Raw genomic sequence first — 175,710 nt, forward strand, 5'->3', positions numbered from 1 at the left:
GATAGATTTATCACGACCAGCAGTAATAGGAATTACAACTCCTGGGAAAAGTACCGTATTTCTTAAAGGTAATATTGGTAATACATTTGGAACATCTTCATTGTTAATTTCCTCTTCATCTTCGGGCGTCATTAACGGTATTAAATCTGCATCTTCATCTAAGATATTCTCTAATGACAGATTGTCCATATTTGAAAATTTTAATTTACTCATAGTATATATTGGGTCATTTTGTCATTCAAATTATTTTTTATCAAAATAATAAGTTTTCAAAATTAATTTATTTTTCTATTAATCAGCAACTTAACAATGTTTTTATTGCGAAGTCATATTATATTTTTCAATAGTTATGCCAAAAAAAGGGAATCATCAATTATTTAAGTAATTTTAAATAAAACTGTAACAGTTTAAAAACAACCGTGTCTTTTATATAGAAATCAATTTTTGGAAGCTGAAATTCAACATAAAAACCAACTAATTATCAATTGCGAAAACGGAGATAAAAAAGCTCAGTTTGCAATTTATAAACAATACTATAAAGCAATGTTTAACACTGCTTTTAGAATTGTGAATGACAGATTTGAAGCTGAAGATATTATGCAAGAATCATTTTTAGCAGCATTTACCAAGTTAAGTACTTTTAGTGGAAATGTAACATTTGGTGCTTGGTTAAAAAGAATTGTAATTAATAAAAGCTTAACTGCTTTAAAAAAGAACAAAAGATTGGAAACCGTTTCTTTAGAAAAAGTAACCATTCAAAATGAAAACGAGGAAACACAGAATTATAGTTCATTAAATGCAAAACAAATTTTAGAACACGTTTCTAAATTGAAACCTAATTATAAAATAGCTATTACGTTGCATTTAATTGAAGGGTACGATTATGAAGAAATTGCTCAAATTATGGAAATTTCATACGAAAATAGCAGAACAACAGTTTCCAGAGCAAAAAACAAATTAAGACAACTTTTATCTACATAAAATGAAAGATAATTTAGACCACATATTTAAAAGCTTAGAACATCAATTTGATGTTGAAGAACCTGAAATTGGACATTTTAATAGGTTTGAAGAAAAGCTAAATACACCAGCAATTAACACTCGAAAAAAGTTATTTAAAATGATTGCTTCAATCTCTGTAGCAGCATCAATTTTATTACTTGTTGGTATTTGGCTAGGTTCAAATTACAACAATAAAGGAATGGAATTGGCTGGTATTTCAACAGAAATGCAAGAAACACAAGTCTATTTTATAAATACAATTCATAAAGAATTAGAAACTATTGAAAAAGAAAGAAGTACAGAAACTAATGAAATTATTAACGACGGACTTTTTCAATTATCAAAACTTGAAAAACAATATACCGTACTTACTTTAGAGCTCAAAGAAAGTACTGAAGATAAACGAATTATTTACGCAATGATTTCAAATTTTCAACAACGTATAGAAGTTTTACAAAGTATCTTATTACAAATTGAAAGAATTAAACAACTAAAAAGCAACAAAAATGAAGCATATGTATAAAATTTTACTATTGGTTTTTTTAATACCTCTAGTAGTAACCGCAACAGAAGATAAAGGGAAATACACCAAAAATAAAAAAATAAACAAGGTGTATACCGTAAACAAAAATGCAACTTTAGCAGTTTCAAATAAATATGGAAACATAACCATTGTTACCGGAAATTCAGATCAAATTGAGATGAATATTTCAATTACTACAAGTGGTGACAATGAAGAACGTGTGGCTGAACGCTTAGAACAAATTACCGTTGAATTAAATGGTAGTTCATCTAATGTTTCTGCAAAAACAATTATTGGGAAATCTTCAAACTCTTGGAATTGGGGACGAAAAAGTAATGTAAATATGGAAATTAATTACACTATTAAAATGCCAATTACTAATAATGTAAAGCTCTCAAACGATTATGGTAGCATTCAATTAGATAAGTTAGAAGGAACCTCTTCTATAAATTGTGATTATGGAAAAATTACCATTGGTGAATTACTAAATTCTACTAATACTATAAATATTGATTATACAAATAAGTCTTCTATTGACTTTATGAAAGATGGTGCTATTAATGCTGATTATTCAACCTTACATATTGAAAAAGGTGGAAGAATTGATTTAAATGCAGATTACTCTCACATTTCATTTGGAATGGTTGCTGTTTTAGATTTTAACTGTGACTATGGAGATGTGAAAATTAACAGCTGTGGAAACTTAACAGGTAATAGCGATTATATGAATACTTCCGTAGGAAAACTAAATGGATCAGCTATTTTAAACTCTGATTATGGATCTATTAAAATTAATGCTATTCACAAAAATTTTAAAAAAATTGACATTAAAACGTCTTATTCACAAATAAAATTAGGTGTAAGTTCTGAAAATTCATTCAATATTACGGCTTCTTTAGGTTACGGACATTTTAAATCTAACAACAACTTTACCTTCAATAAAGAAATTACAAAAACAAGCTCAAAATATTACGAAGGTTATTACAATACACCAAATTCTGATAGTACAATTACTTTAAAAACTAGCTACGGAAACATCACTTTTACAACTAACTAAAATTACTATTATGAAAACAATTACACCTATACTATTAACATTTTTAGTATTGATAACAACAACTACCTTTTCTCAAAATAAAAAAGTAAAGGCCAACGGAAACATTATTACCACTACTAGAACTGTTTCTGATTTTGATAAAATTGCAGTGTCAGGATCTTTTGATGTTACATTAAAAAAAGGCAAAGGAAAAGCCGTTACAATTGAAGCTAGTTCTAACTTAATGGATATTATTGAAACAATAGTTGAAAACAACCAATTGAAAATTAAATTTAAAAGTGGTTGGAACATTAGAACTTCAAAAAAAATAAATATTACTGTTACTTATGAAGCACTTTCAGCTGTAACACTTTCTGGCTCTGGTAGTATTATTTCAGAAGATGAAATTATTGCAAACAACTTGGCTTTAAAAGTATCTGGCTCAGGAAATATGAAATTAAAATTGTTTACAGATAATTTAACTGCTACTATTTCAGGCTCTGGAAATTTAAAACTTACAGGAGAAACAAATATAGTTACTTGTTCCTTATCAGGTTCTGGAAATTTAAATGCCTCAAATTTAAAAGCAGCTATTACCAATGCTAAAGTCTCAGGTTCTGGAAATGTAAAAATTCAAGCTTCAGAAGAAATATATGCGAAAGCTTCAGGTTCTGGAAACATTATTTATTCAGGTGAACCAAATATTATTAAAGCAAACTCAAGTGGTTCAGGTAGTGTTAGAAAGATAAATTAACCTAACTGTATTAAATAAAAAACGTCCAAACTATAAAGCTTGGACGTTTTTTTATATTATAAAAAGAAAAAGACTATTTCTTTTTCTTTTTATTCTTTCCAGTTACTACATTAAATTTACCTCCAAACACCCACATATTTTCTAAAAATATAAAATCTTGAGAAGCTGAATCTGTTTTACTACCGGTAGTTCTTATATCTTGCATGTTAATATACCCCGCTTTAAACGTGTATTGAATAAAGAAATACTTGAAAAAAGTAACATCTAGTCCAACATGTGCAGACATTCCCCAACCAGAAACATGAAAGTCATCATAACGTTCTTTTCCTAATAATTTCGTATTGGTTTTTGGGTATAAGGCACCAATACCAATTCCTTCTGTTAAATTGATATCAATATTCTTCACTCCAAAACCAATCCAGTTGTCAACCGTATCAAACCTATTCACTTCAACGGTTACATAGTTTAAACCATCAGTATGTTCAAAAGTTAGAAAATCTTCGGTTAAATCAATCGTATTTCCATTTGAAGTATATAATTCACTTCCAACTGGTAAATCTCCACTAAACTTAACTGTTTGGTCATTATGCATCACATATTTCATATGATCAACACCCAACGCAACATTGTAATGATCGTGGAAAAAATATCCTACTCTAAAGTTGGTTTGTGGAATGGTAACTTCATCTAGTTTAAAATAATAAATCCCAAACGGTTTCGGTTTATCCCTAGCCTTAGTGTCATATAAAGTGAAATTATAATCATCTCCTTTAAATGTAATGTCTGATTTTGAGTAACTTCCTCTATTCCATCCCCAAAAAACAAACATTCTTCCTTTGTTGTGTGCTACATCATTAAAATTTCTTTGAACATCTATTTGTTCTTCAATCTCAATTTCTTGAGCGTATGAAAGTGTCGCAGCAAACAACACAATAAAAATAAATAGCTTTTTCATTTTATGAAATGCATTTTTTAATTTCCTCTATAATTCTTTCTGCTAATCTATCAGCATTTTGTTGTGAAGTACTTTCGGTATAAATTCTAATAATTGGCTCAGTATTAGATTTTCTTAAATGCACCCATTCTGAAGCAAAATTTATTTTAACACCATCAATGGTACTTACATCTTCATTTTTATAATTAGAAGCCATCGTTTCTAAAATATCATCCACATTAATTTGTGGTGTTAGTTCAATTTTATTTTTACTCATAAAATAACTTGGATAACTATCTCTTAATTCTTTACAAGACATTTTTGAAGTGGCTAAATGCGATAAAAATAAAGCAACTCCAACTAAAGAGTCTCTTCCGTAATGTGACGCTGGATAAATAATACCACCATTCCCTTCTCCACCAATAATCGCATTTGAAGCTTTCATTAACTCAACTACGTTTACTTCACCAACTGCACTAGCTTGGTATGTTCCACCATGTTTTTCAGTTATATCTCTTAAAGCTCTAGATGAAGATAAATTTGAAACAGTGTTTCCTTTTGTTTTTCCCAAAACATAATCTGCACAAGCAACTAAGGTATACTCTTCACCAAACATTGAACCATCTTCATTTACCAAAGCTAGTCTATCTACATCAGGATCTACAACAATACCAAAATGTGCTTTCTCTTTTACTACTAACTCTGAAATATCTGTTAAATGCTCTTTTAAAGGTTCAGGATTGTGTGGAAATTGTCCGTTAGGCTCACAATACAATTCAACACATGCAACACCTAAACTTTCAAGTAATGCCGGTATTGCAATTCCTCCTGTAGAGTTTACTGCATCAACAACTACCTTAAATTTTGCTTTTTGAATAGCTTCAACATTAACCAAAGGCAAATTTAATACCTCTTTAATATGCTTTTTTATATATCCCTGTTTTTTTCTGTAAACTCCTAAATCATCAACTTCAGCAAAAGTATAAGCATCATTTGCAGCAATTTTTAACACTTCCTCACCATCTTTCGCGTTTAAAAACTCTCCTTTTTCATTCAACAATTTTAAAGCATTCCATTGTTTTGGATTATGACTAGCTGTAATAATAATTCCACCGTCAGCTTCATCTAAAGGAACAGCAATTTCAACAGTTGGTGTAGTAGACAAACCAATATCATTTACATGTATTCCTAAACCAACCAAGGTATTGCATACCAAACTACTTACCATTTTACCCGAAATACGGGCGTCTCTACCAACAACAACGGTTAAGTTTTCTTTTGCTGAATGCTTTTTTAACCACATACCGTAAGCAGCAGCAAATTTAACTGTATCTAACGGTGTTAAGTTATCATCTACTTTTCCGCCAATAGTACCTCTTATTCCTGAAATTGATTTTATTAAAGCCATTTATTGATTTTTAAACAAAGATAATTCTATTAGAATTAATAACACAAAAAAAAGCTGTATCAAATGATACAGCTTTTTAAATATTTAGAAAATCTCAACGATTATTTTCCTTCCATTTTTCTTTTTAATGCAGCTAAATCACCACCTAAATCACCAAGAGTTGTTTTCTCAGCAGACTCAGCTTTTTTCTGAGCTACTTTGATGTTTTTCTCTTCTTGTGCTTTAAAGATTGAAGTATGAGATGCTACAACACGTCTAAATTCTTTGTTAAACTCAATAACTTTAAATTTATCAGTATCACCTTTAGCTAATTTAGAACCATCTTCTTTAGTAGTAAATCTACTAGGAACAAATGCTTCAACATTATCTGCAAAAGTTACGATTAAACCTTTATCGCTCTTATCTTTTACAACACCTTCGTGAATAGAGTTAATTGCGTAAGTTTCTTCGTGCTTATCCCAAGGGTTTTCAGTAGTTTGTTTGTGACCTAAGTTTAATTTACGTCCTTCAACATCTAATTCTAATACTTGAACAGCTAATTTATCACCAACTGATACGAAATCTGATGGGTGCTTAATTTTCTTAGTCCAAGATAAATCAGAAATATATACTAAACCGTCAATTCCTTCTTCTAATTCAACAAATACACCAAAGTTAGTGTAGTTACGAACAGTACCTTCGTGAACTGAACCTACAGGGTATTTTTCAGCAATTGCAGCCCAAGGATCTGGGTGTAATTGTTTGATACCTAAAGACATTTTACGGTCTTCTCTATCTAAAGTTAATACTTGAGCTTCTACTTCATCTCCAACTTTTACAAAGTCTTGAGCTGAACGTAAGTGTGTTGACCAAGACATTTCAGAAACGTGAATTAATCCTTCAACACCTTGAGCTACTTCAATAAATGCACCGTAATCAGCAAGCACTACTGCTTTACCTTTTACTGTATCACCTACTTTAATATTCTCATCTAATGCTTCCCAAGGGTGTGCATTTAATTGTTTTAAACCTAATTGAATTCTTGTTTTCTCATCATCAAAATCAAGGATTACAACGTTTAATGTTTGATCTAATTCAACAACCTCACTTGGGTGGTTAATTCTAGACCATGATAAATCTGTAATGTGAACTAAACCGTCAACACCACCTAAATCAACAAATACACCGTAAGAAGTAATGTTTTTAACAACACCTTCTAATACTTGTCCTTTTTCTAATCTACCAATAATTTCTTTTTTCTGAATTTCAATGTCAGCTTCAATAAGTGCTTTATGAGAAACAACAACGTTTTTAAATTCTTGGTTGATTTTTACAACTTTGAATTCCATTGTTTTCTCTACGTATTGATCGTAATCTCTAATTGGTTTCACATCAATTTGAGAACCTGGTAAGAATGCTTCAATTCCAAAAACATCTACAATCATACCTCCACGAGTTCTACATTTCACAAAACCATTAACAACTTCACCAGTTTCGTGTGCATTATTTACACGATCCCAAGCTTTAATTACTCTTGCTTTTTTGTGAGACAATACTAATTGTCCACTGCTATCTTCTCTTTTGTCAACTAAAACTTCAACAATATCTCCAACAGCTAAGTTAGGGTTGTAACGAAATTCGTTTAAAGAAATAACACCTTCTGATTTAGAATTGATATCAATAATTGCTTCACGATCAGTTTTTCTAACAACTGTTCCGTCAATTACTTCTCTTTCATTCACTAAACCTAATGTACCTTCTAAGGCAGCTTCAAAAGCTTTAAGGTTTTCTTCGTCAACCGCTTCAATTCCTTCTTCGTATTTGTGCCAGTCAAATGATTCTAAAAATTCTTCTGGACTTACTTTTGCTTCTACTGCAGCAGGAGCTTCAGTATTTTCTACTTTAGGAGCATCTACTTGCTCTTCAGTTTTTTTTGTTTCTTCAGACATAATTGCTGATGATAATTATTTTGTATCTTATTATTATTCAGATTTTAAACGATAATAATGCTAAGAGATTATTTATATAAATTATTTTTATTTCCCTTTCAAATCTGTTCTCGAAAAAAGGAGTGCAAATTTAAGTATTTTATTTCAGTATAACAAGTAGAAAATGAAGTGTTTAAATAATTTATTTTTCTTCAATACACAAAAGCGTTATTTATTCTTCAAAAAACTCATCTTTAAAGCCTATTAAATACACTTTATCTTGTGCTCTTGTAACTGCGGTATACAACCAACGCAAGTATTCAATATTTTGGCCTTCAGGTAAATAAGGCTGTTCAATAAAAACGGTTTTCCATTGACCTCCTTGTGATTTATGACAAGTTACTGCATATGAGAATTTTACTTGTAACGCATTAAAATAAGGACTTTTTTTAATTCCTAAAAGCTGTTTATATTTAGATTTTTCGTCTGCAAAATCTTTTCCAACTTCTTGATAAAGCTTATTTGACTCTTCATACGACAAAGAAGGTGTTTCAGAAGTTAGCGTATCTAATAGCAACACCGTTTCAAATGGCGCTTGATTTGGGTAGTCAATCATACGAACTTTTACATTTGCAAATCTAAAATCGTATAATTCTTTTATATTTTTTATTTCCAGTATTTCACAAATATCTCCATTGGCAATAAAACCGGCATCGCTTGATTCTTTTAACCAGAAATAATTATTTTTTACAACCATTACAAAATCTCCTGTAGAAATTTCATTTTCTTGCCCTCTAATTTTACTTCTAATTTGTTGATTGTATAAATTTGCCCTTTTATTAGAACGAACAATAAAAGCTGTATCTTCTACTCCTATATTATCATACGCTGTATGAATAGCATCTTGAATATCATAACCATCAACCAAGCGAATTAAATCTGGAAAACCTAATTGAAACTTAAATGTTTCGTATCCCCTATTTCCTATAATCAACCTCAAATCTGTTGCATTTACCAAAACACCAGAATTTTCATGTTGGCGCATCACCTCACTCAATTCAATTTCAGTAACCTCTTTATCATAATTAAGCGCTAATTTATTAGCATCTAGCGCAGGGCTAATACTTAATTTAACTGGAGGTAACTGCGCGGTATCACCAATAAAAATAATTTTACAGTTTACACCATTATATACATATGAAATTAAATCGTCTAAAAGTGAACCATTTTCAAACAATTTTGCATTGCTTGGACTATCAGGAATCATTGATGCTTCATCTACAATAAAAACTGTATTGGTATGCTTATTGGTTTGCAACGTAAAATCAACACCGCCACCTTTATTTTTTTTAGGAAAATATATTTTTTTATGAATGGTAAAAGCTTGTCTTTTTGAATATCCTGAAATTACTTTTGCAGCTCTTCCTGTTGGCGCCAACAAAACCGCTTTTTTACCAACCTTCCATAAATTATTTACAACAGTACTTATAGTTGTAGTTTTACCAGTTCCGGCATATCCTTTTATTAAAAAAAGACCTTTATTGTTTTTGTCAAACACAAAATCTGCTAATTTTGAAAGTAACAAGTCTTGAGAGCTTGTAGGGTCAAAAGGGAATGATTTAACTAAATCTTGGTAAAATTGAGCAGCTGTTTTTGTCATAAATAAAATAAATGCCAAATATACAAATTGATTTATCTGAAAAAGTTTTTCTCATTAAAAAAAATTTGTAGATTTGCGTACACATAAAAAATAAAGATTCAAATGACAACAATTTTAATTATTGTAGCAGGTATAATAGTTACATTTCTTTTAGCATACGTAATTGTAAATTTCATCCCAAAAAAATTACATTGGCTAGTATCAATTTGTTTAATAGGTTTAGCAGTATTCTTAGGATATAAAATCAATTATGAAATACAAAAACCAATAAAATTTAACAAGGAAAAGAAAATTAGATATGCAAAAGTAATTACGAATTTAAAAATGCTTCGTGATGCTGAAGTTGCTCACAAAAAAGTAACTGGTACGTATACTGCAAACGGAGAAAATTTAATTAAATTCATTGACACTGCTAAATTTGCTTTAACACAAACTAAAAACGTTCCTAAAACTGTTAATGTTGGAGGTGGAATTACAAAAGAAATTGAAATTAGAGTTATTGATACCATTGGATATGAAGATGTAAAACTTCAGTTTGTTGGTAAAGATTACCAAAATATGCTTAACATTCCTGGAACTGACAAAAAATTCAAAATTGAAGTTGGTGAAATTGAAAAAATTGCTGGTTTAAAAGCTCCTGTTTTTGAAATCGCAGTTGATAAATCAATTATTTTAGAAGGAATGGATGCAAATCTTGTAAAACAAGAAAAAGAAGCCATTGGTGGAGAAGAAATTAGAGGAGAATTTTTAAGCGTAGGTTCATTAGGTGAAGTAAGTGAAGACGGAAACTGGCCTCCATTCTATGACAAAGGAGATAAAAAAAATAACGAATAATACATTAGATTTTAAAAATCTAGAAGAAAATCATTTATCCATCCAACTTAGTTTGGATGGATTTTCTTTTTGTATCTATAATAAAGCGCAAAACGAGTTTGGCGCACTTGGTTTATATGAATTTGAAAACTCAAATATTTCACCATATAAACATTTAGATTTAGTTGCTGAAATATTCCAAAATGAACCTTTACTTCAGTTAAAATACCAGTCGGTAAGTGTATCGCATTTTAATAATTTAAATAGTCAAGTTCCACTTCCTTTCTTTGAAAAAGAGAAATTAGAGGACTATTTAAAATTCAATGTAAAAGTTTTGGAAAACGATTTTATCACATACGATGAAATTGTAAATACAGATATTGTAAACGTGTATATTCCTTTTGTGAATATTAATAACTTTTTAATTGATACTTACGGTAGTTTTGAGTACAAGCATTCCTCAACTATTTTAATTGAAAAATTATTACAAGAGTTTAAACATTTTTCAACTGACTTTTGTTTTGTTAATGTTACCAACAATCATTTTGAAATTGTAGTTATAAAAAACAACCAATTTGAATTGTTCAATTGTTTTAAATTCTACACCAAAGAAGATTTTATTTATTACATTTTATTTACAGCAGAACAGCTGCAATTAAATCCTGAAGAATTGAAACTTGTATTATTTGGCGATATTGAAAAAGATTCTGAATTGTACACTATTTTGTATCAATACATTCGAAATATTTCATTTTACGAACCTAAATCACCTTCAACGTTTTTAAATGAACATATTTCATCACATTCAAATTTCACCCTTTTAAACCAACTTTAAATGCGTATTATTTCAGGGAAACACAAAAGCAAACGCTTAACGGCTCCTAAAAACTTACCTGTAAGGCCAACAACTGATATGGCTAAGGAAGCTCTTTTTAATATAATTAACAACTTATATTATTTTCAAGAAATACATGTGCTTGATTTGTTTGCCGGAACAGGAAATATTAGTTACGAATTTGGGTCACGAGGAACAGAATATATTACCGCTATTGATGCTCATTTTGGATGTGTAAAATACATAAACACTACCTCTAAAGATTTAGATATAAACGTACAAGCTTACAAAAGTGATGTATTTAAATATTTACAAAAAAGCACTACTAAATTTGATGTAATTTTTGCAGATCCTCCTTATGATTTTGATTTAGAAAAGTTTGAAAATATTGTTGCATTAGTGTTTGAAAAAAAACTATTAAATGAAGGTGGAATTTTAATAATTGAACATTCTAAACACACAGATTTTAGTAAAAACGAACACTTAAGTTACCAAAAAAAATATGGTGGTAACATGTTTAGTTTTTTTGAAAATGAAGAAAGTGAAGACAGCGAATTAGAATAAAGCCTCAATCACTTCTTTTTCTCCAATACCTTCAGCTTCTGCTTTATAATTTTTAACTATTCTATGTTTTAAAATTGCATAAGCTACGGCTTGCACATCTTCAATATCTGGAGAATATTTACCATTTACCGCTGCGTGTGCTTTAGCACCTAAAATTAAATTTTGAGAAGCTCTTGGGCCAGCACCCCAATCAATATAATTATTTACAATCTCAGGAGCATTTGCTGTTTTTGGTCGTGTTTTTGACACTAGTTTTACAGCATATTCAATCACATTATCTGCCACAGGAATTCTTCTAATTAAATGCTGAAATTGATTGATTTCTTCAGCAGACAGTAATGCTTTTACAACTACTTTTTCATCATTTGTAGTGCTTTTTACCACTTCAACCTCTTCATCAAAACTTGGATATTCAAGGTTAATAGAAAACATAAAACGGTCTAATTGCGCTTCTGGTAAAGGATATGTTCCTTCTTGCTCAATTGGGTTTTGAGTAGCCAAAACAAAAAACGGCTTGTCTAAAACATGGTGATGACCAGCAACTGTTACCGTGCGCTCTTGCATAGCTTCTAATAACGCGGCTTGCGTTTTAGGAGGCGTTCTATTAATTTCATCAGCAAGAATAATATTACTGAAAATTGGGCCTTTTATAAATTTAAAATTATTAGTTTCATCTAATATTTCACTTCCTAAAATATCAGAAGGCATTAAGTCTGGTGTAAACTGTATTCGTTTAAATTGGAGTCCTAAAGATGCAGAAATGGTGTTAACCATTAACGTTTTAGCTAAACCTGGCACACCAATTAACAAAGAGTGCCCTCCACTAAAAATAGATAACAAAATAAGACTAACAGCTTCATTTTGACCTATAATAACTTTTCCAATTTCTTTTTTCAACGCTTGGTGTTTAATCACCAATTGTTTTAATACATCAACATCAGACATTTTTCTTAAAATTTATTCCAATTCTTTTGAAACTCACATTTCACATACGCACCATTAATTTTAATGTAGGTATCTGAAAGCTTTTCTTTTGCCCAGTCTTCAACAACTTCTTCTTGCTTTTTTTGCAAAGCTAGTTTTTGAATTTTTTCGTAATCCTGAGAAAAATTTGCAGTATGCGTTTCAATCTTTTCGTTTACTTTTAATAATTTAAACATTTTATCTTCTCCTCTTACCTCTTCGTAAAAAGGAGCTGTTATTTCACCTGTTTTTATACTGCTAACGCGATTGTATAATTTAGGATCCATACGTGTTAAATCAAATTTTGTATCGTTTGTTTGAGGGTTTAAAATCAAACCTCTATTCATTCTTGTTTCTTTATCATCTGAAAACTGTCTGGCAGCATCTTCAAACGAAATTTCTCCTGCAATAATACGCTCACGAAGTTTATTTAATTCTTCTTCAACAGCCTTTTTTTCTTCATTTGTTATTTCTGGTTGAATTAAAATATGGCTCACATCACGTTCTTGACCTTTTACTTTGTCAACCAAAATAATATGATATCCAAAACCAGATTCAAAAGGCTCAGAAACCTGACCTTCATCTAAACTAAATGCTACTTCTTTAAACTCTTTAATAAATCCGCTTTGGCGTGTAATTGTATACTTTCCACCTGCTCCAGGACCGTTACTTGAAACTGCAGGGTCATCAGAATTAATAATTGCTTTTAATCTAAAGCTATAACCTTCTTCAACTTCTTTTTTAATTTCGTTTAATTTTCCAACAACACGTTGAATTTCTTCTTCAGAAGGTTTTAATATTTTTACAATTTGAGCCAACTCAACTTCCGCACTAAATTCTGGTAAATTGTTATCTACTTCTAAATTTTTAAAATAGGTTCTAACTTCATCAGGTGTTACGTCTACATTTTCAGTAATATTTGCGCTTTCTTTACGAATTAAAATTTGCTCTCTTTGAATTCCAAACAACTCTTTTCTTAAATCTTCTTCATCATTAAATCCGTACATAGCAACTACTTTATCCATAGATCCTAATTGCTGTGTAAAATATGCAATATTACGCTCAACTTCTTCATTAATCTCAGCTTCAGAAATATCAACACTATCAATAACTGCGTGATGTGCAATTAGTTTTTGTAGCATTATTTCTTCTAAAATTTCACAGTCGGTAATATCAACAGGTTTACCTTCCATTCTTTGCTCTAATTCTTGTTTGAATTTCTTTAAATCAGAATCCAACACAATATTATCACCAATTACTACCGCTACTCCATCTACTTTTACTCTTTCCTGCGCATTTATTCCTGTTAAAATAAATAAAAATGCTAACAGCATATAATATTTCATACTAATATATTTCAAATTGTTGTTTTTTACTTGCATCGTCTATTAATGTTTCTTCTATATTTCTTATTAATAATAATTTTCTTTGATGTAAAATCATTTGCTTTATGGTAGGTGAAATATAACTAATTGGCGCTACCTCATTTCTATTCAACACCGCATTAACAGCGACCAAATATAAGCTTAATGAATCTTCTTTTTGAATAAAATTACCTTTTTTTAACAAGTCGGTTTTGTCTATTGTTTTTAAAATAGGAATTTTAGTAACCAAATCACTATATTTTATCCAAACAGAATCATTTAAGTGATTTAATTTTAATGACATTTCTTTTGAAACTAACTTATCTAAATCTTCTTTTTTCTTTGATTTAAACAGTTTTATTATTTCTTTTTTCTCGTACACATCTTTACCAAGCTTAATAAATTTTAACTTTAGTAACTCTTCATTTAATTTGAAATTTTGTTTGTTACCTTCATAAAATTGCTCAATATCCTCATTAGAAATTTCAGTATTTAAGTATTCTTTTACAACGGCTTCTTTATAAGAGTTGATATATAAATCTTCACGATATTTTTTTACCAAATCTTCAAACTTATCTATTTCATTTTCTAAATTAATTTGCGCTTTTGAAAGTAACAACTGCTGTTTGATCCAATTATTAATATAGTTATTTGATATTAACAAACTATCTTGTGAACTTGTACTTGAAGCTGTAATTCCTGATAAATCTTCTTTATATAAAAATGTATCTCCTACGCGCGCAACAACTTCACGAGTATCGTTTTTAATTGTAAAATAATTACAAGAATTTAATATTAATAAAATGAATATATAGCTAACGTTTCTCATTCAATATTTTTAGTGTTTAAAATGCTATTTTTTTCTTTTTCATTAAACAATACTTCATATTTTTTATACAATGCTTCTACCCAAACTTTTTCCAAATAGTTTTGATAATCAGAAATTACAATTCCTCTAATGTCGTCAAACTTTTTTGAATTATAAGTATCTACTTTATGCAAATCGTAAAAATTTGCCAAACCTAAACTATCTTTAGATTTTTCCCATACTTGTTTTTCCAATACTTCAAACAACAACATACCTTCTTCAAACTCTTTATAAATTAAGGCAAATTCTTCATTTGTATCAGCAATATGAACTTTAAAATAATTTAGAATCTCTTTTTGTTTAAATAATTCAAAATTGCTTTTAATAGTTGTTTGGGGTGCAAGTTTTAAATATGAAATAAACTCTTGCTGTGAAATTTGCGTATTTTCAATATTAAATAAATTTTGCTTAAATTTTTCAGGTGTAACTTTCCAGTCATCAACATAAAATTGATTGAATGCTTCCAAATTTACTTTTACCTTATAAGCTTGTTGCAAACTATCAACAACCGATTTCCCAATAAGCGCTGATCTTGAATCATTTTCAACTTTTTGCAGTAATTCGTTTTCAATTTCATCAAATTCCTGCAAAGGATATTTCTCTAATAATTTTATAATGTGCCACCCATAATTTGTTTGAAATGGCTTAGAAAGATCACCTTTATTTTCTAAAGAAAATGCCACATCTGAAAAACTTTCAACCATTTTACTAGCGCCAAATTTAGGCAACTTCCCACCTTTTGAACTACTACTTTTATCTTGCGAAAAGTCTTTTGCTAACATTTCAAATTTAGCTGGGTCTTTTAACAAAACAGCATAAATAGAATCAATTTGTTGTTTGGCATTTGGCAAAGTATTATTTGTCATAATATGGGCAACTTCTATTTCTCCTTTTGCAGCTCTTTTATTAGTTACTTTTAAAATATGATACCCAAATTTTGTTTTAAAAGGCTCTGAAACCTCGTTCACCTTTGTTGCATACGAAACATTTTCAAAAGGATATACCATTTGCAATGCTGTAAAATATCCAATTTCTCCACCATTTTGAACAACAGAAGGATCTTCAGAATATTTTTTTGCAACTGTTGAAAATTCTTCACCAGTACTTATTAATTCTTTAGCTGCTACAATTTTTTGATATGCCAACAAAGTGTCTTTTGGTGTTGCATTTGGTTTTACAAAAACTAAAATATGACTAGCATTCACCTCAGTTTGCAACCTATTATACGCTTCCTTCACCAACTTTTTAGTTACCTTTTCATCTTTTAAATAAGGTAAAACTAATTTCTCTTTGTAACTTTTTAATTCTTTTTTAAATTTTTCAACAGTATCAAATCCAAACTCTTTTGCTTCCCTTACTTTTAACTTATAAGCAACGTACAAATCCAAATAATTCTCAATACTTTTATTTTCAGAATTAGCTAGAAGTGCGCTATTTTTTTTATAAATTTTTAAAAACTCAGAAGTATAATAAGGTTCGTTATCAATTGTAAATAAAACGTTGGATACTTGTTGAGAAAAGATATCTGAACAACTAATAAATACTATAAAAATTAACGAAATTTTTAACTTCATAAATCATAAATTTTGCTTTCAATAAGTATCTTTTTAAACAAGAAAAATACCCTATTAAAAACGGTGCAATTTATTTTTTATTTTTAAAAAACGATGTTAAAAGTATCACAAAGAAATAATTCCTTCAATTTTTTCTGCTTGAAGATATTTTTCAATAATTGTATCAGCATTTTTCATTACTACATGAATAGATACACTTGTAAATTTACCTGTTTTAGAAACATTTTTTTTAATAACAGCGCCACCGTCATTAAAAATATTTTCAACTTGCTGAATAGCTTTGTCTGAAGTTGGTACAATGAACTTAAATAAATATTTGGTTGGGAATTTAGTTTCCTCTTTTAATGTTTTTTTTAATTTTTTATAAAACTCACTTTTATCGCTCATTTTTTAGGTTTTAAATGCTATTTAAGATTGAACTTATACATTGTTAATATCAAATAACAAATTTACAAGAATATTTGAAGTAAAAATTAATGAATGCATTAATTTTGTGCCATGCAAACAAAAATTGTAATCACCGGTGGACCGGGAACCGGAAAATCTACAGTAATTGATGAACTTGTAAAACGTAAGTTTATTTGTATGCCTGAAATTTCTAGACAGGTTACCTTAAACGCTCGAGAAAAAGGAATTGAGCAACTGTTTTTAACAAAACCTTTATTATTTAGTGAATTGTTATTAGAAGGCCGCATAAAACAATTTATTGAAGCTGAACAAATAAATAATGAGTTGGTATTTTTTGATAGAGGAATTCCTGATGTACATGCCTATATGAATTATATTAGTATAGACTACCCTTCAACGTATGTAAACAAAAGTAACCTTTATCGCTATGAACACGTTTTTTTAATGCCGCCGTGGGAAGAAATTTATATTTCAGATAATGAACGTTATGAAAATTTTGAACAAGCACTAGCCATTCATAATCATTTAGAAAGAACTTATAAAGAATTAAATTACCCAATTATTGAAGTACCAACCGGAACTGTTGAAGAACGAACAAACTTTATTTTAGACTATCTTAAATAATGAAAAGTCCTCTTGAAATATTAAAAATATATTGGGGACACACTACATTTAGAACTCCACAAAAAGAAATAATTGATACTGTTTTAAAAGGAGAAGATGCCTTAGTTTTATTACCTACAAGTGGCGGAAAATCTATTTGTTACCAAGTTCCTGCTTTAGCTATGGGTGGAATTTGCATTGTTATTTCACCGCTAATTGCACTTATTCAAGATCAAGTTAACAGCTTAAAAGAAAAAAATATAAAAGCCATAGCTTTAACTTCACAATTATCTCAAGATGAAATTGTAATTGCTTTTGACAATCTACAATTTGGAGGTATTCAATTTTTATATCTTTCTCCTGAAAAGCTGCAATCCAAATTTATTCAAGATAAAATAAAGCAGCTACAAGTTTCTTTAATAGCTATTGATGAAGCACATTGTATTTCAGAATGGGGACACGATTTTAGACCCTCGTACTTACAATTAAATATTTTAAAAGAACTACAACCAAACGCAACGTTTATAGCTTTAACTGCAACAGCCACTCAACAAGTTTTAGAAGATATTCAATTGCATTTAGAACTAAATGATGCGCAAGTATTTAAAAAATCATTTAAACGTAGTAACCTTAGTTATCATGTTCTAAAAACAGAAGATGTTTATGGTAAATTAAAGCAATTATTACATCGCGCCAAAGATGCTGTAATTGTTTACACTAATAACCGAAAACAAACACAAGAAGTTTCGCAATTTTTAAATAGAAACGGCTTTAAAAGTAGTTTTTATCACGGAGGTTTATCACTTTCTGAAAAAAATGAAGCATATTTAAATTGGATGCAAGATAAAACTCCAATTATGGTGGCTACCAATGCTTTTGGAATGGGAATTGACAAACCTAATGTTCGAGTTGTAATACATATTAACACTCCAAATAGCTTAGAAAATTATATTCAAGAAGCAGGGAGAGCTGGAAGAGATAACAAAAAATCTCATGCTGTATTAATTACAAATGACGCTCTTTTACATGAAACTATCACAAAATTCAAATCAAATATTCCTACTGTAAAATTCATAAAAAAAATATATTTTAATTTAAATCAGTTTTATAATATAGCTTTAGGTGAATTACCTTTAGAATCTTTCAATTTTTCCTTGCAAAAGTTTTGTTCCATTTACCAACTAAACTTATTGCAAACCTACAACGCTATTAAAATATTAGAGCAAGAAAACATTTTGTTGCTTGATGAAAATTATAGTAAAAAATCTTCATTTAAATTTATTGTAAGTAACCAGCAACTTTTTAATTATTTAGACAATTACCCTTCAAAAAATGAATTTATACAGCTTATTTTAAGAAGTTATGGAGGCGTTTTTGAACACTTTACTATAATAAATGAATATGTGTTGTCAAAAAAATTAAAATGCTCTAAAAATGAAATTATAAAAAACTTAAAAGAGCTCCATGAACAAGGAATTATAAAATATTCATTTGCGGATACTACATCTAAATTAAACTTTATGGTAGTTAGAGAAGATGCTTATACCATAAACAGAATTTCAAAAAATATAGAAAAACGAAACAACTTAAAATACGAAAAACTAAAAGCTGTAATAAATTTTATTCAAAATAAACAAACTTGTAGAACCATACAGTTGCTCACCTATTTTAATGAAACCTGTAAAGAACAATGTGGAACTTGCGATGTTTGCATTTCTAAAAACAAAACAAAAGTATCATTAAAAAGTATTTCAGAAGAAATTCTAAAAACACTCCAAAATCAAACTTTAAGTTCAAGCGAACTAGCAGCTATTTTAAACTTCACTGAAGAAGAAATTTTAAATTCCTTAAAAATATTATTAGAACAAAATAAAATAACAATAACTTCGCAAAATAAATTTAAACTAGCTATTTAATGAGAGATTTAAGAATTGTTTTTATGGGTACCCCAGATTTTGCTGTAGGTACTTTAGCAGCTTTAATAAACGCCAATTTGAATGTGGTTGGAGTAATTACCGCCCCAGATAAACCAGCAGGAAGAGGTCGAAAATTAAATCAATCTGCCGTAAAAAAATATGCGTTAGCGCAAAACTTACCAATTTTACAACCAACCAATTTAAAAAATGAAGATTTTCTTTCAGAATTAAAAGCATTAAATGCTAACCTTCAAATTGTTGTTGCTTTTAGAATGCTTCCTAAAATAGTATGGAAAATGCCTACGTTTGGCACATTTAACTTACACGCATCTTTATTGCCAGATTATAGAGGCGCTGCCCCTATTAATTGGGCTATCATTAACGGAGAAACAAAAACAGGCGTTTCTACTTTTTTTATTGATGAAAAAATTGACACTGGAAATGTAATACTTCAAGAAGAAGTGTCAATTGGTGAAAATGAAACTTTAGGTGAACTTCATGATGTTTTAATGCAAGTTGGAAGTGAACTAGTAGTTAAAACGGCACAACTAATAGAGGAAGACAACGTAACTACATTTAAACAACCTGAACTTGAAGAAAAATCAGCTCCAAAAATATTTAACGAAACGTGTAAAATTAATTGGAATGATTCGTTACCAAATATCTACAATTTAATTCGTGGTTTAAATCCGTACCCAGCTGCTTGGACAACCTTAAATGATAACAATACTGAAATAAAAGTTAAAATTTACGATGTTAAAAAAGAAATTGCAGCGCACACACTTAAAAACGGAACTATTATAACATCAAAAAGCGAAATAAAGGTTGCTGTAACCAAAGGATATCTAATAATTGAAAGTTTACAACTCTCAGGCAAAAGAAAAATGGATAGTAAAAGTTTGTTAAACGGATTTACTTTTAGTGAACAAGCATTTTTTCAATAAGCCTATATTTCACAAGGGATACAGCGCTTTTTACAGCTATAACTGTTAAGGTTATTAACATTTAACGTCTTTTATTAACAAAAACAAGAGATTTTATACCAAAAACTTGCACAAAGCCTTATTCCGTCTAACTTTGTTAAGCTATTTATAGCGAAATATGTTTAACCAAAATAAAATAATAAATTTATTATGAACAAATCAGATTTAATCGATGCAATGGCAGCTGACGCTGGAATTTCAAAAGCAGCAGCTAAAGCGGCTCTAGAATCGTTAACAGAAAATGTAACAAACACTCTTAAAGGTGGTGGAAAAGTTACATTAGTAGGATGGGGAACTTGGTCAATCTCTCAAAGAGCGGCTAGAACAGGTAGAAACCCTCAAACTGGAAAGTCTATTGAAATTGCAGCTAAAAATGTTGTTAAATTTAAAGCAGGAGCTGGATTTAGTGACGCTGTAAACTAATATCTAAGAAATTTTTCTTAGTACTAAAAACTCTCTATTTTCATAGAGAGTTTTTTTTATACCATAATTTTACTATATTTAAGCAAATGTAATTTCATGATTAAGCAACATCCATCAAAAGGAAAATTACTTATTGCTGAACCTTCAATATTAAATGACAAATCATTTAATAGGTCTGTAATTTATTTAACAGAGCATACTAAAGAAGGAAGTATTGGTTTTATATTAAATAAACCTACTGAATATGTTTTAAGCGATTTAATTCCTGAAATTGAATCTGATTGTCCAATTTTTACTGGCGGTCCTGTTGAACAAGATAATTTATATTTTATTCATGAATTACCAGAACTAATTCCTGATAGTATTCAAATATCAGATGATATTTACTGGGGTGGAAATTTTGAAGCACTTACAAGCCTATTAAATTCAAATGCAATTAATAAATCTAAAATTAGATTTTTCTTAGGATATTCAGGTTGGTCTAATGAACAATTGAATGAAGAACTGAACGAATCAACTTGGATTGTAACTGAAAATAAGTTTCAAAATTTACTAAACATTAATAGTGATGAATTTTGGAAAAATCAACTATTAAAGTTTGGTGGTGAATATCAAATTTGGGCAAATGCTCCAGAAAACCCTGCCTTAAACTAATTCGTTTAAAGCTTTTGAAAAACTATTTCCAACGATTGTTTTAAATGTTTTTTTCTTATACTTTGTAATTGGTTGAATACCTACAATTGCATTTGTAATAAAAACCTCATCAGCTTTTTGAACTTCAAACGGTGAAATTTGTGTTTCTTCAATGCTATAATCTGGATGTTTACCAATAAATTCTATAAGTTTTTTTCGAACAATACCTTTTACACAACCTTCAGAAATAGCTGGTGTTTTAATTGTATTTCCAACCACTAAAAACAAATTACCGTTTATTGCTTCAACCACGTGTTTTCTTTCATTTAGCAAAATACAGTTGTCAACACTATTTTCAGTTGCATATATACTTGCCAATACATTTATCAATTTATTGGTAGTTTTAATGGTAGAAAGCAGTCCAGAATTCACAAAATAATCTTTAAATAAATCTAACACATACTCTTCTTTTTGAGCGTTCACTAATTCTGAAGTTTCAACAATAAAGTTTACGGTATGAGATTTAGGTGTATAAAACCCTCCATCTTTTCTATAAACAGAAACTCTTACACGCGCATTGGTTAAATTATTACTTTCAAGTGTTTTCATAACTTGGCGTTCCATAAACTCTAAAGTAAGTGTCATTGGAATTTCCATTCTTAACATTCTCATGGAAGCCATCAACCTAAAATAATGATCTTCTAAAAAGTTGATTTTTGAATTTTCAACTTTCATAGTTTCAAATATTCCGTCACCATATTTAAAGACTCTATTATTTGAAGACAATACTACGCTTGATTTTACTAAATTACCGTTAAAATTTATCATGCTGTTTTACTTATTTTGGCACAAAAATACATAAAAAAAACCTTGACAAAATCAAGGTTCATAATTTTTAAAAATATTATCAATTTTAAGCTCCAATTGTATGTTTAAGCTCATCTATTTGGTTTTCCCAAAACATTTTTGCTTCATCAACCTCATCTTCTTCAGCAAAATCAGTTACAATTAAAGAAACATCTTTTGTTATATCATCAATCTCTAACCTAAATTCAAAAAATGATTTAGGGTCTTCATCTTCTTCCCATTTAAACTTAATTTTTTCATCTGGTCTTTCTTGCAAAACTTTTGCGCGTTCTTCAGCTCCGTCCCAAATAAAAGTAAACACCTCTCCTCTTGAGTTTACATTGTCTGCAAACCACTCAGATAGCCCTGAAGGTGTTCCAAAATATTGATATAACATATGTGGTGAAGCGTGAATTGGAAACTCAATTTCAAATTTTATTTTTACTGACATTCTTTAAATTTATGACCACAATATATATAAATATTCCCTCTAAAAAAAATTAAAATTATGAAAAAAATTAAATGAAATAATTTGCTGTAACAAAATAATTATTTTTATATTTGCACCCTCAATAATTGGCGTGGTAGCTCAGTTGGTTAGAGCGTCGGATTCATAACCCGGAGGTCTGCAGTTCAATTCTGCATCACGCTACAATTTTTAAGACTTGAAAACAAGCGATTTAGTATTTCTAAATCGCTTTTTTCTTGCCTAAATTTAAAATTCATCTTTGAAAACACCAATAAATTACAAGGTATTTTGCCTTATAATTAATGAGCTGCTTTCACCTCTTCATCTCTATATTTACAACATTCATGTAAATTATTATAAGCTTCATCACTTGCTTTCATTCCTTCAGTATCATGACCCACAGCTACAATACTTTTTTTTATAGCATATAAATTTGTTTTGTTTTCATTATAAATTAATTTCAATTCGTGCGTAGCTACATTCCAATCTGCTAATTTTACTCCCTTTGTTTTTATACAAGCGGTCTCTATTCTTTTTTCACACATTTCACAAACACCGTCAACATGAATAGATGCTTTCGCATTTTTATTTTGCGCAACACTTGCCACTCCAATTAAGAAAACAGCTATAATTATTATTTTTTTCATGGTTTTAAATTTTATTTTGTTTTATAAATTAATTAATTCTATATCGTAATCCTGCGTAATAACTACTTCCAAAAATTGGACCGTAAACCATTGTAGTATCAAAATAAGGACCGAATGGATCTTCAGCACTAACAATTGGATTTTCTTGTTTAATATCCATAATATTTTCTCCCCCTGCATACATCTCAAATTTTGATGAAAACACTTTGGTAACTTGTAAATTTACGGTTCCAACAGCAGGTGAATATGCAGGTAATTGGTACTGTAATGGACTACTTGAAGTATTTGTAAACCGTTGTTTCCCTAACCAATTATAGGTAAAATCAAATTTCCATTGAGAGTCATTTTCATTTAGCTTTAAAGTTTCATAAGAAACATTTGCAAATAAACGTTGTTTTGGTGTCAATGGCTTTTCTAGTTTACCAGATATATATTGGGTTTTTACATCAAAATATTTGTACGCCAATCTTAAATCTACACCTTTAAAAACATTGTAATTAAATTCAACTTGAACATTATTTGCATAACTATCTCCTTCTAAGTTATAAAAGTTTGCTTCAAGCGGATTTTCCATATCTAACACAACTTGATTTATAAAATTTGTGCGATAAAAATCTACTGCTACATCAGCATTTTTATTAAATAAATTGAATCCTTGTAAAAAAGATACTCCATAATTCCAGGCAATTTCTGGATCTAAACCATAAATTTCACCATTTGTATTTAATACTTGAATGTTTCTTGAAGTTGCAAAAATATTCTGATTTTCAGCAAAAATATTTGCTCCTCTTTTACCTCTTCCAACAGAAGCTTTTATAGCAGACTTTTCCCAAGGAGTATAGCGCATATGCAACCTAGGAGTTATAAATGTACCTAAAACATTATGAGCATCAATTCGTAAACCAGCAGTAAGATTAAATTTATCTAAATCATCAAAGTTATATTCAAAAAATGCACCAATTGAATTTTCTCTTCTTTCATAGTTGTTCTCAATTAACTTAACTCCTACAGTTTCATTATAATTATCAAAAGTATAATTTACACCTGTTTTAAATTTATGCCTTGTATCTCCAATAATAGAACCATAAATTGCCGTAGAATAAAAACTATTATGAACTATGTTGTAAACATTTTGCCCAAAATATGATTCTTGATTATGATGACTGTAAGCCACTTGAACATCATAGGTTTGGTAAGTTAATTCAGGATTTGAATAGCTAAATTTCCCCGAAACCTCAGCACGTCTAGTATCAATCTCACTTCCCCAATTGTTTGTAGTTAATTTATCTGTTGATGGATTAAAATTTATTTGACCCATTTGTTTTTCATCATTTAAATATCTAACATTCAAAAAACTAACAAAACCCTTTTCAAGGTCAACATATTGCCACCTATTCATTAAATTAATTTGCTTCATTAAAGGTGCGTCTAAAAAAGTATCATGGTTTTTATCAAACTTTTTATCCCGCATATTTCCGTGAACATATAAACCTGTACTTAGTTTATCAGTTACTTTTGTATTTACGTGTGTATTTATTTCGTACCTCCCATTTGCAGAACCAAATGCATTGATAAACAATTTACTATCACTTAATGGTTTTTGAAGTTTTGCATTTATTTGCCCTGCAATACTCTCATAACCATAAATTACACTTCCAGCACCTTTAGTAATTTGAATGCTTTCTACCCAAGTTCCCGGTACAAAGCTTAATCCGAAGGCCTGAGCTGCACCTCTAATAGAAGGTATACTTTCTATTCCTATTAAAATATACGGACTAGTTAAACCTAGCATTTTAATTTGGCGCGTACCCGTAAGTGCATCTGCAAAATTAACATCAATTGAAGGGTTTGTTTCAAAACTCTCACAAAGATTACAACAAGCAGACTTTAACAGCTCATCACTACTCATATTCATAATGTTTAATGATTGCAAATATGAAACAGCTGTTGTTTTTTTTCTAGTTTCAAGAACAATTTCATCTAACTCATTTGATGGAGATAAAACGTGAGTTATTTTTTGAGGACTTTGTATTATTAGTGTGTCAGTTTTAAAACCAACGTAACTAATAATAAGGTTTGTATTTTCTTTTTTATACGCTATTGTAAATTCTCCATCAAAATTTGTAATGGCACCAATAGACGTATTTTCCCAGTGAATATTTACACCTGACAAAGGTGTTTTTTTATTATTTGAATTGATTTCAAATATAGTTCCTTCAATATTTTCTTGAGAAAACAATATAAAAGGAACACATAAAAATATTATATTAAGTATTTTCAAAGTATTGTATTTTAAATTAATTATAAAAAGTGTATCATATAACATTGATTTCTCTGGTGAGAAAAATCAAAAAATGATGTTTTACATATTAATTTAAAATCAAATTATAAAAACCTGGTGAATTGTTTGTATGTCTTCAACCAAATTTGGTGGCGCATATTCTTTTACTGCAATGATAGGCAGCAACCAAATTTTGAAATTTTGAAAACGGTAATTAGGTAAGTTAAATGTAAAAAATTGATCTTTTAAAGATACCTTTTCTACTTTATAAAATAATATTTCATTTTTCCCTTCAAAAACTATATCCTTATGTTTACAGCAAGTTTCAGAAGTTGAACAACAGCTTTTTTCTGTCTCTATTTGGTGTGATTGTACATTTGTAGATAAGGTTGTAGCAACTAAATTATCTTCACAATAACTTTGATGTATTGTAAATGACATTGTAGATAACAACACTACAAATGTCATTAAAACAGCCGCTATTTTATTAATTCTTTGTTTCATCACAGGCTGTAAAGATATAAAATATCTAAGTTCTAGCAAAAATCATACATGAGTATCTTTCAATTCAAAAGCACTAAATTAAATTCAAATGCATTGATTTAGAAACTGTTTTTTAGTGTTTGCTCTTAAAACTTTTTTTAATGTTTAATTTTTTTCATTAGAAAGAAAGATAACAATACTGCTAAAGAATCACTTATTATAAAAGAAACCCAAATACCATTTATCCCTAAAACTCCCTTTAAAAAATAAACAATAGGTACAAAAAGTAAAACAGACCTTAGCAAAGCTAAAAATGTTGCAATTTTATTTGACTACAACGCTTGAAAATAACGAGTCAACACTATTTGAATCATATAAAACGGAATAGATATCGCAAATATTTGTAATCCATTTTTTGTAATCCTTGTTATTTCATTATTATCATTTATAAATAGATTTATAATAAAATCAGGAAACAACTCTATTAAAACAATTCCTAATAAACCTACTAAACCAACAATTGCTATTGCATAACGTACTATTTTTTTATTTCTATCAAAACGTTTTGCCCCCATATTAAAACTGATAAGTGGCTGCATTCCATCTCCTGTACCCAAAGCGGTCATTAGAAAGAAAATATTTACACTAAAAACAATTCCCATAGCGGCAACAGCATAGGTTCCTCCAACTTCAAGAAGTAACGTATTCGCAATTAAATTTTGAAGACTTGCTGAAATATCCATTACAAATGGAGCTAAGCCCACCGCTAAAATAGGCAGCATTATTTCTTTTTGAATTTTTATATTTTTCCAAGCAAACTTTATAACACTTTTACCGCTTATGTAATACCAAATTATAAAAAGTGCATTTACACTTACAGCTGTAATTGTAGCTAAAGCCGCTCCCCTAACTCCTAAATTTAAATACTTCATAAAAACAACATCTAATACAATGTTTATTACTGATGAAACTAAAATAAGAATTGCAGGTAAACGAGGGTTTCCTTCAGCTCGGCAAGTAAATTCTAAAGCCAACGCAAATGAAGGCAGAAACCCAATAATTATTATTTGTAAATATTCAGCAGATAATTGGAGTAGTTCGCCTTTGGCTCCTAAAAAAGTTAGTAAAGGTTTGTAAAACAACAAACCAAAAAAAGTAAAAATTACAGAAATTAATAACAAACCTGCAATCATATTCCCTAGAACTTTTTCAGCCTTTTCGGGGTTTGATTCACCCAAATACTTAGCTATAAATATTCCTGAACCGCTTCCAAATAAAAGTATAAACCCAAATTGAAAAAGAGAAACAGGAAAAGCCATTGTTACTGCAGACAATCCCTCTGCACCTACGTATCTTGCAACAAAAACCCTGTCTACAATATTATAAAGTGCGTTTATTAAAAGACCTAAAACCGCCGGACCTGCATACACTAATAGTAGTTTAAATATAGGACCATCTTTTAATGAATACTTTGAATTCATAAACTTTAATAATTGCTTTTATTATTCAATATAAAAATGATGAAACTAACTTTATTATAATTCACGTCCACCGCCTAAAGCTTGGTAAAGCTCAATAACGGCTTGTACTTGTTCGTACCAATCATTAGGTTCTGATAGTTATGCACTTAGTAAATCTTGTTCAGCCGTTAATACTTCCAAATAAGTTGATGATGCTAATTGAAACAATTCATTTTTATATGCTACTGATTTTTCTAAAGATTCTAATTGTTTATCTCTATTATTTTGTTTTTCTAATGCTGAAGTAAATTGAAAAAGTGCATCACTTACTTCGTTACTAGCAATTAAAATATTTTGATTAAAATTCAATAAAGCCACTTCTTGATCAGCTTTTGCTATTTTTAAATTGGCTTTGTTCAATCCTTTATTAAATATTGGTGCTGCTAAAGAACCAACAGCTCCAAGTATAAAATCATCAGGGCTTAAAGCAAAACCAGTTCCATTACTCCATCCGCCTGAAGCGCTAATGGTAATGTTTGGGTAAAAGGCTGAACGAGCCACATTTGTATTGTAAAAAGCATTTGCTAAAGCCATTTCATATTGTTTAATATCTGGGCGATTGGCAAGCATTTGTATAGGAACTCCTGCTGATATTGTTGCGGGAAGTTCAATATTTTTCCAAACTCCACGGTCTATGCTTTGAGGAGCTTTACCCAAAGTAATTGAAAGAGCGTTTTCCAATTCACGAATAGATCGTTGTAAATCTATACGTGAAGTTTTTAACGAATAATAACTAGCTTCACTTTGTGTAATTGAAGCTTCATTTGTCATTCCAACAGATTTTAAAGCTTTCATTGTTTCGGTTCTTTTACACCAATTCAATATTGTTTTATCGGTAATTTCTAACTGTCTGTCAAGCATTAATAAACTATAATAGTTGCTAGCAATAATTGAAATTAATTGCGTTTGTACAGCTTGTTTGTAGGCTTTACTTTGTTCCAAGGTAGCAATAGCTCCTTTTTTAGAATTGCGTACACCACCAAACAAAGGAATTTGCCAACTTGAAGAAACAGGAACGCTGTATGACTCCACATCTGCACCATCTAAACTTGTAAGTGTTCCAGTGGCTGATAAAGACAAATCTGGCAAATAAGCTAACCGTGCTGAAGATACAGAAGCTTCAGCTTGTTCAATACGAAGTAATGCGGTTTGTAAATCAATATTTGATTCCAATCCTTGTTCAATAAGCGATTGTAATTTAGGATCTGTAAATAATTCTCGCCAAGGAATATTCCCTAAGTTTACACTATCATTTACAGCTACATTACTTTCTAAAATAGTATCTCTGTATAAGTTCTCCGAATTAATTTCTGGAGTTTCAAATGTTTTATATAGTGAACAGCTATTAAGCAATAATGCACCTATTAATATTATAACTATTTTTTTCATTTTGTGTTTTTTACTTTGTAATAATTTAATTTGCATCTCCATTAAATGGTTTGAATTTTTCTTGAATCTTTTGAAAAACAACAAACAACGCAGGTGTAATAAATATTTGGCAAATTGTACCAATAAGCATTCCTCCAACAGCACCTGCACCTAATGCAGTATTACCGTTTGCTCCTACTCCAGAAGCAAACATCATAGGTAAAAGACCAATAATTAAAGTAAAAGATGTCATTAAAATTGGACGTAAACGTTTACCTGCAGCTTCAATTGCTGCATCAACAATTCCTAATCCTTTTTCTCTACTTTCTTTTGCATATTCAACAACTAATATGGCATTTTTAGCAAGCAATCCAATTAGCATAATAAGTACCATTTGCATATATATGCTATTTGAAATTCCCATAATATTGGCAAAAATTAAGCCGCCACCTAAACCAAACGGAATTGAAAGAATTATTACAACTGGAAGAATATAACTTCCGTACTGCATACTAAGCAGTAGGTAAATAAATACCAATACAATAATCAAAATAATTGCGGTAGCATTTGAACTTGTACCACTCTCTTCACGAGTCATTCCAGAGAATTCAAAACCGTAGCCTGTTGGTAATTCTTTTGCAACTTCTTTAATAGCTGCAATAGCTTCTCCAGAACTTGCTTCAGCAGATGGAGAACCCAAAATATTTATTGAAGTGAAAAGATTAAATCTATTAATACTTGCTGGCCCATAAACTTTCTCTAGCTCAACAAATTGTGTAATTGGAGCCATTTCTGTTCCGTTTCGAACCATTATTTTATTCAAAGTTTCTTTATTTGCTCTATAATCTGGTGCAGCTTGAATCATTACTCGATATAGTTTCCCAAATCTGTTAAAATTTGAAGCATAAAGTCCACCATAATAACCTTGTAATGTAGACAATACTTCATCAGGACTTATACCTGCTATTTTACACTTCTCTACATCAATATTTACCATATATTGTGGATACGACGGATTGAAAGATGTACGTGCCACTTGAATTTCAGGACGAGCATTTACTTTTTCAAGAAATTCTTGAGCTACTTTATTAAAAGTTACTAAATCTCCACCTGTTTTATCTTGAAGCTGAAGTTCAAATCCATTACTTGTACTGTAACCAGGAATCATTGCAGGAGCAAAAAATATAACTCTAGAGTTTTTAAGTTTCTTTGAAACCTCTTGTTGCAATACATTTATAATATCTGTAGCACTTTCATTATCACCACGCTCACTCCAATTTTTTAAATTACAAATCATCATTCCGTTATTAGTTCCTTCTCCATCAATTAAACTAACACCGGTATTTAGAAAATATGCATTTACGCTTGGAACAGTTTCTATAATTTCAGAAAGTTTATCCATTTCAATTTTAGTCTCTTCAATTGAAGTTCCCACAGGCATTGTTACTGCTGCAAATACAGTACCTTGATCCTCATCTGGAACCAATGCCGTTGGAGTAATAAATAAAAGGTATACAAATAAAAAGATAGAAATAACAACTGCAATTCCGCTAATACTTTTATGCTTTATAAAAAAGCTTACACCTTTTTTGTATTTGTTAACCAAACGATTGAAATTATCGTTAAAAGAAGTATGAAAACGTTGAACAAACGTAGCTTTTACATTCGGGTCATTTTTGTGAGGCTTTAATAAAAGAGCACAAAGAGCCGGACTTAAAGTAAGTGCATTTATTGCTGACATTCCAATAGCAAAAGCCAGTGTTAATCCCATTTGTTTATAAAACACTCCAGATGTACCACTCATAAAACTTACAGGAATAAATATGGCCATCATTACTAAAGTAGTAGAAATAATAGCACCTGAAATCTCGCTCATTGCATCAATAGAAGCTTCTTTAGCCGACAGATAACCTGCTTCAATCTTTGCCTGAACAGCTTCAACTACTACAATTGCATCATCTACAACAATACCAATAGCTAAAACCAATGCACAAAGTGTAAGTAAGTTGATACTAAACCCAAATACCCAAAGGCAAAAGAAAGCTCCAATTAAAGCAACAGGAATGGCAATGGTAGGAATTAGTGTTAGTCGAACATTTTGTAAAAAAATATAGGTAACCAAAACTACTAAAAGAAAGGCCTCAAGAAGCGTTTTAAGTACTTCCCAAATTGAAGCATATAAAAAATCGTTGGTATTAAGTAATGTAACCACCTCAACTCCAGCAGGAAAATCTTCCTTAGCCTTTTCTAAAAATACTGCTACTTCATTATTAATATCCATAGCATTTGAGCCAGCTACTTGATATATCATTGCTGTTTGACCAACATGACCGTTGGTTTCACCCAATACATTATTACCTAATCTGGCTAATTCAACAGTAGCAATATCTCCTAAATGCAATACTTCTCCATCTTTTGTGGCGGTAATTACAATGTCTTCAAATTCAGTTTCTGTTTGTAATCTTCCTTTATATCTTAATGTATATTGAAAAGCTTGATTTCCTTGCTCCCCAAATTGTCCAGGAGCAGCTTCAATATTTTGCTCATCTAGCGCAGCAACCACATCACTAGGAATAAGATTATTTTGCGCCATTACATCAGGTTTTAACCAAATACGCATAGAATAATCGTACCCCATTACATCTACACCACCAACTCCACTAATTCTTTTAATTTGTGGTACAAGGTTGATTTTCATATAGTTTTCAATAAAAGAAATGTCGTGTTGATCGTTTGCACTGTAAAGGCTAAAAGCTGTAAGCATACTTGTTTGCTGTTTGCTGGTAGAAACACCAACCTGAGTAACTTCTGAAGGTAAAAGAGCTTGCGCTTTAGAAACTCTATTTTGAACATTTACTGCAGCCATATCAGGATCAGTTCCTTGCTTAAAAACAACCGAAATAGTTGCTCCACCAGAGTTTGTTGCTGTAGAAGTTATATAATCCATATTCTCCACACCATTAATCTCTTCTTCTAAAGGTGCAATTACACTATTTAATACAGCTTGCGCACTTGCTCCTGTATATTCTGTAGATACTGTAATTGTTGGAGGTGCAATGTCAGGATATTGAGATATTGGTAGCGATTCTAATCCTAAAATACCAAGAATAACAATAAAAATGGAAATGGCCGTAGATAGTACGGGGCGAGTAATAAATCTATCAAATTTCATAATTAAATTGTTTTTGTAATTGCTTTGATAGTTGAACCATTACGAATAGAACTAATTCCTTCAACAACAATTTTATCTCCAGATTTTAACCCTTTGGTTACAGCATATTGGCTTCCATTATTTAGCGAGAATATTTCAATTTCTGTAGTTGAAACTTTAGAATCTTTATTTACGGTATACACAAATACTTTATCTTGAATTTCAAAAGTGGCACTTTGCGGAATTAACAGACAATTATCAATAGCATAAGGTAATATTACAGAAGCGGTACCTCCACTGCGTAATATGCCGCCTTTATTAGAGAACGATGCACGAATACTTGCAGAACCTGTTGACTGATCAATTGTTCCGCTTATAGTTTCAATTGTTCCAAGCTCTGGATATATTTCTCCGTTACTAAGTTTTAACTCTATTTTTGGCATGTTTTTAATAACATCTTGCGCTGTGCTATTATTTTCAGAAAGAGACAGCAGTTTTTTCTCAGTAAGAGAAAAGTTAGCATACATTGTTGAGAATTCAGAAACAGTTGTCATTGCATCAGTCATTGTTGGGCTTACCAGAGCTCCAATACGATACGTTATTTTACCAACAATTCCATCTGTAGGACTTGTGATACGTGAGAATGACAAGTTTTTTTGAGCACTAACTAATTCTGCTTTTGCTAAAGCCAATTGGGCATTACAACTTCCCAATTCATTTTGTGAAAGTTGAAGTTCGTAAGAACTTATAATATTTCGCTCTGCCAATGATTTTTTGTTTTTAGCTGTTAACTTAGCGGTTGCAACACTAGCTTCAGCAACTGCAACATTGGCTTTTGCTACATTTACAGCTTCTTGATATTGAACTTGATCTATCTGAAATAAAACCTGTCCTTTTTTTACTATAGATCCTTCATCAATAGCTACTTTAGTGATGAAACCCGTTATTTGTGGACGAATATCAATATCTTGTTTACCTTTTATTGTAGCTGCAAATGTTTCGTAAAACTCTTGTGTACTTGGCTTAACTTCTAGTACAGATAATTCAGGAATTACCTTTTCATGCGTTTCTTGCCTAGTTTCGCAAGATGCAAGTACAGTAGCAAATAAACACAGTGTTAAAAGGCTTTTAAAATTTTTAATCTTGAAATTCATATATCTATTTTTAATATTTTATAAAATCATATAGCATTACTTAATATGACTTTGAATTATTTTCAGGTACAAATGTAACTTGTTAAAATACTTAATTATGAATTACTATTTATGTAAAAAAGATTACAATTAAGGTTTTATGTGTATTTTTACGAAAAATAAATGAGCAGATGCAGATATTTGATAATATAAAAAACTACTTTGTAAATAACACTGAAGACGTTGACGACTATTCCAATAGATTTTATATTAGATCTATTGAAGTTGACAATACAAAAGACCAAAAGGTTAATGACATTTATTTAAAACCCCATAAAAGAAGTTTTTTTGAGGTGGCAATTTTAAATAGAACTACTAAATCTATAAAAATTGGACAGCAAACACTTCAAAAAACAAATAACACTTTGGCTATAGTTTCCCCTTTTCAAACTATTAATTTTAGCAAAAAAGATAAAAAAGATACTGATATAGGTTACATTATTAATTTTAAAGCTTCTTTGTTTGAAAATTTAAACAATTCGTACGATGTGCAAAATGAATTTCCATTTTTTAAATTGCATTCCCTACCTATTTATCAATTGAATGACAACGATTTTTTTGGAATAGAATTATTGGCAAAAGAAATTTTTGAAGAGTCTAGAACAAGTAAAATGAATAGTTTAAACATAATTACACACTTACTACTTGTTTTACTTTATAAAATTAAAAGAATAACACATAACAGCGAAGGAATTTCAAGTATGAATCGTAACGATATTATACTTGCTAAATTTGAACAAAAAATTCTTTCAAATAACAACACATTTTTATCGGTAAAAGAATATGCTTCATTAATGAATATTAGCGCTATTTATCTTTCTGAATGCGTTAAAAAAGCTACAGGCAAAAGCGCTCAAAAAATTATAATAGATTATAAAGTTTTATACGCTAAAACCTTGTTAAATCATAAAGAGAAAACCATTACTGAAATAGCTGACACATTAGGATTTAATGAAGTAGCTAATTTTAATCAATTTTTTAAACGCAATACAGGAATTACAGCAAGCCAATTTAGAAAGCAGCTTTCATAAAATAGCAGGTACAAAATGTGCAATTGTAAATCTTATTATAGAACTATAAAAAGTTTTTTCTTCACTTATTACGCAAAACTATTATTTCACAATTAACCTTTTTTAACTTTTATTATGAACGTAGGTTCATTATATTTGTATCGTAATATAAAACACACGTAAACTTCACTTACACTTTTACGTCTATAAATTATTAAGTTATGCCAAATTTTGATCATAAAGGACCAGGAGGATTAGGTCCAAAAACAGGAAATAAACTAGGAAAATGCAGAAAAACAAAGGATGAGCAAAAAGAATTTGAGAAGAATTTTTCTCTAAAAAAAGAAATAGAAAAAAATCTATGTGGCAAGCACCAACAAAAAAACAAATAATGCCGCAAAAAGAAACAACAGTTTTGGTAGGTGAAAGAGTTAAACTACCAACAAAATATGGTGATTTTGAACTGGTTCCATTTCAAGAGAAAAAAAACGGACTAGAACATATGGCTTTGGTAAAAGGGAATTTTACTGAAAATGACACCGTTATAACACGTATTCACTCGGCCTGCGCAACAGGTGATTTATTTGGTTCGCTAAAATGCGACTGTGGCGATCAATTAATAAAAGCAATACAAACAATTGAAGAAAATGGAAAAGGAGCAATTATTTATTTACAACAAGAAGGCAGAGGAATTGGTCTTATGAATAAAATGAAAGCTTATAAATTGCAAGAAAATGGTATGGATACTATAGAAGCTAACCTTCATTTAGGTTTTGCTCCAGATGAAAGAAAATATCAAATCGCAGCCATAATACTTAACTTATTACACATAAAAAACATAAAATTGTTAACCAATAATCCTGATAAAATTGATGGATTAACTGAACATGGAATACAAGTTGTAGAGCGCATTCCTTTAATAATTAAACCAAACCCATTTAATATAAATTACCTACAAACCAAAAAAAAACAAATGGGTCATTTATATGAGATAAATAAACTAGCAGCACAATAAATATGCTAATTGATTTATTTAAATTGAGACCTCGCTACGGCGAAGTTGACCAAATGGGATATGTTTACCATGCTAATTATGTTACCTATTGTCATCAAGCCAGAACTGAGTTATTACGCAAATTAGGCATTCAAGATGGTGAACTTGAAAAAAAGAATATTATGATTCCTGTAATATCTTTTGAAATAAGTTATAAAAGTCCTGGACATTATGATGAACTTATAACCGTAAAAACAATAATTAAAGAAATGCCAAAAGTTCGCTTTAATTTTGAATTTGAAATACGTAATGAAGAAAATACACTTTTAAGTAAAGCCAAATCAACTGTAGTTTTTGTAGACAGTAAAACACGTTTACCCAAAAACATTCCAAACTTTATAAAAAATAAACTTGAACCAAAATTTAAAAAAGTAATTTAATGAAATTAATTATACTTACTGAAAACTTTGCCGGATCTGGGCTTCTTGCCGAACACGGACTTTCATATATTATTGAACATGAAAATGAAAAATTTCTATTTGATACTGGGCCTACGAACGTATTTATTAAAAACGCGAACAAACTTGGAATTAATGTTCAAAAAGAAATTGATACTGTTATATTAAGTCACGGTCATTGGGATCACGGAGATGGTTTAGAACATATTAGTAATAAAACATTAATTACACATCCAAATTCTTTTATGAAGCGATTCAGAAAGAAAGATCATTCGTATTTAGGTTTAAAACTAAGCAAAGATGAAATAGAAAAACAGTTTAATTTAGTTCTTAAAAAAGAAGCATTTGCTATAACTAAAAATATTATTTTTTTAGGACAAGTTCCTCGAAAAACAGATTTTGAATCAAAAACAACTCCTTTTTTAGATGACAAAGAGCAGCCAGATTTTGTTATGGATGATTCTGCAATAACCGTAATTCAAAATAACGAACTTATAATAATTACGGCTTGTTCACACGCTGGTATTTGTAATATTATTGAACACGCAAAAAAAGTAACTGGAATTAATACAGTAAAAGCAGTTATTGGAGGTTTTCACTTAAAACAGAACAACCTTCAAACAAAAGAAACAATCAATTACTTAATAAAAAATAACATAAAAGAAATATATCCATCACATTGCACAGCTCTTCCTGCACTTGCAGCTTTTCATGAAGTTTTTAATACAGAACAATTAAAAACTGGTATGATTTTAAATTTCTAAAACACCTTTAAATACAACAAAATTAACGTGTAAAGCATAAATTGTAACGAGTTAATATCAAAACATTTTCATGGATACTAAAGAACATGTTATATTTGCCTTCTAAACATCCAAATATTTGATTGTGTTACACAACTTTTATTGTTAAACTTATTAAATCAATTTTAATAAATGTGTTTAACAAAATTCAAATTGTAGTATTTAAAAGCTAAGTATCTATATTTAAAAACAGCGCTTACATTTGAATGTTTCATTTATTAATGAGTAATAGCTCCTTAAAAAAAATCGTTCTAACGAACGTTAAAACAACAACTTATGACAAATAATATACTTATTGAAGATCAATATAAAAGAACCAGCTTATTTGAAAAAGAAAATGTGAACTATTTGGTTCGTGTTTTAAAAAGATTTAATACGGTTCCTAAAATCAATAATATTAATATTATTACATCTACCAGCCAACCAACAGTATTTAAAATTGTGCCAAACAAATCTATTATAATTGGTACATCCTTTTTAAATGAACCTGTTTTAGCATTGGTTTATTTAAGATATGGTATTGAATGGCAACTTTGGTATAAAGCCTTAAACGAAGAAAAAGAAGATACTGTTTTATGTGATTTAGCAGCCCTAGAGGTTACCAAAATATTCTATAAATTATTACCTAAAGATGATAAAGTAAAGTTAGAACCGCTAGACTACTTTTTACTTAATTTAATTAAAAGTGAAGCACCACTAAATACGGACTCTTTAACAAATTACGAAGCATTACAACAGTTTCATGGTTTAAACAAAACCAATACAATTTTTAAAGAATCTTGGAAACCAATTATTGAAAACCTTGCAAAACCAACAGAATATTTATTGATGGATGGTGGAGATTTAAGGTTGAATATTGATGAAATTCAATTATTGAATAAATATGGTTGTAGACCATTTCCAAGACCAGAAGCATTTACTTTTGCATCATCAACGGCTACAAGTGTATCAAATTTTGCTTTTGACAAAACAGATAAAGCTAGAAGTATTTTAATAAAAAACAGCTTAAAAAATGGTTTTGAAAATAGCACTATTGAATTTTCTGAACTACTAAAAAACAACCTTAAAAAAACATTTAATTTAAGTGATAAATGTGAAATTATATTTTCACCTTCTGGTACAGATTCTTCACTTCAAATTGCAGCAATAACACAAATTACTTCAAACAAAGAAATTACACATGTTTTAGTAGCATCTGATGAAACTGGAAGTGGTGTTCCTGCAGCATTAAAAGGATGTCATTTTGAAAATACAACAGCCCTTAATTTCCCTATTAAAAAAGGAGATAGAATTGAAGGATTTAGAGATGTAGATTTGATTGAAATTCCTTTTAAAAATGAAAATGGTGATTTAAAATCAGCAGCGCAAATGGATAAAGAAGTTTATGCTGCCATTTCAGAAACCAATAAACTAGGAAGACACGTTGTATTACACACCATGGATCAATCTAAATTAGGTTACCAATCTCCTAGCGCCGAAATGATAGAAAGCCTAGATAATTTAGAAGATTTATCTATGCAAATTATAGTTGATGGTTCGCAGCTTAGATTAGACCCTAAAGACATTCAAAACTATTTAAGCAAAGGTTATATTGTTACCATTACCGGTAGTAAATACTTTACAGGACCTCCTTATTCTGGAGCATTAATTTTACCACAATGCGTAAGTAAATTAATACATTCAGTAAAAAATTCATTACCTAAAGGTTTAACTCAATATTATAATAATTCTGATTGGCCAACCTCATGGTTCTGCTCTACTAATTTATCTGAAGGGTTTAATTATGGTTCGTACATGCGTTGGAATGCCGCCATAGTTGAAATGGACAGATATTATAAAACGCCTGTTTTATATAGAAATATGGGAATTGAAATGTTTTGTAATTTTGTTGAAGATTCTATTAAAGAAGCTTCTTTTTTAGAACCAATTTATGGTGATGAAACAAACAATAATTCTTACGCTAGTAAAGAGTTTGGAATAAGAAGTATTAGAACCATTTTTCCATTCTTCATCAAACAAAATGACAACGTTTTATCAGTTGATAATGTGAAAAAACTTTACATTCTATTAAATTCTGATTTATCTTCTCATTTTATAGATGCGCCATTAGAAATTATTAGACTTGCCGGTCAAAAGTGTCATATTGGACAAGCTGTTAATGTGAAATATAGTAACAACATTCAAAGTGCAATTTTAAGAATTAGTTTAGGTGCACGTGTAATTTCTGAAAGTTGGGTAAATAGAGATATTAGTATTTTCTTTAGAAATATTGAAACTCAAATGAATCAAATTACAGTAATTATTAAGAAAATGGAATTGATTCTTAATACTCCTGAATTACTCAACCAAAAAAGTAATTAGAAACCATAAAAAATGAGTTGATTTTTCAAGAAAGTCAACTCATTTTTTAATGTATTTTTAATATAAATTCTATAACTGGTTGTGAAAAGTAGTATTGCTTGGCAATTCAAACAATTGCAATTCAAAATACGAAACAGATGCAACTAAATGATCAAAAATATCAGCCATAATATATTCGTAGTTTTTCCAATCTTTATCTTTGCTAAAGGCATAAATTTCAATTGGAATTCCTTGAGAAGAAGGTGCTAATTGTCTCACCATTATGGTCATTTCTTCATTTATAGCCGAATGATTTTCAACATACGTTTCCATATATTTTCTAAAAACACCCATATTGGTAAGGTTTTTACCATTAATTAATAAGTTTTTATCAATTAAATTACGCTCATTATAAGCTATAATATCTTTCTGTCGTCTTTCTAAATAAGGTGTTAAAAGTTGAATTTTTTTAAGATTCTCAATATCTTCATTGTTCAAATACTTTACACTTTCTTGCTTTAAAATTAAGGCTCTTTTTATTCTTCGTCCACCAGAGTCGCTCATTCCTCTCCAGTTTTTAAAGGAATCAGAAATTAAAGCATACGTTGGAATAGTAGTAATGGTTTTGTCAAAATTTTGAACTTTAACTGTTGCCAAATTAATTTCAATAACATCACCATCTGCTCCAAATTTATCAAATGTAATCCAATCACCTATTCTAACCATATCATTCGTAGCAACTTGAATACTTGCTACAAATCCCATAATTGTATCTTTAAACACTAAAATAATTACAGCCGAAGCCGCACCAAGCGTAGTTAAAAACGCATAAATTTGTGTATTTGTAATAATTACAAATGAAAACATAAACCCAACAACCCAAGCAAAAATCATAAATACTTGAATATAGCTATCTATTGGTTTATCTTTTAAACGAGGTAAGGTTTTAAAATAATCTTTAAAAGTATTTAATAAACTTCGTACAATCCATAAAGTTAATACAACACCAAAAACATCTAAACCCTTTTCAGCCATATTACCAACATCAGTAAAGTGAATAAAAATATCATCCATTAAACGATCGGCAATAATTACAGGAATAATATGCGCAATATTTCTAGGAGCTTTATTTTTTACTAAAATATTATCAAATTTGGTATTGGTTTTTTCTGAAAACTTATTAAATGTAACTACAATAATTTTACGAGTTAAAAAATCTATTAGTACTAATAGTATAAGTAAACCAACTAAAAGCAGTGCTAAATTTAAATATTCAGCCATGGATACACTCATTCCAGAAAGAATAAATTTATCATAAAAAAAATGTGAAATAGTTTTCATAAAACATGTTTTAAAGTACAAAAGTATTGAATTAGTATGGCTCAATTACATCAAAAAAGTTAAAACTCAATAATTCTAATTTTAGAAATTAAAAAACTTCAAAAAAACTAAATTTCATTTCCGATTTCTTTATCTTTTTTATGGACAATTCAAAAAATATTTAGTTATTTTGTTATCCTAAATTGGTTAACCAATTACATAGACATTTACAAATAAACATTATAGGTAAAAATGAAAAATCATTTACAAAAATATATACTTTTAATCTTAGTTACTTTTTTTACTATTTCTGCATCGGCACAACTTGTTCCATCAGACCTTATGGAAAACTGTAAACAATGGAAAATTACATATCCAACAGGTGATGAAGATAAAACCTTATGTGATGAACCAAATAATGAATTCTTTTATGTAAATGATAGCAATGATGCTATTGTTTTTCGTACTCCAATTAGAAGCGACAACGGTACAACTCCAAATTCAAGTAACATTCGTTCAGAACTTAGAGAAAGAGTTCAAGATGGTAGTGTAGATATTTATTGGACTACAGAAGGTACTCACATGATTTACGTTAAACAAGCCATTACACATTTACCCATAAATAAGTCTCAACTTGTAGCTACACAAATTCATGGAAACAAAGATGATGGTATTGATGATTCAATGGTTATGAGGCTAGAAGATTCTCACCTATTTTTATCTTTTAACGGTGGAAAATTAAGAAGTAACGTTACCATAAAATCAAATTATACTTTAGGTACAGTTCATGAAGTTATATTTTTAGTAGTTGATGGTAAACATTATTGTTATTATGCTGAAGATGGAAATCTTTTAACAGCTTACAATACTAACAATGCTGAATCTTATTTGGTAAAAGCTGATGGCAATGATTATGTAATGGATTTAAATTATGATGAAACTTATTTTAAAGTAGGAAATTACACTCAAAGCAACGCGGAAGAAGAAGGAGATGATACCGATGATCCAAATAATTATGGAGAAGTTTTAGTTTATGATTTCTCTGTTCAACATGATGAAGTTAGTGTTACCGGTGTAACATTATCGCCAAGTTCTATTGATCTTTTAGTAGATGCAACTGTTGAATTAACTGCAAAAGTAGAGCCTTTAACAGCTACAAATATTGGGGTAACCTTTAGCAGCAGCAACCCTGAAATTGCTACTGTAGATTCTCAAAGTGGACTAGTAACCGCTGTTTCAGAAGGTACTGCAATTATTACTGTTACTACTGATGAAGGTGATTTTACAGCAGAAAGTACAATTACCGTTATAAAACCTTATGATGGTGCAAACTTGGCTCTTAATAAACCTATTACAACATCAGGAACTCACGATGCTAACTATGTGCCTGCAAATTTAGTTGATGGTTCTACAGCCACAAAATGGTCTGCTGCAGGTTTTCCACAAACCGCAATTATAGATTTAGGCGCTATTTATGAATTGGAAAGAACAGAAATGATTTGCCATAACGATAGAGATTACCAATTCAATATTTCTGTTGCAAATACAGAAAATGGTGGCTATACAGAAATTGTAGATAGATCTACAAATACAACTCCAGGAACCATTACTTACCCAATAATTGATACATTTAGTGCACAAGAAGGTCGCTTTGTTAAAATTACAATTACAGGTGCTGCAACTTACACAGGAAGTTGGATGAGTTTATTAGAGTTTAGAATTTTTGGAAATTCAACTTCAGGAGGAAATGATATTGATACCGATGGTGATGGTATACTTGATATTAATGATAACTGTCCGCAAATAGCAAATTCAGATCAAAAAGATACAGACAATGATGGAATTGGAGATGTTTGCGATACAATTATTGTTGAAGACAGTGACAATGATGGAATTATAGATGCTAATGACAATTGTTCTAACACACCTGCAGGTGATGCTGTTGATGCTTTTGGTTGTACTTTACTAGCCTCAAATAATTTTACAATTGAAGCAATAAGCGAAACTTGCCAAAACAAAAATAATGGTGAATTAATTATTTCTGCCAATGAAAACCGAAATTATCAACTTACTGTAAACGGAGCTGTTTCTAATTTTACAACTTCAAAAACAATTAGTAACCTAGCACCAGGAACTTATGACATTTGTATTGAAGTTGTTGGTACTACATCTGCTTACTGTTATTCAGTTGAAATAAATGAAGGTGCTACTATTTCAGGTAAGTCAAATCTAAAAGACAAACAACTTGAAATAGAAGTATTTGAAGGAACAATGCCATTTGAAGTATTTGTAAATGGAGATTTACAGTTTAAAAGCTCTCAAAATAAATTTTATATAGAAGTAAACCACGGTGATACTATTGAAGTTAAAACCGCAAAATCTTGTGAAGGTGTTTATACAGAAAACATACAAATATTAGGAAGTTTAGCAGTATATCCAAATCCTTCAGAAGGAATAGTAACAGTTACATTACCAACAACTGCAACAAAACAAGTTTATATTCAAGTTTTTAACCAGTTGTCTCAACAAGTAACTGCCGGTTACTTTGATGTACAAAACTCAATGGTACAAATTGACTTAACTAAGAAACCAAAAGGTGTTTATTTTGCAAAAGTATTTTTAGACAAAGCATATAATTTTAAAGTTGTAAAAAAATAATTTGTGATAACAATCATTCTCTAAAATGATTCGTATCATATTAAAACAAGTATTAAACGCTTAATTTTATTGTATTAATTAAAAAACGTAGAGCGTAAACAATTGTATTGTACAGTTCAATTTTTAAGGTACACTAAAGAGGTTTAGCTACTTTTTGATGGAAGTTATGGTTTACTATTCAAATTTTTAGAGGTAAAAATTTTTTGAAAGATTATTTCAATATCACTAAGTTACCAAAGTCTTTTTAGAAGGAAACAGGAAGTTCTGGCTTCCTGTTTCTATATTACAAACTTAAAAAATAAACAACTATTTTTAGTTTACTAATCTCAACTATTTTTTTTAGGATTGATCTTAAAAAAATTACACAAACATCAGTTCCAATATAAAACTCTTCAAAAGCTGGAATTATAAATTCTTACTTTTTTAGTAAAGAATCATCTATTATTTCTCTTAAATTGAGAGAAATCATTTCATTAAAACACCACATAAAATACATTTGAACTAGCGTAAGTTTAATTAAAACTATAAAATTATGTCACTAGTAAAATTTAAAAAAAGTCCGCTAGAGAATTTGCTAACACCAGATTTTTTAGATTTTAACACAAATCATTTATTAAATGATGGTTTTTGGTTAAAAAGAATGAATGAACCAGCTTTGAACATCAAAGAAACAAAAGACAAATTTGAAATAGAATTAGCAGCTCCTGGTTATAACAAAAAAGATTTTGAAGTAACAATTGATGAAGGTTGTTTAAATATTTCAGCTAAAAAAGAAGAAACTAAAGAAGAAAAAGATGAAAATTATACTCGAAAAGAGTTTAGTTCTTCTTCATTTGAAAGATCTATACAATTACCTGAAAGTATAGCAGACGAAAAAATTAAAGCCAAATATGATAATGGTGTTCTAAAATTTAGTTTGGCTAAAAAGGAAGAAATAAAAAAACAAAAACCTAAAGTAATTGAAATTTCATAACAGGTTGGTTTTTTAATTCTTTGCACAAATAAAGCAATTTAAGTTTAAAATTAATTTAAGTAAAAAAAACTTGATTCAAATTATCAATAAAAAGCTAATTTGAATCAAGTTTAATTATTTCAGCAACAAAATTTAAAAGCTTCTATTTATATAATCAGTTATCAAAATGATATTCCTCATTGCACTTTCAGCAAATAATATTGATATTTCTATTAAATCTTAAACAACATATTATGGAACGTGTATACCAAAGTCAATTTATTGATAAAGTAATTGTAGCGCTTCGAAAAGCTGCTATAAACTTGGAAGAATTTCAAGTTAAAACTGCCTTAGGAAAAGCTGAGGCAAAAGAAAAGTATGAAGAGGTTAAAAAAGAGTTTAACACATTTATTCATGAAAATGAATATAAAATTAATGATATTCAAGAAAATTTTGAGGAGCTTAAAACTAAATTTGATGAACTAAGAATACAATTAGCATTGGGGAAAGCCGAGACTATAGATATTTTTAAAAAGCAAAAAAAACAACTGCTTTTAATACTACATGAAATTGAAGTTAAAATTAAAACTGACAAAACTTTAAATAGAATGTACGCAGTTACTTTAATTGAAATTGAACAATTTAAAATTCAGCTTGAAATATTAGAAGAAAAATATTTAAACACTACAAGTGAAACTAAAAGTTCATTTCAAAAAGGTAAAGAAGAATTTAATTTATTTATAGATAAAATTGTTTCAAAATATTCTAAGAAAAAAGAAGAAACCAAATTAGAACATTTTCAAAATGAAATTGCTGAAGCTTTTACACATCTAAAAAAAGCATTCTCGTATTCATAAACTTTAAAAATTAAAAAGCACAATACATAATTGTGCTTTTTAATTTTAATAATCGTAAATTCCTTTGCTTATATTTATAACCATTCTTATTCCCAAAAGAACCGCAATCATAAAACTAGCCACTCCAATAAGAGAAATATTATTCCAAATTGGCGGAACTTCAAAAATAATAAACAACGCAGCACTTATAATAAAAGCAACCATTATAAAGGATGTTACAAGCTGTTTAGTTACGCGCTGTAAAGTATGCACCATTGGATCAATTCCTTTGTGTGTTAAATCAACTTTTATTTGACCAGAATTTATTTTACGAATTGCGTTTCTTAAATCTACAGGAAAATCTTCCATATAATCTGAAAATTCTATAATGGAATTTGCAACCTTCTTCCCTATTTTTATAGGGTTGAATTTTTTGGTGGTGCTTGAAATTAAATAAGGTTTTACAATTTCAAATTGCTCAAAATTAGGATCTAACTTTTCAATAACTCCTTCTAAAGTTACTAAAGATCGTACAAAAAGAAAGAAATATGTTGGCACTTTTAAACCATGTTTCATAATAATTTCTTTTAACTCTATAAGAATGGTACTCATTTCATTTTCATGAACAGTTCTAGCATAATACTTTTCTACAAACTCATTAATATCAAACTCTAAATCTCTCATATTTGAAATAATCATATTGTTTGACAATTTTTGAAGTTCGCGTATAATTTTATGAATATCTTTGTTAGTAATAGCAATAAACAATCCTCCAAATATGGAAATATCTCTTGGCAACATACTGCCCATCATACCAAAATCTAAATAACCAATTTTACCATTTGGCAACACTAATAAATTCCCAGGATGAGGATCTGCATGGAAAAAACCATACTCAAAAATTTGTTTGTAGTAACTCACAGCTAATTTATTTGCTATTCGTTTTGTATCAAATCCACTTTCTTGTAATTCGTTAATTTGATCAATTTTAATTCCCGAAATAAACTCTAAGGCAAGTACTTTTGAAGTTGTAAATTTATGGTACACTTTTGGCGCAATTGCATATTGCTCTTGCGATACATCATTTTGTAAATATGTATAAAAACGTTCAATATTAATAGATTCATTAATAAAATCAAGTTCCTTTAATATCGATTTTTCAAAGTTTTTAACCAATCCTATTGGATCAAAACTTTTTATGGAAGGAATTCTATTTTCTAAAACCTCAGCAACTTTATACATAACTTTAATATCTTCAACAATTACATCTAAAATGCCTAAACGTTGAATTTTTAGAGCTACTCTTTTCCCAGATTTTAAAGTTACTTTATGAACTTGAGCCATAGAAGCAGAAGCAAAAGGATTAGGATCAAACCACGCAAATAAATTTTCAACTGTATCTTTTAACTCAAATTCAACTACTTCACGTGCAGTATTTTGAGACATTGGAGGTACGTTGTCTTGTAATTTCTCTAATTCAAGAGTAAGTTCCAGCGGAATTAAATCGGGTCTATTGCTTAAAATTTGACCAAACTTTACAAAAGTAGGTCCAAGTTCTTCACACACCAATCTCATTTTAGCCCATTTTGTATATAAGAGTGCATGTTCTCTTGCTGCCTGCGGAATTAATTTTTGAACAAAAGTATAACGTTTACGTTCATCTAAATAATACACCAAATCTTCAAAGCCATATTTCATTAACACTTTTAAAATTTGATTATATCTAGATATCGATTTAAAATTACGTCGTATGCCAGTTAAAATTCCCATTTCATTTTTCTTCTAACTTATTGAGCCTTGCTTCTAATAATGCAATTGTTCTATCTGCTTGTTCAACTCTTGCATTTAATCCATTTATTTCTTCAATATGTGCAATGTTTACTTTTTTATAAAATTCGGCTACCAACTGTTCTACTTTTTCATAAAACTCTTCTTTCAACTCAAAAGATTTAAGAATAATTTTATCAATAGCTTTCAACTCTTCACCATTTTCATCAAGTTTTGTTTCTGAAATAATTTTATCAATTTCGTCTTTTCCTTTTCCTGAAAGTTCTTTAATTCGCTCTAAAAGTTCTGTGTTTTTTGCTAAAACATATAAACTGCAACTTAGTGAAAGAAATTCTACAATAGATTTTGTTTTCATGATGAATATTTTAAATAACTCTATTAAATTTATGACTAAAATTCAATCTCTAAAATGATATTCCTCATTTTATACTCTAAGTTGATGGTGTAATTTTAATAGAAATTAAGAACGCTAAAAACAACGCCATGAAAACAAATTCAATTACATCAATTATGACTAAAAATGTTGTATGTGTTACATCTGAGCAAAGTATTTTAGATGTGAAACATATTTACGAGAAAAAGGATTTTCATCACCATATTCCTGTAACAAAAAATGAAAAACTTATAGGAATGATAAGTTTGGTAGATTTTATGTATCATATTGCAGGTGCAGGAATTAATGATGATACAATAATTTATAAAAAATTAAAAGTGAAAGACATTATGACTTCGCATCCTTTTTATTTAACTACAAAAGCAACAATTGAAGACGTTGCCAAAATATTAGCCAAAGGAAATTATCATGCAGTACCAATTGTTGAAAATGATAAAATTGCAGGTATTGTTTCAACTGCAGATGTTATTCGATATTTTTTAGAAACTTCTTAGAAAAATATATTTTTATTACTTAAACCTAAAATCCCAAGAAACACCTAAAGAATAAATCCAAAAGAAATTTCCTTCATCAAAAGAAATTTCTTGATGCGTAATTCCAGCCTGTGCTCCCCAAGCATTTTTCTTGTTTTTTGAAGAAAAATAATACCCAAATCTAATACGTTGAGATTCAAATGTTACTTTTTCATTTGCTGTTGTACCATCATTAAATTGTTCGTAATCATCAGGCGAATATCCCATTGAAGCGGAAACTCCAAAGTAATTATCAGCATCACTTCTGTACAACCTATAAGTAAAAACTCCAGACATATTAGTTCCTGTTTCACCAGTTGTAATATAAGGACGTAATGAAAAATAGTTGTTTTTAGTATACCATCCTACAGAACCGGTAAATATATTTGTTGTTGCACTATACTTCAATGTCCTCATTCCTAAAGAAACCTCTAAACCATGTGGTAAAGATTTATATAGCTCAGCACCAAATCTAAATTTTGGAAACAAATAAGAATCAGAAAAACCTATATTTACATAAGCGTACAAACCTTCCATAATTCTTGGATACATATCTATCTCAAACTGAAAACCATTATCTTGAAACCTTCTATTAAAATTTAATTTTGCTTCAATAATACCATATTTAGTTTCTCTACTATAATCCAACGTATAATATTGCATTGGATCAAATACTTCTGAATATATATCTATATTATAGGTAAAACCAATAGAGTTAAAACGCAATGTTTGTAATAAGCTCTCTTTATAGTCAACTGCTTTTTGGCTATTTGGATTGCTTTCTAAAATTACATCTACGGTATTTAATGCCTCTTTTGGATTTTTAGAATTTGATTGTGCTCGTGCTTTTAACAGCAATAATTCTTCATCATTGGGAAAATAAACCAACGCTTCTTTTGCCATTTTTAAAGCCGAAAAAGGGTTTTCAGACCATAATTCATTATTAATTGCTGCAACCCAAGTAGTTTGTCTTTCTTTATCTTTTTCTAATACATATTTAAACTCTCTTCGTGCATCATCATAGTTTCCATCCCAAGCATAGGTACTTCCCAAAAATGATCGAATGTCATGGTAATTTGGATACTTGGTAAGCAACAATAATAACGTATCTTGAGCTTGTTTACGTTCACCATTAAATGCTAAATTTCTAGCTTTTTCAAAAGCAACATCAGGGTCTCCATTAAATGTTTTTTGTTGCGAAAAAACAGTACTACTTATAAATAATACAAGTATTGAAATTATTTTAAACACAGATTTTAACATACTATTTTAAGGTTTGTTTGTAGGTTTTATAATCAATATTTTTTGAAATATTCTATATTAAACATTCTGTTATTACTTAACTTATTTTATATCTGAACTAAAAAAATTGTTTTATTTATAAATACATATTTTTATTTTGAATCAGTTTTAGATAATCCTTTTCTAGTCATTTCTCCCCATTTTTTCTTTTTATTAAAATAATAATCAATATTACCTTTGATAGCAGCATATAAAATAAATGGGTGTAACACAAAAGGTTCAAGAAGCGCAACTAATAGCAATTTAAATCCTGTACCTTTCTTTTTATACTGATGATAGGTTAGCTCTTCAGAAAAAATAGCTAAAATTGTAAATATCACAGTAAATAAATAGGCTGCTAAAAAAAAGGCAAATGCAAAATCCCACTTTACATTATCTAGTGAAATTAAAATAATAAAATAAAGTATTCCAATTAGTTCAATAATTGGTGCCAAACGCTCATAAAAAAACCAATATGGATAACTTAACATACCTAATAATCTATATTTAGGATTGAACCCAATTTTTCTATGTATTTTAAGTACTTCAATGGTTCCTCTTGTCCATCTATTTCGTTGAGAAACTAAAATTTTATAATTATCCGGTGCTTCAGTCCAACACAACGGATCGGGAATATAAGCTACTTTATAATTTATTTTTTCTTCCTCCATACGCCTTCTCATTCTAACAATAATTTCCATATCCTCTCCTACGGTATTGGTATCGTAACCTCCTGCATCAATCGCTATTTTTTTATCGAACATACCAAAGGCTCCTGAAATTACTAACAAGCCATTTAAACGGCTCCAAGCCATACGTCCTAATAAAAATGATCGTAAATATTCTAATATTTGGGCAATCTCAATAAATTTATTTGGTAAGTTTACTGCAATTAATTTACCTTCTTTTATTTCACAAGCATTTGCAATTCTAATAACTCCTCCTGAGGCTATTACTTTTTCTCCTGTAACTTCTAAAAAAGGCTTTACCATTTTTTGAAGAGCATCTTCAAGTAACAAACAATCAACATCTATACAAGCAACAAATTTACTTTGACTAATATTAAGGCCACAATTCAATGCATCAGCTTTACCTCCGTTTTCCTTATCTACAACTATTAATTTTTCAAAAGCAGGGTTTGTAGATTTAAAAACACCTTCTCTAAGTGGTTTTGTTGGAATTTGATAATTGATTAAATGATTTACTTTTACCAAATCATATGCTTCAATTAACTTTTCTAAGCTATTATCCTTACTTCCATCATTCACTATAATAACATCGTAATTAACATAATGACTTGAAAGTAATGACCTCACATTTTCAATAATATTTAAACTTTCATTATAAGCAGGTGCGATAATAGATATAGAAGGAGAAACTGATGAAGAAAGTATTTCATTGTAATTTACAAAACTATTTCTTTTTGTATATTCATTTGTTTCCAATGCTGATACCAATGATAAAACTATGTATGATATTATTACCGAAAAGGCATAAATAAAAAACAATAAATGTATTACAAGTAGTATAATTTTTACTGTGCTATTATCCATAATTAAATTGCATTTATAAATTTAATTATTTGAGCTCCATCTACATCATAATTATCAAATACTACATTATCAAATTGCTCTAAGCTTATTGATTTTAAAATATTTAAAGCAAGATGCTTAATTTCAAAATTAGCGTGGTGAATATTTTTTAATATGAATTTTTCGTCAGATTCATCAGCTACATTTTCAAGAAGTTTAAAAAATGCTATTTGTTCACATTCACTACTATTTTCAAAATTAGCTTTTAAATATGGTTTACATTCACTATCCATAAAGTAACATAAAATAGTTATGGTTTGTACACGAATGTCTTGGTTTTTATGCTTTAATAATTCCAACAATGATTCCTTAGCTTCTAAATGATTGTACACTTTTGACAATTTTAGCGCAAATTGTACCACTGAAATGTTTGTTGAATTTAACCAAGGAGATATATCAATAATATCTTGATTATCAAATTTTTGAAGTATTTCTAGTAATTGTATTTGATTCCATTCTGATAATTGATAATCTAGTTTGTCTAAAAATTTCAATCCTTTAAATTGAAATAAATTCACTAAATATAATTGAGCTTGATTTCTAACTTCTTTATTAGGATGTTTTATTAACTTTTGAATTTCAGGAGCTGCTTGTTTTACTTCAAACTGGGTTAATTCACTAATTCCTGAAGCAATAACTTCCCATTTTTTTTCTTTTAATTTTTCTAATGAATAATTTATTAAGCCCGTTTTAAAAAATAATGTGTGAATTGACACGGCCATTTCACCCGAAATATCATTCACCAATTTAGACATCACTGAAATAAGATTATTTCTATAAAAAGAATCTGATATCTCATTTTTTACTTCATTGATTATTACTTGCTGATCTTTACTTATTTCAAATTCATCATCACCAGCATATAAATAGTTTATTAAAAGTTCTTCATTCTTTTTTTGCAGTTGTTTTTGTTTAATATCATTTTTATTTAAATGAACCCTAAGAATTTTTAAGTAAATAATTAAACCTAAAAGAATTACAAATAAAACAGAACTAAGTACCCAAATTAACTTCACCAATATTGGTAATAATTTAAAATATTCTATAATATTTTGGTACTCAAACATATAGTAATTTAATTTTAACTAAGCATCCTTTTCACTCTAATTATCAATTCATTTGGACTAAAAGGTTTTCCCATAAAATCGTTTGCTCCTAAGTTAAAAGCTTTTAAAACCATTTCTTCTTGCCCTGCAGCTGAGAAAACTATTATTGGAATTTTTAAATTTAACTTATTCCTCACATGACTAATCACCTCTAAACCACTTATATAAGGCATCATAATATCTGTCAAAATTAATTCAGGGTGTTCCTGTTCAATCAATTCAATTGCTTTTTTACCATCTTCAGCAATAAATAATTGATATCCTTCTTTTTCCAACCTAAACTTTAGTAACAAAGAAAGGGTTGAATTGTCTTCAGCCATCACAATCTTTTTCTTACTATTCATTTGATAATAATTTTAACTCCGTTTGCAGTTCAACTTTCACAAACTCTATTATATTCAAACAAGAACTGGTTAACTCATCTAATTCATTTAATTTACTTTTGTTACGAAATCTATTAGTTAACTCTAGAATAATAGGTTCTAATTTTTTAATTCCAAACATACTTATATTTGGTTTTATTTTATGCGTTGCACCGTGCAATAAATCCCAGTTTTCTTCTTTTAACCCTAATTCAAAATCAAATAAAAAATCTTTCAAATCTTTTAAAAATTGATCTATTAAAAGTTTTATAATTTCATTCTCATTAAATGATTCTTCTCTAATATAACTTAAGTTTGTATACTTTTCTTTATTTATTTCTTTTTCACTTTTTGCGGTTCCATTATCTTCATTTTTAACAATCTTTTTTTTATCACCACCATATTTTGCAAGTAATGCAAATAAATCTTTTGATTTAAAAGGTTTAAAAATATAATCATTCATACCAACATCAAGCGCCCGTTGTATGTCTCTTTTTGAAGTATATGCCGTCATAGCAATTATAGGAATAAGAGATGTTTGTTTAGAAAGATCATTTTTAATAATTGTTGCAGCTTCATAACCATCCATTACAGGCATTTGTATATCCATTAATATAATATCATACCTTTTATCTTGAACTTTTTTAACACCTTCAATTCCGTTATTGGCAATATCAACGGTACAGTTCCATCTTTCTAATCTTGTTTTTGCTAAAAGTTGATTTGTTTTATTGTCTTCAACTAATAATATTTTTAATCCTAATTGATCATTATTAGGTATTAAAACTTCTTCAACTACCTTTGATGTAGTACTTGTATCTTTTTCAAATGGTAAGTTTAAATTAAATACGCTTCCTTTTCCAAAGGTACTTTCAACCTCAATTGTTCCTTTCAACAGTTTAACAATTTTTTTCACAATTGTTAACCCTAAACCAGTACCACCATAAATTCTTGAGGTATCACTTTTTGCTTGGTTAAAAGCCCCAAAAACAGTATTAATTTTATTTGAAACTATTCCAATTCCTGTGTCTGATATTTCAAAATTAATTTTTGCCTTTTTATCTGAATCTTCAACTAAATGAACCTTTACAGTAACAGAACCTTCATTAGTAAATTTAATGGCATTTCCAATAAGGTTTAATAAAATTTGACTGAGTCGTGTAGGGTCTCCAAAAACTTGAGTAGGAATATCTGTATTAATAAATAACTGTAACGATAGATTTTTTTCATCAGCTCTTATTTTCATTAATTTAACAACCTCATATAACTTTTTATGAAGGTTGAATGAAATATATTCAATTTCTAGTTTGTTTGAATCTAATTTGGATAAATCTAATACATTACTAATTATAGAATTTAAAATTTCACCAGAATTTTTCATGGTTTCTAAATGCGCTCTTTGTTCTGCATTTAATGATGTTTCTAATAATAAATCGGTAAAACCAATAACAGCATTTAATGGAGTTCTAATTTCGTGACTCATATTAGCCAAAAATTCATCTTTCACTTTTAATGATGCCTCAGCTGTTTCTTTAGCTTTTTTAAGCTCAATTTGTTCATTAATTTTACTCGTTATATCTGTTCCAATAGAAATATAGGTGTTATTTACTCCTTTAGACACCTGCCATTCTATCCATTTATAAACTCCATCTTTGGTTTTAATTTTACGTTTTGTAATATCAGTGAAGTCTTTTGTGTGTAAAAAAACATAATTGCTAATTGCTTTTTTCACATTATTTGCTTGTTGTGGATTGTCAAAAGTAACATCCCACCATTTATTACCTAAAATTTCATTTGGAGTATATCCAAGCATTTTTTCAATAGAAGGTGAAGCGAAAATTATATTTCCATCTTTATCACTTACAAAAATCATAGAATCAACACTATTTATAATAGTATCTGATTGTTTCTTAATCTCTTCTGTTTTTTTCCAATCTGAAATATCTACTCCAACAGAAACAAATGTATCATTTTGAGTAAATGAATCGCGCCATTCAATCCATTTAAAACTTCCATCTTTACATTTAAGTTTTCTTTCATGAGGTTTAGTGTCAACCGCTAATTCACCCGACAAAGTATTTATTACTTTATGTTTAGAAATGAGTCCTTCTTCTTTTGAAAAAAAAGTGTTATCCCACCAAAGATTATCTAATAAGCCATTTATATTATATCCGGTAATTCTTTCAGTTGCCTTAGAGACATACTTTACATTTCCATTTTTATCACAAGAAATTACTATTAAATTAATTTCATTTAAAATGAGTTCTGAAAATTTTAATTTCTCAATATCTATACTTTCCAACAGTTTTTGTTTTTAGTTAAAACTTAAAATTATTCAAAAAAGAAATAGGAAAATTCTATTTTAATGAATGGGGTTTAAGAAAACCTAAAATAAACTTTTAGACTGAATTATACAATGACAATTATCAGCACAAAATTGAACAAAAACAGAAGACAAAACATCTAAAAGCAATTGATTTCAAGCCTGTTAAACCAGTTTCACTTACAATCAAACTTTACATAAAAAAGTACTTATTTTATTTTATAATGAAATATGTATCTTATCCAAAGAATAAACTTTACTTTACTTTAGTTTTATTCTGAATGTGATTCAAAAAATGTTAATATTGATGCTAGAACATTTTGCCTTACGGCATCATTCTCAATAAAAAGTTCATGCTTTGCACTTTTAACACTATAACCAAAAATTGGTTTGTTTTTAAAAGTAGCTTCTTTTACAAATTTATAATGAGCTTTAGGATCTACAATTTGTTCCTCTTCAGCTGAAAAAATCAAACTTGGAGTTTCAATTTTTGAAATATCTTGAAACATAAAATCAAACTGATTACATGATTCATATAACCAATGTAAACTTACACCTCCTAACCTAACCAAAGGTTCTTGCATATATGCTTTTGAAAACAAATTAAATCTAACTTCACAATTTGTAAGTGTATTATTTTTAAAAGATTCACGACTTTCCAAGTAGTTCTTTTGGGTTGGTGCATATTTAGGAATATCCTTATCAAAAGCTTTCCCTAAAGAACATTCAATAAAACCTAAGCCAAACATTGGTGAAGAAAATGCAGCTGCCTTAAAATCTGAAGGAAATTGTTCTAAATATGAAAATCCAATTGCACCTCCCATAGAATGTGCTAACAAATATACTTGCTCATGCTTATTAGGAACTACCTTAGAAGTATAGAAATTTTTCATATCAATTACATAATCTTGAAAATCTTCAACAAATCCAATTTCTCGATCTAATGCCATTCGACCTGAAGAACCTTGCCCCCTATGATCGTGAATATAAATTGAAAAGCCATTTGCATATAAATCAAAAATTAGCTCCTTATACTTTATGGTTGATTCTGTTCTACCTGTAGAAATAAGTATAGCTCCTTTAGAATCTTTTTGCTGTAAAAATATTTTGTAATAAATAGGAATAGAATCAACTCCTATAAAGGTTTCTCCGTGAACTGAATTATAAAAATTTTCAATTTCACTTAGGTATTCGCTATTTAATAAATCGGTTTCAGAAGTAAAAACATATGAGTTTTGATCAGATTCTAAAAGAGGTTCTAACTTTTGCTCACACGAAATAATTAAAAATAAAAATACAACTACAACTTTAATTTTCATTAATTTAACTAACATAACTATTTGTATTAAATTTAAGATGTTACAAAAATCTACTTAACACCTTAAATATACAACTATCAAATAATTGTTAATTAAAAGCTTAATTTTCCAACAATTCTTGAATTTTTGTTGCTAAATCCATTGGGTTAAAAGGTTTTTCCATAGAATCATTTGCTCCTAGTTTTTTTGCTTCTAAGGCCATTTCGCCTATAGAATCTGCAGAAAAAAATATTATTGGTGTATTTAATTTCAAATTTTCTCTCACATGACTAATAACTTGCAAACCATTTACAAAAGGCATATTTAAATCTGTTAAAACAATATCTGGCTTATGCTCTTCTATTAAAACAATTGCTTTTTGACCATCTACAGCACTTAATATTTGGTACCCTTCTTTTTCTAAAACAAATTTTAACAATAATGCAAAAGTAACATTGTCTTCTGCTAATACTATTTTTAATTTACTCATTTGTTATTAATTTAATTAAAAAATCCAAAAATAGACTTCAACAAATTTAATCAATTAAAATATGAAAACCTTAAATTATGAAACTATTCCAAAAACAAAATCTAAATATAGACCTTAATTGTATAAAAAAGAAGAAATTAAAAAATTTACAATACAAAATATTGTAACCAAATAAAGAAAAAAAGAAAATAATGTTTCAATAAAGAAAATGAAACAGTTAAAGTATAGAAACTTTAGAAATAATAAAAATTAGGTTTTATACGTAAAACCTAAAAAAAAAACAAATAGGTACAAAATATTAAACTTATCAATATTATACTTGTAACCTATTTGCTTTTATTTAACAATAAAAAAGGAATTAATACATTAATTTCATTTTAAGGTTTTCTTCTACTAAAATTTTACCAGAATTTTGAACCTTATTATTTGAATGATGGTTATTTTTTGCTCCCCATAATAAAGCTACTAACTTTACTCGGTTGTTAGTAAACGTGTTACCTTCAATATTCACATTTACAATACCTCTAGTATTTAATAAAATTCCATTGTCTTCTTTCGCACCAGAATTTGTAAAAGTACTATTAGTAACAACTAAATTTCCTCCAATAGTAGATTCATCATATCCACCTCTATAGTAATCAATTACATTCTTTTTAACATTTGTAAATTGACACTTATCAATAGTTAAAAATTCAGTGTTATAATCACCTCTATCATTTGTTTCTTCTGATAACTCAATACCATTTTCACAGTTTGAAATAGACGTGTTTACAAATGAAATTTCTTCAGCAAAACTTTGCTTATATACTTTTAGTACAAAATCAAAATTACTAATATCACATCCAGAAACAGTTAATCCAAAATGATTAAACATGTTTTCTTTTAAACTAGCGAATGCTTGTTGAGATCCTGTACCTGAAAGTTTAATGTTATTTAACGTTAAAATTCCATAAGGATTTAATTCAAAAGCAGGTGTATTTTCAGCACCTTCAAAAACTATTTCAGCTTTATTATCTGAAGCAGATTGTATAGTAATACTTTTATTTATAATTAATGATGAAGCTATCACATATTTTCCTTTACTTAAAGAAACAATGTCTCCGTTATTTGCTTCAGCAATTTTAGCAGAAACATCATCAGTACTTGTTACTTCAATAGTTTTAGCTTCATAAGCAACAGGTTCACTTGAATACCAAGTTGCACCATATTTTTTTGAATCTAATACTTTAGGATCTACAATATTTCCTTTAATAGTAGCACCAATTGAATTATTAGTTGCTCTTGAATTTCCAACTAAATCATTAGAAATAATTTCGAACTCAAATCCATTATAAGGTTCAATTTCATTTGAAATATTTTTAGGTGTGTACATAAAGTCATTTACTGTAGCCAATTCAAAACTATTTGCCGAAATACGATTTTCATCGTTAAAAGCAACACCTTGATTGTTTATAATATTGCTTTTAAATTTAACACCGTCAGCTTTATCATGCTCAATAATTGGATTTGGATCACCAACTTTATTGTAAATTACATTGTTTGCAACAACCGTTCTTACAGGTCTTGCTGAACGAATTTCAGATAAAGGTAATACATCTTTTTGAGCAATGTTTGTACCAACTCCAAATTGCCAAGGCGACTTACAATTTACATATGTATTGTAAGCAACTACAACATCTGTTACTTGATTATATCTATTAAGAGGTGATTTAGGAATTCCATTCATAATTGCTAACGGACTTCTAAAATTTTCACCAATAATATTGTAAAAATAATTGTTTACAATCCAATGACCTGTATTTACAATTCTAATACCACCGTAATTTGCATTTACACCATCACCAATAAAATAGTTTCCATCAATCATTGTGTAATTTCCGTGACGCGTTACAACTGAACCTTCACTTTTATAAAAAACGTTGTTTTTAATTTCATTGAAATTTGTTTTACTTGAAATAATTTCAACTTCACCATTACATTCTTCAAAAAAGTTATTTGCAATAGTTGTATTACTTGGACACATTGAAGTAAAACTACTACCTAACTGAATAGTTTCACCTCTTGCACCACCTTTACGAGGTCTTGGTCCAAAATGATTGTTCACTATTTGATGGTAATTTTTTATGCTTTCATTACCTTTTAAATCAACTCTAACTGTTGGACCACCATTGGTTTTACCAGCTAAATAGCAATGATCTAATTGGTTGTGTCTTCCATAAAACTGCACCCAAAGGTCATCATTATCACGTTGTAACTTATTAAAATCAATAATTACACAGTTTGTAACTCTACAGTGATTGGCAACGTTTTCTTTGTCAATTCTAAAAGCTATTACATTTTTTGTTGGTGAATAACCGTTTCTAAAATGTAAACCGCTCACTACTAAATATTCACCTCCAAAAGTTAAATTTGAAACACCTTCAATAAAAACTTCACCTTCGGTTTCAGCTCTTAAAGTTATAGGGCTTTCTTCAGTTCCTTTTCCAGTAAATACAATCTCAACATCTTTCCAAACACCATTTGCAAGTACAATTTCATCGCCTGGCTTTGCGTCCTTTATTGCCGTATTTAACTCTTCACTATTTTTTACATTTATTAAGTTACTAGACACCTCATTACAAGAGATGAACAATAAAAATAAACTAACTACAAGTAGATTCTTATACATTACTATGGTGTTTTTTTATTATTGAGTACAAATTAGTTTCTTACTTCTTTCACTAACGCCATTGCATTTTTAACGTCTTGCTCTAATTTAGCGTAATCTTTATTTGCAATAATGTCTTTTGAAATTAATTGAGATCCCATACCAACACAAGTTACACCTGCATTAAACCATCCTGTTAAATTTTCTCTTGTTGGAGAAACACCACCTGTTGGCATAACACTTGTCCAAGGTTGTGGTCCTTTAATTCCTTTTACAAATTGTGGTCCGTAAATATCCCCAGGGAATAATTTTACAATCTCACATCCTAATTCTTCAGCTTTTGTAATTTCAGTTAATGTTCCACATCCTGGAGACCATAAAACTTTTTTTCTATTACAAGCAATTGCAATATCTTCTCTTAATACTGGAGTCACAATAAAGTTAGCTCCTAAAGCCATATATAATGATGCAGCTGCAGCGTCTGTAACAGAACCTACTCCCATAATCATTCCTGGTAATTCAGCAATTGCATATTTTGTTAATTCACCAAAAACTTCGTGAGCAAAATCTCCACGAGCTGTGAACTCCATTAAACGTGCTCCACCATCGTAGCAAGCTTTTAAAACTTTTTTACTTAATTCAATATCACTATGAAAAAATAAAGGAATCATACCAGTTTCTTTCATTGCAGTTGCAACTTCTACTCTTGTAAATTGTGCCATTTTTAATATGTATTTGTTTAATTATTGTGTTAATGTACTTCTGTTTCGGTTTGTAATATTTCACTAAAAATAGTTCAACTTACTCCCAATTTAATATTTTCTTAAAGTCGTATGCTTCTGGATTGTCTACATACTTCTTTGCTTTTTCGTAATCTTTTTCTCGAATACAAATTAGATTTTTAATGAAAAGCTGTGCCATATCAGACTCTATGTTAACCAATCTTGGTTGAACTTTTCCATTTTCATCTTCAAAATCTTTTAAATATAGTGGTTCTATATCTCCTTTTGAGTTAGCACTTACTATACAACCTGTAATTCCTTGATCGAATAATTTTTTAACTCCAATTCCTAATAAGGTACATAAAGTTAAATCAAATGCAATTGGCTTACAACATCTTAATTCGTAACCAATTTCTACTGGTCTAGATTTTATTTCTAAACCTAATTCTTTTAATTTTACTTGTAGTAAATAATTAAATATATGTGATTTACTCACATTACCTAATTCTGGATGACCGTGGTCATCATATGTGAAATTAATTCCTGAATTTTTAATTTCGTCTGCATCCATGAAATGAAAAACACCTTCACTTACCATAGCTGCACCATATTCAATACCACGAATTTTACTTTTAATAATTGAAGAAATAATCATATTCGTCAATTTTTCAAAAGTAATGTTTGTTTTATTAAACATTTCTGGAATAATCATCATTGGAAAATGACAAGCAGAAGCGATACCGAAGGCTAAATGACCAGCCGAACGACCCATTGCTGAAACAACAAACCAGTTTTCACTAGTTCTAGCATCTTCATAAACTGTATTTCCAATTCTAACACCTTCATCTTTTGCAGTATGAAATCCAAATGTAGGATTTCTATCAGGTAAAGGTAGATCATTATCAATTGTTTTTGGTACGTGAATATGACTCACATCCAATTTTTTCTCAACTAAGAATTTTGTAAGTCTACTAGCAGTAGAAGCTGTATCGTCTCCACCAATAGTAACTAATAATTTCACGTTATTTTTTTCAAAAAAATCTGCTTTAAAATCAGAATCTTTTGGTTTAAATCTACTCATTGTAAGAGTAGAACCACCTAAACTAAAAATTCTATCAGCACTTGGAAAGTCAAAATTCTTTACTGTAGGGTTCTCTGAAAACAATCCTTTATAACCATGATGCACACCTAAAACTTCGTATCCATCATTTAAGAATGTTTTAGCCAGTGTACTTATTACGGTATTAATTCCTGGTGCTGGCCCACCACCACAAATAATTGCTATTGATTTTTTCATACATAAATTAAGGAAAGTTGGACTAATTTAAAACCCAACTTTCCAAAATACCAAACCTAATTAATAATAATATTATTTATCTTGCAACTCTTCCTGAAGCGTCACCACCCATAAGTTTGTTAACCTCTTCAACAGTTACTAAGTTTGCATCACCTTTAATAGTGTGCTTTAAACAAGATGCCGCTACTGCGAAATCTAATGCGTTTTGATCATCTTCTGGGTATTTTAATAATCCGTAGATTAAACCTCCCATAAATGAATCTCCACCACCTACTCTATCAACAATATCAGTAATTTGATATTGACGAGTTTCAAGCATTTGTTTTCCATCATATAAAACTCCAGCCCAAGTATTATGAGAAGCTGAAATTGATCCACGTAAAGTTGTAATTACTTTTTTAGCTCTTGGGAATTTCTCCATCATTTGTTGACAAACTGATAAGAAAGCTTCAGCTTTTACATCATGTCCTTGAGTTTGAACAGTAATTCCTTCTGGTTTAATTCCAAAGTGCATTTCAGCATCTTCTTCATTCCCTAAAATAACATCACAATATGAAGTAATTTCAGTCATAATTGCTTCTCTATGTGCATCATCACAGAAATTCCAAAGCTTAGCTCTGTAATTTAAATCTGTAGAAATTGTAATTCCTAATTTGCTAGCAGCTTTTACAGCTTCTAAACAAACGTCAGCTGCTCCTTGAGAAATTGCAGGCGTAATTCCTGTCCAATGGAACCATTCAGCTCCTTCAAATACTTCTTCCCAGTTGATCATTCCTGATTCAATTTGAGAAATAGAAGAATGTGCACGGTCATAAACAACTTTTGAACCACGAGATACTGCTCCTGTTTCTAAAAAGTAGATTCCTAAACGATCTCCACCGTAAACAATTTTATCTACACCAACACCTCTCTTACGCATTTCCATCATTGCACACTCACCAATATCATTTTTTGGTAAACGCGTTACAAAATCTACAGGTACACCATAGTTTGCTAATGAAACTGCTACATTTGATTCTCCACCTCCATAAATAGCATCAAAACTATTAGCTTGAGAAAATCTTAAAAACCCTTGTGGAGCCAATCTTAACATGATTTCTCCAAACGTTACTACTTTTTTCATTTTTGTTATTTGTTAAATAAAGGAGACCATTTCATACATTGCCGTAAAAAAACCAATGCATAAAATAATCTCCTCAAATAAAGATATTTAAATTATATTCCTAATGCTTGTCCACCACCAATTTGGATGGTTTCAGCAGTAATAAATGATGCGTCTTTACTAGCTAAGAATGATACTACAGAAGCTACTTCTTCTGGCTGACCTAATCTTCCTAATAAAATGCTGTTTGCCCAAGATGCAAATACTTCTGGTTTTGTTGATTTAATTTGAGCGTGGAAAGGAGTATCAATAGTACCTGGTGATACTGCATTTACTCTAATTCCGTATTCAGCTAAATCTTTTGCCAATGCTCTTGTAATTGCATGAACTCCTGCTTTTGAAGTTCCGTAAATACCAGCACCTGGTCCTCCTGCATTCCAACCTGCATTTGACGTATAGTTGATGATTGAAGGATTCTCTGATTTCTTTAAGAATGGAATAGCCGCTCTTGATGCAAAAAATACTGAATCAAGGTTCAATGCCATAACAAATCTGTAAAATTCAGTAGTCATCTCTTCAAAACGAGATCTTCCACCTAAACCTCCAGCGTTGTTTACTAGAACATCAATTTGACCATACTTTTCTCCAATTGCAGTTATGTTTGAAGTTACAGCATCATCACTTGTAACATCAAATCCGAAATACTCAGCTTCAATACCTTCAGCTTTAAGTTCTTCAACTCTTTTTGCTCCTTCTTCATCTTCAATACCATTTAAAACAACAGTATATCCGTCTTGTCCTAATCTTTTTGCAACTTGAAATCCAATTCCACCAGTTGCTCCAGTAACTACTGCTACTTTTTTTAATTCACTCATTTTTTTAAAATTTATTTTTAACTATTATTTTTTTTCTACTGATTCAATATTTCTTGCAAAGAAATAAATTGCTCCAATTCCTAATGGCACTGCAACTGCAATTGCAACAAATATTGGAGTATAAGAGAATTTCTCTTGTATAATTGGCACTAAAAAGTTCATAAGAATTACTGAGAATACACCAACCATTCCGGCTAAACCAGCCAATGATCCAACCGATTTTCCGCTAAAGAAATCACTAGGTAATGTTTGTACGTTTCCAATTGCAAATTGGAAACCAAATAATACAAAAAATACAATAGCAACAAATCGTTCAGGTGTATTACCTACAAGTACTGTAGCTACTAATCCAAGGAACATAATAATTCCACCAATTAAAATAGTAAGTTTTCTACCTTTGTCAATTGAACCTGTTTTAGATATAATTTTACCAGAAAATAATCCACCAACAACACTACCTAAAGCAGCACCTACATAAGGCACCCAAGCAAACATACCAACTTCTTTTACATTGAAACCGTAAACATCAGCTAAATAAAGAGGCATCCAACCTACAAATAACCACCAAATTGGCTCTAAGAAAAATCTACCTACTACAATAGCCCAAGATTCTTTATAAGAAAGAATTTCTACTAAACTTTTACCTTTAGTTTCTTCAGTTGCATTTTGATCTGCTTCACTTTGACCTTCTATAATATAATCTTGCTCTTCTTTTGTAATCCAAGGGTGTTTTTTTGGCCCTGCTTTGTTAATTAATAACCAAGGAATAATCCATAAAACACCAAAAGAACCAATTACCATAAAAGTAGTTCTCCAACCGTAAGCAACAAATAATGCAGCAATAAATGGTGGTGCAATTACAGAACCTATAGAAGCTCCAGCATTAAAAAGTCCTTGTGCAAAAGCACGCTCTTTAATTGGGAACCATTCTGCATTACTTTTTACAGCTCCTGGCCAGTTACCTGCTTCAGAAATACCTAAAGTACTTCTAAAAATTGTTAATCCAACAAGTCCACGTACAGTTGAATGTAAGAAAGAAGATAATCCCCAAACACCAATACTTATAACATAACCAATTCTTGTTCCAACTTTATCAAATAATTTACCTGAAAATAATTGACCTAGTGCATAAAACACCATGAATATGTTTAAGATTAAACCATAATCACTTTTATCTAGACCTAACGAATTAGAAATTGATCCTACTTCACCTTCACTACCCCACATTATGGCTAATGCGCTCCTGTCTATATAATTAATTACTGTTGCTAAAAATATGAGTCCTATTATGGCCCACCTTAATCCTTTTACTTTCATTTCGTTTCTGTTTATTTATTTTCTGTTAAAATATTAATATTAATTACAAAAGTAATACTTAACTATAACCTAAATTAATTTTTTAATAACTTAATTTACCATTATACTTAAGAATTTATACTATTTCATTCTTCTAAACTTTTTCCTGAAATATTATAACAATATTCATATAAGTTTTTAAAATGTATTTTTATCATAGCTTTAGCTCTTTTAGAGTCTTGATCTCTAATAGCTTCAAAAATTTGAGTATGCTCATGAATTCCTGAAATTGCTAATTTTTTATCACATACATGATGCTCTTCAAAATTGATAATTATTTCAGGCGTTATCATTAACATCAACGTATTTAAAGTTCCATTACCACTTGCCTTAGCAATTGCTAAATGAAAAAGTAAATCTTCCTCAATAGCTTCTTCACCATTTAGAACTTTTTCTTTATAAGCTTCTAAAGCTTTTTTAATTAAAATTAAATCTTCATCAGTTCTTCTTAAAGCTGCTAAACGCGCAGTTTTTAATTCCAACAAAATTCTAGTTTCAACTAATGATTTAAAATCTGGATCTTCCAAACTAATAATATCATCAACCATTCCATTTAAAGCAATAATACCAATATTAGCTACAAATGTTCCACTTTGAGGTATAGATTTTAATAATCCATAAAATTCAAGTCTTTGAATAGCTTCACGAACATTACTTCTTGAAACATCAAACTTATCAGATAACATCCTTTCAGATGGTAATTTATCACCTGGCTCTAAATTTTTTAAATTAATTAAATCTCTAATTTTAGAGATTATACAATTTTGAACCTGTTGATTATCACTCCGTGTTATTATTTTTAAATTCATGTTTAAAAATTATTTTCAGGATTTATCATTTTGTACCTCAACCTAATGAATTTGACCTGTTATAGATTTTAAAGACTACATTGAACCTATAAAATCAAACCAAATTAAAATCTATTTAATTAATTATAATATTTGAAATATTCATTTTTTTTAGAAACCTCATTTATCAATGAGAAACTTCTAATTTATAAAATCTAACTTTTGAAAAAGAACCTTCATCTCTTGATTGAAAGTAATTACCTGCTTTAAAATAGTTTTCAAAAATACCCCATTTTTTCATATGAATATTTTCGTACACTTTGAATTCATTGTTGTTCAAAATAACAACCATTTTACCATCAGATACCTTAACCTCTAAAGTAAATTTTCTAAAACCAACTTCTTGTTCAAAATTAAAACCATCATCGTTCCCCCAAGCATCTTCATGAAGTAGTTCTTCATAAGTTGCATTCAAGTCTTTAAGTACTTTTGTTTTAATCCTAATTTTACCTTTATCCCAATAAATTTTTAAAATTGGTGGAGCATTATTATCATCCTCACCAATTAGATCTCTTTGTTCATTTGTTAAACGACCATGAATTTGCATTATTATAGTTCTGTGGTATTTACCCTCATCATCTCTACTTGATGCATCCATAGCCAATTCACCTTTCATATTAGCACCATCCTTAAATGTCCAATTAACATTATTGTTTCCTGGTTCCATTTGCTCTCTTAATTCAGATCTAGTATACTTCGTATTTCTAGTTTTTGAATTGGTTGGCATAGCATGAAATACAATAGCACCTCTTGTAGAGTCTATATACATATAAGGTTGTGCCATTTTTATTGATGCAAAACCCAAAATTTCAGGCGGCTCAATTTCATAAGGTTTTCCTTTTTCATTGGCCACAGGTAATGTAACCTTCCAATGACTTAAATCAATATTTGGAAGTTTTACCTTATGCTTTTTTTTCTTTTTTTTGGATTTTTTCTCAACTTTAATATCCGATTCTGAAACGCTGCTTTCTTGTGCAAGACAAACAGCGTTTACAGATAGAAATGAAAGAAGTATAATACTAATAATTTCTTTTCGGATTTTCTTCATTTATGATCTATTCTATTGGATTTTTAAATTTTAATTAGTCCCAATAATTATTGGTTTATTTAAAATCCAGGTGTTATAATATCAATATTATCATAAAATACATCATGACTACTATCTACAGCATTTGGTGCTCTAAAGTAAATTACAGCTGTTGTAGTTGTTGGTATAAATGTAAACGTCGTAGTTGTGAAATTATTTTCAGTTGCACTAGACTTATCTTTATTATAATCATTTGTAATTTCAACAAATGCATCAGCATAATCTAAAATATTGTCTTCTGAAGTAATTTCTGTGTTTAAAATATATACTTCAGTTGGTACACCCTCAGCTTCTGAACGACTCTCCATAGTAAATGTATACTCAACACCTACCTCTACAGTTACAGGTTGGTAAACACGACGACCAGGACCGTAAATTTTAAGACCTTTTGTTTTAGCACCATCAGCCCAGTTTCCATCACTAGTAGAACCTGGTTGTTGATTTTTATCACCTGTATTTGCTAATAACCAAGCGTCTAAATCAGAATTACCATATTTACTCATATTCCAAGCATCAGCACCATCTTCTGTATCACCATTAACAACAATTGCTTTAAATGTAGCATCAACTCCACCTCCACCTTGTGGAGTAATAATGTCAATGTTATCAATAAATACTTCATTACTACTATTAACAGCATTTAATGCTCTTACATAAATTACAGCAATATTTGAAGTAGGTTTGAATCTAAATGTAGTTGTTGTAAATGTATTTTCTGTTGCACTAGACTTATCTTTATTATAATCATTTGTAATGTTATAATATGCATCAACACTTGCATCATCACCTTTATTAGCATCTAAACCAGCTTCTGTAGTAATTTCATTATTTAAAATAAATACTTCCGTATTAATTCCTTCAGCTTCAGATCTAGAATCCATAGTAAATGTATATTCAATACCTGGCTCAACCGCAACAACTTGGTATAAACGACGACTACTATTACTTAGTTTTACAGCTCTAGTTTTTACACCATCAATATAAGTACCATCACTTGAAGATCCTGGTTGCTCATTAGTTCCGTAAGTAGCATCAATATAGTTATTTAACTCTTTATTGTACCAAATAGCTCTATAAGGACTATCAATAGTATTACCATCATTATCCTCAATAGTTGAATTAGGAGTCATATCCCAAGCATCAGCATTATCACCAGTATTTTTTGTCCAATCATCAGCTGTACCGTTTTGAACAACAACACTAAACGAAGGGTCTGGAGCTCCAACTGGAACAGGCTTTGTAATAGATTTAGATACACCAGCTTCATTAGTTGTAGTTAAAGTTACATCATATGTACCTTCACCAGCAAATGTATGCGTTGGATTAACTTCAGTTGAAGTATTACCATCTCCAAAATCCCAGCTATAAGAAACAGCTAATACAGACTCATCAATAAAGTCTACTGTAAAACCATTAGAAGTGAATGAAAAGTCAGGAATAGTAGATAATATTAATCCTTCAATACTTTGAGAATAAGAAACAGCTACTCCTAAAAATGTTGTAGCAGTAAGCGTTGCAGTGAACGTATCAGCTGTTTTATAAGTATGAGTAGGGCTAAAATTTGCATCTTCTACAGTATCTTCAATATCCCACTCTAAAGTTTCTCCATCACCAAAATCCCAAACTAAACTACTAGCTCCAGAAACTAAATTTTCAAAAGTAACTTCTGTATCAACTTGAGTTGTTTCAAATTCAACATAAATAGGTGCAACTTCAGAAGAATCAGAAGCCATTAAGTTATCAGAACTAATTGTAGTTAATTTAACTTTATATAAACCACCTTCTGCATACGTATAATCAGGGTTAGCTTCAGTAGAAGTATTACCATCACCAAAATCCCATAAATAAGAATCTGCATCAGTTGAATAACTTCTAAATACAAATGACATAGTATCATCTGCACTAGTAGTAGTTGTGAATAAAGTATTAGGTTGTATATTATTTACGTTCCCCGTTGGTGGAACAAACTCTTCGTATCCGTTGTCAATACAAGACATTAAACCTAATAACATAAATATTAATATAAATATGTTATTATTAAGTTTATTTATAAATTTATAAATCATAATATTAAAAATTAATTATAGTTTAACTGAAATCTCAAATGCATCCAACCTAGTTTCAACACCAGAGTTTCTAAGTAAAATAATCACAGATTCGTTTTCACCAGCTTCAAATGTAATAGCGTGTTTTTTGAAAACATCCTTAACTCTTCCTACATTACTATCAGATCTAGTAGCAATTATATTTTCTGCTAATTTAGATTCTTCTAAAGTAGTTGCATTAGTGCTAATTATACCAACAGTATAATCACCATAAGCATTGTCAATATCACTTCCGAAACCACCAAAGTAAGTTAATACATAAGTAGCACCAGGTGTAACTTCAATTTCTTGGTAACCAGTTCTAGTACCATCTGCAGGGAATTTCGCTGCTTGTGTACCTTCTGGTAATGTACCAACAGTTGTTTTTGTATTTATTTGGAAAACACTTCCCCAAGCACTACTACTAGGAGCTCTCCAAGAATCTCTACCATCTCCAGATCCATCAAACAAGGTACCGTCTTCAAATCCAGGCTCACCAATTTCTGGTATCGCAATAGAAGGAACAGCTTGATTTACCGTAAGCGTTTTTTCAACAACATCACTTTTACCAAGATTATCTGTTACTGTTAAAGACACAGTGTATGTTCCAGGATTAGGGAATTGAAAAATTAACTCTTGATCTTGTAATGTAGCAGCAGGTAATGCTTCAATTTGCGCTTCTAAATCAGCAACATTTTGTAATGTTTCATCAGTTAACGCAGCTTCAGCAGCAGCTAATTCAATTTCTAAAGCCGCAATTTCAGCTTCCATCACAGCAATTTTAGCTGCATCAGTTTCACAAGGAAGTTTAAATTCTAATTTTGCAATTTGATCTTCTATTGCAACTACAGAAGCCAACTCAGCATCAATTGATTGCTCAAGAATAGGCACATCTTTATTAATTAAAACTACACCTTCAGCAGGAGTAATTGTCCAATCATAATAAATACCATTTACAGCTAAATTAGATCCAGCTTGAAAATTAAATTCATAGTTCGCCCATAATTCAACATCTTCACAATCAAATTCAGATGTAGTTACATCAGTAACCGTATAAAACGGTGTTGGCCCAGTAATATCTTCTAAATCACCAACTTCAGCCAAGTCTCTATCAATACAAGAAGCTAAAGAAACAAACGCTACTAAAACTATATATCTTATATTAAAAAATTTATTCATAATTATTCTATTTTTAGTATCCATTGTTCTGCTTATAAAAATTAGGTAAATTATCTATTTCTCTCTGAGGGAAAGGAAGGTATTTCTTCTCAGGTGTATAAAATAAACTATTATCATTAGAATATTTAGTTAACACCTCATCAGCCTGTCCAAATCTCACTAAATCATACAAACGTTGATTTTCGTATACAAACTCAACTCTACGCTCATCTAATAATTCTTGCTTTGTTAAGTTTGCAATTTCTTCTAAACCAGCTCTAGCTCTAACTTGATTAAAAGCATCAATTGCTCTAATATCAGTAGTACTATCTCCACCAGCTAAAATTGCTTCAGCATACAATAACAACACATCTGCATATCTTAAAACAATCCAGTCATTATCTCCTATTTCACCTTCAGTAGGGAATTTAGCATTAAAAGTATCGTTTGTAAGTACAGTTGGGTTGTAAGACAATGCATCAATACTAGCATAAAATCTTACAGGTTGTAATTCTGGATTCATAACATCTAAAAAGTCAAGTGTAGCAATGTTAACACCGTTAGATGGCCCTTGTAAAGTCATTGCGAAACTATGAGATTCAGAATCAGTTTCAACTTGATCATCTAAACCACTATCACTAGTAACATAATTATCACTACTTACTAAATCATAAGCAATAGAAAAGATAACTTCATTATTTTTTTCAAGTCCTGAATTATTAGACCAAGATCCTTCTAAAACTCCATCAGAATATCCATCAGAAATTTCATTACCAAATACTTCACCATAATCAATTACTAAGTTTGCCCAGTATTCAGCATCAGTTAATAAATCAATAGTAGGATCATCAATATCAGGGTTAAATTCAAACTGAGAAGCGTTATCTCTTTCAGTATAAATTAAGTTATAATTATATGAAGAACTGTTTTCAATAACAGATGCTAATAAAAGTTCAGCCTCAGCATAATTAGGACTTGGTTGACTTAAATAAGCTTTTGCTGTAAGACAAATAGCAGCTCCTTTAGATGGTCTGTATCTATTTTGCTCAACACCTTCAAGGTATGCAATTGATGTGTTAAAATCAGCAACAACCTTTTCATACACTTCAGACTCAGGTAATTGAGGATAATCTAAAGCTTCCTCTAGAGTAATATCTAAAACTTTATCTATGTAAGGTACATTTTGATACGCTCTTACTAAATTGAAATGACATAAAGCTCTCATAAAATAAGCTTCACCAACAACATATTGTTGATCTTCAGGAACCAAGAAACGATTATCTATAATAGTATTTGCGTGCTTGATTGTGTGCATATTATTAGAATAATAAGTAGCAACATCTCCATTATTAGGATCAACATTGTAAGCATTAAATGCTGGATAGTTTCCATTTTCTGAATTTGCTCTAACATTGTCAGATCTTAACTCAGTTAATAAAAATTCATTCGCTGGAACTTTTTGATATGCATCTAAAACTCCATTTGACAACAGAACAAATCCATTGTCGGTCTGTAGTAACTCCTCTATTGACAACGCAGTAGGGTTACTAAGGTCTAGTTCTGTCTCACAACTTGTAAATAAAGCTATAAAAGAAAGACAAACTATAATGTTTTTATATATATTTCTCATAATTTATTAAAATTGAAAGTTAATCCCCGCTGAAATTGTTTTAACTACTGGACCATCTCCTCTTTGATAACCTGCAGTTAAAGCAGTATTAGCATTACTTGATGTTTGACCTGCTGCTTCTGGATTGAAACCTTCATAACCATCAGCTGTAAGGAAAATTAAGTTTTCACCTGTTAAATACAATCTTAATCTATCAAAATATTTTGTGAAAGATGATTCAGGTAAAGTATAACCAATTGTAAAGTTTCTTAAAGCTACAAATGAAGCATCTTGAATATGATCATCAGTAAATCTTCTATGAACTGTTAAATCTCTATCAGGGAAATTTGCCATCTCATTCACAGCAGATTCACTAGCATAATACAATTGATCTAAATCTGCAACTCTAACTTGCGCACCGTGAGATCCTTGGAATTGGAAAGATACATCAAAGTCATAGAAATTTAAATTAGAATTTAATCCCCATTGGAAATCTGGGTAAGGATTACCAATTTCAGTTCTATCTTCATCATCAATAATACCATCATTATTTAAATCTTTTACATATACATCTGCAAAATCATTATTAAATCTGTTAAAAGGATTATCAACCCATTCTAAAGGAATTTCTTTTTCGTAAACCCATCCATAGAAAGAAGTAATAGGCTGTCCAACTCTTGCAATAAATTCAGTAGGTCTAGTATCTTGATCGATTCTAGAAATAATTTGCTCATTATTTCCTAAATCAACAACTGTATTTCTGTTTAAAGAGAACTGACCAGAAGCTGACCAACTAAAGTTTTCTCTAGTTATAAGTCTAGAATTAACTTCAATTTCAACACCTTCATTTTTAACTTCACCAATATTTTGTAACCAGTTATCTGTACCATAAGTACCAGCAACAGGAGCAAAAAGAATTAAATCTTCACTTGTTCTTGTATAGTAATCAATAGATAAACCTAATAATCCTCTACCAAAAGTAATATCAATACCAGGGTTAAATTCAATTAATTTTTCCCATCCTAAATCTTGATTTGCTAAAGTAGTAGCTTTTACACCAGTATCTTGATCATATCCAATAGTACTAAATGTTTCTTCGAATCTGTATAAAGATTCATAAATATTGCTTGAAATTTGATTTGAACCAGAAACACCATAACTAGCTCTTAACTTTAAAAATGTAATAAAGTTACTTTCTGATAAGAAATCTTCATTAGACATAATCCAACCAGCAGAAGCTGCAGGGAAGAATCCAGTTTTTGTATTAGCACCAAATCTTGTACTAGCATCTGAACGAGCAGATAATTGAATTAAATATCTTTCGTTATAGTTATAATCTATTCTACCAAAAAATGAAGCCAACTTTTCTTTTGCATTATCAGTATAAGTTGTTCCACCATCAGCAAGAGAAATATTATTGTTAAAATCATCAGTATAACCTACTGCTTCAGATTCAATTCTATTGTATTCTCTATCTGTATATTCAAAACCAAGAACAGTATTAAAGTTATGGTCTCCAAAATTTCTTTTATATTTAAGAAGTGACTCAGCAATATATTGTAATTGCTCATCTCTTCTTTCTAATCTATAAGCTTCTTGATCTCTGTTTTCTTGACCATAAACGTAATCAGCTTCATTAGTTTTATTATTTCTATAAATACCAGAAATACTTTGTCTAAACTGAAGACCTTTTGCTAATTTAAAATCAATATAAGCAGATGCATTTAAATCTAACTTTTTCTTAGTTCTAGATCTCTCTAAGTAGTGAACTAAAGGATGAACGTTTTTAGTTGTAGACAATGTTAATCCACCTGAAGTTAAATCACTTACAGTTGGCAATCCAGTTTCAGGATCTCTATTAATTGATCTTGGATTATCAGGATCAACAGTAAATACGTGGTCAAAAGCTCTTGAGAATCCGTAGCTACCTACTCCAATATTTTCAAATTGTTTTCCAGCATCACCTGGGTCAGATTGTGTAATATAAGGCATGTGCTCTTCAGTTAAATAAAGAGGTAAATGTCCATATTGTCTTAATGGATCTGTAAATCTAGCTGGTACTCTATCTTGGTCATTATAATTGGCACGCATACTCATACCAAATTTAATTTTCTCATTTTTAGATTTACTATCAACTTTAATCCTAGCGTTGTATTTTGTGAAATTATCGTTTAATACAATACCTTCATCATCTAAATACGCTAAAGAAGCTGTATAACTAGTTAATTCTGAACCACCTCTAACAGCAAAAGAATGGTTTACAACCATACCACCATTAAATACTTCATCTTGCCAGTTTGTTTCACCACCTCCTAAAGAAGCAATGAAGTCCATAGCTTCAAGTTCTGCATAAGCAGTATTATAATCATTAATAATTCTACTATAGTTTGGGCTATCTACTGAAATAGCATCAACAGTGCTTTGTAAGCCATCTAATCTAGATCTCTCTTGAGCTATTGAAGTATTAAAATTATCATTATTTTCAGAATATCTATAACCTGCGAATGAGTTATAAGAGAAAACTGTTTTTCCAGTTATACCTTTTTTAAGTGTTAATAAAATAACCCCGTTTGCTCCACGAGAACCGTAAATAGCAACTGAAGATGCATCTTTTAAAACACTAATAGATTGAATGTTATTATTATCGATAGAACTTAAAATATCAGGACTTGTTCCTAATACAACTCCATCAACAACAATTAATGGTGAAGAGTCTCCAGTAATAGAACCTGGCCCTCTTAATGTAATTTTAGGATCCCCACCAGCCTCAGAAGACACGGTTTGGATTCTTAAACCTGCTACTTTACCTTGAAGAGCTCCCTCAACACGAGAAACTGGTAAATCTGCAAGATCTTTACCTGCTACTTTCGTTAAAGAACTTGTAACATTTTTTTGTTTTTGATCACCATAACCAATAATAACAACTTCATCAAGAGCATTTGCTGCTTCAACTAAAGAAATAGTTAAAACTTCTTGATTTACAATTGCAATTACTTGGTTTTGAAAACCTACGAAAGAGACCTCTAAAAGATCTCCTTGCTTTACTTCTAAAGCAAAATTTCCATCAAAATCTGATGAAGTACCGTTCGTTGTTCCCTGTACAAGAATGTTAGCTCCTGGTATCGGTAAATTATCGGACTGAGATACAACTGTCCCCGTAACTTTATAGCTTCCTTGTGCGAAAACACCAACATTTACTGCTAACATAAGCAATAAAGTTAGAATTAGCCGAATTTTTAAATTCATAATATATTTGTTTTACGTTAAATGTTTGATTTAATTTATTTTAAATTTAGTCAATGATATAATTTATACTTAAAAAAATCTTTCATTTTAAAAACGCCTTCAGCATAGTCGTTATTAATTTTAACTGAATTTTATTTCTAAAATGATAACAGGTATTTAATACTTTACTTCCATCAATCAATTAAAAGAAGTAAGAAATGTTTATGATAGGAGTTACCTATCGTTTTTTTAAAGTCTTTTTCCAGCCATTAATAAAGTAAGATTTTAGAGTTTAATAATAAATTCAGTTTTTGGTTTTCCAAACTGGTAAACCACTTTGGAAAACCAAAAGTATGTTAATTAATTCTTAAAAAAAAATTATTTAATAAATATTTTAAATTACCCCATTTAAGTCCATTTTTACCATTAAGCAAAAACACTACTTAGTATAAATATCTATTTCACAATATTTTAATTAAATTAAATTCTCTAAATAAAATCTACTTTAATCCGGTTAAAACAGAAATTGAAATAACAACTTTTAACTTAATTTTTGTTAAAAGAATATTATTTAAAAACAGCTTAATTTAACACTATTGTTTTAACCTTTTTGGCTTAGAAATATTTTTATTCCTCTTTATCACCAAAGTAAGATGGTCCTTCACCAGTTAAGAAATCTTCTCTTACAGGACTAAATGTATCAATTAACTGCCCTTCTTCTAAACAAACAGCACTGTGCCATAAGTTAGGCTCAATATAAACACCATCACCTGCTTCAACAATTTGTTTAACTCCATCAATTTCAAATTCAAATTTACCAGAAACACAGTATGTAGCTTGTGTATGAAAATGTTGATGTGGAGCACCTAAAGCACCTTTGTCAAATTTTACGCTTACCATCATAATTTGATTATCGTAACCTAAGAATTTTCTTGATACTCCTCCACCAAGTTCTTCCCATTCCATGTCTTTTGCGATAACGTACTTTTCACTAAATCGTTTCATTTTTTTATTTTTTATAGGATTAATTTAATTGTAATAATAAGAACCTTTCCAAGTGTAGTTCTTGTTATTAATTTTTAATATATGTTCAGCCTCTTTTGAAGCATTTGTATTTGATGTAATAAACAGCTTGGTATTACCATTTACATTTGTAATTTCAACTGCCGTATAATCTGAAGTGTCTAAAACCACTTTTAATTCTTTAATGCTACTGTTAGAATTTACAGCAGATTCTGTAACCGGACTGTAACTTCCATGTGCTTCAATAGCCGAAACAAAAAGTGTATTTTTAGTATCTTTTCTTCTTAACATGAACGCTGCTTCACGTCTTAAATTAAATTCTGGATCATTTGCACCAATTCTAGTAAATAACAATTCGTCACTATTATTAGTTATAGTTGTTAAAGTGTAAAATTTACCTTTGTTTAACCAAGATAGCTTACTGTTTTTACTAGGTGATTTTGCAATACCTTCAACAAATAAATGCTCATAACCATTTTTATTACCTAATACATTTAATGATTTAGGTGTTTGGTATTCAAAATTTGTTTGTAAAACTTGACCTAAGAAATAATACGGAAAGTCATATTTGTTTTTCTTATTAGATGTTACCTTCATAATATCTAACATAAATGGTTTTTCAAAATCTTCGTCTTTTACAACAGCCATTGTACGAAGCATTTCTGTTCCTGGGTAAGCATTACTTTCTTTTGCACTAGCAACTTGTACTTTTTCATTTTCAGAAGAAAAATAATTTAATACTGAATGGTGCTGACTTCCAATTTCGTACTTCCCGTTAAAGTGTGAAGTTTCATTTTGAACAACTGTATTATGTGCAATAGTTTGTTTTGCCCAAGTTTTGTTTTCTTTTAAATAATTTCCACCACCTTTTTGTTCAATATTTACAAAACGTGCTAAACCATAATCTTGAAGAATTTCTTCACCATCTTCATACAAAGAATAAGACAACTTATCGTAATGACCGTGACTAGACCCTTGTGAAGCATATTTAAATACCAATTCAATAGCTTCGTTTCTTAAAATAGCAACTCCACCTTGCGTTCCTTTTGGACCATCAGAAAGATTAATAGATTTTTTATTAAATGGTTCTGCTTTATTATTTTTAATACCAAGCGCTACAGCTAAACCAGAATCATCTAACAAAACACGATCTTGAGCTTCAGCAATTGTTAACAAACCTGGATCTTGATCACCAAAATGATATGAAATATCAACTGCTGTAACCAAAGCACCTGTATAATAAGACATTCCTTTTTGACCATCATTCAATGGGAAAAATTCACCATCTGCATCAGATAAGTTTAACAAGGCATTGATAGATTTTAATAATACACCTTCTTTATAATCAAATATTTTTAATTCAGGTTTTACATTATGTAATCCTTCAGCAAAAATTAAAAAAGGATACATAGCATAACGTTGATAATATGGCCCTTCATTATAATAACCATCTGGAGAAAAAGGTTCTTCAATATTTGCTAAGAAACCTGCTTTACCATCTTTATTTAAAAATCCACCATCATCATCTTTTTCTTCGGTATCTAATTTAAGATCTTTAATTCCATACAACGCACGATCAATTAATTCTTGATCATCCATTACCAAACCAATCATACCAACGGCAGCATTACCCCACGTACTATGGTTATGAACTCTTTGATAAAATTGAGGGCTATCTATTGAAATGTGATTTGCAAATGGTCTAAATAAATTAGTTTCTAATTTATTTCTTTCTTCTTCAGATAAATAATTATAAATACAGTCATATGCTTGACTTACATACACCAACCAATTAGAATCATTTAAACATTGCCAAAACAACTTTCCTCTTGCATATGATCTTGTTTTTGGATGCAATGGTAATGTTTTATACATTTCCTCATACTCCATTAACATGTCTTTTACAAACTTCGCATATTTTTCATCATCCAAAATTTGATATAAAAGACCTGCTTTATGTAACACAAACCAATTGCGTTTATGTCTATCATGTGTGTACCCTCCTGAATAATCTTTTGGGATAGGCACATCTATTCCAGCTTCAATTTCAGCATCAACTTCAGCTTTTACAGCTTCTAAGGTTTTATCAAAAATTGGAATTGTTCCTAATTGCGCTCTAATATCTTTAACACCTTGAGCAGTTAAAATTAGTTTTGGATGTTCTGATCCTGATTGTGATTCAGCTACGGCTTCTGTTTTTTGACCACAAGAAACTGTACCTAATAAAATAGCTATAACAGCAACTTTAATTTGAAATAATCTTATTATTCTCATTCTTATTATTTAGAAATTCAAGGTAAATTATTCTATCGAAAAAATTGGTTTACCAGTTTGGTTGACCAAATATATAGATAATTGTTCACTTAACAAGTTTTTGTTAATAAATTTAACATATCACTATACACAATTAACCCTAGCAGAATATTAACCATAAAAAATGGTAAAATTGATGCAAAAAACAAGAATGAATTTTATTACAAAATGAAAGGAATTACAATAGAAAAAGGGTGTTATTTACTTAATTCTTCAATACTAAAATCAGCAAACAAAATCTGCTCGTCTTTTAACAAGTTTGAACTTTTTAAACTCCTGTAAACACCCCATTTTGGGCGAGCAAATTCAGCTCCTTTTTGCCAGTTAATTGTAGATTTATTTTTATACTTAAATAACGTTTTTCCTGTACTTACACTTTTAATTACTAAACTGTAGCTACCCTCTTCACCAAACGCAATAATTTCTTCTGCTTCTACCCAAACACCTTTAAAAGGTGTAATATCAACCTTTTCAATAGTAAATTGTGATTTTGTACTAGTATAACGTAACTCAAGTTTATCTGGCTGTCCTTTTCTAGCAGTTAAGGAATACATTGGAACACCAGCATACATACCTCCAACAGATTTAATTTGATGTAAATGCGTAAAGTTTGAAGATAACTGAAAGTTTTTAGGTAATTTAAACTTCCATTTATAAATTACTTTTTCTCCTTCAACTGCCTTTAAATTTTCAGGAGAACTTTTGTAACTTTTAATTTCATTTCTTTGTCTATCGAATTTCTTACATCTATCATTATCTTGAGATTTATGAATAAAAAAACGAAACACATAATCATTTAATTCCTCGTCAAAAATTTCATCAATATGTCTTCCAAATTCAGGGTGACTGCAATCTGGCGCTTCAACAGCATTGTAACCTGGTGCAAAAACCGAATTAATTAACTCATAGGTTTCACCTGGACCATCAGCTTTCAAAACAACTTGTGCAAAAATATGTTGAACTTGAAAACTAAATACAATAACTATTAGTGCTATTTTTTTCATAAGACTGTCTATTAGATTTACTAAATAATCGGCCAAATATATACATAAATCTTAAACAAAAAAACATTTTATGAAACCACAAAAAATACATTAAATCCAATAAAGTATTTTATAAACCACAAATAAAACTTTACTTTTAAAACAATACGATTTTCTTTTATTAAGAAGCTTTATTCACTCCAAATTGTTATTTTTGATTCATCCATCATTAAAATCATATAAAATGAAACAAATTTATAGAATAACATTGGTATGCATACTTTCCCATTTTTCATTATTTGCTCAGGAAATTGCTTCTTCTGAAACAAATTCACAATCAAATACAACGTACCAAAGTAATACAAACGGTATTCAACAAAATACACCTCCAAGTTTTGATGGTTATTGGAGCTATGGAGGAAGTCTTGGGTTTTCTTTTTGGAATAATGGAACTGATATTTTAATTGCACCAAAAGCTTTTTATAACATCTCTCCTATGCTTCAAGCAGGATTTGGAGTGACATATATTTATTCTGATTATAAAAATAGTTTTAACAATACAGTTAAATCAAATTCATTTGGAGGAAGTTTATATTTTTCTGCAAGACCAATAAATTTCATTCAGCTTTCAGCAGAGTATGAAGGTTTACAAACAAACAGATCAGGTTATTATGATGATAGCTATTGGAACAATTCCATATATTTAGGACTTGCATTTGTAAGTGGCCACGTATCATTTGGGTTAAGATACGACGTTTTATATGATAGTGCAAAAAGCCCTTATAGTTCAGCTGTAAACCCAGTAATAGGGTTTTATTTCTAACAAACAAGCTACTTTTAAACCATTTAATTTTAACATTTTTTTTATTTAGAAATTATTTTACTTCATAGGAAATCAATATCTTTGAAACCTTAAAATTGGTTTACCAATTTGGTAAACCAAAAAATATTTAAATATAATTTCTACAAAATGACAAATAAAAAATTTATTTCTCTTTCATTGTTTCTATTATTTCAAATAATAGCAATAGCACAAGCTACTTCAACTACCGTTTCTACTATTGCAGAATTTGATGCAGCAATAAAAACAGCCGTACCAGGTTCAAAAATTATTTTAAAAAATGGTGTTTGGAAAGATGTACATTTAAAAGCTAAAGGAATTGGAACAAAAGAAGCTCCAATTTTAATTACTGCAGAAACTGATGGTCAAGTAATTATCACCGGAGATTCTAGATTAAACATATCAGGAGAATATTTAATTGTTAAAGGACTTTGGTTTAAAGATGGTACTCCAACATCTAAACACGTAATTGAATTTAGAAAAGACTCTAAAGAATTTGCAAACAATTGTCGTTTAACAAATTGTACAATTTCTTATTTCAATCCAACAGACTCAAGCATAAAAAGTCACTGGGTAGATATCTGGGGAAAAAACAATCGTATAGATCACAATAATTTTACAGGAAAAGAAAATAGCGGAACTACTTTGGTTGTTTGGCTAAAAGGAAAAGAACACACCGAAAACAATCATCAAATTGATCATAACTTTTTTGGAAACCGTCCAGATTTAGGTGAAAATGGTGGTGAAACTATAAGAATTGGAACTAGTGCAAATTCAATGGAATCTTCAAAAACATTGGTTGAATTTAACACCTTTAAACGTTGTAATGGTGAAATTGAAATTATTTCTAACAAATCTTGTGATAATATTTTTAGAAGCAATCTTTTTATTGAAAGTGAAGGTACTTTAACACTAAGACACGGTAACAATGCATTGGTTGAAAACAATGTATTTATTGGTAATAACATACCTAAAGCAGGTGGAATTAGAGTTATAAATGCTGGTCACATTATTCAAAACAATTTATTGGTAAACATAGTTGGTGATGATTACAGAGGACCAATTGTTGTTATGAATGGAGTTCCAAATTCACCATTAAACAGATACAATCAAGTAAAAAATGTATCTATTCAAAACAATACATTAATTAACTGTAGTCCAGTTCAATTTGGAGCTGGAAAAGATGATGAAAAAACACTTCCAGCAACTAATACCACATTTGCAAACAACCTAATTACCAACACAAATGCAGGTCAAATTTCAAATGAAAAAGATTCTACAAAAGGTATTAAATTCTCTGGAAACATTGTAGATTCTGATGCACAAGTAAACCCTGCTCAATTTACAAAAGCAAGCATTGATTGGAAAATGTTAAGAAGTCTTCCAATGCCAACTTCAAACAATGAAGCTTTAAAAACAGCTAAATTGGCAAACAGCCCTGAACAGGATATGAGCAATGCTAAAAGAACAGTGTATGTGGCTGGAGCGTTTAATTTAGATAATACTGTATTTCCTGCAGCTACTTCTGCTAGAACAGGTCCTTTTTGGAAACCTGTAATTGAAGAAAGAGCTCCAAAACCTAAAAGTAACAAAGAAATAGTAGTTGAACCAGGAGTTCAAACTATTACTAGCGCTCTTAAAAAGGCAGGAACAAAAGGTACTTTATTATTAAATCCTGGAACTTATTTTGTTGAAAAATCAATGAAAATAAAAGGTGATATTACTATAAAAAGTAATGATACTAATGGTGAAGTACTTATAAAATCTGCTGAGAAATTACCAAAGCCGTTTAGCTATTTTTTCAGAGTTCAAGAAGGAGCTAAATTAAAATTAGAAAATTTAATTTTAGATGGAAAAAGCAGTACCGCTGTAAAATATGCAATTGTTTCTCCTCAAGAAAATATCTCTGGAACATACAATTTATTTGTAGACAATTGTACATTTAAAAACTTTACAAATAGTAGTGGTGGCGCAATATTTAAAGCATATGTTGGAACATTGGCTGATACAATTAGTATTAAAAACTCTAAACTTATAGATAGTTACAGAGGCTTAAATCTTTCGTATGAAAAAGGGTTTTATGGTAAATACAATGCAGAAGTAATAATTTTACACAACACTTTATTTAAAGATATTGAACAATTTGCTATAAATTATACAAGAGCTGGAGTTAATGCAACTTCAAGAGGTGGAGAATTAATAATAGATCAATGTGTATTTAATGATATTTATAATAAAGAAAAAGGTTATATTTTAAAAACAACTGGATTAAATTATGTAACTATTAAAAATACAGTTTTTGAAGACTGTCATGAAGTTTTAACTCCTTTTAAATTGAGCGGAATAAATAACAGTATAAACAATTGTGTTGTTTTTGCCTGTGGAATTATTAAAGTTGAAAAAGGCGCTAAGAAAGACAACTTAATTTATAAAAATCCTAAATGGGACGATCATAAAACATTTTCACCAAGTAGTAAATCTGTTCTTTTAAAAGAAAACAATAAAGTTGATAGAATTGGTCTTTTAGCACCAATACAAGAATAAATAAACAACCTGTTTTTAGAAAAAGCATCACTTTTAAAGTGATGCTTTTTTTATTTTATAGTATAAAAACATCTAATTCCTCATCTTTCCAAACAGGTAATGTAAATGTAAATTCAGTACCTTCTCCTAAAACACTATTCACCCAAATTTTACCTCCGTGTTTTTCAACAAAGTCTTTACAAAGAATCAATCCTAAACCAGAGCCTTGTTCCTTAGCTGTACCTAACTGCGTATTTTTAACTTCAAGGCTAAAAATATTTTTTAAATCTTCATCTGAAATCCCAACTCCATTATCTTTTACAGAAATTTCAACCATATTATTTTTTAACGAAGATTCAATTCTAACCTCTCCATTGGGTTTTGTAAATTTTACAGCATTTGATATAAGGTTTCTAAAAATTGTATTAACCATATTTTCATCACCAGCAACAGTTAAATTATGATCAATATTATTAAAAATATGTATATCTTTTTTTACAGCTTGAATTTCAAGTAGAGATACCACATCTATCACCTGTAAAACCAACTCAATTTTTTTAGGAGAATACGTTAAATTCCCAGATTGTGAATTAGCCCAAGTCAATAAATTATTTAATAATGTAGACGCTTTTACGGTTGAATCTTTAATTATTCTAAGAAATTTTAATTGCTTCTCACTATCATAATCTCCCCTATTATCAATCAACAATTCTGTAAAACCTTTTATTGAATTAAATGGGTTTTTAAGGTCATGTGCTATAATTGAAAAGAACTTATCTTTTGTTTTATTTAACTGATTCAAATAATCTCTTTGTTCTTCAATTTCAGTATTCATTCTACTTATTTGAAAATTTCTAAATTCCAAAAGATTATACGCTTTCTTTTTTGCAGTTTGCTGATGAATTAAAACGATTATTAAAAATGCAAACACCACAATTGCTATAATTAAATAATGGGAAATTTTCTTTTCATTTTTATACTTCAACTGTGTAATTCTGTTTTCCGTAGCCAAATCAGAAATGGTAGTACTATTTTGTTCTAATTTATTCAACGCATTAAATAACTGAACTTTTTTAACCTTTTCATAATTTAAAAGACTGTCATTAACAACCGTCAGTTCTTTTTGAAAAAGCAAAGCATTTTCAACATCACCTTTACGTTCATAAGCTTCAGCTAAATATTTTAGATCTTCTGACTGAATCTCAAGTCTCCCCAATACTTTTGATATATTTAAACTTTTAAGCGCGTAAAAAATAGTTTGACTATATTTTTTAGATTTTTGCTGAAGGTCTGCTAAATTTAAATATATAATAGCTAGCAATTCTTGATCATTAATTTTATTGGCAATTTCAATAGCTTTTTCAAAATAAGACTCGGCATTTTCTAAATCACCTAATTGAATATTACAATCTCCTAAATTATTATAATTAACCGCAATTCCACCTTCATCATTTAATTCAAGTTCTAAATGAATAGAGCGCCTATAATAATCCATTCCTTTAGTATAGTCACCCAAATCACTATAAGCGTTTCCTAAATTTGTATAAACACTTGAAAGACCTTCTTTATCTTCAAGGTTTTCATATAAACTTAATGCTTTTTTAAAATATGTAATTGCATTTTCATAATGCTCTTGATCATAATACAAGTTACCAATATCATTATAATTCATTGCTACACCTTCATTATCATTCAAAGATTGAGATATATTTAATGATTTTAAATAATATTCAATTGCCTTATCTTCAGCATATAAATTAAGATAACAATATCCTATCAAATTATATAGTGAACCAACATTTTCAACTTGTTCAAGCTCTTCATAAATAGAAATACTAAGCTCATAATTTACAATAGCTTGTTCAAAATTATTTATGTTTTCAAATTCGGTTCCGTGAGAAAATAGCAAATCAGCTAAATTATGTTTATAGGAAATAGAATCTGCAAGCCTTAAAGCCTTGTTATAATAATGTAAAACGGAATCTTTTTGTTTAATTGAAAATGAATTCGCAATTTCAACATTTAAACGTACTTTAGAAGTATCTACCTGCTCTTGTTGAAGCTTCGTTTTTAAAGATGTAGTTGAATTTTGCCCATACAAAAAGATGAAGAAAAATAGGAAGTAAAAAAACAGAATTTTATTTTTCATTCTTTATATACCTTTAAAACTACTGAAAACAAATCAATTAGAACAACAAACTTACCATTAATTTATTGAAAACAAAACCAAAACTACTTTAAGTTAGGATTGATATCTAATATATTTTCATTCAAATATTTCTCGAGAAATTCAGCACTAAAATATTCACTTCCATGAATAGATTTATTTTTTAATTCGGTTTGTAAATCTAATCGTAAAAACTCTTCTAAAAGCTTATCTGACAAATCTTTATAACTAAAATGCCAAGGCTCATATTTAAACCCTTTTCTTTCAGGGTTATTTGTATAAACTATATAAAATCCAAATCTTTCTGAATGCAAGTCCATCCATTTTTTTAATTTCAGATAAGCTCCTCCTTCACTATAATTTTTTTCAATTAAGTATGATTTTTCAACCTTCATATTTCCATCAATAATATCAATTTCTGTTCCCCAATGATGACGAGAAGTACCAGGAATAGTAGAATACTCAATAATTTTTTTAATAGCCTCTTGTGGCTCCAAACCTAAAGAAACATATTTTGCATATTTTCTGTTCCAAATTTGTTGTTGCCTTTCAAAACTTCTATAACCAGAAATAATTTGAATAGCTATCCCATCTTTTAAAGCTGCACTTTGCATAGCCTTAAATGCTTTATATACTTGTGGTTGTAACTCAACCTCGTCTCCAACTAAAGCCATATCTCCTTTTCCTGTTAATGCTAACTGTGAAACATTTGTTTGGGCATATAAATTTTTACAAACAAACAAAAGCATAAAAAAATAAAAAAATGTACAGTTTTTACTCATATTATTTTAGTTCTTTTTTCATAACATAATGAGGGCCAACAAACTCAATATCAAACAATTCACCAACAACAGTAAACCCTTGTTTTAAATAAAATGGAACTGCAACTTCACGAGCATTGCACCACAATACATCAATTGAATTAGCTTTTAATAATTCAACAGCCTTTTTTACCATTAATTTCCCTGCTCCTTTTCCATGAAACGACTGTAGAGTTGCCATACCTCTTAATTGATATTGTAAACCTTTAAATTCGGTTTTAGACATACTCATAAAACTAGACACTGCAATTAATTTATTATTACTAAAAGCACCTAAATGAAAGGTATTCTCATCAAAATCTCCATTAAATTTATACGGAAGCGGAATATTTTCACGAAGAACTTCTAAACGAATTGCATACGTATCTTCTGCCGAAATTTTTTTAATATTAATCATTCAATTTCAAAAGTAATTTTTCTCTATTTAAACCTTCTTATACAGCTAAGATACCATTATTAAAGAAAAAACGCAGGAATTTCAATTTAAAATATGTTAAATATACACCTTAACATAACTGCAGCATTTCAAAAATATTATTTTGAAATTTTAATTTAAAAAATTAGAAATAATTCACAACAAATTGATTCTTCGACAAGTGAACAAAAAGCATCAAATATCTATAAAAAATTTATTTCAACTATAAAATACTGATACTCAGATAATGACTAAAAACACTAAAAAAAAGATGAAATTTCTTTAAAAAAAGACTTGCAAAACAATAAAAGGATTGTATATTTGCATCACCAATTGCGAGAGTAGCTCAGTTGGTAGAGCTTCAGCCTTCCAAGCTGACTGTCGCCGGTTCGAGCCCGGTCTCTCGCTCAAAAAAAAAGCCAAACATTTTGTTTGGCTTTTTTTATTTTATAAAACGTAGTGTTTTTAAGTTTTAAAAATTTCTATACTTTTCTGTAATATTAAAAACACTTTCTAAAATACGTTGCTCTACATCATTAAATTCTTCGTTTTTACGTTTCATAACTAAAGATGCCGTTTTACTTGCTTTATTAATTTGATACGTTGTAAAACCCGCTGCACCACCCCAACTAAATGATGGTACAAAATTTCTTGGAAAATTACTTCCATAAATATTTGCACTAACACCAACAACTGTACCTGTATTAAACATTGTATTTATGGCGCTTTTAGAATGATCTCCCATAATTAAACCACAAAATTGCAAGCCTGTTTTAGCAAAACCACCAGTTTCATAATTCCACAAACGAACTTGATCGTAATTGTTTTTTAAATTAGAATTATTGGTGTCTGCACCTAAATTGCACCACTCACCTAGCACTGAATTACCTAAGTAACCTTCATGACCTTTACTTGATGATGCGAATAAAATAGAATTATTGACTTCTCCTCCAATCTTGCATTTAGGGCCTAGTGTTGTAGCTCCGTAAACTTTTGAACCCATTTTAACAACAGAATGATCTCCCATCGCAAAAGGACCTCTAATTAGGCTACCTTCCATAATTAAAGTTTTTTTACCAATATAAATTGGACCTTTAGAAGCGTTTAATATTGAAAATAAAATTTCAGCACCTTCTTCGATAAAAATATTTTCTTTGTTTATGTATTGAACACCTTCTGGTATTTCTTGTGATTTTCGTCCTTCAGTAATAAAATCAAAATCTGCTTGTATGGCTTGATCATTTAAAGAAAATAAATCCCAAGTATTTTTTATTTGAAGTACGTTTGAGCTGTATTCTATTTGCTCATATTCATTGAAGTTAATTTCTTCTTGAGAATCAGTTGTAAAAAAAGCAATCACCTCTTCATTTCTGAAGACAGCTTGCTTTTCTTTTAAATTTTTAATTATTTCTACGAGTTCTATGGTTGGCAAAAAGGAGGCATTAATCATTACATTATGCTCCATTTCAACCATTGGGTATTTTTCTTCTAAATACTCCTCTGTAAGTGTAGTTGTAGTGTAACCTAAGAAGTTCTCCCATTTCTCTCTAATGGTTAAAATTCCAATTCTTAAATCGGCTACAGGTCTTGTATAAGTTAAAGGCAATAAAGCTTCTCTAACAGTTCCATCAAATAAAATATAGTTCATTCTAAAATATTTTACACAAATGTACTGTAAGTTTTCTCCTTTTCAAATGAAAATTAGAGACGATACATTATAATAAATTCTTTTTTCTTAAATATGTATCAATATTATCTGCTGCGTCTAAACACGAGCTAATTTTATCAATTTTAGTACAGTACCTTTCATCTATAACAGAATCTTTACAAGAAATTGCTTTGATTTCAATGTCTTTAAAATTTGAATCTACTTTAATACATTTTTCATACAATGAAGCAATAGTATCATTAATTTCAATTTCTACATCATTTTTTACTAAAAACCCTTTTAAAAAGTTTTCAATAGCATATTGTGAATTTTTACAAACAGAAAAACCTACCAAATCTTCAGATGGTTTTAATAATTCTCCTTTTGCAAACTCTAAATTTTTAGAAGCTTCATTTAAAAAAGCTTTTGATCTCTCATTCATAAAATGATAATATTAAATTAAAAAAGTGTCAAATATAATTAAATATTTGACACTTTTAATTGGAGTTAATTTATAAATTTTTATATAATTCTAAACGTTCCCATTGAGTTTCAACATCCTCTTGAGCTTTGTCTAGTAATTCCTTCGCAAATTCAGGACTTTCTTTTAAAACTCTTGAAAAACGCGCTTCACTGTACATAAACTCACTTAATGGAGCAGAAGGCTCTTTAAAGTCTAATTTAAATTTCTTCCCTTTTGGTGCATCAGGATTGAATCTAAATAAAGGCCAGTAACCAGTTTCTACTGCTTTAGCTTGGTGAGCTGCACCATCTTTTAAATCATATCCGTGATCACCACAATGTGAGTAAGCAATGATTATAGATACGCCTGGGTATGCTTCAGCTTCTTGAATAGCTTTTAATGTTTGAGCATCTTTAGCACCCATTGCAATTTGAGCAACATATACATTTCCATAAGAAACTGCTTGTAAACTTAAACTTTTCTTAGCACTTGTTTTACCTCCTATGGCAAACTTAGCACTTGCACCCATTGGAGTTGCTTTTGATGCTTGACCTCCAGTATTTGAATAAATTTCAGTATCCATTACTAAGATATTGATATTTTCATTTGATGCTAAAACGTGATCTACACCACCAAATCCAATATCATAAGCCCATCCATCTCCACCAAAGATCCAAACAGATTTTTTTCTTAAGTATTCAGAAATTTCTTTAAGTTTTTTAGCATCTTTAGTGTCAATTGTTTCTAAAATACTATTTAACTCTTCAATATCAGCTAATTTTTGAGCTTTTTCAGTTTCGTTACTTTCTTTATTATCATTTAACTTACTTACTAAAGCACTACCAACTACTTCTTCCATTGAATTTAATAAATCGAATGCTAATTCTTCTTTTTTAGATAATGCTAAACGCATACCTAAACCAAATTCTGCATTGTCTTCAAATAATGAGTTAGCCCAAGCTGGTCCTCTACCAAATTCATTTTTAGAATAAGGTGTTGTTGGTAAGTTACCTCCATAAATAGAAGAACAACCTGTTGCGTTAGCAATTAACATATTGTCACCATACAATTGAGTGATCAACTTAATATAAGGAGTTTCTCCACATCCTGGACAAGCACCTGAAAACTCAAATAACGGTTCTAAGAATTGAGATCCTTTAATATTAGTTGTTACTAATTTTGTTCTATCGTAGTTAGGTAAATCAATAAAGTAATCCCAGTTTTTATTTTCAACTTCTTCAACTTCTAATTTCTCAGCTAAATTAATTGCAAAAACACCTTCAAGTTCTTTACTTTCAGCTGGACAAACTTGAACACATAAATCACATCCTGTACAATCTTCTGGAGAAACTTGTAAAATATAACTTTCAGTTTTACTATCAAATGGTCTTCCTTTTGCAGGTACGTAATTTAATCCTTCTGGAGCATCTGCTAATAAATCATTTGATACTACTTTTGCTCTAATTGCAGCGTGTGGACAAATACTAACACATTTGTTACATTGCGTACAAAGATCTGCATCATCCCAAGTTGGAACATATGAAGCAATACCACGTTTTTCAAATTTAGTTGTTCCCGTTGGGAATGTACCACCAATTTCAAATGTACTAACAGGTAATGAATCTCCTTTACCAGCTAAAATTGTACCTAAAACATCTTTTACATAATCGTCAGCATCACTAGTCATCATTGGAGATAAACCATTTTCATTTGTTGTATGACGAGGATATTCAACTTTTTCTAAGTTTTCTAATGATTTATCTACCGCGTTAAAGTTCATTTGAACAATAGCATCTCCTTTTTTAGAGTACGATTTTACAATTGCTTCTTTAATTTTCTTAATTGCTTCATCTTTTGGCAATACACCTGAGATAGCAAAGAAACAAGTTTGTAAGATAGTGTTTGTACGTTTACCTAATTTTACGTCATGCGCAACTTTAGTAGCGTCAATTACATAAAAATTAACATTGTTATCAATAATTTTTTGTTGTAAAACACTTGGTAATTCTTCCCAAACTTGGTATTTATCATAAGGAGAATTCAATAAGAAAGTTCCTCCTTCTTTAATATTATCTAAAATATCATATTTCTCAACAAAATTAAATTGATGACAAGCAATAAATTCTGCACTATCAACTAAATATGCTGCATTAATTGGAGTTGGTCCAAAACGTAAATGCGAAATAGTTTGTGCTCCTGCTTTTTTAGAGTCATATACAAAGTAACCTTGTACATAATTATCAGTTGTTTCACCAATAATTTTAATTGAGTTTTTATTTGCACCTACAGTACCATCAGATCCTAAACCGTAGAACATACAGTTAACTGTATCTTTAGGAGTTTTAAATTCTGGGTCATATTCTAAACTAGTATGCGTAACATCATCATTAATACCAATAGTAAAGTGATTTTTTGGGTTTTCCTTTCCAAGTTCATCAAAAACAGCTTTTGCCATAGTTGGAGTAAACTCTTTTGAAGAAAGTCCGTAACGACCACCAATAATTTTAGGCATTTCAACCCCTAATTCAACAAATGCATTTACAACATCTAAATATAAAGGCTCTCCAATACTACCTGGCTCTTTAGTTCTATCTAATACAGCAACATGTTTTACAGTATTTGGTAAAGTTTCAATAAATGATTCCAATGAGAATGGACGGTATAAACGCACAACTAAAACACCTACTTTTTCACCTTTTTCAATCAATGCTTCAGCAGCTTCAATTACAGCTCCTGAACCTGATCCCATAAGAATTACAACTTTTTCTGCTTCTGGGTGACCATAAAAATTAAACAAGTCATATCTTCTACCTGTTAATTTGTAAAACTCATCCATTGTTTCTTGAACAATTCCTGGTACTTTTTTATAGTATGAATTTGAAGCTTCACTAGCTTGGAAAAATACATCAGGATTTTGAGATGTACCTCTAATAACTGGATTATCTGGATCTAATGATCTTTTTCTAAAAGCATCTACTTCAGCTTCAGGCATCATTTCTTTAATCACTTCATCTGGAATTGCATCCATTTTAGTAATCTCATGAGAAGTTCTAAATCCATCAAATATATTTAAAAATGGAATTCTACTTTTAAAAGTAGCAACTTGAGAAATTAATGCAAAATCATGTGCTTCTTGTCCTGATCCTCCAAACAACTGAGAAAACCCAGTAGCTCTTGTTCCCATAACATCAGAATGGTCACCAAAAATTGACAATGCATGTGTAGCAATAGTTCTTGCTGCAACATGAATTACAATTGGTAACATTTCCCCTGCCATTTTGTACATATTAGGAATCATTAACAACAAACCTTGTGATGCTGTAAATGTAGAAGTTACTGCACCTGTTTGTAAAGATCCGTGAACAGCACCAGATGCTCCTCCTTCACTTTGCATTTCAACAATTCTTGGTACATTACCCCAAATGTTTTTTTGTCCTTTAGAACTATAAAGTTCAGCGTGCTCTCCCATAGGTGAAGAGGGAGTAATTGGATAAATTGCACAAACTTCGTTTGTTTTATGTGCTATTATGGCTACTGCCTCATTAGCATCACAAATAATTTTTTTGTTTTCTGAATTCATTTTACATTATATTTAACTTAATAAGTTACAAAATCAGTACTAAAAAGAGTAAAATCTTGTAAACTATATAATTCGACTATTCGATTTAATATTGTAAAATTATAAGTTTCATATAAGAGTTATACTGATATATATCATCAAAAAATCTCGCCAACCTATTTAGAATTAATAAAAATAACGATTGTAAGCTACTGATTTTACAGTGGTTTACCAAACAGGTTAACCAATTTAAAAGTCTTTTGTAACAATTTTTACAATAGTTTAACACGATTTTTACGGAAATAAATGGCCTAAAAATGAAATAAAAATACTCCAAATTACAAATACCTCTAAAAGGTGTAATTATGTTTTATTTAAAATTATTCAATTTTTCACATATTATATAATACACATAAAATAGCCTCTGAATAAGCTAGCAAAGATTGATTCTTAAAAAATCTAAAAATGTATTTTTATTTTGTCCATACCTGAATTATATTTAAAATCAATATTATTTAATTCAGTGAAATTCGAAAAATGCAAGCTGCAATTTTTTATATTAAAACACTTCTTTTAAAGTACATAATTGAAGGGTTATTCTAAAATTATAAGATCAATTATCAACTTAAACTCTTCATCCTTTTTGTTTCCTATTAAAAAACCAATCTCTTCCAATTCCTTTCCGTCAAAATTATCCATCTCTAATATTCTACCTCTAAAGGTCGGAATTAAATCGGTTAATTTTATTTCAATCGTTTCCCACTCAGTAGTTGTTTGAAAATAAGTAGTATACGAAAATTGATTGAACTGATTTGGTTTTACCCTAAATTGATATTTATTTCCATCACCTTTTACTCGAATTTTTATGGTTTCAAATTTCGATACATTTAATTTGTCAAAACGATGCCTTAAAGATGAAAATCCACCTTTATTAGCGGTTGAAACAGTTCCAGAAAACACTGCATAACCTTCTTTGTTTAAACTAAAATCACCATTTGATTGCCCTCCCATAACTACATCATCAACAACTATCCAACCTAAAAGATTACTCTTTTTATTAAAATCAATAATTGTTAAACTAGTACTTTGTATTATTACCATAATTATAATATAGTTTAAAACAAACATTTCTTATTTGTTTATTACTCCAAAAAGATCCACCAACTTTTTTGTTCTGTAGTTAAAAATTTCAGTTAATTTAGGTTTCACTAAAATAGGATGCACCAACCTCCCTAAAAAACCCAGTGACACTTTATAATCTATAATATCTTCCATTTCTACACCTCCATCAATTTCTTTAATAAAATGTTTATGATGCCAAAGTGCATAAGGTCCAAAACGCTGTTCATCAACAAAATATTCTTTATCAACTACGTGTGTAATTTCTGTTACCCAAGTTGTTTTTATTCCTAAAATAGGCGTCACAATATATTGAATTATTTGACCAGCAAACATTGGTCTATCCGCTCCACTAACAATATCAAAACTCATGTATTTAGGTGTAATTTCTTTTAAATTTGCTGGATTTGATAAAAACTCCCAAGCCTGATCTATAGTAATTGGTAATTGTTGTTTTGAAGATAAGCGATAAACAATTCCTTTTGATGAAAACTTCATAATTTTAATTATTTGCAATAATGTATAAATTCAAAGATGTTGCTAAAATTAGCCATATGAAATATGGAGCAGTCCATAAAGATAATTGTTGAAGTATACTTCTAAAACCAACTAAAAAATAAGCTATTAATAGTGTAAGGTTAGTGATAATTAACAATCCTATTACTGTTTGGTGTAAATTGAAAAAGAAGTAGTTCCAAGAAACATTTAATATAAATTGTATTGCAAATAAAAACCAAACAAAATATGTGTTCTTACATTTCATTATTAAATTTGCCATATAAATTGAATAACAAATCATAATAGAAAACCAAGCAGCTCCAAACACCCAACCGGGCGGAGTCCAAGGCGCCTTATTTAATGTTAAGTACCAATTTGATGAGGGTCCATTATTCATAAAATAACTTCCAATTGCCAAAGCGCCAAAATTTAGCACCATAAACAACAATATATACTTTAATTTTTTACTCAAAATGCTTTGTAATTTTAGAACTCATTGGTTTTGTTATAGAATAAAAATAATCTATTAACTCACCATTTTCATTCAATAAGTATTTCTGGAAATTCCATTTTACTGATGAATTTTTAACACCGTTCATTTCTTTAGTTGTTAACCATTGATATAAAGGATGCTGATTATCTCCTTTCACATCTACTTTCTCGGTTAATAAAAAAGTAACACCATAATTCACTTCACAAAACGATTGAATTTCAGCCAAAGTTCCTGGTTCTTGCCCGCCAAATTGGTTGCAAGGAACTCCTATAACCACTAACTTATCCTTATAGGTTTTGTATAATTTTTCTAAATCTTCATATTGCCCGGTAAAACCACATTCAGAAGCAGTATTTACAATTAAGATTTTCTTTCCTTTAAAATCCTCAAAATTAATAGACTCTCCAGTAATACTGTTTATTGAAATGTTATAAAGTGACGGTGTCTTTTCCATACTATTTTTATTTGAATTTGTGTCGGTAATAAAAACCAACGAAATGATTAAACTTGCTATAATCCCAACTATTTTCATTTATATCTACTTTAATTAATTATATTTTTAAAGTGGTGATACCACAATCCATTTCTATTATTTGTCCGGACATAGACGCTGCTTTTTCTGAAATTAAAAAAGAAGCCATCTCTGCTATTTCTTCAGGTTGCAAATATCTTTTTAAAGGGTGTCTTTCAATCATTTGCTCTTTCATGTTATCATTTCTTAAAAGCCTGGATGCTAATTCTGTATTTGTCACCGTTGGCGCAATAGCATTCACTCTTATTACAGGTGAAAATTCTGCAGCTAAAGATTTCACTAAACCTTCAATAGCTGATTTTGATGAAGCAATACTTGCATGAAAAGGCATCCCTAACTTTGACGCAACTGTACTAAATAATAAAACAGATGGCAAATTAGCTTCTTTTAATAAAGGTAAATATTTTTGAATTGCTTTTACAGCACCTAAAAAATTAATTTCATAATCTGTTTTGAAATCTTCGATTTTTAATCTTGTAAACGGTTTTAAATTGATACTACCTGGGCAGTAGATTAGTACGTCAACGTTATTTAAGTCGGGTAACTCATCATTTAAAATATCACAAGCGTAATGTGTTAAGTTCACATGTTTAAATTCGGGTTCGGTTCTACTTATATTTATAACCTTATTCGAATTTAACTTCTTTTTAGAAATAGCTTTTCCAATTCCTTTACTTCCTCCTACAATTACAATTGTTTTCATACTTAACTATCTAAATGGTGATTCGTAATTTTAATCTTTTTTCAACTTTACGCTTAATAACTGTTAAACGCTTCATAATATCCATCAACTCTGGATTTTTAGTCTTTTTATAAATTTCATTCAACCCTAAAATCAAACTTTTAAGCTCTTTTGAGGCTAAAATTCTATCGTTTGTACTTTTTAAAGTCAATTTACGCTTTTCAAATTCTAATGCTTTCTCTATAAATTCCATACCTATAGCTTTAAGTAATTTTGAAGTTCAACAATTTTCTCTGGCTTGTTAAAAACACCTCCATAAAAGCTAGTGACAGTTGCCGAAGAATCATCTTTTATACCTCTTGAAGCCACACACAAATGCTTTGCATCAATAATAACAGCAATATCATCGGTTTCTAAAATAGCAGACAACTCCATCGCAATTTGATTTGTTAAACGCTCTTGAACTTGAGGCCTATTTGCAAAATACTGCACGATTCTATTAATTTTTGAAAGCCCTATAACTTTTCCTGAAGAAACATAAGCTACATGCACTTTACCAAAAATTGGCACAAAATGATGTTCACAATTTGAATAAAATTGGATGTTTTTTTCAACCAACATTTGGTTGTATTTATATTTATTATCAAACAATGCTATTTTTGGTTTGTTCTCTGGATTCAATCCTGAAAAAATCTCATCAATATACATTTTTGCAACCCTTTTTGGAGTTCCTTTTAAAGAGTCATCTTCTAAATCCAATCCCATTACACCCATTATTTGGGCAAATAAATCAGCTATTTTTTCTTTTTTTTCTGTATCGCTTAACAAAAATGCATCTGCTTTCAATGGAGTTTCAATTCCGGTATATAAATGGTCGTCACCTATCTCATCAAAAGTAAAACCATTTAGTTTCGTTCCATTAGTATGGAAATTCAACAAAGTTTCTTGGTGCCTCATAAAGTTTAATTTTTAGTTCATATTGTAGTTCAATCAGCGGTCTTAAAATCATATAAATAACCTTAGCAATATTCTCAGTAGTTGGATTTAAAACTTTAAATTCTTCAACATCTAAATTTAAATTCTGGTGATCAAATTTATCTAACACATTTGTTTTAATGATATTTGACAATTCTTTTGTATCAATCAAATACCCCGTATCCTCTTGAATTTCTCCAATCACTTTCACTTCTAACTCATAATTGTGTCCATGAAAGTTTGGATTGTTACATTTACCAAACACCTCTAAGTTCTTTTCTTGAGACCAGTTTGCATTGTGTAATCTGTGAGCAGCGTTAAAATATTCTCTTCTGGTAACAGCTAATCTATAATCCATATTTTGTTTAACTTAATTTATGTAAATATAAACAAAATAACCCTATCATTATAAAATTTAAATCTATTTTAACTATAGTTCTATAAACTTTACCAATAATAAAACAGTTGTAACTTTCAATTATTTTGTTTAATTTGTAACGTATAATATTAAACAAAAAGTTTTATGACCAATAGAAAAAAAATATCGCACTCAGAAATAATAACGTATTATATGAATTATGTGTTAGAAAATAATACTCCACCTAAATCTGTTTATACTTTTGCAAAAGCATGCAATTTTGAGGAAAGTGAATTCTACACGTATTTTGGTTCTTTTGAAGGAGTTGAAAAAGAAATACTTCAAACATTCTTCAATAATACTTTAGAAACCTTACATAAAAGTGAAGAATACTTGAGTTTTGACTCAAGAAGTAAGTTGTTAAGCTTTTATTTCACCTTTTTCGAAAACCTTTCGGCAAACAGAAGCTACCTATTATTAGTATTAGATAATAGACCTATGAATTCACAGAAGTTAAAAGTGCTTACAAATTTAAAAAGTTCTTTTACGAAATTTATAAGTGAATTAAATATTGACACGCTTGATTTTAAAGAACAAAAGATTACTCAATTTCAAGAAAAAGCCATTGAAGAAAGTGCTTGGATGCAATTTTTAATTACCATTAAATTTTGGATGAACGACACTTCTGCATCTTTTGAAAAAACTGATATTTTCATTGAAAAAGCTGTAAACACAAGTTTTGATTTACTAAACACTGCGCCTTTAAAAAGCGTTATAGATCTTGGTAAGTTTTTGTATAAAGAAAAAATGAATTCAAACTAAAACAATTATGATCAAAACAATAAATTCTATTCCCGTTTCAAAAATACAACGCGCCTCAAAGCTTGTGCAAACTGGCGCAAAAGTTGGTGTAAATTATATTAAATATTACAGTGACAAACTGGTAACTACAGAAGTTGAAGCAAAAGACAAACTAAACAAAAATAATGCTGAAGACATTTACGACGGACTTAAAAAATTAAAAGGTAGTGCTTTAAAAGTAGCTCAAATGCTGAGTATGGAAAAAAGTATTTTACCACAGGCTTATGTAGAAAAATTTTCATTGTCGCAATTCTCAGTTCCACCACTATCAGCACCTTTGATTGTAAAAACGTTTAAAAAATACTTTGGTAAATCTCCAAGTGAACTATTTGATACTTTTAATGCAACTTCAGTAAATGCAGCTAGCATTGGACAAGTACATAAAGCAACCAAAAATGGAAAAGAATTGGCTGTAAAAATTCAATACCCAGGAATCGCAAACAGTATTTCAAGTGATTTAGCATTGGTAAAACCTATTGCTATAAGCATGTTTAATATTAGAGGAAAAGATTCTGACAAATATTTTAAAGAAGTTGAAGATAAATTAATTGAGGAAACCAATTATATTTTAGAAGTTGCACAAAGCAAAGAAATTGTTAAAGCCTGTGCACATATTCCAAATTTAAAATTCCCAAACTATTATGAAGATTGGTCTTCAGAAAGAATTATTACCATGGATTGGATGCAGGGTGAACACTTATCAGAATTTACAACACACAATACAAATCAAGAAAAATCAAATAAACTAGGTCAAGCATTGTGGGATTTTTATATGTATCAAATTCATAAATTAAAAAAAGTACATGCTGATCCGCATCCTGGAAATTTTTTAATTTCAAAAAATAGCGAGTTAATTGCTATTGATTTTGGCTGTATGAAAACCATTCCAAATGAGTTTTATATTCCTTATTTTGAATTGGCTAAAAAAGAAAACATTCACAACGCTCAATTATTTAAAGATACTTTATTTGAACTAGAAATTTTAAGAGCAGATGATTCTGAAGAAGAATTAGAGTTTTTTACAGCTATGTTTCATGATATGTTAAGTTTATTTACTCAGCCTTTTCATGAAGAAACATTCGATTTTTCGAATCCAGATTTCTTTCAACAAATTGCAGCATTGGGTGAACGCTATTCAAAAAGTTCTGAACTAAAAAACATGAATGGAAACAGAGGTTCTAAACATTTTATTTACATCAACAGAACCTTTTTCGGGTTGTACAATTTAATGTTCGATCTAAAAGCAAAAGACATTCAAATTAACAATTTCAAAAATTTATAATGAATTATTTCAACAAAGAAGATATCAATTCTTTAGAACATTTATATAAAATTAACCTTATCAATAGCTGTGCAGGTTACAAGTCGGCCAATTTAATTGCGACAAAATCAACCGATGCTATCACAAATTTAGCTATCTTTAGTTCAGTTATTCATCTAGGGTCTTCACCTCCATTATTGGGTTTTATTTTAAGACCTACAACAGTTCCTAGAGATACTTATGACAATATTATGGAAACTGGCTATTTTACCATTAATCATATCCATGAAAACATACTAAAAGACGCACACCATACATCAGCAAAATACGATAAATCCGTATCTGAATTTGATGTTACAGATTTAGAAACAGCATACAAAGACAACTTTTATGCGCCTTTTGTTAAAAATAGCCCTGTTCAATTGGGAATGAAATACATAGAAGAGTACGATATCAAAGCAAACAATACAAAACTTGTAATTGGTGAAATACAAGGGTTATATATTGACGAAAAATTATTAGAAAATGATGGCTTCATAAATTTATCAAAAGGAGCTATTGCAACTATAAATGGTTTGGATGGCTATGCTATTCCAAATTTAAAAGAACGAATGGATTACCAAAGACCCATAAAATAAATGAAAATTCTTGTCACAGGAGCAACTGGCTATATTGGAAAAAGATTAATTCCTTTATTATTAAATGAAGGGCACACCGTAGTTTGTTCTGTGCGAGATGCGTCTAGAGCACATCAATTCAACAACACTAAAGACGAACTTATTTCGGTTGTGGAATCAGACTTTTTAAAGCCTAAAACATTAACAACTATTCCAAAAGATATAGATGTTGCGTACTATCTTATACACTCAATGTCTAATTCTTCCACAGAATTTCATTCTTTAGAAGAACAATGCGCTCAAAATTTCAAGCTATTTATAGAAACAACCACTGCAAAGCAAGTTATTTATTTAAGCGGTATTACTAATGATACAAAGCTTTCTAAACATTTATTATCAAGAAAAAATGTAGAAACAATTTTACAATCAAACGTTTATGCATTAACAACTTTTAAAGCAGGAATTATTGTTGGATCTGGAAGTTCTTCGTTTGAAATTATAAGAGATTTAGTTGAAAAACTACCCGTAATGGTAGCTCCAAAATGGTTAAATACAAAAACACAACCTATTGCCATAAGAGATGTCTTACATTTTTTATCACGGGCACTAGGAAACGAACAATTGTACCGAAAATCTTTTGATATTTTTGGTCCAGAAATATTAACCTACCAGGAAATGCTGCTCGAATTCTCAAAAATAAGAGGGCTAAAAAGGTACATTTTAACCCTACCAATTATGACTCCTAAATTATCTTCTTATTGGCTCTACTTTGTAACTTCAACTTCCTACAAACTAGCAGCTTCATTGGTACACAGTATGGGCATAGAAATTATTGGAAAGTCTAGCAACATTAATAAAATCTTAAACATACAACCCATTTCATACAAAAAAGCCATCAAAAATGCTTTTGAAAAGATTAAACAAAATAGTATAGTTTCAAGCTGGAAAGATTCATTTATTAGTGGTCGATTACAACACAAAGCACACGAGTATATTAATGTACCAACCTACGGATGCTTTAAAGACATTAAACAACACACCATCACAAACCCAACAAAAACGCTCCATAAAATTTGGGCTATTGGAGGAGAAAACGGGTGGTATTACGGAAATTTTTTATGGAAATTAAGAGGTTTTTTCGATCTAATTTTTGGAGGAATTGGATTAAGAAGAGGAAGAACAAACCCTATAGAATTGCATGTTGGTGACTCTCTTGACTTTTGGCGTGTAATTTATGCAGATAAAAAACAAAAAAAGTTATTATTATATGCTGAAATGAAACTACCTGGAGAGGCTTGGTTAGAGTTTAGAATAAAAGACAACACCTTACATCAAACTGCGACTTTTAGACCTAAAGGTGTTGCAGGTCGCTTGTATTGGTATTCAGCTGTACCATTTCATTGGTTTATATTTAATGGAATGATTTCTAAATTAGCAAAATAGCCATCTCAACTTATTGCACTAAAGACTTTTTTACAACCTCTAAATAACGTTCTCTGGCAAATTTATGTTCTACTATCTCTGGAATATCTTGATAGTTTGGATTCCATTTCTTAATGTATTTTAAATTTGGATCAAACTTTTTTTGTTGAGTTAAAGGATTGAAAACTCTAAAATACGGTGCTGAATCACAACCAGTACCCGCAACCCATTGCCAATTTCCATTGTTAGCAGACAAATCATAATCTAATAACTTTTCAGCAAAATAAGCTTCACCCCAACGCCAGTCTATTAACAAATGCTTATTCAAAAAGCTAGCAACAATCATTCTAACTCTATTATGCATATAGCCAGTTGCGTTCAATTGGCGCATACCAGCATCAACAATTGGGTAACCTGTTTTTCCTTCGCACCACAACTTAAATTCTTGTTCGTTATTTCTCCAAGGAATAAAATTATACTTTGATTTGAAATTTTCATTCACCACTTTTGGGAAATGATATAGGATTTGCATAAAAAATTCGCGCCAAATTAATTCACTCGTAAACGTTGCTTCTGTTTTAATAGCATACGCCATTAATTTTCGAATACTTATGGTTCCAAAACGCAAATGCACCGAAATATTAGAAGTTTCTACAGTAGGAATATCTCTATACAGCTCGTAATTATCTATGCATTTTGAATTAATTGGTAATACTTTAATGTTATTTTCAATAAAGCCAATTTCTTGCAACGTAGGAAATTGATAGGTGTTTTTAAAAAAATTATGAGTTAATTTTTCTGATGGAAATTGTTGAATAGTTGAATTCTGATAAGCATTTAGCCACTTTTTTTTATAAGGTGTATATACGGTGTAAGGCAATCCATCAGCTTTTGTAATTTCATTTTTCTCAAAAATTACTTGATCCTTAAAACTCTTAACTTCTGCGTCTTTACTCTTGCAAAGGTTTGAAATTTTAACATCTCGTTTGTTAGCATAAGGCTCATAATCCCTGTTAAAAAAAACTTCTTTTACATTGAACTCCTGAAGAATTTGCTTCCAAGCATCAACTACAGTCTTATTTAAAATATATAACGAAGCATTTACTTTTTGTAATTCACTATTAATTTTAAACAAAGATTGATGAATAAATTGCACTCTTGCATCATTTTTGGGTAAATCAGCTAAAATATCTTTATCAAAAATAAAAACTGGTAGTACTGGATATTTTGAATTTAACGCATGAAACAACGCACAATTATCTTCTAACCTTAAATCTCTTCGAAACCAAAAAACAGCAACTTCTTTTTCCATACAAAACCTTAATACTAGCTTTTATTAAATTTCAGCTTGAATTTTTCAATTAAAATTAAACTTGAATACAACATACTAAATGCATAAAAAGCATCTTCAATTGGTACAGTACCAATTCTAACACCTAAATTTTCAGCATTGTTATACCAAACTATTTCATTTGGAATAAAACTCCCGGTCAACAATCCGTTTACTATAAAAAACGGAATTAAAACCACTAAAAACGTTATATAAAACCGATTTAAAATAGCATCTTTTTTCAGAAATGCATACAACATTAAACAGGTAAATAAACTAAAATTGACTGATGTATATGCTTTTGGAAAAGCGAAAATCAATACTACAATAGAAGTAATCAATAAAAAAAGTGTAATAATTTGCGTGACTTTATTTGATAATTTAAGGTTTTTAAAAAAATGCAGAAACGCATAATGTGTAAAAATACTTGCAAATGGAATACATATGAAGAATAGGATTTCTTCAGCAGGTAAACCAAAAAATGTAATTCCTAAATAATAAGTAGGATTGAATCCCCAAACACCATATTCAGTAAAAATTACATCCCAAATTAAAAAAGGAACTGCAACAAGTAAAATAGCTAAAAAAACAGCTTTCCAATACTGGATAAAAAGCATTTTCTTTTCAAAACTATATATAAAAGGTACTGAAAAACTAGCTATGTTTATCAATAAATATAGGTAGGTCATACTTTAAAATACTTAAACGGAACAAATAACATTCCAAAACACTCACCATCTTCTTTTCCTAAATGTTTGTGATGCACTTTATGTGCTTTTCTTAAACCCATCAAATATTTATTATTGGTTTTATTAAACCAATTAAAACGCTTATGAATTAACACATCGTGCACCAGAAAATAAGCTAATCCGTACAGCATTATTCCCAAACCAATAAAAAACAAATAGTTTAAACCACCCTCAACACCAAAATAAAACAAAGCAATGCTAGGTATGGCAAAAATGATAAAAAACACATCATTACGTTCAAACCAATTTTGATATCTTGGTTGATGATGATCTTCGTGAAAATACCACATAAAACCATGCATCACAAATTTATGCGTTAACCAAGTAACACATTCCATACACAAAAAAGTACCTAAAGTAATTAACACATACATTATAAGCTAGTTTCTATTTTGGTTAATATATTCTTCTCCTCTATTGTTAAATTACTTACCAACAGCATATTTTTCAAAATTTTACGTTTCATTACTTCGTTCAAAGTACTACTCTCAATCAAATCAGCAATTACATTAAAATCTTCACTAATATTTTCATGATACCCTAAAAATTCAGGAATTTGTTTTTGCATTAAATACCTAATATATCGCATTTCAACATTTTTAGGATTGTTTAAAATCACTTCATCTAATTCCTTTTTACCTATTTTGAAGTATTTAAATTTTGTGAAAGGATTTTTCACAAAACGTGATTTCATAAAATTCATGGCTGCAATATAGCCTTTAGCTTCTACAGAATCATCTGCATTCAATTGAATAATAAAATCATCTGCTTGTTCTTCTGAAGAAATATCAGGAAACTTTTTTCTAACCTCATCAATACTAGGTGAAGTTTGAAATACAGATAACGAAATTATTAAAACAATTAAAAAATTCATTACAACAAGTTTAATTTATAAACTACAAATGATCTTGCCAACAAACTTATTTTCATTGGATTTGACACTCTAATACGCGTATTTAAGATATCTCTAGACGGTGTACCCTTCAATTTTGTTAGAAGTCTTTTATAGTAAACGTACGCCGTATACACACCAAATTTTGCTTCAAGCGGCAACTTTTTAATCCCAACAAAAGCTTCTTTAAAATCTTGTTCAATATCTGCAATTATATCTGCTTTTTCTGTAACACTTAATTCTTTTAAATTCACTCCAGGAAAATAAGACCTGTGTAGCAATTCGTAATCATCTTTTAAATCACGTAAAAAGTTCACCTTTTGAAATGCTGATCCTAATTTCATGGCTGAATATTTTAAAGCCTCATATTTTTCATCATTTCCATTTACAAAAACTTTTAAACACATTAAACCAACCACATCGGCTGAACCATAAATATAATCATTGTATTCTTCAACAGTTTCATAAGTTTCCTTTTTTAAATCTGCTCTCATACTTTTTAAGAACGACTGTATTAAATCATCTCCAATATTGTATTTTTTTACAGTAAGTTGAAAACAATTCAAAATCGGATTCAAACTTATGTTTTGATTATAAGCTTTGTAATAATCACGCTCAAACTCGTTTAAAAGAGCTTCTTTTTCATAGTCATGAAACGAGTCTACAATTTCATCAGCAAAACGAACAAAAGCATAAATACTATAAATTGATTCCCTAATTTTTGGAGAAAGCATATGTACCGCCAAAGAAAAAGAGGTACTATACTTTTTTGTAACATTTTTACTACAAGTATAAGATACTTGATCATACAATTGCTTCATAATTCTTTTTTTTAGTTAGTAGTTTTGTTTAATTTTTAATGGAATTAATAACCATATCTGAAACTATTTTTCCTGAAATAATTGCCGGTGGCACCCCAGGCCCCGGAACTGTTAACTGTCCAGTAAAAAATAAATTTTTAACTTTTTTGCTTTTAATTTTTGGTCGTAAAAATGCTGTTTGAAACAATGTATTTGCCAATCCGTACGCATTTCCTTTATATGAATTGTAATCATTTTTAAAATCATTTACACAAAACGACTCCTTAAACAACACTGTACCAGTTAATTTCTGCCCTGTAAGATACTCTAATCTTTTTATTATTTTCAAAAAATATTTTTCTCTTAATTCAGGAGTATCCTTTAAACCAGGCGCTAACGGAATTAAAAAAGTAGCCGCTTCTTTTGAAATAGAGGCAAAACTATTATCAGTTATACTTGAAAAACTAGCATAAAATAGCGGCTCTTTTGGCCATTTTGGCGTATCGTATATTTCTACTGCATGCGCATCAAAATCCGTATCAAAAAACAACGTATGATGTGAAACATTCTTTAATTTCGTATCAAAACCTACATAAAAAAGTAAGGATGATGGAGCAAACGTTTTGCCTTCCCAGTATTTTTCAGAATAACCTCTAAATTTCTCATCAAGCAACGTTTCAGTATGATGATAATCTGCTCCGCTTATTACAACATCAGCTTTTCTGAATTTTGAATTAGACTGAACACCTTCAACAACTCCATTATTAACAACAATTTTATCAATAGCAGAATTTGTTTCAATTTTAACACCTAAACTTTGAGCCAATTGAACAAAACCGTTTACCACTTCAAACATTCCTCCTCTTGGATGCCAAGTTCCCAAGCCAAAGTCTGCATAATTCATGAAATTGTAAAAACTTGGTGTATTACTTGGTTTAGCACCTAAAAACAACACTGGAAACTCTAATATTTGTTGTAATTTATGACTCTTTATGTTTTTACGAACTGTTTTTTGAATTGAAGTAAAAAACTGGTTAACCTTTGAAATGGTTGTAAAATTAATTAACTCTGTAATGGATTCACCAGGCTTATATACCAAGTCATTTATAGCAACCTCGTAATTAAATTTAGCCGAATCTAAAAAATCTTTCAAGTACTTTGAACTACCAGGCTCTTCCTCTTCAAAAATTTTATAAATATCACTTAAATTATCAGGAATTGTAATGGAATCATTTTTACCGAAATAAACTTGGTATGCTGGCGCTAATTTTTCTAATTGGTAAAAATCAGAAGGTGTTTTTCCAAAATCTTTAAAAAACTTTTCAAAAACATCTGGCATCCAATACCAAGTTGGCCCCATATCAAATGTAAATCCATTTTGTTTAAACTGTCTAGCTCTACCTCCTATTGTTGTATTTTTCTCAAGAATAGTAACGTTATTACCTGCTTTAGCCAAGTAACACGCCGTTGATAAAGATGAAAACCCCGAACCTATTATAATTATATCTTTCATTTGTTTAACAAATATAATTATTTATTAAACAAAAACAAATTTGTTTATGGTTTTTTATAATTCTTTTAACAAATTATCTATAGATTTAAATAGTTTTACTTGATCATTAACAGACTTCAATTCAATTTCATTCACTTTTCTACCCAACAACCACAACTCATTATCAGTATCATTTAAAACAGTATCAACAACATTCGTAATATATTCCAATACAGGTTCTTTTGAAGGCTCAACAGTTAAATAACTTACAAAACAAATTGAATTATATACCTTTTGAACATCACTCAAATTATTTACAGGCACACTTTGCCCTAAATAAATTGACTGAAAACCATGTAACAACAATTCAAAATGCAAATACAATAAGCCTATTTCATGAATTTCATTCATTGGTAAATACAACACAAACACCTTCTCTAAATTAGTTGGCGCAGACAATTGCAAACGTTCAATATTAATATGTATTTTTTGCTTTATTAAGTTTGTTATAAAATGCTCATGTGCTGGAGTAACAGAATTTACTTGCCACAACAAACCTATTTCATTTAAAAAAGGTAAAAATATATTTCTAAAAACATCTCTTAATGAAGATTGTGCAATTAAATTATTGTAGGTTACATTAAATAAGTTTTCATCAAAATTCAGCATTGCTAATTTCAACGTATTAGAAGCTTGTGTATCCACACCATTCTTAGCGACAAGCTCTCTTACCGTGGCATTTAATTTTGACTCAGGTAATTCAGAAATTTTTGAAATTTTATAACCATTTGAATTCAAGTAAGAAATATTCAACAACTTTAATAAATTATGAATATCATAATATCTAATATTTGAATCTGTTCTATTAGGCTCTAAAATATTATATCTTTTTTCCCATATTCTAATAGTGTGTGCTTTAATCCCTGAAAAATTTTCAAGATCTTTAATCGTAAACTCTGTTTTTATATTGTTCAATTTAATTCTATTTTATTTAAACAAATATATCAACTTTTTTGTGTTAAACAAAAAGAGCTCCATAATGGAGCTCTTTTTAACAAAAAAAAATTAATTTTTATTTATTCAAATACATTTTTCTTCTTGAATACAATTCATAAAATTGATCATCTTTTAAACTATCAACAAACAAAATACTTTCACCTGTTGATTTCATTTCAGGTCCTAATTTTTTATCAACATTAGGGAATTTATTAAAAGAGAAAACTGGCTGTTTTATTGCGTACCCTTCTAATTGAGGATTGAAATTAAAATCTTTCACTTTATTTTCACCTAACATTACTTTAGTTGCATAATTTACATATGGCTCTTGGTAAGCCTTTGCAATAAATGGAACTGTACGAGATGCTCTTGGGTTTGCTTCAATAATATAAACAACATCATCTTTTACTGCAAACTGAATATTAATCAATCCTTTAGTTTCTAAAGCTAATGCTATTTTCTTTGTATGATCTTTTATTTGTTGCATTACAAACTCACCTAAATTAAACGGAGGTAAAGTTGCATTTGAATCTCCTGAATGCACTCCACAAGGCTCAATATGCTCCATAATTCCAATGATATAAACATCTTCACCATCACAAATAGCATCAGCCTCTGCTTCAATAGCACCGTCTAAATAATGATCTAGCAGCAACATATTGTTTGGTATACTTCTTAACAAAGCAACCACATGCTTTTCTAATTCTTCTTTATTAATTACAATTTTCATCCCTTGACCACCTAATACATATGAAGGACGAACTAAAATTGGGAAATCTAAATTATCAGCAATTGCGGCAGCTTCATCAGCTGTAGTAGCCGTACCATATTTAGGGAACGGAATATCTAAATCTACCAATAACTCAGAAAAACGCTTTCTATCTTCAGCTAAATCAAGTGCTTCAAAACTAGTTCCAATAATTTTAACACCCCATTTAGATAGTTTTTCAGCTAATTTTAATGCAGTTTGACCACCTAATTGAACAATAACACCTTCTGGTTTTTCGTGCTCAATAATATCATAAATATGCTCCCAAAAAACAGGCTCAAAGTATAATTTATCTGCAGTATCAAAATCTGTTGAAACTGTTTCAGGGTTACAGTTAATCATAATTGTTTCGTACCCTGCTTCTTTAGCAGCTAAAACACCATGAACACAACAGTAGTCAAATTCAATTCCTTGTCCAATTCTATTTGGTCCAGAACCTAATACAATAATTTTCTTTTTATCAGTAACAATACTTTCATTGTCTGATTTACTTACACCATCAGGTGTAATCATTTTATTTTCAAAGGTTGAATAATAATATGGTGTTTGCGCTCCAAATTCTGCAGCACAAGTATCAACCAACTTATAAACTCTATGAATATCTAATGCTGTTCTTTTTGATTTTACATCACTTTCTAAACAGCTTAACATATGTGCTATTTGTCTATCAGCAAAACCTTTTTGTTTTGCTTCAAGTAATAATTCATATGATAAAGATTCTAAATTATTTGATGAAATTTCATTTTCTAAAGACAATAACTCTTCGTATTGCTTTAAATACCACATATCAATTTTTGTGATTTCATGAATTCTACTTAATGGAATTCCCATTTGAATAGCATCATAAATTACAAAAACACGATCCCAACTTGCATACGTTAATTTTTGAATAATGGTATCGTAATCTTTTACTCCTTTCCCATCAGCACCTAAACCATTACGTTTAATCTCCAAAGATTGTGTTGCTTTATGTAACGCTTCTTGAAAACAACGTCCAATTCCCATTACTTCACCAACAGATTTCATTTGTAAACCTAAGGTTCTATCTGAACCTTCAAATTTATCAAAGTTCCAACGTGGAATTTTTACAATTACATAATCTAATGTTGGCTCAAATAACGCTGAAGTAGTTTTTGTAATTTGGTTATTTAACTCATCTAAATGATAACCAATTGCTAATTTTGCCGCAATTTTTGCAATAGGATATCCTGTTGCTTTTGATGCTAACGCAGATGAACGAGAAACACGTGGATTTATCTCAATTGCAATAATTTCTTCTTTCTCATCAGGACTTACAGCAAACTGAACATTACAACCACCAGCAAAGTCTCCAATAGAACGCATCATATGAATTGCCATATCACGCATTTTTTGAAAAGTAGAATCACTTAAAGTCATTGCCGGAGCAACAGTAATTGAATCTCCTGTATGAATTCCCATTGGATCCATATTTTCAATAGTACACACAATTACAACATTGTCATTACTATCACGTAACAATTCTAATTCATACTCTTTCCAACCAAGTAATGCTTTATCTATAATTACTTCGTGAATAGGAGAAGCTTCTAAACCTCTACTTAATAAATCATCAAAGTCTTCTTTTTTATAAACAATTGAAGCTCCAAAACCTCCTAAAGTAAATGAAGGGCGAATTACCAATGGAAAACCATATTCTTGTGCAATTTCTTTTCCTTTTAAAAATGATGTTGCTGTAGTAGAAGGTGCCTGACCTACTCCAATTTCAATCATCAATTTTCTAAACTGCTCTCTATCTTCAGTAATATTAATAGCATCAATATCAACACCAATTAACTCTACATTAAAATCTTCCCAAATACCTTTGTCATCAGCTTCAATACATAAATTCAATGCTGTTTGTCCACCCATTGTAGGTAACACAGCATCAATATTTGGATGTATTTTTAAAATCTCAATAATAGATTTTGTAGTTAATGGTTTTAAATAAACATTATCCGCCAAAGACGGATCAGTCATGATAGTTGCAGGATTAGAATTGATTAATGTTACTTCAATTCCTTCTTCTTTTAAAGATCTAATAGCTTGAGAACCAGAATAATCAAATTCACAGGCTTGACCAATGATAATTGGACCAGATCCAATTATTAAAATCGACTTAATGTTGTTGTTTTTAGGCATTTTCTCTTGTTAGTATAAAATTTTGTAAATATCAATAAAATTCGTTTTTTTCTAAAATTAAGTTTTCAAAACTTATTAAAAAAACATAAAAAAAGGTGTTACTAATAAATAGCAACACCTTATATATAAAACTACTGTTTCATTATTTCTTTGGTCTCGGATCAGAAGAAACACTAATTCTTTTTCTTCCTTTAGCTCTTCTTCTAGCTAAAACTTTTCTACCAGTTACAGAAGCCATACGCTCTCTAAAACCGTGTTTATTTCTTCTCTTTCTCTTCGAAGGCTGATAAGTTCTTTTTGGCATTACTTGTATTTTTTAAAATCGTGTTTCTTTTTTTGTGCTTTTCAACTGAGAAAAATCATCTCTCTAAAAGCGTTTGCAAATATACAATTTGTTTTGTGTTTGACAAATAGATTATAAAAAAAATTAAAAAAAATTAAAACAGCCCTAAATCTCGTTCAAATTGAACCCATTTTTAAGCACAAAACTCAACAAATATAAGTAATATGCTAAATTTTGAATTGAAAATTTTCTCTTTTTCTCTTTTGTCAACTAAAATAGAGTTAGTACTTTTGCGCAAACCTAGAGATAAATGAAAAATACTAAATATGTTTTTGTAACCGGAGGTGTTACATCTTCACTTGGAAAAGGGATTATTGCAGCTTCTTTAGCCAAATTACTACAAGACAGAGGCTACTCTGTAACCATACAAAAACTTGATCCATATATTAATATTGACCCTGGTACTTTAAACCCATATGAACATGGTGAATGCTATGTTACTGATGATGGTGCTGAAACGGATTTAGATTTAGGGCATTATGAGCGTTATTTAAACATACCTACCTCACAAGCCAACAATGTTACCACAGGTAGAATATATCAATCTGTTATTGATAAAGAACGTAAAGGTGAATTTTTAGGTAAAACAGTTCAAGTAATTCCTCATATTACTGATGAAATTAAAAACCGAATCCAAATTCTTGGAAAAACAGGTGAGTTTGATATTGTAATTACAGAAATTGGAGGAACTGTTGGTGATATTGAATCTTTACCATATGTAGAATCTGTTAGACAGTTACTTTGGGAGTTAGGTCATGAAAATGCAATTGTTATTCATTTAACTTTGGTTCCGTTTTTAGCTGCTGCGGGTGAATTAAAAACAAAACCTACACAACACTCTGTTAAAATGCTTATGCAAAGTGGTGTAAGCCCAGACATTTTAGTTTGCAGAACAGAACATAGTATTTCTGAATCTATTAAAAATAAGTTAGCCTTATTTTGCAATGTAAAAAAGGAAGATGTAATTGAATCTATTGATGCAGAAACAATTTACGATGTTCCGAACCTTATGCTTAAAGAAGGTTTAGACAAGGTAGTATTAAAAAAACTTCAACTTTCTAACGACAAACAACCTGAACTTGAAGCTTGGAACAAATTCTTAAAGAAATTTAAAAACCCTAAGCATACCATTGAAATTGGATTAATAGGTAAGTATGTAGAGTTACATGACGCATACAAATCTATTACTGAAGCTTTTATACACGCTGGTGCTGAAAACGAAGTAAAAGTAAAAGTTAATTGGATTCATTCAGAAGATTTAACAACACTAAACGTTCCTAGAAAATTAAAAAACTTAAACGGAATTTTAGTAGCTCCTGGTTTTGGTGAACGTGGAATTGAAGGGAAAATAGATGCTGTAAAATATGCACGTGAAAACAATATTCCGTTTTTAGGAATTTGTTTAGGAATGCAAATGGCAGTTATTGAATTTTCAAGAAACGTTCTAAACTTAGCTGATGCAAATTCAGCTGAAATGGATGACGAAACTTCAAACCCAGTGATTGACTTAATGGAAGAGCAAAAAGACATTACTGAATATGGTGGAACTATGCGTTTAGGTGCTTGGGATTGTGAATTGAAAGAAAATAGCAAAATTAAAGACATTTATAAACAAGATTTAATTAGCGAACGTCACAGACATAGATATGAGTTTAACAGTTCTTACTTAAAACAAATTGAAGCTGCTGGAATGATTGCTACAGGTAAAAATCCAAAAACCAATTTAGTTGAAGTTGTTGAAATACCTTCGCATCCTTGGTTTGTTGGTGTTCAATACCATCCTGAATATAAAAGTACCGTATTAAACCCACATCCTTTATTTGTTGATTTTATAAAAGCAGGTTTGGAACACTCTTTGAGCTAATATACAATCATTAATAAAAATCAATAAATAACAATACATTTACTACATTTGTCGGGCTTTTTAAAAAGTTTTAGAAAGCGAAATGACAAATTGACATTTTAAAAACAAAGATGGAAGAAAAAAAATTCGATTACAATTCAATAATTGGCTTCGGTTTATTATTTGTAATATTTATTTGGTGGGCATATACCAACCAACCTACACCTGAAGAATTAGAAGCTCAGAAAAAAGCAGAAACAGAGCAATTACAAAAAGAAGCTGAAACAACTGCAAACACTGCTAGTTTCAATAATAACTCTGAAACCACTATACCAGCAACAGATTCTTTAAGCTTAGCAAAAGCTAAAAGTGCTTTAGGAGCTTTTGCCGCTTCTGCAACTTTAACAAATGCTGAAACAGTATTAGAAAACGATGTTTTGAAACTGACAATTTCTAATAAAGGTGGACAAATAAAAGAAGCTTTAATTAAGTCTCACGTTACATACGACTCTTTACCGTTGTATATGATTAAAGATAATAATGCATCTTTTAACATTAACTTTGGAACTACAGACAATAGAACTTTAAATACAAAAGATTTATTATTTGAGCCAACACTAACTAAAAATGGCGAAGAGCAAATTCTTTCAATGAAATTAAAAGTTTCTAGCTCTCAATTTTTAGAATACAGTTACATTATTAAACCAGGAGCATATATGGTTGATTTCAATATGCGTTCCCAAGGTTTAAACACAACTATCAATAGCTCTCAACCAGTTACTTTAGATTGGAGTTTGGATGGATATCGTCACGAAAAAAGTATTCGTTACGAAAACCAACAAACTGAAATGTATTATGAAAAAGAAGATGAAAAAATTGACTACCTTTCTGTAGGAGGCGAAGATGATGCTGAAGAATCAGATGTAAATTGGGTAGCTTTTAAGCAACATTTCTTTTCAACCATTTTAATTTCTGAACAAGGATTTGACAATGCTAAATTAGATTCTAAAACACTTACACAAGATGAAGAAACTGATACTTTTACAAAAGCATTTTCATTAAAAACTCCTTTAGCTTTAGAAGGAGGTGAAATTGACTACAATATGAATTGGTATATTGGACCAAATGATTACCAAATTCTTAAAAAATATGACCGCAACATTAAAGAAGTTGTAAACTTAGGTTGGGGTATTTTTGGGTTTATTAATCGTGTAGTTTTTGTACCTGTTTTTAATTTGTTACAAGGTTTTATTGGTAACTACGGATTAATTATAATTCTGCTAACTATTGTTGTACGTATTTTTATGTCTCCACTAGTTTACAAATCGTACTTATCTAGTGCAAAAATGAAGGTGTTAAAACCTGAAATGGAAGAAATTAACAAACGTTTACCAGGAAAAGAAAATGCAATGAAACGTCAACAAGAAACAATGGCGCTTCAAAGTAAAGCTGGTGTAAGTCCGCTTGCGGGTTGTATTCCTGCAGTTTTACAAATGCCTGTATTCTTTGCATTATTTAGATTTTTCCCTTCAAATATAGACTTACGTCAAAAAGGATTTTTATGGGCTGAAGATTTATCTGCTTATGATTCTGTTTTTGAATTGCCATTTCACATTCCAATGTACGGTTCTCATATTAGTTTATTTCCAATTTTAGCTTCTATTGCAATTTTCTTTTATATGAGAATGAGTCAAAGTCAACAAATGAATATGCAGCAACCTACGCAAGAAGGAATGCCTGATATGCAAAAGATGATGAAAATGATGATGTACTTCTCGCCTGTTATGATGTTAATTTTCTTTAATATGTACGCAAGTAGCTTAAGTTTATACTACTTTGTATCTAACTTATTAACTATAACAATTATGTTGGTTATTAAAAATTACATTATTGACGAAGATAAAATTCACGCTAAAATTCAAGCAAATAAATTAAAACCTAAGAAAGAAGGTAAATTTAAGAAACGCTTAAATGAAGCAATGAAACAAGCTCAAGAACAACAAGCTCAACAAAAAAAGAAAAAATAATTCTATTTTCTTTTTAAAGATAAAAGTCTCAAAGTATAAACTTTGAGACTTTTTTTTAACTTTATATAAAAAATTGTAAATGAGCTTAATATCAAACAAATTTCACATTTATGTAACTTATAATTTAATTGTAGAAATACATTCTGGTAAATTAGATTTAGAATCTTATCTTAATTTTAAAAGAAAATTGTTTGCTCACAATGATTTTCAAACAGGGATGAATTATTTTATCAACCTAAAAAAAGTAGAATTTAGCGCTTCAACAATTGATATTGAAAAATTTGCTGCGTTTAACAATAAACGGCCGCCGTTTAACCAGAGAAGAAAAATTGCCTTAATTACAGACACACCTAGCCAAGTAGTATCTACAACTATTTATAAATCTTTGCTCACTAATAAAAATCAAGACATAGAGATTTTCACAACCAACGAAAAAGCTTTAGGTTGGATTCTACAAAATAATATTACTCAAAAAAATAATGTAATTTTGAGTGATTTCCCTGAACTCGCTTAATAAAACCCCAATGAAATTTAAAAATATATTTTTTGCTTTACTTGTATTTACTTTTACATTTTGTTCAAAAGACAGTAATACAACAATTCCAACTTCAGAAAATGAACTAAAAGAATTAACCATATTTCACATCAACGATCAGCACGGACAAATAAATAATTTCTCGAAAATTAAATATATTATAGATCAAGAAAAAAAAGAAACCAACGTTATAGTTACCTGCAGCGGTGATATTTTCTCAGGAAATCCAGTTGTAGATAATCATCAAGAAAAAGGATTCCCTATGATTGATTTAATGAATAAAGTGGGTTTTGATATTTCAGTTATTGGAAACCACGAGTTTGACTATGGAGAAACCATTTTAAAAGACCGCTTTACACAATCTGAATTCGATTGGGTTTGTGCTAATGTAGCAATGAATTCCTCAGGAATACCAGCTCCTTTCGAATATAAAACAATTACAAAAAACAATGTAAAAGTAACATTCCTTGGATTGGTTGAAACCAACGGAAAGGAAGATGCTGTTATTCCTTCAACACATCCTTGGAGAGTTCAAAACTTAACCTTCCAAAAGTATACCGATGTGATTGACAATTATTCCAATATAAAATCTGTTGAAGGTTCTGATTTATATATTGCTTTAACGCATTTAGGAAAAGGTGCTGACAGTAATTTAGCGACTAAAAGTCCCTATTTTGATATGATTATTGGAGGACATTCACATTCAATCATTAATGTTGAAACAAATAACATTCCTGTTTTTCAAGCCGGATCAAACTTAAAATATTTAGGAAAAATTAAAATAACAATTAAAGATAAAAAAATTGAAAACTACACGTATAGTTTAATTGATTTAGAAAATTATACAAATGAAGATAGCTCCATTAAAAGTACTATAGAAAATTATAATAAAAATGCCAACTTAACTGAAGTAATTGGTTTTGCTGAAGCTTACCATTCAAAAAGTGCTGTTGGAAGCTTTTATACAGATGCACTAAGAGTTGAAATGAATGTAGATGCCACTTTTCAAAATACAGGAGGAATACGTAATATTTTAGATCAAGGAGATATTTTAATTAACGAAATTTATAGCATTGACCCTTTTAATAATGGAAGCGTAACCTACACCATGACTGTTGGTGAAATAAAGGACTTTTTAACCAAATCTAAAGCCTCTCTTTATTATGCAGGTATTGAAATTGAGCAAGAAAACGGAACTATTACCATTTCTAAAAACAATCAAATTTTGGATGATAATAGTACATTAACTATTGGTATGAATGATTACATTCCTGCCGTTTATGATTCATTTTTTACTCAAACACCTACACTCAAAAATTTTACCACAGCAGAAACAATCATCAACCATTTAAAAAATAATGCAGCACCTATAAATTATTCAACTACTATCAATTATTTTAAATTTGAGTAAATAAAAAAATCTTCTCAAAACTTTTTAAAAGCCTGAGAAGATTTTATGTTTTTAAAATAACTTAATTACTTGTTTAAAAAAGCAAGCACATTTTTTTCAATTCTTTCAGTAATATTACTCACATCAGATTTCACAAACGATTCTCCGGTTATTTTTTCGTACAATTCAATATATCTTTCAGATATTTCTTGAATCTTCTCATCGCTCATTTCCGGAACAGTTTGCCCTTCTAAACCTTGAAAATTATTTTCAATTAACCATTGTCTCACAAACTCCTTTGATAATTGCTTTTGACTTTCGCCTTTCTTTTGTCTTTCTTCATAGCCTTCAGCATAAAAATATCTAGAAGAGTCAGGTGTATGAATTTCATCTATTAATAAAATTTGGCCATCTTTTGTTTTTCCAAATTCATATTTTGTATCCACCAAAATTAAACCACGCTCAGCGGCAATTTCAGTTCCTCTTTTAAATAAAGCTTTTGTATAACTTTCTAAAACTGCATAATCTTCAGCAGATACAATTCCTTTAGCAACAATATCTTCTTTTGAAATATCTTCGTCGTGGTCTCCATCTTCAGCCTTTGTAGCTGGTGTAATTATAGGTTCAGGAAACTTATCGTTTTCCTTCATTCCTTCAGGCATTGGAACACCACACAACATTCTTTTCCCCAATTTATATTCACGTGCTGCATGACCGCTCATATAACCTCTAATTACCATTTCAACTTTAAACGGATTACACATATGCCCTACAGCAACGTTCGGATCTGGAATTCCCAAAATCCAATTTGGAACAATATCTTGTGTTGCAGCTAACATTTTAGAAGCTATTTGGTTTAAAATTTGACCTTTATAAGGAATTTGTTTTGGCATTACTACATCAAAAGCAGAAAGCCTATCTGAAGCAATCATTACTAACGTTTCGTCGTTTAAATTATAAACCTCACGAACTTTCCCTTTGTACACATTCTTTTGTCCTGGAAAGTTAAAATTTGTATCATTAATTGTATTACTCATTGCCTACTTCAATACTTTTATATGCTGAAATTATATGTTTTACTAATCTATGTCTTATCACGTCTTTATCATCTAAATAAACAAATGCAATTCCTTTAACCTCTTTTAAAGTTAATAAAGCTTCTTTTAAACCTGAAACTTGACGTCTAGGTAAATCAATTTGTCCTGGATCTCCGTTGATGATAAATTTAGCACTTTTTCCCATACGCGTCAAAAACATTTTCATTTGATTGTGTGTGGTATTTTGTGCTTCGTCTAAAATTACAAATGCATTATCTAATGTTCTTCCTCGCATAAACGCCAATGGTGCAATTTCAATAATTCCTTTTTCAATATACGAATCTAACCGCTCAAAAGGAATCATATCACGTAATGCATCATACAATGGTTGCATATATGGATCTAGCTTTTCTTTCATATCTCCAGGTAAAAAACCTAAATTTTCACCAGATTCTACTGCTGGACGAGTTAACACAATTCTTCTAACTTCTTTTTCTTTTAGCGCTTTTACCGCTAAAGCTACGGCCGTATATGTTTTACCGGTTCCTGCAGGACCAATTGCAAAAAGCATATCATTTTTGGTCATTTTCTCAACCATTTTACGTTGATTCAACGTTTTTGGTTTAATAAGCTTACCTCCTACGCCATGAACTAAAACTCCGTCAACTGTTTTTGCGTTAATTTGTTCTTTCCCTGTTGAAGTTAAAATACGTTCAATACTATTTTCATCTAATTTATTGTACCTACTTAAATATTTCATCAACATTTCAAGACGCTTTTCAAATTCATCTAAAATATCGGGTTCTCCAAAAGCTTTTAAAGTATTTCCTCTAGCTACAATTTTAAGCTTTGGATAATACTTTTTTAACATTTCAATATGTGAATTATGAGTCCCAAATAAGTCATTTGGGTTAATATCAGTTAGTTCAATTAGACGTTCGTTCAAATGGATATATGTTAAGTTTAAATGAAAAATTGTGTGCAAATAAACCGAATAATTGATTAGATTTGCATAACAAATTTAATTATATCTAATAACAAAAGTTAAACCTACTCTAATAAGTTTTAAACATTTTATTAAGTATATAATTAATGTTAATTTAAAAAAAATCGCTCGCATTTTATATGTCGATAATTACGCTTACAACTGATTTTGGAATAAAGGACCATTTTGTGGGAGCCATTAAAGGTACCATTTATGGAGAGTTGCCTAATGCCAGAATTGTTGATATATCTCATCAAATATCTCCGTTTAATATTACTGAAACGGCCTATATTTTAAAAAACGCTTACAAAAGTTTTCCTGAAGGAAGTATTCATATTATTGGTGTTGATTCTGAATTAAATGAAATAAATAAACACATTGCTTTAAAATTAGACAATCATTATTTTATTTGTCCGGACAATGGAATTATTTCGTTGTTAGCTTCTGAAATTAAACCTGAAAAAATTGTAGAAATAAATATACACGACCGAGTTTCAACAAGTTTCCCTGTATTGGACGTTTTTGTTAAAGTTGCTTGTCATATTTCACGAGGTGGAACTTTAGAAGTTATTGGTAAAGTTATTTCAGAATATAAAAAGTTGGTTGAATTGCAACCAAATATTTCTGATGACAAAAAAACCATTCAAGGCAATATTATTTATATTGACAATTATGGGAATTCAATTAGTAATATAAATAGAAAATTATTTAACGAAGTTGGAAAAGGTAGAGACTTTGAAGTGATTGCTAATAAATATACTTTCAATAAAATTAATAATAAATACAGTGATATTATTGACTTTTCTGAAACAAAAGATGTGCGCCAAAAAGATGGAACTAGACTAGCTATTTTTAATTCAGCTAATTACTTAGAAATTGCAATGTACCGAAGTAATTTAAATACTGTAGGCGGAGCATCATCATTACTTGGATTAAATTATAGAGATGTAATTTCTATAAAATTCACCTAAAATCTGCATTAAAATATGTTTGTTCGAATTGTTAAAATGAGTTTTAAGCCTTCAAAAGTGGCGGTTTTCTTAGAAAACTTCAATAACAACAAACAAAACATACGAAATTTTAACGGTTGCCGTTTATTAGAATTATATCAAGATAAAAATGATGAATCAACCTATTTCACTTACAGCTATTGGGAAACTACAGAACATTTAGAAGCCTACAAAAACTCTCAACTTTTTAAAAGTGTTTGGGCAAAAACAAAAATATTGTTCAATAACAAACCTGTTGCTTGGAGCGTTGATAAAATTGAAAGTTTAAACTAATTTAAATGAAAGCTATTTTTATAAAAGAAATAAATTCATTTTTTGCTTCACCAATAGGCTATTTGGTGATTGTTATTTATTTAATAATAAATGGTTTGTTTTTATGGGTTTTTGAAGGTGATTTCAATTTTTTACACGCCGGATTTGCAGATTTAAATAGCTACTTTTTTTTAGCGCCTTGGATTTTCATCTTTTTAATTCCTGCTATAACAATGCGCAGTTTTTCAGATGAATTGAATACCGGAACTATTGAAATTTTAAAAACAAAACCTTTTACAAACTGGGAAATTGTTATTGGTAAATATTTAGGTGCATTGGTTTTAGTATTACTTGCTATAATTCCAACAGTTATTTATGCTTACAGTATTTATCAATTAGGAAATCCTAAAGGAAACCTCAACTTTGGAACCACATTTGGCTCTTTTATTGGGCTTATTTTTTTAAGTAGTGCATATGTTACAATTGGTATTTTTGCATCTACAATTTCAAAAAACCAAATTGTTTCTTTTTTAATTGCAATTTGCATCACTTTTTTCCTTTTTTACGGGTTTGAAGCACTTTCAACTCTAAGCACATTAAGTAATTTTAACTACACTTTACAGCAATTTGGAATGCTAGAACATTTTAACAGCATTGGAAAAGGTGTATTAGATTCTCGTGATTTAGTGTATTTTGCTTCTATCACTTTTTTATTTTTATTTATCACTAAATTTAGAATACAACATGCAGCATAAGTATTCTAAAATAGCAGTTGTTTTTTTAGGTTTATTAGTTATAAACATTATAAGCTATAACCTATACAAAAGGTTTGATTTAACCGAAGATCACAGGTATACTTTATCAAAAACTTCTGTAAACATTGTAGAAGCAATTGAGGAACCAATTTTTATAAAAGTATATTTAGAAGGTGATTTTCCTGCAGAATTTAAACGTTTACAAACTGAAACTAAATTACATTTAGAAGAATTAAAAGCGATCAACAAAAACATACAATTTAGATTTATAAACCCAAAAGATATTGCTGAAGAATTAGTTGAAAAAGGGTTAAAACCAAGTCGTTTACAAGTACAAGAAAACGGAAAATTATCTGAAATTGTTATTTTTCCTTGGGCTGTTGTTTCCTATAAAAACAAAACAGAGCCTGTTTCGCTTTTAAAAGATATTTTTGCAAATTCACAAAATGAACAGTTAGAAAGTTCTATTCAAAATTTAGAATATGCTTTTACTAATGCCATTCATATACTTACTTCTAAAAAAGAAAAAAAGATTGCCATTATTAAAGGAAATGGTGAATTAAATGATATTTATATTGCTGACTTTTTAAGAAAATTAAGAGAGTACTATCGCTTAGCTCCTTTTACTTTAGACTCTGTTGCTACGCAGCCTCAAAAAACATACGAAGCACTAACCAAATTTGATTTAATTATTATTTCAAAACCTACAAAGCATTTTACTGAAGAAGAAAAGTATACGTTAGATCAATACACTATGAATGGCGGAAAATCATTATGGTTAATTGACAACGTACAAGCTGAATTGGATAGTTTAATGCAAACAGGAGAATCTTTGGCGTATCCAAGAGATTTAAATTTAACAGATTTGTTTTTTAATTATGGCTTTAGAATTAATTACGACTTAGTAAACGATGTTTATAGCTCTAAAATTCCGTTAGCAACAGGTAATGTAGGAAATCAAACACAGTTTAGCTCTTTCAACTGGAACTATTTTCCGTTGGTAAATTCAACAAACAACCATCCAATAAACACAAATATTGAAGCTGTTAATTTAAAATTTGCAAATAGTATTGACACCTTAAAAAATGATATTCAAAAAACCATTTTATTAGAAAGTTCTGAAATTTCTAAATCTCAAGGTACACCATCAATTATTGCTTTAAAATCTATTGCCGAAAAAATAAACCCTTCAACATATAAAAACGGACATATTCCTTTGGCTGTTTTACTTGAAGGAAATTTTAAATCTGGTTACGCCGGCCGTACAAAACCATACCTAATTCCAAACTCAAAAGAACAAAGCAATCAAACTAAAATGATTATTGTTGCCGACGGTGATATTATTGCAAATGCAATTTCAAAAGGACAACCTTTAGAATTAGGAGTTGATAAATGGAGCAATCAACGTTATGGAAATAAAGAATTTTTATTGAACTCAGTAAACTATTTATTAGATGATATTGGATTGATAAACATTAGAGCTAAACATATTAAAATAAACTTTTTAGACAAAGAAAAAGCCTTTAATGAAGCTACTACTTGGCAACTAATAAACATACTTTTTCCATTACTTTTATTGGCAATTTTTGGCGTAATTTTCAACTATTTTAGAAAGAAAAAATACCAATAATTAAATTTTAGTACCTCTTAAAGTATTGTTAAAATTATAGTTACTTAATTTGAAGGTTTTTATATGTGTTATATTTGTTACTTAACTAAAATACACTACAATGATTAAAAGACTATTTATCCTTTGCTTATTCGTTGGATTTTCTTCAGCAATAAATGCACAAATTAAAACACCTCAACCAAGCCCTACAGCTAAAATTGAACAAGTTGTTGGCTTAACTGATATTACTATTGAATATTCTAGACCTGGAATGAGAGGTAGAACTATTTTTGGTGATTTGGTACCTTACGGAAAAACTTGGAGAACAGGCGCAAATGCCAACACAAAAATTACATTTAGCGACAATGTTTCTATTGACGGAAAAGAGTTAAAAAAAGGAACTTATGCAATTTACACGATTCCAAATGAAACTTCTTGGGATGTCATTTTTTATAGCGAATCAAATAATTGGGGAACTCCAAAAAAATGGGATGAAAACAATATTGTAGCAAAAACAACTGCTAAAATTGAAGCAATGCCAATGCCAATTGAAACTTTTACAATTTCTATAGATGATTTAACTTCAAAATCTGCAGTAATTGGCTTCTTATGGGAAAATGTTTATGTTGGTGTAAAAGTAGATGTTCCAACAGACAAATTAACTTCAAAAAGCATTGAAAAAGTAATGGCTGGTCCATCAGGAAACGATTATTTTCAAGCAGCAACGTACTACCACAATGAAGGTAAAGACTTAAATAAAGCTTTAGAATGGATGAAATTAGCTACTGCAGGAGAAAATCCTCCTTTTTGGTATTTACGTAGAATGAGCTTAATTCAAGCTGATTTAGGTGATACAAAAGGTGCTATTGAAACTGCAAAAAAATCATTGGCTGGTGCTGAAAAAGCTGGTAATGCAGATTACGTTAAAATGAATAAAGAATCAATTGCTGAATGGACTAAATAAGCAATTTAGAATTACATACTAAAAAAGCGCATTTTTGAAAATTTCAAAAATGCGCTTTTTGTATATCTACTGTTTTGTTAAAGAATACTTTTAAATTACTTCTCACAATACATCAAGAAGAAAACCAACGAACTTTAATACAAAATCAACTTTAATTGTTACTGTTAGATTTTTTATTCTTTATTATTTCACCTACAATGAATGGTACCTTTTTAAACGGTTTCTAATTTGTTTTTGCTCAAATATTGAATAAGTACTGCAAGAGTCATTACAGTAAAACACCCTACAAAATTCAACCATAAATAAGGTAAATTAATGTATTCATATTTGTCTAATAAATACAATGAAATTACAATTCCTTGTGTAAATAAAGCTGCTACAAAAACTGCGTTACTTTTCACAAACTTTATGAAAAATGCCAACAAGAAAATCCCTAAAACATTTCCATAAAAAATAGAACCGATTATATTTACTAACTGAATTAAATTATCAAATAAACTAGCTACACTTGCAACTAAAATTGCAATAAGTCCCCAAGCCAGTGTAAACCATTTTGATGCTTTTACATAATGTGCATCCGTTTTATCTGTTTTTACATTTCGCTTATATAAATCTATAGCTGTGGTACTTGCCAACGCATTTAATTCTGAAGCTGTACTTGACATTGCTGCAGATAAAATAACGGCTAACAACAAACCAATTAAACCTCTTGGTAAATTATTTAGAATGAAATGAATAAACACATAATCTTTATCGTTTGTTTCTGCAGAAGCATCCGCTTTAGAAATAACAGCTTTTGCTTGTGCTCTATTTTCAATTTCTAAAGCATTCAATCTTTTAATTTCTTCAACATACGAAACATTTTTTAAATCCTTTCCATAATTTAAACTTGCAATGGCTTTTTGCTGTTCAATATCTTTATGTTTTAGTTCTAATGCTTTATACTCATCAGCAAATTTAGATTCGTGAACAATCTTAGTTGCGGCAGGATTAAAATTTAAAGGTGAAGCATTGAATTGATAAAACACAAACACCATAACACCAACCAATAAAATAAAAAATTGCATAGGAACTTTTAACAATCCATTAAAAATTAATCCCCACTGCATTTCTTTTATAGATTTTCCAGATAAATAACGCTGCACTTGACTTTGGTCTGTTCCAAAATAAGAGAGTGCTAAAAAACTTCCTCCAATAATTCCACTCCAAAACGTATATCTATTATCTAAATTAAAAGAAAAATCTAACACTTCCATTTTACCACTAGCACCAGCAATTTTTAAAGCGTTGGTAAAATTAATATCAGCGGGCAAGTAACTTACTATTAAATAAAAAGCTACAAACATTCCAGCAAAAATAACGCCCATTTGTTGCTTTTGAGTCACACTAACTGCTTTTGTTCCACCGGTAACTGTATAAATAATAACCAACGTTCCAATAATAATATTTAAGGTTGTTAAATCCCAACCCAAAACAGCAGACAAAATAATTGCAGGAGCAAAAATGGTAATTCCAGCTGCAAGCCCACGTTGCACTAAAAATAAAATAGCAGCCAAACTACGTGTTTTTAAATCAAAACGAGTTTCTAAATATTCATAAGCAGTAAACACTTTTAAACGGTGGTAAATAGGAATAAATACCAAACAAATAATAACCATTGCAATGGGCAATCCAAAATAGAATTGAACAAAACCCATTCCGCTATGAAATGCTTGTCCGGGCGTAGATAAAAACGTAATAGCACTTGCTTGTGTAGCCATAACAGACAAACCTATTGTCCACCATTTTGCTTCACTTCCACCTTTAATATAATCGGTTACATTTTTACTTCCTTTTGTTTTATAAGCTCCGTAGGCAACAATAAACAACAAAGTTCCAATAAGTATAATCCAGTCTAACTGTTGCATAATTTAAGAGAATAAGTTGGTTAAAATATAAAACAATACAATGTAAACAGCATTGGCAATTAATACTGCTGAATATTCCTTTTTCCAAATATATTTAGGCTTTTCCATTTTAGTTTTTTAGTGGTTTTTCTGAATTATTTTTCCCAACTGAGAGCATATTTGCAAATAGTTTATAAGCACCAGGAACACCTGCTGGTAACTCTCTAAATAAACTTAAACCTGTATACATAAATGTACCTTCTCCATATTTTGCCACTAACAAACTCCCATCTTTAGGAGTTTCATTTTTATCGTTGATACTAATTATAGTCTCATAATTTTCATCCCATTTTTTAGGGAAATACAAACCACGTTCTTGTACCCAACCATCAAAATCAGAAGAAACAATTTTATTTGGATAATTTAACAATTCATGTGTTGGATTTAAGATTCTTACTTCTGAATTTTCATCTGTTACACGATCTCTTGACAATTCAATTGGATAAGGCCCAACTTCATCTACTTTTAAACGATGACTTGTATTGTATTGCACTATCATAGTACCACCATTGTACACATAATTGTGTAAATACTTTTGATAAAACTTAGATCTTTCATTAGTATTATAAGCTCTAATACCTAAAATTACAGCATCAAAATTCGCTAATTTCTCAGGAGTTATATCATCTTCATTTAATTCTACCACCGTATAACCTATTTGACGTAAACTAGTAGGAATTACATCTCCTGCTCCTTGAATATAACCAATTACTTGTCCTTTCTTTTCAATGTTTAAACGAACAACTTTTGCTTCAGAAGGCATTATAATAGATTGAAACGGAATATATTCATAATCAATTTCAACCAATTCATTGGTATATGTTTTTCCTTCTATTTCAACAATTGGAGAAATTAATCCCTCTGATTGTTCACTTGGCGGCGTTACTTCAAATTCAAAAACTTGTTCTTCTCCTTTTTGAGTTAAATTAAACTCAAAACTTTCAGGTGAAAAATTCCAATTTTCGGGTCCACAAAAAATTAACTTTCCTTTTAAATTATCTTTTACTGATTTTACTTTAACAGCAACTTTTTGAGCTTCTTGGGTTGAGAAAATATAAACTTTCTCTTCAAAGGAAGCAGAAACTTCTGGTAATATTTCAAATGGCTGATACACTTCACCTTTTACAGGATCGTTATATTTGTATATAACTTCTTTAGTGAAATTTATTTTTTGTCCGTTAAAATTTATACTAAAATCTGCAAAAACAGCCCTTGGAGTTTCAGGTAAACTAATCAGATTGGAATCTTCAACTGTATACATTCCTAAACTTCCTTTTTTATTTAACCAATATGGATATGTTTGATTGATATTTAAAGGAATATCAATATTCATTGTGAGTTTTTGAGAATTGTTATTTGACAACTTAATCAACTTTTCTTCTTTTAAATTTAATGGCTCAATAGTAATATTTTCCAAAGTCATTGGAAAATCACTTCTATTAATAGCTTCAATTTTAAGTATGTTTTTTGATCCTGGTGTAGTTGAAGAATTGTTAGCTACAGCTTCAATATACAAACCAGCACACGCTGCAATAACATTTTTTATCTCTTCAGATTTAATTGTTCTCCAATGTTCATTATTCAATTTTTGAATTAATGCATATGCTTTTACCAAATTTTTAATACTAGCAGCCGGATTTTTAAAATCAAAATCCGCTTCAACCTTATGTAAAATTTCACCAATTTCTGAACCACCTTCTACTCTATTCCAACTTGTATCAATACCCTCAAAAACTGTTTTACTTTTAGGAAAATCACCTTTTAAAAACTCTAAATACTCAGTTTGAGAACCTCTTGTTCCCGTATTACCAAACCCTTGAGATTGATGCTGACTTCTACTTAAAGATGCAATTTCGCTGTTTGACAATCCTTTGCTTGGATAATACGTTCCAACATCAATACTTAACAAGTTTGATTTATCTGCTTTTTCAAATTTTTCTATACCTCCATAAAACCAATACGAAGTATTAAAAAATAAACGTGTTGGTTGCCAAGAAGCATCATTTTCTAAATATGTTTTATACTCTTTATTTGAAGCCAAATCAAAAGCTTCAACACTTAAAACGGCTGAAGTTGTATGGTGTCCGTGTGTTGAACCAGGAGTTCTATGATCGAAACGATTGATAATAACATCAGGTTGAAACTTTCTTATTACGGCTACAACATCTTTTAGAACCTCCTCTTTATTCCAAATTTCCAAAGTTTCATTGGGGTGCTTTGAATACCCAAAATCATTGGCACGTGTAAAAAACTGTTCTCCACCATCAATATTTCTGGCAGCTAATAATTCTTGAGTTCTAATTACACCAAGTAATTCTCTAATTTCAGGACCAACAAGGTTTTGACCACCATCACCACGTGTTAAACTTAAATAAGCAGTTCTGGCTTTTACATCATTCGCCATGTATGAAATTAATCGAGTGTTTTCATCATCAGGATGTGCAGCAATGTATAATACAGTTCCTAAAAAATTTAACTTTTGAATAGCATCATAAATTTCACCTGAAGTAGGTTTTTTAGGAGCTTGAGCAAAAATTAAAGGAATTGAAACAATAGTAAATAACAGAAATGTAAAGTATTTCTTCATGTAAAATTAGTTTTTAGTAGTAAAAACAAATATAAAATTTATATGCTAGGAACCCCTTTAAAAATAATCATATTAACATAATTATAACTTTTTTTAAAATACATTTATAACTACCTAAAATGGTATATTTTACGTTATATTTACCACCTTAAAACTGTTAATAAATATCTTTTTGAATACAACATATTTAGAATATATTTGTAATTCATTCTATTAAAATAAGCATACATGAAATTTATAGTATCAAGTAGTCAATTATTAAAACAACTTCAGGTTTTAGGAGGTGTTATCAATAGTAGCAATACCTTACCTATTTTAGATAATTTTTTATTCGAATTAAATCAAAATGAATTAAAGATTTCTGCTTCTGATTTAGAAACCACTATGAGCACAAGCATTGAGGTTGAATCTGATTCTGAAGGTTCTGTAGCTATTTCGGCACGTTTGCTTTTAGATACATTAAAAACGTTTCCAAACCAACCTTTAACTTTTAAGATAGAAGAAAATAATACTATTGAAATTAGTTCAAGTCATGGAAAGTATGATATGGCTTATTTTGATGGAAACGAATTTCCTAAAGCAGTTTCAATTGCATCACCAAGTCAAACAGTAATACCTGGTCAAATATTAGCAACGGCAATTTCAAAAACTATTTTTGCCGCAGGAAATGATGATTTAAGACCTGTAATGAGTGGTGTATTTTTTCAATTTAGTACAGATAGCTTAACTTTTGTTGCTACAGATGCTCACAAATTGGTAAAATATTCTAGAACAGATGTTGTAGCAAATGATAGCGCTGAATTTATTATGCCTAAAAAACCACTTAACTTATTAAAAGGAATTTTAGGAGGAAATGAAAGTGATGTTACTATTGAATATAACGATGCAAACGCAAAATTTACGTTTGACAATGTAGTGTTAGTTTGTAGATTAATTGATGGAAAATATCCTAATTACGAAGCGGTTATTCCAAAAGAAAACCCAAACAAATTAACTGTTGAAAGAGGTATCTTTTTAAATTCAGTAAAACGTGTGTCTATTTTCTCAAGCAAAACAACACATCAAATTAGATTAAAAATGGCTGGAACTGAATTAAATATCTCTGCTGAAGATATTGATTATTCAAATAAAGCCGAAGAGCGTTTAGTTTGTGAATACCAAGGTGATGATATGCAAATTGGTTTCAACTCTCGTTTTTTAACTGAAATGTTAAGTAACTTAAACTCTAATGAAGTTTTAATTGAAATGTCTATGCCTAACAGAGCCGGAATTTTAACACCAATTGATGGTGTTGAAGAAGGTGAATTTATTACCATGTTAGTAATGCCTGTTATGTTAAATAACTAAACTTTATACAAAAATATATATAAAAAACCACAACTTAAAAGTTGTGGTTTTTTTATTTTATATAATTCAACTAAATAATATTCATTAATTTAGATTGCACTTACACTTGAATATCTTTTTTATGAAAAAATCAAACTTATTAAACAGACGCTCTTTTATACAAAATACAGCTCTAGCTAGTGGAGCTTTATTAGTACCTTTTGATATACTTTCAAAGAATATTTTCACATCTGAAAGCCCTATAAAAAACAATCTTGAAATTCATTTGTTTTCTAAATGTTTACAATTTTTAGATTATAACGAAACTTGCATTGCCGCAAAAGAAATGGGGTTTAATGGCTTAGATTTAACAGTTAGACCAAAAGGACATGTATTACCCGAAAATGTTGAAAAAGATCTTCCTAAGGCCACTGAAATAATGAAGAAACATGGCTTAACACCAAAAATGATTTCTACCAGTGTAGTAGATGCAACTAATGCTACCAATATTTCAGTACTAAAAACGGCAAAAAAACTAGGCTATCAATATTATCGTACAGGCTGGGTAAAATATAATCGCAATCAATCTGTTCAAGAAAACATTATTAAAACTAAAAAACAATTTACTGCTTTAGCTAAACTAAATAGTAACATTGGAATTACAGGTGCATACCAAAACCATGCTGGCTATTATGTTGGTTCTCCTATTTGGGATCTAGAACAACTACTAACTAATTTTTCACCATCAAATTTGGGCTCTCAATATGATATTACACATGCAAGAGTTGAAGGAGGAAAAAACTGGGAACTTGGCTTTGAATTAATTCAACCACATATAAATTCACTTGCAATAAAAGATTTTAAATGGGAAAAAATAAATGGAAAATGGAAAGTTGTTTACACTCCGCTAGGTGAAGGAATGATTGATTTTCATTATTATTTTTCTTTACTTAAAAAATATAAAATAAACGTACCAATTTCGCTGCACGTAGAGTACGATTTAGGTGGTGCTGAAAAAGGAAAAATTCCAACTATGGAAAAATCTGAAATACTTAAAAAAATACGAAAAGACTTATTGTTTATTCAAAAAATTTGGGCAGAAATAGATTAACAAGCCTTTATTTTAAAGAAAAAACACTTTAAATTATCAATCCTTAAAATCCACTTTTAGTGGATTTTTTTGTATCATTGCTTTAAAATTATCTCATGAATTTTTTAGCACACCTTTATCTTTCAAAAGACAATAAAAATATTTTAATTGGAAACTTTATTTCTGATGCTGTTAAAGGTAAAAAATATCTAAATTATCCATTCGAGATTAAAGCAGGAATATTACTGCACCGAGAAATAGACAACTTTACAGACACGCATCCAACTGTTAGAAAAAGTATGCACCGATTGCATAAACGCTACAGACATTATGATGGAGTAATTATTGATATTTTATACGATCATTTCTTAGCAAAAAACTGGGACACATATTCTGAAATTCCTTTAGAGCTATATGCTGAAAACGTTTACAATTTTCTAAATAAAAATATAGAAACTTTCCCTGAAGAAATTCAAAATTTATTGCCTAATATGATCAAATATAATTGGTTGTTAAATTACGCATCTATAGAAGGTATAGCGCGTGTTCTTGGCGGCATGAACAAAAGAACAAAAGGTATTTCTCAAATGGATTTAGCCATTGAAGATTTAAAAACAAATTACTCTGAATTAGAAGAAGATTTCACTTCATATTTTAAAGAACTTGAAGCTTTTACTGATGAGAAAACCCAATATTTATTAAAAAAATGAAACAATTAGTACTATTATTTTTTATTGGTTTATTAGCTATACAATGTACAAAAACCAACCAAAAGAAAGAACCAGTAACCGGAACAGTTGCAGAAAATGCAATGGTAGTTTCAGCAAGAAAAGAAGCTTCTAACATAGGAATTGAAATTTTAAAGAAAGGTGGTAATGCCTTTGATGCTATGATTGCTACTGAATTATCTTTAGCTGTTGCTTATCCGTTTGCTGGAAATATTGGAGGTGGTGGTTTTATGGTTTTTAGAACCAACAACGGTGAAACTGGCGCTTTAGATTACAGAGAGAAAGCTCCTTTAGCCGCTTCAAAAAACATGTATTTAGACGAACAAGATAATATTATCCCCGGAAAAAGCACACTAGGTGCAATGGCAATTGGAGTTCCCGGAACCATTGATGGTTTATTTAAAGTACATGAAAAGTTTGGAAGCTTACCTTTTTCCGAATTAATTCAACCCGCAATTGACTTAGCATACAAAGGTGTTGCAGTTACTAAAAAACAAGAAAACAGGTTAAATAAATACCGTCACTATTTTTTAGAAGTAAATAAATCTCCAATTATTTTTGATAAGCATTGGAAGGAAAACGACACCATAAAATATTTGGCATTAGCCAAAACGTTAGAGAGAATTAGAGATAATGGACGTGATGGTTTTTACAAAGGAGAAACTGCAGAACAATTAGTAAAAACCGTTAAAATTTTAGGTGGAATTATAACAAAAGAAGACCTTGAGAAATACAAGGCTATTTGGAGAAAACCAATTGAATTTACTTATAAAAACTTAAAAATTATTGCAATGTCTCCTCCTTCAAGCGGTGGTGTTTGTAGCGCACAAATATTTAAAGCATTAGAGCCTTTTAACATTGCATCTTTAGGACATAATTCTTTAAAAGCAATTCAATTAATTACAGAAGCCGAAAGAAGAGCGTACGCCGATAGATCTTTTTATTTAGGTGATCCTGACTTTGTAAAAATTCCTATTGACACCTTAATTTCAACAACCTATGTTTCAAAAAGAATGGCTAATTTTTCTTGGGAAAAAGCAACTTCTTCCAAAGATATAAACCACGGAAATATAATTGGGTACGAAAGTGATGAAACTACGCACTACTCTATTATAGATCAATTTGGGAATGCAATTTCTGCAACTACAACCTTAAATGGAGCCTATGGTTCAAAAGTATTTGTAACTGAAGGCGGATTTCTTTTAAATAATGAAATGGACGACTTTAGTTCAAAACCAGGAGAACCAAATATGTTTGGATTAATTGGAGCCGAAGCAAATTCAATAAAACCAGAAAAAAGAATGTTAAGTTCTATGACACCAACAATTGTTGAAAAAGACAATAAATTGTTTATGTCTTTAGGTTCGCCAGGTGGTTCAACTATTATTACAAGTGTAATGCAAACAATTTTAAATGTGTATGAGTTTAATTTAAGTATGCAAGAAGCTGTAAATGCTCCACGTTTTCATCACCAATGGTTGCCAGATGTTATTACATTAGAGCCTAAAGGTTTTGCAAAAGATTTAGTGTTACAACTTCAAGAAAAAGGCTATCAAATAAATCAAGAAAATTCTAGAATTATAGGTAAAGTTGATGCTATTAAAGTTCTTGAAAATGGAAAATTAGAAGGTGGTGCAGATTACCGAGGTGATGACGCTGCTGTTGGTTACTAATAATTATTAATTATAAAAAACATCCTTATGGATTCAAATATCATTTCAAAAGGCATTTTAAGAGCACTTGGTGTAATTGTAGGAATTTTAGTATTACTATTTTTTCTTTTTAAAATTCAATCAATTATTGTTTATGTTTTGGTAGCTGCTATTATTTCATTAATATCAAGACCATTTATTCAATTTTTAAGAACAAAACTAAAATTACCAAACACTATTTCAGTAATTATAACTTTAATTGCTTTAGTATTTTTAATGGTAGGCTTAATAAGTATGTTTGTTCCTTTAATAATGAAACAAGGAGAAAACTTGTCTTTACTAAATATTGATACCCTTCGATTAAATATTAGAACACTTCTAAAAGAAGTAAACATGTATTTTTTAGGATATAATATTGATTTGGTTGATGAATTAAAAGATTCAGGATTTATTAAAAACTTAACAGCAATTCCAAATTTATTAAACTCTGTAATTGGTATTTTAGGAAGCTTTAGTATTGCTTTGTTTTCAATTATTTTTATCACATTCTTTTTTATGAAAGACAGTACTTTGGTTGAAAATTCTGTGTACACAATGATTAATAACAACAGCCAAACAAAAATGAAATCTTCAATTGAAAAAATTAAAAATTTATTATCAAGATATTTTATAGGACTGGTTTTTCAAATAACAATTTTGTTTGTAATCTATATATTTACACTGTTAATTTTTGGAATTGAAAATGCTTTTGTTATAGCTTTTTTATGTGCGCTTTTAAATTTAATTCCATACATAGGCCCACTAATTGGCGGTATGCTAATGTTATTTTTAACAATGAGCAGTAACTTAGGATTCGATTTTAAAACTGTTATTTTACCAACTACGGCCTATGTTATGTTTGGTTACCTAATAGCGCAATTAATTGATAATTTTTTAAGTCAACCTTTAATATTTTCAAACAGAGTAAAATCGCATCCTTTAGAAATATTTTTGGTAATTTTAATTAGCGGTAATTTATTTGGTATTGTTGGAATGATTGTAGCAGTGCCAACTTACACGGTAATTAAAGTTATTTTACAAGAATTTTTATCAGACAATAAAATTGTAAAATCACTTACTAAAGACTTTTAGTTTATGGTTACGTTCATTGCTTTATTAAGAGGAATAAATGTATCTGGTCATAACAAAATTAAAATGGCCAATCTTAAACAATTGTTTCTTAATAATGGCTTTTCAGAAGTTGAAACATATATACAAAGTGGAAATGTTATTTTTAAATCTAAAGAACTAAACACACTTAAAATTGAACAGCGTATTATTACTTCAATTGAAAAACAATTTGGCTTTACAATTAAAGTGTTGGTTTTAACAAAAACCGAATTGTCAACTGTTTTTAGTTCAAATCCTTTTTTAGATAGAGAATTCATAGACATTTCTAAATTATGCGTTACCTTTTTAAGTGCAACACCAACACTTGAAACAATCTCTGAAATTAAAGAATTAGGACTCAAAAATAATGATGAATTTTATTTAAATAACAATACTGTTTATTTGCATTGCCCTAACGGTTTTGGAAAAACAAAGCTAACAAATAACTTATTTGAACGTAAATTTAAAGTGAATGCAACTACCAGAAATTGGAAAACAATCACTAAATTAATTGAATTAAGTAATTAACATTTTGAACACTTCCTTATTACATACAGCTGTACAAAATTTTATTAATATCAATTTAAAAACTGATATTACAAAACTAATTTTAAAAGGAAGTCCTTTTGAGCAAGTTTCAATTCAGGAAATTGCATCACAAATTGAAGCGAAAAAAAAGTGCGAAAAAAAGTTACCAACTTGGTTTCAAACTAAAAACATTTACTTCCCAAACAAGTTAAATATTGAACAAACCTCATCTGAAATAACGGCCAACTACAAATCTAAATTGGTTACAGGAAATTCGTTAATTGATATTACTGGTGGTTTTGGTGTAGATGCTTTTTATTTTTCAAAACATATTAAAAACGTTACACATTGTGAATTAAATACCAATTTACAACAAATAGTAGCGCATAACATAAAAGCGTTACAAATTGAAAACATTAAAACTTTTGCAGGGGACGGCCTAGAATTTCTTAAAAATGAGTCCCAAATTTATAATTGGATTTATGTTGACCCATCTAGAAGAAGCGATACCAAAGAAAGAGTTTTTTTACTAAAGGATTGTTTACCAAATGTGCCTGAAAATTTAGATTTACTTTTTGAAAAATCGGATGCTATTTTATTAAAAATTTCACCAATTTTAGATATTTCAAGCGCAATTCAAGAATTAAAATTTGTAAAAAAAATTCACATTGTAGCTGTAAATAATGACGTAAAAGAGTTATTGTTTATATTAAAAAAAGACTTTTTAGGAAAAATTGAAATTGAAACAATTAATTTTAAAACATCTACAAATCAAAACTTCAACTTTATATTTCAAAGTGAAGCTGTTGCTACTTACGCTGAACCAAAAAAATATATTTATGAACCCAATGCTGCAATTTTAAAAGCAGGTGCATTTAATCAAATATCGCAACAATTAAAAATTGATAAGCTACACCAACATTCTCACCTTTACACGTCTAATAATTTAATTCAATTCCCAGGAAGAAGGTTTAAAATAAAACATTGTATTTCATACGACAAAAAGCTTCTAAAAAAATTAATACCTTCAAAAAAGGCAAATATTACTACAAGAAACTTTCCTGAGACAGTAAATCAAATAAGAAAAAAAACAGGTTTAAAAGAAGGTGGAAACCTGTATTTATTTTTTACAACGAACTCAAAAAATAATCATGTTGTATTGATTTGCGAAAAAGTTTAAAGTTATTTTCTACTGATTTAACCTTTAAACACCTATAAAATACAATAAAATTCTCAAACTTCACCTATATAATTGTACGTAAACTCCGTACAAATAGTACGGGGAATTTCCACTCTTAATTCATACTGTTTTATACTTTTGATTCATCTATTAATCAAATAATCCCCATATAAAATGAAAAAAATTAAATTAATCTTCGGTTTCTTAATGGTAGCAGCTTTTGTTGCAATAACAGTATCTAGCAACACTTCAACAAATGATGAACAAGCTGTTAGAAAAGATCGTGTGATTATTCCTAGACAAGGTTAAAACACCTTTTTACACTGCAACTTAAAAAATATTATTACTCAACACTTTTATAATCTCAACACAAAATGAAAAAAATTAAACTAATCTTCGGTTTCTTAATGGTAGCAGCTTTTGTTGCAATAACTGTATCTAGCTACAATTCTACAAATGATGAACAAGCTGTTAGAAAAGATCGTGTTATTATTCCTAGACAAGGTTAAAACACCTTTTTACACTGCAACTTAAAAAATAATATTTACTCAACACTTTTATAATCTCAACACAAAATGAAAAAAATTAAATTAATCTTCGGTTTCTTAATGGTAGCAGCTTTTGTTGCAATAACAGTATCTAGCCACACTTCAACAAATGATGAACAAGCTGTTAGAAAAGATCGTGTTATTATTCCTAGACAAGGTTAAAACACCTTTTACACTACAACTTAAAAAATATTATTTACTCAACACTTCTATAATTTCAACACAAAATGAAAAAAATTAAATTAATCTTCGGTTTCTTAATGGTAGCAGCTTTTGTTGCAATTTCAGTATCTAGCTACACTTCTACAAATGATGAACAAGCTGTTAGAAAAGATCGTGTTATTATTCCAAGACAAGGTTAAAAACAATTTAATTTAACAGATAAAATGCCCTATTTTTTGGTTAAAAAATCACCACAAAACCAATAAATTGTGGTTTTTTTGTATTTAAATTTATTTTGTCCTTCAGATTATTTTTTATAAATTTAATAATTCTAGCCGCCAAAAAAAACTTAATGAAAAATCAAAAAAGAAGATCATTATTACTAGGTAGCATAATTATACTTTTAATAATTTCAACACCTTACTTTTTATATTTATATAGGGCAATACCTGATGATATAGAGTATTATAAAACATTTTGGGGTTTAGAAATTAAAGGTGGTTATTATGTTTACGTACAATCGTACGTATATACTTTCTTTGGTAAATTTGTTCCTTTTTTACTTTTAATTATTTGGTTTATTACCAATAAACATTGGTGGGTACACGCTTTAATTATTCCAATTTCAGTATACTTATTTCAAATAATAGCTGTAATAAATGATAGTGAATTGTATTATGACGAAATTGAATTTATTTACACCGTTCCTATAGGTGTAATTATTATGGTTGTCTTATATTTTTTAAGAAATAAAATGTCTATTTATATTCATGCGTTAGATCTTAAAAAAGAAATGGATGAAAATATGAAAACTCCTAAAAAATTTAAAAAGTATTAGTTTTTTAATTTATCTCCAAATAGCAACAATAATACAATTGGAGCTCCAAGTAGAAGAACTGTTGTTGTGCTATGCAAAAATATAGAAGGATTTAAAAGTAAAACCAAACCATACCCTCCAATTGCTCCTCCTAAATGTGCAGAATGTCCAATATTTCCAATTTGCTTTTTCATTCCGTAAATTGAATACAATAAATACCCTACACCAAAAACATATCCAGGCAACGGAATTGGTAACGGAAACATAATTAAACTCATATTTGGATTTAATAAAATTGCCGCATAAATAACACCTGCCACTGCTCCAGAAGCACCAACTGCACTATAGTACAATTCATTTTTATGAAAAATAAGTGTAAATAAATTACCCGCTAACAAACTTCCAACATAAATAATTAAAAATTGAATTACACCAAAAGTAAAAATTAGTTGCGGTGCAAAAACGTATAACACGTACATATTTAAAATTAAATGTAAATAATCTACGTGCAAAAAGGCTGAAGAAAAAATCCTTATTTTCTCTCCTCTATTAATTGCGCCAATCTGAAATTTATATTTATCAAAAAACAAGCGATCATTAAATCCTTTCAAAGACATTAAAACATTTGCTATAATTATAAAAAGAAGGGTTTTATCAATATTCATTTTTAAGTTATTTTCAATAAAAAACGAAAGTATGAAAAATTGCTTAAATTAAATTCACTGTAACGTTTTTAAAACAATTAAATACAATTATTTAAAATAGCTTGAATAAACTATTTTGTTATGAATTTCATTTTTATTCATGAATAAAAAATTATCTTGCACCTGATTTTACTAAAAAAATTAATAATCATTTTCATGAATTTATTGATATTTATTTTAACATACCCTCTAATTTGGCTGCTTTCTATTTTACCCTTTAGAATTTTATATATAATTTCTGATGCTATTTATGTTTTACTTTACTATGTTATTGGATACCGAAAAAAAATTGTACTTCAAAATTTACAATTAGCATTCCCTAAAAAAAGTAAGGAGGAATTACTAAACATTCGTAAAAAGTTTTACCACCATTTTGTAGATATTTTCATTGAAATGATTAAAACTTTTACAGCTCCCAAAGAATTAATTTACAAACGCTACACATATACAAATGTAGAGTTATTGCAAAACTTGTACAAAGATGGTAAAAGTTTAATTTTAGTAGGCCCACATTATGCTAATTGGGAATGGATTATGAGTTTAGAACCTTTTGGTAAATACAAAGGTTACGCTGCGTACTCAAAAATCAGCAATAAATACTTCAATAATAAGGTTTTAAAATCTAGAGCTAAATTTGGAACTGTTATGTTACCCACTTCAAAAGTTGTACCTGAAATTGTAAAAAACGAATTAAATAACGTTCAAGCAGCCTATGGTTTATTAAGTGATCAATCTCCTCAACTTAAGAAAACTCATTATTGGAGTACTTTTTTTAATGTAAAAGTTCCTATTCACACAGGTGCTGAAATGTTAGCCAAAAAATACAATATGAACATGGTTTTTATTGAAACAAAAAAAATAAAACGTGGTTATTATGAAACCACATTTAGCCATGTTACAGAGGATACCTCACAAAATTCACCTTACGGACTTACAGATGATTTTTTAAGAAAAGTAGAAAATCATGTATCTAAACAACCTGAATATTACCTGTGGACACATAGACGATTTAAACATAAAGATAAAGCTCCAAAATAAAGGTTTATTTCCAACTAGGCAGCACACATTCTTTAGATAATTGCTTTAAAAGTGGCTGAATACCTTCAACCAAACTTTGTTGCATTATTTTTGAATCTTCTTTATGACATTGTAAACAAGCTCCAACTAACAATAAATCTTGTTGTTCTTTTACATTAAATGGTCTAAAATCTGTTCTTGTAGAATTTACAACTGAAGCATCTACTTTTTTCAAAAAAGGAATCCAAGCATCTTCAGGTAAATTGTCATTAGGGTTTTCAGCATATTCTGCTGTAAATTCCCAAGTTCCAACACCTTTTTCAATAATGTATGCTAAAGTTCCATTTCCATAACCTAAAGTTGCCGAATTTAAATGACAACTTTTACAATCTCGTGCTTTTGAAATTGTAGTATGTGGTGAATTTGGAGCATATAATCTGTGAAATGAAACATCTTCTCCAATCTTTTTATTAGCATAGCTTCCTTTGTCTATTGTTAAAATCATTCCCGGAACCGCAGGTTCAATATGCTTTCCTTCACTGTTTTCTCTAACTCCCATTGCTGGTTGCGATGAAGAAAATTCAGCAACAAACTCTTTCCATTGTCCTTTCCCATATTTTTTATCTAATAAATCAAAAGCTCTAGGCTCATCTTTATCAAATTCGTTATGACAACCAATACAGCGTGAAGTCCAAGAACTATGACATGTTGAACAACTCACATTTTTATGAGCATTGTCTCTTGAGCAAATTTCAGACTGAGGGTTTAAAGGATGTAATTCACCATTTTTTTTACCAATTAAAAAAGCATTTCCAACAGAATCTATAAAGGTATTTACTAAAGGATGTCCTCCTTTTTCAACTGCAATTATTTGCTTATTAGTATGCTTATAATCTCTATGTAAAAAAACCAGCAAACTTTCGGTATCTAAAGAATCGTATAAAATTGTATTTGGTTGTTCTTTAAAATGACAATCTGAACATTGTACCTTCACGGCTTGCTCCTCATGTGTATATTTTTTACCGTCGCCCATAACTTCATGAGACGAATGACAATCAATACACAACAATCCTTTTGTATGGTGTACATCTTCTTCAATATATTTGTACACACGTTTATCTTCAAAAACTGTATAACCTTTGCTATCGCCAATTTCACTTTCGTTTAATAAAGTTTCTTGAAATCCTTCATAATTAGTGGAAATTCTACTAGATCGGCTATGGCAACCAAAACAATGCTCGTTTGTTACAAAAATATTGGTAGCAGGATGATGCGTTGGCAACGTATTTTTTTTTGAAGAAATATAAGTTTTCAAATCATTTTTTGCATCATCAGAATAATTTAAATGGCACGCATTACAACCTCCACCTCTACTTAATTGCGTTATGGGACCAAATCCCTTCTTTTCAGCACCTAAATGGCAATTGGCACATAAATCTCTTAAATGCTTATCTGACGCAGAATTTTTAATCAGTTGAATATGATATTCATGGTTCGGAGAATCAACCTCTCCAAAAATATATTTATCTACAGCTACCAATCCACTATTTGTGGTCATTAACGAATTTTCAATCTTATGCAATTCATTAGGATGGCATTTTCCACAAGTCTCTTTGGCATCATTCAAATTCCCTGGAATTAAAACCATTCCTTTGTGCGATGCATCTTTTTCAATTTCACTTGCATTTCCTAAATGGCAACTAGCGCAACCAATTAAATCTGGATTGTGATAGCTAGAATAACCTTTTGTGTTTTGATGACATTGCAAACAACTCTCTTTTGAAGTGGTATCAAGTGTTGTATAATGCTCTTGTGAAAAAGATAAACCTGTGCTTGTAAAATTCAATTGATATAAAACCAAAAATAATACTCCAATAATTGGCAAAATAAAAATCCAGTTTTTTAAGCGCTTCATAGTTCCATAAATGTATCTACACAAAGTTACAATAATTTAAATGTTACAAGAAATATTCATAAAAAACACAAATAACTGATACCCAAAACCAAAATGAACTTATGTCATATTTGTTACTTTAAAAAAACATATTTTAATAAAGAGTAATGTAACCAATGTTACTGTATTAGTGTAACTTATATGACTTTTATCATACTCTAAACTGCGTTTGGTAAATATCTTTACAATTGAAATAAACAATAAAATTATGACTACTTCAAGAAGAAAATTTATAAAAATTTCTGCTTTAGGTTTAGGAGGTGTAGCAGCTACAACAAGTGCATTAAATATGTTTGGAGCCAATTCATATTTAGATGAACTTGTAAAAGAAAATGTTACTGAAAAGTTAAAAAGAACTGCTACCTATTGCGAAGTTTGTTTTTGGAAGTGCGCAGGTTGGACTTACACAAATGAAGATGGTGCTATCAAAAAAATTATTGGAAATGATAATGATCCACATTGTTACGGTCGCTTATGCCCTAGAGGCACAGGTGGTGTAGGAATGTATAATGATGAAGATCGTTTAAAAACGCCATTAATTAGAACTACTATCAATGGAGAAGAAACTTTTAGAGAAGCTAGTTGGGAAGAAGCTCTAGATTTAATTGCTGAAAAATTTAATGGCATTAAAGAAAAATATGGTGCTGAATCTTTAGGTTTATTAAAACACGGTGCTCCTGGAGCGCATTTAGAACATTTATATAAAGCAATTGGATCTGATACAATTGCTGAACCTGCTTATGCACAATGTAGAGGACCTAGAGAAACAGGTTTTGCATTAACATTTGGGTCTTGGGTGGGATCTCCTGAACCAACAGATATAAGAGACACTAAATGTTTGGTGTTAATTGGTTCACATATTGGAGAAAACATGCACAATACTCAAGTGCAAGAAATGTCAGAAGCAATAGATAACGGAGCTACAATTATTACTGTAGACCCAAGGTTTTCAACTGCCGCAAGTAAATCAACACATTGGTTGGCAATAAAACCAGCAACTGATATTGCTTTAATGTTGGCTTGGATGCATGTTTTAATTGAAGAAAACTTATACGATAAAGAATATGTTGAAAAATATGCTTTAGGTTTTAAAGAGTTGAAAGAACATGTAAGCCAATACACTCCTGAATGGGCGTATGGTGTTACAACAATAAAACCTGAAGAAATTAGAAAAACGGCAAGAGCAATGGCACATGCTTCACCATCAGTAATTGTACATCCTGGTCGTCACGTTACCTGGTATGGTGATGACACACAACGTGCAAGAGCAATGGCTAGTTTAAATGCTTTATTAGGTTCTTGGGGACGAAGAGGTGGTTTCTATTTCAAAGAAAAAATTTCAGTTCCTACTTTCCCACATCCTGCATATCCACACCCAAAATGGGGATGGCACGATATTGGCGAAAAATATCCGTTAGCTCAAATGGGAATTACTACTGAAGTTGTGAAAGCGTCAATCCCAAATCCAGAAAATAAATATCCAGTAAAAGCTTGGTTAGTTGCAGGTACAAATATTACCAAATCAATTCCAAATAAAAAGTTATTACTTGAAGCTATGGATGCTTTAGAATTTATGGTTGTAATTGACACTATGCCAATGGATGTTACTGGTTATGCTGATGTTGTTTTACCTGAATGTACATACTTAGAACGTTATGACGGTATTCGTTCAGCAACAAATAGAGAGCCTTCAATTGCAGTGAGAGTTCCTGCGGTGCCTCCAAAATACGATTCAAAACCAACTTGGTGGATTGCCAAACAAATTGGTGAACGTATGGGTGTTGGAAACTATTTTAATTATGATGATTTTGAAGAAGTAATTGAATGGCAATTGCAAAAAATGGGAACTTCATTAGATGAAATGAAAAAAATAGGTGTTAAAAATTTCCCTCGCACCTCAGGTCCTTTATATTTAGATGAAAATTCAACTTACGAATTTCCTACACAAAGCGGAAAAATTGAATTGTATTCTCAAGAGTTGAAAGATTTAGGCTTTGATCCAATGCCAAATTACACTAAACATCCTGAACCTGAACAAGGATTTTACAGATTAAACTACGGTAGAGCTCCAATGCATACGTTTAGTAGAACCGCAAACAATCCAAATTTAAACGATTTAAAAAGCGAAAATAATCTTTGGGTAAACCCTAAAGTAGCACGTATTCTTGGGTTAAAAACGGGTCAAGAAGTATGGCTAAAAAATCAAGATGATATTATTTCTACGTTTTCTATAAAAGTAAGAGTTACAGAAAGAGTTCGTTGGGATTCTGTATATATGGTTCACGGTTTTGGCCACAATAATAAAAAATTAAGCCGTGCCTTTGGAAAAGGAATAAATGATACACAATTAATTTCAAAAATTGCTGTAGATCCAATTATGGGAGGAACAGGAATGAGAGGAAACTTTGTAGCAATATTAACAGAGAACCCACATAAAAATACTGAGATATGAGATATGCAATGGTTATAGACACATTAAAATGTGTTGGTTGTAGCGACTGCGTTGTTGCTTGTCAAACTGAAAATGATGTACCAATTGGGTACTGTAGAGATTGGATTACTGAAACTGTAAATGGTGCGTATCCAACAATAGAATTAGAACTAAAATCTGAACGTTGCAATCATTGTGAAAATGCGCCTTGTGTACGTTGTTGCCCTACTGGAGCAAGTCATCAATTAGATAACGGTATTGTTTTAGTTACAGGAGATGAATGTATTGGTTGTGGTGCTTGTATTGAGTCATGCCCTTATGACGCTCGTTTTCAACATCCTGATGGTTATGTAGACAAATGTACTTTCTGTCATCACAGATTAGAAAAAGGACAACTTCCTGCTTGTGTATCTGTTTGCCCAACAAAGTGTATGTATTTTGGTGATTTAGACAATCCAAATAGTGAAGTTTCCGAATTATTAAAAAAACGAAAATATAAAACCTTAGCTCCTGAGGCTGGAACTAAACCTCACGTTTATTATTTAATTTAATTTTTAGATTATGCAAGAAGAATTATTTACTAGCGGAAGAAATATTCCGAATATAGATCCTTCATTAGAAATATGGCATTGGCCAATTTCAGTATACTTGTTTTTAGGAGGTTTAGCTGCAGGGTTATTATTTTTTGCGGCTTTAATTACGGTTTTAGGTAAAGATAAAGAGTATCCAACTAGTGTTAAGTATGCATCAATTATTTCTCCAATTGCATTAACTTTAGGGTTATTAGCGTTATTTTATGATTTAACACATAAATTGTATTTCTGGAGACTGTATACAACAATTAGAATTGAATCGCCAATGAGTTGGGGAGCTTGGGTATTATTAATAATTACACCTTTATCATTTTTATGGGTAATTAGTTACTATTCAGAATTATTTCCAAAATGGAAACTTGACATTAAATTATTAGTTGATCTTGAAAACTTCCTGAAAAAGAACAGAAAAAATATAGCAATTGCCTTAATTCCTTTATCTATAGTTTTAGGTATTTATACAGGAATATTATTATCGGCATTTAACGCAAGACCACTTTGGAACAACGCCATATTAGGCCCTTTATTTTTAACATCAGGGCTTTCAACTGGCGCTGCCACAATTATACTTCTAGCAAAAACGGCAAAAGAACGCCATTTATTTAGTAAAATAGATTTAGGATTGGTAATTATTGAGCTAGGCTTAATTGTACATATGCTTATGGGAATGTACGCCGGTTCTGAAGTTCAACTAGAAGCTATGCAATTGTTAATTGGTGGAGAATTTACAATGATGTTCTTTGGGTTTGTAATTCTATTAGGACTTATTGTTCCTGCAATTATGGAAATATTAGAACTTCAAGGGTTTAAAATACCTGTAGCAGTACCTGCACTATTAGTTTTATTAGGAGGTTTAATTCTTCGATTTGTAATGGTTGAAGCTGGTCAAATAACACGTTATCTTTATTAATTAGAATACTATGAATAATTTAGAACAAAACAAACACATCTATTGGAACCCTTATTTTGGAGGTTTTCTCTTAGGACTAATTGTAATTTTTACTTTTTACATTACAGGAAGAGGATTAGGAGCCAGTGGAGCAATGAAAAGTAGTGTTGTAGCGGTTGTAGAGCAAGTTGCACCAACACATGCCGAAAACAACGCCTATTACAGCAAATTTATAAGTGAAGATAAATCGCCTTTAAATACTTGGTTAGTGTTTGAAGTAATAGGTATGCTAATTGGAGGAATGATTTCTGGAGGTTTATCTGGAAGAATTGGTTTAAGAGTACAACATTCACCAAAAATTACAAAACGAAGAAGACTTTACTTTGCTTTAGGTGGAGGAATATTATTTGGAATTGGCGCTCAAATAGGTAGAGGTTGTACAAGTGGAGCTGCATTAAGCGGTATGTCTGTACTATCAACTGGAGGATTTATAATTACAATGGCCATTTTTGGTACTGGTTTTCTTGTTGCGTACTTCTTTAGAAAAAATTGGATTTAACTAAATTAAAAAAAATATTATGGGACCATTAATTCCTAACGGCTTAATTCCTTATGAATGGAATAACATATTTGCAATACTAATAGGTCTTGCATTCGGATTTGTTTTAGAATCTTCAGGATTTTCATCTTCAAGAAAACTTGCAGGTGTATTTTACGGTTATGATTTTGCCGTTTTAAAAGTATTTTTTACTGCAGCAGTTGTTGCAGCAATAGGTTTATATTACTTAGATTTTCTTGGTTATATTAGCGTAAGTTCACTTTATGTGCAACCTACTTATATTTGGGGAGCAATTATTGGAGGAGCCATTATGGGAGTTGGCTTTGTTGCGGCAGGGTTTTGCCCAGGAACAGCACTTACATCTGTTGCTATTGGAAAAATAGATGCAATGGTGTATGTTGTTGGAATTATGATTGGAGTATTTATTTTTGCAGAATTGTATACCATATTTCAACCTTTATACGAAGGATCTTTCCTAGGAAATATAACGTTAGTAGACAGTCTTGGTGTAAATCCGTATTGGTTTATTTTTGCACTTACTATTGGTGCAATTATAGCATTTGCATTATCAGATGTGGTCCAAAGGAGAGTTAAAAAAGTATTTTATTAATAAAACTAAATAAATTATGACAACAAAAAGCGCAGTGTCAAAAAGGTACTTATTTCTTGCCACGCTTCTTATTATATTAGCCGGAGGTTTAGTTTTATTACCTAAATACCAAAAACATGAAGGTATAAAACCAGAGTTATTATTGTCTAATGCAATAAGTCCTGAAAGATATATTTCAACCGATGAATTAGCTGATAGAATTATCAATCAAGATCCTTCAATTTTATTGATTGATGTAAGAGATTCCATTTCATATTTAAAAAACACCATTCCAAATGCTGTAAATATTCCTTTAAAAGATATTTTGAAAGAAGATTATGAAGGCTATTTAAATCAAGATGAATATGATGTAATTTTATTTTCAAATGATAATTTTTATGCAGACGAAGCTTGGATTATTTGCAACAGATTAGATTATCAAAATTTACGCGTTTTAAAAGGTGGAATTAATCGTTGGTTCAATACTATTATAAATCCAACAAAACCAACCGAAAATATGGCCGCTATAAATTTTGAACTGTATTCAACAAGAAAAGCTGCTAGTATGTATTTTGGAGTTGCCTATCCAGAACAAGCCAAAAAACAAGCTGCTCCTGTAAAAGTTACGCCTAAAAAAACGGTAGTACCGGTAAAGAAGAAAAAGAAAATGCCTGCTGAAGGTGGATGTTAGTTTTTAATTAGTTAAAACATTTTTTATGAAAGAATTAGAAAAAACCAAAAGAATATCAATAGCTTCAGTACTATTTATACTTGTAATCCTTATTGGTCTTGTAACTTATAAAAGACCTAAACACGTTTATAGCATTACACCACAAGTTGCTACCGAAAACATTGTTGCTAACAACTTTTTAATTTCATTAGATGAACTTACTAGTGATAATATTGCTATTGTTGATATTAGAAGTCCGTTTGAATTTCAAAAAGGACACCTTGAAAATGCCAAAAACATACCGGCTTCAGAAGTATTAAATGATGATAACATCACATATTTTTATAATTTAAAAGGTAAAAATACCACGGTAGTACTTTATGGAACAAACCCTGATGAAGCTTTGGCTCCTTATATGGTTTTATACCAATTAGGATATAATAATTTAAAAATACTAACTATTGAAAATAGTTACAATCAAAATAAATTAATAACTACAAGTATTGAGTTAGAAAAATCAAATGTAGACATTAAAGCTTTTATAGCTGAGTCTATAAAAAAATCAAATGTAGTTTCTAAGCCCAAACCAGTTATTAAAAAAACACCAAAAAAGGTGATTCCGAAAAAAAAGAAAAAGAAAATGCCAACCGAAGGTGGTTGCTAAAATAAAACTTAAAAAGGCTGTTTTAAAAAACAGCCTTTTTTTGTACAATTACTTTACCTTTCAAATAAATACTTATTCTTTATTCACTAAAAACAAGTTGTATTTTCAATAGAAAAAAGCTCCTTCTTGCTCTCCACTACTCTACACATCAAAATATAAAAATCATACACAACAAATAGTTATTCAGTTATTTACATATGTAACAAAAGTAACTAATAAGAATAATTACATACTACTTATTGTATGATTTATGTCATATTGCGAAATCGTTTTCGTGACTAAATTTACATATAAAGAATACTAAACCTTAAAAACAAACTATATATGAAAAAAGCAACACTATACTTCGTATTATTTTTAGGAATTACAACGTTATTAAGTAGTTTTAAAAGTTCCGAAAATCCAATGGAGAATCCGCCTTCTGAATTTGAATTGCTTGTACAATATTTAGAGTCTAACGGCGATTTTATAAATACAATTGCACCAGCAATTATTACTGCTGATGAAGTAAAAGAAAATTTAAGAAACGACAAATATTTAGTTTTAGATATAAGAAGCGCTGATTGGTTTGAATACGGTCATGTTAAAAAATCAAAAAATGTAAAAGGGCCTGAATTGCTTGATTATTTTGAAAACAAAATTGATGCCTCTGCGTATGATAAAATAACCATTATTTGTTACTCTGGTCAATCAGCTGCATATTACACAAGTTTATTACGCTTATATGGTTATAATAATGTATACAGTTTAAAATGGGGAATGAGCTCTTGGGCTGAAGAATTTGCAACAAATATTTGGATAAAAAATTCAAAAGATGAATTTACAGATCAAATTGAGCATACCGCAAACCCAAAATTAGAAAAAGGCACTACTCCAACATTAAGTACAGGAAAAACAGATGCCAAAGAAATTTTACAAGAACGAATTAAAGAAGCTTTTGCGAAACCTTATAAAGAGTTTATTGTAAAATCTCCTGTTGCTTTTGAAGATCCATCTGCTTATTTTATTGTGAATTATACTTCCGAAGACAGTTATAATACTGGTCATTTAAAAGGCGCTGTTCAATTTCAACCTAAACAATGTTTAGCATCTTCAACAAGTCTTTACAAGCTTCCGTCAGATAAAAAAATATTAGTGAATTGTAATACTGGTTTATCCGCTGCTTATGCTGTTGCCTATTTACATGTTTTAGGTTATGATGTTTACAATTTAGCATATGGATCTAATAGCTATATGAACTCCGCATTAGTTGAAAAAGGGACTAATGGCTGGACTACAAATGAAATTAAAAACTTTCCTGTTGTAGAATAATTAAAACCCAAATAATTACAAACTTAAACAACCAAATCATGAGAAAATTACATTTAATAGTAATCGGGCTTTTATTTGTCCCAACGTTTTTCTTGACCTCCTGTGACCAAGGTGATGAACCTGAAGTTTTAACACCTGCATTCACATTACTAAAAGATCATATGATCAACAACAATTTAGATATTGATAAAATTATTACCAATGCTGATGGAGAAAAGTTTGTGGTAGCTGCTCCAGCTGAAGCAGATTTAGCAGCATTTTTAGATAAATTTTATATAATTGACATTAGAAGTGCAACTGATTTTGCAACTAGCCATATTGAAGGTGCTAAAAATGTAGCCTTTAGTACTATTTTAAATGAAGGTACCAATGCTGGTTCAAAACCCGTTTTAATAGTTTGTTATACTGGACAAACTGCTTGTTATGGAACTGCGCTAATGCGTTTATATGGTTTCTCTCATACAAGAGCTTTAAAATGGGGAATGTCTGGTTGGAATTCAGCAACTGCTGGTTCTTGGAATAAGAATGTGAATGATGTTGCAAAGGATACTCCTAGCTGGAGTTATGAAAAAGAAATTACACCACTTGTTTTAAGTGACCCTACAATTTCAAGTTTATCACAAAGCGGTGAAGCAATTTTAAAAAGTAGAGTTGAGTTAGCCGTACAAGAAGGATTTAAAACAGTTACAAATGCTGATGTGGTTGCCAATCCTAGTGGATATTTTATCAACAATTATTTTAGTGGAACTGACTATATTGGATTTGGACATTTAACTGATGCTTACAGAATTTTACCATTAACATTAGCTGATAATTCATACAAAGGGTTAGATCCAACACCTGGAGCAAAGGTTGTTACTTATTGTTACACCGGTCAAACTTCAGCAGTAGTAACTGCTTGTTTAAGAGTTTTAGGATATGATGCCTATAGTTTAACTTTTGGTATGAATGGTTTATACCACTCAAACAGTGCATGGACTTCAAACCAATGGGGAGTTGGATCTAGTGTTCCAAAAGAATTAACACTTGTAAACTAACTTCTCTATATCCAAACAAATTTAAAAATCAGCCTTAAAAATATTTTAAATTCATTTTTTAAAGGAAAATTAAGGCTTAAAAAAAATCTCACATGAAAACAAAAATAATATACCTATTTGCCATAGTATTTATCCTTAGTAGTACCTCTGTATTTTCTCAAGGATGTGAAGATGATTTACCTCCAACTTCAACAAATGGAGGTGCACCAAAAACAAGTAGTTTAATGTTTTTTGGATATATCCAACCACAATTTGTAGCGCATTTTACTGAACCTTCATCAAACACTTTTAATTTCAAAAGAGCAAGATTTGGTGTAAGAGGTAGAGCAAGTCGAAGTTTCTCTTACTATTTTTCAATTGAATCTAGTGACTTTATTTCTGCAGACGGAAATGTATATTTATTAGATGCATTTGTAACGTATGATAAACACAAATGGGTTAAAGCTTCTATAGGTTCATTTAAACAACCTTTTAGTTTAGAAAACATTACAGCGTGTTATGGTTTAATGACCATTGATAGATCTATTGTTGTAAATCAAATAGTTGCTCCTCAAAGAGATTATGGTTTAATGCTTTTAGGTGGAGATAAAACAACAAAACTTCAATATAGAGTTGCTTTAATGAATGGTAGAGGACTAGGCGTTATTGATAATAACACTAAAAAAGATTTTATTGGAAATTTAGTTTATAAGCCTTTAGATTTTTTAAAAGTTGGAGCTAGTTTTAGATACGGTTATCCAAACAATAATACTCAAGAAAGATCTACATATGGATTTGAATTTTTAGCAGATTATGAAGGTTTTGCTTTACAAGGTGAATTTATTCATGACAATGGAGATTACAACAGAGCTGCAGGTGGTGGTTGTGGTTCAACACCATTAGAATTAGGTGAAAATCGCCAAGGAGCCTACCTAATGCTTTCATATATGTCTAAACTAAAATTACAACCAGTTGTAAAATGGGAATATTTTGACGCGGATACAGATATTAAATATTTAGGGTATCAAGAAATGTTAACCTTAGGTGTTAATTATTTCTTTAATGATAAAACTCGTTTACAAGTAAATTATCAAAATGTAAGCGAAACACCTTCTGTAAAAAACGATGCATTACTATTTCAAATGCAAGTAAAGTTCTAAATGAAAGTACTATTTATTACAAAAAACTTCTAACATTTGTTAGGAGTTTTTTTATGAATATTTGTAACTTTGCTTATACACCGCACTTAGCAAAAAAAATATGACTACAGATAAAGAGGTTTTACGTGAAAAATTAGAGGACTATTATGCTTCTATTTTTGAAAAAGAATTAATTGATGAAATTGTAAATATTGGTATTTTTAGAACCATCCCTAGTCATGAAATATTATTAGATATTGGTGATAAAATGACACACGTTCCATTAATTTTAAATGGAGCTGTTAAAATAATTAGAGAAGATAACCAAGGCGAAGAAATAGCATTATACTATATTGAAAAAGGTGATACTTGTGCCATTTCATTTGTAAACTGTATTCATAGAACTGAAAGCATGTTTAGAGGAATTACAGAAAAAGAAACAGATGGTATTTTTATTCCTGTTGATATAATTGACACTTGGCTTGCTAAATATAAAAGTTGGAGAGAATTTGTAATAGACACTTACCATTTACGCTTAATGGAAATGGTTGAATCTATTGATAGTTTAGCTTTTATGAAATTAGATGATAGACTTCACAAATATTTAATTGATAAAGTAAAAGTTTTAAATACAAATATTTTAATAATTACACATCAAGAAATTGCTGATGATATACATACATCAAGAGTTGTAGTGTCTCGTTTATTAAAGGTGTTAGAAAATGATGGTAAATTAAAAATTAGAAGAAATAGAATTATTTTAGAAGATAATTTTAACTAATAAGAATAACTAGCTCATAAAAAAACTCAGAATTGTAAGTTACAATTCTGAGTTTTTTTATGTTTACTTGGTTCTAAATTAGAATTAATTAGCTTCAAAAAAGCTAAGCAATCATTTCCTTATAATCTAATTCTGAAATAATAGGAATTCCTAAACTTTCAGCTTTAGCTAATTTACTTGGTCCCATATTATCACCGGCAATTACATAAGTAGTTTTTTTAGAAATAGAACTTCCAACTTTTCCACCATTATCTTCTATAGATTTTTTAAGGTCATTTCTATTAAACACAGTAAATACTCCCGAAACAACAAATATTTTCCCTGCAAGAATTTCAGTTTTACCTTCTAATGATTCTTCTGAAACTTCTAATTGAACTCCGTAAGATTTCAACCTATCAACTAATTGAATATTTATTAAGTTAGAAGCAAAATCAATTACACTTTCAGCAATTCTATCTCCAATTTCATCAACAGCTATTAATTGTTCAAAAGTTGCATTCATTAAATTGTCTATAGATTTAAAATGTTTGGCAAGTTTTTTAGCAACCGTTTCCCCTACATAACGAATACCTAATGCAAATAAGACTTTTTCAAACGGAATTTCTTTAGACTTTAGAATTCCTGCAATCATATTTTCTGCAGATTTTTCTGCCATTCTATCTAAAGGAATAATCTGTTCAAATTTCAACTCATACAAATCCGCATAATTATGGATTAAACCATTTTCAAAAAGAAGTTCAATAGTTTCGGTCCCTAAGCCATCAATATTCATTGCTTTTCTACTTATAAAGTGTTGAATTCTAGCAGTTATTTGAGTTGGACAACCATATTCATTTGGACAATAATGTTTTGCGTCACCTTCTTTTCTAACCAATGCCGTATTACAATCAGGGCAATTAGTAGCGTAAACGGTAGAAACAGAATCTTGTGGTCTATTTTCAAAATCAACGCCCACAACCTTTGGTATAATTTCACCTCCTTTTTCAACAAAAACAGTATCTCCTACTCTAATGTCTAATTTTTCAATTTGATCAGCATTATGTAACGATGCTCTTTTTACTGTAGTTCCGGCCAACTGAACTGGATCAAGATTTGCCACAGGCGTAATTGCGCCTGTTCTTCCTACTTGGTATGTTATTTCTTTTAAAATTGTACTTTCTTGTTCAGCTTTAAATTTATAAGCAATTGCCCATCTTGGTGCTTTTGCTGTAAAACCCAACTCTTCTTGTTGCTGTAATGAGTTTACTTTTACTACAATTCCATCTGTCTCATAAGGCAAATCGTGTCTTTTTAAATCCCACTTTTCAATAAATTGAAATACAGCATCAATGCTATCACAAACCTCAATTGCCTTTGGAACTTTAAATCCTAATTTTCGGGCATTCTCTAAGGTTTCAAAATGCGAAGTATTTGGGTTGTTATTAGCAACCACGTGATACAACAAACAATCTAAAGGTCTTTTTGAAACCTCAGCACTATCTTGTAATTTTAAACTTCCACTTGCTGTGTTTCTAGGGTTTCTATACGGATCTTCACCAGCTTCAACACGCTCTTCATTCATTTTATTAAACCCATCTAACGGCAAAATAATTTCTCCTCGTATTTCAAAATTTGGTACAAATGCTTCTTTTAAAACCAACGGAATTGATTTTATAGTTTTAATATTTGCAGTTACTTCATCACCTTGAAATCCGTCACCTCTAGTTACAGCACTTATTAAAATTCCATTTTCGTAAGATAAGTTTATGGAAGCTCCATCGTATTTTAATTCACAAGTATAACTAATTGGCTCATCTCCAATCATTTTTTGAATTCGCTTTTGCCAATCTAACAAATCATCCTTTGAATACGAATTATCTAAAGAATACATTCGGTTTTTATGAGTAACCGTATTAAAGTTCTTTGTAATTTCACCTCCTACTCTTTGAGTAGGCGAATTAGCATCAAAAAATTGAGGATTCTCCTGCTCTAATTTTTCTAACTCTTTTAACTTTAAATCAAAATCATAATCAGAAATAGTAGCTGCATCTAACACATAATAGTTGTAATTATGTGCTCTTAGCTCTTCTCTTAATTCTGTGATTTTTTGTTCTATATTAATACTCATAATTTAAAATAATTCTTGGCTAAAAGTACTCATATTTTTTTTAAAACTCTATGCTAAAAAATAAAGCAAACCAATTTTGTAGAAACTAAAAAAGCCGAAACATATGTTTCGGCTTTTTATAAGTTTAAATAATTCTTTATCTAAAAATATAACGTTCTATTTCTCCATCTAAGTTTAACATTTCAATTCGCAACACATCATTTTTAGATTTGTTTGAAATCATATCAACAACATCATCTACTGTATTAACTTTTTTATTGTTAATGGCCGTAATTACAAAACCTTTTTTTACTCCGTAATATAACAACTCTTGGTTAGTTAAATCTGTAACTTGAACTCCATTTTCAATTTTCAGTTTTTTCAACTCGTTGCTATTTAAGTTTTTTAATTCTAAACCTAAAGATGATACTTTACTCATTTCATTTTTACTTAAAGTCACATTTGTTGTGAATCTTTCACCGCTTCTTAAATAAGTTACATTTACAACATCTCCTGGGCGTTTTGTTCTAATAAACCCAGTTAAATCTGCATATGTAGAAATTTCAACACCATCCATTTTAATAATAATATCATTACTATTTAAGCCTGCTTTTTCTGCTCCAGAACCTTCTGTAACTTCAGAAATATAAAATCCTTCTGTATTTTCAATTTCTAAATTTTCAGCAACTTTACTATTCAATTCTCCACCTCTAACACCTAAAATTGCTTTTTGCACATTTCCAAACTCCATTAAATCTTCAATAACTTTTTTTGCTATGTTTGAAGGCACCGCAAATGAATACCCAACAAATGAACCTGTTTGAGATGTAATTGCCGTATTAATACCAATTAATTCTCCTCGTGTATTTACCAAAGCGCCTCCACTATTTCCTGGGTTTACAGCTGCATCAGTTTGAATAAATGAATCTGTTACATTTCCATTCCCGTGTAAATCACGTCCTTTTGCACTAATAATTCCTGCGGTAACTGTTGAAGTTAAATTATAAGGATTTCCAACTGCTAAAACCCATTCACCAACTTTTACAGCATCTGAATTTCCAAAACTAATATAAGGCAACTCATCTGTCTTCACTTTTAACAAAGCAATATCGTTTGTAGCATCAGCTCCAACTAATTCTGCTTTTAAAACTTTTTTATTATTAAGTGTTACTTCAATTTCTGAAGCACCTTTAACCACATGATTATTGGTTACAATGTATCCGTCAGAAGAAATAATAACTCCACTTCCTGTTCCAACTTGAGAATACTGTTTAGTGCCACTTCCTTGTCCATAGAAAAATTCTCTATAAGGATCTCTTGTTGTTTTGTAAGATGTATTTTTAACGTGCACTACTGTATTCAAAGTTTTTTCAGCAGTTACCGTAAAATCAGTATTTTCAATTGAATTCACCGTATTTAAATAATTCGCCTGAACAGCCTGTGGTTGTTCTATAACTTGCTGTTCAACAACCATTGGAGATTCTTCAATAAATAATTTATACGATCCTAAAGTTAACGCGCCTCCAATTGCAGAGAACAACATTATGCTGAAATATTTTTTCATTTTCATATATATATTTAAAATTAATAACACAAAATTATACTTTTAATATATTCAAAAAATTGCTTTAACTGTATGTTAACGCTCATTTAACTGATTTTAACATTTTAACTTTCAGACAGTATTTTTAGCTAAAAAACTTAGCTGAATTTAGTACATTTGCACACATGAAACTACAATTTTATAAATATCAAGGAACAGGGAATGATTTTATTATGATTGATAATAGAACCTTGTTTTTTCCAAAAGATGATGTACAGCTAATTAATAAGCTTTGTGACAGACGTTTTGGAATTGGTGCAGACGGGTTAATTCTACTTGAACCTTCTGAAAAAGAAGACTTTACCATGGTATATTTTAACGCTGATGGAAATGAAGGAAGCATGTGTGGAAATGGCGGTAGATGCTTGGTTGCTTTTGCAAAACAACTAAATGTAATTCAAAATGAAACTACTTTTGATGCGGTTGATGGTTTGCATTATGCCACTATAAACAATGGAATAGTAAGTTTAAAAATGATTGATGTTCATGAAATTTCAACAAATGATTCAGATTTATTTTTAAATACTGGATCTCCACATCATATTCAGTTTTGTGAAAGTGTTAAAGCAATTCCTGTAAAAGAAACAGGAGCCAAAATTAGATATGGAGCTCCTTATTTTGAAGCAGGAACCAATGTAAATTTTGCAGAGCAAGTTTCTGAAAATAGTTTTAAAGTACGCACTTATGAACGTGGTGTTGAAGATGAAACTTTGGCTTGTGGAACCGGTGTTACTGCAGTTGCAATTGCAGCCAACAACGCTGGAAAAACAACAAAAAACACCATTCAACTTGAAGTTTTAGGTGGAAATTTAGAAGTTTCATTTGATAAAAATGAAAATAATTACACCAATGTATTTTTAAAAGGACCCGCCGAATTTGTATTTGAAGGTACTGTTTTAATCTAATGGCAACGTTGGTAGGAAAACATATAAGCTTAAGAGCGTTAGAGCCTGAAGATTTAGATTTTCTGTTTACTACTGAAAATAATGAATCTTTTTGGAAAGTAAGTAGCACTCAAATACCATATTCAAAACACATTCTTAAAAACTATATTGAAAACGCGCATCAAGATATTTATGAAGCAAAACAATATCGATTTGTAATTTGCAATATCAAAAATTCGCCCGTTGGAATGATTGATTTATTTGAATTTGAACCACAACATAACCGTGTTGGTGTAGGATTATTAATATTGCCTAAATTTCAAGGTAATGGATTTGCTTCTGAAGCTTTAGGTTTGGTAATTGATTATACCTTTAAACATTTAAATGCGCACCAACTATTTGCAAATATTGCTGCAGACAACTATAAAAGTATTGCTTTATTTGAAAAATTCAATTTCAAATTCTCTGGAATTAAAAAAGATTGGATTTTTACTGAGCTTGGTTATAAAAATGAAATTTTATATCAGTTAATAAATAGCTAACAATGAATTTTAAAAAACTTATTTTATTAATTGGTGGTATACTAATTATAATAGCAGGTATTTTTGCTTTTAATTTTTACAATAAAATTTACAAACCCAATACCAAACAAGAAGGTTACTTATACATTCCAACAAGTAGCACTATTAAAGAAGTTGAAATTTTAATTCAACCATTTTTAAAAAAGGTAAAATCATTTGTTTGGGTGGCCGTACAAAAAAATTACCCAAACACTATAAAGCCAGGGAAATATTTTATTTCTGAAGGCATGAATAATAATGAATTGGTTAATTTATTACGAAGTGGAAAACAAACACCTATAAAACTATCATTCAATAACCAAGATAGTTTTCAAAAATTAGCCGGAAGAATTTCAGAACAGATTGAAGCAGATTCAATTTCACTATTAAAAGCTTTTACAGACACTGAATTTATTTCAAAAGCAGGTTTCAATTCAAAAACAAGTATTGGTATGTACATTCCAAACACCTATCAGTTTTATTGGAATACTTCTGCTAAGAAATTTCAAGAAAAAATGCTTAAGGAATACAACCGATTTTGGAATGAGAACAGAATTAAAAAAGCAAAAAAATTAAATCTTTCTAAAAACCAAGTTATAACTTTAGCTTCCATTGTTCAAAAAGAAACCGCATTGGTTAAAGAAAGATCAATTGTTGCAGGATTATATTTAAATAGATTTAAAAACAAATGGCCTTTACAAGCTGACCCTACCATTATTTTTGCTTTAAAACAGCAAGCAGGTGATGATCTTGTAATTAAGCGTGTTTTAACAAAAGATTTATCTATAGACTCGCCTTACAATACTTATAAAAATATTGGCTTACCACCAGGACCAATTGCTATGCCAGACATATCTTCAATAGATGCTGTTTTAAATCCGGCAAAGCATGAATATTATTATATGTGTGCTAGTATTACTTCAATTGGACAGCATGAATTTGCAAAAACGCTATCACAACACAATAGAAATGCCGCCAAATATCAAAAATGGCTAAGTAAACAAGGTGTAAATAGGTAATAAACATCCATTCTCACAAGGTTTTGTTCACTTTCATTAAACTCTTCTTACTTCAACAACTAAAAAAATTAATTATCTTTAGTAGAAATTAACGTTTCACAACAATTTGTTAAATTTAAATATTTGAACAATAAATAGTTGCGTATTTAAAAATAAGCTATACTTTTGCACTCCGAAATTTACGAGGTCATTAAAAACCTTTAAATTATGAAAAAAACAAGCATATTTATAAGTTTATTTATTTTAGTAGCTTTTTTTTCTGGATTTTCAGAAGACAAACATATAAGCAACAATATAACAAACTTTACAGCTAGCATAAGCTACGTTCCTACTGAAAAGGAAAGTATCGCATACAATTTCCAAGCTCCATTTGTTGGTAATTCATTTAATGGCTTTAGAGAAGCAATTGCTTTTAAAGAGTCACAAGGAAAATACCACGTAACAAATTCTTTTGGATATTTAGGGAAATATCAATTTGGAAAATCTACTTTAGAGCGATTCAAAATTTACGATACACAAGAATTTTTAGAAACACCTGAATTACAAGAAGATGCCTTTGTTGCACTTTGTTCTGTAAACAAATGGATTTTAAGAAAAGACATTAAAAGAAGCGTTGGTAAAACAATTAACGGAATTGAAATTACTGAGTCTGGTATTTTAGCTGCAGCACATTTATCTGGCGCAGGTAATGTAAAAAAATATTTACGTTCTAATGGAAGCACAAAATTTAAAGATGCTTACGGAAGTTCTATTCAACATTACATCAAGAAATTTTCTGGTTACGACACTTCATTTATTGAAGCAAATCAAAAAGCTACAATATAATATTTAACATATTTCGGTTAAAAAAAACTCAAACTTTTCAGTTTGAGTTTTTTTTATTCTTTATGTATTACAAAAATAGTTGGTCTTTTATGTAAATCTGGACGTTCTTTTTTCCAATCCTTTATTTCTAAGGTCTTAATATATTCATTTTGTAATGTAATATCACAAGCTATACAAAGTTTAGTAGATGGCGCTAAAGCACTTTTTAAATCTGTAAACATCTTTTCATTGCGATACGGAGTTTCAATAAATATTTGAGATTGTTTCTTTTCTTTAGATAACCGTTCTAAGTCTTTTATTGCTTTTTTACGCTCTGAAGCATCAATTGGCAAATAACCATTAAAAGCAAAATTTTGACCATTAAACCCTGAAGCCATCATTGCTAAAACAATTGATGAAGGACCAACCATAGGAACAACCCTAACTCCTTTTTCATGCGCTAATTTTACAACTTCAGCGCCAGGATCAGCAATTGCAGGCACACCAGCTTCAGAAAGTAAACCAACAGAAATTCCCTGCTCGCACACATCTAAATATCTACTCACCTCAATTTCTTCAGCATACTTATCTAATTTATATAAAATTAAAGATGGCTGTGATTTTTTAGGGGTAATTTTTTTTATAAACCTTCGTGCTGTTTTTTCATTCTCAACAACAAAGTGATCTAACTCTTCAATAATTTTTTTTACTGAATAAGGAAGCACCTCTAAAGGTTCATTATCTCCTAACGTTGTAGGAATTAAATATAATTTACCTTTTTGATTATTCATTTGTATTTAGTTTTTTTGAAATTACATCGCAAGCTTCATTCAACATATTAAATACATTTTTAAATCCAAAATCACCTCCGTAATATGGATCGGGAACATCTAAATCTTCACCAGGGAAAACTTCGTTCAAAATTAATTTAACTTTTGAAACATCTTGTTCATTTCGTGCCAAACTAGTAACATTTCTATAATTTGATTGATCCATAACATAAATCAAATCAAACGCATCAAAATCCTTTACTTCAAATTTACGTGCTTTTTGATTGTTAATGTCAATTCCGTTCATTGCAGCAACAGAAATAGACCTTTTATCCGGCTTATTTCCAACATGATATGCACCTGTTCCAGCTGAATCAATAAAAGTTTTATGTGAGTAAACTTTTGATTTTAAAATCCCTTCAGCTAATGGTGATCGGCAAATATTGCCTAAACAAACCATCAATACTTTAGTCATTTTTTTTAAAAAGTAAGTTTTTTAGTAATATCGTCAACGTATTTTCTAAACTGCTTATCTGTTTCAGTTAAATTATCAACTGTTTTACAAGCGTGCAATACGGTTGCATGGTCTCTTTTACCAATTTGAGAACCAATACTTGCTAACGAAGCTTTTGTCATTCTTTTTGCAAAATACATAGCTAATTGACGCGCTTGAACAATATGGCGTTTACGTGTTTTAGATTGTAATGTTGCAACATCTAATTCAAAATAATTAGATACAATTTTTTGAATATAATCTATAGATACTTCTCTCTTGGTGTTTTTTACAAATTTATCTACAATTTGTCTTGTTAAAGACAATGTAAATTCTTTTCTATTAAAAGATGCTTGTGCAATCATAGAGATTAAAACTCCTTCTAATTCACGAACATTAGATTTAATATGTTTTGCAATATACTCTACTATTTCATCTGGCATTTCAACACCATCTCTATACAATTTATTTTGCAAAATAGAAACACGTGTTTCATAATCAGGAGCTTGCAACTCTGCAGATAATCCCCACTTAAATCTAGATAATAAGCGCTGCTCAATATCTTGCATATCAACAGGAGCTTTATCTGAAGTTAAAATAACTTGTTTTCCATTTTGATGCAAGTGATTAAAAATATGGAAAAACACATCTTGCGTTCCTGTTTTACCTGATAAAAATTGAACATCATCAATAATCAACACATCAATCATTTGGTAAAAATGAATAAAATCATTTCTTGTATTTCCTTTAACAGAATCAATGTATTGTTGTGTAAATTTTTCAGAAGAAATATATAAAACCGTTTTATCTGGGTATTTTTCTTTTATTTCAACACCAATTGCGTGTGCAATATGCGTTTTACCTAACCCAACTCCACCATAAATTAATAATGGATTGAACGAAGTTCCTCCTGGTTTATTTGCTACAGCCAAACCAGCTGAACGACCTAATCTATTAGAGTCACCTTCAACAAAACTTTCAAAATTATAATTTGGATTTAATTGAGATTCAACTTTAACTTTTTGAATTCCAGGAATTATAAACGGATTTTTAAGCTCTCTTTTATTTAAATTTAAAGGTGCATTTACACCTTGACTTGAATGGATTGGGTTTCTATTTGAACTTGGTATTTTTACAGTATGCTGGTTGCTACTACTGTAATTATTCTCCATTCTTACATCATAAATCAATTTAGCATCTTCACCTAATTGCTTCACCAAAGCAACTCTTAACAATTTTATATAATGCTCTTCAAGCCATTCATAAAAAAACTTACTAGGAACTTGAATAGTTAACGCTTCACCAGATAATTTTATGGGCTTTATAGGCTCAAACCATGTTTTGTATGCTTGTTGCTTGATATTATCTTCAATAAAAGATAAACACTCGTTCCAAACTGATGATGCAGTTTTCGTCATTAGTACTAAAAAAGTATTAAAAAGTTAAAAATTAGTTGATTACAATTTGTAAAACAATTGCCTTTGTTTACACGTACAAAAATGTGAATATTTTTCATCATAAAAAAATAAAATATCTATTGATTATTAACTTTTTTTTACGTAAATAACACTTTATAAATATACAAAATGATATCTGATAAAATACAATTTAGAGTAAGGTATGGTGAAACTGACCAAATGAGCTATGCATACCACGGAAATTATGCAGCCTATTTTGAAATGGGTAGAACAGAATGGCTAAGGAAACTAGGGGTTTCATATAAAAACATGGAAGAAAATGGTATTATGTTACCTGTAATTAATCTAAATACAAATTACTTAAAACCCGCTAAATATGATGACGTATTGACATTAAAAACGTCTTTAGCTAAAAAACCTACAGCAAGAATAGAATTTGAGTTTGAAATTCACAACCAAAATAACGAATTGTTAACAACTGCTTCTGCAACTTTAGTGTTTGTAAATATGAAAACAAATAGACCAACACGTATTCCTGAATACTTATTAGAAAAAATAAATTTTAAGGAGTAATCTCTTTTATTGTGAGGCAACGCAAATCTAAAAATAGTTGATATACTTTTGATGCGTTCTTTTTTCTAGTAGAAATTAAAAATTCACAAGCCAATTCCATTTTTTGATCAACTATTTGAAGGTTTTGTTCTTTAACAATTCTCATAACCTTATTCATGTGTTGGTATTCAAAATCAACTTTAAAAAAAACATCAATTGTTTTTTCAACAATTACAACTTCCTCTAAAATTAATTTAGCGGAAGTTTTGTAGGCATTAATTAAACCTCCAACACCTAATTTAACACCTCCAAAATAACGTACCACAACAACCAAAACATTGGTTAAATCTTTTGATAAAATTTGTCCGTAAATAGGATTTCCGGCAGAGTTGTTAGGCTCTCCATCATCATTAGCTCTATACCTCACTTCTTCAATCCCTAACTGCCAAGCATAACACCAATGTCTAGCAGCATGGTGTTTTTTCTTTAAGCCATCAATACATTCTTTTACCTCTTCTTCTGAAGTTACAGGAAATGCATACCCAATAAACTTACTCCCTTTATCTTTAAAAAGAGCATCTCCTTTAGCAACATCAATAGTTTTATATGTGTCTTTTTCTGAAGTAATCATAAATAATACGCAAATATATCAAAACACAATTTCTAATTTTTACTTTTAAAATGAATATATTTGAATTTAAAATTTAAAACACATGAAAAAACTCTTACTTATTTGTTTCATACTATTATTTACATATTCATGTAAAGAAACTAACTCCCAACAAAATGACAGTGCTACTAAAGAAGCCAACTCCTTTTCAATTGTAATCCACGGTGGCGCTGGAGGCATTAAACGCGAATATTTCACTAAAGAACAAGAAGAAGCTTATTCAAAAAAACTTGAAGAAGCTTTAAATGCTGGTTATGCCGTTTTAGAAAAAGGCGGAATTTCATTAGATGCCGTACAAGCAGCAATAAACGTAATGGAAAATTCTCCTTTATTTAATGCCGGAAAAGGTGCTGTATACAATAGTGATGGAAATCAAGAAATGGATGCTGCTATTATGGATGGTAAAACTTTAAATTCTGGTGCTATTGCCGGTGTTAACCATATAAAAAACCCAATTTTAGCTGCTAGAATTGTAATGGATAGTTCTAAACACGTATTACTTTCAGGAAAAGGTGCCGAAATAATGGCTGCCAAATACGGAATTGAAATGGTTGATAGTACCTACTTTTTTACTGAGAAAAGAATGAATCAGTTAAGAAAACTACAAGGAAAAGAAAAAACACAATTAGATCATACAGCATTTTTAATAAAAAATGAATTAATTGATGATCATAAATTTGGAACTGTTGGTGCTGTGGCAATGGACAAAAGTGGAAATATTGCAGCCGGAACATCAACCGGAGGAATGACCAATAAAAAATATGGAAGAATTGGAGATGTTCCACTTATTGGAGCCGGAACATATGCCAATAATTTAACCTGCGGAATTTCAGCTACTGGAACCGGAGAATATTTCATTAGAACAGTAGCTTCTCACGAGGTTTCTAGTTTAATTCAATACAAGGGATTTTCACCTAAAGAAGCTTTAAACGAAGTTTTATTCAATCAAATTGGACCTTTAGGTGGTGAAGGCGGAATGATTTTAATAGACAAAAATGGAGATGTGTATTGGGATTTTAACTCAACAGGTATGTTTAGAGGTTATAAAAAATCAAATGGAGAAACTAAAGTTGAAATGTTTGAAAAAACAAAATAACTACACATTTTTATACATATACAAAGTATCATTTGAAATCTTAATGGTTTCACTTGGTACTTTTTTTAATTTTGGAGCTTCCAAACCTTCTTTAAATGCAATAGCTCCAACAAACACAAAAGCTTCATCCCACAAATTGGCGTTTATAAAACTTTGTATTGTTTGCTTCCCTCCTTCAATAATTACAGATTGAATTTCATATTTATACAATACTTCACAAATTTGTTGAAGTATATCTTCTTTAAAATTCACTTGTTCAAAAATTACATTTTCAAAAGAGTTAACGTGTTGCTTTACTTCTGAAAAAACAATTGTTTTAGTATTTCCATTTAGCAAATTGTAATGCGAAGGAATTTTAGCTAACCTATCAATTACAACTCGAATAGGATTTGAACCACTCCAACTTCTAACGGTTAAACTAGGATTGTCATTTAAAGCGGTAGTTGTTCCAACCAAAATTGCATGTTCTTCAGCACGCATTTTATGTACAAATTGTTGAGAACATTGATTAGAAATCCAATTGGGTGATATTTCATCGTTTTCGCCTCTTAATTTATCTATAAAACCATCTTTAGTTTCAGCCCATTTTAAAATAATAAATGGTCGCTTTTCATTGTGAAACGTAAAAAACCGCTTATTTAATTGAAAACACTCATTTTCTAAAACACCAACAGTTACGTTACAACCATTATCTTCCAAATATTTTACACCTTTTCCACTAACTTTACTATTAGAATCAACAACGCCAATTACAACATTCTTAATTCCTACTTCAACAATTAAATTAGAACATGGTGGCGTTTTTCCAAAATGAGAACAAGGCTCTAAACTCACATAAATAGTAGCGTTTTTTAATAAGCTTTTATCTTTTACAGCGTTAATTGCATGCACTTCAGCGTGTGGTTCACCAGCTTTTTTGTGCCAACCTTCACCAATTATAGTATCATTCAACACTATTACACTTCCAACCATAGGATTAGGATACGTAGTTCCCAATCCATTTTTTGCCAACTCAATACAGCGTTTTATATATTTTTCATGTAAATTCACACCGCAAAAATAGTATTTTAAAATGACTATAAATAACTTCACTATTCGAGAAATTAAACCTTCAGACAATTCTAAAATTGCCAAAGCAATACGACGTGTTTTAATAGAATATGGAGTTCCAAAAGTAGGAACTGCCTATGCAGATACTATTTTAGATACGTTAAGCGAAGCTTATACTGCAAAAAATGCTGTTTATTATGTTGTAGAAAAAAATGGTGAAATTTATGGTGGCGCAGGCATTCAACAATTAGACAACTACCAAGGTAATGTATGTGAACTGCAAAAAATGTACTTTACACCTGAAGCTAGAGGTATTGGTTTAGGAAGTGAAATGATGAAAACTTGCCTGCAAAAAGCAAAAGAATTTGGTTTTGAAAAATGTTATTTAGAAACATTACCTTACATGGAAGAAGCCAGAAAACTGTATAGAAAAGTAGGTTTTGAAGATTTAGATGCTCCAATGGGAGATACAGGACATTATTCATGTAATTTATGGATGCTTAAAAGTTTATAATGCAAATACTACAATTTAAAAAATGCTTTTTTTCAGAATTATCTAACAGCTATCCTGAAACTGAAATTCAATCTTTTTTCAACATTTTAATAGAGCACGTGTTAAATTTAAATAGAATAGACATTGCTTTACAACCAAATTTTGAAATTTCAGAAAACAACTTAAACACACTGCAAAAAAATTTAAACAGTTTAAAAAATAATATTCCAATACAATATATAATAGGTGAAACAGAGTTTTACGGTTTACCTTTTAAAGTGAATAAAAACGTTTTAATTCCAAGACCTGAAACTGAAGAATTAGTTAGTTGGATTCTAGAAGTATCAAAAGTAGAAAATTCAACCTTAACTATTTTAGATATTGGTACAGGAAGTGGCTGTATACCAATTTCATTAGCTAAAAACCTTCCAACTGCAACTATTAGCGCTATTGATATTTCTTCAAAAGCATTAAAAACAGCCAAAGAAAACGCACAGTTGAACAACGTTACTATTCAATTTTTAGAAAAAGATATTTTAAAAACTAACAGTTTAAATACTCAGTACAATATTATTGTTAGCAATCCGCCATACGTTCGTGAATTAGAAAAAGCTGAAATGCAAAAAAACGTTTTAAATTACGAGCCTCATTTAGCTCTTTTTGTAGAAAACAACAATCCGCTATTATTTTACAATAAAATTGCCGATTTAGCTACCAAGCATCTTTCAAAAAACGGGTTGTTATTTTTTGAAATAAATCAATACTTAGGTAAAGAAACAGTTGATTTATTAATTTCAAAAGGTTTTACTGCCATTGAACTTAAAAAAGATATGTTTGGTGTTGATAGAATGATAAAAGCCGTTTACACTTCTTAGTTTTCGCTTATTCAAAATAACGTTTAAATTTAGACTTAAAAGATTTATCTTTGCGGCATGCGAATAGATATCATTACTGTTTCACCAGAATTAATTAAAAGTCCGTTTGAGTATTCAATTATCAAGCGTGCTATAGACAAAGGTTTAGTTGAAGTACATTTTCATGATTTAAGAACATATGCTTTAAATAGTTATGGAAAAATTGATGATTATCAATTTGGCGGTGGCGCTGGTATGGTTTTAATGATTGAACCAATTGATAAATGTATTTCCAAATTAAAATCAGAACGTGATTATGATGATATAATTTATATGACGCCTGACGCTCCCACATTAAATCAACAAACAGCAAACACACTTTCTTTAAATGGAAACATGATAATTTTATGCGGTCATTACAAAGGTGTTGATCAACGTGTTCGTGATTTATTTATCACAAAAGAAATTTCTATTGGAGATTATGTTTTGAGCGGTGGCGAATTAGGTGCAGCCGTGCTATGTGATGCTATTATTAGACTTATTCCAGGTGTTTTGGGCGATGAAACTTCAGCGTTAACAGACTCTTTTCAGGACGATTTATTATCACCTCCAGTTTACACTAGACCTGCTGAATATAAAGAACTTAAGGTTCCAGAAGTACTATTATCAGGAAATTTTCCGAAGATAGAAGAATGGCGAAATAACAAAGCTTTTGAGCACACAAAAAAAATTCGACCAGATTTATTGGAAGATTAATCTTTTTTACTAAATTTGCACACTCAAAATTAACCTCTGACGAGAATCGTGAATGTTAATTATGGAAAAACCATTAAAATAGTTAAAATGGAAGCATTAGTAAAATTTATACAAGACGAATTTGTAACTAAAAAAGAATTTCCTCAATTTCAATCAGGAGATACTATTACAGTTTATTACGAAATTAAAGAGGGAGAAAAAACAAGAACACAGTTTTTTAGAGGTGTAGTTATTCAAAGAAGAGGAACTGGAGCATCTGAAACATTCACTATCAGAAAAATGTCTGGTACTGTTGGTGTTGAACGTATTTTCCCAGTAAATTTACCAGCAATTCAAAAAATTGAAGTTAACAAACACGGTAGAGTGCGTAGAGCTCGTATCTTCTACTTTAGAGGTTTAACTGGTAAAAAAGCAAGAATACAAGAAAAAAGACGTTAGTCTTTATTTCAAAAAAATTAAAAAATCCGTTTTGAATATCAAAACGGATTTTTTTGTTCACAATTGTTCATAACTCAAGTTCATATCTTGTTGATATTAAAACAGTTAAATATTTGGGTTTTACAATATTTGGGTGTTATTTTACATAAGAATTAAACGATGAAAATTTAAGCATTGCATTTAAATGCTACTTTTCGAAGTCTGCTAAAAAATTCAAAGTGAAATTCAAAATGTTCTTGAACATCGTTTTTACAACCTATACTTTTAATGAGTAATGTAGCCAAGTATTTAGCATACAAAACGGAAACAAAAGGTTATAAAGACATTATTTTTAGAGTAATGTTTTAAAACAAGTAATTTTAATTACAACAAAGTTTTAAATGTTATTTTAAAAGAAACAACTAGTTAATAAAAAGTTGATTTGTAAGAGTTGACAAATGATGTGAATTGTTTATTACAACGCTAGTAATTGAAAAATGAAAGCATTATAATAAAAACAAAACAAACTGAAAGTTATTAAAAAAGTGTTTCAGCAAAAAGCCATGATACTGAGAAATCAATATGATGGCTTTTGTTTTTAAACATTATTATTTCCTCAATTTTCTTAGTTCATTATTACGTTATTATTATTACAAAGCCTTATTTATAACGTTTTCGGAATGGATATTTTAGCAAAAAATATTACATTTGTTTTACTATTAATAAACTATAAAATCTTAAACTTATTTTTTGCTAATTCGCTAAAGAATCAGTTTTTAAAACCAAATTATATATTATGAGTAAAACACCAAAGATTGTTTACACTAAAACAGATGAAGCTCCAGCATTAGCAACTTATTCTTTTTTACCTATAATTAAAGCATTTACTGCACCCGCTAAAATTAATGTTGAATCTAAAGATATTTCATTAGCAGCAAGAATACTAGCTGTATTTCCAGAGTTTTTATCTGACGATCAAAAAATTCCTGATAATTTAAGTGAACTTGGTGAGTTAGCAAAAGCTCCTGAAGCAAATATTATTAAACTTCCAAATATTTCAGCTTCTGTTCCTCAGCTTAAAGCAGCTATTAAAGAACTTCAAAAACTTGGATATAAAATTCCTAATTACCCTGAAGAAGCAAATACTAGTGAAGAAAAAGACATTCAAAAAAGATATAACGCTGTAAAAGGTTCTGCTGTTAACCCAGTTTTAAGAGAAGGAAATTCAGACCGTAGAGCACCAAAAGCAGTGAAAAATTTTGCAAAAAATAATCCGCACTCTATGGGAGCTTGGTCTCCAGATTCTAAAACGCACGTAGCAACAATGAGTGCTAATGATTTTAGAGCTAATGAAAAATCGTTAACACTTTCTGAAGCAACATCAGTTAAAATAGAGTTTACAAACAGCGCTGGTGATACAAGTATTTTAAAAGATAGTTTCCCAATTTTAGAAGGAGAAATTATTGATGCTTCGGTAATGAGTAAAAAAGCATTATTAGCTTTTTTAAGCGAGCAAATTAAAGATGCCAAAGCAAATAATGTGTTGTTTTCTTTACATATGAAAGCTACTATGATGAAAGTTTCAGATCCAATAATTTTTGGACATGCAGTAACAACTTTCTTTCAACCAGTTTTTGAAAAGCATCAAGCTGTATTAGAAGAGCTAGGAGTTGAAGAAAACAATGGTTTTGGTGATTTAATTTCTAAAATTCAAACGCTTCCTGAAGATAAACGTCAAGAAATAGAAGAAGATATTGATGCTTGCTATAACAACGGACCAGGATTAGCAATGGTAAATTCTGATAAAGGAATTACCAACTTACATGTACCAAGTGATGTAATTATTGATGCTTCAATGCCTGCAATGATTCGTACTTCTGGACAAATGTGGAATGCTCAAGGTGAACAACAAGACACAAAAGCAGTTATTCCTGATAGTAGCTACGCTCCTATTTACGAAGCAACAATTAATTTTTGTAAACAAAATGGTGCTTTTGATCCTACAACAATGGGAACAGTACCAAATGTTGGTTTAATGGCTCAAAAAGCCGAAGAATACGGGTCACACGATAAAACATTTGAAATTAAAGAAGAAGGTACCGTACGTGTTATTGATGCTGCTGGGAATACTTTAATTGAACACAAAGTAGAAGAAGGTGATATTTGGAGAATGTGTCAAGTAAAAGACGCTCCAATTCAAGATTGGATTAAATTAGCAGTTAAAAGAGCCACAGCTACAAATACACCAGCTGTTTTTTGGTTAGATGAAACTAGAGCTCACGATATTGAGTTGATTAAAAAAATAGAAAAATATTTACCTAATTTTGATACGTCTTTATTAGAAATACATATTTTATCTCCTTACTACGCTACACTTTTCACCTTAGATAGAATTAAAGAAGGTTTAGATACTATTTCTGTAACAGGAAATGTATTACGTGATTTCTTAACAGATTTATTCCCTATTTTAGAGGTTGGTACAAGTGCAAAAATGCTTTCTATTGTTCCGCTAATGAATGGTGGTGGTTTGTTTGAAACAGGTGCCGGTGGTTCTGCTCCAAAGCACGTTCAACAATTTGTAAAAGAAGGTCACTTGCGTTGGGATTCTTTAGGTGAATTTTTAGCCTTAACAGTTTCTTTAGAACATTTAGGTGAGAGCCTTAAAAATTCTAAAGCGCTTGTTTTATCTGAGACTTTAGACTTAGCAACAGATAAATTTTTAGAAAACAAAAAATCGCCTTCAAGAAAAGTATTTGAACTAGATAATAGAGGGAGTCACTTTTACCTAAGTTTATATTGGGCTGAAGCATTATCGCTTCAAAGTAAAGATGCAGATTTAAAAAACTTGTTCACTAAAATTTATAAAGAATTATTTGCTGCAAAATCAAAAATATTATTAGAACTAAATAGTGCCCAAGGTCACGAAGTTGATTTACAAGGTTATTATTTACCAAATGATGAATTGGCTAATAAAGCAATGAGACCAAGTGAAACGTTTAATAAAATTATTTCAGCAATACCATCTGAAAGCGTATTAATGTAATACCCAAAATACAAAACAAAAAAAGCGAACAAATATAATTTGTTCGCTTTTTTTTATGCTATTAAGCATTCAATTCATATTATTTTAACATAGTTACTACTCGTTGTGGTAAAGGAGCTTCATATCCTGCTTCTCCTAAAGCTTCCACTATTTTTTGACGAGTATCCCAGTACACATCCCAATAGCCTTCAACACTTGAATATGGCAATGCTAATAATTCAATTCCATTTTCACCCAAATTATTAACTGCAACTCTAGGCTTAGGGTCTTTTAAAACATTTGAATCCTCAGCTAAAATATTCATTACAATAGCTTTTGCGTTTTCAATATTTGCTCCATATCTAATTCCAAAAGGCATATCAACCCTTAAATTTCCAATAGTAGTATAATTTACAATCTTATTGGCTGTAATAGTACCATTTGGAATAATTGATGTTTTATTTTGAAATGTTTCCAAAATAGTAACAAACACAGAAATTTCTTTTACAAAACCTAATTCACCGTTTACTTCAATTAAATCACCTACTTGAAAAGGTCTAAAAACCAATAACATTACTCCAGATGCTAAATGCCCTAAAGAACCATTAAAAGCGGCACCAATAGCAATTCCAACACCTCCTAATAATACTGCAAACGATGTCATTGGAACACCAACTATTTGAGCTATTGTAATAAACAATAAAGCTTTTAGTCCAAATGATGTTAGTGTAATTAAAAATGGTTTTAACGTTTTATCAATTTTAGAAGTTGTAAAAGCTTTTGTTATAGCTTTCATTAATAATCTAATAATCCATAAACCAATTAATAAAGAGACAATTGCTCCAATTAAATTTAAACCCCAATCTCCAAAACCTTGAGATATAGAATTAAAAAATGCTGTCAAAGATGCTGTAATACTTTCCATAGAAAAAAATTTAAAATTTGATTGTTATAATTAATAAGACACCACAATTTTATGAAAGTCACATAATTTTTCGTTTTCAATTCACTATTTTTGAAACATGGGTTTTATAAAAACAACAGAGCAAACATCAAAGTACAATCATTTAGAAAAAATGAGTGTAAACGAACTATTAACCAATATTAATAATGAAGACAAAACTGTTCCTTTATCAGTTGAAAAAAAAATACACAATATTGAACAGTTAGTTCAAGCAATAGTTTCCAGAATGAAAATGGGAGGAAGATTGTTTTACGTTGGCGCCGGAACAAGTGGTAGATTGGGAGTTGTAGACGCATCTGAATGTCCTCCAACTTTTGGTGTTTCGCACAATGTGGTTATTGGGATTATTGCTGGTGGAGAAACCGCCATAAGAAAAGCTGTTGAATTTGCTGAAGATTCTACAACACAATGTTGGGAAGATTTAAATGCTTATGCTATAAACCAAAACGATACAGTTGTTGGAATTGCCGCATCAGGGACAACTCCTTATGTAATTTCGGGACTAGAAAAATGCAACGAAAATAATATATTAACCGGATGTATTACGTGTAATGAAGGAAGTCCGCTTAGTAAAACAGCCAAACATCCAATTGAAATTCTTGTTGGACCTGAATTTGTTACGGGAAGCTCGCGTATGAAAGCAGGAACCGCTCAAAAACTTGTGTTAAATATGATTTCAACAAGTGTTATGATTCAACTTGGTAAAATTAAAGGTAACAAAATGGTTGATATGCAATTATCTAACAATAAATTGGTTGATCGTGGTACAAAAATGTTAATGGAAGAACTAAATATCTCTGAAGAAACAGCAAATCAATTACTTTTAAAACACAATAATGTAAGAGCAGCAATTAACAATTTTAACCATGGCAACTAATAAACAAAAATTAGCAAAAGGTTTAAAATATGAATTAGGTGCTTTACCGCTACTAATAATTGCACCTATTCTTATAACTATTGGCTTTAAAGCAATTAAACAACAAAACAATTATTTTTGGCTAATTGCAGGTATAATAGTAGGTATTGGAGCTGTTACATTAGGTTTTTTAGGTATTAAAATAATTTTAAACGCTTTTTTTGAAAAAGATTAATGGGAGCTTCTATTTTTAAACATTGGGAATACTGGCCAAGCTATTTGTTTTATCTACCCAACATTCCGTATGCAATTTATTTAGCTATTAAAGCGAAAAATCCAGTATTTTTCTCAGCTGCAAATCCGGCAATACAACATTCAGGAAATGGAAGTGAATCTAAATTTTCAACCCTACAATTAATTCCTGAAGCCTATAAACCTATTTCCGTTTTTATAAAAGCCAATAATCCCATTTCAAGTACATTACTACAAATGGAACAAAATAAACTTACATATCCATTAATTATAAAACCAGATATTGGATTTAGAGGTTTATTAGTACAAAGAATTAAAACTGAAAACGAGTTGCTGAAATACTTAGAAAAGCACCACAACTTAAATTTAATAATTCAGGAATATATTTCATTTAAAAAAGAATGTGGAATTTTTTATTATAGAATTCCATCCGAAGAAAAAGGACACATAACATCCATCACATTAAAAAAATACTTAACTGTAACTGGTGATGGTTTCTCAACCTTGAAAGAATTAATTTTAAAAGACTCTAGAGCAAAATTATATTTTGATCTTTTAAAAGATTTACACCACAATAATTTAGATAGCATACCAATAAAAGATGAAGAAAAAATTTTGAATGTTATTGGAAATCATTCCAAAGGCACTCAATTTATTAATGGAAAGCACTTAATAACTCCAGAACTTGAACAAGCTATAGACCAAATTATTGAACAAATTCCTAATTGGTATTATGGGAGATTAGATTTAAAATACAACTCAATTGAGGATTTAATTGCTCTTAAAAATTTTAAAATAATTGAGTTCAACGGAATTATTTCTGAACCTACACATATTTACGATCCAACCAATTCTAGTTATTTTAAAGCTTTAAAAGAAATTAGAAAACATTGGAAGATTTTATACAGAATAGCAATTTTAAATCACTCCAAAAATAAAATAAAATACGATCGAATTTCTGACTTTATTAATAGTTTAAGAGAACTTAAAACCTACACAAACCAAATAAAAAAACAATCTAATCTTAACGCATAATATAAATATAACCCGTTAAGGTAATTCCTTCATCATAAAAAGTTAGTGTATAAAAATAGGTCCCTGTTGGTAATCCCTTATTTTTATTAATTGTTAAATCGTGTTTTGAAACTCCATCCCAAGTATTATCATACCCTTTTTGACTAAACACCAAAGCTCCCCATCTATTAAAAATATTAATAGAATTGTTTGGCCTTAACTCTACACCTTCAACAACTAAAACTTCGTTAATTCCATCTCCATTTGGTGTAAACGCATAATTACGACTAACAATTTCATTACCCAATACTGAAGAAACATCTGTACCAATGGTAATCACTTCATAATTATCTGGAATAAATTTAGAAGACTGAACCGAACCTTCATTTAAATCACCTGTAATGTTTTTACCTCCTAAATCAACCCATCTGTTTTCAATCTTATCCCAACCAACAACACGAATACTTTTTAATTCATCTCCAAATTCATTTAAATAACTAAAAAAGTCCCAAGTTAAAACAACTTCCGTTTCTTCAGTTCCATTTAAATCCCAAAATTCATATTCGCTTATTTTATTTAATAAATTTTGCTTTTCATTTGTATCAAAAGAGATATCAAAAGTTGAAGGGTTATTTGGATCTTCCTTAAAATATGCACCTGTATATGAAGTATTTTCTGGTTGTTCAGGCAATAACATTGGTCGCAATGAATTTTCATCACCTATGGGAAAGGTAAACTCTGTATTATCTGTACTAGAAACATAACCATCAACATGCGCTTCATCATTTTCACCTGAATGTAAAAAATACTCTGAAAACTTTAATGAAACATCTAAATTATCTCTTGGAGTAATTACTTTCCCAGTAATAAAAGATAAGTTATTAGCAACTGTTATTGATGTTTCTAGGTATAAATTATCAAATACGTTTACTTCAACATTGTTAAAAACAGCTTCATTAGTACCTGAAACCTCTAACTGATCATCAACACTATAAAAACCAACCATCCCTAAATTTTGATCAAAAGTTCCATTGTTTACTACATCAGTATGAAAACCTACTTGACCATCTTCATGAATTTGAATATTCCCATTATTTTGGAAGGTAGTTTGTGCATTTATTGTTACTACAATAAACATAACTAAAAAGAAAAGTACCTTATGTTGTTTTATATTATCCATTTTTATAAGTTCCAAAAAGTTATTGCATCTTCCTCAATTTCCAAATACTCATCGGCAGAAATATCCATTTTATACATAATTAATTCTGAAAATGATGTTGTTGCATATTTATTCCATCCTGTACCAGTCGCCCATCCAATTGCAAAATTTTCTGTACGAGTACACCTACCAGTAGTATGCAGTCCATTAAACTTCTCATCACCTCCTGCTCTAGCAATAGCATTACTATTTGTCTTTATAAAAGTATACTGTTGCCATACATTTACATTACTACTATTTTCAAAACTACGCACATTATTACAACAAATACCCGGATCAAAATACAAATTGTTATCACTCCAATTAATATGAGTAGACCATCTGTTACTACCTCTTAAAACTCCAAAAGAGTGTTGCGCTCTTTTAGTTGCTTTCATAACACCTAAAACAGAACCTTCATTTCCATTATTTGTTACACTTTGTATTCCATTAGACGTAACTACTTCTAAAAAATCACCTGTATTGTTCGTTCCATCACCCTGAAAATATGGTATAGTTGCATCAGAATAAAATTGAGGCTGTCTATCTTCATCTGTTTGAGTTGCATTATTCCCTTCTCCACTTTGATCATACCAAGTTACAACATATACATCTTTCTTCTTCCTCCAAGCATCAATAGCAACTACATCAACAATATCATTTTCTGACCAACCAAAATCTTTTTCTTCATCTCCATTACCTGGATTTTGACCATTTTGTTTTCGTAGTCTAACAAGATATCCTTCGTAATCACTATTTAACACACGCATAGAAAATGCAAAACTAATATTGGTTAAATGATCATCCAATATATGTTGAGGTTGCATAGCAGGAAACTGATTATAATGTGCAATTTGACCAAAAACACTTTCAGCAATAAAAAAATACACCATAAAAAATAGGATTCTTTTCATTGATTACCTTTTTAAATCTCCTGTTATATGAAACGTATTTGTTGCAGTACAAACAATACCAACTCCAGCATCTTTTCCAGCTGTGGTAAACCTTCGTAATCTATTTAAAACGGTTACTCCTGAATCTCCAATTATGGTAACTTGACCATCACCTATTTGGTACAAACTAATATTAAATCCAATAGCTAAACCTGAAGGAATTGTAAGTGTGGTATCATTACTATTATCAATAGTAATTACTGAACCGTTATCACTAGATACCAATGTATAACTATTTGTTAGTGGATTAACTGAAACAACCGAATTTTTATCTACCCAATCTGTCCCAGAAACAGTTGATGACAATACTTGACCCGAAGTTCCTTTATCTCCATCTTTATCAACAAATGAACCATTTAAACGCATATTGTTTGCTATATGTAGATTTTCTAATGGATCATTTGTTCCGATACCAACATTACCTCCATTTTTTAAGAATAACCTATAATCTAAAACATTTGATTCAACAAAATTTAAACCGTCTGCTAATAAATTCCAATGCCATTTTGGGGTTCCACTCTCATCTTCAAAAGCTAAAACATCAACACCATTTGCTCTTACAACCAGTGGATGACTATTGAACTCCGTAGCTTCATTAATTAAAACTTGCCCTTCTACACTCCCATTCAATCTCAATTGTTCATCATTATTAGCTTTTAAAACCAAATCTTGCCCATCAGTAGTACCAATAAAATCAGAAGCTGTAATACCAGAGTTTCCAGTTGTTAACCATCCATTTTCACTGATAGAGACATTTACCCAACCAGTATCTGTATAAACCATTAATTTTTTAGTTTCAGAATTATATGCAATTGCACCTTCTTCTTCTGGTGTTACACCATTAATCTCTGCTGAAGTTCCAGTAGGAATTCCCATAACCGTAGTTTCATCTAGCTGTGCATAACTACTGAAAAAGATTAAACCAATAAAAAAAACAATTAATTTTTTCATAAATTATTTATATGCCGTAAACAATACTAAAACATCTTCATCTTTAAAAGCAGTTCTTTCTGATGACAAGTTTGATAAACTACCTACTATATAGTTCACAACTATATCAAAACCATCATCATTAAACTTATCTAAACTACCATTAATAATTCCAAAATTATCTCCATTTTGATTAGAATAGCGCAATCCAATGCAATGATCTGGACTTGCATATCTAGAAATATCATTGATAGAGTTTCCACTAGCTCCTAAATAAATAACTTGTTGCGTATCATCATCACCTTCATTAGACCTAGCAAAACCATGCATTGTTCCAAATGAATTACTAATAGATGGATCATTATCACCATTCGGTTTAGGAGAGGTCTCTCCGTTATCATCATTAATAGTTTCTTTTTCAATATTTGCATGTGCTATAAAGGTCACTTGCGATGGTTTAAAAGGTACTTCATCAATTGATTTAGTAAAAGTAGATGTTGTTTCACTTGAACCACCAGGTCCATCAATAATAAAGTAACCAGTATACACTGTAGGAGTTGGATTAGAAACATTTACCCATGAAGTCCCATCAAAAATCATTAATTCTTTAGTGTCTGTATTATAAAATACAGCACCTTCTTCAGTAGGTGATAAATTTGTATCTCCATCTTCACCAATTGGTATACCCATAACTTCATCAATAGTCAATAATTGGGAATAACTATTTAATGAAACCAAACAAAACACTATTAAAACAAAATTTTTCATAATTATCTAGTGTAAAATGTAATTGTTGTTGGTGATGTAGGTTGGCCACCATAAGTATAACCTTCTGGAGAAGGGTTATCTCCTGAAATAGTCATATTCCCTGACATTGGACTGGTACTTGTAATCAATAAATTATATGTACCATCTGTATTCGTAGACCAAGAAGTAGTGTAATCTCCAGAAGACAAATTAGAAATAGAATTATAAGGTATATTACTCACTAATATTTCATAATCTTCTGCTGTCCCTGTATAATTCCCAAATTTAATTTCCCAGCTTCCCGTACCCCTATCATCAAAATTATTGAGTTCAAATATACTTGTATCTATTGTTCCAACAGGTGTTGTACCCGCTGAAGGTGGAGTTATAGTTGTTCCAAGCGTAACATCGGTTACCACCTCTCTAGTTGCAGAAGTACTAAAGTACCATACTTCATCAACATAAGTATCAGGAGTTGTTCCATTATCCCCTGTTACAACAATTACATCAAAACCATCTGCTCTTTGAGCTACTACAGAAACAATTCTTGAATCTCTTCCTGAATTCACTTGAGTACCAAAAGTAATATCATAATTTGCTCCATTAGGGTGGTCTACATCAAATTTAACCGTATATCTACCAGTATTCGTTCTTTCAATATCGCTACAATTAATATTAAATAAAGGTGCAGGACTATTTGCTGGAACATGAGCGGCTGCAAACACATATCCAATCTCTTCTTTAGTTACTTCTAAAGTAGTTGTCGATTGTGGAAGTGTAACAGTATTTCCATCAGAAATCGTTAATTGATCACCTGAAATAGAAAGTGTTTGCGCAATTCCAACACCATCCGCACCAGTAGCTCCTGTTGCGCCAGTTTCACCCTGTATTCCTTGAGCTCCGGTTGCTCCAGTCTCTCCTTGAATTCCCTGTGCTCCAGTTGCACCCTGTATTCCTTGGGCTCCAGTTGCGCCAGTCTCTCCTTGTATTCCTTGAGCACCAGTTGCACCTTGTATTCCTTGGGCACCAGTAGCGCCAGTTTCACCCTGTA

Annotated in this window: 156 protein-coding genes, 2 tRNA genes and 1 pseudogene (1 of these 159 running past the window's edge); 73 read left to right on the forward strand and 86 right to left on the reverse strand. The window is 29.8% G+C overall.

Annotation, left to right across the window (positions count from 1 at the left end):
* Nucleotides 1-213, reverse strand: partial view of an endopeptidase La gene (gene lon, locus ACFQ5N_RS10905; protein WP_386809532.1) — the 5' portion only. The gene continues 2,241 nt to the left of window position 1, outside the view; the window shows 213 of its 2,454 coding nt (coding positions 1-213); its start codon is at nucleotides 211-213; its stop codon lies beyond the left edge, outside the window.
* 231 nt (nucleotides 214-444) lie between these two features.
* Between lon and ACFQ5N_RS10910 the strand changes: the two genes are divergently transcribed.
* The 4 genes from ACFQ5N_RS10910 to ACFQ5N_RS10925 are packed head-to-tail and all read left to right on the forward strand — an operon-like array spanning nucleotide 445 to nucleotide 3,315.
* Nucleotides 445-981, forward strand: a complete 537-nt coding sequence (locus ACFQ5N_RS10910) for an RNA polymerase sigma factor (RefSeq protein WP_386809533.1) — start codon at nucleotides 445-447, stop codon at nucleotides 979-981.
* A gap of 1 nt (nucleotide 982) precedes the next feature.
* Complete coding sequence (locus ACFQ5N_RS10915) at nucleotides 983-1,525, forward strand: hypothetical protein (RefSeq protein WP_386809534.1); 543 nt, start codon at nucleotides 983-985, stop codon at nucleotides 1,523-1,525.
* Nucleotides 1,518-2,582, forward strand: a complete 1,065-nt coding sequence (locus ACFQ5N_RS10920) for a hypothetical protein (protein ID WP_386809535.1) — start codon at nucleotides 1,518-1,520, stop codon at nucleotides 2,580-2,582. Before ACFQ5N_RS10915 ends, ACFQ5N_RS10920 begins: the two co-directional genes overlap by 8 nt.
* A 10-nt stretch (nucleotides 2,583-2,592) precedes the next feature.
* On the forward strand, nucleotides 2,593-3,315 hold the full coding sequence (locus tag ACFQ5N_RS10925; protein ID WP_386809536.1) for a head GIN domain-containing protein: 723 nt from the start codon (nucleotides 2,593-2,595) through the stop codon (nucleotides 3,313-3,315).
* Nucleotides 3,316-3,388: 73 nt separating this feature from the next.
* Here the strand turns inward: ACFQ5N_RS10925 and ACFQ5N_RS10930 are convergent, their stop codons facing one another.
* The 4 genes from ACFQ5N_RS10930 to ACFQ5N_RS10945 all read right to left on the reverse strand — a co-directional run bounded on the left by ACFQ5N_RS10930 (nucleotide 3,389) and on the right by ACFQ5N_RS10945 (nucleotide 9,224).
* Nucleotides 3,389-4,270: a hypothetical protein gene (locus ACFQ5N_RS10930; protein ID WP_386809537.1), complete on the reverse strand. Its 882-nt coding sequence runs from the start codon at nucleotides 4,268-4,270 to the stop codon at nucleotides 3,389-3,391.
* Between the two features lies 1 nt (nucleotide 4,271).
* Nucleotides 4,272-5,657 carry a phosphoglucosamine mutase gene (gene glmM, locus ACFQ5N_RS10935; protein ID WP_386809538.1) on the reverse strand — a complete coding sequence of 462 codons (1,386 nt, stop codon included), beginning with the start codon at nucleotides 5,655-5,657 and terminating at the stop codon, nucleotides 4,272-4,274.
* Nucleotides 5,658-5,758: 101 nt separating this feature from the next.
* Nucleotides 5,759-7,585, reverse strand: coding sequence for a 30S ribosomal protein S1 (gene rpsA, locus ACFQ5N_RS10940; protein ID WP_386809539.1), 1,827 nt, complete (start codon nucleotides 7,583-7,585; stop codon nucleotides 5,759-5,761).
* Between the two features lie 211 nt (nucleotides 7,586-7,796).
* Complete coding sequence (locus ACFQ5N_RS10945) at nucleotides 7,797-9,224, reverse strand: ATP-dependent DNA helicase (protein WP_386809722.1); 1,428 nt, start codon at nucleotides 9,222-9,224, stop codon at nucleotides 7,797-7,799.
* A 102-nt stretch (nucleotides 9,225-9,326) separates the two neighbouring features.
* Between ACFQ5N_RS10945 and ACFQ5N_RS10950 the strand changes: the two genes are divergently transcribed.
* The 3 genes from ACFQ5N_RS10950 to rsmD are packed head-to-tail and all read left to right on the forward strand — an operon-like array spanning nucleotide 9,327 to nucleotide 11,436.
* Nucleotides 9,327-10,058, forward strand: a complete 732-nt coding sequence (locus ACFQ5N_RS10950; protein ID WP_386809540.1) for a hypothetical protein — start codon at nucleotides 9,327-9,329, stop codon at nucleotides 10,056-10,058.
* Nucleotides 10,027-10,872 carry a DUF3822 family protein gene (locus ACFQ5N_RS10955; RefSeq protein ID WP_386809541.1) on the forward strand — a complete coding sequence of 282 codons (846 nt, stop codon included), beginning with the start codon at nucleotides 10,027-10,029 and terminating at the stop codon, nucleotides 10,870-10,872. The genes ACFQ5N_RS10950 and ACFQ5N_RS10955 overlap by 32 nt, the downstream gene beginning before the upstream one ends.
* Nucleotides 10,873-11,436, forward strand: coding sequence for a 16S rRNA (guanine(966)-N(2))-methyltransferase RsmD (gene rsmD, locus ACFQ5N_RS10960; RefSeq protein WP_386809542.1), 564 nt, complete (start codon nucleotides 10,873-10,875; stop codon nucleotides 11,434-11,436). It abuts the gene before it with no gap.
* Here the strand turns inward: rsmD and ACFQ5N_RS10965 are convergent.
* The 5 genes from ACFQ5N_RS10965 to ACFQ5N_RS10985 form a co-directional block, all read right to left on the reverse strand.
* Nucleotides 11,428-12,381, reverse strand: a complete 954-nt coding sequence (locus ACFQ5N_RS10965; protein ID WP_386809543.1) for an AAA family ATPase — start codon at nucleotides 12,379-12,381, stop codon at nucleotides 11,428-11,430. The two genes, rsmD and ACFQ5N_RS10965, sit on opposite strands and share 9 nt — an antisense overlap.
* Before the next feature lie 5 nt (nucleotides 12,382-12,386).
* Nucleotides 12,387-13,745 carry a peptidylprolyl isomerase gene (locus ACFQ5N_RS10970; RefSeq protein WP_386809544.1) on the reverse strand — a complete coding sequence of 453 codons (1,359 nt, stop codon included), beginning with the start codon at nucleotides 13,743-13,745 and terminating at the stop codon, nucleotides 12,387-12,389.
* Nucleotide 13,746: 1 nt separating this feature from the next.
* On the reverse strand, nucleotides 13,747-14,592 hold the full coding sequence (locus ACFQ5N_RS10975) for a peptidyl-prolyl cis-trans isomerase (RefSeq protein ID WP_386809545.1): 846 nt from the start codon (nucleotides 14,590-14,592) through the stop codon (nucleotides 13,747-13,749).
* On the reverse strand, nucleotides 14,589-16,205 hold the full coding sequence (locus tag ACFQ5N_RS10980) for a peptidylprolyl isomerase (RefSeq protein WP_386809546.1): 1,617 nt from the start codon (nucleotides 16,203-16,205) through the stop codon (nucleotides 14,589-14,591). Before ACFQ5N_RS10980 ends, ACFQ5N_RS10975 begins: the two co-directional genes overlap by 4 nt.
* Before the next feature lie 105 nt (nucleotides 16,206-16,310).
* A complete protein-coding gene (locus tag ACFQ5N_RS10985) occupies nucleotides 16,311-16,592 on the reverse strand; it encodes a DUF493 family protein (protein WP_386809547.1) in 282 nt (93 codons plus the stop codon).
* A 111-nt stretch (nucleotides 16,593-16,703) separates the two neighbouring features.
* On the opposite strand from ACFQ5N_RS10985, the gene ACFQ5N_RS10990 reads away from it, so the two are divergent.
* From ACFQ5N_RS10990 to ACFQ5N_RS11010, 5 genes are all read left to right on the forward strand, one after another.
* Complete coding sequence (locus ACFQ5N_RS10990; RefSeq protein WP_386809548.1) at nucleotides 16,704-17,237, forward strand: AAA family ATPase; 534 nt, start codon at nucleotides 16,704-16,706, stop codon at nucleotides 17,235-17,237.
* Nucleotides 17,237-19,132, forward strand: a complete 1,896-nt coding sequence (locus tag ACFQ5N_RS10995) for a RecQ family ATP-dependent DNA helicase (protein ID WP_386809549.1) — start codon at nucleotides 17,237-17,239, stop codon at nucleotides 19,130-19,132. The genes ACFQ5N_RS10990 and ACFQ5N_RS10995 overlap by 1 nt, the downstream gene beginning before the upstream one ends.
* Nucleotides 19,132-20,076, forward strand: a complete 945-nt coding sequence (gene fmt, locus ACFQ5N_RS11000) for a methionyl-tRNA formyltransferase (protein ID WP_386809550.1) — start codon at nucleotides 19,132-19,134, stop codon at nucleotides 20,074-20,076. Before ACFQ5N_RS10995 ends, fmt begins: the two co-directional genes overlap by 1 nt.
* A 189-nt stretch (nucleotides 20,077-20,265) precedes the next feature.
* The gene (locus tag ACFQ5N_RS11005; RefSeq protein WP_386809551.1) at nucleotides 20,266-20,538 is read left to right on the forward strand and encodes an HU family DNA-binding protein; all 273 of its coding nucleotides are present in this window, start codon (nucleotides 20,266-20,268) and stop codon (nucleotides 20,536-20,538) included.
* Nucleotides 20,539-20,634: 96 nt separating this feature from the next.
* Nucleotides 20,635-21,192, forward strand: coding sequence for a YqgE/AlgH family protein (locus tag ACFQ5N_RS11010; RefSeq protein WP_386809552.1), 558 nt, complete (start codon nucleotides 20,635-20,637; stop codon nucleotides 21,190-21,192).
* Here the strand turns inward: ACFQ5N_RS11010 and ACFQ5N_RS11015 are convergent.
* Both ACFQ5N_RS11015 and ACFQ5N_RS11020 read right to left on the reverse strand, forming a co-directional pair.
* Complete coding sequence (locus tag ACFQ5N_RS11015) at nucleotides 21,184-21,999, reverse strand: aminotransferase class IV (RefSeq protein WP_386809553.1); 816 nt, start codon at nucleotides 21,997-21,999, stop codon at nucleotides 21,184-21,186. The two genes, ACFQ5N_RS11010 and ACFQ5N_RS11015, sit on opposite strands and share 9 nt — an antisense overlap.
* Nucleotides 22,000-22,084: 85 nt before the next feature.
* Entirely contained in the window at nucleotides 22,085-22,468 is a 384-nt protein-coding gene (locus ACFQ5N_RS11020) for an START-like domain-containing protein (protein ID WP_386809554.1), read from the reverse strand.
* Nucleotides 22,469-22,595: 127 nt separating this feature from the next.
* Here ACFQ5N_RS11020 and ACFQ5N_RS11025 point away from each other — a divergent pair.
* Nucleotides 22,596-22,669 (forward strand) — tRNA-Met (locus ACFQ5N_RS11025).
* A 116-nt stretch (nucleotides 22,670-22,785) separates the two neighbouring features.
* On the opposite strand, the gene ACFQ5N_RS11030 is transcribed toward ACFQ5N_RS11025, so the two are convergent.
* From ACFQ5N_RS11030 to ACFQ5N_RS11060, 7 genes are all read right to left on the reverse strand, one after another.
* Nucleotides 22,786-23,133, reverse strand: a complete 348-nt coding sequence (locus ACFQ5N_RS11030) for a heavy-metal-associated domain-containing protein (protein WP_386809555.1) — start codon at nucleotides 23,131-23,133, stop codon at nucleotides 22,786-22,788.
* A 28-nt stretch (nucleotides 23,134-23,161) separates the two neighbouring features.
* Entirely contained in the window at nucleotides 23,162-25,414 is a 2,253-nt protein-coding gene (locus ACFQ5N_RS11035) for a TonB-dependent receptor (RefSeq protein WP_386809556.1), read from the reverse strand.
* A 99-nt stretch (nucleotides 25,415-25,513) separates the two neighbouring features.
* Nucleotides 25,514-25,918, reverse strand: coding sequence for an HYC_CC_PP family protein (locus ACFQ5N_RS11040; RefSeq protein WP_386809557.1), 405 nt, complete (start codon nucleotides 25,916-25,918; stop codon nucleotides 25,514-25,516).
* Nucleotides 25,919-26,229: 311 nt separating this feature from the next.
* Nucleotides 26,230-27,378, reverse strand: a complete 1,149-nt coding sequence (locus ACFQ5N_RS11045; protein WP_386809558.1) for an MATE family efflux transporter — start codon at nucleotides 27,376-27,378, stop codon at nucleotides 26,230-26,232.
* 138 nt (nucleotides 27,379-27,516) lie between these two features.
* The gene (locus ACFQ5N_RS11050) at nucleotides 27,517-28,806 is read right to left on the reverse strand and encodes a TolC family protein (RefSeq protein WP_386809559.1); all 1,290 of its coding nucleotides are present in this window, start codon (nucleotides 28,804-28,806) and stop codon (nucleotides 27,517-27,519) included.
* 25 nt (nucleotides 28,807-28,831) lie between these two features.
* Entirely contained in the window at nucleotides 28,832-31,957 is a 3,126-nt protein-coding gene (locus ACFQ5N_RS11055; protein ID WP_386809560.1) for an efflux RND transporter permease subunit, read from the reverse strand.
* A 2-nt stretch (nucleotides 31,958-31,959) separates the two neighbouring features.
* A complete protein-coding gene (locus ACFQ5N_RS11060; protein ID WP_386809561.1) occupies nucleotides 31,960-33,090 on the reverse strand; it encodes an efflux RND transporter periplasmic adaptor subunit in 1,131 nt (376 codons plus the stop codon).
* A gap of 170 nt (nucleotides 33,091-33,260) precedes the next feature.
* Between ACFQ5N_RS11060 and ACFQ5N_RS11065 the strand changes: the two genes are divergently transcribed.
* The 6 genes from ACFQ5N_RS11065 to ACFQ5N_RS11090 all read left to right on the forward strand — a co-directional run bounded on the left by ACFQ5N_RS11065 (nucleotide 33,261) and on the right by ACFQ5N_RS11090 (nucleotide 38,755).
* Nucleotides 33,261-34,160, forward strand: a complete 900-nt coding sequence (locus ACFQ5N_RS11065) for a helix-turn-helix domain-containing protein (RefSeq protein ID WP_386809562.1) — start codon at nucleotides 33,261-33,263, stop codon at nucleotides 34,158-34,160.
* Nucleotides 34,161-34,360: 200 nt separating this feature from the next.
* Nucleotides 34,361-34,531 carry a DUF5320 domain-containing protein gene (locus ACFQ5N_RS11070; protein WP_386809563.1) on the forward strand — a complete coding sequence of 57 codons (171 nt, stop codon included), beginning with the start codon at nucleotides 34,361-34,363 and terminating at the stop codon, nucleotides 34,529-34,531.
* Entirely contained in the window at nucleotides 34,531-35,154 is a 624-nt protein-coding gene (gene ribA, locus ACFQ5N_RS11075) for a GTP cyclohydrolase II (RefSeq protein WP_386809564.1), read from the forward strand. The genes ACFQ5N_RS11070 and ribA overlap by 1 nt, the downstream gene beginning before the upstream one ends.
* 2 nt (nucleotides 35,155-35,156) lie before the next feature.
* Nucleotides 35,157-35,573, forward strand: coding sequence for an acyl-CoA thioesterase (locus tag ACFQ5N_RS11080; protein WP_386809565.1), 417 nt, complete (start codon nucleotides 35,157-35,159; stop codon nucleotides 35,571-35,573).
* Nucleotides 35,573-36,355 (forward strand): MBL fold metallo-hydrolase, encoded by a 783-nt coding sequence (locus tag ACFQ5N_RS11085; RefSeq protein WP_386809566.1) that lies wholly within the window; start codon nucleotides 35,573-35,575, stop codon nucleotides 36,353-36,355. The genes ACFQ5N_RS11080 and ACFQ5N_RS11085 overlap by 1 nt, the downstream gene beginning before the upstream one ends.
* Nucleotides 36,356-36,670: 315 nt before the next feature.
* Nucleotides 36,671-38,755 (forward strand): hypothetical protein, encoded by a 2,085-nt coding sequence (locus ACFQ5N_RS11090; RefSeq protein ID WP_386809567.1) that lies wholly within the window; start codon nucleotides 36,671-36,673, stop codon nucleotides 38,753-38,755.
* Nucleotides 38,756-38,824: 69 nt separating this feature from the next.
* On the opposite strand, the gene ACFQ5N_RS11095 is transcribed toward ACFQ5N_RS11090, so the two are convergent.
* Entirely contained in the window at nucleotides 38,825-40,075 is a 1,251-nt protein-coding gene (locus ACFQ5N_RS11095; protein ID WP_386809568.1) for a mechanosensitive ion channel family protein, read from the reverse strand.
* A gap of 231 nt (nucleotides 40,076-40,306) precedes the next feature.
* Between ACFQ5N_RS11095 and ACFQ5N_RS11100 the strand changes: the two genes are divergently transcribed.
* From ACFQ5N_RS11100 to ACFQ5N_RS11110, 3 genes are all read left to right on the forward strand, one after another.
* Nucleotides 40,307-42,712 carry a polysaccharide lyase family 7 protein gene (locus ACFQ5N_RS11100; RefSeq protein ID WP_386809569.1) on the forward strand — a complete coding sequence of 802 codons (2,406 nt, stop codon included), beginning with the start codon at nucleotides 40,307-40,309 and terminating at the stop codon, nucleotides 42,710-42,712.
* Nucleotides 42,713-43,244: 532 nt separating this feature from the next.
* On the forward strand, nucleotides 43,245-43,685 hold the full coding sequence (locus ACFQ5N_RS11105) for an Hsp20/alpha crystallin family protein (RefSeq protein ID WP_386809570.1): 441 nt from the start codon (nucleotides 43,245-43,247) through the stop codon (nucleotides 43,683-43,685).
* A gap of 233 nt (nucleotides 43,686-43,918) precedes the next feature.
* The gene (locus ACFQ5N_RS11110; protein ID WP_386809571.1) at nucleotides 43,919-44,521 is read left to right on the forward strand and encodes a hypothetical protein; all 603 of its coding nucleotides are present in this window, start codon (nucleotides 43,919-43,921) and stop codon (nucleotides 44,519-44,521) included.
* A 45-nt stretch (nucleotides 44,522-44,566) separates the two neighbouring features.
* Here ACFQ5N_RS11110 and ACFQ5N_RS11115 read toward each other — a convergent pair whose 3' ends face one another.
* Nucleotides 44,567-46,270 carry an ABC1 kinase family protein gene (locus ACFQ5N_RS11115; protein ID WP_386809572.1) on the reverse strand — a complete coding sequence of 568 codons (1,704 nt, stop codon included), beginning with the start codon at nucleotides 46,268-46,270 and terminating at the stop codon, nucleotides 44,567-44,569.
* Between the two features lies 1 nt (nucleotide 46,271).
* Complete coding sequence (locus tag ACFQ5N_RS11120; RefSeq protein ID WP_386809573.1) at nucleotides 46,272-46,643, reverse strand: hypothetical protein; 372 nt, start codon at nucleotides 46,641-46,643, stop codon at nucleotides 46,272-46,274.
* 128 nt (nucleotides 46,644-46,771) lie between these two features.
* Here ACFQ5N_RS11120 and ACFQ5N_RS11125 point away from each other — a divergent pair, with 128 nt between their 5' ends.
* Complete coding sequence (locus tag ACFQ5N_RS11125; RefSeq protein WP_386809574.1) at nucleotides 46,772-47,176, forward strand: CBS domain-containing protein; 405 nt, start codon at nucleotides 46,772-46,774, stop codon at nucleotides 47,174-47,176.
* Nucleotides 47,177-47,191: 15 nt separating this feature from the next.
* On the opposite strand, the gene ACFQ5N_RS11130 is transcribed toward ACFQ5N_RS11125, so the two are convergent.
* The 22 genes from ACFQ5N_RS11130 to ACFQ5N_RS11235 all read right to left on the reverse strand — a co-directional run bounded on the left by ACFQ5N_RS11130 (nucleotide 47,192) and on the right by ACFQ5N_RS11235 (nucleotide 77,996).
* Nucleotides 47,192-48,457, reverse strand: coding sequence for a YaiO family outer membrane beta-barrel protein (locus ACFQ5N_RS11130; protein ID WP_386809575.1), 1,266 nt, complete (start codon nucleotides 48,455-48,457; stop codon nucleotides 47,192-47,194).
* A gap of 131 nt (nucleotides 48,458-48,588) precedes the next feature.
* The gene (locus tag ACFQ5N_RS11135; RefSeq protein ID WP_386809576.1) at nucleotides 48,589-50,028 is read right to left on the reverse strand and encodes a glycosyltransferase family 2 protein; all 1,440 of its coding nucleotides are present in this window, start codon (nucleotides 50,026-50,028) and stop codon (nucleotides 48,589-48,591) included.
* A 2-nt stretch (nucleotides 50,029-50,030) separates the two neighbouring features.
* Nucleotides 50,031-51,134, reverse strand: coding sequence for a hypothetical protein (locus tag ACFQ5N_RS11140; protein ID WP_386809577.1), 1,104 nt, complete (start codon nucleotides 51,132-51,134; stop codon nucleotides 50,031-50,033).
* A gap of 14 nt (nucleotides 51,135-51,148) precedes the next feature.
* Complete coding sequence (locus ACFQ5N_RS11145) at nucleotides 51,149-51,517, reverse strand: response regulator transcription factor (protein ID WP_386809578.1); 369 nt, start codon at nucleotides 51,515-51,517, stop codon at nucleotides 51,149-51,151.
* A complete protein-coding gene (locus ACFQ5N_RS11150; protein WP_386809579.1) occupies nucleotides 51,510-53,837 on the reverse strand; it encodes a PAS domain S-box protein in 2,328 nt (775 codons plus the stop codon). Before ACFQ5N_RS11150 ends, ACFQ5N_RS11145 begins: the two co-directional genes overlap by 8 nt.
* 293 nt (nucleotides 53,838-54,130) lie before the next feature.
* On the reverse strand, nucleotides 54,131-55,177 hold the full coding sequence (locus tag ACFQ5N_RS11155) for an alpha/beta fold hydrolase (protein ID WP_386809580.1): 1,047 nt from the start codon (nucleotides 55,175-55,177) through the stop codon (nucleotides 54,131-54,133).
* Nucleotides 55,178-55,277: 100 nt separating this feature from the next.
* The gene (locus ACFQ5N_RS11160) at nucleotides 55,278-55,646 is read right to left on the reverse strand and encodes a response regulator (protein ID WP_386809581.1); all 369 of its coding nucleotides are present in this window, start codon (nucleotides 55,644-55,646) and stop codon (nucleotides 55,278-55,280) included.
* Between the two features lie 358 nt (nucleotides 55,647-56,004).
* Nucleotides 56,005-58,314, reverse strand: coding sequence for a chondroitinase-B domain-containing protein (locus tag ACFQ5N_RS11165; RefSeq protein ID WP_386809582.1), 2,310 nt, complete (start codon nucleotides 58,312-58,314; stop codon nucleotides 56,005-56,007).
* A gap of 32 nt (nucleotides 58,315-58,346) precedes the next feature.
* Nucleotides 58,347-59,015, reverse strand: a complete 669-nt coding sequence (locus ACFQ5N_RS11170; protein WP_386809583.1) for a bifunctional 4-hydroxy-2-oxoglutarate aldolase/2-dehydro-3-deoxy-phosphogluconate aldolase — start codon at nucleotides 59,013-59,015, stop codon at nucleotides 58,347-58,349.
* Between the two features lie 79 nt (nucleotides 59,016-59,094).
* Nucleotides 59,095-60,312 (reverse strand): 6-phosphofructokinase, encoded by a 1,218-nt coding sequence (locus ACFQ5N_RS11175; protein ID WP_386809584.1) that lies wholly within the window; start codon nucleotides 60,310-60,312, stop codon nucleotides 59,095-59,097.
* Nucleotides 60,313-60,388: 76 nt separating this feature from the next.
* Nucleotides 60,389-61,435: a PfkB family carbohydrate kinase gene (locus tag ACFQ5N_RS11180; protein WP_386809585.1), complete on the reverse strand. Its 1,047-nt coding sequence runs from the start codon at nucleotides 61,433-61,435 to the stop codon at nucleotides 60,389-60,391.
* Nucleotides 61,436-61,527: 92 nt separating this feature from the next.
* Nucleotides 61,528-62,289, reverse strand: a complete 762-nt coding sequence (locus ACFQ5N_RS11185; protein ID WP_386809586.1) for an SDR family NAD(P)-dependent oxidoreductase — start codon at nucleotides 62,287-62,289, stop codon at nucleotides 61,528-61,530.
* A gap of 24 nt (nucleotides 62,290-62,313) precedes the next feature.
* Complete coding sequence (locus tag ACFQ5N_RS11190) at nucleotides 62,314-63,606, reverse strand: MFS transporter (protein ID WP_386809587.1); 1,293 nt, start codon at nucleotides 63,604-63,606, stop codon at nucleotides 62,314-62,316.
* Between the two features lie 125 nt (nucleotides 63,607-63,731).
* Nucleotides 63,732-64,454 carry a FadR/GntR family transcriptional regulator gene (locus tag ACFQ5N_RS11195; RefSeq protein ID WP_386809588.1) on the reverse strand — a complete coding sequence of 241 codons (723 nt, stop codon included), beginning with the start codon at nucleotides 64,452-64,454 and terminating at the stop codon, nucleotides 63,732-63,734.
* Between the two features lie 166 nt (nucleotides 64,455-64,620).
* Nucleotides 64,621-65,541, reverse strand: a complete 921-nt coding sequence (locus ACFQ5N_RS11200) for a polysaccharide lyase family 7 protein (protein ID WP_386809589.1) — start codon at nucleotides 65,539-65,541, stop codon at nucleotides 64,621-64,623.
* 59 nt (nucleotides 65,542-65,600) lie between these two features.
* Complete coding sequence (locus ACFQ5N_RS11205; RefSeq protein ID WP_386809590.1) at nucleotides 65,601-67,592, reverse strand: PKD domain-containing protein; 1,992 nt, start codon at nucleotides 67,590-67,592, stop codon at nucleotides 65,601-65,603.
* A 69-nt stretch (nucleotides 67,593-67,661) separates the two neighbouring features.
* Entirely contained in the window at nucleotides 67,662-68,843 is a 1,182-nt protein-coding gene (locus tag ACFQ5N_RS11210; RefSeq protein WP_386809591.1) for a PKD domain-containing protein, read from the reverse strand.
* 13 nt (nucleotides 68,844-68,856) lie between these two features.
* The gene (locus ACFQ5N_RS11215; RefSeq protein ID WP_386809592.1) at nucleotides 68,857-70,452 is read right to left on the reverse strand and encodes a RagB/SusD family nutrient uptake outer membrane protein; all 1,596 of its coding nucleotides are present in this window, start codon (nucleotides 70,450-70,452) and stop codon (nucleotides 68,857-68,859) included.
* 6 nt (nucleotides 70,453-70,458) lie between these two features.
* Nucleotides 70,459-73,638, reverse strand: a complete 3,180-nt coding sequence (locus ACFQ5N_RS11220) for a SusC/RagA family TonB-linked outer membrane protein (RefSeq protein ID WP_386809593.1) — start codon at nucleotides 73,636-73,638, stop codon at nucleotides 70,459-70,461.
* A 645-nt stretch (nucleotides 73,639-74,283) separates the two neighbouring features.
* Nucleotides 74,284-74,661: a cupin domain-containing protein gene (locus tag ACFQ5N_RS11225; protein ID WP_386809594.1), complete on the reverse strand. Its 378-nt coding sequence runs from the start codon at nucleotides 74,659-74,661 to the stop codon at nucleotides 74,284-74,286.
* Nucleotides 74,662-74,685: 24 nt separating this feature from the next.
* Nucleotides 74,686-76,953: an alginate lyase family protein gene (locus ACFQ5N_RS11230; RefSeq protein WP_386809595.1), complete on the reverse strand. Its 2,268-nt coding sequence runs from the start codon at nucleotides 76,951-76,953 to the stop codon at nucleotides 74,686-74,688.
* A gap of 236 nt (nucleotides 76,954-77,189) precedes the next feature.
* Entirely contained in the window at nucleotides 77,190-77,996 is an 807-nt protein-coding gene (locus ACFQ5N_RS11235; protein ID WP_386809596.1) for a fibronectin type III, read from the reverse strand.
* Nucleotides 77,997-78,219: 223 nt separating this feature from the next.
* On the opposite strand from ACFQ5N_RS11235, the gene ACFQ5N_RS11240 reads away from it, so the two are divergent.
* Nucleotides 78,220-78,798 (forward strand): hypothetical protein, encoded by a 579-nt coding sequence (locus ACFQ5N_RS11240; protein WP_386809597.1) that lies wholly within the window; start codon nucleotides 78,220-78,222, stop codon nucleotides 78,796-78,798.
* A gap of 147 nt (nucleotides 78,799-78,945) precedes the next feature.
* A complete protein-coding gene (locus ACFQ5N_RS11245) occupies nucleotides 78,946-81,360 on the forward strand; it encodes a chondroitinase-B domain-containing protein (RefSeq protein WP_386809598.1) in 2,415 nt (804 codons plus the stop codon).
* Nucleotides 81,361-81,415: 55 nt separating this feature from the next.
* Here ACFQ5N_RS11245 and ACFQ5N_RS11250 read toward each other — a convergent pair whose 3' ends face one another.
* The 3 genes from ACFQ5N_RS11250 to ACFQ5N_RS11260 all read right to left on the reverse strand — a co-directional run bounded on the left by ACFQ5N_RS11250 (nucleotide 81,416) and on the right by ACFQ5N_RS11260 (nucleotide 84,724).
* Nucleotides 81,416-83,488, reverse strand: a complete 2,073-nt coding sequence (locus ACFQ5N_RS11250; protein WP_386809599.1) for a tetratricopeptide repeat-containing sensor histidine kinase — start codon at nucleotides 83,486-83,488, stop codon at nucleotides 81,416-81,418.
* 83 nt (nucleotides 83,489-83,571) lie between these two features.
* The gene (locus ACFQ5N_RS11255; protein WP_386809600.1) at nucleotides 83,572-84,288 is read right to left on the reverse strand and encodes a M15 family metallopeptidase; all 717 of its coding nucleotides are present in this window, start codon (nucleotides 84,286-84,288) and stop codon (nucleotides 83,572-83,574) included.
* A 1-nt stretch (nucleotide 84,289) separates the two neighbouring features.
* On the reverse strand, nucleotides 84,290-84,724 hold the full coding sequence (locus ACFQ5N_RS11260; RefSeq protein WP_386809601.1) for a GNAT family N-acetyltransferase: 435 nt from the start codon (nucleotides 84,722-84,724) through the stop codon (nucleotides 84,290-84,292).
* 353 nt (nucleotides 84,725-85,077) lie between these two features.
* Between ACFQ5N_RS11260 and ACFQ5N_RS11265 the strand changes: the two genes are divergently transcribed.
* Nucleotides 85,078-85,150 (forward strand) — tRNA-Gly (locus ACFQ5N_RS11265).
* A gap of 64 nt (nucleotides 85,151-85,214) precedes the next feature.
* On the opposite strand, the gene ACFQ5N_RS11270 is transcribed toward ACFQ5N_RS11265, so the two are convergent.
* The 11 genes from ACFQ5N_RS11270 to ACFQ5N_RS11320 all read right to left on the reverse strand — a co-directional run bounded on the left by ACFQ5N_RS11270 (nucleotide 85,215) and on the right by ACFQ5N_RS11320 (nucleotide 95,069).
* Complete coding sequence (locus ACFQ5N_RS11270) at nucleotides 85,215-86,390, reverse strand: GlmU family protein (RefSeq protein WP_386809602.1); 1,176 nt, start codon at nucleotides 86,388-86,390, stop codon at nucleotides 85,215-85,217.
* Nucleotides 86,391-86,457: 67 nt separating this feature from the next.
* Nucleotides 86,458-86,832 carry a HEPN domain-containing protein gene (locus ACFQ5N_RS11275; protein ID WP_386809603.1) on the reverse strand — a complete coding sequence of 125 codons (375 nt, stop codon included), beginning with the start codon at nucleotides 86,830-86,832 and terminating at the stop codon, nucleotides 86,458-86,460.
* Nucleotides 86,833-86,902: 70 nt separating this feature from the next.
* Nucleotides 86,903-90,433, reverse strand: a complete 3,531-nt coding sequence (gene nifJ, locus ACFQ5N_RS11280; RefSeq protein ID WP_386809604.1) for a pyruvate:ferredoxin (flavodoxin) oxidoreductase — start codon at nucleotides 90,431-90,433, stop codon at nucleotides 86,903-86,905.
* Between the two features lie 573 nt (nucleotides 90,434-91,006).
* A complete protein-coding gene (locus tag ACFQ5N_RS11285) occupies nucleotides 91,007-91,513 on the reverse strand; it encodes a CIA30 family protein (RefSeq protein WP_386809605.1) in 507 nt (168 codons plus the stop codon).
* Nucleotides 91,514-91,543: 30 nt separating this feature from the next.
* Nucleotides 91,544-92,029 carry an SRPBCC family protein gene (locus ACFQ5N_RS11290; protein WP_386809606.1) on the reverse strand — a complete coding sequence of 162 codons (486 nt, stop codon included), beginning with the start codon at nucleotides 92,027-92,029 and terminating at the stop codon, nucleotides 91,544-91,546.
* Between the two features lie 4 nt (nucleotides 92,030-92,033).
* Nucleotides 92,034-92,468 carry a TspO/MBR family protein gene (locus ACFQ5N_RS11295; protein WP_386809607.1) on the reverse strand — a complete coding sequence of 145 codons (435 nt, stop codon included), beginning with the start codon at nucleotides 92,466-92,468 and terminating at the stop codon, nucleotides 92,034-92,036.
* 25 nt (nucleotides 92,469-92,493) lie between these two features.
* Nucleotides 92,494-92,976 carry a glutathione peroxidase gene (locus tag ACFQ5N_RS11300; RefSeq protein WP_386809724.1) on the reverse strand — a complete coding sequence of 161 codons (483 nt, stop codon included), beginning with the start codon at nucleotides 92,974-92,976 and terminating at the stop codon, nucleotides 92,494-92,496.
* Between the two features lie 97 nt (nucleotides 92,977-93,073).
* The gene (locus tag ACFQ5N_RS11305; protein WP_386809608.1) at nucleotides 93,074-93,757 is read right to left on the reverse strand and encodes an SDR family NAD(P)-dependent oxidoreductase; all 684 of its coding nucleotides are present in this window, start codon (nucleotides 93,755-93,757) and stop codon (nucleotides 93,074-93,076) included.
* Between the two features lie 10 nt (nucleotides 93,758-93,767).
* Nucleotides 93,768-93,989 (reverse strand): hypothetical protein, encoded by a 222-nt coding sequence (locus ACFQ5N_RS11310; RefSeq protein WP_386809609.1) that lies wholly within the window; start codon nucleotides 93,987-93,989, stop codon nucleotides 93,768-93,770.
* A gap of 2 nt (nucleotides 93,990-93,991) precedes the next feature.
* Complete coding sequence (gene folE / locus ACFQ5N_RS11315; RefSeq protein WP_386809610.1) at nucleotides 93,992-94,693, reverse strand: GTP cyclohydrolase I FolE; 702 nt, start codon at nucleotides 94,691-94,693, stop codon at nucleotides 93,992-93,994.
* The gene (locus ACFQ5N_RS11320; RefSeq protein WP_386809611.1) at nucleotides 94,656-95,069 is read right to left on the reverse strand and encodes a 6-pyruvoyl trahydropterin synthase family protein; all 414 of its coding nucleotides are present in this window, start codon (nucleotides 95,067-95,069) and stop codon (nucleotides 94,656-94,658) included. The genes folE and ACFQ5N_RS11320 overlap by 38 nt, the downstream gene beginning before the upstream one ends.
* Before the next feature lie 165 nt (nucleotides 95,070-95,234).
* Here ACFQ5N_RS11320 and ACFQ5N_RS11325 point away from each other — a divergent pair, with 165 nt between their 5' ends.
* From ACFQ5N_RS11325 to ACFQ5N_RS11340, 4 genes are read left to right on the forward strand one after another with little or no spacing between them, the layout of a single operon-like run.
* Nucleotides 95,235-95,891: a TetR family transcriptional regulator C-terminal domain-containing protein gene (locus tag ACFQ5N_RS11325; RefSeq protein WP_386809612.1), complete on the forward strand. Its 657-nt coding sequence runs from the start codon at nucleotides 95,235-95,237 to the stop codon at nucleotides 95,889-95,891.
* A 10-nt stretch (nucleotides 95,892-95,901) separates the two neighbouring features.
* Nucleotides 95,902-97,212 carry an ABC1 kinase family protein gene (locus tag ACFQ5N_RS11330; protein WP_386809725.1) on the forward strand — a complete coding sequence of 437 codons (1,311 nt, stop codon included), beginning with the start codon at nucleotides 95,902-95,904 and terminating at the stop codon, nucleotides 97,210-97,212.
* Nucleotides 97,212-97,829 (forward strand): flavin reductase family protein, encoded by a 618-nt coding sequence (locus tag ACFQ5N_RS11335; RefSeq protein WP_386809613.1) that lies wholly within the window; start codon nucleotides 97,212-97,214, stop codon nucleotides 97,827-97,829. The genes ACFQ5N_RS11330 and ACFQ5N_RS11335 overlap by 1 nt, the downstream gene beginning before the upstream one ends.
* Nucleotides 97,830-99,251 (forward strand): SDR family oxidoreductase, encoded by a 1,422-nt coding sequence (locus tag ACFQ5N_RS11340; protein WP_386809614.1) that lies wholly within the window; start codon nucleotides 97,830-97,832, stop codon nucleotides 99,249-99,251.
* 10 nt (nucleotides 99,252-99,261) lie between these two features.
* Here the strand turns inward: ACFQ5N_RS11340 and ACFQ5N_RS11345 are convergent, their stop codons facing one another.
* From ACFQ5N_RS11345 to rpmH, 9 genes are all read right to left on the reverse strand, one after another.
* Nucleotides 99,262-100,542, reverse strand: a complete 1,281-nt coding sequence (locus tag ACFQ5N_RS11345) for a cryptochrome/photolyase family protein (RefSeq protein ID WP_386809615.1) — start codon at nucleotides 100,540-100,542, stop codon at nucleotides 99,262-99,264.
* Nucleotides 100,543-100,556: 14 nt separating this feature from the next.
* Nucleotides 100,557-101,249, reverse strand: a complete 693-nt coding sequence (locus ACFQ5N_RS11350) for a lycopene cyclase domain-containing protein (protein WP_386809616.1) — start codon at nucleotides 101,247-101,249, stop codon at nucleotides 100,557-100,559.
* Nucleotides 101,246-101,683 carry a carotene hydroxylase gene (locus ACFQ5N_RS11355; protein WP_386809617.1) on the reverse strand — a complete coding sequence of 146 codons (438 nt, stop codon included), beginning with the start codon at nucleotides 101,681-101,683 and terminating at the stop codon, nucleotides 101,246-101,248. Before ACFQ5N_RS11355 ends, ACFQ5N_RS11350 begins: the two co-directional genes overlap by 4 nt.
* Complete coding sequence (locus ACFQ5N_RS11360; protein WP_386809618.1) at nucleotides 101,683-102,183, reverse strand: hypothetical protein; 501 nt, start codon at nucleotides 102,181-102,183, stop codon at nucleotides 101,683-101,685. The genes ACFQ5N_RS11355 and ACFQ5N_RS11360 overlap by 1 nt, the downstream gene beginning before the upstream one ends.
* Nucleotides 102,183-103,022 carry a phytoene/squalene synthase family protein gene (locus ACFQ5N_RS11365; protein WP_386809619.1) on the reverse strand — a complete coding sequence of 280 codons (840 nt, stop codon included), beginning with the start codon at nucleotides 103,020-103,022 and terminating at the stop codon, nucleotides 102,183-102,185. The genes ACFQ5N_RS11360 and ACFQ5N_RS11365 overlap by 1 nt, the downstream gene beginning before the upstream one ends.
* Before the next feature lie 28 nt (nucleotides 103,023-103,050).
* Nucleotides 103,051-104,514 carry a phytoene desaturase family protein gene (locus ACFQ5N_RS11370; RefSeq protein WP_386809620.1) on the reverse strand — a complete coding sequence of 488 codons (1,464 nt, stop codon included), beginning with the start codon at nucleotides 104,512-104,514 and terminating at the stop codon, nucleotides 103,051-103,053.
* A gap of 54 nt (nucleotides 104,515-104,568) precedes the next feature.
* Nucleotides 104,569-105,468 carry a MerR family transcriptional regulator gene (locus ACFQ5N_RS11375; protein WP_386809621.1) on the reverse strand — a complete coding sequence of 300 codons (900 nt, stop codon included), beginning with the start codon at nucleotides 105,466-105,468 and terminating at the stop codon, nucleotides 104,569-104,571.
* A gap of 97 nt (nucleotides 105,469-105,565) precedes the next feature.
* Complete coding sequence (gene carB / locus ACFQ5N_RS11380; RefSeq protein WP_386809622.1) at nucleotides 105,566-108,418, reverse strand: carbamoyl-phosphate synthase large subunit; 2,853 nt, start codon at nucleotides 108,416-108,418, stop codon at nucleotides 105,566-105,568.
* 142 nt (nucleotides 108,419-108,560) lie between these two features.
* The gene (rpmH, locus tag ACFQ5N_RS11385; RefSeq protein WP_386809623.1) at nucleotides 108,561-108,722 is read right to left on the reverse strand and encodes a 50S ribosomal protein L34; all 162 of its coding nucleotides are present in this window, start codon (nucleotides 108,720-108,722) and stop codon (nucleotides 108,561-108,563) included.
* Between the two features lie 289 nt (nucleotides 108,723-109,011).
* Between rpmH and ACFQ5N_RS11390 the strand changes: the two genes are divergently transcribed.
* From ACFQ5N_RS11390 to ACFQ5N_RS11405, 4 genes are all read left to right on the forward strand, one after another.
* Entirely contained in the window at nucleotides 109,012-110,625 is a 1,614-nt protein-coding gene (locus ACFQ5N_RS11390) for a CTP synthase (protein WP_386809624.1), read from the forward strand.
* Nucleotides 110,626-110,735: 110 nt separating this feature from the next.
* Nucleotides 110,736-112,631: a membrane protein insertase YidC gene (gene yidC, locus ACFQ5N_RS11395; protein WP_386809625.1), complete on the forward strand. Its 1,896-nt coding sequence runs from the start codon at nucleotides 110,736-110,738 to the stop codon at nucleotides 112,629-112,631.
* Between the two features lie 79 nt (nucleotides 112,632-112,710).
* Nucleotides 112,711-113,145, forward strand: coding sequence for a hypothetical protein (locus tag ACFQ5N_RS11400; protein ID WP_386809626.1), 435 nt, complete (start codon nucleotides 112,711-112,713; stop codon nucleotides 113,143-113,145).
* A gap of 10 nt (nucleotides 113,146-113,155) precedes the next feature.
* On the forward strand, nucleotides 113,156-114,577 hold the full coding sequence (locus ACFQ5N_RS11405) for a bifunctional metallophosphatase/5'-nucleotidase (RefSeq protein WP_386809627.1): 1,422 nt from the start codon (nucleotides 113,156-113,158) through the stop codon (nucleotides 114,575-114,577).
* A 65-nt stretch (nucleotides 114,578-114,642) separates the two neighbouring features.
* Here the strand turns inward: ACFQ5N_RS11405 and ACFQ5N_RS11410 are convergent, their stop codons facing one another.
* Both ACFQ5N_RS11410 and ACFQ5N_RS11415 read right to left on the reverse strand, forming a co-directional pair.
* Nucleotides 114,643-115,593, reverse strand: a complete 951-nt coding sequence (locus ACFQ5N_RS11410; RefSeq protein WP_386809628.1) for a phosphoribosylaminoimidazolesuccinocarboxamide synthase — start codon at nucleotides 115,591-115,593, stop codon at nucleotides 114,643-114,645.
* Entirely contained in the window at nucleotides 115,586-116,539 is a 954-nt protein-coding gene (locus ACFQ5N_RS11415) for a PhoH family protein (RefSeq protein WP_386809629.1), read from the reverse strand. The genes ACFQ5N_RS11410 and ACFQ5N_RS11415 overlap by 8 nt, the downstream gene beginning before the upstream one ends.
* Before the next feature lie 179 nt (nucleotides 116,540-116,718).
* On the opposite strand from ACFQ5N_RS11415, the gene ACFQ5N_RS11420 reads away from it, so the two are divergent.
* The 5 genes from ACFQ5N_RS11420 (at nucleotide 116,719) to ACFQ5N_RS11440 (ending at nucleotide 121,168) form a co-directional block, all read left to right on the forward strand.
* Nucleotides 116,719-117,549: an SAM hydrolase/SAM-dependent halogenase family protein gene (locus tag ACFQ5N_RS11420; RefSeq protein WP_386809630.1), complete on the forward strand. Its 831-nt coding sequence runs from the start codon at nucleotides 116,719-116,721 to the stop codon at nucleotides 117,547-117,549.
* A gap of 15 nt (nucleotides 117,550-117,564) precedes the next feature.
* Nucleotides 117,565-117,861 carry a putative quinol monooxygenase gene (locus ACFQ5N_RS11425; RefSeq protein ID WP_386809631.1) on the forward strand — a complete coding sequence of 99 codons (297 nt, stop codon included), beginning with the start codon at nucleotides 117,565-117,567 and terminating at the stop codon, nucleotides 117,859-117,861.
* 5 nt (nucleotides 117,862-117,866) lie between these two features.
* Entirely contained in the window at nucleotides 117,867-118,595 is a 729-nt protein-coding gene (gene gldF, locus ACFQ5N_RS11430) for a gliding motility-associated ABC transporter permease subunit GldF (protein ID WP_386809632.1), read from the forward strand.
* Nucleotides 118,585-120,225, forward strand: coding sequence for a gliding motility-associated ABC transporter substrate-binding protein GldG (gene gldG / locus ACFQ5N_RS11435; protein ID WP_386809633.1), 1,641 nt, complete (start codon nucleotides 118,585-118,587; stop codon nucleotides 120,223-120,225). Before gldF ends, gldG begins: the two co-directional genes overlap by 11 nt.
* Before the next feature lie 100 nt (nucleotides 120,226-120,325).
* Nucleotides 120,326-121,168: a DUF2911 domain-containing protein gene (locus ACFQ5N_RS11440; protein ID WP_386809634.1), complete on the forward strand. Its 843-nt coding sequence runs from the start codon at nucleotides 120,326-120,328 to the stop codon at nucleotides 121,166-121,168.
* A 212-nt stretch (nucleotides 121,169-121,380) separates the two neighbouring features.
* On the opposite strand, the gene ACFQ5N_RS11445 is transcribed toward ACFQ5N_RS11440, so the two are convergent.
* Both ACFQ5N_RS11445 and ACFQ5N_RS11450 read right to left on the reverse strand, forming a co-directional pair.
* Nucleotides 121,381-123,075: a sodium:solute symporter gene (locus ACFQ5N_RS11445; protein WP_386809635.1), complete on the reverse strand. Its 1,695-nt coding sequence runs from the start codon at nucleotides 123,073-123,075 to the stop codon at nucleotides 121,381-121,383.
* A 109-nt stretch (nucleotides 123,076-123,184) separates the two neighbouring features.
* On the reverse strand, nucleotides 123,185-125,701 hold the full coding sequence (locus ACFQ5N_RS11450; protein ID WP_386809637.1) for a PIG-L family deacetylase: 2,517 nt from the start codon (nucleotides 125,699-125,701) through the stop codon (nucleotides 123,185-123,187).
* Between the two features lie 228 nt (nucleotides 125,702-125,929).
* Between ACFQ5N_RS11450 and dnaN the strand changes: the two genes are divergently transcribed.
* The 8 genes from dnaN (at nucleotide 125,930) to ACFQ5N_RS11490 (ending at nucleotide 134,902) form a co-directional block, all read left to right on the forward strand.
* Nucleotides 125,930-127,048, forward strand: a complete 1,119-nt coding sequence (gene dnaN, locus ACFQ5N_RS11455) for a DNA polymerase III subunit beta (RefSeq protein ID WP_386809638.1) — start codon at nucleotides 125,930-125,932, stop codon at nucleotides 127,046-127,048.
* A gap of 121 nt (nucleotides 127,049-127,169) precedes the next feature.
* Entirely contained in the window at nucleotides 127,170-128,138 is a 969-nt protein-coding gene (locus ACFQ5N_RS11460; protein ID WP_386809640.1) for a sugar phosphate isomerase/epimerase family protein, read from the forward strand.
* Between the two features lie 95 nt (nucleotides 128,139-128,233).
* Nucleotides 128,234-128,827, forward strand: a complete 594-nt coding sequence (locus tag ACFQ5N_RS11465) for an acyl carrier protein phosphodiesterase (protein WP_386809641.1) — start codon at nucleotides 128,234-128,236, stop codon at nucleotides 128,825-128,827.
* On the forward strand, nucleotides 128,824-130,518 hold the full coding sequence (gene ggt / locus ACFQ5N_RS11470; protein ID WP_386809642.1) for a gamma-glutamyltransferase: 1,695 nt from the start codon (nucleotides 128,824-128,826) through the stop codon (nucleotides 130,516-130,518). Before ACFQ5N_RS11465 ends, ggt begins: the two co-directional genes overlap by 4 nt.
* A gap of 27 nt (nucleotides 130,519-130,545) precedes the next feature.
* The gene (locus ACFQ5N_RS11475) at nucleotides 130,546-131,628 is read left to right on the forward strand and encodes an AI-2E family transporter (RefSeq protein ID WP_386809643.1); all 1,083 of its coding nucleotides are present in this window, start codon (nucleotides 130,546-130,548) and stop codon (nucleotides 131,626-131,628) included.
* A 3-nt stretch (nucleotides 131,629-131,631) separates the two neighbouring features.
* Nucleotides 131,632-132,174, forward strand: coding sequence for a DUF1697 domain-containing protein (locus ACFQ5N_RS11480; RefSeq protein WP_386809645.1), 543 nt, complete (start codon nucleotides 131,632-131,634; stop codon nucleotides 132,172-132,174).
* 4 nt (nucleotides 132,175-132,178) lie between these two features.
* Nucleotides 132,179-133,354, forward strand: a complete 1,176-nt coding sequence (locus ACFQ5N_RS11485) for a THUMP-like domain-containing protein (protein ID WP_386809647.1) — start codon at nucleotides 132,179-132,181, stop codon at nucleotides 133,352-133,354.
* 1,062 nt (nucleotides 133,355-134,416) lie between these two features.
* Nucleotides 134,417-134,902, forward strand: a complete 486-nt coding sequence (locus tag ACFQ5N_RS11490) for a hypothetical protein (protein ID WP_386809649.1) — start codon at nucleotides 134,417-134,419, stop codon at nucleotides 134,900-134,902.
* Here ACFQ5N_RS11490 and ACFQ5N_RS11495 read toward each other — a convergent pair.
* On the reverse strand, nucleotides 134,899-135,546 hold the full coding sequence (locus ACFQ5N_RS11495) for a rhomboid family intramembrane serine protease (RefSeq protein ID WP_386809651.1): 648 nt from the start codon (nucleotides 135,544-135,546) through the stop codon (nucleotides 134,899-134,901). The two genes, ACFQ5N_RS11490 and ACFQ5N_RS11495, sit on opposite strands and share 4 nt — an antisense overlap.
* 195 nt (nucleotides 135,547-135,741) lie before the next feature.
* Between ACFQ5N_RS11495 and ACFQ5N_RS11500 the strand changes: the two genes are divergently transcribed.
* Nucleotides 135,742-136,623, forward strand: a complete 882-nt coding sequence (locus ACFQ5N_RS11500; protein ID WP_386809653.1) for a lysophospholipid acyltransferase family protein — start codon at nucleotides 135,742-135,744, stop codon at nucleotides 136,621-136,623.
* 4 nt (nucleotides 136,624-136,627) lie between these two features.
* Here the strand turns inward: ACFQ5N_RS11500 and ACFQ5N_RS11505 are convergent, their stop codons facing one another.
* The gene (locus tag ACFQ5N_RS11505) at nucleotides 136,628-138,517 is read right to left on the reverse strand and encodes a hypothetical protein (RefSeq protein ID WP_386809655.1); all 1,890 of its coding nucleotides are present in this window, start codon (nucleotides 138,515-138,517) and stop codon (nucleotides 136,628-136,630) included.
* Between the two features lie 247 nt (nucleotides 138,518-138,764).
* On the opposite strand from ACFQ5N_RS11505, the gene ACFQ5N_RS11510 reads away from it, so the two are divergent.
* The 11 genes from ACFQ5N_RS11510 to ACFQ5N_RS11560 all read left to right on the forward strand — a co-directional run bounded on the left by ACFQ5N_RS11510 (nucleotide 138,765) and on the right by ACFQ5N_RS11560 (nucleotide 149,198).
* On the forward strand, nucleotides 138,765-141,008 hold the full coding sequence (locus ACFQ5N_RS11510) for a molybdopterin-containing oxidoreductase family protein (protein WP_386809656.1): 2,244 nt from the start codon (nucleotides 138,765-138,767) through the stop codon (nucleotides 141,006-141,008).
* Nucleotides 141,005-141,538, forward strand: coding sequence for a 4Fe-4S dicluster domain-containing protein (locus ACFQ5N_RS11515; protein WP_386809657.1), 534 nt, complete (start codon nucleotides 141,005-141,007; stop codon nucleotides 141,536-141,538). Before ACFQ5N_RS11510 ends, ACFQ5N_RS11515 begins: the two co-directional genes overlap by 4 nt.
* Before the next feature lie 10 nt (nucleotides 141,539-141,548).
* Entirely contained in the window at nucleotides 141,549-142,490 is a 942-nt protein-coding gene (nrfD, locus tag ACFQ5N_RS11520; protein ID WP_386809658.1) for an NrfD/PsrC family molybdoenzyme membrane anchor subunit, read from the forward strand.
* Nucleotides 142,491-142,500: 10 nt separating this feature from the next.
* Nucleotides 142,501-143,028: a YeeE/YedE thiosulfate transporter family protein gene (locus ACFQ5N_RS11525; protein WP_386809659.1), complete on the forward strand. Its 528-nt coding sequence runs from the start codon at nucleotides 142,501-142,503 to the stop codon at nucleotides 143,026-143,028.
* Between the two features lie 19 nt (nucleotides 143,029-143,047).
* On the forward strand, nucleotides 143,048-143,638 hold the full coding sequence (locus ACFQ5N_RS11530; RefSeq protein WP_386809661.1) for a DUF6691 family protein: 591 nt from the start codon (nucleotides 143,048-143,050) through the stop codon (nucleotides 143,636-143,638).
* 16 nt (nucleotides 143,639-143,654) lie between these two features.
* The gene (locus ACFQ5N_RS11535; protein WP_386809662.1) at nucleotides 143,655-144,308 is read left to right on the forward strand and encodes a rhodanese-like domain-containing protein; all 654 of its coding nucleotides are present in this window, start codon (nucleotides 143,655-143,657) and stop codon (nucleotides 144,306-144,308) included.
* Between the two features lie 25 nt (nucleotides 144,309-144,333).
* Nucleotides 144,334-144,951: a rhodanese-like domain-containing protein gene (locus ACFQ5N_RS11540; protein WP_386809663.1), complete on the forward strand. Its 618-nt coding sequence runs from the start codon at nucleotides 144,334-144,336 to the stop codon at nucleotides 144,949-144,951.
* 324 nt (nucleotides 144,952-145,275) lie between these two features.
* Entirely contained in the window at nucleotides 145,276-146,262 is a 987-nt protein-coding gene (locus tag ACFQ5N_RS11545; RefSeq protein ID WP_386809664.1) for a rhodanese-like domain-containing protein, read from the forward strand.
* 38 nt (nucleotides 146,263-146,300) lie between these two features.
* Nucleotides 146,301-147,299, forward strand: coding sequence for a rhodanese-like domain-containing protein (locus ACFQ5N_RS11550; RefSeq protein WP_386809665.1), 999 nt, complete (start codon nucleotides 146,301-146,303; stop codon nucleotides 147,297-147,299).
* A gap of 92 nt (nucleotides 147,300-147,391) precedes the next feature.
* Nucleotides 147,392-148,438, forward strand: coding sequence for a porin (locus tag ACFQ5N_RS11555; RefSeq protein ID WP_386809666.1), 1,047 nt, complete (start codon nucleotides 147,392-147,394; stop codon nucleotides 148,436-148,438).
* Between the two features lie 100 nt (nucleotides 148,439-148,538).
* Entirely contained in the window at nucleotides 148,539-149,198 is a 660-nt protein-coding gene (locus tag ACFQ5N_RS11560; protein ID WP_386809668.1) for a Crp/Fnr family transcriptional regulator, read from the forward strand.
* Nucleotides 149,199-149,301: 103 nt separating this feature from the next.
* Here the strand turns inward: ACFQ5N_RS11560 and ligA are convergent, their stop codons facing one another.
* The gene (ligA, locus tag ACFQ5N_RS11565; protein WP_386809669.1) at nucleotides 149,302-151,305 is read right to left on the reverse strand and encodes an NAD-dependent DNA ligase LigA; all 2,004 of its coding nucleotides are present in this window, start codon (nucleotides 151,303-151,305) and stop codon (nucleotides 149,302-149,304) included.
* Nucleotides 151,306-151,441: 136 nt separating this feature from the next.
* Nucleotides 151,442-152,848, reverse strand: coding sequence for a Do family serine endopeptidase (locus ACFQ5N_RS11570; protein WP_386809671.1), 1,407 nt, complete (start codon nucleotides 152,846-152,848; stop codon nucleotides 151,442-151,444).
* A gap of 164 nt (nucleotides 152,849-153,012) precedes the next feature.
* On the opposite strand from ACFQ5N_RS11570, the gene dapF reads away from it, so the two are divergent.
* From dapF to ACFQ5N_RS11590, 4 genes are all read left to right on the forward strand, one after another.
* Nucleotides 153,013-153,792 carry a diaminopimelate epimerase gene (dapF, locus tag ACFQ5N_RS11575; protein WP_386809672.1) on the forward strand — a complete coding sequence of 260 codons (780 nt, stop codon included), beginning with the start codon at nucleotides 153,013-153,015 and terminating at the stop codon, nucleotides 153,790-153,792.
* Nucleotides 153,792-154,313, forward strand: coding sequence for a GNAT family N-acetyltransferase (locus ACFQ5N_RS11580; protein ID WP_386809673.1), 522 nt, complete (start codon nucleotides 153,792-153,794; stop codon nucleotides 154,311-154,313). The genes dapF and ACFQ5N_RS11580 overlap by 1 nt, the downstream gene beginning before the upstream one ends.
* 2 nt (nucleotides 154,314-154,315) lie before the next feature.
* Complete coding sequence (gene mltG, locus ACFQ5N_RS11585; RefSeq protein WP_386809674.1) at nucleotides 154,316-155,350, forward strand: endolytic transglycosylase MltG; 1,035 nt, start codon at nucleotides 154,316-154,318, stop codon at nucleotides 155,348-155,350.
* Nucleotides 155,351-155,557: 207 nt separating this feature from the next.
* Nucleotides 155,558-156,175: a peptidoglycan-binding protein LysM gene (locus ACFQ5N_RS11590; protein WP_386809675.1), complete on the forward strand. Its 618-nt coding sequence runs from the start codon at nucleotides 155,558-155,560 to the stop codon at nucleotides 156,173-156,175.
* A gap of 53 nt (nucleotides 156,176-156,228) precedes the next feature.
* Here ACFQ5N_RS11590 and ACFQ5N_RS11595 read toward each other — a convergent pair whose 3' ends face one another.
* Genes ACFQ5N_RS11595 through dnaA form a run of 3 tightly spaced genes read right to left on the reverse strand, consistent with a single transcriptional unit; the run spans nucleotide 156,229 to nucleotide 158,835 of the window.
* Complete coding sequence (locus ACFQ5N_RS11595; RefSeq protein ID WP_386809676.1) at nucleotides 156,229-156,945, reverse strand: SAM-dependent methyltransferase; 717 nt, start codon at nucleotides 156,943-156,945, stop codon at nucleotides 156,229-156,231.
* Nucleotides 156,938-157,399, reverse strand: coding sequence for a low molecular weight protein-tyrosine-phosphatase (locus ACFQ5N_RS11600; protein ID WP_386809678.1), 462 nt, complete (start codon nucleotides 157,397-157,399; stop codon nucleotides 156,938-156,940). Before ACFQ5N_RS11600 ends, ACFQ5N_RS11595 begins: the two co-directional genes overlap by 8 nt.
* A 5-nt stretch (nucleotides 157,400-157,404) precedes the next feature.
* Complete coding sequence (dnaA, locus tag ACFQ5N_RS11605; RefSeq protein ID WP_386809680.1) at nucleotides 157,405-158,835, reverse strand: chromosomal replication initiator protein DnaA; 1,431 nt, start codon at nucleotides 158,833-158,835, stop codon at nucleotides 157,405-157,407.
* Between the two features lie 168 nt (nucleotides 158,836-159,003).
* Here dnaA and ACFQ5N_RS11610 point away from each other — a divergent pair, with 168 nt between their 5' ends.
* A complete protein-coding gene (locus ACFQ5N_RS11610; protein WP_386809682.1) occupies nucleotides 159,004-159,408 on the forward strand; it encodes an acyl-CoA thioesterase in 405 nt (134 codons plus the stop codon).
* Here the strand turns inward: ACFQ5N_RS11610 and ACFQ5N_RS11615 are convergent.
* On the reverse strand, nucleotides 159,398-160,018 hold the full coding sequence (locus ACFQ5N_RS11615; protein ID WP_386809683.1) for an IMPACT family protein: 621 nt from the start codon (nucleotides 160,016-160,018) through the stop codon (nucleotides 159,398-159,400). The genes ACFQ5N_RS11610 and ACFQ5N_RS11615 overlap by 11 nt on opposite strands.
* Nucleotides 160,019-160,100: 82 nt before the next feature.
* Between ACFQ5N_RS11615 and ACFQ5N_RS11620 the strand changes: the two genes are divergently transcribed.
* Nucleotides 160,101-161,153 carry an isoaspartyl peptidase/L-asparaginase family protein gene (locus ACFQ5N_RS11620; protein WP_386809685.1) on the forward strand — a complete coding sequence of 351 codons (1,053 nt, stop codon included), beginning with the start codon at nucleotides 160,101-160,103 and terminating at the stop codon, nucleotides 161,151-161,153.
* On the opposite strand, the gene ribD is transcribed toward ACFQ5N_RS11620, so the two are convergent.
* Nucleotides 161,154-162,203 carry a bifunctional diaminohydroxyphosphoribosylaminopyrimidine deaminase/5-amino-6-(5-phosphoribosylamino)uracil reductase RibD gene (ribD, locus tag ACFQ5N_RS11625; RefSeq protein ID WP_386809687.1) on the reverse strand — a complete coding sequence of 350 codons (1,050 nt, stop codon included), beginning with the start codon at nucleotides 162,201-162,203 and terminating at the stop codon, nucleotides 161,154-161,156.
* Nucleotides 162,204-162,225: 22 nt separating this feature from the next.
* Between ribD and ACFQ5N_RS11630 the strand changes: the two genes are divergently transcribed.
* From ACFQ5N_RS11630 to ACFQ5N_RS11650, 5 genes are all read left to right on the forward strand, one after another.
* The gene (locus ACFQ5N_RS11630) at nucleotides 162,226-162,717 is read left to right on the forward strand and encodes a GNAT family N-acetyltransferase (protein ID WP_386809689.1); all 492 of its coding nucleotides are present in this window, start codon (nucleotides 162,226-162,228) and stop codon (nucleotides 162,715-162,717) included.
* The gene (gene prmC, locus ACFQ5N_RS11635) at nucleotides 162,717-163,571 is read left to right on the forward strand and encodes a peptide chain release factor N(5)-glutamine methyltransferase (protein ID WP_386809691.1); all 855 of its coding nucleotides are present in this window, start codon (nucleotides 162,717-162,719) and stop codon (nucleotides 163,569-163,571) included. The genes ACFQ5N_RS11630 and prmC overlap by 1 nt, the downstream gene beginning before the upstream one ends.
* 57 nt (nucleotides 163,572-163,628) lie before the next feature.
* Nucleotides 163,629-164,306 carry a tRNA (guanosine(37)-N1)-methyltransferase TrmD gene (trmD, locus tag ACFQ5N_RS11640; protein ID WP_386809692.1) on the forward strand — a complete coding sequence of 226 codons (678 nt, stop codon included), beginning with the start codon at nucleotides 163,629-163,631 and terminating at the stop codon, nucleotides 164,304-164,306.
* Between the two features lie 87 nt (nucleotides 164,307-164,393).
* Nucleotides 164,394-164,744 carry a 50S ribosomal protein L19 gene (gene rplS, locus ACFQ5N_RS11645; protein WP_386809694.1) on the forward strand — a complete coding sequence of 117 codons (351 nt, stop codon included), beginning with the start codon at nucleotides 164,394-164,396 and terminating at the stop codon, nucleotides 164,742-164,744.
* Between the two features lie 775 nt (nucleotides 164,745-165,519).
* On the forward strand, nucleotides 165,520-167,766 hold the full coding sequence (locus ACFQ5N_RS11650; RefSeq protein WP_386809695.1) for an NADP-dependent isocitrate dehydrogenase: 2,247 nt from the start codon (nucleotides 165,520-165,522) through the stop codon (nucleotides 167,764-167,766).
* A 79-nt stretch (nucleotides 167,767-167,845) separates the two neighbouring features.
* Here ACFQ5N_RS11650 and ACFQ5N_RS11655 read toward each other — a convergent pair whose 3' ends face one another.
* Nucleotides 167,846-168,670 (reverse strand): mechanosensitive ion channel family protein, encoded by an 825-nt coding sequence (locus tag ACFQ5N_RS11655; protein WP_386809697.1) that lies wholly within the window; start codon nucleotides 168,668-168,670, stop codon nucleotides 167,846-167,848.
* 97 nt (nucleotides 168,671-168,767) lie between these two features.
* Between ACFQ5N_RS11655 and murQ the strand changes: the two genes are divergently transcribed.
* Genes murQ through ACFQ5N_RS11670 form a run of 3 tightly spaced genes read left to right on the forward strand, consistent with a single transcriptional unit; the run spans nucleotide 168,768 to nucleotide 170,852 of the window.
* Entirely contained in the window at nucleotides 168,768-169,586 is an 819-nt protein-coding gene (gene murQ / locus ACFQ5N_RS11660) for an N-acetylmuramic acid 6-phosphate etherase (RefSeq protein ID WP_386809699.1), read from the forward strand.
* Nucleotides 169,576-169,800 (forward strand): DUF6095 family protein, encoded by a 225-nt coding sequence (locus tag ACFQ5N_RS11665; RefSeq protein WP_386809700.1) that lies wholly within the window; start codon nucleotides 169,576-169,578, stop codon nucleotides 169,798-169,800. Before murQ ends, ACFQ5N_RS11665 begins: the two co-directional genes overlap by 11 nt.
* Nucleotides 169,800-170,852, forward strand: a complete 1,053-nt coding sequence (locus ACFQ5N_RS11670; RefSeq protein ID WP_386809701.1) for a D-alanine--D-alanine ligase — start codon at nucleotides 169,800-169,802, stop codon at nucleotides 170,850-170,852. The genes ACFQ5N_RS11665 and ACFQ5N_RS11670 overlap by 1 nt, the downstream gene beginning before the upstream one ends.
* On the opposite strand, the gene ACFQ5N_RS11675 is transcribed toward ACFQ5N_RS11670, so the two are convergent.
* The 5 genes and pseudogenes from ACFQ5N_RS11675 to ACFQ5N_RS11695 all read right to left on the reverse strand — a co-directional run.
* A complete protein-coding gene (locus ACFQ5N_RS11675) occupies nucleotides 170,842-172,011 on the reverse strand; it encodes a gliding motility-associated C-terminal domain-containing protein (protein WP_386809702.1) in 1,170 nt (389 codons plus the stop codon). The genes ACFQ5N_RS11670 and ACFQ5N_RS11675 overlap by 11 nt on opposite strands.
* A gap of 2 nt (nucleotides 172,012-172,013) precedes the next feature.
* Nucleotides 172,014-172,943: a hypothetical protein gene (locus ACFQ5N_RS11680; RefSeq protein WP_386809704.1), complete on the reverse strand. Its 930-nt coding sequence runs from the start codon at nucleotides 172,941-172,943 to the stop codon at nucleotides 172,014-172,016.
* A gap of 3 nt (nucleotides 172,944-172,946) precedes the next feature.
* Nucleotides 172,947-173,933 carry a hypothetical protein gene (locus ACFQ5N_RS11685; RefSeq protein ID WP_386809705.1) on the reverse strand — a complete coding sequence of 329 codons (987 nt, stop codon included), beginning with the start codon at nucleotides 173,931-173,933 and terminating at the stop codon, nucleotides 172,947-172,949.
* Nucleotides 173,934-173,936: 3 nt separating this feature from the next.
* Nucleotides 173,937-174,680: a hypothetical protein gene (locus ACFQ5N_RS11690; protein ID WP_386809706.1), complete on the reverse strand. Its 744-nt coding sequence runs from the start codon at nucleotides 174,678-174,680 to the stop codon at nucleotides 173,937-173,939.
* 2 nt (nucleotides 174,681-174,682) lie between these two features.
* Nucleotides 174,683-175,710 (reverse strand): annotated as a pseudogene (locus tag ACFQ5N_RS11695) (hypothetical protein); the annotation flags it as partial.

Origin of the sequence: Lutibacter holmesii (genome assembly GCF_042679665.1) — a bacterium.
Lineage (GTDB): Bacteria > Bacteroidota > Bacteroidia > Flavobacteriales > Flavobacteriaceae > Lutibacter > Lutibacter holmesii.

Excerpts from the sequence above, each read along its gene's own strand:
- ACFQ5N_RS10915 (WP_386809534.1), top strand. The coding sequence starts at position 983 with ATGAAAGATAATTTAGACCACATATTTAAAAGCTTAGAACATCAATTT.
- ACFQ5N_RS10920 (WP_386809535.1), top strand. The coding sequence starts at position 1,518 with ATGTATAAAATTTTACTATTGGTTTTTTTAATACCTCTAGTAGTAACC.
- ACFQ5N_RS10925 (WP_386809536.1), top strand. The coding sequence starts at position 2,593 with ATGAAAACAATTACACCTATACTATTAACATTTTTAGTATTGATAACA.
- ACFQ5N_RS10930 (WP_386809537.1), bottom strand. The coding sequence starts at position 4,270 with ATGAAAAAGCTATTTATTTTTATTGTGTTGTTTGCTGCGACACTTTCA.
- glmM (WP_386809538.1), bottom strand. The coding sequence starts at position 5,657 with ATGGCTTTAATAAAATCAATTTCAGGAATAAGAGGTACTATTGGCGGA.
- rpsA (WP_386809539.1), bottom strand. The coding sequence starts at position 7,585 with ATGTCTGAAGAAACAAAAAAAACTGAAGAGCAAGTAGATGCTCCTAAA.
- ACFQ5N_RS10945 (WP_386809722.1), bottom strand. The coding sequence starts at position 9,224 with ATGACAAAAACAGCTGCTCAATTTTACCAAGATTTAGTTAAATCATTC.
- ACFQ5N_RS10950 (WP_386809540.1), top strand. The coding sequence starts at position 9,327 with ATGACAACAATTTTAATTATTGTAGCAGGTATAATAGTTACATTTCTT.
- ACFQ5N_RS10955 (WP_386809541.1), top strand. The coding sequence starts at position 10,027 with ATGACAAAGGAGATAAAAAAAATAACGAATAATACATTAGATTTTAAA.
- rsmD (WP_386809542.1), top strand. The coding sequence starts at position 10,873 with ATGCGTATTATTTCAGGGAAACACAAAAGCAAACGCTTAACGGCTCCT.
- ACFQ5N_RS10965 (WP_386809543.1), bottom strand. The coding sequence starts at position 12,381 with ATGTCTGATGTTGATGTATTAAAACAATTGGTGATTAAACACCAAGCG.
- ACFQ5N_RS10970 (WP_386809544.1), bottom strand. The coding sequence starts at position 13,745 with ATGAAATATTATATGCTGTTAGCATTTTTATTTATTTTAACAGGAATA.
- ACFQ5N_RS10975 (WP_386809545.1), bottom strand. The coding sequence starts at position 14,592 with ATGAGAAACGTTAGCTATATATTCATTTTATTAATATTAAATTCTTGT.
- ACFQ5N_RS10980 (WP_386809546.1), bottom strand. The coding sequence starts at position 16,205 with ATGAAGTTAAAAATTTCGTTAATTTTTATAGTATTTATTAGTTGTTCA.
- ACFQ5N_RS10985 (WP_386809547.1), bottom strand. The coding sequence starts at position 16,592 with ATGAGCGATAAAAGTGAGTTTTATAAAAAATTAAAAAAAACATTAAAA.
- ACFQ5N_RS10990 (WP_386809548.1), top strand. The coding sequence starts at position 16,704 with ATGCAAACAAAAATTGTAATCACCGGTGGACCGGGAACCGGAAAATCT.
- ACFQ5N_RS10995 (WP_386809549.1), top strand. The coding sequence starts at position 17,237 with ATGAAAAGTCCTCTTGAAATATTAAAAATATATTGGGGACACACTACA.
- fmt (WP_386809550.1), top strand. The coding sequence starts at position 19,132 with ATGAGAGATTTAAGAATTGTTTTTATGGGTACCCCAGATTTTGCTGTA.
- ACFQ5N_RS11005 (WP_386809551.1), top strand. The coding sequence starts at position 20,266 with ATGAACAAATCAGATTTAATCGATGCAATGGCAGCTGACGCTGGAATT.
- ACFQ5N_RS11010 (WP_386809552.1), top strand. The coding sequence starts at position 20,635 with ATGATTAAGCAACATCCATCAAAAGGAAAATTACTTATTGCTGAACCT.
- ACFQ5N_RS11015 (WP_386809553.1), bottom strand. The coding sequence starts at position 21,999 with ATGATAAATTTTAACGGTAATTTAGTAAAATCAAGCGTAGTATTGTCT.
- ACFQ5N_RS11020 (WP_386809554.1), bottom strand. The coding sequence starts at position 22,468 with ATGTCAGTAAAAATAAAATTTGAAATTGAGTTTCCAATTCACGCTTCA.
- ACFQ5N_RS11030 (WP_386809555.1), bottom strand. The coding sequence starts at position 23,133 with ATGAAAAAAATAATAATTATAGCTGTTTTCTTAATTGGAGTGGCAAGT.
- ACFQ5N_RS11040 (WP_386809557.1), bottom strand. The coding sequence starts at position 25,918 with ATGAAACAAAGAATTAATAAAATAGCGGCTGTTTTAATGACATTTGTA.
- ACFQ5N_RS11045 (WP_386809558.1), bottom strand. The coding sequence starts at position 27,378 with ATGAATTCAAAGTATTCATTAAAAGATGGTCCTATATTTAAACTACTA.
- ACFQ5N_RS11050 (WP_386809559.1), bottom strand. The coding sequence starts at position 28,806 with ATGAAAAAAATAGTTATAATATTAATAGGTGCATTATTGCTTAATAGC.
- ACFQ5N_RS11055 (WP_386809560.1), bottom strand. The coding sequence starts at position 31,957 with ATGAAATTTGATAGATTTATTACTCGCCCCGTACTATCTACGGCCATT.
- ACFQ5N_RS11060 (WP_386809561.1), bottom strand. The coding sequence starts at position 33,090 with ATGAATTTCAAGATTAAAAATTTTAAAAGCCTTTTAACACTGTGTTTA.
- ACFQ5N_RS11065 (WP_386809562.1), top strand. The coding sequence starts at position 33,261 with ATGCAGATATTTGATAATATAAAAAACTACTTTGTAAATAACACTGAA.
- ACFQ5N_RS11070 (WP_386809563.1), top strand. The coding sequence starts at position 34,361 with ATGCCAAATTTTGATCATAAAGGACCAGGAGGATTAGGTCCAAAAACA.
- ribA (WP_386809564.1), top strand. The coding sequence starts at position 34,531 with ATGCCGCAAAAAGAAACAACAGTTTTGGTAGGTGAAAGAGTTAAACTA.
- ACFQ5N_RS11080 (WP_386809565.1), top strand. The coding sequence starts at position 35,157 with ATGCTAATTGATTTATTTAAATTGAGACCTCGCTACGGCGAAGTTGAC.
- ACFQ5N_RS11085 (WP_386809566.1), top strand. The coding sequence starts at position 35,573 with ATGAAATTAATTATACTTACTGAAAACTTTGCCGGATCTGGGCTTCTT.
- ACFQ5N_RS11090 (WP_386809567.1), top strand. The coding sequence starts at position 36,671 with ATGACAAATAATATACTTATTGAAGATCAATATAAAAGAACCAGCTTA.
- ACFQ5N_RS11095 (WP_386809568.1), bottom strand. The coding sequence starts at position 40,075 with ATGAAAACTATTTCACATTTTTTTTATGATAAATTTATTCTTTCTGGA.
- ACFQ5N_RS11100 (WP_386809569.1), top strand. The coding sequence starts at position 40,307 with ATGAAAAATCATTTACAAAAATATATACTTTTAATCTTAGTTACTTTT.
- ACFQ5N_RS11105 (WP_386809570.1), top strand. The coding sequence starts at position 43,245 with ATGTCACTAGTAAAATTTAAAAAAAGTCCGCTAGAGAATTTGCTAACA.
- ACFQ5N_RS11110 (WP_386809571.1), top strand. The coding sequence starts at position 43,919 with ATGGAACGTGTATACCAAAGTCAATTTATTGATAAAGTAATTGTAGCG.
- ACFQ5N_RS11115 (WP_386809572.1), bottom strand. The coding sequence starts at position 46,270 with ATGGGAATTTTAACTGGCATACGACGTAATTTTAAATCGATATCTAGA.
- ACFQ5N_RS11120 (WP_386809573.1), bottom strand. The coding sequence starts at position 46,643 with ATGAAAACAAAATCTATTGTAGAATTTCTTTCACTAAGTTGCAGTTTA.
- ACFQ5N_RS11125 (WP_386809574.1), top strand. The coding sequence starts at position 46,772 with ATGAAAACAAATTCAATTACATCAATTATGACTAAAAATGTTGTATGT.
- ACFQ5N_RS11130 (WP_386809575.1), bottom strand. The coding sequence starts at position 48,457 with ATGTTAAAATCTGTGTTTAAAATAATTTCAATACTTGTATTATTTATA.
- ACFQ5N_RS11135 (WP_386809576.1), bottom strand. The coding sequence starts at position 50,028 with ATGGATAATAGCACAGTAAAAATTATACTACTTGTAATACATTTATTG.
- ACFQ5N_RS11140 (WP_386809577.1), bottom strand. The coding sequence starts at position 51,134 with ATGTTTGAGTACCAAAATATTATAGAATATTTTAAATTATTACCAATA.
- ACFQ5N_RS11145 (WP_386809578.1), bottom strand. The coding sequence starts at position 51,517 with ATGAATAGTAAGAAAAAGATTGTGATGGCTGAAGACAATTCAACCCTT.
- ACFQ5N_RS11155 (WP_386809580.1), bottom strand. The coding sequence starts at position 55,177 with ATGAAAATTAAAGTTGTAGTTGTATTTTTATTTTTAATTATTTCGTGT.
- ACFQ5N_RS11160 (WP_386809581.1), bottom strand. The coding sequence starts at position 55,646 with ATGAGTAAATTAAAAATAGTATTAGCAGAAGACAATGTTACTTTTGCA.
- ACFQ5N_RS11165 (WP_386809582.1), bottom strand. The coding sequence starts at position 58,314 with ATGTATAAGAATCTACTTGTAGTTAGTTTATTTTTATTGTTCATCTCT.
- ACFQ5N_RS11170 (WP_386809583.1), bottom strand. The coding sequence starts at position 59,015 with ATGGCACAATTTACAAGAGTAGAAGTTGCAACTGCAATGAAAGAAACT.
- ACFQ5N_RS11175 (WP_386809584.1), bottom strand. The coding sequence starts at position 60,312 with ATGAAAAAATCAATAGCAATTATTTGTGGTGGTGGGCCAGCACCAGGA.
- ACFQ5N_RS11180 (WP_386809585.1), bottom strand. The coding sequence starts at position 61,435 with ATGAAAAAAGTAGTAACGTTTGGAGAAATCATGTTAAGATTGGCTCCA.
- ACFQ5N_RS11185 (WP_386809586.1), bottom strand. The coding sequence starts at position 62,289 with ATGAGTGAATTAAAAAAAGTAGCAGTAGTTACTGGAGCAACTGGTGGA.
- ACFQ5N_RS11190 (WP_386809587.1), bottom strand. The coding sequence starts at position 63,606 with ATGAAAGTAAAAGGATTAAGGTGGGCCATAATAGGACTCATATTTTTA.
- ACFQ5N_RS11195 (WP_386809588.1), bottom strand. The coding sequence starts at position 64,454 with ATGAATTTAAAAATAATAACACGGAGTGATAATCAACAGGTTCAAAAT.
- ACFQ5N_RS11200 (WP_386809589.1), bottom strand. The coding sequence starts at position 65,541 with ATGAAGAAAATCCGAAAAGAAATTATTAGTATTATACTTCTTTCATTT.
- ACFQ5N_RS11205 (WP_386809590.1), bottom strand. The coding sequence starts at position 67,592 with ATGTTATTAGGTTTAATGTCTTGTATTGACAACGGATACGAAGAGTTT.
- ACFQ5N_RS11210 (WP_386809591.1), bottom strand. The coding sequence starts at position 68,843 with ATGAATAAATTTTTTAATATAAGATATATAGTTTTAGTAGCGTTTGTT.
- ACFQ5N_RS11215 (WP_386809592.1), bottom strand. The coding sequence starts at position 70,452 with ATGAGAAATATATATAAAAACATTATAGTTTGTCTTTCTTTTATAGCT.
- ACFQ5N_RS11220 (WP_386809593.1), bottom strand. The coding sequence starts at position 73,638 with ATGTTAGCAGTAAATGTTGGTGTTTTCGCACAAGGAAGCTATAAAGTT.
- ACFQ5N_RS11225 (WP_386809594.1), bottom strand. The coding sequence starts at position 74,661 with ATGAAACGATTTAGTGAAAAGTACGTTATCGCAAAAGACATGGAATGG.
- ACFQ5N_RS11230 (WP_386809595.1), bottom strand. The coding sequence starts at position 76,953 with ATGAGAATAATAAGATTATTTCAAATTAAAGTTGCTGTTATAGCTATT.
- ACFQ5N_RS11235 (WP_386809596.1), bottom strand. The coding sequence starts at position 77,996 with ATGAAAAAAATAGCACTAATAGTTATTGTATTTAGTTTTCAAGTTCAA.
- ACFQ5N_RS11240 (WP_386809597.1), top strand. The coding sequence starts at position 78,220 with ATGAAACAAATTTATAGAATAACATTGGTATGCATACTTTCCCATTTT.
- ACFQ5N_RS11245 (WP_386809598.1), top strand. The coding sequence starts at position 78,946 with ATGACAAATAAAAAATTTATTTCTCTTTCATTGTTTCTATTATTTCAA.
- ACFQ5N_RS11250 (WP_386809599.1), bottom strand. The coding sequence starts at position 83,488 with ATGAAAAATAAAATTCTGTTTTTTTACTTCCTATTTTTCTTCATCTTT.
- ACFQ5N_RS11255 (WP_386809600.1), bottom strand. The coding sequence starts at position 84,288 with ATGAGTAAAAACTGTACATTTTTTTATTTTTTTATGCTTTTGTTTGTT.
- ACFQ5N_RS11260 (WP_386809601.1), bottom strand. The coding sequence starts at position 84,724 with ATGATTAATATTAAAAAAATTTCGGCAGAAGATACGTATGCAATTCGT.
- ACFQ5N_RS11270 (WP_386809602.1), bottom strand. The coding sequence starts at position 86,390 with ATGAACTATATTTTATTTGATGGAACTGTTAGAGAAGCTTTATTGCCT.
- ACFQ5N_RS11275 (WP_386809603.1), bottom strand. The coding sequence starts at position 86,832 with ATGAATGAGAGATCAAAAGCTTTTTTAAATGAAGCTTCTAAAAATTTA.
- nifJ (WP_386809604.1), bottom strand. The coding sequence starts at position 90,433 with ATGAATTCAGAAAACAAAAAAATTATTTGTGATGCTAATGAGGCAGTA.
- ACFQ5N_RS11285 (WP_386809605.1), bottom strand. The coding sequence starts at position 91,513 with ATGGTAATAATACAAAGTACTAGTTTAACAATTATTGATTTTAATAAA.
- ACFQ5N_RS11290 (WP_386809606.1), bottom strand. The coding sequence starts at position 92,029 with ATGAAGTTTTCATCAAAAGGAATTGTTTATCGCTTATCTTCAAAACAA.
- ACFQ5N_RS11295 (WP_386809607.1), bottom strand. The coding sequence starts at position 92,468 with ATGGTGCTAAATTTTGGCGCTTTGGCAATTGGAAGTTATTTTATGAAT.
- ACFQ5N_RS11300 (WP_386809724.1), bottom strand. The coding sequence starts at position 92,976 with ATGGAAAAGACACCGTCACTTTATAACATTTCAATAAACAGTATTACT.
- ACFQ5N_RS11305 (WP_386809608.1), bottom strand. The coding sequence starts at position 93,757 with ATGAAAACAATTGTAATTGTAGGAGGAAGTAAAGGAATTGGAAAAGCT.
- ACFQ5N_RS11310 (WP_386809609.1), bottom strand. The coding sequence starts at position 93,989 with ATGGAATTTATAGAGAAAGCATTAGAATTTGAAAAGCGTAAATTGACT.
- folE (WP_386809610.1), bottom strand. The coding sequence starts at position 94,693 with ATGAGGCACCAAGAAACTTTGTTGAATTTCCATACTAATGGAACGAAA.
- ACFQ5N_RS11320 (WP_386809611.1), bottom strand. The coding sequence starts at position 95,069 with ATGGATTATAGATTAGCTGTTACCAGAAGAGAATATTTTAACGCTGCT.
- ACFQ5N_RS11325 (WP_386809612.1), top strand. The coding sequence starts at position 95,235 with ATGACCAATAGAAAAAAAATATCGCACTCAGAAATAATAACGTATTAT.
- ACFQ5N_RS11335 (WP_386809613.1), top strand. The coding sequence starts at position 97,212 with ATGAATTATTTCAACAAAGAAGATATCAATTCTTTAGAACATTTATAT.
- ACFQ5N_RS11340 (WP_386809614.1), top strand. The coding sequence starts at position 97,830 with ATGAAAATTCTTGTCACAGGAGCAACTGGCTATATTGGAAAAAGATTA.
- ACFQ5N_RS11345 (WP_386809615.1), bottom strand. The coding sequence starts at position 100,542 with ATGGAAAAAGAAGTTGCTGTTTTTTGGTTTCGAAGAGATTTAAGGTTA.
- ACFQ5N_RS11350 (WP_386809616.1), bottom strand. The coding sequence starts at position 101,249 with ATGACCTACCTATATTTATTGATAAACATAGCTAGTTTTTCAGTACCT.
- ACFQ5N_RS11355 (WP_386809617.1), bottom strand. The coding sequence starts at position 101,683 with ATGTATGTGTTAATTACTTTAGGTACTTTTTTGTGTATGGAATGTGTT.
- ACFQ5N_RS11360 (WP_386809618.1), bottom strand. The coding sequence starts at position 102,183 with ATGAATTTTTTAATTGTTTTAATAATTTCGTTATCTGTATTTCAAACT.
- ACFQ5N_RS11365 (WP_386809619.1), bottom strand. The coding sequence starts at position 103,022 with ATGAAGCAATTGTATGATCAAGTATCTTATACTTGTAGTAAAAATGTT.
- ACFQ5N_RS11370 (WP_386809620.1), bottom strand. The coding sequence starts at position 104,514 with ATGAAAGATATAATTATAATAGGTTCGGGGTTTTCATCTTTATCAACG.
- carB (WP_386809622.1), bottom strand. The coding sequence starts at position 108,418 with ATGCCTAAAAACAACAACATTAAGTCGATTTTAATAATTGGATCTGGT.
- rpmH (WP_386809623.1), bottom strand. The coding sequence starts at position 108,722 with ATGCCAAAAAGAACTTATCAGCCTTCGAAGAGAAAGAGAAGAAATAAA.
- ACFQ5N_RS11390 (WP_386809624.1), top strand. The coding sequence starts at position 109,012 with ATGAAAAATACTAAATATGTTTTTGTAACCGGAGGTGTTACATCTTCA.
- yidC (WP_386809625.1), top strand. The coding sequence starts at position 110,736 with ATGGAAGAAAAAAAATTCGATTACAATTCAATAATTGGCTTCGGTTTA.
- ACFQ5N_RS11400 (WP_386809626.1), top strand. The coding sequence starts at position 112,711 with ATGAGCTTAATATCAAACAAATTTCACATTTATGTAACTTATAATTTA.
- ACFQ5N_RS11405 (WP_386809627.1), top strand. The coding sequence starts at position 113,156 with ATGAAATTTAAAAATATATTTTTTGCTTTACTTGTATTTACTTTTACA.
- ACFQ5N_RS11410 (WP_386809628.1), bottom strand. The coding sequence starts at position 115,593 with ATGAGTAATACAATTAATGATACAAATTTTAACTTTCCAGGACAAAAG.
- ACFQ5N_RS11420 (WP_386809630.1), top strand. The coding sequence starts at position 116,719 with ATGTCGATAATTACGCTTACAACTGATTTTGGAATAAAGGACCATTTT.
- ACFQ5N_RS11425 (WP_386809631.1), top strand. The coding sequence starts at position 117,565 with ATGTTTGTTCGAATTGTTAAAATGAGTTTTAAGCCTTCAAAAGTGGCG.
- gldF (WP_386809632.1), top strand. The coding sequence starts at position 117,867 with ATGAAAGCTATTTTTATAAAAGAAATAAATTCATTTTTTGCTTCACCA.
- gldG (WP_386809633.1), top strand. The coding sequence starts at position 118,585 with ATGCAGCATAAGTATTCTAAAATAGCAGTTGTTTTTTTAGGTTTATTA.
- ACFQ5N_RS11440 (WP_386809634.1), top strand. The coding sequence starts at position 120,326 with ATGATTAAAAGACTATTTATCCTTTGCTTATTCGTTGGATTTTCTTCA.
- ACFQ5N_RS11445 (WP_386809635.1), bottom strand. The coding sequence starts at position 123,075 with ATGCAACAGTTAGACTGGATTATACTTATTGGAACTTTGTTGTTTATT.
- ACFQ5N_RS11450 (WP_386809637.1), bottom strand. The coding sequence starts at position 125,701 with ATGAAGAAATACTTTACATTTCTGTTATTTACTATTGTTTCAATTCCT.
- dnaN (WP_386809638.1), top strand. The coding sequence starts at position 125,930 with ATGAAATTTATAGTATCAAGTAGTCAATTATTAAAACAACTTCAGGTT.
- ACFQ5N_RS11460 (WP_386809640.1), top strand. The coding sequence starts at position 127,170 with ATGAAAAAATCAAACTTATTAAACAGACGCTCTTTTATACAAAATACA.
- ACFQ5N_RS11465 (WP_386809641.1), top strand. The coding sequence starts at position 128,234 with ATGAATTTTTTAGCACACCTTTATCTTTCAAAAGACAATAAAAATATT.
- ggt (WP_386809642.1), top strand. The coding sequence starts at position 128,824 with ATGAAACAATTAGTACTATTATTTTTTATTGGTTTATTAGCTATACAA.
- ACFQ5N_RS11475 (WP_386809643.1), top strand. The coding sequence starts at position 130,546 with ATGGATTCAAATATCATTTCAAAAGGCATTTTAAGAGCACTTGGTGTA.
- ACFQ5N_RS11480 (WP_386809645.1), top strand. The coding sequence starts at position 131,632 with ATGGTTACGTTCATTGCTTTATTAAGAGGAATAAATGTATCTGGTCAT.
- ACFQ5N_RS11490 (WP_386809649.1), top strand. The coding sequence starts at position 134,417 with ATGAAAAATCAAAAAAGAAGATCATTATTACTAGGTAGCATAATTATA.
- ACFQ5N_RS11495 (WP_386809651.1), bottom strand. The coding sequence starts at position 135,546 with ATGAATATTGATAAAACCCTTCTTTTTATAATTATAGCAAATGTTTTA.
- ACFQ5N_RS11500 (WP_386809653.1), top strand. The coding sequence starts at position 135,742 with ATGAATTTATTGATATTTATTTTAACATACCCTCTAATTTGGCTGCTT.
- ACFQ5N_RS11505 (WP_386809655.1), bottom strand. The coding sequence starts at position 138,517 with ATGAAGCGCTTAAAAAACTGGATTTTTATTTTGCCAATTATTGGAGTA.
- ACFQ5N_RS11510 (WP_386809656.1), top strand. The coding sequence starts at position 138,765 with ATGACTACTTCAAGAAGAAAATTTATAAAAATTTCTGCTTTAGGTTTA.
- ACFQ5N_RS11515 (WP_386809657.1), top strand. The coding sequence starts at position 141,005 with ATGAGATATGCAATGGTTATAGACACATTAAAATGTGTTGGTTGTAGC.
- nrfD (WP_386809658.1), top strand. The coding sequence starts at position 141,549 with ATGCAAGAAGAATTATTTACTAGCGGAAGAAATATTCCGAATATAGAT.
- ACFQ5N_RS11525 (WP_386809659.1), top strand. The coding sequence starts at position 142,501 with ATGAATAATTTAGAACAAAACAAACACATCTATTGGAACCCTTATTTT.
- ACFQ5N_RS11530 (WP_386809661.1), top strand. The coding sequence starts at position 143,048 with ATGGGACCATTAATTCCTAACGGCTTAATTCCTTATGAATGGAATAAC.
- ACFQ5N_RS11535 (WP_386809662.1), top strand. The coding sequence starts at position 143,655 with ATGACAACAAAAAGCGCAGTGTCAAAAAGGTACTTATTTCTTGCCACG.
- ACFQ5N_RS11540 (WP_386809663.1), top strand. The coding sequence starts at position 144,334 with ATGAAAGAATTAGAAAAAACCAAAAGAATATCAATAGCTTCAGTACTA.
- ACFQ5N_RS11545 (WP_386809664.1), top strand. The coding sequence starts at position 145,276 with ATGAAAAAAGCAACACTATACTTCGTATTATTTTTAGGAATTACAACG.
- ACFQ5N_RS11550 (WP_386809665.1), top strand. The coding sequence starts at position 146,301 with ATGAGAAAATTACATTTAATAGTAATCGGGCTTTTATTTGTCCCAACG.
- ACFQ5N_RS11555 (WP_386809666.1), top strand. The coding sequence starts at position 147,392 with ATGAAAACAAAAATAATATACCTATTTGCCATAGTATTTATCCTTAGT.
- ACFQ5N_RS11560 (WP_386809668.1), top strand. The coding sequence starts at position 148,539 with ATGACTACAGATAAAGAGGTTTTACGTGAAAAATTAGAGGACTATTAT.
- ligA (WP_386809669.1), bottom strand. The coding sequence starts at position 151,305 with ATGAGTATTAATATAGAACAAAAAATCACAGAATTAAGAGAAGAGCTA.
- ACFQ5N_RS11570 (WP_386809671.1), bottom strand. The coding sequence starts at position 152,848 with ATGAAAAAATATTTCAGCATAATGTTGTTCTCTGCAATTGGAGGCGCG.
- dapF (WP_386809672.1), top strand. The coding sequence starts at position 153,013 with ATGAAACTACAATTTTATAAATATCAAGGAACAGGGAATGATTTTATT.
- ACFQ5N_RS11580 (WP_386809673.1), top strand. The coding sequence starts at position 153,792 with ATGGCAACGTTGGTAGGAAAACATATAAGCTTAAGAGCGTTAGAGCCT.
- mltG (WP_386809674.1), top strand. The coding sequence starts at position 154,316 with ATGAATTTTAAAAAACTTATTTTATTAATTGGTGGTATACTAATTATA.
- ACFQ5N_RS11590 (WP_386809675.1), top strand. The coding sequence starts at position 155,558 with ATGAAAAAAACAAGCATATTTATAAGTTTATTTATTTTAGTAGCTTTT.
- ACFQ5N_RS11595 (WP_386809676.1), bottom strand. The coding sequence starts at position 156,945 with ATGAATAATCAAAAAGGTAAATTATATTTAATTCCTACAACGTTAGGA.
- ACFQ5N_RS11600 (WP_386809678.1), bottom strand. The coding sequence starts at position 157,399 with ATGACTAAAGTATTGATGGTTTGTTTAGGCAATATTTGCCGATCACCA.
- dnaA (WP_386809680.1), bottom strand. The coding sequence starts at position 158,835 with ATGACGAAAACTGCATCATCAGTTTGGAACGAGTGTTTATCTTTTATT.
- ACFQ5N_RS11610 (WP_386809682.1), top strand. The coding sequence starts at position 159,004 with ATGATATCTGATAAAATACAATTTAGAGTAAGGTATGGTGAAACTGAC.
- ACFQ5N_RS11615 (WP_386809683.1), bottom strand. The coding sequence starts at position 160,018 with ATGATTACTTCAGAAAAAGACACATATAAAACTATTGATGTTGCTAAA.
- ACFQ5N_RS11620 (WP_386809685.1), top strand. The coding sequence starts at position 160,101 with ATGAAAAAACTCTTACTTATTTGTTTCATACTATTATTTACATATTCA.
- ACFQ5N_RS11630 (WP_386809689.1), top strand. The coding sequence starts at position 162,226 with ATGACTATAAATAACTTCACTATTCGAGAAATTAAACCTTCAGACAAT.
- prmC (WP_386809691.1), top strand. The coding sequence starts at position 162,717 with ATGCAAATACTACAATTTAAAAAATGCTTTTTTTCAGAATTATCTAAC.
- trmD (WP_386809692.1), top strand. The coding sequence starts at position 163,629 with ATGCGAATAGATATCATTACTGTTTCACCAGAATTAATTAAAAGTCCG.
- rplS (WP_386809694.1), top strand. The coding sequence starts at position 164,394 with ATGGAAGCATTAGTAAAATTTATACAAGACGAATTTGTAACTAAAAAA.
- ACFQ5N_RS11650 (WP_386809695.1), top strand. The coding sequence starts at position 165,520 with ATGAGTAAAACACCAAAGATTGTTTACACTAAAACAGATGAAGCTCCA.
- ACFQ5N_RS11655 (WP_386809697.1), bottom strand. The coding sequence starts at position 168,670 with ATGGAAAGTATTACAGCATCTTTGACAGCATTTTTTAATTCTATATCT.
- murQ (WP_386809699.1), top strand. The coding sequence starts at position 168,768 with ATGGGTTTTATAAAAACAACAGAGCAAACATCAAAGTACAATCATTTA.
- ACFQ5N_RS11665 (WP_386809700.1), top strand. The coding sequence starts at position 169,576 with ATGGCAACTAATAAACAAAAATTAGCAAAAGGTTTAAAATATGAATTA.
- ACFQ5N_RS11670 (WP_386809701.1), top strand. The coding sequence starts at position 169,800 with ATGGGAGCTTCTATTTTTAAACATTGGGAATACTGGCCAAGCTATTTG.
- ACFQ5N_RS11675 (WP_386809702.1), bottom strand. The coding sequence starts at position 172,011 with ATGGATAATATAAAACAACATAAGGTACTTTTCTTTTTAGTTATGTTT.
- ACFQ5N_RS11680 (WP_386809704.1), bottom strand. The coding sequence starts at position 172,943 with ATGAAAAGAATCCTATTTTTTATGGTGTATTTTTTTATTGCTGAAAGT.
- ACFQ5N_RS11685 (WP_386809705.1), bottom strand. The coding sequence starts at position 173,933 with ATGAAAAAATTAATTGTTTTTTTTATTGGTTTAATCTTTTTCAGTAGT.
- ACFQ5N_RS11690 (WP_386809706.1), bottom strand. The coding sequence starts at position 174,680 with ATGAAAAATTTTGTTTTAATAGTGTTTTGTTTGGTTTCATTAAATAGT.